The organism is Cellvibrio polysaccharolyticus (assembly GCF_015182315.1).
In the GTDB taxonomy this organism is placed as follows: Bacteria; Pseudomonadota; Gammaproteobacteria; order Pseudomonadales; family Cellvibrionaceae; genus Cellvibrio; species Cellvibrio polysaccharolyticus.
Map to the genome: position 1 here is coordinate 286,581 of NZ_PRDL01000001.1, position 230,686 is coordinate 517,266.

General features: G+C 50.2%; 220 protein-coding genes, 2 tRNA genes, 2 pseudogenes and 1 other annotated feature (2 of these 225 only partly in view). Of the genes and pseudogenes, 143 read left to right on the plus strand and 81 right to left on the minus strand.

Annotation, left to right across the window (positions count from 1 at the left end):
- Positions 1-861: the 3' portion of a flagellar biosynthesis protein FlhB gene (gene flhB, locus C4F51_RS01300; RefSeq protein ID WP_193906459.1), read on the plus strand. It extends 273 nt beyond the left edge of the window; the window shows 861 of its 1,134 coding nt (coding positions 274-1,134); the start codon falls outside the window, past its left edge; the stop codon is at positions 859-861.
- Positions 861-2,960 (plus strand): flagellar biosynthesis protein FlhA, encoded by a 2,100-nt coding sequence (locus tag C4F51_RS01305; protein ID WP_328701281.1) that lies wholly within the window; start codon positions 861-863, stop codon positions 2,958-2,960. Before flhB ends, C4F51_RS01305 begins: the two co-directional genes overlap by 1 nt.
- Before the next feature lie 45 nt (positions 2,961-3,005).
- On the opposite strand, the gene C4F51_RS01310 is transcribed toward C4F51_RS01305, so the two are convergent.
- Entirely contained in the window at positions 3,006-3,341 is a 336-nt protein-coding gene (locus C4F51_RS01310) for a PilZ domain-containing protein (protein ID WP_193906460.1), read from the minus strand.
- A gap of 181 nt (positions 3,342-3,522) precedes the next feature.
- Between C4F51_RS01310 and C4F51_RS01315 the strand changes: the two genes are divergently transcribed.
- From C4F51_RS01315 to C4F51_RS01365, 11 genes are all read left to right on the plus strand, one after another.
- The gene (locus C4F51_RS01315; RefSeq protein WP_193906461.1) at positions 3,523-4,668 is read left to right on the plus strand and encodes a TRAP transporter substrate-binding protein; all 1,146 of its coding nucleotides are present in this window, start codon (positions 3,523-3,525) and stop codon (positions 4,666-4,668) included.
- 99 nt (positions 4,669-4,767) lie between these two features.
- On the plus strand, positions 4,768-5,367 hold the full coding sequence (locus tag C4F51_RS01320; protein WP_193906462.1) for a hypothetical protein: 600 nt from the start codon (positions 4,768-4,770) through the stop codon (positions 5,365-5,367).
- A gap of 357 nt (positions 5,368-5,724) precedes the next feature.
- The gene (locus C4F51_RS01325) at positions 5,725-6,486 is read left to right on the plus strand and encodes a GIY-YIG nuclease family protein (protein WP_202987584.1); all 762 of its coding nucleotides are present in this window, start codon (positions 5,725-5,727) and stop codon (positions 6,484-6,486) included.
- 96 nt (positions 6,487-6,582) lie between these two features.
- Entirely contained in the window at positions 6,583-7,386 is an 804-nt protein-coding gene (locus C4F51_RS01330; protein ID WP_193906464.1) for an HNH endonuclease, read from the plus strand.
- A gap of 289 nt (positions 7,387-7,675) precedes the next feature.
- Entirely contained in the window at positions 7,676-8,137 is a 462-nt protein-coding gene (locus tag C4F51_RS01335) for an OsmC family protein (protein ID WP_193906466.1), read from the plus strand.
- A 90-nt stretch (positions 8,138-8,227) separates the two neighbouring features.
- Positions 8,228-8,617 carry a hypothetical protein gene (locus C4F51_RS01340; RefSeq protein ID WP_193906468.1) on the plus strand — a complete coding sequence of 130 codons (390 nt, stop codon included), beginning with the start codon at positions 8,228-8,230 and terminating at the stop codon, positions 8,615-8,617.
- A gap of 128 nt (positions 8,618-8,745) precedes the next feature.
- Positions 8,746-9,174: an SRPBCC family protein gene (locus C4F51_RS01345; protein WP_193906470.1), complete on the plus strand. Its 429-nt coding sequence runs from the start codon at positions 8,746-8,748 to the stop codon at positions 9,172-9,174.
- Between the two features lie 54 nt (positions 9,175-9,228).
- Positions 9,229-9,618, plus strand: a complete 390-nt coding sequence (locus tag C4F51_RS01350) for a DUF3224 domain-containing protein (protein ID WP_193906471.1) — start codon at positions 9,229-9,231, stop codon at positions 9,616-9,618.
- Between the two features lie 74 nt (positions 9,619-9,692).
- Positions 9,693-10,508: an alpha/beta fold hydrolase gene (locus C4F51_RS01355; protein WP_193906473.1), complete on the plus strand. Its 816-nt coding sequence runs from the start codon at positions 9,693-9,695 to the stop codon at positions 10,506-10,508.
- A 45-nt stretch (positions 10,509-10,553) separates the two neighbouring features.
- Positions 10,554-10,916, plus strand: coding sequence for a hypothetical protein (locus C4F51_RS01360; RefSeq protein WP_193906475.1), 363 nt, complete (start codon positions 10,554-10,556; stop codon positions 10,914-10,916).
- 266 nt (positions 10,917-11,182) lie between these two features.
- Positions 11,183-11,641: an SRPBCC family protein gene (locus C4F51_RS01365; protein ID WP_193906477.1), complete on the plus strand. Its 459-nt coding sequence runs from the start codon at positions 11,183-11,185 to the stop codon at positions 11,639-11,641.
- 57 nt (positions 11,642-11,698) lie between these two features.
- On the opposite strand, the gene C4F51_RS01370 is transcribed toward C4F51_RS01365, so the two are convergent.
- The 3 genes from C4F51_RS01370 to C4F51_RS01380 form a co-directional block, all read right to left on the minus strand.
- Positions 11,699-13,141: an FG-GAP repeat domain-containing protein gene (locus tag C4F51_RS01370; RefSeq protein ID WP_193906479.1), complete on the minus strand. Its 1,443-nt coding sequence runs from the start codon at positions 13,139-13,141 to the stop codon at positions 11,699-11,701.
- Positions 13,142-13,251: 110 nt separating this feature from the next.
- On the minus strand, positions 13,252-13,833 hold the full coding sequence (locus tag C4F51_RS01375; RefSeq protein ID WP_407926929.1) for a YceI family protein: 582 nt from the start codon (positions 13,831-13,833) through the stop codon (positions 13,252-13,254).
- A gap of 322 nt (positions 13,834-14,155) precedes the next feature.
- Positions 14,156-15,277 carry an MBL fold metallo-hydrolase gene (locus tag C4F51_RS01380; protein ID WP_328701283.1) on the minus strand — a complete coding sequence of 374 codons (1,122 nt, stop codon included), beginning with the start codon at positions 15,275-15,277 and terminating at the stop codon, positions 14,156-14,158.
- A 193-nt stretch (positions 15,278-15,470) separates the two neighbouring features.
- Here C4F51_RS01380 and C4F51_RS01385 point away from each other — a divergent pair, with 193 nt between their 5' ends.
- Positions 15,471-16,082: a TetR/AcrR family transcriptional regulator gene (locus tag C4F51_RS01385; RefSeq protein ID WP_193906483.1), complete on the plus strand. Its 612-nt coding sequence runs from the start codon at positions 15,471-15,473 to the stop codon at positions 16,080-16,082.
- Positions 16,083-16,090: 8 nt separating this feature from the next.
- On the opposite strand, the gene C4F51_RS01390 is transcribed toward C4F51_RS01385, so the two are convergent.
- From C4F51_RS01390 to C4F51_RS01410, 5 genes are all read right to left on the minus strand, one after another.
- Entirely contained in the window at positions 16,091-16,642 is a 552-nt protein-coding gene (locus tag C4F51_RS01390; RefSeq protein ID WP_193906485.1) for a cytochrome b, read from the minus strand.
- Positions 16,643-16,683: 41 nt separating this feature from the next.
- A complete protein-coding gene (locus C4F51_RS01395; protein WP_193906487.1) occupies positions 16,684-17,085 on the minus strand; it encodes an acyl-CoA thioesterase in 402 nt (133 codons plus the stop codon).
- Between the two features lie 339 nt (positions 17,086-17,424).
- Positions 17,425-18,783 (minus strand): TRAP transporter large permease, encoded by a 1,359-nt coding sequence (locus tag C4F51_RS01400; protein ID WP_193912257.1) that lies wholly within the window; start codon positions 18,781-18,783, stop codon positions 17,425-17,427.
- 5 nt (positions 18,784-18,788) lie between these two features.
- Positions 18,789-19,355 carry a TRAP transporter small permease subunit gene (locus C4F51_RS01405; RefSeq protein ID WP_193906489.1) on the minus strand — a complete coding sequence of 189 codons (567 nt, stop codon included), beginning with the start codon at positions 19,353-19,355 and terminating at the stop codon, positions 18,789-18,791.
- A gap of 142 nt (positions 19,356-19,497) precedes the next feature.
- The gene (locus C4F51_RS01410) at positions 19,498-20,769 is read right to left on the minus strand and encodes a M48 family metalloprotease (protein ID WP_193906491.1); all 1,272 of its coding nucleotides are present in this window, start codon (positions 20,767-20,769) and stop codon (positions 19,498-19,500) included.
- A gap of 69 nt (positions 20,770-20,838) precedes the next feature.
- Between C4F51_RS01410 and C4F51_RS01415 the strand changes: the two genes are divergently transcribed.
- The 4 genes from C4F51_RS01415 to C4F51_RS01430 all read left to right on the plus strand — a co-directional run bounded on the left by C4F51_RS01415 (position 20,839) and on the right by C4F51_RS01430 (position 23,615).
- Positions 20,839-21,318 (plus strand): DUF4265 domain-containing protein, encoded by a 480-nt coding sequence (locus tag C4F51_RS01415; protein WP_193906493.1) that lies wholly within the window; start codon positions 20,839-20,841, stop codon positions 21,316-21,318.
- Between the two features lie 19 nt (positions 21,319-21,337).
- On the plus strand, positions 21,338-22,117 hold the full coding sequence (gene yaaA / locus C4F51_RS01420) for a peroxide stress protein YaaA (RefSeq protein ID WP_193906495.1): 780 nt from the start codon (positions 21,338-21,340) through the stop codon (positions 22,115-22,117).
- A 137-nt stretch (positions 22,118-22,254) separates the two neighbouring features.
- Positions 22,255-22,620 carry a TfoX/Sxy family protein gene (locus tag C4F51_RS01425; protein ID WP_193906497.1) on the plus strand — a complete coding sequence of 122 codons (366 nt, stop codon included), beginning with the start codon at positions 22,255-22,257 and terminating at the stop codon, positions 22,618-22,620.
- A gap of 143 nt (positions 22,621-22,763) precedes the next feature.
- Entirely contained in the window at positions 22,764-23,615 is an 852-nt protein-coding gene (locus C4F51_RS01430) for a response regulator (protein WP_193906499.1), read from the plus strand.
- Between the two features lie 93 nt (positions 23,616-23,708).
- On the opposite strand, the gene C4F51_RS01435 is transcribed toward C4F51_RS01430, so the two are convergent.
- On the minus strand, positions 23,709-24,149 hold the full coding sequence (locus C4F51_RS01435) for an excinuclease ABC subunit A (protein ID WP_193906501.1): 441 nt from the start codon (positions 24,147-24,149) through the stop codon (positions 23,709-23,711).
- Between the two features lie 88 nt (positions 24,150-24,237).
- Entirely contained in the window at positions 24,238-24,717 is a 480-nt protein-coding gene (locus C4F51_RS01440) for a hydroxymyristoyl-ACP dehydratase (RefSeq protein ID WP_193906503.1), read from the minus strand.
- A 27-nt stretch (positions 24,718-24,744) separates the two neighbouring features.
- Here C4F51_RS01440 and C4F51_RS01445 point away from each other — a divergent pair, with 27 nt between their 5' ends.
- Positions 24,745-25,074 carry a hotdog family protein gene (locus C4F51_RS01445; RefSeq protein ID WP_193906505.1) on the plus strand — a complete coding sequence of 110 codons (330 nt, stop codon included), beginning with the start codon at positions 24,745-24,747 and terminating at the stop codon, positions 25,072-25,074.
- 48 nt (positions 25,075-25,122) lie between these two features.
- On the opposite strand, the gene C4F51_RS01450 is transcribed toward C4F51_RS01445, so the two are convergent.
- The gene (locus tag C4F51_RS01450) at positions 25,123-25,530 is read right to left on the minus strand and encodes a DUF2141 domain-containing protein (RefSeq protein ID WP_193906507.1); all 408 of its coding nucleotides are present in this window, start codon (positions 25,528-25,530) and stop codon (positions 25,123-25,125) included.
- A 142-nt stretch (positions 25,531-25,672) separates the two neighbouring features.
- Between C4F51_RS01450 and C4F51_RS01455 the strand changes: the two genes are divergently transcribed.
- The 4 genes from C4F51_RS01455 to C4F51_RS01470 are packed head-to-tail and all read left to right on the plus strand — an operon-like array spanning position 25,673 to position 29,203.
- A complete protein-coding gene (locus C4F51_RS01455; protein WP_328701284.1) occupies positions 25,673-26,635 on the plus strand; it encodes a dialkylrecorsinol condensing enzyme in 963 nt (320 codons plus the stop codon).
- A gap of 4 nt (positions 26,636-26,639) precedes the next feature.
- A complete protein-coding gene (locus C4F51_RS01460) occupies positions 26,640-27,791 on the plus strand; it encodes a beta-ketoacyl-ACP synthase III (RefSeq protein ID WP_193906509.1) in 1,152 nt (383 codons plus the stop codon).
- A gap of 13 nt (positions 27,792-27,804) precedes the next feature.
- On the plus strand, positions 27,805-28,203 hold the full coding sequence (locus C4F51_RS01465) for a hypothetical protein (RefSeq protein WP_193906511.1): 399 nt from the start codon (positions 27,805-27,807) through the stop codon (positions 28,201-28,203).
- A 4-nt stretch (positions 28,204-28,207) separates the two neighbouring features.
- The gene (locus C4F51_RS01470; RefSeq protein ID WP_193906513.1) at positions 28,208-29,203 is read left to right on the plus strand and encodes a BtrH N-terminal domain-containing protein; all 996 of its coding nucleotides are present in this window, start codon (positions 28,208-28,210) and stop codon (positions 29,201-29,203) included.
- A gap of 367 nt (positions 29,204-29,570) precedes the next feature.
- Here the strand turns inward: C4F51_RS01470 and C4F51_RS01475 are convergent, their stop codons facing one another.
- The 6 genes from C4F51_RS01475 to C4F51_RS01500 all read right to left on the minus strand — a co-directional run bounded on the left by C4F51_RS01475 (position 29,571) and on the right by C4F51_RS01500 (position 34,962).
- Positions 29,571-30,320, minus strand: a complete 750-nt coding sequence (locus tag C4F51_RS01475; RefSeq protein ID WP_193906515.1) for a hypothetical protein — start codon at positions 30,318-30,320, stop codon at positions 29,571-29,573.
- Between the two features lie 258 nt (positions 30,321-30,578).
- Complete coding sequence (locus C4F51_RS01480; RefSeq protein WP_193906517.1) at positions 30,579-31,484, minus strand: hypothetical protein; 906 nt, start codon at positions 31,482-31,484, stop codon at positions 30,579-30,581.
- On the minus strand, positions 31,481-32,641 hold the full coding sequence (locus C4F51_RS01485; protein WP_193906524.1) for a beta-ketoacyl synthase N-terminal-like domain-containing protein: 1,161 nt from the start codon (positions 32,639-32,641) through the stop codon (positions 31,481-31,483). The genes C4F51_RS01480 and C4F51_RS01485 overlap by 4 nt, the downstream gene beginning before the upstream one ends.
- A complete protein-coding gene (locus tag C4F51_RS01490; protein ID WP_193906526.1) occupies positions 32,638-32,904 on the minus strand; it encodes a phosphopantetheine-binding protein in 267 nt (88 codons plus the stop codon). The genes C4F51_RS01485 and C4F51_RS01490 overlap by 4 nt, the downstream gene beginning before the upstream one ends.
- A gap of 1 nt (position 32,905) precedes the next feature.
- Positions 32,906-34,060: an ABC transporter permease gene (locus C4F51_RS01495; protein ID WP_193906528.1), complete on the minus strand. Its 1,155-nt coding sequence runs from the start codon at positions 34,058-34,060 to the stop codon at positions 32,906-32,908.
- The gene (locus tag C4F51_RS01500; RefSeq protein WP_193906530.1) at positions 34,057-34,962 is read right to left on the minus strand and encodes an ABC transporter ATP-binding protein; all 906 of its coding nucleotides are present in this window, start codon (positions 34,960-34,962) and stop codon (positions 34,057-34,059) included. The genes C4F51_RS01495 and C4F51_RS01500 overlap by 4 nt, the downstream gene beginning before the upstream one ends.
- A gap of 202 nt (positions 34,963-35,164) precedes the next feature.
- On the opposite strand from C4F51_RS01500, the gene C4F51_RS01505 reads away from it, so the two are divergent.
- The 20 genes from C4F51_RS01505 to C4F51_RS01600 all read left to right on the plus strand — a co-directional run bounded on the left by C4F51_RS01505 (position 35,165) and on the right by C4F51_RS01600 (position 52,702).
- A complete protein-coding gene (locus tag C4F51_RS01505) occupies positions 35,165-35,890 on the plus strand; it encodes a beta-ketoacyl synthase chain length factor (protein WP_193906533.1) in 726 nt (241 codons plus the stop codon).
- Positions 35,890-36,717 (plus strand): lysophospholipid acyltransferase family protein, encoded by an 828-nt coding sequence (locus C4F51_RS01510; RefSeq protein WP_193906535.1) that lies wholly within the window; start codon positions 35,890-35,892, stop codon positions 36,715-36,717. The genes C4F51_RS01505 and C4F51_RS01510 overlap by 1 nt, the downstream gene beginning before the upstream one ends.
- Complete coding sequence (locus C4F51_RS01515) at positions 36,662-36,922, plus strand: phosphopantetheine-binding protein (RefSeq protein WP_193906537.1); 261 nt, start codon at positions 36,662-36,664, stop codon at positions 36,920-36,922. The genes C4F51_RS01510 and C4F51_RS01515 overlap by 56 nt, the downstream gene beginning before the upstream one ends.
- 7 nt (positions 36,923-36,929) lie before the next feature.
- The gene (locus C4F51_RS01520) at positions 36,930-37,175 is read left to right on the plus strand and encodes an acyl carrier protein (protein WP_193906540.1); all 246 of its coding nucleotides are present in this window, start codon (positions 36,930-36,932) and stop codon (positions 37,173-37,175) included.
- 1 nt (position 37,176) lies between these two features.
- Positions 37,177-37,731 carry a COG4648 family protein gene (locus tag C4F51_RS01525; protein WP_193906542.1) on the plus strand — a complete coding sequence of 185 codons (555 nt, stop codon included), beginning with the start codon at positions 37,177-37,179 and terminating at the stop codon, positions 37,729-37,731.
- Positions 37,728-39,113, plus strand: coding sequence for an AMP-binding protein (locus C4F51_RS01530; protein ID WP_193906544.1), 1,386 nt, complete (start codon positions 37,728-37,730; stop codon positions 39,111-39,113). Before C4F51_RS01525 ends, C4F51_RS01530 begins: the two co-directional genes overlap by 4 nt.
- Complete coding sequence (locus tag C4F51_RS01535; RefSeq protein WP_193906546.1) at positions 39,110-39,460, plus strand: ApeI family dehydratase; 351 nt, start codon at positions 39,110-39,112, stop codon at positions 39,458-39,460. Before C4F51_RS01530 ends, C4F51_RS01535 begins: the two co-directional genes overlap by 4 nt.
- Entirely contained in the window at positions 39,457-40,236 is a 780-nt protein-coding gene (locus C4F51_RS01540) for a glycosyltransferase family 2 protein (RefSeq protein ID WP_193906548.1), read from the plus strand. The genes C4F51_RS01535 and C4F51_RS01540 overlap by 4 nt, the downstream gene beginning before the upstream one ends.
- The gene (locus C4F51_RS01545; protein WP_193906550.1) at positions 40,233-41,213 is read left to right on the plus strand and encodes an LpxL/LpxP family acyltransferase; all 981 of its coding nucleotides are present in this window, start codon (positions 40,233-40,235) and stop codon (positions 41,211-41,213) included. Before C4F51_RS01540 ends, C4F51_RS01545 begins: the two co-directional genes overlap by 4 nt.
- 9 nt (positions 41,214-41,222) lie before the next feature.
- A complete protein-coding gene (locus C4F51_RS01550) occupies positions 41,223-42,782 on the plus strand; it encodes an HAL/PAL/TAL family ammonia-lyase (RefSeq protein ID WP_193906552.1) in 1,560 nt (519 codons plus the stop codon).
- Entirely contained in the window at positions 42,782-43,219 is a 438-nt protein-coding gene (locus tag C4F51_RS01555) for an acyl-CoA thioesterase (RefSeq protein WP_193906555.1), read from the plus strand. The genes C4F51_RS01550 and C4F51_RS01555 overlap by 1 nt, the downstream gene beginning before the upstream one ends.
- 78 nt (positions 43,220-43,297) lie before the next feature.
- Complete coding sequence (locus C4F51_RS01560) at positions 43,298-43,954, plus strand: LolA-related protein (RefSeq protein ID WP_193906557.1); 657 nt, start codon at positions 43,298-43,300, stop codon at positions 43,952-43,954.
- Positions 43,951-46,320, plus strand: coding sequence for an MMPL family transporter (locus C4F51_RS01565; RefSeq protein WP_193906559.1), 2,370 nt, complete (start codon positions 43,951-43,953; stop codon positions 46,318-46,320). Before C4F51_RS01560 ends, C4F51_RS01565 begins: the two co-directional genes overlap by 4 nt.
- A gap of 75 nt (positions 46,321-46,395) precedes the next feature.
- A complete protein-coding gene (locus C4F51_RS01570) occupies positions 46,396-47,649 on the plus strand; it encodes an NAD(P)/FAD-dependent oxidoreductase (RefSeq protein WP_193906561.1) in 1,254 nt (417 codons plus the stop codon).
- Positions 47,646-48,146 carry a hypothetical protein gene (locus tag C4F51_RS01575; RefSeq protein WP_193906563.1) on the plus strand — a complete coding sequence of 167 codons (501 nt, stop codon included), beginning with the start codon at positions 47,646-47,648 and terminating at the stop codon, positions 48,144-48,146. Before C4F51_RS01570 ends, C4F51_RS01575 begins: the two co-directional genes overlap by 4 nt.
- A 3-nt stretch (positions 48,147-48,149) precedes the next feature.
- Positions 48,150-49,358, plus strand: a complete 1,209-nt coding sequence (locus C4F51_RS01580; RefSeq protein WP_202987586.1) for a beta-ketoacyl-ACP synthase — start codon at positions 48,150-48,152, stop codon at positions 49,356-49,358.
- Complete coding sequence (locus tag C4F51_RS01585) at positions 49,351-49,800, plus strand: ApeP family dehydratase (protein ID WP_193906565.1); 450 nt, start codon at positions 49,351-49,353, stop codon at positions 49,798-49,800. The genes C4F51_RS01580 and C4F51_RS01585 overlap by 8 nt, the downstream gene beginning before the upstream one ends.
- Complete coding sequence (locus tag C4F51_RS01590; RefSeq protein ID WP_193906567.1) at positions 49,800-50,525, plus strand: 3-ketoacyl-ACP reductase FabG2; 726 nt, start codon at positions 49,800-49,802, stop codon at positions 50,523-50,525. The genes C4F51_RS01585 and C4F51_RS01590 overlap by 1 nt, the downstream gene beginning before the upstream one ends.
- Positions 50,526-50,547: 22 nt before the next feature.
- Positions 50,548-51,768, plus strand: coding sequence for a beta-ketoacyl-ACP synthase (locus C4F51_RS01595; protein ID WP_193906569.1), 1,221 nt, complete (start codon positions 50,548-50,550; stop codon positions 51,766-51,768).
- Positions 51,769-51,799: 31 nt separating this feature from the next.
- A complete protein-coding gene (locus tag C4F51_RS01600) occupies positions 51,800-52,702 on the plus strand; it encodes a class I SAM-dependent methyltransferase (RefSeq protein WP_193906571.1) in 903 nt (300 codons plus the stop codon).
- Between the two features lie 13 nt (positions 52,703-52,715).
- On the opposite strand, the gene C4F51_RS01605 is transcribed toward C4F51_RS01600, so the two are convergent.
- From C4F51_RS01605 to C4F51_RS01615, 3 genes are read right to left on the minus strand one after another with little or no spacing between them, the layout of a single operon-like run.
- Complete coding sequence (locus tag C4F51_RS01605; RefSeq protein ID WP_193906573.1) at positions 52,716-53,528, minus strand: CPBP family intramembrane glutamic endopeptidase; 813 nt, start codon at positions 53,526-53,528, stop codon at positions 52,716-52,718.
- 10 nt (positions 53,529-53,538) lie between these two features.
- On the minus strand, positions 53,539-54,690 hold the full coding sequence (locus C4F51_RS01610; protein WP_193906575.1) for a GNAT family N-acetyltransferase: 1,152 nt from the start codon (positions 54,688-54,690) through the stop codon (positions 53,539-53,541).
- A 45-nt stretch (positions 54,691-54,735) separates the two neighbouring features.
- Positions 54,736-55,179 (minus strand): YchJ family protein, encoded by a 444-nt coding sequence (locus tag C4F51_RS01615; protein WP_202987587.1) that lies wholly within the window; start codon positions 55,177-55,179, stop codon positions 54,736-54,738.
- Positions 55,180-55,563: 384 nt separating this feature from the next.
- On the opposite strand from C4F51_RS01615, the gene C4F51_RS01620 reads away from it, so the two are divergent.
- Together C4F51_RS01620 and C4F51_RS01625 are read left to right on the plus strand one after the other, a co-directional pair.
- Positions 55,564-56,547: a DUF1852 domain-containing protein gene (locus C4F51_RS01620; protein WP_193906577.1), complete on the plus strand. Its 984-nt coding sequence runs from the start codon at positions 55,564-55,566 to the stop codon at positions 56,545-56,547.
- A gap of 45 nt (positions 56,548-56,592) precedes the next feature.
- A complete protein-coding gene (locus C4F51_RS01625) occupies positions 56,593-57,624 on the plus strand; it encodes a methionine synthase (RefSeq protein WP_193906578.1) in 1,032 nt (343 codons plus the stop codon).
- A gap of 505 nt (positions 57,625-58,129) precedes the next feature.
- Here the strand turns inward: C4F51_RS01625 and C4F51_RS01630 are convergent.
- The 3 genes from C4F51_RS01630 to C4F51_RS01640 form a co-directional block, all read right to left on the minus strand.
- A complete protein-coding gene (locus tag C4F51_RS01630; protein ID WP_193906580.1) occupies positions 58,130-58,786 on the minus strand; it encodes a hypothetical protein in 657 nt (218 codons plus the stop codon).
- A 196-nt stretch (positions 58,787-58,982) separates the two neighbouring features.
- Positions 58,983-59,900 (minus strand): phospholipase D-like domain-containing protein, encoded by a 918-nt coding sequence (locus tag C4F51_RS01635; RefSeq protein ID WP_193906582.1) that lies wholly within the window; start codon positions 59,898-59,900, stop codon positions 58,983-58,985.
- A 307-nt stretch (positions 59,901-60,207) separates the two neighbouring features.
- Positions 60,208-61,524, minus strand: coding sequence for a hypothetical protein (locus tag C4F51_RS01640; RefSeq protein WP_193906583.1), 1,317 nt, complete (start codon positions 61,522-61,524; stop codon positions 60,208-60,210).
- 229 nt (positions 61,525-61,753) lie between these two features.
- On the opposite strand from C4F51_RS01640, the gene gcvH reads away from it, so the two are divergent.
- Entirely contained in the window at positions 61,754-62,146 is a 393-nt protein-coding gene (gene gcvH / locus C4F51_RS01645; protein WP_193906584.1) for a glycine cleavage system protein GcvH, read from the plus strand.
- A gap of 17 nt (positions 62,147-62,163) precedes the next feature.
- On the opposite strand, the gene C4F51_RS01650 is transcribed toward gcvH, so the two are convergent.
- From C4F51_RS01650 to C4F51_RS01665, 4 genes are all read right to left on the minus strand, one after another.
- Positions 62,164-62,853: a polysaccharide deacetylase family protein gene (locus C4F51_RS01650; RefSeq protein WP_193906585.1), complete on the minus strand. Its 690-nt coding sequence runs from the start codon at positions 62,851-62,853 to the stop codon at positions 62,164-62,166.
- Positions 62,762-63,403 (minus strand): YkoP family protein, encoded by a 642-nt coding sequence (locus C4F51_RS01655; protein WP_193906586.1) that lies wholly within the window; start codon positions 63,401-63,403, stop codon positions 62,762-62,764. The genes C4F51_RS01650 and C4F51_RS01655 overlap by 92 nt, the downstream gene beginning before the upstream one ends.
- A 2-nt stretch (positions 63,404-63,405) precedes the next feature.
- Positions 63,406-64,749: an MGDG synthase family glycosyltransferase gene (locus C4F51_RS01660; RefSeq protein WP_193906587.1), complete on the minus strand. Its 1,344-nt coding sequence runs from the start codon at positions 64,747-64,749 to the stop codon at positions 63,406-63,408.
- 473 nt (positions 64,750-65,222) lie between these two features.
- Entirely contained in the window at positions 65,223-67,115 is a 1,893-nt protein-coding gene (locus tag C4F51_RS01665) for an ATP-binding cassette domain-containing protein (RefSeq protein WP_193906588.1), read from the minus strand.
- Between the two features lie 310 nt (positions 67,116-67,425).
- On the opposite strand from C4F51_RS01665, the gene C4F51_RS01670 reads away from it, so the two are divergent.
- On the plus strand, positions 67,426-67,890 hold the full coding sequence (locus C4F51_RS01670) for a TIGR02444 family protein (protein ID WP_193906589.1): 465 nt from the start codon (positions 67,426-67,428) through the stop codon (positions 67,888-67,890).
- A 71-nt stretch (positions 67,891-67,961) separates the two neighbouring features.
- On the opposite strand, the gene ypfJ is transcribed toward C4F51_RS01670, so the two are convergent.
- Positions 67,962-68,840, minus strand: coding sequence for a KPN_02809 family neutral zinc metallopeptidase (gene ypfJ, locus C4F51_RS01675; protein ID WP_193906591.1), 879 nt, complete (start codon positions 68,838-68,840; stop codon positions 67,962-67,964).
- A 252-nt stretch (positions 68,841-69,092) separates the two neighbouring features.
- On the minus strand, positions 69,093-70,160 hold the full coding sequence (locus C4F51_RS18290) for a histidine kinase (RefSeq protein ID WP_193906593.1): 1,068 nt from the start codon (positions 70,158-70,160) through the stop codon (positions 69,093-69,095).
- A gap of 464 nt (positions 70,161-70,624) precedes the next feature.
- Between C4F51_RS18290 and C4F51_RS01685 the strand changes: the two genes are divergently transcribed.
- Positions 70,625-71,344, plus strand: a complete 720-nt coding sequence (locus tag C4F51_RS01685; RefSeq protein ID WP_193906595.1) for an FKBP-type peptidyl-prolyl cis-trans isomerase — start codon at positions 70,625-70,627, stop codon at positions 71,342-71,344.
- A gap of 315 nt (positions 71,345-71,659) precedes the next feature.
- Positions 71,660-72,607, plus strand: a complete 948-nt coding sequence (locus C4F51_RS01690) for a glutathione S-transferase family protein (protein WP_193906597.1) — start codon at positions 71,660-71,662, stop codon at positions 72,605-72,607.
- Between the two features lie 6 nt (positions 72,608-72,613).
- Here C4F51_RS01690 and C4F51_RS01695 read toward each other — a convergent pair whose 3' ends face one another.
- From C4F51_RS01695 to C4F51_RS01705, 3 genes are read right to left on the minus strand one after another with little or no spacing between them, the layout of a single operon-like run.
- Positions 72,614-73,366: an SDR family oxidoreductase gene (locus C4F51_RS01695; protein ID WP_193906599.1), complete on the minus strand. Its 753-nt coding sequence runs from the start codon at positions 73,364-73,366 to the stop codon at positions 72,614-72,616.
- Positions 73,363-74,019, minus strand: coding sequence for a DsbA family oxidoreductase (locus C4F51_RS01700; protein WP_193906600.1), 657 nt, complete (start codon positions 74,017-74,019; stop codon positions 73,363-73,365). The genes C4F51_RS01695 and C4F51_RS01700 overlap by 4 nt, the downstream gene beginning before the upstream one ends.
- A 30-nt stretch (positions 74,020-74,049) precedes the next feature.
- Entirely contained in the window at positions 74,050-74,925 is an 876-nt protein-coding gene (locus C4F51_RS01705) for a dienelactone hydrolase family protein (protein WP_193906602.1), read from the minus strand.
- A gap of 322 nt (positions 74,926-75,247) precedes the next feature.
- Here C4F51_RS01705 and C4F51_RS01710 point away from each other — a divergent pair, with 322 nt between their 5' ends.
- The 5 genes from C4F51_RS01710 to C4F51_RS01730 all read left to right on the plus strand — a co-directional run bounded on the left by C4F51_RS01710 (position 75,248) and on the right by C4F51_RS01730 (position 83,527).
- Entirely contained in the window at positions 75,248-77,467 is a 2,220-nt protein-coding gene (locus C4F51_RS01710; RefSeq protein WP_193906604.1) for a TonB-dependent receptor, read from the plus strand.
- Positions 77,468-77,880: 413 nt separating this feature from the next.
- Positions 77,881-78,939 carry a microcin C ABC transporter permease YejB gene (locus C4F51_RS01715; protein WP_193906606.1) on the plus strand — a complete coding sequence of 353 codons (1,059 nt, stop codon included), beginning with the start codon at positions 77,881-77,883 and terminating at the stop codon, positions 78,937-78,939.
- Position 78,940: 1 nt separating this feature from the next.
- Entirely contained in the window at positions 78,941-80,077 is a 1,137-nt protein-coding gene (locus C4F51_RS01720; RefSeq protein WP_193906607.1) for an ABC transporter permease, read from the plus strand.
- Entirely contained in the window at positions 80,034-81,656 is a 1,623-nt protein-coding gene (locus tag C4F51_RS01725; protein ID WP_235992252.1) for an ABC transporter ATP-binding protein, read from the plus strand. Before C4F51_RS01720 ends, C4F51_RS01725 begins: the two co-directional genes overlap by 44 nt.
- Positions 81,656-83,527 (plus strand): extracellular solute-binding protein, encoded by a 1,872-nt coding sequence (locus C4F51_RS01730; protein WP_193906609.1) that lies wholly within the window; start codon positions 81,656-81,658, stop codon positions 83,525-83,527. Before C4F51_RS01725 ends, C4F51_RS01730 begins: the two co-directional genes overlap by 1 nt.
- An 82-nt stretch (positions 83,528-83,609) precedes the next feature.
- Here C4F51_RS01730 and rsd read toward each other — a convergent pair whose 3' ends face one another.
- Entirely contained in the window at positions 83,610-84,089 is a 480-nt protein-coding gene (gene rsd, locus C4F51_RS01735) for a sigma D regulator (protein WP_193906611.1), read from the minus strand.
- Between the two features lie 191 nt (positions 84,090-84,280).
- Positions 84,281-84,775: a disulfide bond formation protein B gene (locus tag C4F51_RS01740; protein ID WP_193906612.1), complete on the minus strand. Its 495-nt coding sequence runs from the start codon at positions 84,773-84,775 to the stop codon at positions 84,281-84,283.
- Positions 84,776-85,054: 279 nt separating this feature from the next.
- Between C4F51_RS01740 and C4F51_RS01745 the strand changes: the two genes are divergently transcribed.
- Positions 85,055-85,480, plus strand: a complete 426-nt coding sequence (locus tag C4F51_RS01745) for a flagellar basal body-associated FliL family protein (protein WP_202987588.1) — start codon at positions 85,055-85,057, stop codon at positions 85,478-85,480.
- 417 nt (positions 85,481-85,897) lie between these two features.
- Here C4F51_RS01745 and gshA read toward each other — a convergent pair whose 3' ends face one another.
- From gshA to C4F51_RS01765, 4 genes are all read right to left on the minus strand, one after another.
- Positions 85,898-87,487 carry a glutamate--cysteine ligase gene (gshA, locus tag C4F51_RS01750; protein WP_193912267.1) on the minus strand — a complete coding sequence of 530 codons (1,590 nt, stop codon included), beginning with the start codon at positions 87,485-87,487 and terminating at the stop codon, positions 85,898-85,900.
- 151 nt (positions 87,488-87,638) lie between these two features.
- On the minus strand, positions 87,639-88,037 hold the full coding sequence (locus C4F51_RS01755) for a hypothetical protein (protein WP_193906615.1): 399 nt from the start codon (positions 88,035-88,037) through the stop codon (positions 87,639-87,641).
- Positions 88,038-88,173: 136 nt separating this feature from the next.
- Positions 88,174-89,379 carry a serine hydrolase domain-containing protein gene (locus C4F51_RS01760; RefSeq protein ID WP_193906616.1) on the minus strand — a complete coding sequence of 402 codons (1,206 nt, stop codon included), beginning with the start codon at positions 89,377-89,379 and terminating at the stop codon, positions 88,174-88,176.
- 140 nt (positions 89,380-89,519) lie between these two features.
- Complete coding sequence (locus C4F51_RS01765; protein WP_193906618.1) at positions 89,520-91,640, minus strand: c-type cytochrome; 2,121 nt, start codon at positions 91,638-91,640, stop codon at positions 89,520-89,522.
- Between the two features lie 274 nt (positions 91,641-91,914).
- On the opposite strand from C4F51_RS01765, the gene coaD reads away from it, so the two are divergent.
- From coaD to C4F51_RS01780, 3 genes are all read left to right on the plus strand, one after another.
- Positions 91,915-92,406, plus strand: a complete 492-nt coding sequence (gene coaD / locus C4F51_RS01770; RefSeq protein WP_193906620.1) for a pantetheine-phosphate adenylyltransferase — start codon at positions 91,915-91,917, stop codon at positions 92,404-92,406.
- A 110-nt stretch (positions 92,407-92,516) separates the two neighbouring features.
- A complete protein-coding gene (locus C4F51_RS01775) occupies positions 92,517-93,425 on the plus strand; it encodes a hypothetical protein (protein ID WP_193906622.1) in 909 nt (302 codons plus the stop codon).
- A 250-nt stretch (positions 93,426-93,675) separates the two neighbouring features.
- Positions 93,676-94,614, plus strand: coding sequence for a DMT family transporter (locus C4F51_RS01780; RefSeq protein WP_193906624.1), 939 nt, complete (start codon positions 93,676-93,678; stop codon positions 94,612-94,614).
- A gap of 22 nt (positions 94,615-94,636) precedes the next feature.
- Here the strand turns inward: C4F51_RS01780 and fabF are convergent, their stop codons facing one another.
- From fabF to C4F51_RS01835, 11 genes are all read right to left on the minus strand, one after another.
- On the minus strand, positions 94,637-95,911 hold the full coding sequence (gene fabF, locus C4F51_RS01785; protein WP_193906626.1) for a beta-ketoacyl-ACP synthase II: 1,275 nt from the start codon (positions 95,909-95,911) through the stop codon (positions 94,637-94,639).
- Between the two features lie 79 nt (positions 95,912-95,990).
- The gene (gene mutM / locus C4F51_RS01790; RefSeq protein ID WP_193906628.1) at positions 95,991-96,803 is read right to left on the minus strand and encodes a bifunctional DNA-formamidopyrimidine glycosylase/DNA-(apurinic or apyrimidinic site) lyase; all 813 of its coding nucleotides are present in this window, start codon (positions 96,801-96,803) and stop codon (positions 95,991-95,993) included.
- 498 nt (positions 96,804-97,301) lie between these two features.
- Positions 97,302-97,478: a hypothetical protein gene (locus C4F51_RS01795; protein WP_193906630.1), complete on the minus strand. Its 177-nt coding sequence runs from the start codon at positions 97,476-97,478 to the stop codon at positions 97,302-97,304.
- A 121-nt stretch (positions 97,479-97,599) separates the two neighbouring features.
- Positions 97,600-99,408: a DNA helicase RecQ gene (gene recQ / locus C4F51_RS01800; protein ID WP_193906632.1), complete on the minus strand. Its 1,809-nt coding sequence runs from the start codon at positions 99,406-99,408 to the stop codon at positions 97,600-97,602.
- A gap of 33 nt (positions 99,409-99,441) precedes the next feature.
- A complete protein-coding gene (locus C4F51_RS01805) occupies positions 99,442-100,728 on the minus strand; it encodes a glycosyltransferase (RefSeq protein WP_193906634.1) in 1,287 nt (428 codons plus the stop codon).
- Positions 100,729-100,746: 18 nt separating this feature from the next.
- A complete protein-coding gene (locus tag C4F51_RS01810; RefSeq protein WP_193906636.1) occupies positions 100,747-101,721 on the minus strand; it encodes a lipid A deacylase LpxR family protein in 975 nt (324 codons plus the stop codon).
- 117 nt (positions 101,722-101,838) lie between these two features.
- A complete protein-coding gene (gene rnk, locus C4F51_RS01815) occupies positions 101,839-102,246 on the minus strand; it encodes a nucleoside diphosphate kinase regulator (protein ID WP_193906638.1) in 408 nt (135 codons plus the stop codon).
- 325 nt (positions 102,247-102,571) lie between these two features.
- Positions 102,572-103,894, minus strand: a complete 1,323-nt coding sequence (locus tag C4F51_RS01820; RefSeq protein WP_235992253.1) for a TIGR03862 family flavoprotein — start codon at positions 103,892-103,894, stop codon at positions 102,572-102,574.
- Between the two features lie 48 nt (positions 103,895-103,942).
- Positions 103,943-105,985, minus strand: coding sequence for a sialate O-acetylesterase (locus C4F51_RS01825; protein WP_193906640.1), 2,043 nt, complete (start codon positions 105,983-105,985; stop codon positions 103,943-103,945).
- An 89-nt stretch (positions 105,986-106,074) separates the two neighbouring features.
- Entirely contained in the window at positions 106,075-106,377 is a 303-nt protein-coding gene (locus C4F51_RS01830; RefSeq protein WP_193906641.1) for a DUF3144 domain-containing protein, read from the minus strand.
- A gap of 276 nt (positions 106,378-106,653) precedes the next feature.
- Positions 106,654-109,494 (minus strand): insulinase family protein, encoded by a 2,841-nt coding sequence (locus C4F51_RS01835; protein ID WP_193906643.1) that lies wholly within the window; start codon positions 109,492-109,494, stop codon positions 106,654-106,656.
- Positions 109,495-109,803: 309 nt separating this feature from the next.
- Between C4F51_RS01835 and C4F51_RS01840 the strand changes: the two genes are divergently transcribed.
- From C4F51_RS01840 to C4F51_RS02085, 49 genes and pseudogenes are all read left to right on the plus strand, one after another.
- Complete coding sequence (locus C4F51_RS01840) at positions 109,804-112,125, plus strand: Tex family protein (protein WP_193906645.1); 2,322 nt, start codon at positions 109,804-109,806, stop codon at positions 112,123-112,125.
- Positions 112,126-112,616: 491 nt separating this feature from the next.
- The gene (locus C4F51_RS01845) at positions 112,617-113,642 is read left to right on the plus strand and encodes an IS110 family RNA-guided transposase (RefSeq protein WP_193906647.1); all 1,026 of its coding nucleotides are present in this window, start codon (positions 112,617-112,619) and stop codon (positions 113,640-113,642) included.
- 267 nt (positions 113,643-113,909) lie between these two features.
- Positions 113,910-114,356, plus strand: coding sequence for an SRPBCC family protein (locus tag C4F51_RS01850; RefSeq protein WP_193906649.1), 447 nt, complete (start codon positions 113,910-113,912; stop codon positions 114,354-114,356).
- 121 nt (positions 114,357-114,477) lie between these two features.
- Entirely contained in the window at positions 114,478-115,005 is a 528-nt protein-coding gene (locus C4F51_RS01855; RefSeq protein ID WP_193906651.1) for a hypothetical protein, read from the plus strand.
- Between the two features lie 112 nt (positions 115,006-115,117).
- Positions 115,118-115,477 carry a hypothetical protein gene (locus tag C4F51_RS01860; protein WP_193906653.1) on the plus strand — a complete coding sequence of 120 codons (360 nt, stop codon included), beginning with the start codon at positions 115,118-115,120 and terminating at the stop codon, positions 115,475-115,477.
- Between the two features lie 848 nt (positions 115,478-116,325).
- Entirely contained in the window at positions 116,326-116,742 is a 417-nt protein-coding gene (locus C4F51_RS01865) for a hypothetical protein (RefSeq protein ID WP_193906661.1), read from the plus strand.
- A 136-nt stretch (positions 116,743-116,878) separates the two neighbouring features.
- Positions 116,879-117,385: a hypothetical protein gene (locus C4F51_RS01870; protein WP_193906663.1), complete on the plus strand. Its 507-nt coding sequence runs from the start codon at positions 116,879-116,881 to the stop codon at positions 117,383-117,385.
- A 327-nt stretch (positions 117,386-117,712) separates the two neighbouring features.
- Positions 117,713-117,818, plus strand: a tRNA-OTHER gene (locus C4F51_RS01875).
- Between the two features lie 741 nt (positions 117,819-118,559).
- Complete coding sequence (locus C4F51_RS18380; protein ID WP_407926930.1) at positions 118,560-118,898, plus strand: DUF4180 domain-containing protein; 339 nt, start codon at positions 118,560-118,562, stop codon at positions 118,896-118,898.
- Positions 118,899-119,309: 411 nt separating this feature from the next.
- Positions 119,310-119,711: a DUF1493 family protein gene (locus C4F51_RS01885; protein ID WP_193906667.1), complete on the plus strand. Its 402-nt coding sequence runs from the start codon at positions 119,310-119,312 to the stop codon at positions 119,709-119,711.
- Between the two features lie 592 nt (positions 119,712-120,303).
- Positions 120,304-120,618 carry a DUF6404 family protein gene (locus tag C4F51_RS01890; protein WP_193906669.1) on the plus strand — a complete coding sequence of 105 codons (315 nt, stop codon included), beginning with the start codon at positions 120,304-120,306 and terminating at the stop codon, positions 120,616-120,618.
- A 116-nt stretch (positions 120,619-120,734) separates the two neighbouring features.
- Entirely contained in the window at positions 120,735-121,061 is a 327-nt protein-coding gene (locus tag C4F51_RS18065; RefSeq protein ID WP_235992254.1) for a transposase, read from the plus strand.
- Positions 121,062-121,103: 42 nt separating this feature from the next.
- Positions 121,104-122,239 (plus strand): IS3 family transposase gene (locus tag C4F51_RS01905; RefSeq protein ID WP_202987589.1). Its coding sequence is split into 2 segments (ribosomal slippage): positions 121,104-121,347 and positions 121,347-122,239, totalling 1,137 coding nucleotides; the frame shifts between segments, so codons are not numbered across the junction.
- A 70-nt stretch (positions 122,240-122,309) separates the two neighbouring features.
- Positions 122,310-123,161: pseudogene (locus C4F51_RS01910) on the plus strand (IS3 family transposase); the annotation flags it as partial.
- A 94-nt stretch (positions 123,162-123,255) separates the two neighbouring features.
- The gene (locus C4F51_RS01915; RefSeq protein WP_193906675.1) at positions 123,256-123,786 is read left to right on the plus strand and encodes a GNAT family N-acetyltransferase; all 531 of its coding nucleotides are present in this window, start codon (positions 123,256-123,258) and stop codon (positions 123,784-123,786) included.
- Positions 123,787-123,854: 68 nt separating this feature from the next.
- Complete coding sequence (locus C4F51_RS01920) at positions 123,855-124,406, plus strand: DUF998 domain-containing protein (protein WP_193906677.1); 552 nt, start codon at positions 123,855-123,857, stop codon at positions 124,404-124,406.
- An 856-nt stretch (positions 124,407-125,262) separates the two neighbouring features.
- Positions 125,263-126,540 (plus strand): efflux RND transporter periplasmic adaptor subunit, encoded by a 1,278-nt coding sequence (locus C4F51_RS01925; RefSeq protein ID WP_193906679.1) that lies wholly within the window; start codon positions 125,263-125,265, stop codon positions 126,538-126,540.
- A 17-nt stretch (positions 126,541-126,557) separates the two neighbouring features.
- Complete coding sequence (locus tag C4F51_RS01930) at positions 126,558-127,286, plus strand: ABC transporter ATP-binding protein (RefSeq protein WP_193906681.1); 729 nt, start codon at positions 126,558-126,560, stop codon at positions 127,284-127,286.
- Positions 127,287-127,301: 15 nt separating this feature from the next.
- Positions 127,302-128,615, plus strand: coding sequence for an ABC transporter permease (locus C4F51_RS01935; protein ID WP_193906683.1), 1,314 nt, complete (start codon positions 127,302-127,304; stop codon positions 128,613-128,615).
- 18 nt (positions 128,616-128,633) lie between these two features.
- Positions 128,634-129,839: an ABC transporter permease gene (locus tag C4F51_RS01940; RefSeq protein ID WP_193906685.1), complete on the plus strand. Its 1,206-nt coding sequence runs from the start codon at positions 128,634-128,636 to the stop codon at positions 129,837-129,839.
- A complete protein-coding gene (locus tag C4F51_RS01945; RefSeq protein ID WP_193906687.1) occupies positions 129,832-131,205 on the plus strand; it encodes a sigma-54-dependent transcriptional regulator in 1,374 nt (457 codons plus the stop codon). Before C4F51_RS01940 ends, C4F51_RS01945 begins: the two co-directional genes overlap by 8 nt.
- Positions 131,206-131,239: 34 nt before the next feature.
- Entirely contained in the window at positions 131,240-132,526 is a 1,287-nt protein-coding gene (locus C4F51_RS01950; RefSeq protein WP_193906689.1) for a sensor histidine kinase, read from the plus strand.
- Positions 132,527-132,973 (plus strand): GNAT family N-acetyltransferase, encoded by a 447-nt coding sequence (locus C4F51_RS01955; protein ID WP_193906691.1) that lies wholly within the window; start codon positions 132,527-132,529, stop codon positions 132,971-132,973. It abuts the gene before it with no gap.
- Positions 132,974-133,420: 447 nt separating this feature from the next.
- Positions 133,421-133,759, plus strand: a complete 339-nt coding sequence (locus C4F51_RS01960) for a thioredoxin family protein (protein WP_193906693.1) — start codon at positions 133,421-133,423, stop codon at positions 133,757-133,759.
- 91 nt (positions 133,760-133,850) lie between these two features.
- The gene (locus C4F51_RS01965) at positions 133,851-134,252 is read left to right on the plus strand and encodes a VOC family protein (RefSeq protein WP_193906695.1); all 402 of its coding nucleotides are present in this window, start codon (positions 133,851-133,853) and stop codon (positions 134,250-134,252) included.
- A gap of 43 nt (positions 134,253-134,295) precedes the next feature.
- A complete protein-coding gene (locus C4F51_RS01970) occupies positions 134,296-134,700 on the plus strand; it encodes a hypothetical protein (protein ID WP_193906697.1) in 405 nt (134 codons plus the stop codon).
- Between the two features lie 98 nt (positions 134,701-134,798).
- Complete coding sequence (locus C4F51_RS01975; RefSeq protein ID WP_193906698.1) at positions 134,799-135,122, plus strand: hypothetical protein; 324 nt, start codon at positions 134,799-134,801, stop codon at positions 135,120-135,122.
- A 471-nt stretch (positions 135,123-135,593) separates the two neighbouring features.
- Positions 135,594-135,832, plus strand: a pseudogene (locus tag C4F51_RS18420) (winged helix-turn-helix transcriptional regulator).
- A gap of 143 nt (positions 135,833-135,975) precedes the next feature.
- Complete coding sequence (locus C4F51_RS01985; RefSeq protein WP_193906699.1) at positions 135,976-136,527, plus strand: dihydrofolate reductase family protein; 552 nt, start codon at positions 135,976-135,978, stop codon at positions 136,525-136,527.
- A gap of 16 nt (positions 136,528-136,543) precedes the next feature.
- On the plus strand, positions 136,544-137,407 hold the full coding sequence (locus C4F51_RS01990; protein WP_193906700.1) for an alpha/beta hydrolase: 864 nt from the start codon (positions 136,544-136,546) through the stop codon (positions 137,405-137,407).
- A gap of 114 nt (positions 137,408-137,521) precedes the next feature.
- On the plus strand, positions 137,522-137,737 hold the full coding sequence (locus tag C4F51_RS01995) for a DUF4287 domain-containing protein (protein ID WP_193906701.1): 216 nt from the start codon (positions 137,522-137,524) through the stop codon (positions 137,735-137,737).
- Between the two features lie 88 nt (positions 137,738-137,825).
- Positions 137,826-138,185 (plus strand): DUF1304 domain-containing protein, encoded by a 360-nt coding sequence (locus tag C4F51_RS02000; RefSeq protein WP_193906702.1) that lies wholly within the window; start codon positions 137,826-137,828, stop codon positions 138,183-138,185.
- A gap of 96 nt (positions 138,186-138,281) precedes the next feature.
- Positions 138,282-138,962, plus strand: a complete 681-nt coding sequence (locus tag C4F51_RS02005; RefSeq protein WP_193906703.1) for a DNA-3-methyladenine glycosylase I — start codon at positions 138,282-138,284, stop codon at positions 138,960-138,962.
- A 110-nt stretch (positions 138,963-139,072) separates the two neighbouring features.
- Positions 139,073-139,288: a VOC family protein gene (locus tag C4F51_RS02010; protein WP_193906705.1), complete on the plus strand. Its 216-nt coding sequence runs from the start codon at positions 139,073-139,075 to the stop codon at positions 139,286-139,288.
- A gap of 159 nt (positions 139,289-139,447) precedes the next feature.
- Positions 139,448-140,664 (plus strand): IS3 family transposase gene (locus tag C4F51_RS02015; RefSeq protein ID WP_193906707.1). Its coding sequence is split into 2 segments (ribosomal slippage): positions 139,448-139,727 and positions 139,727-140,664, totalling 1,218 coding nucleotides; the frame shifts between segments, so codons are not numbered across the junction.
- Positions 139,726-139,842: a sequence feature (AL1L pseudoknot), on the plus strand. (Overlaps the previous gene by 117 nt.)
- Positions 140,665-140,757: 93 nt before the next feature.
- A complete protein-coding gene (locus C4F51_RS02020; RefSeq protein WP_268905012.1) occupies positions 140,758-141,186 on the plus strand; it encodes a histidine phosphatase family protein in 429 nt (142 codons plus the stop codon).
- A 245-nt stretch (positions 141,187-141,431) separates the two neighbouring features.
- Positions 141,432-141,893: a hypothetical protein gene (locus tag C4F51_RS02025; protein WP_193906711.1), complete on the plus strand. Its 462-nt coding sequence runs from the start codon at positions 141,432-141,434 to the stop codon at positions 141,891-141,893.
- A 48-nt stretch (positions 141,894-141,941) separates the two neighbouring features.
- The gene (locus C4F51_RS02030; protein WP_193906713.1) at positions 141,942-142,196 is read left to right on the plus strand and encodes a hypothetical protein; all 255 of its coding nucleotides are present in this window, start codon (positions 141,942-141,944) and stop codon (positions 142,194-142,196) included.
- Entirely contained in the window at positions 142,163-142,693 is a 531-nt protein-coding gene (locus C4F51_RS02035; protein WP_235992256.1) for a GNAT family N-acetyltransferase, read from the plus strand. The genes C4F51_RS02030 and C4F51_RS02035 overlap by 34 nt, the downstream gene beginning before the upstream one ends.
- Before the next feature lie 10 nt (positions 142,694-142,703).
- Entirely contained in the window at positions 142,704-143,141 is a 438-nt protein-coding gene (locus C4F51_RS02040; protein WP_193906715.1) for an SRPBCC family protein, read from the plus strand.
- A 191-nt stretch (positions 143,142-143,332) separates the two neighbouring features.
- Complete coding sequence (locus C4F51_RS02045; RefSeq protein ID WP_202987591.1) at positions 143,333-143,740, plus strand: GNAT family N-acetyltransferase; 408 nt, start codon at positions 143,333-143,335, stop codon at positions 143,738-143,740.
- 117 nt (positions 143,741-143,857) lie between these two features.
- A complete protein-coding gene (locus C4F51_RS02050; RefSeq protein ID WP_193906719.1) occupies positions 143,858-144,277 on the plus strand; it encodes a VOC family protein in 420 nt (139 codons plus the stop codon).
- Positions 144,278-144,488: 211 nt separating this feature from the next.
- Positions 144,489-146,192 (plus strand): methyl-accepting chemotaxis protein, encoded by a 1,704-nt coding sequence (locus tag C4F51_RS02055; protein WP_202987592.1) that lies wholly within the window; start codon positions 144,489-144,491, stop codon positions 146,190-146,192.
- 39 nt (positions 146,193-146,231) lie between these two features.
- Positions 146,232-146,693: a GNAT family N-acetyltransferase gene (locus C4F51_RS02060; RefSeq protein ID WP_193906721.1), complete on the plus strand. Its 462-nt coding sequence runs from the start codon at positions 146,232-146,234 to the stop codon at positions 146,691-146,693.
- A gap of 63 nt (positions 146,694-146,756) precedes the next feature.
- Positions 146,757-147,197 carry an RDD family protein gene (locus tag C4F51_RS02065; protein ID WP_193906723.1) on the plus strand — a complete coding sequence of 147 codons (441 nt, stop codon included), beginning with the start codon at positions 146,757-146,759 and terminating at the stop codon, positions 147,195-147,197.
- 158 nt (positions 147,198-147,355) lie between these two features.
- Positions 147,356-148,156 (plus strand): DUF1961 family protein, encoded by an 801-nt coding sequence (locus C4F51_RS02070; protein WP_193906725.1) that lies wholly within the window; start codon positions 147,356-147,358, stop codon positions 148,154-148,156.
- A gap of 167 nt (positions 148,157-148,323) precedes the next feature.
- Complete coding sequence (locus C4F51_RS02075) at positions 148,324-149,040, plus strand: SDR family NAD(P)-dependent oxidoreductase (RefSeq protein ID WP_193906728.1); 717 nt, start codon at positions 148,324-148,326, stop codon at positions 149,038-149,040.
- A gap of 189 nt (positions 149,041-149,229) precedes the next feature.
- Positions 149,230-150,192 (plus strand): hypothetical protein, encoded by a 963-nt coding sequence (locus tag C4F51_RS18070; RefSeq protein WP_235992257.1) that lies wholly within the window; start codon positions 149,230-149,232, stop codon positions 150,190-150,192.
- Between the two features lie 179 nt (positions 150,193-150,371).
- Entirely contained in the window at positions 150,372-150,746 is a 375-nt protein-coding gene (locus C4F51_RS02085; RefSeq protein ID WP_193906730.1) for a GFA family protein, read from the plus strand.
- Between the two features lie 300 nt (positions 150,747-151,046).
- Here C4F51_RS02085 and C4F51_RS02090 read toward each other — a convergent pair whose 3' ends face one another.
- Positions 151,047-151,229 carry a CsbD family protein gene (locus tag C4F51_RS02090; RefSeq protein WP_193906732.1) on the minus strand — a complete coding sequence of 61 codons (183 nt, stop codon included), beginning with the start codon at positions 151,227-151,229 and terminating at the stop codon, positions 151,047-151,049.
- A gap of 341 nt (positions 151,230-151,570) precedes the next feature.
- Positions 151,571-151,741: a hypothetical protein gene (locus tag C4F51_RS02095; RefSeq protein WP_193906734.1), complete on the minus strand. Its 171-nt coding sequence runs from the start codon at positions 151,739-151,741 to the stop codon at positions 151,571-151,573.
- Between the two features lie 92 nt (positions 151,742-151,833).
- Between C4F51_RS02095 and C4F51_RS02100 the strand changes: the two genes are divergently transcribed.
- From C4F51_RS02100 to sugE, 14 genes are all read left to right on the plus strand, one after another.
- Complete coding sequence (locus C4F51_RS02100) at positions 151,834-152,343, plus strand: hypothetical protein (RefSeq protein ID WP_193906736.1); 510 nt, start codon at positions 151,834-151,836, stop codon at positions 152,341-152,343.
- Positions 152,344-152,385: 42 nt separating this feature from the next.
- The gene (locus C4F51_RS02105) at positions 152,386-153,048 is read left to right on the plus strand and encodes an energy-coupling factor ABC transporter permease (RefSeq protein WP_193906739.1); all 663 of its coding nucleotides are present in this window, start codon (positions 152,386-152,388) and stop codon (positions 153,046-153,048) included.
- Positions 153,049-153,268: 220 nt separating this feature from the next.
- The gene (locus tag C4F51_RS02110) at positions 153,269-154,105 is read left to right on the plus strand and encodes an META and DUF4377 domain-containing protein (protein ID WP_193906741.1); all 837 of its coding nucleotides are present in this window, start codon (positions 153,269-153,271) and stop codon (positions 154,103-154,105) included.
- Between the two features lie 535 nt (positions 154,106-154,640).
- Entirely contained in the window at positions 154,641-155,798 is a 1,158-nt protein-coding gene (locus C4F51_RS02115; RefSeq protein WP_193906743.1) for a methyl-accepting chemotaxis protein, read from the plus strand.
- A gap of 24 nt (positions 155,799-155,822) precedes the next feature.
- The gene (locus tag C4F51_RS02120; protein ID WP_193906745.1) at positions 155,823-156,188 is read left to right on the plus strand and encodes a response regulator; all 366 of its coding nucleotides are present in this window, start codon (positions 155,823-155,825) and stop codon (positions 156,186-156,188) included.
- Between the two features lie 24 nt (positions 156,189-156,212).
- Entirely contained in the window at positions 156,213-156,536 is a 324-nt protein-coding gene (locus C4F51_RS02125) for an STAS domain-containing protein (protein ID WP_193906747.1), read from the plus strand.
- Positions 156,533-158,737: a chemotaxis protein CheA gene (locus C4F51_RS02130; protein ID WP_193906749.1), complete on the plus strand. Its 2,205-nt coding sequence runs from the start codon at positions 156,533-156,535 to the stop codon at positions 158,735-158,737. The genes C4F51_RS02125 and C4F51_RS02130 overlap by 4 nt, the downstream gene beginning before the upstream one ends.
- Positions 158,738-158,790: 53 nt before the next feature.
- Positions 158,791-160,398, plus strand: coding sequence for a methyl-accepting chemotaxis protein (locus C4F51_RS02135; protein WP_235992258.1), 1,608 nt, complete (start codon positions 158,791-158,793; stop codon positions 160,396-160,398).
- Positions 160,399-160,408: 10 nt separating this feature from the next.
- Positions 160,409-160,954, plus strand: coding sequence for a chemotaxis protein CheW (locus C4F51_RS02140; RefSeq protein ID WP_193906752.1), 546 nt, complete (start codon positions 160,409-160,411; stop codon positions 160,952-160,954).
- A gap of 4 nt (positions 160,955-160,958) precedes the next feature.
- Complete coding sequence (locus C4F51_RS02145; RefSeq protein WP_202987593.1) at positions 160,959-161,780, plus strand: CheR family methyltransferase; 822 nt, start codon at positions 160,959-160,961, stop codon at positions 161,778-161,780.
- Between the two features lie 7 nt (positions 161,781-161,787).
- Positions 161,788-162,288: a chemotaxis protein CheD gene (locus C4F51_RS02150; RefSeq protein WP_193906755.1), complete on the plus strand. Its 501-nt coding sequence runs from the start codon at positions 161,788-161,790 to the stop codon at positions 162,286-162,288.
- On the plus strand, positions 162,288-163,367 hold the full coding sequence (locus C4F51_RS02155; RefSeq protein ID WP_193906757.1) for a protein-glutamate methylesterase/protein-glutamine glutaminase: 1,080 nt from the start codon (positions 162,288-162,290) through the stop codon (positions 163,365-163,367). Before C4F51_RS02150 ends, C4F51_RS02155 begins: the two co-directional genes overlap by 1 nt.
- Before the next feature lie 323 nt (positions 163,368-163,690).
- Positions 163,691-164,329, plus strand: a complete 639-nt coding sequence (locus C4F51_RS02160) for a response regulator (RefSeq protein WP_193906759.1) — start codon at positions 163,691-163,693, stop codon at positions 164,327-164,329.
- A gap of 196 nt (positions 164,330-164,525) precedes the next feature.
- A complete protein-coding gene (gene sugE, locus C4F51_RS02165) occupies positions 164,526-164,846 on the plus strand; it encodes a quaternary ammonium compound efflux SMR transporter SugE (RefSeq protein WP_193906761.1) in 321 nt (106 codons plus the stop codon).
- A 96-nt stretch (positions 164,847-164,942) separates the two neighbouring features.
- Here sugE and mapR read toward each other — a convergent pair whose 3' ends face one another.
- From mapR to C4F51_RS02215, 10 genes are all read right to left on the minus strand, one after another.
- The gene (gene mapR / locus C4F51_RS02170) at positions 164,943-166,361 is read right to left on the minus strand and encodes a GntR family transcriptional regulator MpaR (RefSeq protein WP_193906763.1); all 1,419 of its coding nucleotides are present in this window, start codon (positions 166,359-166,361) and stop codon (positions 164,943-164,945) included.
- A gap of 31 nt (positions 166,362-166,392) precedes the next feature.
- Positions 166,393-167,811 (minus strand): cytochrome c oxidase accessory protein CcoG, encoded by a 1,419-nt coding sequence (gene ccoG / locus C4F51_RS02175; RefSeq protein WP_193906765.1) that lies wholly within the window; start codon positions 167,809-167,811, stop codon positions 166,393-166,395.
- A gap of 255 nt (positions 167,812-168,066) precedes the next feature.
- On the minus strand, positions 168,067-171,588 hold the full coding sequence (locus C4F51_RS02180; RefSeq protein ID WP_202987594.1) for a glycosyltransferase: 3,522 nt from the start codon (positions 171,586-171,588) through the stop codon (positions 168,067-168,069).
- A gap of 141 nt (positions 171,589-171,729) precedes the next feature.
- On the minus strand, positions 171,730-173,322 hold the full coding sequence (locus tag C4F51_RS02185) for a class I SAM-dependent methyltransferase (protein WP_193906766.1): 1,593 nt from the start codon (positions 173,320-173,322) through the stop codon (positions 171,730-171,732).
- A gap of 34 nt (positions 173,323-173,356) precedes the next feature.
- Entirely contained in the window at positions 173,357-175,096 is a 1,740-nt protein-coding gene (locus C4F51_RS02190) for a motility associated factor glycosyltransferase family protein (protein WP_193906767.1), read from the minus strand.
- Between the two features lie 190 nt (positions 175,097-175,286).
- Positions 175,287-175,919, minus strand: a complete 633-nt coding sequence (locus C4F51_RS02195) for an acetyltransferase (protein WP_193906768.1) — start codon at positions 175,917-175,919, stop codon at positions 175,287-175,289.
- Positions 175,920-175,932: 13 nt separating this feature from the next.
- The gene (locus C4F51_RS02200; RefSeq protein ID WP_193906769.1) at positions 175,933-176,697 is read right to left on the minus strand and encodes an SDR family NAD(P)-dependent oxidoreductase; all 765 of its coding nucleotides are present in this window, start codon (positions 176,695-176,697) and stop codon (positions 175,933-175,935) included.
- A 30-nt stretch (positions 176,698-176,727) separates the two neighbouring features.
- Positions 176,728-177,768: a ketoacyl-ACP synthase III gene (locus C4F51_RS02205; RefSeq protein ID WP_193906770.1), complete on the minus strand. Its 1,041-nt coding sequence runs from the start codon at positions 177,766-177,768 to the stop codon at positions 176,728-176,730.
- Positions 177,765-177,995 carry an acyl carrier protein gene (locus C4F51_RS02210; protein ID WP_193906771.1) on the minus strand — a complete coding sequence of 77 codons (231 nt, stop codon included), beginning with the start codon at positions 177,993-177,995 and terminating at the stop codon, positions 177,765-177,767. Before C4F51_RS02210 ends, C4F51_RS02205 begins: the two co-directional genes overlap by 4 nt.
- Positions 177,996-178,059: 64 nt before the next feature.
- On the minus strand, positions 178,060-179,271 hold the full coding sequence (locus C4F51_RS02215) for a DegT/DnrJ/EryC1/StrS family aminotransferase (RefSeq protein ID WP_328701288.1): 1,212 nt from the start codon (positions 179,269-179,271) through the stop codon (positions 178,060-178,062).
- Positions 179,272-179,570: 299 nt separating this feature from the next.
- Here C4F51_RS02215 and C4F51_RS02220 point away from each other — a divergent pair, with 299 nt between their 5' ends.
- A complete protein-coding gene (locus tag C4F51_RS02220) occupies positions 179,571-179,966 on the plus strand; it encodes a copper resistance protein NlpE (RefSeq protein ID WP_193906772.1) in 396 nt (131 codons plus the stop codon).
- Between the two features lie 50 nt (positions 179,967-180,016).
- On the opposite strand, the gene C4F51_RS02225 is transcribed toward C4F51_RS02220, so the two are convergent.
- Together C4F51_RS02225 and C4F51_RS02230 are read right to left on the minus strand one after the other, a co-directional pair.
- Positions 180,017-180,250, minus strand: a complete 234-nt coding sequence (locus C4F51_RS02225; RefSeq protein ID WP_193906774.1) for a hypothetical protein — start codon at positions 180,248-180,250, stop codon at positions 180,017-180,019.
- Between the two features lie 144 nt (positions 180,251-180,394).
- Positions 180,395-181,798 (minus strand): MATE family efflux transporter, encoded by a 1,404-nt coding sequence (locus C4F51_RS02230; RefSeq protein ID WP_328701289.1) that lies wholly within the window; start codon positions 181,796-181,798, stop codon positions 180,395-180,397.
- A gap of 312 nt (positions 181,799-182,110) precedes the next feature.
- Here C4F51_RS02230 and C4F51_RS02235 point away from each other — a divergent pair, with 312 nt between their 5' ends.
- The 8 genes from C4F51_RS02235 to C4F51_RS02270 all read left to right on the plus strand — a co-directional run bounded on the left by C4F51_RS02235 (position 182,111) and on the right by C4F51_RS02270 (position 191,642).
- A complete protein-coding gene (locus C4F51_RS02235) occupies positions 182,111-183,514 on the plus strand; it encodes a TolC family protein (RefSeq protein WP_193906776.1) in 1,404 nt (467 codons plus the stop codon).
- Entirely contained in the window at positions 183,511-184,530 is a 1,020-nt protein-coding gene (locus C4F51_RS02240; protein WP_193906778.1) for an HlyD family secretion protein, read from the plus strand. The genes C4F51_RS02235 and C4F51_RS02240 overlap by 4 nt, the downstream gene beginning before the upstream one ends.
- A complete protein-coding gene (locus C4F51_RS02245; RefSeq protein WP_193906780.1) occupies positions 184,515-185,711 on the plus strand; it encodes an ABC transporter permease in 1,197 nt (398 codons plus the stop codon). Before C4F51_RS02240 ends, C4F51_RS02245 begins: the two co-directional genes overlap by 16 nt.
- Positions 185,708-186,829, plus strand: a complete 1,122-nt coding sequence (locus C4F51_RS02250) for an ABC transporter permease (protein WP_202987595.1) — start codon at positions 185,708-185,710, stop codon at positions 186,827-186,829. The genes C4F51_RS02245 and C4F51_RS02250 overlap by 4 nt, the downstream gene beginning before the upstream one ends.
- Before the next feature lie 114 nt (positions 186,830-186,943).
- Positions 186,944-187,192: an exodeoxyribonuclease VII small subunit gene (locus tag C4F51_RS02255; RefSeq protein WP_193906782.1), complete on the plus strand. Its 249-nt coding sequence runs from the start codon at positions 186,944-186,946 to the stop codon at positions 187,190-187,192.
- The gene (locus C4F51_RS02260; RefSeq protein WP_193906784.1) at positions 187,189-188,091 is read left to right on the plus strand and encodes a farnesyl diphosphate synthase; all 903 of its coding nucleotides are present in this window, start codon (positions 187,189-187,191) and stop codon (positions 188,089-188,091) included. Before C4F51_RS02255 ends, C4F51_RS02260 begins: the two co-directional genes overlap by 4 nt.
- 119 nt (positions 188,092-188,210) lie before the next feature.
- Complete coding sequence (gene dxs, locus C4F51_RS02265) at positions 188,211-190,124, plus strand: 1-deoxy-D-xylulose-5-phosphate synthase (RefSeq protein WP_193906786.1); 1,914 nt, start codon at positions 188,211-188,213, stop codon at positions 190,122-190,124.
- 102 nt (positions 190,125-190,226) lie between these two features.
- Positions 190,227-191,642 (plus strand): hypothetical protein, encoded by a 1,416-nt coding sequence (locus tag C4F51_RS02270; protein ID WP_193906788.1) that lies wholly within the window; start codon positions 190,227-190,229, stop codon positions 191,640-191,642.
- Between the two features lie 162 nt (positions 191,643-191,804).
- On the opposite strand, the gene C4F51_RS02275 is transcribed toward C4F51_RS02270, so the two are convergent.
- Positions 191,805-193,034, minus strand: a complete 1,230-nt coding sequence (locus C4F51_RS02275; protein ID WP_193906790.1) for a glycoside hydrolase family 88/105 protein — start codon at positions 193,032-193,034, stop codon at positions 191,805-191,807.
- An 805-nt stretch (positions 193,035-193,839) separates the two neighbouring features.
- Here C4F51_RS02275 and C4F51_RS02280 point away from each other — a divergent pair.
- Positions 193,840-197,535 (plus strand): family 16 glycoside hydrolase, encoded by a 3,696-nt coding sequence (locus tag C4F51_RS02280; RefSeq protein ID WP_193906791.1) that lies wholly within the window; start codon positions 193,840-193,842, stop codon positions 197,533-197,535.
- Between the two features lie 129 nt (positions 197,536-197,664).
- On the opposite strand, the gene C4F51_RS02285 is transcribed toward C4F51_RS02280, so the two are convergent.
- The 4 genes from C4F51_RS02285 to tviB form a co-directional block, all read right to left on the minus strand.
- Positions 197,665-197,741: transfer RNA gene (locus C4F51_RS02285), tRNA-Arg, on the minus strand.
- An 82-nt stretch (positions 197,742-197,823) separates the two neighbouring features.
- The gene (locus C4F51_RS02290; RefSeq protein WP_193906793.1) at positions 197,824-198,726 is read right to left on the minus strand and encodes an XrtA system polysaccharide deacetylase; all 903 of its coding nucleotides are present in this window, start codon (positions 198,724-198,726) and stop codon (positions 197,824-197,826) included.
- 12 nt (positions 198,727-198,738) lie between these two features.
- Positions 198,739-199,746 carry an NAD-dependent epimerase gene (locus C4F51_RS02295; RefSeq protein ID WP_193906795.1) on the minus strand — a complete coding sequence of 336 codons (1,008 nt, stop codon included), beginning with the start codon at positions 199,744-199,746 and terminating at the stop codon, positions 198,739-198,741.
- Positions 199,747-199,776: 30 nt separating this feature from the next.
- Positions 199,777-201,051 (minus strand): Vi polysaccharide biosynthesis UDP-N-acetylglucosamine C-6 dehydrogenase TviB, encoded by a 1,275-nt coding sequence (gene tviB, locus C4F51_RS02300; protein WP_193906797.1) that lies wholly within the window; start codon positions 201,049-201,051, stop codon positions 199,777-199,779.
- A gap of 236 nt (positions 201,052-201,287) precedes the next feature.
- On the opposite strand from tviB, the gene C4F51_RS02305 reads away from it, so the two are divergent.
- From C4F51_RS02305 to C4F51_RS02340, 8 genes are all read left to right on the plus strand, one after another.
- Positions 201,288-202,706 (plus strand): TIGR03013 family XrtA/PEP-CTERM system glycosyltransferase, encoded by a 1,419-nt coding sequence (locus C4F51_RS02305; RefSeq protein WP_193906799.1) that lies wholly within the window; start codon positions 201,288-201,290, stop codon positions 202,704-202,706.
- Between the two features lie 138 nt (positions 202,707-202,844).
- Positions 202,845-203,378 (plus strand): XrtA/PEP-CTERM system exopolysaccharide export protein, encoded by a 534-nt coding sequence (locus tag C4F51_RS02310; protein ID WP_193912286.1) that lies wholly within the window; start codon positions 202,845-202,847, stop codon positions 203,376-203,378.
- Between the two features lie 18 nt (positions 203,379-203,396).
- A complete protein-coding gene (locus C4F51_RS02315; protein ID WP_193906801.1) occupies positions 203,397-204,911 on the plus strand; it encodes an XrtA system polysaccharide chain length determinant in 1,515 nt (504 codons plus the stop codon).
- A 1-nt stretch (position 204,912) separates the two neighbouring features.
- Positions 204,913-205,659, plus strand: coding sequence for a CpsD/CapB family tyrosine-protein kinase (locus tag C4F51_RS02320; protein ID WP_235992259.1), 747 nt, complete (start codon positions 204,913-204,915; stop codon positions 205,657-205,659).
- A gap of 32 nt (positions 205,660-205,691) precedes the next feature.
- Positions 205,692-206,972 (plus strand): porin family protein, encoded by a 1,281-nt coding sequence (locus C4F51_RS02325; RefSeq protein WP_193906803.1) that lies wholly within the window; start codon positions 205,692-205,694, stop codon positions 206,970-206,972.
- 26 nt (positions 206,973-206,998) lie between these two features.
- On the plus strand, positions 206,999-209,623 hold the full coding sequence (locus tag C4F51_RS02330) for a tetratricopeptide repeat protein (protein WP_193906805.1): 2,625 nt from the start codon (positions 206,999-207,001) through the stop codon (positions 209,621-209,623).
- Positions 209,624-209,696: 73 nt separating this feature from the next.
- Entirely contained in the window at positions 209,697-210,719 is a 1,023-nt protein-coding gene (locus C4F51_RS02335; RefSeq protein WP_193906807.1) for a GNAT family N-acetyltransferase, read from the plus strand.
- Positions 210,720-210,746: 27 nt separating this feature from the next.
- Complete coding sequence (locus tag C4F51_RS02340) at positions 210,747-212,279, plus strand: MATE family efflux transporter (RefSeq protein WP_193906809.1); 1,533 nt, start codon at positions 210,747-210,749, stop codon at positions 212,277-212,279.
- 4 nt (positions 212,280-212,283) lie between these two features.
- Here C4F51_RS02340 and C4F51_RS02345 read toward each other — a convergent pair whose 3' ends face one another.
- Complete coding sequence (locus C4F51_RS02345; RefSeq protein ID WP_193906811.1) at positions 212,284-213,210, minus strand: ParB N-terminal domain-containing protein; 927 nt, start codon at positions 213,208-213,210, stop codon at positions 212,284-212,286.
- 75 nt (positions 213,211-213,285) lie between these two features.
- Here C4F51_RS02345 and C4F51_RS02350 point away from each other — a divergent pair, with 75 nt between their 5' ends.
- Genes C4F51_RS02350 through C4F51_RS18295 form a run of 3 tightly spaced genes read left to right on the plus strand, consistent with a single transcriptional unit; the run spans position 213,286 to position 217,084 of the window.
- Positions 213,286-214,242 carry a glycosyltransferase family 2 protein gene (locus tag C4F51_RS02350; RefSeq protein ID WP_193906813.1) on the plus strand — a complete coding sequence of 319 codons (957 nt, stop codon included), beginning with the start codon at positions 213,286-213,288 and terminating at the stop codon, positions 214,240-214,242.
- A 1-nt stretch (position 214,243) separates the two neighbouring features.
- Entirely contained in the window at positions 214,244-215,803 is a 1,560-nt protein-coding gene (locus C4F51_RS02355; protein ID WP_235992388.1) for an asparagine synthase C-terminal domain-containing protein, read from the plus strand.
- 18 nt (positions 215,804-215,821) lie between these two features.
- A complete protein-coding gene (locus C4F51_RS18295; protein WP_193906817.1) occupies positions 215,822-217,084 on the plus strand; it encodes an O-antigen ligase family protein in 1,263 nt (420 codons plus the stop codon).
- A gap of 52 nt (positions 217,085-217,136) precedes the next feature.
- Here C4F51_RS18295 and C4F51_RS02365 read toward each other — a convergent pair whose 3' ends face one another.
- The gene (locus tag C4F51_RS02365; protein WP_193906819.1) at positions 217,137-218,129 is read right to left on the minus strand and encodes a hypothetical protein; all 993 of its coding nucleotides are present in this window, start codon (positions 218,127-218,129) and stop codon (positions 217,137-217,139) included.
- A 911-nt stretch (positions 218,130-219,040) separates the two neighbouring features.
- On the opposite strand from C4F51_RS02365, the gene C4F51_RS02370 reads away from it, so the two are divergent.
- On the plus strand, positions 219,041-220,081 hold the full coding sequence (locus C4F51_RS02370) for an acyltransferase family protein (RefSeq protein ID WP_193906821.1): 1,041 nt from the start codon (positions 219,041-219,043) through the stop codon (positions 220,079-220,081).
- A 92-nt stretch (positions 220,082-220,173) separates the two neighbouring features.
- On the opposite strand, the gene C4F51_RS02375 is transcribed toward C4F51_RS02370, so the two are convergent.
- The 10 genes from C4F51_RS02375 to C4F51_RS02420 all read right to left on the minus strand — a co-directional run.
- Entirely contained in the window at positions 220,174-221,163 is a 990-nt protein-coding gene (locus C4F51_RS02375) for a glycosyltransferase (protein ID WP_328701424.1), read from the minus strand.
- A gap of 5 nt (positions 221,164-221,168) precedes the next feature.
- On the minus strand, positions 221,169-222,506 hold the full coding sequence (locus C4F51_RS02380; protein ID WP_193906825.1) for a phenylacetate--CoA ligase family protein: 1,338 nt from the start codon (positions 222,504-222,506) through the stop codon (positions 221,169-221,171).
- Positions 222,493-223,617: a glycosyltransferase gene (locus tag C4F51_RS02385; protein ID WP_193906827.1), complete on the minus strand. Its 1,125-nt coding sequence runs from the start codon at positions 223,615-223,617 to the stop codon at positions 222,493-222,495. The genes C4F51_RS02380 and C4F51_RS02385 overlap by 14 nt, the downstream gene beginning before the upstream one ends.
- Positions 223,614-224,597, minus strand: coding sequence for a polysaccharide deacetylase family protein (locus tag C4F51_RS02390; protein WP_193906829.1), 984 nt, complete (start codon positions 224,595-224,597; stop codon positions 223,614-223,616). The genes C4F51_RS02385 and C4F51_RS02390 overlap by 4 nt, the downstream gene beginning before the upstream one ends.
- Positions 224,590-225,504, minus strand: coding sequence for a glycosyltransferase family 2 protein (locus C4F51_RS02395; RefSeq protein WP_193906831.1), 915 nt, complete (start codon positions 225,502-225,504; stop codon positions 224,590-224,592). Before C4F51_RS02395 ends, C4F51_RS02390 begins: the two co-directional genes overlap by 8 nt.
- Positions 225,492-226,841: a phenylacetate--CoA ligase family protein gene (locus C4F51_RS02400; RefSeq protein WP_193906833.1), complete on the minus strand. Its 1,350-nt coding sequence runs from the start codon at positions 226,839-226,841 to the stop codon at positions 225,492-225,494. The genes C4F51_RS02395 and C4F51_RS02400 overlap by 13 nt, the downstream gene beginning before the upstream one ends.
- 3 nt (positions 226,842-226,844) lie before the next feature.
- The gene (locus tag C4F51_RS02405) at positions 226,845-227,939 is read right to left on the minus strand and encodes a glycosyltransferase (RefSeq protein WP_193906835.1); all 1,095 of its coding nucleotides are present in this window, start codon (positions 227,937-227,939) and stop codon (positions 226,845-226,847) included.
- The gene (locus tag C4F51_RS02410; RefSeq protein ID WP_193906837.1) at positions 227,936-229,087 is read right to left on the minus strand and encodes a glycosyltransferase family 2 protein; all 1,152 of its coding nucleotides are present in this window, start codon (positions 229,085-229,087) and stop codon (positions 227,936-227,938) included. The genes C4F51_RS02405 and C4F51_RS02410 overlap by 4 nt, the downstream gene beginning before the upstream one ends.
- Entirely contained in the window at positions 229,088-230,545 is a 1,458-nt protein-coding gene (xrt, locus tag C4F51_RS02415) for an exosortase (protein ID WP_193906839.1), read from the minus strand.
- 130 nt (positions 230,546-230,675) lie between these two features.
- A protein-coding gene (locus tag C4F51_RS02420) for a PEP-CTERM sorting domain-containing protein (RefSeq protein ID WP_193906841.1) crosses the window boundary here: on the minus strand, positions 230,676-230,686 show its final stretch. It continues 739 nt past the right edge of the window; the window shows 11 of its 750 coding nt (coding positions 740-750); its start codon lies off the right edge, out of view — the gene reads right to left on this strand; it ends in the stop codon at positions 230,676-230,678.

Consider the following 230,686-nt stretch of genomic DNA (forward strand, 5'->3'; position numbering starts at 1 on the left):
CAATTGCTGGTACCGCTGTTGATTACCCCGCTATTGGTGGTAGCGCTATCGCTGGTGCCCGGCGGCTGGGTTTTTTCAGCCAAAAATTTCTACCCGAAATTCAGCAAACTCAACCCGATCACCGGCCTTGCCCGTATGGTCGGTGCGCAAAACTGGGCCGAGCTTGCCAAGTCCATCCTGAAAATTTTCGTATTGTTTGTTGTGGCCTGGTTTTTATTTCAGGACGCGGCACCCAAGCTGATCAACTTGCAGCGTACCGATTTGCTCAATGCTATTAGCGGCGCGCTGTCGATGATATTCAACGTCACTGTAACGCTGATGATTGTGTTCGTGCTCTTCTCCTTTATTGATATCCCCTTGCAGCGTTTTTTCTTTCTGAAAAAAATGCGTATGACCAAGCAGGAGCGTAAAGAAGAGGGCAAAAACCAGGAAGGCAAGCCGGAAGTTAAAGCGCGCATCCGACAATTACAGCGGCAAATGGCGCAACGCCAGATCAACCGGGTGATCAAGCAAGCTGATGTTGTCATCGTTAACCCGCAACATTATGCGGTAGCACTGAAATACGATATCAAAAAAGCCCAGGCACCTTATGTATTGGCCAAAGGCACTGACGACATTGCGCTTTACATTCGCAAGCTGGCCATCGCCAACAATCTGGAGATTGTAGAAATGCCGCCGCTGGCGCGTGCCATTTATTTCACCACTCAGGTGAACCAGCAAATTCCCGCACCGCTGTATACCGCGGTTGCCCATGTACTGACCTATGTATTGCAGCTGCGAGCCTACCGTCAGGGGCAGCGCAGCAAACCGCAACTTGCAACCAATTTTAATATTCCCGCCAGTATGGCGAACAGGGCTTGATGATGAACCTATTCCAGCAACTACTGCCAACGTTTCGCAGCGGAAGAATCGGTATCCCGATTCTGATTCTGTCCATTCTGGCGATGATCGTTTTACCTTTGCCGCCGCAAGTTCTGGATATCCTGTTTACCTTCAACATCGCCATGGCGGTGCTGGTACTGCTGGTCAGCGTATCGGCCAAACGGCCACTGGATTTTTCGCTATTTCCTACCGTTATTCTGGTAACCACGCTGCTACGTTTATGTTTGAACGTAGCCTCTACACGTATTGTTTTGCTCGAAGGTCACACAGGTACCGCCGCCGCAGGTAAAGTCATTCAGGCGTTCGGTGAAGTGGCCATTGGGGGCAATTTTATTGTCGGCCTTGTGGTGTTTATGATTTTGATGATCGTTAACTTCATCGTAATCACCAAAGGTGGCGAACGTATTTCCGAAGTAACCGCACGTTTTACTCTGGACGCCTTGCCCGGTAAACAAATGGCGATTGACGCCGACCTGAACGCCGGTGTTATCGGCCAGGAAGAAGCACGTCAGCGCCGTCAGGACGTGGCCAAAGAAGCAGACTTCTATGGTGCAATGGACGGGGCCTCCAAATTTGTTCGCGGCGATGCGATTGCCGGTATTCTGATTCTTATCATCACCCTGTTCGGTGGCTTTGCCATCGGTATGTTTGTGCACGACTTGCCGGCGGGTCTGGCATTCAAACAATACGCCCTGCTATGTATTGGTGACGGTCTGGTTGCACAAATTCCAGCGTTATTACTTTCTACGGCAGCTGCGATTATTGTTACCCGTATTAACGAGTCGTCAGACATTCCCGAGCAGGTGCAGCGCCAGCTGATGGCTTCGCCGCAAACGCTTTACATGGTTGCCGGTATTTTATTTGTGCTGGCGATTATTCCGGGCATGCCGCATTTGGCATTTCTCAGTTTTGCGGCGTTAATCGCTTTTATTGGCTGGTGTGTCGCAAGGTCGGCACCGCCCGCAGAAGCCGCCAGCCTGGACGAAGTGCAGGCTATTGGTAAAGTGATGGAGCAGGAACGCACCCAGCAACTGGGTTGGGAAGACATTCCGCTGGTTGAACGTTTATCCATTTCGCTTGGTTACAAACTGGTAAGCCTGGTTAACGATTCCGCCGGTGCGCCACTCGCGCAACGGGTGCGTGGTGTGCGGCAAACGCTGTCTGAAAATCTCGGCTTTTTATTACCGGAAGTACAAATCCGTGACAGCCTGCGGCTCAAAGCCTCGCAATACAATATCTATATTAATGGCGAGCGTATTGACGGTGCGGAATTACACGCAGACCGTTTAATGGCAATTCCATCTCCGGAACTCTACGGCGAAATTGACGGCATCCTCGGCATGGACCCGGCCTACAATATGCCGGTGGTATGGATTCAACCAGCCGACAAAACCCGTGCGCTCAATCTCGGTTATCAGGTTATTGATTGCGCCAGTGTGGTGGCTACGCACCTGAATAAAATTGTGCGCGCCCATCTGCCGGAAGTGTTCAAACACGATGACGTGGATTATTTAATGCAGCGTCTTACGTTGCAGGCGCCCAAGCTGGCCGAGGCCTTGAAAGCGCAACTGAGCTTTACCCAGCAGCATCGCGTTTACCGGCAGTTGTTACAGGAAGAAGTGTCGCTGCGGGATATCGTCGGCATCGCCACAGCGCTGGTAGAGGGTAGTGAATCCACTAAAGATCCGATTCTATTGGCATCCGATGTGCGCTACGCACTGCGCCGTAACATTGTTGCCAGCATTGCTGGCGATCGTAATGAAATTGCGGTGTTTGTATTGGAAAATGCGCTGGAAAATACCTTGCTCAGCGCCTTGAGCATCGCCCAGCAGGCGGGCCCGGTCAGTCTGGATAATATTCCGGTGGAGCCAAACTTGCTCAACCAGTTACAAAATTCCATGCCGGTCGTCAAAGAAAAACTGCGTAAGGAAGGTCACCCGCCGATTCTTACCGTAGTGCCGCAACTGCGTCCGTTGCTTGCCCGTTATGCCCGGGTATTCAGCCCCGGTTTGCACGTGCTGTCGCAAAACGAAATTCCCGATAAAGTCGGTGTAAATATTCTTGGCAGCCTGGGTTAATGACCCGGCTGCCACTTTGGTAATGGCCGCCTTCTGATCAAACCATCAGGTGATGCGGCCGTTGCGCAAACTGCTCACCCAGTTAACAAAATCCGGTGATGGTGCTGCCAGGGTAAAGCCGCTTTCTACATGGCCGGTTTTCTCGTTCTCCCGCGACCACAGGCACACCACATCAATATCAATCTTGCGCATATGGCCGTCTTTATCGCGGGTTTTCAGTTGCAACGCCGCTGTACTGTCCACTTCCAACAACACATCCCCCAATAATTTCAGGCCGGTTTCAGAGATGTCTCCCACATAACCGATCAGGCGTTTATTGGCGCGGTTGCTCACCTTGATGCGAAAAATCGAACGAAAGGTAATACGGCTATGCTGGCGCATGGATACAGACCTTCTTTCAAGCGTAATCGGGTTAACGTACTGGATGCTGGCGCGTAAGATAACTTATTTGAAGCGACCAACAAACCGTAAACATTAAATCAGGCGTAATTCCCACTCGCTGCTATCTGCTATTATCTGGCGCTTGCCAACCGGCTTTTTCAATTCTCCGGACTATAACAATATGCCTTCTCCTCGCCCCATTAACTGGTATCCGCCGGTTATTCTGCTGCTGGTCGCACTGCTGGTGCTGGTTTTCTCCCTGCTGGTGATAGAAAAAGCCGGAGAACGGGGCGGCCTGTCGGTATCCGGTGAAGAAACTTCTCAAACCCGCTACCGCTGGAGTCTGGTCACCACCTGGCCGAAAAATTTCCCGGTGCTCGGCACCAGCGTAGAAACCTTTGCCCGTCAGGTAGAAGTGATGAGCGCGGGCCGCCTGGTTATACATGTCTATGGCGCTAACGAAATTGTGCCAGCCAACGGCGTATTTGATGCGGTATCGGCGGGCAGCGTGGAAATGGGTCACGCCGCTTCCTACTATTGGCGAGGCAAGGTTCCCGCCGCGCAATTTTTTACCACCATTCCTTTCGGTATGAACGCACAGGAAAGTAACGGCTGGTTATTCCACGGTGGCGGTCTGGAATTATGGCGGGAAGTCTATGCGCCTTTTAACCTGGTACCTTATCCGGGCGGCAACACCGGCGTGCAAATGGCTGGCTGGTTCAACCGCGACATCAACAGCGTTAATGATTTGCGCGGTTTGAAAATGCGCATCCCCGGCATGGCTGGTGAAATTTTTAACCGCGCCGGTGGTAGTGCGGTGAATATCCCAGGTGGTGAGTTGTACACTGCGCTGCAAACCGGCGTGATAGACGCCGCCGAATGGGTTGGCCCTATTAACGACCTCACCTTCGGCTTCCCGCAAATTGCCCGCAACTATTATTACCCCGGCTGGCAGGAACCCGGTTCAACGCTGGAATTTTTAATTAACAAAACCGCCTGGGAATCCCTGCCGAAAGATTTGCAATCCATGGTAGAAGCCGCCATGCGCAGCATGAACCAGGACATGCTGGACCAATTCACCGCTGGCAATATGGTTGCCCTGCAACAAATCAAAGACCGCGGCGTCAACGTACGCCGCTTCCCGGACGACGTTATCCAACGCTTCTACGACATCAGCCAGCAAGTCTACGCCGAACAAGCCGCCGCCGACCCGCTATTCAAAAAAGTCTACGAATCCTACAGCGAATTTCAGGAACGCATCCGCGCTTATAACGACATTTCGGAGTTGGATTATTTTAAAGTCCGGGATGCTGTTGATCCACAGTAGGTGTCTTCAAAAAATTAACAGAACCGCGATTCAATGGCATTGCTCTCTCGTGCCAATATGGATTGTTTTATCAATTTTTTATGAAAGGAGTATTTGTTTTTGAAAAAGGAGTTAATTATCGTTTTGTTTGGTGCAGTATTAGGTGGGGCATCTACATTTGGATTTGATGTTCTTAAATCAAAGTATATGAAACTTGATGATCCGCTATCTGATGGAGTTAGGGAGTTAACAAGTATTAGTAAAGAATTAGTGCTAGAGCAAAGTGCCCTAAATGGATATTTGAATGATCTGGTTACTAACGTAAACGTTCCGCAAGAAATAAAAGTAGAAATCAATCAAATAGAAAATAGAGTAAACAATTTCCTTCAAGTGGCAGCTGCATTTGAAGAGAGATCTAGAACAGTAGTCGGTATCACGAAATCTTTTGAAGAAATAAATAAAAACAGAGTATATAACGCAGATGCCGATCTTGTTTTGGCAAATGGTCAAGCCGTAACGCTGTGTGGTAACGAAAATACTTTAGCTGTGGATGCTAGTGGCAAGTTTTCTATTCGCCTAAATGGGAGTGCACATTATCCATCGGTAGGATCAGAATTTCATTTTTCTTCCCCGTCAGGCAGAAGTATGATTAGCTATTTAGGAAAAACTTACGAGCGGTATAAATTTAGGGTTGTTTGTGTGGCAGAAATTAAGAAATAAAGGTTATTGGCAGTAATTTTATTTCTGCCGATTTTTATTGCCTGTCGCTGGCCTAAAGCTTTTCTTATTTAATGAGATGCCAGCCCCTTCACTCCAAAGGCTGCATGCAATATGCTCCGAAAGAAAGTCTCTTCTTACGAAGTATTAGCCAATACGCTAGCCAGATAGGACATATCCTTTACTAGCGTGTTGACGCCAAAGGCCGGGCCCCGTAATTTGACGGAAACTCTGAGTGAGATGTGTATCCGGAGGAACGGCCTTGGAGGCCACCATTAAAATTTTACGCATAAGGTCAGTATGGACATACATCTCAATGACATTCTCACGTTTGAGAATCCCAAGGATCATAAAATTCACTTGGCCAACTGGAATGGAGAGATGCATCCGCTTGACGTATTTGTGCGAGATAAAGAAGAGTGGAAGGGCTGGAATTCCTGGCGAAGTGAGAAGGATGATTTTAATCGACGATATATATTCAGCCTTATGGACTATTACCACGAACCAAATGAATGGCTATTCGGTGGAGTCTATGAGATTGTCGCCCGATTAGGAACCACTCGAAGCAAGGGTTACGAAGTGGCCCTTACTGATCAGTTTTCCCCATATATTGGCAGGCTTAAGCTGCATTGGAAAAGATCAGGACGAGCAAAGTCTCGGAAACTCGAAAATTATCTGGAAGAGTTCCGAGTTTCTGAAATCCTTCGTGAAGAATATACTGGAGCTCTATTCTGTGGTTATGAAAGGATCAATCATGATTTTCACGTCCTAGAGAATATCTTTCAAACGTCCAAGCCAGATTGGCGAGCGGCTTTGCTCAACGTGAAAGGGGTTTATCTCATCATGGATAAGAGTAATGGGAAGAAGTATGTAGGATCAGCCTACGGCACTACTGGAATTTGGTCTAGGTGGCATTGCTACATTTGTAATGGTCACGGACACAACGACGAACTCACCAAGTTAATAAAGGAAAAGGGTAAGGAGTACGCTCGCAAAAATTTCCGATTTTCCCTACTTGAATATAGACCTATGAAAACGGATGACGCTGAGATTTTTGCTCGGGAAAGTTATTGGAAAGAAGCTCTACTTAGTCGTGGTGAGTTTGGCTACAACAAAAACTAATGCGTAACAAAGCGCTGCTGTCGGACAACTTTTTCGCAGCGCTCCAAAATTGCCGTAGAGCGCGGCGTTAGCTCTTACAAGAATTAGAGTGCGAACATGGAATTGAGTAAACCACAGGATTTATTTTCTCTTGTATCTGGAGACACAGTTTCAAAGAGAAATCTATTTGACCTAATCCAGTACTCCAAGGTTGAGTCTTCACCATATTGGTCGAGTTCTGAGTTCGCAATTGGTAATACGCCTCAGCAAGGCATAAACTGGATTGGAGAGTTACCATTCGTAAAAGCCGTAATTATCAAAACCCGCCCGGGTTCATATGAAGAGGACGGCTGGTCTGATGATAATAAATTGGCATTTCATTACTCATTCAAAGCAAGGAATGGGAACGTAAATTTTAAAGAAAAAGCCAACAATGTTCTAATCAAACAACCACAGCATCTTTATCCTATTCTCCTGTTCACAGAGTCAAAGGCGGGATGGCACTATGAAGGTTCCTTTTCTGTTGCCGAAATTGAAGATAAATTTGTTGTCCTCGCTCGGAAAGGTTCATCAATTGAGGATGCGATTCATAATCAAGATGAGGCGGTATATCAAGAGGGTGAGCGGCGTTACGTAACCCATTTGATTGCAGAAAGAAGTAGTGCTGTTGTTTCTGCGGTAAAGAGCTCTAGCTCATGGGTTTGCGAAATATGTTCAATGGATTTTCATGATAAATATGGAGTTAAGTATATTGAGGCTCACCACAAAATGCCAATTTCTACTTATTCAGCAAAGTACACCATCAAGCCACACGATTTAGCGCTCCTTTGCCCTAACTGCCATAGAGCAGTCCATATACATATGAAGAATAGTGGTCTTGAATATGATGAAATCATCAAAATTTTGACTCCAACAAGCTAACAATCACATTTTGCTGGACTGGTGATCTTGTCCCGATAAAACAGGCACCCAAGTAAAACCGGCGAAGCGTTCAATGTCGAGATATACAAAGTGTAGAAAATAATAATAAATGGCGACTATTAAACTAAATAGTACGGCTGTGTTTGCTGGATTTTGTTCGAGTTAAAGCAGTTCCAATATGCTCTGTATACGTTTTATTCACGGGCTATCAGGATAGTGAAGCGGCGCTGGCCTCCAGCCGGCTCCTCGTCTTTGTGGCGGTTGTTAAGTGAATTAAGGAATGAATCATATGTATTCTGCAAAAATTGTTTGGAGCAGCGACGGCACAGATTTTAGATCGGGAAAATACAGTCGGGAACATTCGTGGAGTTTTGATGGCGGTGTTGAGGTAAAAGCTTCAAGTTCACCTCATGTTGTTCCGCTTCCATTCTCTGTTGAGCATGCCATTGACCCCGAAGAGGCGTTTGTTGCCTCTCTTTCAAGTTGCCACATGTTGTGGTTTTTATCTATTGCGGCAAAAAAAGGTTTTTCCGTTATGTCATATACAGATGAATCATCCGGCATCATGGGGAAAAATGGTGAAGGGAAAGTAGCAATGCTTTCAGTAACCTTAAGACCCGAAGTTAAATTTACAGGCGCAAATCAACCATCATTCGATGTTATCAAAAGTATGCATGAAGCTTCACACGCAGAATGCTTTATTGCGTCATCAGTAAAGACAAAAATTTTGTGCGAACCAGTATTCGCTTAAAAAAGCCAATAAACGGGTGGTTTTTAGGTATTATTCTTTCTCCCCCTTTTTAACACTTATCAAGTTATTGCTACTTTGAAAGGAAATTACATGAAATTAATGTCTGTTATTCCCATGGCTTTATTAGTTATGTTGCCTTTGGCGTCAAATGCGGCTGATAAAGCTTGCCTTATTGAGGGGAAATTTTCTTTCATGGGGCAAACCATACACTCCAAAGATTGCGTGCAATCTGACCCGAAGGAAAGTGAAGCCGCGTTCAAGGGCTCTTGCGAAGCCTTGGCGAATATGTCGGTTCAGATGGGTGGTGAAGCCGGAAAAATTGATTATATGGAGCAATGTCCTCTACCCGCACAGGGTGTTTGCAAGGGTATGATGGGAACCAAAAGAGATGCTTACTACTACGCCCGCTCAGAAAGCGACTTGAGCACCCTGCCCGCAAGTTGTGGCCAGTTGGGAGGAACCTGGAGCAGCGCTGACTAGCTAATGGTTATTCAGCCGCAAAGCGCACTAACCCTCAGCCTTTGCGGCCCTTCTCTAAATAGGCTTTACATCATGCTCTTCTGTTGGAATTGATAAAAATAATATAAAAAATAGGAGTAACAACGATCATGGCAAATATTGAACATATCCAGTATATAAAAGCACCTGTTGAAAAGGTCTACGAAATTCTTACCACTGAACGTGGATTAGCGGAAGTGTGGACCCGTGAGCTGGCCTTTGTTGCGCAGACAGGTGCTGTAAACGAATTCAGGTTTGGCGAGGAATCGCCAACAAAGATGGAAATTACAGCGTTGACGTCAAACAAAAGAATGGTTTGGCGCTGCGTCGATTCAGACCCGGAATGGATAGGAACCCATATCAGTTTTGATCTGAATGAAAAAGACGGAAAAACATCGGTTATTCTCCGGCATACAGACTGGCGCGAAGTCACGGAATTTTATCGTTTCTGTAACTACAATTGGGCGATCTTTCTATTGAGTTTGAAACAGTACTGCGAAGAAGGCACCGGAATTCCTTTTCATATTCGCAAGTTTTAGGCATGGCAGCGACCTGATCAGGTTTTAAATTACTCATCCAAACAAGGGATTAAAATGAAAGCTTCCGGAGAATTTCAAGTCAAACTGCAACCTATGGACTCCTATGCCAAAGGCACTGAAGGTATAAATATAGGGCGCATGTCTATTGATAAAACCTTTTCGGGTGATCTGGTAGCAACAAGCCAGGGTGAAATGCTTAGCGCTATGACAACCGTAAAAGGTTCAGCCGGTTACGTTGCCATCGAACAGGTCAGCGGCTCTTTGTCCGGCAAACAAGGCAGCTTCGTGCTGCAACACTTCGGCACCATGAACCAGGGTAAGGATCGTCTGGTACTGGAAGTGATTCCTGATTCAGGCTCTGGCGAACTAAAAGGTCTTTCGGGAAAAATGCTTATCAAAATAGAGAATGGAAAGCATTTCTATGAGTTCGATTACGAAATCTAAAAATGCTGAGTTTTTAACTTTCTGTTATGAGTCATCCATCGTCCAATTTGTAATGCCAGTGATACGGAGATCTTATGAAAATTGCAGTTCTACTGGTTACTTTGTTATTTTCCTTTACCGCTCAGTCAGCGATAAAAACCGCAAATATAGCCGGTTATTCGATTGAGTATGAAGTTATTGGTAATGGGAAAGAGGTCATTCTTCTTGAAGCCGGTGGTGGCGGTGGATTGGCAGACTGGGACGAAATCCCGGCATTGCTTTCAAAATCTGCCACTGTTATTCGTTATTCCAGAGTGGGTAATGGAAACTCCAGTAAGCCTGAAATTCTTTTTGTTGTGGAGGACTACGTAAAACACCTGAAGGCTTTGCTTGATCATATTGGTGTAGAGCGCATCATATATGTTGCGCATTCATACGGTGGTAGCGTTGCCAGAGTGTTTGCCGCTACCTATCCCGAGCGCGTGGAAGGATTGCTGTTGGTTGATGCCTCATCAGAACATGATGTGGATATTGTGCGAGCTATTGATCTTGAACAGGGAAACAAAGAGATTGAGGCGATCAAGTTGGCCGATATCAAGGGCGGCAAGAGTTACCATATCGTAGACTTCTGGGCAAAATTTCCATTGCCGGATTATCCCGAAATTAAAGATATCCCGGTTACAGCGATTGCCAGTGTAAAGCGTTACGAAGAGCCGGAACATCTTTTTCATTCCGATAAAGGTCGGGAGATGTGGGGAGAACTTTGGACGAAGTGGGCAGAAGCCTTTCCACAAGGAAAAGCCGTTCTTACCACCAAAAGCCATCATTTGATTCCTCAGGAAGAGCCCGATCTGGTTATCAAAGAAGCTAATGAGCTTATTGAAAGAGTTCGCGTCAACAAAGAAATATGATTGACGCCACTTTGCGAAACGGTCTAATTCAGGATCAGGTGAGCAATGAAACCCATACTTCCAAACTTTGAGCACCGGGATCAGCCCGTTTTACCTCAACAGCAGTTCCTGCTGCGGTTGGCAAACAGCGGGCTGATTGTCGTTGTAGTTATTTGCGTATCACTCTTCATCGGCATGCTGGGTTATCGTACGCTCGAAGGTCTAAGCTGGATTGACGCTTTTCTCAATGCGGCTATGTTGCTGGGAGGGATGGGGCCGGTGGATGCGCCAGTCAGCTTTGGTGGAAAAATTTTTGCCGGTCTTTATTCACTTTACTGTGGGCTGATTGTTATTTTTGTGGCAGGCATTATTCTCGCGCCAGTCGCACACCGATTTTTGCACAGGTTCCACATGGATGACCAACAGTAAAAAGGATGAATCCGCTCCTGCGTTGCGCTGAATGATTTTCTGAAGCATGGCCAATTTTTTAGAGAAGTTCATGGCATCGCTGCTGCACACGTCCGGAAACGGCCTTTAAAATTGCAGGCCAATCTCGGACTTGCGGCAAGCATTTAATATTTATCATTAGCGTGTCGATTTTGCGAGTTTCCGTTCGACTATCAGTAAGGAGCAACGTTATTTCCGGATAACTGACTCCGTTACACCAACCAACGGATGAATATGAGGAGACTGTTATGGCAAATGAACCAGGTACCGTGCGGTTACATCGTGTTTTGAGAGCACCAGCAGCGCGCATTTATAAAGCGTTTACCGATAAAAGCGCTCTGGAACGCTGGCTTCCGCCGTTCGGCTTTACCGGCACCGTTCACGAGATTGATGTGCGGGTGGGCGGTGGCTACCGGATGTCCTTTACCAACTTTGGCAGCGGCAGCAGTCATGCATTTACGGCTGAGTATACCGAGCTGGTGCAGGGCAAAAGCATTCGCCACATAGACCGCTTTGAAGACGTGAATCTGCCCGGTGAAATTCTGGTGTCGATTGATTTAAAACCGGTATCTTGCGGAACGGAAATTCATATTATTCAGGAAGGCATCCCGGCGGTAATTCCCGTCGAAATGTGTTACCTGGGTTGGCAAGAGTCGCTTGAGCAACTTGTCCGATTGGTTGAGCCGGATATTCCAGATAATGCGTGATGGAAGTTTCTTCCAGTCATTTCACGCGTGAATACCCGCTTCACTTAATAGCAATAACTACCTGGGTTGCATAATCAACAAGTGCACCCGATTACGCGTTTCTTCGGAATCGTGGTTATCAAACGGCAGAATAATATCGTCGAGGCCGTCGCCGTTGATGTCCATGATTTTTACGCGAGAGCCGTCGTTGGGTAGTGCGGTGGCGTAGCGGGTGCCCTGGGTTTCGAAGAGACGGCGTTTGCCGCTCGGAATAACGTGCAAGCGATCTTTGCCTTCGCCGATGATCAAATTTTTGTGCGGGTCGCCGTCCAGGCTGCCGGCGCCGAATAAGGGCATGTCGAGGCTGGCGCGGCTGATGCTGACTTGTGCGGTGGCTTTGTGGGTGTGGTCGGGCTTGCTGTTGAAGTTGCGATTTTCGTCCATTAGGTAAAATTGCATTTCAATGGTGGCGTTACCGCTGAGCAGGGCGCGGATTACCGAGCCAACGCCAAACTGCGCACCCGGTGTGTAAAAATCTTTGCGACCATCGCCATTGATATCGGCAAATACCGGTTCAAACTGCATGCCTTTGGTGCTGATGACAGCATCCGCATCGGCGTTGTATTGCAGGGTGGATTCGCCTTTTTTGCCGTAGTGAATGCGGTAGCTGGTATTCACTTCAATGGCATCGTGAAATTCTTCACGGCGAATAACGATATCCGGTATGCCATCGCCGTCCAGATCCATAATGTCGTGCAGGTGATTAATTTCCAGACCGGCAAAGTTGCGCCCTTCGCCGCCGCGAATGCGGCTTTCCTGATCCAGTGATAAATGCATGGCCGGTTTTATATTTTCCGGCGTTGTGGCAAATGCTCCCTCAGCTTGTTGCAAGAACACTTGCAAGCGGCCATCGCGCAGAAATACCAGATCGGTTTTACCATCCTGATTGAAATCTACCGGCCATACGCGGCGCGGGTGAAAACGCGGCGTCTCTTCAAAGGTTTGTACCTGCACCGGTAATTTCAGCTTGCTGTGTTTGAAGCCTTCGGCGGCGGGCGCATAAACATGCACATGGTGAAAATCCGGAACGACAAACACCGATTGTTGTTCATTCAGGTTAACCACAAAATTCAGCTGACGTATGCGGGTCTGGTCCGTCAGCGTGTACAGCGAAGGCGTTTCCAGCAGCGATACAAAACGGTTGTTAGCGCGATCGTAGCGGCGAATATCTTTGTCTGTCAGGATAACCAGCGCGTCCCCTTCGCTTGTTACCAGGCGGGAAAAAAATTGGGCATTATCCGGCAGTGTGATGGCGTTTGACGAGAAGTCGTGCAGGTCAATCAGGCTCAGCCAGCGCTCATTGGTGGCATGGCCGGAGACGGCGAGAAATTGATCAAACCGTTCAACGTCGCCATTGGCCGGGTGATTCAACGGAATATTTTTCAGAATAAAACTGGCGCTGGCCAGCTGGGGAATCAGGCTTGCAAGAACAAGTGCGGTGGTTGCGATGAATGCTTTCATACGGGATCATTTCCAACACAGAGAATATCCGAAGAACAACAATCACCTTTTAATAAAAAAGGAAGCTGCAAGAGCTTCCTTTTTTATACAGCAGAAAAGGTAATGACAGCTTATTGCTTGATACCTTCAACATGCAACTTCAATTTTACGCTTTGTGAAGCTGGGCCGAGATCCTGCTTGATATTGAAGTCTTTCAAACGGATTTCGGTTTCGCCTTCAAAACCTACGCGGTAACCGCCCCATGGGTCTTTACCTTCACCGATTTTGTCCACTTCAATAGTGACGCTTTTGGTTACGCCGTTCAGTGTCAGGTCGCCGATGATGTCAAACTCTTCGCCATCGTCCTGTACGATTTTGGTACTGACAAATGTTGCAGTGGGGAATTTGGCTACGTTGAGGAAATCATCACTGCGCAAATGCTTGTCACGCTCGGCGTGGTTGCTGTCTACGCTGTTGGTGTTGATGGTAACGTTGATTTTGCTTGCGGCTACATCTTTCGGGTCGTAATTGAATTCACCACTGAACTCATTAAAACGGCCGGTCAGCCAGCTGTAACCCAGATGCTGAATTTCAAAATTGATGGAAGCGTGTGCGCCTTTGGTATCAATGACGTACTTGTCAGCCATTGCAGGCAAACTGGCAAGGGCAACCGAACCAAGAACCAGACCCAGTAACGTTTTTTTCATGCTCATCTCCTGATGAATTATCGACATCAATGGACATTGTGTCCTGTTTGTAAACATTGCTGTTCATTTCCGAACAGGCTTTGGCATTCTCACCCGCTACGGTTATGGGCAGCGGGTAATGCAGAAATGCAATGATACCGTGCAGACCTGCGGATTTGACCGCCATCTGCGCCGGGAGTTCATGAATTGAACCTGCAAGATCAACGCCATTCAGTCGGGCAGCATACCACCGGAAAGATTATTGCTGGCGTTTTTGACAAGCCGTCTATCGCATTGAGATTAGCAGAGACTCAATGCGACATCCGGTTATATTTGGCGGAAATGACACTCAGGGCTGCGCGGTGGTTTGCGGTTCGGCGGTAGCGGCGAGGTTTTTCGCCAACACCGCTGCCGGCATCAATTCGCGCCACCAGCTGCTGTTATTAACCGGCATGGCGGCAACCTGTTCGGCCAACCCGCTTAACGACAAGGGCTGACCAAATTGAGGTGCTAATAAGGTCACATCGGATTGCAGCGCGGCGCTTGATACCCGCTCCAGCGGGTCGTACCAGGTGTGGAAGGCGAGAGAAAAGGTGCCGTTGTGAATCGGGATCATCATCTTGCCTTGCAGATCCTGATGCGCCGTTACGCTTTCTTCCGGCGTCATGTGTACGCTCGGCCAGTCGGCATCGTAGGCGCCGGTTTCAATAAAGGTAATATCAAACGGGCCGTATTTATTGCCGATGTCCTTGAAGCCGGTAAAGTATCCCGAGTCACCACTGAAATACACAGCGCCTGCCGGTGTTCTAACCACCCACGAACCCCACAGGGTATTGTTGCTATCGCCAAGGCCGCGCCCGGAAAAATGTTGCGTTGGCGTAAAGGCAACCAGCGTTTCTCCGGTTTGCCATTCCTGCCACCAGTCAAAAGTAGTCATTACCGCAGCGTCTATGCCCCAGCGCTGCAGGTCTTTATCGACGCCGAGCGGCACAAAAAACTCGCCGGTTTTGCTGGCGAGTTTCTGCACGCTGGTTTTGTCCAGATGGTCGTAATGGTTATGGGAAATCAGTACCCGGGCGATGGGCGGTAATTCATCAATGCTGATCGGCGTTTGGTGAAAACGTTTCGGGCCGAGAAAGGAAAAGGGCGAAGCGCGCTCGGAAAACACCGGATCAAACAACCAGTACTCCCCCAGCACTTTCATCAGCACCGAGGAATGGCCCAGCTTGATCAGATGGATGTCATCGTTGGTCAAAGCATCCAGTTGCGCGCGCGTAACGGCTTGTACGGGCAAGCTGTGTACGGGAAATTTGTCGGGCGCCGCTTCGGTAAAAAAGCGTTTGAAAATATGCAGCGTTTTAACAAAGCCGGGCTGCTCAAACTCATGCTCATTCAAAAACTTGCCTTCATGAAAGCGGCTGGATTGGCTGAGGCTTTCGGTATCGACACTGGCTTTAAGATCGCTGTTCACCACGCTTGCTCCTGCTATCAGTATTGCGAGGCCGGTTAGTGCCCACATTGAAATTTTGGTTATCCGTCGCATAGCTCTGTCCTGAATATAAACTACACCGTGCAGTTTACATATGCTTTGTGAAAAGTAAACTGTGCCGTGCAGTTTTTTCAAGTTAGGGCTAGAATACCCGTTCACATCGCAGGGTGATTCGATGAAACTCACAGATAAAAAACGCTTACAGATTCTCGATGCCGCTGAAACGCTGTTTTACAGCCAGGGCGTGGAGCAAACCAGCATGGACCAGCTGGCGTTGGAGGCGAAAGTATCCAAGCGCACCGTGTACAACCACTTCGCCACCAAGGAATTGTTGTTTCAGGCGATATTGGTGCGGATGTTCGAGCGCTTGTCGCAAAGCCAGATAATCACCTTCGACCCTGCCCGCTCGTTAGACGAACAATTGCAGAAGATCGCCGAAGATGAAGTGGCAATGCTGGGTTCAGAAGCGTTTTTGCGGATTGCCAAAGTAGCTATTTTGCAGGTGATGCAGCAACCGGAGCTGGCCAAAAATATCAGCGAATATGCGCCCGGTTGCCAGCGTTATCTGGAGCAGTTTCTACGCGATGCCTGCGCGGCAAAGGAACTGGATATCGCCGATATTACCTTCGCCACCAAACAATTTATCTATCAGTTCAAGGCGTTCGTATTTTATCCGGCGTTATTCGGCATGATCAGCACCACGGCTGAAGAACGGCAAAAGCTGGTAAAGGAAACGGTGGCGATGTTTATGGCCCGCTACCGCCACCCGGACAAAGCATCCCGTTAAAGCCGGTTTTACTTTTTAACCGGCTTCAGCATTCTTACCAGAGTGCGATCGCGCACCACAAAATGATGCACCAGCGCCGCCAGGCCATGCACGCCAGCCAGCAGCACCATCGCCCAGGCGGCGATTTCATGGATAGAACCCGCAAGATCAACACCATCTGCGCCCAGCTGCACCGTTACCGGAAAACTGATCAAACCAAACAGGCTGGCGGCTTTACCGTCGGCAGTAGTAATCAAATAACCGGTCGCCACCAGCACCGCAATCAAAATATAAAATACGTATTTGATCAATTGCGCACCCGCCACCGCGAGCGGCTTCTGGCCCGGTAAAACCTCCGGCTTGGGGTTAACGCCTCGCCACACCACGCGCAGCACCGTAAGCAAAAACAGGATCAGGCCGAGGCTGATATGTAACGACGGTGCCTTGTGGTACATATCGTCGTAATAACTGAGATCGACCATATAAATACCCAGCCCGAACAGGCCGACAATCAGCAGCGCGCTGACCCAATGCAAAATAATGGAAAGCAGGCCGTAACCGACGGCGGAATCCTTGAGCATGATGACACTCCGGTATTAATGACATTCACGGTACATTGTGGTTATCGGCCAGGCACCGGACGGGTGCGGCCGTTTTCATCAATCGCCACGTAGACGAATTCGCCTTCGGTGACTTTGGCGACATGAGAAGAATGCGGGATTCTGATCCAGACTTCAATCAGCAAACGGATGGAGGTGCGGCCGATATCCACCACCGATGCATAGCAACTGACGGTAGCGCCCACCGGCACAGGACGCAAAAAAGACATGCTGCCCGCCGCTACCGTTGTTACGCGCCCACAAGCAATATCCTGCGCATGAATGGCACCGGCGATATCCATCTGCGACATCAGCCAGCCGCCAAAAATATCGCCATAAGGATTGGTATCTGCCGGCATCGACAGGGTTTGTAGCGTCAGTTCACCGGTGGGGCGCGGGTCATCATCGGGATGTAAAAACGACATGGGCAAGACTCTCTATCGAGGTCGAGGAAAGGGGTTTTTAATCAGTATAGGTGCAGGTGACTGGATCCTCCGGATCAGCACAATATGAGTTTGTTATTAGACCCTGTATTCCAAAACCTGTGATGATTGGCCGGCTCCGCTTGCGGATGTTCATGCGTTTTTGGAACAAGTGTCCTAATGACAAACGGACAGAGAGGCACTGCTTGTAAAACCCAAACAAAAACCCCCATCCAAACTTTGCACTTTGCACTTTGCACTTTGCACTTTGCACTTTGCACTTTGCACTTTGCACTTTGCACTTTGCACTTTAACGACAGGGCCATGTGGAAAGCCTCAGCGCTATTGAAGGCTCAAACCCGTCACCAACTCCGGCCAGATCGCCAACACCACCAGCAGCAACAATTGCATCACGATAAACGGAAAAACACCGCGATAAATCGCACCGGTCGGCACACTCGCGGGCGCCACACCGCGCAGGTAAAACAGCGCAAAACCAAACGGCGGCGTCAGGAAAGACGTCTGCAAATTCACCGCGATCATAATACCCAGCCAGATAGGATCCACGCCCATCATCATCAACACCGGGGCAACAATCGGCACCACCACAAAGGTGATCTCGATAAAATCGAGGATAAAACCCAACACAAAAATCATCACCATCACCACCAGCATCGCGGTAAACACCCCGCCTGGCAGTTGCGAAAAGAAAGTATGCACCAGCTCCTCGCCGCCGAAACCGCGAAACACCAGTGAAAACAGCGAAGCACCGATCAGGATGGTGAAAATCATCGCGCTCACCCGGGTGGTACTGCGCATCACCTCCAGCAGCCGCGACATAGTCAATTGCCGTTTCCACAACGCCAGCAAGCTGGCACCCAGCGCACCGACACCGGCGGCCTCGGTGGGGGTGGCCGAACCGGTAAGAATGGAGCCCAGCACCAGCGCAATCAACAGCAACACCGGCAGCAAACTGGCCAGCAGGCGCAGCGGTGCCACCCGTTCTTCGGTAATGGCGGGTGGCACCAGCGAAGGGCGGAAGCGACCGCAAAAAATCACGTAGGCCAGATAAAAAACCACCAGCATCAAACCCGGGATAATCGCCGCGACGAACAAATCGCCCACGGAAATAGTGCGCGGGTTGTAAATATGTTGGCTGAGTTGCGCCTGTTGATAGGCGCTGGAAAGCACATCGCCCAGTAACACCAGCGCGATAGACGGCGGGATAATTTGCCCGAGCGTGCCGGTTGCACACAAAGTACCTGTGGCAAAGGCGGGCGAGTAGCCACGGCGCAGCATAGTCGGCAACGAGATGAGCCCCATGGTCACCACCGTTGCACCGACGATGCCGGTGCTTGCGGCCAGTAACGCGCCGACCAGCACCACGGAAATACCCAGCCCGCCGGGCATGCGACCACAGGCCTTGCTCATATTCTCCAACAGCTCTTCGGCCAGCCGCGATTTTTCGAGCATTACGCCCATAAAAACGAACAGCGGCACCGCTACCAGGGTGTAATTGTTAATGATGCCGTAGAGACGACTGGGGAAAGTTTTTAGCAAGTTTGCATCGAAAATGCCGGTAACTATACCGAAACCGGCAAAAATCAGCGCGACACCTGCCAGCGTAAAAGCCACCGGATAACCGATCATCAACGCCAGACAGATAACCGCAAACATCCACAGTGGCATCAGCTCAATCAATAAACTCATTGTGCTGCCTCACTGTCTGCGGCTTCGTTAGCGGCATCGGTCATGTTCATCAGGACCAGTGTGTTGCGCAAAATTTCTGCCACCGCTTGCAGGGACAGGTTAACTGCCATGAGGGGAATGAGCGTTTTCAGCCAGTAAACCATGCTCAGGCCGCCGGAGTCGGTGGAGCCTTCGCGAATGCGCCAGGCACTGCTGACGAATTCGATGCTGATAAAACCGATAAAAATGCTGACCGGCAGCAACAGCAACAACGCGCCGAGGCTGTTGATCCACGCCCGGGTGCGCGGTGTGAAACGGCGGTAGAGAATGTCTACCCGCACATGAGCGCCGTATTGCAAGGCGTAAGCGGTGCCGAGCAGAAAAACAGCGGCGTGCATGTAGGTAACGGATTCTTGCAGGGCGATGGAGCCGATATCAAAGCCGCGCCGCAGAATCACCACAATGCAGGTCGCCAGCACCATCAGTAGCGTCAGCCAGGCAACGGATTTGCCGAGGGTCGCGGTGAGGTTGTCGAGCTGGCGCAGGAGAAATAACAGTCGCGGCGCGCGCGGGTAATCGGCCATGGTGCCGGCAACTCCGTTATTGTGGTTATGTTGGGTGGCAATGATAGCGCAATTCCGACGGCCGTTTGTCGGGCGATCGGTGAAGGAAGCGACGAGCGGGAAAGAAAATGGCAACCACCGGAGGGTGGTTGCCAGAAAGGGATTATTGCAGTTTGGCCAATTGGCCTTTGGCTGCCTCACCAATTTCACCACCGCCCTGGGCGGCTTGCTGGAAATAGGTAACCGCCTGGTTGCGCTGGCCTTTGGCAAGGTTGATCTCACCCAGGTGATAGCTGGCCAATTGGGTTGGCAGCAAACGCTGGCTGGCAATCAAATCGCGCTCCGCCTGGTCGGTATTGCCCAGCTGGCGCTGCACCAGACCGCGATAAACATAAGGGCGGAAGAACTGCGGGTTGGCCTGTACGGCGCGGTCAAGCGCGGTCAGGGCTTCCTTGTTCTTCTTCTGGGTGCCGAGAATCTGGCCTTTCAGCTCCCAGAACAGGTTTTCTTTCGGCTGTTGTTTGGTGGCGTTGTCGAGCAGGCTCAGCGCATGGCTGTAGTTCTTCTCGCCAGCGGCTTTCTGGGCAGCTACGTAATCTTTATAGGCGGGCTGGTCTTTGCGAACCTGGGCCATGGCTTTGTCAAAAGCTGCCTTGTTCCGTGCGCCGCCGGGGTGTTGCTCGGCCATGCGGCGGTTGGCTGCTACCCGCTCGCGTGATGGCGGGTGACTGGCAAACAGGCCATCCAGCCAGCTGGTCTGGTTGCCCTCGGAGAGCTTCACAAAAGTTTCTTGCAGTTCAACCGCGCCCATCGGGTCGTAACCGGCTTTGATCATGTAGTCGACACCGTAACGGTCGGCTTCCAGTTCGTGGTCGCGGCTGTATTTGGACATCCAGGCATTGGCGCCTACGCCCATCGCACCCACCGCCAGAGCGCCGTATTGCGAGTCCTGGCTCATGGCAGCAACACCGGCCAGCATCACCCCGGCATTCACCAGCATGCCTTTGGATTGTTGCGAAGCACCGTGGCGGGCAGCGGCGTGGACAATTTCATGGCCGAGTACGGCCGCCAGTTGCGATTCATCTTTCAGTTCTACCAACAGGCCACGGTTAATGGCCATCTTGCCACCAGGCAGTGCCCAGGCGTTGGGAACATCGTTATTCAGTACCACGAATTCGTAAGGCAGATTGGGGTTATCACTCACCGCAGCCAGTTTTTTGCCGACCTGGTTAACGTAGCTGGTCAGTTGCGGGTCAACCACATACTGGCCACCCTGGGATTGCTGGCTGGGCTGGTAGTGCTGGGCACCGGTTGCGATATCCTGTTCCTGGCTGCTGAACATCAGCTGCTGTTTGCCGGTGACCGGATTCACCGCACAACCGCTGGCGCCTGTTACCACCAGTGCTGCAATAAGCAAATTGCGTAATAAAGTCATAATTATCCTCCTGAGACCCAAGGTCGATATAATGCCATACAATTTTTCGCGTTAATGAGACAAGTATTGATGAAATCGCTACAGGTGGTTGAATTATTTGCCGGTATGAATGCGGCTGGTGAACCTTTTGTGGAAAAGTTACCAGTGCGTGAGTTGGAGAGTGGTGAATTGCAGCTGGTTCGCTCGCCGGCCTTTGTCAAAGGCCTTGCCAGTGGCGACCTGATCCGGTTCACACCGGGTGCCGGTGAATTCGAGCTGGTTCAGCACAGTGGCAACCTGAGCATCCGGGTATTCAGTCGCGGCAACCTTGAAGGTTTTGCTGATCAATTGACCGCCGGTATCGAAAAGCTGGGCGGTGAGCTGGATCTCGAAACCCCGCGCATGCTGGTTTACTCGATTCACGTCAGCTGTGGTTTTGCAGCCATTGAGCAACTGCTGGATGATGCAGTCGGGCTGAGCGGCGAGCACGCCTGGATGTACGGCAATGTGTACCATCCCGAAGATGGAACGCCGTTAAACTGGTGGCAAAGTGTGTTGAAACCCGAATAATGCTGTTACAGGATTTTGCATGTTAATTGTTATCTCGCCGGCAAAAACGCTGGATTTCGAAAGCCCGCTGGCCACCGAAACCTTCACCCACCCGCAATTTCTTGAAGACTCGCAGCAGCTCATTGATGAGTTGCGCCATCTTACCGCGCCGCAGGTGTCATCGCTGATGAAGATCAGTGACAAGCTCGGCGAGTTGAACGTGCACCGCTTTCACAGTTGGCAGCGCCCGTTTAACCCGGATAATGCCCGGCAGGCGATTCTGGCTTTTAAAGGTGATGTGTATACCGGGATGGCGGCGGAGACGTTTTCCGAAGCTGACTTCACCTTTGCCCAGGTTCACCTGCGTATGCTGTCGGGTCTGTATGGCATTTTGCGGCCACTGGATTTGATGCAAGCTTACCGGCTGGAAATGGGTACCGGTTTTGCCAATCAGAGGGGCAAAAACCTCTATCAATTCTGGGGCGACAAGCTCACTGAACATTTAAACAGTGAGCCAGCGCTGTCCGACGGTGTATTGGTCAATCTCGCCTCCAACGAATACTTTGGTGCGGTGAATACCCGGCTGATTAACGCCGAGGTGTTTACGCCGGTATTCAAGGATGCCAAAAATGGCCAGTACAAAATCATCAGCTTCTTCGCCAAAAAAGCACGCGGCATGATGAGCGCCTGGATTATTCAAAACCGCATCACCCGTATTGAAGACCTCAAGCAGTTTACGGTGGCCGGTTATCGCTACGATGCCGCCTCTTCTTCCGCTCGTGATTGGGTGTTTCTTCGCGATGAAGCGGGCAATCACTAACTTTTTCTTGTGATCTCTTTAGCGTCAGACGTAAGGTTTACATAACCAAACGGTATTGCCGTTGCATTGCATTTGCCCGGGGGGCTGATTACAGTCAGCCTTTTCGATGGAACGATAATTTTCGGCAGCAGGGCACCATGGCGGTCAGTACTTTCTTTCTGGTTCATACCATTGAACGTTTCAGCAAACTACAGCCGGTCACCTATCGGCGTATTTTTAATGGCTATGGTGTTTATCACCAGGGAGCCCAGTTCGCTATTTTGCTGAATGACCAAATCTACTTTCGTGCCGACGAAGAATCCTGGTGCTTCTACGAAGAACACGCCTTCACCCCTTTCGCTTCTCACCTGATGGACGACCTGCCCTGTAATTTTTACCGGGTGCCGGCCGAGTCACTCAGCGACCTCGATTCCCTCGAATACTGGATGCTGATCGCTATCGAATCGACCCGGCGCAGCTGTGGGGGTGAAGTCACTGACGGGCGGCTGACGGCGGCCCGTTAAAGGTTAAAGCCAAAGCGGCTTTCCGCCGGAAATTCGACACTGTACAGACGGCTATCTGCTCTTCACAAAAATCCATTTAAAAAGCGTGGCTATAAAAAAAATTTCCGTTAGGCTATGCGCATTGTTTGCCTGGAAGCACTGCTATGCCCATTCGTATTCTCGTTGTTGATGACGCCAGCTTTATCCGTGACATGGTAAAAAAACATCTGCGTGATCGTATCGCCGATGTGGAAGTGATTGATGCGGTAGACGGCAATCGGGCGCTGGCGGCCATGAAACAACAGACCATGGATCTTATTCTGTCCGATTGGGAAATGCCCAACATGAGCGGTGAGGAATTGTTGCGCGTGGTCCGCTCCGATGAACGCACTGCAAAAACACCTTTCATTATGATCTCCAGCCGGGGCGATAGAGACCACGTTGTCAAAGCCATTCAATCCGGCGTGTCGGATTACCTCAGCAAACCTTTCACCCCTGACGAATTGCTGCGCAAGGTTTTCAAACAACTGAAACTGATTGGCAAATCCCCCACGGCCAGCGCGCCGCGCTCTGCAGGCACCCAGGGCATTGCCTTCGCCTCGGTGGATGTACTGACCGGCGGGCGTGAAGCGGTGGTTACCGCAACGCCGGCTTCGGCTGCCAGTGCACCACCGTCGGCAGAAAAACAAAATCCTGTCGCTCGCCAGGTTAAGGGTAAGGCACAGCTTCGCTTTGCCAATAATCTGACGTGCGCTTGTGTGGTCAGGGATATTTCCCTGCAATCTTTCAGCGGTTTGATTCAGCGCACTGACCGTTTGCCAGCGCTATTTGATCAGGCCGTAGTGGATATTGAACTGGGCGACCAAAAAGAACTCGCCCGTTTGAATGGCTACGTTCACACTTTGCAAGCCGGCGATAACCGGGTAGACACCCAGGTGATAAAAATTACCGTGCGGTTTGTGGATAACGACATGGACAAATTTGAAGTCCTCTCCAAATACATCGCCCAACGTTAAGCTTTTATAACGACAATGCCGATGGCCCGGAAGGAACCATCGGCATTGTTGGGTAACATTTTGCGGCAGGTTACTGGATAGTTAATTAAAGATTTACTTGATAGTGACTACATCACCAACCAATGCCACGCCCGACATCAACGCACCCGAACCACACTGGAAAGTTTCATTACTGCTGGTGAGGTTGTTGCGGTAGTTGGAGCGGATATTAACCACCGCATTACCGCCTTCTTTTTCAGCCCGCTCTTTCAAGGTTTTCAACGCCGAGAGAAAAACCCATTCACAGGCGCCTTTGTCGGTTTTGTTAAAACCGTTGGTTTTTTTGTTGGTGCTGAACTCACCAAAACGCTTGCTTACCGTACCGTGTTTTTGTGAACCAAAATAAAATTTGATATTGGTGCCCAGCGCTTCTTTGGCCTGCTCGCTGGACAGTGCTTCCACAAGGGAATAGTCCCGTACATCATCTCTTGCTTGCGCGGCCACGGCGCAACCGGCCAGTGCCACTACTGAAACCCATTTGAATGTTGCTTTCATTCCTGCTCTCCAAAAATATATCACTGACCTGACGGACAGGCGTTCATCGTATCCGGCGAACCCGCCCCTGGTGCCTGGCAGGTTGCCATTAAAAACCGGTGGTGTTTTCCGCTGCTTCAAGCACCGCCATCAACTGCCCTTCCAGCAACAACTGTTGTTCGGCGTGCAGGCTAAAGGTGTAGAGCGAAGAGTCATGATTGCTGGCTACCCGCTCGACGCGAATCTGCAATGGGCTGGCAATTGCGTCCAGTTGTTCGGCATGGGCTTCCAGCTTTGAGGCCACTGCCACGAAACCTCGCACCGGCGGTGATGCAGTGGCTTCGCGGCTGAGTCGGCCATGAACCGCCATCGCCTGAGCGGCATATTCAACGCCGGCAAAGACGCTCAGAACACCGTCAATGCGCAGCGGATTATCGGCTTTCAGATGAGAGTTTGCGCGGCACAGCAGCACATTTTCTGTCGATTCCAGCAGGCTATCGATTAGAATCATGGGCGCCGCGTGAGGCAAGAGGGCGGCAATGTCTTGCGTGATGGGCAAGGATTCGCAAAAAGGTTCGTAGTGAGTCACAACAGGCTTCATACAAAGAATGCGTAGATGAGTGAGAGGTGGTTTATGGTAGTGGATTTCCAACTGGGCGAACAGGACAGCTGCGTGCAGGGGCATTTTCCCGGCGCGCCGGTGGTGCCGGGCGCCTGGTTGCTGGCAAAAATGGATCTCTGCTTTCGCGCTGCCTTTCCCGAACATCGCATCCGCGCGTTCAGCAAAGTAAAATTTCCGTCCCCTTTGTTACCGGGTGAGCCGGCGCGGCTCAGCTGCGACTACGTCGGTGGTAGCAAGGCAAAACTGCAAATTCTGGTCGGCGAGCGCGTAGTGGTGCAAGCCAATGCCAGCGTTGCAGAACCCGGCGATGCCGCAGTGGAATAACCCCTCGGGTTACGGGTTTTATGCCGCCGGGTTTCGTCACTACCTTCCTTAATGATCAAGGCTGCCTTTCGGGTAAAGCAGCGGCATGGTAACGCTGGCCGCGCTATCCGATACTTCAAACACGGCTTGTTGAAAACGGATAGAGGCTTTTTTACGACCATCCCCCAGGCTGATGGCAAAGGGTTCTTGCGGGCGACCCGAGCGCGCCGTTTTCAGCTCGCCATTGCCATCCACATCAATAAACGCCCGTGCGGCATAGCGGCCAGGCGCCAGCTCCAGCGTCGTTTTCCAGTTCTCGCTGTCGCCCAGGGTCAGTTTTTCCTGGTGGGTGGGCGCATCATCCCAGCCTTTGGCTTGGTCGGCCTTGTAAATGGCCAGGTAAACCTGTCCGCCGGGCACCCGGTTATCTTCAAAGGTAAATTCAACCGGTGCCGCCAACGCTGTGCTACCGGCCAAACAAAGGCCTATGAATGTATAAAGCGTCACAAAGCGTCGACGGGGCAAGTACTTACACCCAAAAACGGCTGTGATAAACTGCGATGCTCTAAAAAATGCCATAACGATTCCCCTCGCCGGGTGTAAAAAAACAGGAGATCAGGTGGTGCCAGGAGTTAAACTGCCAAAGCGTATACTGGTGCTCCATTACTCGCAAACCGGCCAATTGGATAGTGTGGTTGATGCGATTCTGCAACCGCTGCGAGCCAATACCGATTTCAGTATAGTGGATCAACGCATCGAGCCCGAGACCGATTTTCCATTTCCCTGGCCGTTTATTCGTTTCATTAATACCTTTCCGGAAGCTGCTCACCAGCGTCCCTGTGCGCTCAAACCTTTTACGGTAGATACCACAGAAAAATTTGACCTGGTTATTCTCGCCTATCAGGTCTGGTTTCTGGCGCCGTCGATTCCGGTCAGCAGTTTTTTGCAAAGTGAACAGGCAGAAATATTGCGCGATACGCCCGTGGTCACGGTGATCGCCTGCCGCAATATGTGGTTGATGGCGCAGGAAAAAGTGAAAGCGCATTTGCAGCGACTGGGTGCGCGGCTGGTGGGCAATCTGGCGCTGGTTGATGAAGCCGGTACCGCTGCCAGTTTTATCTCCACGCCCTTGTGGGTGCTCACCGGTAAAAAAGGCCCCTTTCCATTGGGCATTCCCGCTGCCGGGGTTGCCCGTGCCGATATTGATGCCGCCAGCCGTTTTGGTGATGCCATTGTGCAGCATTGGCAAACTACCGATGTGCCACCCGATGAACGTTTGTGGCAAGGGTTGGGCGCGGTGCGCATCAACGCCAATTTGATTGCCAGCGAAAAAGTTGCCACGCGCAGTTTCTATTTGTGGGGAAAACTTTTTCTGGCGGCGGGCGGGCAAGATGCCTGGCTGCGCAAGCCATTGACGCTTCTCTACACGCTGTTTCTGTTAACACTGATTTTAACGGTTGTGCCGATTACGGCTATTCTCAAACGGCTATTTGCCCCCTTGATGAAAAAGCGTATCGAACAACAGAAAGCCTATTTCGCCCAACCTTCGGGCGAGTCTTTTCATGTTTTAAAAAAGCAATAATTTTATGCCAAACCCAGCAGTTTATATCACCGGAACCGCCAGCTTTTTACCCAACGAACCTGTCACCAATGACGACATGGAAACTGTGTTGGGCCAGGTGGGTGATCGTCCATCGCGCGCGCGCAAAATGATTTTGCGCAGTAACGGTATTCGTCAACGTTACTACGCCATTGACCGCGCAACCGGCAAACACAATTACACCAACGCTCAACTGGCCGCGTCTGCCGTCAAAAAATTATTTGACCAGCGCTTCACGCCGGAAAAATTATCCTGTCTTGCGGCGGCAACTACCATTGCCGACCAATTAATGCCTGGCCACGCTTCCATGGTGCATGGTGAACTGGGTTCACCGCCCTGTGAAATTGTCAGCACTGCCGGGGTGTGTGCCTGTGGTATGACTGCGTTTAAATACGCCTGGTTGAATGTGTTATCCGGCTTGCACCCTTCTGCGGTAGCCACCGCATCGGAAGCGGCGTCTTACACCATGCAGGCGGCCAATTTCCAGCCGGAGATGGAACACCAGATCAGTGCGCTGGAGCGCCAGCCGGAACTCGCTTTTGAAAAAGATTTTTTGCGCTGGATGTTATCGGACGGTGCCGGTGCGGTATTGCTGGAACCAACGGTGCCAGAAGGTCAGCGCGGTTTGAAAATTGAATGGCTGGATGTTTTTTCCTACGCCAATGAAATGAGCGCATGCATGTACGCCGGTGCGCGCAAAAATGACGACGGCAGCCTCACCGGTTGGCAACAGGTCAGCCGCGATGCCTGTGAGCAAGACAGCTTGTTAGCGGTAAAGCAGGATGTAAAACAACTCAACGAACACGTCATCACCTACACCGCTGAAAAACCTTTATTGGCCCTGCAGGATAAATACGGTGTGCGCGCAGGCGATATTGATCACTTTTTGCCGCACTACTCGTCTGCCTATTTTCGCGACCGTTTACACGAGGGGCTGTGCCGCGTCGGTTTTGATATCCCGCAAAATCGCTGGTTCACCAACCTGGCAGAAAAAGGCAATACCGGTTCGGCGTCCATGTACATCATGATTGATGAATTATTTTCTTCCGGGCAATTAAAACCCGGCGAAAAAATTCTCTGTTATATCCCGGAAAGCGGCCGCTTTTCGGTGGCCTGGTTGCTGTTAACTGTGGTGTAAGGAAGAACATAAATTGCTACGCGACGACGTTCCCCAGCATAAAAGCTCCACCTACGCCGGGCATAAAAAAGTGCTCTATGCAAAAAATGCCGAAGGCAGTTATGAAACGGTGCAATCCTCCGGTTGGGACGTTGAAGAAGCCGCAACCCTGGATGCGGTGGAGCAATACCGTTTGTGGGCCGATGAAGCTGCGGTTGCGGTGCGCCGGGGCGAAGCATCACCGCTGATGTATCACATGTATGCCTGCCGGATGGATTTGCCTTTGCTCAGCCAGGTCTCCGGAATCTGGCGCTGGCGAATTCGTCGCCATTTCAAGCCACCGGTTTTTGCCGGGCTTTCTGACACCTTGTTGCAGCGCTATGCCGATGTCTTCAATATTCCGCTCGCTGAATTAAAAAAACTGCCGGACTAACACCATGGATTTTCAACATCAACAAGCTGCTCACTGCGAGAGTGGTGTTATCTCTGCTCTGCTTACTCACAAAGGTTTGCCCTTGTCCGAGCCGATGGCGTTTGGTCTTGCCAGTGCGCTGGCGTTTGCTTACATCCCCATCGTAAAACTTGCCGGACAACCGCTAATCGCCTATCGCCTGCCACCCAAATACATCATCAAAGGGGTTTGCAAACGCCTTGGGGTCAATGTTCGCTTCCGCAAATTTTCCAATCCCATGCAAGGTGCTGAAGAGCTGGATAAAGCCGTAAGCGCTGGCCGTCTGGTAGGTTTGCAAACCTCCGTTTACTACCTGCCGTATTTTCCGGAAGAAATGCGTTTTCATTTCAATGCACACAACCTGATTGTGTACGGCAAGCAGGGCGACGACTACGCGATCAGCGATCCGGTTTTTGAAGAATCGGTCACCGTGGCTTCGCGGCATTTGAATAAAGCGCGCTTTGCCAAAGGTGCGTTGGCTCCCAAAGGGCTGATGTATGAAATTGATAACATTCCCGACACTATAAATTGGCAAAAAATTATCCCGGCTGCCATCGCCAAAAATTGCAAAATTATGCTGGGTGCGCCTTTGCCCATTATTGGTATTAAAGGCATTCGCTACCTCAGTAAAAAAATTGCCAACTATCGCGGCGATGCGCGTGAGCAACGCTTGTTTCTCGGGCACATTGTGCGCATGCAGGAAGAAATTGGCACCGGCGGTGCCGGCTTCCGTTTTATTTACGCATCCTTTCTCGAAGAAGCTGCGCAAAAACTGAATAACGATTTTTTAAAAACCATGTCTGACCGTATGACAGCGGTGGGTGATGAATGGCGGGCTTTTGCGCTGGCGGTCGTTCAGCAATGCAAAAAATCGGAAAATATTGATCGCGTATCGCTGGCGCAACATCTGCTGGTGTGCGCGGAAAAAGAAGCGGCGGTATGGCGGGAATTAAAAGTGTGGGCTGCTAAAGTTGGGAAGTAATTTTACGAGTTGGTTGTTTCAGTTTTACAAAGGAAGTCATTCCGTCCGTTTGACATCAGGATGTTTGTTCCAAAAATGCATAAACCACCGCAAGCGGAGCCGGCCAATCATCACAGATGATTGTCGTTCCGTGCGCGCAAAACATGTTTTGCTTATTGCGCACTCCACCCATACGGCTCCGACGAGTCAACGGCAACTGCTCCCTGCGTTGCTCTAACTTCCGCCATCCATGGCGGGCGTCCTTAACTCGAAGGTTTTGGAACAAACATCCTGACATCAAACTCGCATTGTGCTTGCATGAGGTTTATCAAAAGCTGGGAGATTTCCGCTCAGATTTAGACAAACTTTAATGATAGATAAAAATAAATCAGGGATAACCGGTTTCGCTTGGGTCAATAATCACTTCACGAACGCGCCAGGTACTGTTGTAAGCGGATTCATTGGAGAAAACGATTCTACCCTGCCCTTTATAGAGCGAGTAAGAACGCGCAGTATCCTTGCCTTTGAAGTTGAAGGGCTGGAAGGCTTTACCGGTAATGTGGCTGGTGGTAGCGGTTGGCGGGCCTGCCAGATCGTTCGCTTCGGCCTGGCTCATGCCTACCTGAATTTGTGAAATAGGAACGTAGTTGCGGCCTGATTGTGCAACCGGGGCAGCGGCTTGAGCCGGGTTTGCCGCCGCATTGGTATCGCGTAAGGCTTGCAAGGCAACACTGCCTGCAATGTATTGATCACCCTCGGCACTTTTCAGTTTTTTCAGCGCGCCTTTGGCATGTTTGGCGACTTTGGATTCAATAGCGGTGTTGGCAACTTCGCTCAATACCTGGTAATAACGTTTATTACCCGAATCACCGAGTGCGATAGCAACCCACGCTGAAGCATCGACCTGGGTTTTGCCGCTTTTTTGATAATCCTGCACCAGACGCTCAGCCAGAACATCCAACACTTCGGTTTCGGAAAATCCGCTTTTTTGAATGCTGCGTGCAGCATCACGAACGGTAGACGGGCCGCCATTGACGATGCGGTCAATGTAATGTTGGCCAACGGTAGATGCGGCACCCGCGAGGCTGCTGATCAGTAACAGTTGCGCTGCCAGCAGGCAGCTAAAAAAAGCTTTCATTGCTCTCTCCATGAAGTTATTAAAAGACATCGGCGGCGATTATAGAGAGATTTGCTGACGCCGAATAGCTCGTTGGCAGATAGAAATTCGGGAATCATGGAAGAACATTGGGGCGTGTCGTATTGATGACACTTTCAAAGCCGCACAAGGCGGGTGTGGCACAACTCGCCCAATGACAAACGGATGAAGTGGTGCTCGCTATATGCGTTGAAATAGGAAGCTGACAATTAACGGAGAAGTGATGCTTTTTTCAAAGCATCACGGCGTAACCTGTGCTTGCATATACGTGATGGGTTGCAGAAAAAAATGTCCTTCTGCGTTGCGCACCAGATGTAAGCCGTTTTGCTTTTCTGCCAGCAGTCGCTCACATAAATCAATCAGCGATGCGGCACTGTAAACGCCATGCCGGTGGACGTTGGTATCCGGAGTGGTCAGTTTTTCCTGGAAAAAATCCGGAAGCCTCGCTCGCTCTTGCTCTGAAAAATCTGCAACCAATGACAAACCGCTACTGGCATAACCTTGTACATGTGGCAGTAAGGTTTCAAGGTCATTGCAATAAATGGCAGGCAAAAATTGTAACCAGGCGTCGCTGTTACTGGCTGCGGTATTTTTTTCCAGCAATAACCAATGCGTACCTTCGGTAAAAATACCGCTGGCATTCACGCCCAGGCGTTCCGCCTGATGCACAATCGGCAGTGCCACTTCATCAATACCGCCTACCAGCGCAGCCTCTATGTTGCCCTGTTGTAAATCAATCAGCGCGTGAAACAGGGCGGCTTCAAAGGAAAATTGTTCCTGGGAAATAACCAGTGTATGACCGGTGGTTTTTAACAATCGGGTCAAATAGAAACAGGCGGTGTTGCCCAGTGTATTAACGAAGTGCAACGGCTTGGGCATGTCGCCTTCGGCAATGATGGTTTCCATCACTTTTGCCGAGGTGGTGATAGCGCCAAAGCGGGTGGCGAGATACACCCCGGTGTGAGCCGGTAATTTTTGCTGTGCGACACAATTCAAACCGCCAGCGACACAGAGTTCGATGTAGCGATCAATGCGGCGAATGCGTTCCTCCGTCCAGGGCGCGATCAGCGCTTTTAAATCGGGTAATACCGGTTCATCGCTGTCGATGTTGTGCAGGGAAGAAAAACGGGAGAGCAGTTTTATCATAGTGACCGGCGCTGCAAAATCAGCGCATTGTTGTTGCCACCAAAGGCAAAGCAATTGAAAAGATAGTGGCCATCCGGTGCGCTGCAGGATGCCGGTAATAATTGAACACCCAGTTGCGGGTCAGCAATTGCCTGCGGGTTGGCTGGTAAAACCCCGCGGGCAAGGCAGCCGAGGGTTAATGCCATTTCCAGCGCGCCGCTGGCGCCAAGGGTGTGGCCGCAAAAAGGTTTGAGTGCAAACACCGGTGGTAATTGTTGCGGGAAAATTCGGCCGAGGCCGGCTGCTTCGGCTTCGTCATTCATTAAAGACGCGGTGCCGTGCGCTTTGACGGCAACAATATCGGTTGCGCTAATGTGGCTGTCATCCAGCGCCTGGTTAATAACACTGGCAAGGCTTGAGCCATCGCTGTTGGCGGCGGTCAGGCTGTGGTTATCGGTGGCCACCGCACCGCCGCGTAATTGCAGGAGGGCATCCGGGTAATCGCGGCTTAATACAATAACGCCGCAACCTTCACCGAGAATAAGCCCGTCGCGACCGGCGGCAAAAGGTTGCATGGCGGCGCCCGGCGAGATAAGCCCCAGCCCGTGAAAACCCAGCAGTGTAGTTTCATTAAAAAATTCAAAACCCATCACCAGCGCGTGATCAATTACGCCGCTTTGCAGCATTCGATGCGCGTAGAGCAATGCATTGGCACTGGAAGTACAGGCGGTGCTGTAGGTAAAACGGTAAGGCGATAAGCCCAGTTTTTGCCCGGTGGATTGCGCCAGTTTGCCGTAGCCGACAATTGGCATGGGCACCGCATGTTGCGGTTGTTCGCCATCCAGTTGTTGCCGGTATTGTTGTTCCGATACGGCTACGTCAAATGATGATGAACCGAAAAACAAACCGGTGCGCTGCCGTTCGGCAGTACCCAACGCGCAGGCTTGCAGCGCCTGCTCGGCCAATTGCTGCAAACGGTTGTAAATAATATCGGTCGCGGATGGACGCTCGCCCTCATAAGGCAGCGCGAAGTACGGCATGGTGACCGGGTCGCGCTGACGGGGGAAGCTTTCCGTAACCGGTTGGTGGTTGGCATTCAGTAACCGGTCTACGCAACTATCAAGGTCGGTTCCCAGACTGCAACTGGCATTGAAAAAACGAATAGCGGATGACTTCAAACGGATTTACTCGCGATGGTTTCCGCCAGCGTATTGATGGACACCAGCGCCTTGCGTGCAGCCGATGAACCTTCAATGCGCACACCGTAGCGGCTTTTTACCGCCATACAAATTTGCAGTACGTCGAGTGAATCCAGATCCAGGTCGCCACGCAATAACGGCGCGTCATCGGCGATATCGTCGGGGCTGATGTCTTTGTCACATTCTTCAATCACCAGGCGTTTTAATTCCTGTTTAAAAGCGGCTGAGGAAAAGTCAGTCATGTCAGGTTCTCCGACGGTTAATCGTAATGGACAGGGTGCCTGTGAACAGACCGAGGCCGGTTAATACCAGGCAAGGCAACATAATGTCAGCGGGTTGGCCGGCATTGACCAGCACTTCCAGAAACCCGTCCAGCGCCCAGGACATGGGCGATATGGCAGCAAGGTCCTGCATGGTGGCGGGCATCACAAAGCGGGGAATCATAATACCGCCCAGCGCGGCAAACAAAATATTCATCGCACCGCTGATGACGGTGGCCTGCTCAATGCTGTGGGCAAGGGCGGCAATCAAACTGGCAAAACCCAGCGCGGCGATACTGGTGCTGCAACTGATCAGTAACAGCGCTGGCAACGACACATCCAATGACAAGGCAGTGCCGCCCAGTTGCGGCAGCAACCAGCGGCCAATCGCGAGCATCACCAGCAGTTGTATCTGGTTGATTAAAAAATACGGCAGCAAGCGCGACACCTGTACCAGGGTATTGGAAACGCCAAAGGTGTGCAGGCGCATAAAGGTGCCCTGCTGGCGCTCTTGCAAAATGGTGGTGGAGATAGGAATAGCGATAAAAAACATCGCGAAGATCAACCACGCCGGTACGCTTTGTTGTACCGAGGTCGGGCGCGGGCGGCCTTCGTCAGTCACCGCCACAATAAAATAATCTTTCATCCATTGTTCGCTGGAGCGATCCGGGTCCAGCCCCATATCCGCCGCAATAAGCCGGGTGTGATAGCGGGCGAACACCTGGCGGATAGCGGCCATAATCAGGCTTTGGTCGCGCAGTGGCAGGGTGGCGGCAAAGCGTATTTCCACGCCGGGTTGATCGCCGTTGTCGTCGTAGAGTTGCTGGTCAAAGTCTTCCAGCAGGGTGATATGAAACAGCGCATCGCCGTTGTTGATCGGGTCATCGCTGGCGGTGAGTGCCAGCAGCGCGCTGTCTTTCAGGGTTTGATAAAAGTCCTGCGCCTCCTGGGCTTCGCTGCGGATTTCAATCGTGCCTGGCAATACCGGCCCGGCGTTTTCCGCAAACTGGCCTTGCAAGGCCAACGACATAATCAGCACAAATAGCGACGGCATAACAAACAGCACCAGCAAGGCGTGCCAGTCGCGGCGTAACAAACGCCATTCTTTTTGCAGGGAAACCAGCAGTCGAAAGATCATTCGCGCAGCTCCCGCCGGGTCGCTTCAAAAAACACTTCTTCCAGACGCCCTTGCCCCAACTGCAAGCGCACCGGCTCTATGCCGTGACTTTGCAGCAGCGCCAGCGCCTTTACCGACGAGTGTTCAAAATAATCGAGATTCATTTCCCAGATCAGCGGGCTTTTAAGGCTGATGCCAGGCCATTGTCGAAGGGCATCGGGCAGCGCCCGATCGCTATGAACGACAAGGCGCTGCTGCTGGTTGCGCAGCAACTGATCCATGCTGCCCTGCAACACAATGCGCCCCTGATCCAGTACTGCCACCGTGTGGCAGAGTTCTTCCACTTCCTGCAGCAGGTGCGAGGTATAAACAATAGTGGTGCCTTGCTGGTTCAGGCGACGAATAATGTCCAGCAAAAACGCCCGGGATTGCGGGTCAACATTGGCAGTGGGCTCGTCGAGAATTAGCAATTGCGGGTGATGCAGCAGACCGATGGCGAAGTTCAAACGGCGTTTCACCCCGCCAGAACATTGCCCGGCCAACTGGTGTTGCCACTGTTCCAGACCGCAGTCGTCAATCAGTTCAGCGAGGCGCTGTGGCAACCGCTTGCCAGTAAGGCCGGAAACGCCGCCAAAATAATGCAGGTTTTCCCGCACCGTAAGGCGCTGGTAAAACGCATATTCCTGGGGCACCAGGGCCAGCTCGGCACGACCGGCACGGGTGGGTGTGCCGGCCAATAAAATTTGCCCTTGCTGCGCTGGCATCAGCCCGGCAATCAGCGATACCAGTGTGGTTTTGCCTGCCCCATTGGGGCCCAGCAAGCCGAGCATATCGCCACGGGACACCGACAGCTCCAGCAGGTGTAGCTGTTTTACTGCTTTGCGATAGCCGAAAGAAAGTCCGTGAATGTCCAGCAAGTGCATATCCCGTTCTTGAAGTGGCGGCACTATAGCGCCTTTGCCAAGGCTTGCCGAGCGCCTATTCCCGCGTTGGCACGATGCTGTTATTCTGCAACGTTCCCCCGCATTGTGCTTTTCTGCACGCACCTTTAACATGCGCGCTCTGTTTCAGCCGCAGTGAAGGCCGCAGTAAAAAATGGACGGCAATAATAATGGTAAGTCCATCATGATGAATGTGCGAATTTCCCGTTGTGTGGCCTGGGCCCCGAATTTATCGACAGACGCAGACTGGCAAGCCTGGAGCCGTGGTGAACGTGCGCTGCAAGGTGACGATACCCCGCGTGCGCAACGCGTACCGGCGATGTTGCGGCGGCGCCTTACCCGCTGGGGGCGGCTGGCACTGGAAGTGGCTGGCGAACTGACTGAATCGCTGGCGGCCGATACGCCGATTATTTTCAGCTCGCGCCACGGTGACACCCACCGCACTGAAACGCTGTTAACAGATCTCGCAAATTGTGAGCCTTTGTCACCGACAGCCTTCAGTTTGTCGGTGCATAATGCGCCACTGGGTCTGTACACCATTGTGGAAAAAATCACCTCGCCGTCACTGGCGGTTGCCGCAGGCCGCGAAACCTTTGCCCATGCCTGGCTGGAAGCTTACACCTGGTTGCAACAGGGAGCTTCGCAGGTATTGCTGGTACATGCCGACGAACTGCTGGCTGACTTTTTCCGCCCGGACACCGATGAACAGGATGCCCCTCTGGCGCTGGCGCTGTTATTAACCGCTGATGAGGGGAGCGCGGTGAGCTTGCGTTTCGATGCCCTTGATCAGCGCACCTTGTCTGATACTCAGGCGCAACCGCTGGCATTTCTGCAATGGTGGTACAGCGAGGCACCGGCTTTACGCTGGTGCGGTGATCGTTTGTGCTGGCAGTGGCAGCGGAGTCAGTAATGCGGGAAAGCCTTGATCGGAGCTGGCGCGTCGTGGCGACCGGTTTTTGTTTTGCCTTTTTTTTTATCGGCGCACTGATCATGTCGGTCAGTTGCTTGCCGGTTATTTACAGCCGACGTATTTCCCGGCTGGAAAAAACCCGCCAGACGCGCCGGATGGTGCGCCGCGTCTTCCGGCTTTTTGTGGCGATGATGGAAACGTTCGGCCTGATCCGGGTCAGCGTGGTAAACCGTCAGCGGCTTGAACAGGCGGGCGGCTGCCTGGTCATTGCCAACCACCCCACGTTAATTGATGTGGTGATTTTGTTTTCCATCATCCCGCAGGCCAACTGCGTGGTGAAAGATGATTTATGGCACAGCGCCTGTTTGCGCTGGGTGATGCGTGCCACCGGTTTTATCAGTAACGAAAACGGCAGCAATTTGCTGGAAGGTTGCCAGCAGGCATTGGCTAACGGCGATGCCATCGTGATTTTTCCGGAAGGCTCGCGCACCGTGCCGCACGCCGGGCTGCAATTCAAGCGGGGCGTCGCCAATATTGCGGTGCGTACCAACGCACCGATAGTGCCGGTACTGATCAGCTGTGAACCGCTGACTTTAATGAAGGGTGAACCCTGGTATCGAATTCCGCCGCGTCGTGCCGATATCACCCTGACCGTGGAAGATCGTCTGCAACCCTCGCAGGTGATTGACCGTTTTGATGACAAACCTGCAGCAGCAAGACTGCTGACGCGCTACTTGCAAGCGTATTTTGAAAAAGGCCTGGAGTCCTTCTATGAGCGATATTACCAACCAGATCAAGCAGATGATTATCGACGAGCTGGAGCTTGAAGATATGACTGTTGAGGATATTGAGACAGACGCGCCGCTGTTTGGCGAAGGCCTGGGCCTCGATTCCATTGACGCTCTGGAGCTGGGACTGGCGTTGCAAAAACGCTTTAATGTTAAAATAGATGCCAATTCCGAACACACCAAAGCACATTTTCGTTCGGTGGCATCCTTGCGTGATTTTGTAGAGGCAAACCGGGCGGTTTGAGATAGTTATGACAAACGAAGAAATTTACCTGCGGCTCAAGGAAGTACTGGTTGAGTCTTTCATGATTGAAGAGTCGGCGATCCGCCCGGAAGCCAATCTCTACACCGATCTGGATTTTGACAGTATTGATGCCATTGACCTGGCGGCGAAAATCCATCTGGTCACCGGCAAGCAACTCAAGCCGGAACAGTTTAAAAACGTGCGCACCGTGAACGATGCGGTGGAAGCGGTCGCCGAGTTGCTGCGGAGCTGATATGCGCTGGTGGGCGCCTGTTGTTGCTGTGCTACTGCTGGCTTACCCGCTGTTGGTGTACTGGGGCATGCAATGGCTTGAGCCCCGCTTTATCGGTCTGGCGCTGGTGCTGGTGTATGCGGTGCGCGGCCTGGCCATATCAACCACGGCGAGCCGACGCGCGCTGATACTCGGTGGCGTGTTGCTGGCCGCTGCTTTCTTCTGGTGGTCCAATAGCGAAACCGGCTTGAAGCTGGTGCCGGTGGTCATTAACCTGGCGCTGGCGCTCGGGTTTGGCTGGACGCTGTGGCATCCGCCTACCTTGCCGGCGCGTATGGCCGAATTGCAGCACGGCTTTATAACGCCCGCCATCAAAAGCTACACCGACCGTATCACCGTCCTCTGGGTCGGTTTTTTTTGTCTTAATGCCACCCTGGCGTTGGTCACCGCGCTGTGGATGAGTCGCGAAAGCTGGGCGCTCTATAACGGATTGATTGCCTACGGGCTGATTGGCCTGATGTTTCTCGGCGAATACAGTTACCGGCGGCTGGTTTTCTTCAAGCAACATAATTTATGACCACCATTCTACGATTGCGACCGCTATTTCTGGCTGGCGGAGCGCATACCCAACTTCTCTCTGCCAGAGGGCCGGTTACTGCCAATCAGCTGCGCGATCAGGCGTTAAGGCTGGCGGCTGCGCTACAGGCACGGCCGGAACAGCGCTGGGCGCTGTGGCTGGAAAACACCGGTGAATTTCTGGTCAGTTTTATGGCGCTGGTGCTGGCCGGGAAAACCCTGTGTTTGCCCGGCAATATGCAACCGGCTACCGCGTCGGCGCTGTCCCGCCATTTCGATGCACTGATTTCCCGCACTGACTTTCAGGATCTCGCTTGCCCGGCTGTAACCCCCGAGCAGTTACACGCAGCGGCGGCTGAGTTGCCGGCATCAGACGGGCAGAGCCAGGGCGATATCCAGCTGATGCTGTTTACCTCCGGCTCTACCGGTGAACCCAAAGCGATTGGCAAAACACTGGACTTGCTGGAGCGCGAGTTGCACGTTCTCCAGCAGTTTGCCGGGCAGCAGCTCGGCCAGCAGCCGGTGTTATCTACCGTCAGCCATCAACATATTTATGGCCTGTTGCATCTGGTGTTGTGGCCGCTATTGCGCCGCGCGCCGCTTGTCGATGGCGTATTCCAATACCCCGAAGAAATGCTCGCCAGCGCCATTCAATGGGCGCCGGTCACGCTGCTGTCCAGCCCGACCCATCTAAAACGGCTACCGGAAAATCCGCAGTTTTCGCAGCATCACGGCGCCATTACCCAGGTAATTTCCTCCGGCGGTCTGCTGGAGGCTGAAGCCGCCAGGGATTTTCAACAACTCACCGGCTACGCGCCGCTGGAAATTCTCGGCAGCACCGAAACCGGCGGCGTTGCCTGGCGGCGTCAGGATCAGTCGTTGCTGTGGCAGCCGCTGCCGTCGGTGGTCTGTTCGGTGGATGCCGAAAGCGGTTGTCTGGCAGTGCACTCGGCTCACCTCGGGCAATCGGAAGCCTTTGTGATGGGCGATCGCATCGCGTTGCAAGACGATGGCCGCTTTGAGCTGCTCGGGCGGGCGGATCGCCTGTTGAAAGTTGAAGGCAAGCGCGTGTCGGCAAGCGAGATGGAAAATCGGCTGGCGGCGCATGATTGGGTGGCTGCTGCCATAGTGATTTTGTTACAAGGCCGCCGCGAAGAAATCGCTGCGGCGGTAGTGCTCAACCAGGCCGGCCGCGATGCGTTGGCCAAGAGCGGCAAACTGGCGGTAAACCAGACGCTGCGCGATCATTTGTTACTGGCTTTCGAACGGCCGGTATTGCCGCGCCGCTGGCGCTACCCCGCTGCCTTGCCGGCCAATGCGCAAGGCAAGGTGGTGATGGCAGATATCCATTCACTCTTCGCGGCGGAGGATTCTGCACCATGATGCCTCCCGTTACACAACTGCAGCGCCTGAGTGATCACCAGCTCGAACTTGAGATTGCCATCGAAGCGGAGCAGCCCTGCTTTGCCGGTCATTTTGATGGCTGGCCGGTGCTCGCCGGTGTGGTGCAGGTTGACTGGGTAATGCAACTGGCGCGGCAGCATCTCGCTTGCCAACAGCGCTTTCTCGGTTTGCAATCGGTGAAATTCCAGCAGCTGGTGCGCCCGCCGCTGTTAATGGCGCTGTCGCTGGAGTATTTGCCGCAACGCGGTTTGATCCGTTTCAGTTACCGTCACGGTGAGCGCTTGCTCTCTACCGGCGCCATCAAAGTCGATGAGGCAACCCCATGAGTTCGCTGGCTGATTATCGCCCTTGCGTGGTGATTCCGGTTTATCAACACGCGCGTTTTCTGGCGCCGCTGCTGGATCGCATCGGCCAATTGGGGCTGCCCTGCGTGCTGGTGAATGACGGCGGCAATGCCGAAGAATCGGCGTTATTGCAGCAACTGGCGACCCGTCCGAACGTGTTTCTGCAAGAGCAATTTCCCAATCAGGGCAAAGGCGCGGCGGTGTTTGCCGGTTTTCGTTATGCCCGTGCTCAGGGGTTTAGTCATGCGGTGCAAATTGATGCCGACGGGCAACATCGGGTAGACGATATTCCCCGCTTGCTGGCGGCATCCTGCGCCGAGCCCGGTGCGCTGGTCACCGGCATTCCGCAATACGATCAATCGGTTCCGAAACATCGGCTATATGCGCGCTACATCACGCATTTCTGGGTTTGGGTAGAAACGCTTTCGTTTACTATTCGCGACTCCATGTGCGGTTTTCGGGTGTATCCGCTGGCAGACACCCTGGCCGTTGTTGAACACACCCGGATGGGTCGCCGTATGGATTTTGATACTGAAATTGTGGTGCGCTTGTACTGGCGCGGCCTGCCGGTGATTTCCATCCCGACGCCGGTTACCTACCCGGAAGATGGTATTTCCAACTTCCGGCCGCTGCACGACAACCTGTTGATCTGCTGGATGCACACCCGGCTGGTATTCGGCATGTTGCTGCGCTCGCCGGTATTGATCGGTAGAAAATTGTCGCGCAAACGAAAACCCGGCGTGAGCAAAGCGTCATGACCAAACCGGATGATGCAAGCCAGTGGTCGTCAATGCGCGAGGGTGGCAGTTACCTCGGCATGCGCCTGCTGGTGCTGTTGTACCGCTTTGGCGGGCGCTGGTTGTTGCGTCCGATAGTGGCGCTGGTGGTCAGCTGGTTTTTCATCACCCGCGCTCACACCCGCCGCCATTCCCGCTACTATTTGCAGCGCGCTTTGGCGAGGCCTGTCACCTGGCGGGATTTATGGCAGCATCAGATGGCCTTTGCCGATGCGCTGGTAGATCGTGTCGGCGCCTGGATGGGCAAAATTCGCCGGCAGAACGTCGCTTTTTCCGGCCACACCCTGCTGGCGCAACTGAAACAGCAAGGGCGCGGTGCGGTGATTCTCGGCGCCCACATGGGCAACCTTGAAATGTGCCGGGCGGTAGTAGAAAGTGACGGCTCGCTGGTGCTGAATGTTATTTTGCATAACCGCAACACCCGCAAATTCAATCGCATCATGGACGGCGTTAACAACAATAATCAGGTGCGGCTGATACAGGTAGAAGACATCTCCCCGGCTACGGCGATGCAATTGCAACAGATGCTGAACAACGGCGAATGCATTATTTTACTGGCCGACCGTTTGCCGCCGGGCAATCAGGAACGTTTTTTTGAAGCGCCGTTTATGGGTTCACCGGCGCGTTTTCCGGTGGGGCCTTTCTGGTTGGCGCTGTTGCTCGGCGCACCGGTGTTTTATATGACCGGGCTGCGCACCCCGGACGGCCATTACGCGCTGATGGAGCCGCTGGGCGATGGCCAGCGGGTGCCGCGTCAACAGCGCGAAGCGGCCTGTTTGCAACTGTTAAATAATTATCTCGGGGTGCTGGAAAAGCTCTGTTACCAGTACCCCTACCAATGGTTCAATTTTTACGATTTCTGGCAGGACGAAGCCCGCGGTGACTCTGCATCCGCGACGCCCGCAGGGAATCAGAAATCTGTCGATGCTCAGGAGTAAACACCCCGAATGACCCAGTTAGCCCAGCCTGTTGCCGATTTGCCGGTAGCCTTTGGACGCGATGCCGTCACCATTGAAGAAATTGTTGCCATCGCCGATGGCCGACAGGCCGCGCTGACCGGTGACGAGGCTACCCTTAAACGCATTGTTGCCAGTGCCCGTTTTCTCGATGACCTGTGGCGTGAAGAAGGGGTGATTTACGGCGTAACCACCGGTTACGGCGACTCCTGTACGGTCAGCATTCCACCGCACCTGGTAGAAGAATTGCCCACGCATTTGATGCGTTTTCACGGCTGTGGTCTGGGTGATGTGTTTGATCACCGCGCCGGGCGCGCCATTCTCGCCGCTCGTCTGGCATCGCTCAGCCAAGGCTACTCCGGCGTGCGCATGGATTTGCTGGAACAACTGATTGCCTTGATCAATCAGGATCTGGTGCCGGTAATTCCGCAAGAAGGCTCGGTCGGCGCCAGCGGCGACCTTACCCCGCTGTCATACGTGGCAGCGGTGCTGACCGGTGAACGCGAGGTCTATTTCCGTGGCCAGCGGCTGAGCGCTGCCGAAGCTTACCGTCTGGCCGGGCTGGCACCGCTGGACGCATTGCGCCCCAAAGAAGGCCTGGCGATTATGAACGGTACGGCGGTGATGACCGCCATCGCCTGCCTGGCGTTTGACCGTGCGCAATACCTTGCCCGGTTGACCACCCGCCTTACCGCCATGGTGAGCGTGGCGTTGAAAGGCAACGCCAACCACTTTGACGAAAAACTCTTCTCGGTAAAACCGCACCCCGGGCAAAATCAAATCGCTGCCTGGATTCGTTCCGACCTGAAAAACAATCAGGTAGCGCGCAACTCCGACCGCTTGCAGGACCGCTATTCGGTGCGCTGTGCGCCGCACATCATTGGTGTGTTACAGGATTCGCTCGGCTGGATGCGTAGCTTTATTGAAGTCGAACTCAACAGCGCCAACGACAACCCGATTATCGACGGCGAAGGCGAACACATTCTGCACGGCGGCCATTTCTACGGCGGGCATATCGCGTTTGCCATGGACGGTATGAAAACCGCCGTGGCCAATCTTGCCGATCTGGTAGATCGGCAAATGGCGCTGCTGATGGACACCCGCTTTAACAACGGCCTGCCCTCGAATTTGTCCGGTGCCAGCCCCGAGCGGGCGATGATCAACCACGGTTTCAAGGCGGTGCAAATTGGTGCCTCGGCCTGGACGGCCGAAGCGCTGAAAAACACCATGCCGGCCAGCGTTTTCTCGCGCTCTACCGAATGCCATAACCAGGACAAAGTCAGCATGGGCACCATCGCCGCGCGGGATTGTTTGCGCGTGCTGGAATTGACCGAACAAGTGGTGGTGGCCGGTTTGCTCAGTGCCGCCCAGGCGTTGGATCTGCGCGAAGCCGACAGCACCTTTGACCGCGCAGCGCTGACGCCGGTGCTGGCCGGTATGCGCGACAGCATTCGCGAGCAGGTTGCCAAAGTCGAAGAAGACCGCCCGTTGGAAGCCGACCTGCGCCACATGCTGGCGCTGGTGCGCAGCAAACATTGGGAGTTGTACTGATGGCAGAACCGTTGTTTGAAGTCAGTACCGATTTGCTGGTGCCCTTTTACGATGTCGACTCCATGGAGATCGTCTGGCACGGCCACTACGTCAAATATTTTGAAGATGCCCGCTGCCGCATGTTGCAGGAGCTGGACTACAACTACGCCACCATGCGCGACTCGGGTTACGGCTGGCCGGTGGTGGACATGCGCCTCAAGTACATCAAACCGGCGCTGTTCAATCACCGCATTCGCATTCATGCGCGGCTGGTGGAGTGGGAAATTCGCCTGAAAATCGACTATGAAATTGTCGATCTTGAAACCGGCGAAACCCTCACCAAAGGCTACACCGTGCAAGTGGCGGTCGACATGGCGGCGAAAGAAATGTGTTTTGTTACCCCGGCGCCGTTTCGCGAGCGTTTGGCAAAACGTCTCGGGCTTACCGACCTGGGCTGACACACTTGCCCGGTGGTTCGCCCGTTTGCCATTGCACGATTCGCTGTACGCATAACAAGGTCAGAAAGAGGTTCGCTTATGAAAGGTGTTGCGGTAAAAGCGCTGGCGGGTCTGATCGCAGGCCTGCTCTTCTCGCTACCGGCGCTGGCCGATGTATTTGATTACCCGGTAAAGGACAATGCGCAACGGCAACAGGCGTTGCAACAACTCACCGCGCAAGTACAGCAGCAAAGCCGGGTTGCCGGGCAGTTTGAGCAGCGCAAAAACCTCGCGATGCTGAAAAATCCGGTGATCAGCCGTGGCGAATTCTTACTGCAAACCACGCAGTTTGACTGGCATATCCAGCAGCCTTTCGATATCGCCTATCGCTTTGCCGACAACCGGCTGGAGCGCACCATGGATGGCGAAACCGAAGCGGTAGAAGCCTCCGCCGAACCGGCCCTCTACGGTTTTTTCAGTTTTTTCTTTTCGCTGTTCTCGCTCTCTGAAGCCTCGCTGGAAAAATATTTCATCGTCTATTACCAGCCGCTGGACGAGCAGCGCTGGGTAATGGGATTGAAGCCGCGGCAGTCGGCGATTGCTCGCAGTTTGCAAACCCTGACCATTAACGGCACGGGCACCGATATCGGCCAGGTCAGCCTGCTGGAAGCCAGCGGTGACACCACCGAACTGCTGTTCACTTACCCCGCCGGTGATGCGCCGGCTGCGTCGGAGTCGCCTGCGGCGCAACCATGAAAACCCTCGCACTGCTTCGCTGGCTGCGTTACAGCTTTGTTGCGTTTGCCCTGCTGGCGGTGCTGCTGTGCGCGACGCAATTGCCAAAATTATCTTTTGATAACAACATTCTTGCGCTGTTTCCCGATGGCGATAAAACCCCGGCGGTGGCCACCGCCGAAAAACTGATAGCGGCGCGCATCTCGCAAAAAGTATTTTTTCTGGTCAGCGCGGATTCCCTGCCGGATTTACACCAACGTTTGCCAAAGGTGGCGAACACGCTAAAACAATGCCGTTGTTTTGCCGAGGTTTCGCTGCATTTTGATGCCGAGCCCTGGTTGGCATTACAAGCGCATTACCAGCCTTATGCGCCGCAACTGTTAAACAGCGCGCAACATCAACAGTTACCTTCCATCGCAGTGGAAAAACAGGTTAACAACACGCTGCGTGATTTACTGACCACGCCGGGTGTTTCCATTACCGACCGTTTGCAGCAAGACCCTTTTGCCACTCTGGCGGATTATCTTGATGCCTTGCGCCCCGGCGTAAAAGGCGTGCAAATTGATGAGCAGGGTTATTTGAACTTGCTGGTGGATGGTAAGCGCTATGTATTTTTCCATGCAGAATTATCCGAATCACCTTATTCGGTATCACTGCAGGAAGCCGCGCAGCACGCATTAACCGAAGCCAAAGCGGTAGTGGCCGATGTGCCTGGTGTGGATTGGCTGGATGCCGGTGTGCTCTTTTACACCATGGCGGGCACCGAGCAGGCGCGCAGTGAAATTTCCACCGTTGGTCTGGGTTCGCTGCTGGGCATTCTGGTTATTTTCTGGTGGGTGTTTCGCTCGACGCAATTATTGCTGCTGGCGTTTTTACCCATCGCTGCCGGTATTGCGCTGGCGCTGGCGGTTTGCCAATGGTTGTTTGGCAGCGTGCATGTTATCTCGTTAATTTTTGGTGCCAGCCTGGTCGGCATCGCGATTGATTATGCGCTGCACTTTTTCACTCGCCGTCATGCCATGGGGCCGCAGTGGCAGCCCGAGGTATGCATGCAGCACCTGTTCCCGGCACTCACGCTGGGTTTGCTTTCCAGTGTGCTGGCCTATCTCGGTTTTACCCTGAGCGGTTTTCCCGGTTTTACCCAGGTGGCGATTTTTTCTGCCACCGGGTTGATCACCGCCTGGTGGATTGTGGTGGGGCTTTATCCCTGGTGGTTGCGGCAACCGCCGCGCCAGCAATTGCCCGCGTCGTTGGTGTCGGCGGTGAGCGCCTGGCGGTTGTTGTTAATCGCCCGTTTGCCGCAGCTGTTGCGTTGGCCCTGGCTGCTGGCGCTGGCGATTTTTCTCGCCCTCGGCCTGTGGCAAATCCGGCCGCTGGATGACGTGCGCGCCATGCAGATTCCCGACGCCGAATTGCGCGAGCGCGAGCAGCGTTTCCAGGCCGCGACCGGCCAGCAAATGGCACTGCAATATGTGCTGGTGAGCGGGCAACAACCCGAGCAGCTGTTGCAATCCCTTGAAGCCTTGCAAGCCGAGCTGGATGCGTTGAAGCAACAACAGGTGATCGGCGGTTACCGGCACCTGGCGCAGTGGCTGCCATCGCAACAGCAACAGGATCACAACCGGCAGTTGTGGCAGCAAACCTTTTTAAATTCCGGTGCGCTGGAACAATTGCTGGATCGTCTCGAGGTGGTTCCGCAAATGAAAACGCAATTACTGCAAGGCTACGCCGGGCAGCGCGCTTATTTGCCGGTGGAGCCTACTCTCGCGTTATTAAATGCCCTGCCGGATGCGCCGCTGGTTTTCCAGCAGGATGACCAATGGCACGCGGTGGTATTGCTGGAAAAACTCACCGACACCGCACCGCTGGCGGCGCTGGCAAGCACCCATCCGCAATGGGTGTGGGTGGATATTGTTGGCCAGACCAACCAACTATTGCAGCAATACCGCCAGGGCACGCTGACGCTATTGTTGTTGGCTTACGGGGTAATCGGGTTATTGTTCAGCTGGCGTTACGGCCTGCGCGGCTCGCTGGCGATTCTGTTGCCGCCGCTGCTGTCCAGCCTTATTACCCTGGCGCTGTCGGGTTGGTTCGGCTGGCCGGTGAGTGTGTTCAATATGATGGCGCTGCTACTGGTATTGGGTATTGGTATTGATGCCGCCCTGTTTATGCGCGAAAGCGGCGGGCGGCATTACTACACGCTGGTGGCGATTGGTATTTCTACCGTTACTACGCTGTTGTCGTTTGGCTTGCTTTCGCTCAGCGCCACGGCGGCAATTCACAGTTTCGGGGTCACCATACTGATTGGTATCAGCTTCTGTTTTATATTGGCGCCACTGGCCGCGCTGTCTTCCCGGCAGCACGACACTGAAGAACCAAAAGCCTGACCCGATTTTTTTGGCCGGACGCATGGGCAACGGCGTATCCGGGTGTTGTTTGATGGAAATGAACAGGATCACACAATGACAAACGCGCGTATTACCACGGATGTGCTGATTATCGGTGCCGGCCCGTCCGGCTCTATTGCAGCTGCCAATTTGCATCGGCTGGGGCATCAGGTGCTGGTGCTGGAGCGGGAAACCTTTCCGCGTTTTTCCATCGGCGAAAGTTTGCTGCCGCACTGCATGAGTTTTATTGAAGAAGCCGGTTTGCTGCCGGCGGTAAAAGCCTGCGATTTTCAATTCAAAAACGGCGCGGCTTTTCGACGCGAAGACGTTTACACCTGGTTTGATTTTGAAGATAAATTCTCACCCGGCCCCGGCACCACTTTTCAGGTAGAGCGCGCCACCTTTGACAAGGCGCTGGCCGATGGCGCTGCCGAACAGGGCGTGGAAATTCGCTACCGCCACACCATTACCGCGGTGGATACCAGCGGCGAGCTGGCATTGGTCAGCTACGTAGACGGTGATGGCAACAGCGGCGAAGTCGCCTGCAAATTCGTGCTGGATGCCAGCGGTTTCGGGCGGGTATTGCCGCGCTTGCTGGATCTGGAAGCGCCGTCCGATTTCCCGGTGCGCCAGGCGGTATTTACCCACATTCGCGATAACATTCTGCCCGCCGAGTTTGACCGCAACAAAATTCTGATTACCGTTCACCCGCAAGAAAAAGATATCTGGTTCTGGCTGATCCCCTTCAGCGATGGCCGCTGCTCCATGGGGGTGGTAGGCACGCAGGAAAAACTGGCCCGCCACAAATCCGATAACCTGATTGCCCAGCTGCAAGCCTTTGTGGCCGAAGCACCGGAGCTGGCGCATTTACTGCGCAACGCCGAATATTGTTTCCCGTCCCGCGAGATCGTCGGTTATGCCGCCAAAGTAAAACAGCTGGCCGGTGACAAATTTGCCCTGCTCGGCAATGCCGGAGAATTCCTCGATCCGGTGTTCTCTTCCGGTGTCACCATCGCCATGCGCTCTGCCAGCACCGCCAGCAAGGTGCTGGATCGCCAGCTGCGCGGCGAAACCGTGGACTGGCAAAGCGAATACGCCCAGCCGCTGCGCCGTGGCATCGACACTTTCCGGGTATTTGTAGAAGCCTGGTACGACGGTCGCTTTCAGGACATCATTTTTTACCCGGACCCGTCTGCCAATGTGCGCCGCATGATCAGCTCGATTCTCGCCGGTTACGCCTGGGACACCGACAACCCTTACGTGGCAGAGCCGGTGCGCCGTATGAACGCGCTGGCCGACTTCTGCCGTCAACCCGGAACGGTGGCGTGATTCGCGCTGCGTTCCTGGTCGCCCTGCTGGCGCTCGCCGGTTGCGCCGCGCCGGGCTTTCACACCGGGGGCAGTTGCAACCTCGCCGCTGCCGATGAATTGCAGGTGCAGTTAAGCGTGCGTGCCGACGATGGCAAGCGGCAGGTATTTTTGCTGAACAACCACTGGCAGGATGATCGCCTCGCGGTGGTGGCCATCAATCCGGTAGGCGCGCTGCTGTTTTCCGGTGAGCTGGGTAACACTTCAGTCAGCAGCAAGGCGTCGCCCTTGTATCGCGGCGCCGAGCCGGAATTATTACTGCGGGTTTACGGATGGTGGCTGCAACGGGATAATCGCGCCCCCTGTTGGGATGGCGAGGGCTTTTCTACCCGGCAACAAGCCGATGGCAGTTACCGGCTGAGCACCCACGCATTGGTGATGGACTGGCACCCGCAAACGCCGGAGCGCATTGCTTTGCCACGACAAGGGCTTCAACTGGTTTTCACGGCGGTACGCTGATTCATGGCCATCACTTGTTACTTACAAAATCTGGGCATCGTCAATGCGCTGGGCACCACCCGGCAAGCGGTGCTCGACGGCCTGCTGAATGCCCGACAGGCCTTTTCGCCTTATGATCAGGTGCCCGGAAAATCGACCTTTGTCGGGAGTGTGAGTGGTCACTTACAAGAAATCCCGGCAGCATTGTTGCCCTGGCGCAGCCGCAATTTGCAGCTGGCATTAACCGCGCTGGTGCAAATTGCCGATGATGTGAAAACGCTTCGCCAGCGCTACGGTGCGGCACGTATTGCGGTAGTCGCCGGTACCAGCACCTCGGGCATTGATGCCGGTGAGGCCGCCATTCAGAGCGCAGTGAGCAACGGCGAGCGCCCGGCAGATTATCGCTATCAGCAGCAGGAAATCGGCAATCTGGCCGGGCTGGTGGCGCGTTATTTTGAACTCGATGGCCCGGCGCTGACCTTATCGACCGCCTGTTCATCCAGTGCCCATGCGCTGGGCAGCGCCCGCCGCTTGTTGCTCAGTGGCCTCGCCGATGCAGTAGTGGTGGGCGGTTCCGACAGTTTATGTCGGCTCACGGTAAACGGTTTTTCGGCGTTGGATTCCATTTCGGCGCTGCCGGTACAGCCCTTCAGCCGCCATCGCGATGGCATTACCATCGGTGAAGGTGCGGCGTTCTTTTTGATGACCCGCGAGCAGTTGCCTGATCGGCCGGAACCGGTGCGCTTGCTGGCGGTTGGTGCCTCTTCCGACGCGCACCATATCTCCGCGCCGGACCCGCAAGGCGGCGGTGCCGAAGCGGCCATTCGTATGGCTTTGCAGCAGGCGAGCATCTCGCCGGAGCAAGTGGATTACGTGAATCTGCACGGCACCGGCACACCGCTTAACGATGCGATGGAAGCCGGCGTGGTTTCCCGCTTGTTCCCGCATCAGCCCTGGTGCAGCAGTAGCAAAGGGCAAATTGGCCATACGCTGGGTGCCGCCGGTGCCATGGAAGCGGGTATTTGCTGGTTGTTTTTAACCCTGGCCAACGATGGCCAATTGCCACCCCATGTTTTTGATGGTGAATACGATGACCGCCTGCCGCCTTTAAAACTGGCTGTGCCCGGCTCACGGCAGCAGTCTTCGTCGCCGCGCATTATGTTAAGCAGCTCATTTGCCTTTGGCGGCAACAATGCCGCCGTGCTGCTGGAAGGTAGTTTTTCAAATGATTGATATTCAGGATGTAATCCCGCATCGACCTCCGATGCGCCTGATTGACCGCTTGCACAGCCAGGCTGCCATGCAGGTCACTACTACCGCGCAGGTAAACCCGCAGTCAGGGTTTTATGATGCGGCAGCCGGTGGTGTGCCCGCTTGGGTGGGGTTGGAATACATGGCGCAAACTGCCGCGGTGTGGATTGGTCTGCGCGATCATCAGGCGGGTCGCACCCCGGAACCGGCCTTTTTGGTCAGCGCCCGGCAATACCAGGCCTATGAACCGGTGTTTCCCGCCGGTAGCCATTTTTTTATTGATGTCAGCGTCAAGTTGATGGATGCCAACATCGTGTCATTTGTTGGCAAAATTTATGATGATAGCGGCAAAGTCTGGGCAGATGCCCTCTTTACCGCATTCCGCCCGGACGATGTCCAGGCGTATTTACAAGGAGAATCCTGATGAGTCGTCGGGTACTGGTTACCGGCTCAAGCCGTGGCATTGGCCGCGCAATTGCCTTGCATCTCGCCCAACAGGGTTTTGATATCGCGGTGCACTACCGCAGCCGCGACGATGAAGCCGCGCAAGTAGTGGCAGACATTGAAGCGCTGGGTCGCAGCGCCAGCCTGTTGAAGTTCGATGTCGCCGACCGCCAGGCGGCGCGCACCGCGCTGGAAGCCGAGCTGGAACGCTTTGGCGCCTTTTATGGCGTGGTGTGCAATGCCGGCATCACCCGTGATAACGCCTTCCCGTCACTCACCGATGACGACTGGGACAGCGTGGTACACACCAATCTCGACGGTTTTTACAATATTCTCAAACCGCTGGTGATGCCGATGGTACAGGCGCGCAAGGGCGGTCGTATTGTCACCCTGTCATCCATTGCCGGTATTGCCGGCAATCGCGGTCAGGTTAACTACAGCGCCAGCAAAGCCGGTTTGATCGGCGCCACCAAATCCCTTGCGCTGGAGCTGGCCAAGCGCCGCATCACGGTAAATTGTGTGGCACCGGGTATTATCGAAACCGATATGACTGACGACGTTTTCGCCGAAGAAGCCATGAAAATGATCCCCATGCGCCGCTTTGGCACTGCCGACGAAGTGGCCACTCTGGTCGGCTTTTTGATGAGCGACCACAGCAGCTACATTACCCGCCAGGTCATCTCGGTTAACGGTGGCATGTTGTGATCGTAAATAGCAGGACATCCGCATGAGACGTGTCGTAATTACCGGTATCGGCGCTATTTCCGCGTTGGGCAATGACTGGGCGAGTGTCAGTGCTGCCCTCAAAGCAGGCCAAAACCGCATCAAGCGCATTGCTGAATTTGATCAGGTCGAAGGGCTGAACACCCGCTTGGGTGCGCCGGTGGAAGATTTCACCGTACCCGCGCACTACTCCCGCAAAGCCCTGCGCAGCATGGGGCGCGGTGCCGTGATGGCGGTTCGCGCTACCGAAAAGGCACTGGAGCAAGCGGGTCTGGCTGATGATCTTGCCTTGCGCAATGGTCGCGCCGGTGTCTCTTACGGTTCCTGTATCGGCGCACCGGGCGATGTTCCGGCGTTGGCACGGGTGCTGACTGACCGCACCACAGTAGATATCAACGCATCGACCTACGTGCGCACCATGACTCACACCTCGGCGGTCAATATCGGCCTGTTTTTCAATATGACCGGCCGCATTATTCCCACCGCATCCGCCTGCACTTCCGGCAGCCAGGGCATTGGCTACGCCTATGAAGCCATCAAATACGGGCTGCAGGACGTGATGGTAGCCGGTGGGTCGGAAGAATTTTCTGTCACTCAGGTAGCGGTATTCGACACTCTCTTTGCCACCAGTATGCGTAACGATGAGCCGCAACTGACGCCGCGCCCGTTTGACCGCGACCGCGACGGGCTGGTGATTGGCGAAGGCGCTTGCAGCCTGATTCTCGAATCCCGCGAACATGCCATTGCCCGGGGCGCGACCATTCTCGGCGAAATTGTCGGCTACGGTACCAACTCCGACGGCACACATATTACCGAGCCAAACGCTGCTACCATGGCCAGCGCCATGCAACTGGCATTGGCCGATGCCGGGCTGACGCCCGAGCAAATTGTTTATGTGAATGCGCACGGCACCGCCACCGCCAAAGGTGACATTGCTGAAAGCCAGGCAACCGCCAGTGTACTGGGCCGGGTTCCGATCAGTTCGCTGAAAAGTTACATCGGCCATACGCTCGGCGCCTGCGGTGCGCTCGAAGCCTGGATGAGTTTGGAAATGCTGCGCGAAGGCTGGTTTGCGCCAACGTTGAACCTCGACAATATCGACCCGGCCTGCGGTGATCTGGATTACATTACCGGCCAGGGCCGTCAATTGCAGGGCGACTATGTGATGAGCAATAATTTTGCCTTTGGCGGCATCAACACCTCGCTGATTATTAAATGCAATTAAATTTTGGAATGGTTATTCGGTAACGTGACGTATGGACGCCTTCGTTGTACAGAAAAATAAAGTACAGAAAAATAAAACCATAGCGCCACCGCCAGATATTCCGGAGCCACCAATTCCCGATTGGTCGGCCATGCAGCTGGCGGACACCTGGCCGGATGCGCTGGATCTGAAAAGTTTTCGCGGCTGGAAGGAACTGTTGCGCGCTCTGTTTGGCAAACGAAAAACAGTACAGCCGCCCATCAACTTGCCACTGCAACTGCCCAAATATATTTTTCAGGAATTTCACAACCTGCCCAACGGCAACTACTCGCGCCGTTTTTCCCGGGGTTACATCACCGGTTTTGATCTCTCCATGTTGGGGCACATGCAACGAGCCCGCGAAAATATCGCCCGTCACTTTAATGGTTGTCAGCGTGTACTGGATATTGGCACAGCGGGTGGCAGAACGGCAGCAGCCATTAAAGCGCGGGGCGTCGAACGCGTCTGGGGCATGGACCCCTCGCCCTATTTACTGGCGCACGCCGCCAGCGATTACCCGGAGATTGATTTCTTCCCTGGCATTGCTGAAAAAATTCCCTTCGCCGATGCACAGCTGGATGGAATTTCGATTTGTTTTGTCTTTCATGAAATGCCGCCGCGCTACATCCGCCGCGCCTTGCAGGAATGTCGTCGTGTCTTAAAACCGGGTGGCGTGCTGGTGGTTGCCGAACCTTCACCCCGGCAACTCGAACCTTTGCGATGGCGGGAATTATTACAGCGGGCGGGTTGGTCGCGGCTCTATTTCAAAGCCCTGGCGCATCATGTTTACGAGCCGTTTTTAAAATCCTGGCACCGCATTGATAAAGCAGATTTATTTGAAAAGGCCGGTTTTGAAAAAATGATCAGCCAACCGGGCATGCCGGTTAACACCTGGGCGCTGCAAGCTCCGCACTGACGGCATGTTCATATTATCCCGGCCACCAGCTAACCGGCCATTCCCCCTTGCGCAGCATGGCAGCAATGTCCATGGTCAGCGCAATACCTACATGCACCATCACGCCGCCCCAGATTGAGCGGGAGCGCAGTGCGAGAATGCCGAGAAAAAAGCCGAACAAAATGGCGCCGGTGGCTTCAAGCCATAGCTTCGGGAAGTGAATCATCAAATAGGGGACGCACATAATCCAGATGGCATTGGCGCCCAGCGCCGGGCGTAACGCCTGCAAAATGAAACCGCGAAAGAAAAATTCCAGAAAAATAAACTGGCTGATATAGAGCAGTTGCCATATCAGCAGATCAAAAAAACTGCGCCCGGCCAAACTGTAAAACGGATAGTGATTAACGAAGTCGTCGCCCTGGCTGACCAGAAAAATAAAAAATAATATAGGTGTAATAAGCAGCACATAACCCGGCCAGTGTTTTAGCGTATCGTTCATCCGCCAGCCGTAGTCGATAATTTTCTCGCGGAAAATAAAGCGGATGGTAAGAAAGGGTAAAACAATAAACGTCAGCAAATGCATGCTGGCCCACCAACCGTAAGCCGTCAGTTCGTACCAACCGCTATCAGCAAGGCGCTGCGCGTTTTCATCGCCCAGCAGTGCCTGAAAATTGCTGGAAAATTTGCCGTAATGGAGAGTTAACAGGCTCACACAAACACACAGCAAGGTGAACATCACCCGGCGCAATGCGGCAGCTTTATCCATCTGCCACGATGGCGGTTCCCGATCAATCTGATCGAGAATCTGTATAAAGCGCCGCGGATGGAGCTGCTGTAAAAAATTCATATAACGTCCGTTATTGTGCTGCGCGGTGATCCCGGTAGGGGGATGCGGCTTTTACGTCAGCGATGTATTGCTCAATGTGCAGCTTTTCTTCTTCCACAAAATTGTCCACCGCCTGGTGGAAGCGGTTGTCTTGTAATTGATGCAAGGAAAAGGTCTGGCAAGCTTCAAAACCACGCTGAATTTTATGCTCGCCCTGGGCGCCACCATCAAATCTTTGTAAACCCTGGCGAAGCAGGTAATCAATGCCCTGGTAGTAACAGGTTTCAAAATGCAGAAAATCATATTCGGCCAGGCAGCCCCAATAACGGCCATAAAGCGTGTTGCTGTCTTTAAAAAACCAGGCGGCAGCGATAACCCGGTTATCTTTATGAGCCTGAATCAATAAACACTGCCGGGGTAGCTCACGCGCAATGCGCACAAAAAAATCACCATGCAGATAACCGTGATGACCGCTGCGTTTCAGGTAGGTCATCTGGTAAAAATCATAAAAACGTGCGCAGTCGTCTTCGCTCAGGCTTTCCCCTTCATGGCAGCTAAAAGTGATGCCCTGTGCGGCAACTTTATTTCTTTCCTGAAGGATATTTTTGCGCTTGCGTGATAGCAGTGTTGCCAGAAACTCATCAAAATTCTTATAGCCGCGGTTATGCCAATGAAACTGACAACCCATGCGAAGGGCTGCTCCACGCTCCTGCCACAATACAGCGGATGGTTGCTCAACAAACAAACTGTGCCAGCCGGAAAAGCCCAGCCGTTGGCATTCTGCATCCAGCGCTTTGGTTAAGGCCGGTAAAAGCGATTTTAAATCCAGAGAGGCGTCCAGCAATAAACGCGGGCCGGTGCAGGGTGTAAAGGGAATGGCGTTTACCAGCTTCGGATAATAATCGTGCCCCAGTTGTTGCCAGGCATCGGCCCACGACCAATCAAAAACATATTCGCCATAGGAATGGCTTTTAATAAACCAGGGCTGCGCTATTACCAGTTGGCCGTCGCGATACGCCAGCAGGTGATGCGGCTGCCAACCGGAATTGGCGGTGGTCGCCCCGGTTATTTCCAGCGCCAGCAAAAATTCATAACGCATAAAAGGATAGTCAGTCGGGCACAAGGCATTCCATGCGGCGGGGTCAATACTCTGAAGGGAATCAACAAACGAAAACTGAAGCATGAAATTATCTGCCAGCCGAATTTTTCAGCAAAGGGTTGAATAGCATCACTGGCAGCACACCTTGGATTTTCGACCACTGCCGCACGGGCAAGGATCATTGCGGCCTGGCTTGAGCGAACCCTCGCGGGTTTTTCCGCTGCGGTAATACCAGTGTTGCTGCTCCCGCACAAAATTGGATTCTTCTTCCAGAAACCCCCAACCGTCAGCGGTTTTATAAACCGCTCGAAAATGCACAAACCCGGCATCGCTCTGCTCGCTTGCCTGCACAACCTGCAAGGATTTCCAATCCGGCGAATCATCCAGGTTCAGTTGCGCTGGCCGTGTGGAAGTGTGCCAGCTACGAAACAGGTAGTCGCTCAATTTCAATACAAACGCACTGTAACGCGACCGCATCAATCGCTCGGGTGACGGCGCTGGCGCTCCCTCATGAAGCGGCTGGCAACAGTTCTCATACAACAAACCGCTGCTACAGGGGCATTGTGGAGCCATGGGTAAATCCTGATTTCAAGGAAGGTCTTATGCCTGAAAGGTGGCAAAACATAACATTTTTTGCTGAAAAGAGGTGCGTAATAAGGGATAAACCGGCGTGGGAGAAGCGGGCTGAGGGCTGATAAATCAATGGCTGCCATCACCAGATAGCACTGTGAAACCCGCAGCAACACTGGCCTGCAGGTAACTATGAATAATATTCATGTTGTAGTGAAATTAAGTCGTTTTTATTCATGAAGCGATTCCGGTATAAAACCACCCTGCGCTTAACCCGTCCATCAGGGTGAGCTCCTGGCGGGTTCTCAGGTACAACCCTGAAAACGAAGCCCGGCAAGAGCAAGCAATCAATTCAGGTTTTATCAGAAATCAGGTTTCAAGATCACCATGACTAAAGACTTCAGCTTCACCATCAAAAGCATTCGTTTCGATGAAAATTATCGTCCCGCAGACAACACGCGCATTACCACCAACTTTGCCAATTTGGCCAGAGGTGAGCGTCGTCAACAGAACCTGCGCAACACCCTGATGATGATTGACAATCGTTTCAATGCGCTGGCGAGCTGGGATAACCCCCAGGGCGATCGTTACTCTGTCGAGCTTGAAATCATTTCCGTTGAAATGGCTATTGATGCTGAAGGCAAGGGTGATTCCTTCCCGGCGATTGAAATATTGAAAACCAACATTGTTGATAAAAAAACCAACAAGCGCATTGAAGGCATTGTCGGCAATAACTTCTCTTCTTATGTTCGCGATTATGATTTCAGCGTATTACTGCTGGAACATAACAAAGGCCAGGCCAAATTCAGCATCCCGGAGAATTACGGCGATCTGCATGGCAAACTCTTTCAGAGTTTTGTGAAGTCGAATACTTACAAAGAGCATTTCAATAAGCCGCCGGTTATTTGTTTGAGTGTTTCCGACAACAAAACCTATCACCAAACCGAAAACCAGCACCCGGTACTGGGTTTTGAATACCTGCCCAACGAATCCTCGTTGACGGAGCAGTACTTCAAAAAAATGGGTCTTGAGGTTCGCTACTTCATGCCGCCAAACAGTGTTGCGCCTTTGGCCTTCTATTTCTTTGGTGATTTACTGACTGACTACACCAATCTGGAACTGATCAGCACTATCAGCACCATGGAAGCCTTCCAGAAAATTTACCGTCCTGAAATTTACAATGCTAACGCCGTAGCAGGAAAATGCTACCAGCCCAGCTTGAAAAATCAGGATCATTCTTTAACTCGCATTGTTTATGATCGTGAAGAACGTAGCCGCCTGGCCATTGAACAAGGGAAATTTGCTGAAGAGCAATTTATCAAACCCTACCGCGCTGTTCTTGAGCAGTGGTCTGCCAATTACGCGGTTTAATGACTCAACTTCTTACGATTAATTGCAAAAAAAAGATTACTCACTATGAAAAAATTATTACCTACCTCAACCGCCGGCAGCTTACCGAAACCCTCCTGGATTGCAGAGCCTGAAAAATTGTGGTCACCCTGGAAGCTGGAAGGTGATGAATTGGTTGACGGCAAAAAAGATGCGTTATTTTTGTCGCTGCACGAACAGCAACACGCAGGCCTGGATATTGTTGGTGATGGCGAACAATCGCGCCAACACTTTGTTACTACCTTTATTGAGCACCTGGATGGCGTTGATTTTGAAAAGCGCGAAACCGTCAGAATCCGTGATCGCTACGATGCCAGCGTACCAACGGTGGTTGGCCCGGTGTCTCGCCAAAAGCCGGTGTTTGTTGAAGACGCCAAATTTTTACGCCAGCAAACCACGCAGCCGATCAAATGGGCCTTGCCTGGCCCGATGACCATGATTGATACGCTCTACGATGCGCATTACAAAAGCCGCGAAAAACTGGCTTGGGAATTTGCAAAAATCCTCAACCAGGAAGCCAAAGAGCTGGAAGCGGTTGGTGTGGATATTATTCAGTTTGACGAACCGGCATTTAACGTATTTTTTGACGAAGTCAATGACTGGGGCATCGCCACGCTAGAAAGAGCCATTGAAGGCCTGAAATGCGAAACAGCGGTACACATCTGCTACGGCTACGGCATTAAAGCCAATACCGATTGGAAAAAAACGCTGGGCACAGATTGGCGTCAATATGAAAAAATCTTCCCAAAGCTGCAAAAATCCAACATCGACATCATCTCGCTGGAATGCCACAACTCCCATGTTCCCATGGAGCTGCTGGAACTCATTCGCGGCAAAAAGGTAATGGTTGGTGCTATCGACGTAGCAAGCAACACCATTGAAACCCCGGAAGAAGTAGCCGACACCCTGCGCAAAGCGCTTCAATTCGTAGACGCCGACAAACTCTACCCCTGCACCAACTGCGGCATGACCCCTTTGTCCCGTGGAGTAGCAAGAGGCAAGTTGCAAGCGTTAAGTGCGGGTGCGGAGATTGTTAGAAGAGAGCTATCGGCCAAGTAATAGGTAGTGATGTATTAAGGGCTACCGGTTTGATTGGGCTCGAATCCCGTTATCAAATCAAACCGATAACCCCTCTGAACTAAAACTGCTCTGGTATATAAACGAACTAAAAATGTTCTGGTGCGCGGATGTCTGATGTTCGTTGGTTGCTGACGCTGTTTGAGGTCGGCTATCGGCCAGGAGCGGAAGTTCGATGCCTTAATTTTTCCCGCCTCAGAACTGACCTGAGTCAGTACAATTTCGCTGTAGTAGTTGATGCGCATACTACGATTTAATATCCTTATTCACGGCAGAGCAACGAGAAACGCACCAGCGGCTAATTTTTTAGCTATTCGCTGTGTAATTTTCTGGCAATGGGACGATTAATGATTATCAAAGCTTCTCAATAATCATTAATTTCTATTAATAATTGCTTTTCATATTTTCCATGTAGTCATTGTCTTGCTAAAGGGGATGCACAGCGTAGGTCGCGGAGAGCCGAAAGCCTTGATTAGGCTTGAGCCAGCTATTTTTCATTGGTTGCTGTAAGTATTGATTCAACTGTGGTCTCCCGCAGATATATTGGGAATTGTTCTTTACTTGCTGTAATCATGCTCTCTACCGATGAGCGAGATACTTGCTTTTGATCAAGGTAATACTCTGTAGTGCTTTCACCATTATTACCAGAATAAGTAATAGCGACCAATAACTTTAGCTTGAGCTCAAAATACTCATCACGACTCTTCGCGATATCTAGCGACCTGAAGTCTAAAGCAGCCATTACTCCATTATTACCCGGTCCCTTCAAGGTGCTAATAAGCCCATTCGGAGTATAATTATTGATCTGACCCAGGTAGTAGCCTGATACTAGCAAGAGCTTTGTCATTGGATCTTTTCCGTAATATTGAACCTCAATGAATTCATAATGAACAATATCGATATTATATGCTGGAGCTCCTGCATTATAGATGTTCATTTCTGAGTCGTTATACTCTTTAGTTTCAGGATTTTTATATAGTACTTTATCAATGTAAAAATGAGGTCTGGTTGATACTTTTGAGATTTCGAGTTGCTCTTTAGATAAATTGTATGATGCAAGTGATATAAATAATGCTGCCGCGCCAAACATTACAGAAGAGACAATATCAAAATAGATTTTGTTTTTTTCTAAAAATTTTTTCATTGTATGCGCTTCGGTGTATTAACAGTTTATTGCATTGTACTAACTATATATCGCAGAAATTTATTCCAACTAAATTGCTGTGCGACCATATAACTCTAAAATACTGGAGCATTTCTACTCTTGTAGTCAATGACAAATCAACCACAGCTGTGCCTTTCTGGTTGGATTGAAAATCTGGATCAAGTTATTATGTTTTTTAGGTATGATCTTTAATGATTTGATTTATGCTCCCATAGGCATCATCGTATAATGTACGAGGTATAATTTTTCTAAAAAGCATATCACACCAAAATATATTCACCGCGTATTCTGGATCTTCATTCCACTCCATGTGTTCATTCCAATTGATTATTTCTACTGTAGCGATTGCATCGATTTTTCGTCCGGCTCTTTGATTGAAGTACTGTTCCAGATTAATTAATCGCTGTCTCTCACTTTGAAACGCACTTATCATTACCTCTCTATCATAATGATCGGCATCCAGATCGGGCTCGTATTTGATCCCAAGATAAGTATGGAGATATTGTTCGTACTCCTCTCCCAAATGAATTGCATGATTGTTTCTTACGCAAACACTCCAGATATCAATTTTTGACTCATCATAGCTGCCCCATTCTTGGCCTAAAACACCCAAATTATAAATATAAGATCCACAATTACATTTTCGTAAACTGCTTACATTATTAAAAGAATAGAAATATCCAATTAGATCGTAGAACTCATGAAGAAACGCTTTTACAAGTTTGAAATCATCTTTTGTAACGACAATATTTTCAAAACTATTTTTTGCTTTACTTGACCAATTGTAGCTTCCATTTATAACAATACGATCATCAATGATGCAAAACTTATTATGCATTAGTGATGAAGAAATTCTTGTGTCAATCGCGTATACATTGAATAAACTAGATGAGGTTATTCCGTATTTTTTATTTGTTGAGTTATTATCATAAATCAAATCTATAAGTATACCTCTGTGTGCTAAATCATTGAGTATTGGCCTGTAAATTTCACCATTAATCCATGCCACGCAGATTTTTACTGACTCTTTAGCTGACCTAAGAAGTCTAATTATCTCATCTTCGATATTCTCAAAAAAAACACTGTTTTCCATGTGCCCTCTCAATAGACATAAAAATATTACTCTGCGCAACGTGCGCAGTCTTATATTGGAAGAAAAGCCGTTACATACATGTTGAGTTTAAATGTTTCATAACCAACATGAACAAATATTTTCTAATACCTATAAAAAATGATTTATCTTTTCACCCTGGTTCGTGACTGCAAAGTAAACTTCCGATTTGCCCACAGCGGAGTGATTTTTATAGTTAAATGTTAGCTCTTGATCGTTTCCGTTTGTTCGTCAGAAACGATCTGACTATCTATATGAAAACCTCAGACCAATTACAGCGTCATGATGATCAGACTTTGATTTTTCTAAGTTTTTTTAAATTCTCTTTTGCGTGCTTTCTGACTTTATCGCTGGTAGCTTCTTCCGACATTCTTTGCAGAAGATCCTGATGGGTTTTATTTTCTGCTGCGCCCAATACAATACACATCCATGCATGTACATCGTGGTTGACGCCGGAGCGGTAGGCGTTGGCGAAAGCGCTATTTTCCAATTCGTCGGCAATGGCTTGCAGTAGGTTATCGTCCCACTGTTTCTCCCGATATATTTGTTTAAGCAGGGCAACGCGTACTCCGGTTTCCGGGAGCTTTAAAATGTTGATGTTCTGGTTGGTTTTCCAATCGAAATCAGCGTGCATGGTTTTGGCATTATGAACAACAGCATTCTGTCGCGTGCGGCGTGTGAGAATTTTCAGGCTGTCATCTACCTGCTTCACGATGGCGGGGTCGGCGGTTGAAGTTTGAATTTCTTTAAAAAATGGCAAGTAAACATCCATGCCGGATGATGCCAGCGCATTCATGGCTTCGCGTATTTCCTTGATGTCATCTTTGGATGTGGCGGTGGCATAACTTTGCAGAAGTTGTTCGTGGATTTTGTTATAAACGCGTGGCTCGTTCATCCAGTCGCGGGTTAACTTGCCATAGGTCGTCAAGCGAACTTTTCTATCGCTGCTGGTAATGCTCGCCAGATATTGATCTGTAACCTCTTCCGGAATGTAACGTTGAAATTCGTAGTGTGGCACTTGTTGCTTTAGCGCCATGTAATGATCAACGATTGTTTTTACCTCTTCTTCCCCCGGTTCCGTGGCAATGTTGGCATCCGGAATCAGCTCGTTGAAGGTTTTTATAATGGTGTTGGATACCGCCAGTAAATGCCCTGCGTCGCGAGTGAGTGATTCGATACTGGCGCGTCCAAAAAAAGTCGCATCCTGCGCGACCATTTCTTTCGAGCGATAACTTTTCCAGACTTCATCATTACGCAATAGACGTATGCCAAAAAAGATATTGGGCGAGGTTACTGTGGATGACGGAAAGGGTGTTAAGTCACCGGGAAAGCGGCGGAGGTAATTGACACGAACTTCAATTTTCAGCGTATCGGCGGTTGGCATATCTACCAATCGGTTGCTGGTGGCCAAACGTCTTTGCAGGTTGCTTTGTAATACTTCCCTGAAACCGGCTTCGGGCAGGTAGTAGTCATTGGCAATGTTTTGATCCAATGTGAAAACCAGCGGTTCAAGCGTCCAGGTGGCAGGGCTTTCTTCAGCCTGGATTTGCAAGGAGCAGAGAGCAGAACAGAGCATTGAAACGATGATAAGCAGCTTTTTCAGCACGCCAAAATTCCTTCTTGGTGTCGGATGGGCAAATAGGAGCCGATAATCCGTTATGGGTAAATAGTGATCATAAACCGGGTTGTCGTATTTTTCATTATTTTTTAATCGGGATGTATTATTTGGTGTGAGAGGCGGGTTATGCGGGACTTTATTTATGGCCTTACGCTATCCTATACGTCTAATGAAATCCGGTTGATAAAGTCTATTTTTTGTACGGCAGGAAATTGAAATGAGTGAAATTCGTAAAGAACTGAAATACCTGAGCACCCACGAGTGGGCCAGAGTGGAAGAAGACGGTACCGTGACCGTGGGTATTACCGACCACGCTCAGGATGCGCTGGGTGATGTGGTTTTCGTAGAAACGCCGGAAGTGGGTTCTACCGTGACGGTGGGTGAAGAGACCGGTGTGGTTGAGTCGGTTAAAGCGGCGTCGGATATTTATTCGCCGGTGTCTGGCAAGGTGATTGCGGTTAACGAAGCACTGCAGGATTCCCCGGAAATCATCAACGAGTCACCTTACGATGAAGGCTGGTTTTTCCGCGTTCGCCCGGACGATCTGGCCGAGCTGGACGAAGCCCTGGACGATGATGGCTACCGTGAAGTGATTGAAAGCGAGGAATAATCCTCGCTTTTTCGCAGTTAACCGGCTGCTTCATCCAGGGTTAGCGTGTGAATACCCCGCCGCTGTAAACGCTCCAGCAAGGCAGGCAGCTGGCGGGCGGTGATGCCCGGTTTGTTGTGCTGCCGCTCGCCGTCGTGCATCAGAATTACCTCTCCTTGCCGAATCTCGGCCATCCGTTCCGCAATCCCTTCATCGGTGCCCAGTGGGCCCCAATCAATCATGCTGCGCGTCCAGAGTACGGTTTTCATGCCTTCGGCAGCGACCTGTTTGAGCATGGCGCGGCGTAGCCGACCGTGAGGCGGGCGAAACCAGCGCGGCGCAAAGCCGATAATCTGTTGCAAACTCCGGGAGGTGCGAGTGACTTCTTCGCGGGCGGTGCCCGGTAATACCGTCCAGGGATGGTAGTGGTGAAAGGTGTGATTGCCCACGGTGTGGCCTTCTTGCAGCATCCGCTCTACCAGTTGCGGGTGTTGCTCGGCAAATTCACCGACCACAAAAAAACTGGCGCGGGCTTTGTGCTCGGCCAGAATATCGAGAATGCGCGGGCTGAACGCCGGGTCGGGGCCGTCATCAAACGTCAGGCAAACGGACGCATGTTCGGCGCGTCCGTTAAGGTCAGCCAGCGATTTGAGAATAACCGGTGAGTTGCTCGGGTGGGATTGTTTCAACAGCCACTGGCCGGGATTCAGGTACAGTTCCGGTGTCATTGGTCGGGGCTTCCTGGGAAAAATGGGTAAACAATTGCTGACGGGTTAACCAGTAGGCGTGGGATTGCACTTTGCTTTGACGCGCGGCCAGTACCGGAAAGAAGGTTTTCAGCAGAATTTTAAAATAGAAATTGCGAAAGCGGTTGCCCCAGGAGTCGGGCACTTTTTCGATCATAAAACCGACTTTTTCACCGTGCGGTGGCAACCAGCTGACGCCATGAAAGGCTTTTACATCTTTAAAGCGCTCCTCAACGCGAAAGCGCTCGGCCAGCTCGCCAAACGAGGTGAGGATCAGTTTGCGAAAATGCAGCGCAGCGCGGATGTAATCTTTCGGGCTGGTGCCCGGATCCATAAAACATTCGCGGTTGAAATGCAAAATCGCCAGGCAATCGCCCGGCTCGATCCAGGTGCCGTCGTTCATGGCTTTGCGTTCGCCCTTCCAGGGTTCAAGCGATAAACTCACCAGATCATTGATGTGTTCCACCTTGTGGAATTTGCGCCATAAACGGTCGTAATGACACATAAAACGGTAAAACAAACCTCTCGACATACTTACTCCCTGACCAGTTGGCGCTGCCAGTCATCCATCGCGGATTCCTGCAACAAGGCTTCAACCTGACTTACCACATGGTGTGCGGCCTGGCGGCGGCCACAGGCTTCTGCGCGGGCTTTCATGGATGCCATTGCATCCGGATCGGAGAACCACTGGTTGAGCAGCACCGGTAGTTCGTCGGTTTCAATGCGAGCACCCACCTGATGGTTTTTCAGGAACTGCACATTGTGCCCTTCCTGGCCGCCCAGGCAGCAGGTGGCAATAAACGGACGACCACACGCCAGTGATTCACTGACGGTAAGGCCGCCAGGTTTGCCCACTACCACATCGGCGGCGCGCAGCAGGCTGACCATATCGTCACTCCACGGATATAACTTCAAACGCTCCGGGTAGCGGTTTGCCAGTTCGGTCAGTTCCGCATCGGCCGGGGCGCGGCCAGCAGTGACCAGCACGCGGTAATGGTGTTGATCGCTTTCTACCAGATTGCGCACCGCATCGTTAATGCCGATGCCGCATTGTCCGCCGGTGACCAGCACGGTTGGTGCATCGTCCAGCCCCAGCGCGGCACGGGCCGCTTCCTGCGAGGGCGGGTTTTCAAAGGCCGGCATCAACGGAATGCCGGTCACACTGGTGCGATCACCGCTGATGCCGCGCTGGTGCAAGGAAGCCGCAACGCTTTCGTGGCTAACGCAAAACAGGCGGGTGGAATCGCGCATCCACAAACCGTGGGCGCCGTAGTCGGTCAACACACCAATCACCGGTTGGGTGATTACGCCTTTGCTCACATAACGGGTCAGCAGCGCATTGGGGTACATTTGCGTGGCAACCAGCAAATCCGGGTTAAACGCAGTAACGTAATTTTTCAGGCGGTTGGCGAGGATATGGTAGAAAAGCCCCAGCAAGCCTTTCAGCAGTAATTTACTGCCGGGGATTTTTTCGCGGTGGCAAATACCACTGATCAACGAGTTGACCAGTGCGCTGTCCACGCTCTGGCAAGTGGTAGAAAAAGGAATGCGGGATTGATCGCCCTTGTCAGACTGCCAGCGTTTTTGTTGCGCGAGCAAAAAATCAATCAACTCCTGATCGGCTGGTACGGTACCGGCGAGTTGCTGGTACACGCCTTTATCGAGGTCGTAGAGTTTCTGGTACAGCTCCGGGTGATCGGCGGTCAGTTCCAGGTAAGCCTGTTGCAGCGCCGCGCTGACCTCTTTATCAAAAAGGTCGGTCACGTCCAGCCGGTCTGCTTGCAGATCCGGATAGCGCTGGCGAAATGCCAGCTCAAGCGCTTCCGCCGCACGCGTGTGCCCGTAACCCGGGCTTGAGGTTAAAAATAATATTTTCATGGCGCATGCTCCCTTGGATTCCCGGTCGCTGTGATCCGGGCATCGCCGAAATAATTATTTGAGGTCATGGTAAAAAGGTGGAACATCACCTTGTTTGAATAGGGCCGTGACAGCTCAGCGTTCAATGTCTGTTTTTCTTCTGTGACTGACATGACGCTTAAAACATTTTCCGTCATTAAATCCACAAAGATCAGTATAGACGCTTTCGCTATTCTGCGAGCCGTGAAGAAAGGTTGCAAGCTCAGGACTGAGACGTGCCTGGCAGCGCTATTTGGCGCCTGTTCTTTCTTTTTTGCCCGGTCAGGTTTTTGTGTGCAGTGATTGATCGATTTTGACAATAGCAAAGCGGATTTGACGAGAGTTTGTTTTCAATCAAACAAGTGGTTACCTCATAGAACATGGTAAGTGTATCTATCCGTTTGTCATCAGGAACCGGGTTCCAGATGACAAACTGCATCGTACTGATTGTGCCTTCAGGCGTTGGCCGCTTCAATGGCTTCGCTGACTTCCAGCCAGGCTTCTTCGCATTCTTCCAATTCCGGTTGCAGCTTGTTCTGTTCGTTTAACAGGCTTTGCAATTCGGCTTTGCGGCTGTCGTCGTACAGGCCGGTGTCGGAAAGTCCGGTTTCGATGTCGGCTAACCGCGCCTGCAATTTTTCCATTTTGCTTTCCAGCGATTTCAGTTTGTTGGTCAGCGGTTTTAATTGCGCACGCTGCGCTGCCGATTGCTGGCGCAGGTTCTTTTTATCCACCTTGGGCTCACCGCCGTTGACCGGCGCGGTGGTTTCGACGTTCTGCTGTTTTTGTTGCCCCAGCCAGCGGTAGTAATCGTCGAGGTCGCCATCAAATTCACTGACTTTGCCATCGGCGACCAGAATAAATTGGTCAACGGTGTTGCGCAGCAAATGACGGTCGTGCGATACCACGATAATCGCGCCTTCAAATTCCTGCAGCGCCATGGTCAGCGCCTGGCGCATTTCCAGATCCAGGTGGTTGGTCGGTTCGTCGAGCAGCAACACGTTGGGGCGTTGCCAGGCAATAATCGCCAGCGCCAGTCGCGCTTTTTCACCGCCGGAAAAATGGGTAATCGGTTCAAAGGCGCGCTCACCATGAAAATCAAAACTGCCGAGGAAGTTGCGCACTTCCTGCTCACGCGCTTCGGGTGACATGCGCTGAATATGCAGTGCCGCCGAGGCGTTGATGTCCAGCGCTTCCAATTGATGCTGGGCAAAATAACCCAGTTTGAAATGTTCGCCGTTAGTGCGCTCGCCACCTTGCAAAGCCAGGCTGCCAGCGAGGGTTTTGATCAGGCTGGATTTACCGGCGCCGTTGGGGCCGAGCAGGCCGATGCGGGTTTCCGGCACGATGCTCAATTCCACTTTATCAAGAATGGTTTTGTCGCCGTAACCGATGCTGGCGCGGGTGATGTGCACCAGCGGTGTGGACACTTTATCGGCGCAGGTAAAAGTAAAGCTGAACGGTGAGTCCACGTGAGCCGGGGCGATTTTTTCCATGCGCTCCAGTTCTTTAATCCGGCTTTGCGCCTGGCGGGCCTTGGAGGCTTTGGCGCGGAAGCGGCGGATAAAGTCTTCTACGTGGGCGATGCGTTCCTGTTGCTTGTCAAACGCCACTTGTTGCTGGGCGAGTTTTTCAGCGCGCTGGCGCTCGAAGGCCGAGTAGTTACCGGCGTAGTTATCCAGCTGGCGCTGCTCAATGGCGACAATGCGGTCAACAATGTTGTCGAGAAAATCCCGGTCGTGGGAGATGATCACCAGGGTGCCGGTATAACGCTGCAACCACTGTTCGAGCCACAGGGTGGCATCCAGATCCAGGTGGTTGGTGGGTTCGTCGAGCAGCAATAAATCCGACGGGCACATCAGCGCCTGAGCAAGGTTCAAACGAATGCGCCAGCCACCGGAGAAGTCGCTTACCGGCCGGATGGAGTCGCCGGGTGCAAAGCCCAGTCCGCTTAATAATTGTTGCGCGCGCGCCGGTGCCGAATAGGCGAGAATATGTTCCATTTCGCCATAGAGCCGGGCGAGTTGTTCGCCATCATCGCTGCCACAGTTGGCAATGGCCTGTTCCAGGCGGCGTAGTTCGGTGTCGCCATCCAGTACGTAATCCAGTGCCGAGCGGGTGGTGTGGCCTACTTCCTGCGCCATGTGCGCTACGCGCCATTGCCGCGGGATGTCGCAGCTGCCGGTATCGCTGGCGAGTTTGCCCATCAGCATTTGAAACAGCGTGGATTTGCCGCTGCCGTTGGCACCGATCAAACCGGCTTTTTGGCCCGGGAAAATGGTAAGGTCGGCGGCTTCGAGCAGGAATTTGCTACCGCGTTGCAGGCTGACATTTTGAAGCTGAATCATGGAAATCCGGTCTGATGACGACAAAGCCCGCTATTCTACCGGATCGTGTGAGAAAAGAGCGGTCGGGTGATTGAACACCGTTGTAACTGAGAGTTCCTCTGTCGGTTTGTCATTAGCCGGTTTGTTCCAAAAGCGCATGAACACATCCTTGTGGCTCCGACGGGTCAACGGCAACTGCTCCTGCGTTGCGCTAACTCCCGCCATCCATGGTGGTCGTCCATGACTCGACGGTTTTGGAACAAACCGGCTAACGCCAAACTGGCATTGTGCCTGGCTGGAGTTTACGAGCAGTAATGTTAAAGGGGAATTTATGACCGATCTTTGGTCGTTTGCGCTATCACTTTATGGTCGTCCGGCAGTCGCTGATCACTGTCTGCATTGGCAGGATCAGTATCAGGCTAAAGTGAATCTGCTGTTGTGGTTGATGTGGTTGGGGCATCGTCAGTTGGCGGTTGGCGAATCCGAACTACAACAAGCGGAAACCATAATCGAGAAATGGAACGAACAGGTCACCCAACCTTTGCGTGAGCTGCGTCGTCAGTTAAAGCAAGCTGCTGCGGATGACAGCGCGGTGGGTGTGGTTCGCGAGCAAATTAAAGCCGCGGAATTGGCAGCGGAACGCTATGAGTTGCAACAATTGGAATTGAATACAGCCAACCTGGTATTGCAGGAAAGCCCGACCGCGTTAAACCGTAATCTTGAGCTGTATGGCTTGCGTTGCGGTGCCAGCGAAACAGAGGTTTCTGCTTTGCTGGCAGCGGCTGCAGACGGTTGAGAGGTTAGCTACGGATTTATTGCTGCGCGAGTTGCGGAAATCCCGGGCAAGCAAAACCGGTATTGGCCTTATTAACGAAACGTATCGCACGCCGCCAGGGTGCCATGCTTTTTGCCGGTGGTGAACCAGTGCATGCGCTGTTCGGATGTGCCGTGGGTAAAGCTTTCCGGCGTGACGTAACCACGGCTTTGTTGTTGCAGCCGGTCATCGCCAATCGCGGCGGCGGCGCGCAGCGCTTCTTCAATATCGCCATCGTCCAGCAGCTGACGTGACCTGTCGGCATGGTGCGCCCATATACCCGCATAACAATCTGCTTGCAGTTCCAGCTTTACCGACAGCGCATTGGCCTGGCTTTTGTTGAGGCTGGTTTGTTGCCGATGCACTTTGTCCAGCGTACCCAGCAGATGTTGCACATGATGGCCTACTTCGTGCGCCAGTACATAAGCCTGGGCAAAATCGCCTGCCGCGTTGTAGCGGTCACGCAAGTCCTTGAAAAACGCCAGATCAATATAAACCCGCTTGTCGCCACTACAGTAGAAGGGCCCCATCGCTGCCTGGGCGTGGCCGCAGGTGGATTGCACCGCACCGGTGAATAACCGCAAGCGCGGCTCTTCATAGGCGAGATTTTGCTGTTGAAAGAGGTTGTGCCAGGTCTCTTCGGTATCGCCCAGCACCACGGCCATAAAATCGGCCAGTTGATCGTCTTCGGCGGAGGTGGTGTAGCTGCCGCCCTGTTGATCGGAAACACCGGAGCCGGTATTGCCGCCGCCAAAGTAACTGAACGCCAGAATCACAATCACCACAATAAAACCGGCTTTACCCAGTCGGCCGGAAAGCAGCAGGGGCAATAGTTGCAGCAGCGGCGAACCGCCTCCGCCACCAAATGACTGTGGCCCCTGGCCGCGATTGTCTTCAACGTTTTTACTGCGTCTGCCATCTTTCCAGCGCATGGGTTACCTCAACAATAAAAGAGAAAAGACGCAGAAGCGGTGCAACCACAGGTGACCGCTGAATGATGAACACCCGGTGGATTGAGAATAGTGAATCCGCCACCGCTTTGCCGCTACCCCGATAAAAAATAGCTGCCAGCTTTTTTCAACGTCGACTGGCGACGACTCAAAAGGTGGCCGCTTATAGATAGCGTGGCCATAAAAAAGCCGGCCTGCTCTAAACAGACCGGCTTTATAAAACCGAAGGTCGGATTATTCCTTGTCAGCGTCGGAATCGGCGACGACTGCCGGTGTGCCTACCGGTTTTGGTTTTGGCAGATTGTCTTCTGACGGTTCAATCAGCGAGGTGGTGCCATGGTTAGGCAGCACGCTGCTTTCCGGTGCGGCGGGTTCGGTTACTGCGGTACCGATTACGTCCGGTTCAACCGGGGTTGGCCTGGGCAGGTTTTCGCTGCTGGCGGCTTCCGGGAACATGGATTCCTGCACCGGTGCTTCTACCGGTTTGGCTTCTGCTTTTTTAGCCGGTGCCGTTTTAGCAAGTGCCTTTTTAGCCGGTGCCTTGCTGCTTGTTGCCTTGGCCGGTTTATCGGTAGCCGGTGCTTCTTTAGCCACTTTGGCAGGCGCTTTCTTGGCAGTGGGTTTGGCTGTTGGCTTGTCGGTGGCAGTTTTGCTTTCAGCGGCGTTTGCTTTTGCCGCATCAACCTTGGCCGCCGGTGCTTTTTTCGGTGCCGCTTTACGCGCGGGTTTCACGGGCGCTGCGGTGGTTTCAGTCGCGGCTGCTTTGGCGGCTCGCGCCGGCTTGGCAGCGGCGGTTGCCGGTGTTGCACTTTCAGCGGCGGGTTTTGCAGTCGCTGTTTTGGTTTTCGTTGCGGCGGCTTTGGGTTTTGCCGTTTTTGCTGCTGGAGCTGGTTTTGCAGTGGCTGCTTTGGCAACCGGTGCGGCTTTGCGCGGTGCGGTTACACCGGCTTTCGCTGCTGCCGGTTTTGCGCCAGCTTTGCTTTCGCCAGCGACAGCATTGGCGACTTCTACGGCAAAACGGCTGTTCGCGATTTCATCGTTAAGGCGTGCAGATTCTTTCTCCAGCGCTACCACTTCTGCATTGGCTTTTTTCAGGGCAGCACGGCCAGCGGCGTTGGTGGCCGCCGCTTCCGCTTTTTTGGCGCGACCCTGTGCAGCGGTCAGGGATTTCTGTGCAGCTGCCAGTGCTTTCTCGCTATCGGTCAGCTTTTTTGCACGCGCTTTGTCCAGATCTGCCGTCAGTTTGGCGATTTGTTGTTCAAGCTGGGCAACGCTCAGCGGTTTGGTAGATTTGGCAGCCATAACAGTATCCTGTGAATGAGTCGGAAAATTGAGCGAGTTAGCCCGTCGCCTGGCATCCGGGCGAGCTCAATGCTGTTATTAGCCGTGCTACGAAACCATAGCGGGCAATGCACTGTTGCCGGACGAAAAATTGATTGTAGTGTCGTGCAAGCAAAAAGTGTATCGCCTGAAGGGTGACAAAATCGTTTTTTTTGCAGGAATTAATAAGGTTTTAATAAGAGCGGGCTGATATCGGCAGTGAACCTGTGGCCATTCTCCGGGTCTTATTCGCCATCGGTTATCAAACCGGCAGCCCGCCAACCGGCGAATTTTGCTGAAAACCGGGCTAAATTGCAGCACAGTTGCCAAAAGTTGGTATACCATTGGCGCTTGCTTTACGCCGTATCAAGGCGCTGCAAAAAAATGACTTATGGACAGGCTGGCCACTCGAAAAGGCCGCTCATCGTTAAACACTAGGGTGCAATATGTTTAATAAAAAATTACTGGTTGTGGGTTTGGTTTCATCCGCCTTGTTGGTCGGCTGTAACAAAGACGAAGCGCCAAAGGCAGATGCGGTTGCCAAACTCGATACACTTGAGCAAAAAGTAAACTACGCCATTGCCCAGAATATGGCACAAAACTTCAAGCAAGGTGGTTTGACCATCGAGCCGGAAGCGTTCGCCCAGGCACTGAAAGATATCCGTGACGGCGTTGATTCACGCCTGAGCGAAGAAGAAATGCAAACTGCAATGCAAACCTTCCAGGAGCAGGCTCTGGCCCAGCGTGAAGAAGAGCAGAAAAAACTCAGTGAAGCCAATGCTACCGAAGGCGCTGCTTTCCTTGAAAGCAACAAAGCCAAAGAAGGCGTTATCGTTACTGAAAGCGGCCTGCAATACCGTGTTATTACCGAAGGCACCGGTGTTAAGCCAGGCGCTACTGACAGCGTAACCGTACACTACAGCGGCAAGCTGCTGGACGGTACCGAATTTGACAGCTCTTACGCCCGTCAGGAGCCGGTAAACTTCCCGGTTAACGGCGTAATCGCCGGTTGGACTGAAGCGCTGCAACTGATGCCACAAGGCTCCAAGTGGGAACTGTACATCCCGGCTGATCTGGCTTACGGCCCAGGCGGCAACGGCCCGATTCCACCAAACTCTGTACTGACTTTCGAAGTAGAGTTGCTGGAAGTTAAAGCGGCTGAGTAATTTGCAGCGATAACCCGGTTCATAAAAAAACCTCGCGAAAGCGGGGTTTTTTTATACCGGTCAAAACACGTAATGATGTTGGTTTCCCCGGGTGCAATTCCTGTGCGGGTATTTACTGCTTTTGCGATAGGCGTAGCAACTTTCCGGCTGTCTTTTGAACATCCCCTCTTTCTGACCAACACTGATAAAAGAACGTGGCCTTTCCAGAGCGATTTAACAGAAGATCGCAACAGTTGTGTTTGCTGGCCGGGTGAGATTCGGAGCGGGTTTATACGCGTCACAAACAATGTGCAGTGTTAACAAGAGGAGCAGCTGATGTTGGTCAATGGCAAGTGGAAAGACAACTGGCAACCGGTAGAGGATAAAGATGGTGGACGTTTCGTTCGCCAAACTTCATCTTTTCGCCATTGGATTACACCGGACGGATCGCCGGGCCCAACCGGGGATGGTGGCTTTAACGCAGAGAAAGATCGCTACCATTTGTATGTCGCACTGACCTGCCCCTGGGCGTGCCGCACCTTGATGGCTCGCCAATTAAAACAGTTAAATGATCTCATCAGTGTCACGGTGGTGAATCCACAAATGACAGATCAGGGCTGGCGTTTTGGTGGCTACCCCGGCGTTGGCGATGATGATCTGAACGGTGCATATTATCTCCACGAACTCTACACCCGCGCCGATGCAAAATTTACCGGGCGCGCCACGGTACCGATATTGTGGGATAAAAAAACCGGCACCATCGTCAACAACGAATCAGCGGATATTTTGCGAATGCTGAATACGGCATTCGCCGATGTAGCAGGCGCACGCGGCCCGGATCTTTACCCGGCAGATCTGGCAACCGATATTGATGCGTTAAATGAACGTATTTATACGCAATTAAATAATGGTGTTTATCAGGCAGGGTTCGCTACCGATCAATCGGCTTACGAAGAAGCCTGGCATCCGGTGTTCGCCATGCTGGATGAGCTTGAACAACGCTTGTCTGATGGGCGCACTTATCTTTTTGGTGACCGACTGACAGAAACTGACCTGCGCCTGTTTGTTACGCTAGTGCGTTTCGACGCTGCTTATCACGGTGCATTCAAATGTAATCGCAACACACTACGGGAAATGCCTGGGCTACATGGCTATTTGCAAAGAGTGTTGAAGCTGGATGGTGTGGCAAATACCGTAAACGTCGAACACATCAAAGCGGGCTATTACTCCATAAAAGCAATTAACCCGAATGGCATTGTGCCGCTTGGGCCTCAGGAAATTTAAAACGGATTAAAGCCCACCGTTTGTATCAATAAATGTACCGGTAACAAAAGAAGACTTTTCCGTAGCAAGCCAGAAAATAGCTTCGGCGACTTCTTCCGGGTGACCGCCGCGTTGCAGGGGGATTTTCGATTTCAAGCGATCAACCCGTCCGGGTTCACCGCCGGATGCATGCATATCGGTATAAATCAGCCCGGGCCTTACACAGTTAACCCGAATTCCTTCTCCAGCCACTTCCAGTGCAAGGCCTCGCGTCAAGGTATCCACCGCGCCTTTGGATGCAGCGTAGTCTGTGTATTCGTTGGGAGAGCCGGTTCTCGCTGCAACCGATGACACATTGACAATAGCACCGCCTGCGCCGCCATGTAACCTTGACATGCGCTTCACTGCTTGCTGGCTGCACAGAAAGCAGCTCATGACGTTGGTCAATAAAACTTCGCTGAAACGTTGTGCGGAGATATCTTCCATTCGGCATTGCTGTTGCAAAATCGCTGCATTATTTACCAGTACAGAAATTTTCCCCAGCTCCTTATCTACCGCTGCAAACAGCCGATGAACATCATCAGGTTGCGAAACATCGGCTTGAACGGTAATACATTTGCCACCCTGTTGCAGAATATCGCTCTGCACTTTTTCGGCTGCAACCTGATTGTTCAGGTAGTTAATGCAAACCGCATAACCCTGCGCAGCGAACAGCCGCGCGGTAGCGGCGCCGATGCCGCGGCTTGCGCCGGTAATGATGGCAACTTTGTTGTGGCTCATGATGCGCTTGCTGCTTCATTGGCAATGTTGCGTAAACCTTCTACCAGCGTTTCCGGTTCCTGTGCGCCTGAAATAAGGTACTGATTGTTGATAACAAATGCAGGAACCGAGTGAATGCCCGCTTGTTGCCAGCGGGCTTCGTCCTGCCGTACGTCAGTTGCGTATTGATCGGATAGCAATACCTTGCGAGCTTCTGCGCTATCCAACCCTGCACGGCCTGCGTAATCGGCTAATACATCGGGATCGGCAATTTGCGCATTGTGGCCAAAGTATGCTTCGAAGAGCGCTTTTTCCATTTCTGTCGCACGGCCTTGTTCCGCCGCCCATTTCACGAGGCGATGTGCATGAAAGGTGTGGCGAACATCGCGCTGATGCAGATTATCGAAATTCAAACCAAGATCGCGGGCGATGGTTTGAATATTATCCTGCATGGATTGTATTTCTTCCGGTGTGCGACCGTATTTGCGGCTCAGCATTTCTGCTACCGGCTCACCATCTGATGAACTGTCCGGATTTAATTCAAACGGATGCCATTCAACGTCAAAATTTATTTCGCCTTGCAGTTGCTGTATGGCTTTTTCCAGACGGGCAAAACCAATGGCGCACCAGGGGCAAGCAATGTCAGAAACGATATCAATTTTTACAGTGTTCATTGGTTAAACCTCCTGCCCGGTTTCAAATGACTAAAGCGATTTTTCAAACAACGCCAGCATCCGCTGCCAGGCTTTTTCTGCCTGGTCGTGATCATAAGCCGGTGAGTCGAGTACGCACCAGCCGTGCATGGCGCCTTCATACACTTCGACTTCGGCGGGCAGTTTTGCCTGTTTGAAACTGTCGATAAGAATATCTTTTACGTTGGTGTCTTTTTCGTGATCATTTTGGGCGATGGCGATTAAAAAGCCGGCTTTCATGGTTGGAATTAACAGGTGCGGGCTGTCTTCTTTATCGGTGGCAAGGCCGCCGCCATGGAAAGAACCCACAGCGCCGATGCGCTCGGGAATTGCAGCAGCGGTGCGCATCACTATCGGGCCACCCATGCAGTAACCGATGGTGCCGATTTTGCGTTGGGTCTCAACGGCTGGTTGTTGATCAATAAAGCTGACAAAGGCGCGGGCATCGGTAACGTGGGTTTGTGCATTGAGTTGGTCGGCCATGGGTCTTACCCGCGCGCGGATAGACTCATCACGAAAACTGGCGCCTTCCGGCACCACCGGCGCTTTGGCGGTTCGGTAATAGGGGTTGATCACCAGCACGGCGTAACCGGCTTCGGCAAGGCGTTTGCCCATCGCGCGAAATGCCGGACGCAAACCGAGGATATCCGGCCATACCAGAATCGCCGGGTGCTTGCCTTCTGTGGGGTGTACAAAATAGGCATCCGCTTCGCCGTCCGGTGTTTTGATAGTCACTTCGCTTTCGCTAAGGGTTTTGGCATTGGCGGTGGCCAGTGAGGGCATCATGGCGATAAAGGTTCCACTGGCGGCGAGCCTGGTGAATTGTCTGCGGTTAAAAGCGTTACCTTCTTCGCTGCCACTCTCTTTGAACGAATCTTCATCGCACATAATGGAAGTCTCCCTGTTGCACAGTTTTTATTCAGTGGGCGTCATCATAGAAGTAAAACGATAATCGTTACAAGCGTTTGCCCTTGCGCAGTTTTTGTTGGCGCGCTGGTGAAAAATCCACACAGCCTGCATGTCACGAAGCAATCTGGCGCGAATCAAACACGGCCAGCTGTTGCGATTGGGGCAATCATTTTTAATGAGGCATTAAAATTAACCTGTAAAAACAGGGGCTTTTTCACATTTTTTGCAAGAATTTGGCGCCTGGCACACTCATTGCCATAGCCCGGGAGACGTTATTCACATTTCCCGAGAGTTAATTGTTATGAAAACCAAGGCCTTATTGTTTAATTCCCTGTTGGTTACATCCCTGGGATTAAGCGCAGGTTCCGTGTTTGCCCAGAGCGGGCAGGCAGCAACTCAGGATGAGGCAAAAGCGAAAGGAAGGCAAAACCTCGTTGTTGAAGAGCTGCTGGTAACGGCCGAGCGCCGCGAGCAGAGCATTCAAAAAATTGCATCGGCCGTCAGCCTGATTGGCGGCGATACGATTCGCGATAGCGAAGTCAGAAATGCGGGAGATGTGATTCGTTTTGTGCCGAATATGTCGGCAGACACTACCGATGGCCACGGCCGTCCGAAATTTTATATTCGCGGTATCGGTTTGTCGGATGCGTCTATCTGGAACATCAACCCGATTGGTACCTACAACGACGATGTTTATATCTGGAACGCATCGACCGTTGGTTTCCCGACCTTTGACCTTGAGCGTGTGGAAGTATTGCGCGGCCCGCAAGGCACCTTGTGGGGCAAAAACACCACTGGTGGTGCCATCCATTTTATTTCCAAAAAGCCCACCTTTGACCCGGATGGTTACCTGAAAGCGTCCTACGGTAACTACAATGAAAGCTTGCTGGAAGGCGCGATTGGCGGTGCGTTGATCGAGGATAAACTCGCCGGGCGTTTGTCATTGTTTACCCAAAGCTCTGACCGCTATGTACAAAACCCGCTGAACCCGGGTACGGAAGACTGGCGTGATTCCGCTGGCCGTTTGCAATTGCTGTCAACCTTTAGCGATGACTTTAGCGCGAACCTGAATATTCACTTCCGCGATTTCAGTGGCCCGGTATTATCCAATGGCAACCGCAATAACCTGACGCAAACCCGTTTCAAAGTACCCTCAGCTGTTGATCGCGATGATCAACTGGATCAGTTGGGTGGTTCCCTTACGCTGAAAAAAGAATTTGCTTCAGGCATCAACCTGACCTCGGTTACGGCGGTGGAAGATTTTGAGCGTGAGCAATTCGGTGGTGATGCCGTACCTTACGAATCCACCCGCACCCACAGCCGTTTCACGGTAGATCAGTTCAGCCAGGAAGTGCGCTTAACCTCCAGTGATGACCAGCAACTCACCTGGATTCTCGGTGCTTACTTGTTTAACGGCACGCTGGAAAGCGAAGCGCAAACCGGCGTTATTCCTGGCTCGCTCAATGCCAGCGGTGCAACCAAGGCCATCAGCTACAAAACCAGCAATTACGAATCCGAAGCAGAAAGTTACGCCTTGTTCGGTAATGTCAGTTATCAATTCACTGAAAAATTCAAACTGGCGGTCGGCTTGCGTGGCACCAGCGATACCTCGAAAGTGGATTTGCGGGCACGTTCCGCCAATGCCGGTTTTACCTTTGGCAACGTTAACCAATGGTGGGTCGCTGACAATATTCAGGGCGCATTCAGAACAACGGCTGTTCAGGACGAGGAAAAAACCTGGGAAGCCTTCACCTATGATATTACACCGGGCTATGACGTAACGGACAACTTCCGCGTGTATTTCCGTCATGCCAAAGGTTACAACGGTGGCAACTTCAACGCGGCCGCAGAGCAGCAAAATCTGGTGCAGGTTATCGAGCCGGAATATTTGAAATCTTACGAAGCCGGTTTTAAAAGCGAATGGTTTGATAGTCAGGTTATTTTCAACCTCGCCACTTTCTATTATGACTACACCGATATTCAACAAAAGGCGACCACGCTGGATGATAACAACCAGCAAATTCTCACCTTTATTAATGCCGGTGGTGGTTATTCCCGTGGCCTTGAAGCCGAGCTGACCTGGCTGCCAATTGATAACCTGACGGTGCAATTTAACCTGGGCTACAACAATACCAAGTTTACCGACTTCCAGGAATCGCCCACCAACAACGTGCGTGGCAACTGGTTCAACCGGGTACCGCGTGTGATCAGTAACATTCAGTTGAGCTATCAAATTCCGTTGCGTAGTGGTGCATCCATTGTGCTGGATACTGACTGGGCTTATCGCAGCAAGTCCTATTTCAATGCGACCAACCAGATTGACCGCGCTTTGATTGAAGATCCTTACACCATTGGTAACGTTTCTGTCGGCTATAACTCACCGAGCGGCAAGTACACAGTAAGAGCTTATTCTGCCAACGTAACCGATGAGATTTATCGTAATACGTCATTGATTACCGGTATGTATTCGCACGGTTCACCGCGTACTTACGGTGTTTCTGCGAGTGTTAAGTTTTTCTGATTTGAAAACGGCTGACAAATTTTCTATAGGCCATTTCTTATTAAGGAAACCCTATATTTGTTCAAATTGTTAAGCGGTGCTTTTCTGTCCGTTTGTCATCAGGGTCTTTTTTCCAAAAGCGCATAAATATCCGCAAGCGGAACCGGCCAATCATCCTGAATGATTGTCGTTCCGTTCGCGCAAAACATGTTTTGCCGGGTGCTCACTCCACCCATATAGCTCCGACGAGTCAACGGCAACAACTCCTGTGTTGCTCTAACTTCCGCCATTCATGGCGGTCGTCCATGACTCGACGGTTTTGGAAAAAAGACCCTGACGCCAAACTCACATTGTGCCGGTTCCAATTGCTGTTATCTCTATAAATTTTCTGAATGTTTCGGTGCACGATATCGTCTTCGAAACCGGCCAAATTCATGCTGCATTATCTTGTTATTCGTTTATTGGTGATGCTACCGACCCTGTTCGGTGTTATCACACTCACCTTTATTGTCACCCAGTTTGTTCCCGGTGGTCCGGTAGAGCAAATTGTGATGCAACTGGAAGGCTCCAATGAACGAGCCGGTGCCGAAGCCAGTGGCGGTGGAGTCAGTACCTACAGCGCTGGCACGCGTGTTGATCCGCAGCAAATTGCGTTACTCACCGAACTCTATGGCTTTGACAAACCCGCCATTGAACGTTACTGGATGATGATCAAACAATTCCTGGTGTTTGATCTCGGTGAAAGTTACTACACCAATCAAAGCGTGTGGGAATTGGTGAAGTCCAAGTTGCCAGTCTCGCTGACACTGGGGCTGTGGACATTTTTGCTGACCTATCTGATTTCTGTACCCCTCGGCGTAGCCAAGGCGGTTCGTGCCGGTTCGCGTTTTGACATGGTCACCAGCGTGCTGGTGTTATTTGGTTACGCGATTCCCGGTTTTGTATTGGGTATTTTATTGCTGGTGTTATTTGGTGGTGGAACCTACTGGAGCATTTTTCCGTTGCGCGGTTTAACGTCCGATAACTTTGAACAGCTATCGGCAGTGGGCAAGGTGCTGGATTATCTCTGGCATATCACCTTGCCGGTAACTGCAGCCGTGGTCAGTCAGTTTGCGATTAAAACCATGCTGACCAAAAACGCCTTCCTGGAAGAAATCAGCAAACAATATGTATTGACTGCCCGTGCCAAAGGTTTAAGCGAGCGCAAGGTGTTGTGGAAGCATGTTTTTCGCAATGCACTCTTGCCATTGATTACCGGCTTTCCTGCGGCATTTATTGGTGCTTTCTTTACCGGCAGTTTGCTGATTGAAACGCTGTTCTCGCTGGACGGTTTGGGGCTGTTGTCTTTTGAATCGGTAAAGCGTCGTGATTACCCGGTTGTGCTGGGTACTTTGTATTTATTTACCATCGTCGGTTTGCTCACCAAATTGCTGGGCGATATTGCTTATGTGATGGTAGACCCGCGTATTAAATTCAGTTCGAACAGGTCGTGATATGAGCCTTACCTTTTCTCCACAACCTGAGCCCAAGCGCGGTTTTTTTGAAAAATTGCGGCAGCGTTATTTTCCTGCCCGGCAAGCCACATCGGCTGCGGTTGAAGCCTGGCGTGAGATCAGCCTGTGGCAAAAATTCAAACGCAACCGTTTGGGCTATTACAGCCTGATTATTTTCAGTGTGCTGTTTGTGGCCAGTCTGTTCGCCGAGTTTGTTTCCAATGACAAACCGCTGGTGGTGCGCTACCAGCAGGAGTGGCGCTTCCCGATATTTACCGAATATTCCGAAGTTAACTATGGTGGCGTGTTGCGTACGCCCGCTAACTACCACGATCCTTTTATTCAGCAGCAACTGGAACAGCCCGGCAACTTTGCGATTTTCCCGCTGAATCGCTGGGATTATAAAGCCATGAATTATCAGAATGCCGTACCGCACCCGGCGCCACCGTCGGCAGATAATTGGTTGGGTACCGATATTGTTGGTCGCGATGTAGTAGCGCGTTTGCTCTATGCCTTTCGTTTGTCGGTGGTGTTCGGTTTGCTGCTCACCGTGGTTGGTTGTGCCATTGGCATTGTGCTGGGTGCTATTCAGGGATATTTCGGCGGCAAGGTTGATCTGGTAACCCAGCGTCTGATCGAAGTGTGGGGCGCATTACCGGAGTTGTATTTGCTGATTATTTTTGCTTCTTTGTTTGAACCCGGTTTGTTATTGCTGTTTGTTTTGCTGTCGTTATTCGGTTGGATGGTACTGGCAGACTATGTGCGCGCTGAATTTTTGCGTAATCGGCAGCTGGAATATGTTACCGCTGCGCGTGCCATGGGCTTGTCCAATTGGCAAATTATCTGGCGGCATGTGTTACCCAATAGCCTGGTGCCGGTCATTACTTTTTTACCTTTCCGTGTCAGTGCCGCAATCATGGCGCTGACCAGCCTCGATTTTCTGGGGCTGGGTGTACCTGCGCCCACGCCGAGTTTGGGTGAATTGCTGGCGCAGGGGAAAACCTATCTTTATGCCTGGTGGATTTCTATACCCACGTTTTGTGCGCTGGTTTCAACCCTGTTGTTATTGACCTTTATTGGCGATGGTTTGCGTGATGCGCTGGACTCCCGCCGCCACCAGCAAAGTGAGCGTGCCTGATATGAGCGATACCATTCTGGCATTAAACAACCTGTCTATTTCGTTTGGAGAAAAGCGTGCGGTTGAGCAGTTGAATTTGTCCATGCAGCGCGGTGAACGGCTGGCACTGGTAGGCGAATCAGGCTCCGGAAAAACGGTCACTGCCTTGTCTATTTTGCGGTTGTTGCAACATGCAACGCTTGACGGCGAAATTCGTTTTAACAACGAAGACTTGCTGCAAAAAACCGAAGACCAGCTGCGCGATATTCGCGGCGCGGACATCGCTATGATTTTTCAGGAGCCAATGACCGCGTTAAACCCGCTGTTTACCATTGGCAATCAGATCATGGAATCCTTGCAGCTGCATGAACAATTGGATAAGGCGTCAGCCCGGCAACGAACCATTGAGCTGTTGGCATCTACCGGTGTGCGCGACGCAGAGCATCGTGTCGACAGTTATCCGCATCAGCTATCCGGTGGTCAGCGCCAGCGTGCCATGATTGCCATGGCGCTCGCCTGCCGCCCCAAATTGATCATTGCCGATGAACCAACCACGGCACTGGATGTAAGCATTCGTGCGCGTATTATTGATTTGTTACTGAGTATTCAGCAGCGCGAAAATTTGTCGGTCTTGTTGATTACTCACGACCTGTTACTGGTCAGAAAATTTGCCACCCGTGTGGCGGTGATGGAAAAAGGCAAACTGGTTGAAGTCGCCGATACGGAATCTTTGTTCAGTCGTCCGCAGCATCCTTATACACAGAAATTACTGAACAGCCATCCGGTACGCAGCATCGCTGCGGTTGACCCGGATTCGCCAACTCTGCTGTCGGCGCAAAATTTGCGCGTTGAATATAAAAAAATTCGCCCGGGTTTCCGGGCGCGTTTCCGCCCCGAAGCACTGGCAGCGGTAGATGATGCCAATGTGTTGTTACGCAAGGGTGAAACACTGGGCGTACTGGGTGAGTCCGGCTCCGGAAAGTCCACCCTGGCGATGGCGCTACTGGGGTTGATTCGCCCGGCAGCGGGGGAAATTTCCTACCGCGGTGAAAGGCTGCGTTATGCCAGCAAACAATGGCAACAGTTGCGCTCCCGCATTCAGGTGGTTTTTCAGGATCCCTTCGGTTCGTTATCGCCGCGCAAAACCATCCGGCAAATTGTTGAAGAAGGTTTATTGCTGCACCGCCCGTCATTGAATGCATCGCAGCGGTTACAGCGGGTGATTGATGTGCTGGCCGAAGTCGGCCTGCCGGATAATGTATTGAACCGTTACCCGCACCAGTTTTCCGGCGGCCAGCGCCAGCGCATTGCGATTGCCCGTGCGGTGGTGATTGAGCCGGAAATTATTATTCTCGATGAGCCGACCTCGGCACTGGATGTTTCCATTCAGTTTCAGGTGTTGGAATTACTCACCGGTTTGCAAAAAAAATACGGCCTCAGTTACGTGCTGATCAGTCACGATATTGCGGTGGTGCGGGCACTTTCCCATAGCGTCATGGTGATGAAGGACGGCAAAGTGGTTGAATTCGGTGAGACTTTATCACTACTGGCGGAACCGCAACATCCTTATACCCGCGCTTTGATTGAGGCGTCTTTGTAATGACTATTTTCTTTCGAACTTTTGCAAAGCGCCGTCTGACGGCGCTGCTGTGCAGTTTTCTGGTTGGCAGCCTGCTGTCGATAAATGCAACGGCTGACCATGCCGTTGCCATGTACGGTACGCCCAAATATGCAGCAGATTTTACCCATTTTGATTATGCCAACCCGGCTGCGCCGAAAGGCGGAACCCTTGCATTGGCAACTTCCTACGCGGCGACGGACTTCGACAAACTGAATCCGTTTACACTGCGCGGCAACCCTGCCCCCGGCTTGTTGGAACTGGTATTTGAAACTCTGGCGGTATACAGCCTGGATGAAACCATGACCCAGTATGGTGTGATCGCTGAAGATATTGCTATTGCAGATGATGCGCGTTCGGTGACCTTTACCTTAAACCCCAACGCGCGATTTTCCAACGGTGATGCTATTACCGCCGAAGACGTGCGCTATTCTTTTGAAACCCTGACCAGTGCCAAAGCCTCGCCACGTTTTCGTTTGTATTTTGCCGGTGTATCAGGCGTTGAGGTTTTATCCGCTCGGAAAATCCGTTTTAACTTTGAACGTGATAACCGCGAGCTGGCGTTTACCCTCGGTACGCTGCCGGTTTTTTCGCCAAAATGGGGGCAGGATGCCGATGGCGAACCGCGCTCCTTCGATGAAATTGTAAAACACAACCCGATTGCCAGTGGCCCCTATTCCGTGGAGTCTGCAGATTACGGTCGGGGCAACGTTACTTACAAACGCAACCCGAATTACTGGGCTGCCGATTTGCCGTCGCGTCGGGGTACTCACAATTTTGAGCGAGTTACCTACAAATTATTCCGCGATTATGATTTGCAGGTTGAGGCGTTCAAAGCCGGTGTGTTCGACATTATGGTAGAAGGCAAGGCGCGCAACTGGTGTTGTGTTTATAACGGTGTACGTTTTGATCGTGGCGAAGTGACCAAGCGTTTGTTTGAGCATAAAAACGTACCGGCCATGAACGGTTATGTTTTTAACTTGCGCCACAAACGCTTTCAGGATGTTCGCGTGCGCAAGGCACTCAGTCTGGCTTTTGATTTTTACTGGGTGAACAAGAATATTTTTTACGAAGAATACCGTCAGCCTTACAGTTATTTTTCTACCACCGATCTGGCCGCAACCGGTTTGCCGGGTGAAGATGAACTGGCATTGCTGGAGCCTTGGCGTGAACAATTGGACCCGGCGGTATTTGGCCCGATGGTAGAATTTCCCTCCACTGAAGCACCGCGTTCATTGCGCGACAATATTATTGAAGGGCAAAAACTGCTGGAAGAAGCCGGTTGGGTGTATCGCGATGGCGCGCTGCGCAATGCCGAGGGTGAACCTTTTATTCTTGAAGCCAGTTTGACGGAAGGTATTCCCCTGCCCCGCATTGAAACCTATTTGCGCAATGTGGCTTTGTACGGTATTGAAATTCGCCGCCGCCTCACTGACCAGGTAACATCCCGGCGGGATATGCAAAAATTTGATTTTGATCTATCCCATGTGGTGCTGCGCGAATCGCGGATGCCCGGTGGCGACATTGCGGCCAAATTCAATGGTGCTGATGCCGATGTGGAAGGTTCGGAAAATGTAATCGGTGTGAAATCGCCAGCTATCGATTTTCTTCTGAAAAAATTATCCACCGCTGCCGATGAAGCGTCACTGCGTGCCGCGGCGAGAGCGTTGGACAGGGTATTGATGCACGGTTATTACGTGGTGCCGGAACGTTATTCTTTTGAACATCGTGCGGCTTACGATACGCGCCTGGCCTGGCCTGAAACCTTGCCGGACTATTACGCGGTGTACGACTGGGCGTTGGCGTTCTGGTGGGAGCGGGAAAATGGCGAGCGGGGAAAAGTGAACCCCTGAGACAAAACAGATCAGCGGGAATACCGTTCATGCCAGGCGGTATTCCCGTTGCAGCTGGCCGTTTTCAGGCCGGTAAATTCAATCAGGCTTCCGGTGCATTAACCAGATCGCGGTGCGCGGTGTGCAGCACAGCAATCATGCGGTCTTCGGCGCGGAAGCGGGTTTCCAGCGTTTCCCCGAGAACGGAAAGATCGGCGCCCAGCGTTTCCAGGTCATCGGTTTCCAGATATTTGTCATTGAAGTCCAGCACCTGACCGGTGGTGTGATCAATCACTTCAAACAATTCGGCGGCTTGTTTCAGCGCTTCCTGATTTTCGAATTCCTGACCTTCGCGGATCAGTTTGTCATAAATTTCAAAGTGGCCTGCAGAAACATAATCGACCATTTGCTGACAGAGACGACGCAGGCGATCCTGGCGTTCCACCGATTCCGGCTCGGCCGCTTCAAGCGCTGCCAGTTCACAGTATTGCACCAGCATGGTCTGACGATCGTGCAGCCAGCGGTCAATAATTTCGCTTACACCGCCCCACAATTCCCGGGCATTTTTACAATTATCCAGCATGATTTGTTCCCTGTTAATGGAGGGTCGCGTTAACGCGACCGTTCAATGTTTGGTAGCTCCACCTTAGGCTATTCGTTGCGGCCGGACAAGTCGAACAGTTCGCTAAAGCGGAGGGAAATGGTGCGGTTTTGTGCGCCACCGCTGTTTTCGATGACGCGACGATGTAACCGCCGCGATCAACGCTGGCCAACTCAAGCCTGGCGGCTAACGCGAACAGCCTGAAACAGATTGACGGCAGCCATGCCGATAAAAGCAAGCAGCGTCCACAGCGCAAGGCTGACACCAAACAGGCGATCAACTTCTGCGCAATTGCCATCGCCATGCAACATGGCTTTCAACACATCCATAAACGGAAACACTTGCATCATATATTCGAGCGCCGGGCCACAAGCGGGCACCTGATCCGGCGGCAGGCTTTGCAGCCACAACTGGCGGCTGGAAAAATAGGCGCCACCCACTGCCAGCAGCAGGCCCAGCACGGCATAAACGCGCACGCCCCGTTTCGCCGGGTTATGCAAAAACGCCAGCAAGGCGACCACGCCCACGGCGATGACGGCAATGCGCTGGGTCATGCACAGCGGGCATGGTTCCATCCCCATAACATGTTCAAGGTACAGCGCGATCAGAATCAGTGCGGTACAGCCGAGAAAAACGATCAGATTAGTGACACGAACGGAAGGAAGCATGATGAATCTCTGTAAGGTAAGCAGGCCCTAATACTACGGAAAAGGTGCTCTGCTTGCCAGTTATCAAGGATGGGTAGCGCCTCGCGTGCTTTGGCGCCAGGGCGCAGTTATTGCAGGCTTTTTCTTGACCCTCGCGCCCTGCAAGGGTTCAATACCCGCTGGTCGATGCGTTAATAACCGGTGCTATCCGGTCGCCTCTCGACAGTGTTACGGGAATATGGAATGGAGGCAGGCAATCCGGTCTGCCAACCGCCATCTCGCCATCAGGAGTTATGCGAAGTGAGCATCAGGATAAAGTCGGTTAAAGGGTGGCTGTTGATAGCCATGGCGGGATGTATGGCCTTGATGGCCGGTTTTGCGCAGGCCAGTGCGCCAGCCGCTGCACCGGACGGCGTTTCCTATATCACCTTTTCGCCGCTGGTGGTGAATTACGGCAGCGGCCCGCGCATGAAATACCTCAAAGCCGAAATTTCAGTGCGCGTTGCAGATGGCGCGACTGCCACAGCAGTACAACACCATATGCCGTTGCTGCGTAACGGGTTGGTGATGTTGTTCAGTCAGCAGAGCGAAGAGGCGGTGGGTTCGCCCGAAGGCAAAGAGAGTTTGCGCCAGCAAGCGCTGACCGCAATCAATCAACTGATTCACGAAGAAACCGGCCAGGGCGGCGTGGTGGATTTGTTTTTCAACAATCTGATTCTGCAATAACCCAACGAACGCTACCTTCTCGCGGCGTCAATTCAGAGAAATGCCCATATTTGGGGCTGTTAACTGCCACTCTGTCGGATTTTCATCAGGTTGTTTGTTCCAAAAAATTTACCCCGATGAGGGATAAAAGCGCAAACTTCACTATGCCAAAGATCTGCACCATACGAGTTTGGTGTTAGCCCCCTTCTTCCAAAACCGTCGGGTCATGGACAACCGCCAGGGATGGCGGGAGTTAGAGTAACGCAGGAGCGGTTGCCGTTGACCCGTCGGAGCTACAAAAACGTATGCATTCGCCACATCCATGTGGCTCACCCTTCGGGCAGCTACGCTGTGCAAATTGCCTATCCTGCCAATTTGTCATGCGTTTTTGGAAGAAGGGGGCTAATGCCAAACGGCCAGAATGGCACCTTCCCGATTCTATCCCGCACTCGCTACAGCTTGCTGACACCCGCACTGATGATACTGTTGATAATAATCAGCAAGATACTCGTCAAACGGCAATTGCGGTTGTTGTTCCTGGGCGTGTTGTTCGTCCAGAGACTGTTGGCGCAACTGCTCGAAGTGGCTGGCAATCGTTGCATCCGGCTTGCGGCTGGCAAACCAGCGGCGGTGCTGTTCGGCGAGTTGCAGGCTGTGGGTAAAGAAACTGATATCTTCAGTTTGCATATCGGCCAACACGCGCGCCGACGGCGTCAGTGACGGATCTTCCAGCTTGGCAAATTGTTGCCTCACCGCCTCTTCGTACTGCGTTGAACCGTTAGCCTCGTCCAGCAAACGCGCACAAATCAGCGTTTGCTCAAGAATATCTTTAGCCCAGCTGCGCATCGGCACAGATTGCCCCTGGTTCAACAACTGCAATTGCGGATCGCGACCGGCATACACAATATCTTTCTGGTTCTGCTGTTCTTCCGCCCACACCGTGCAATTGGTTTCCGGGCTGTCCTGCAACAGACAGAACATCAGGAACGCATCCATCACCCGCAGCTGGTCGGCGTTGACGCCCAGAGGTTCGTAGGGGTTAAGGTCAAGGCAGCGCACTTCAATATATTCCACCCCGCCAAGACGCAGTGCCTGCAAGGCCGTTTCGCCAGAGCGCGCAGTGCGCTTGGGGCGAATGCTGCTGTAGAACTCGTTTTCAATTTGCAGCAAACCGGTATTCAGTTGCTGGTAGTTGCCTTGTGCATCGCGCAAACCGAGCGTTTCGTAAGCCGGATGAGTGCGGGTAATCGCTCCGCACAAGGTATTCAGGTAAGACGGCAGGTCGTTGTAATTGACCACCAGCGCTTGTTGCGCCGAGCTTTGGTAACCGAGATCGCCCATGCGCAAGGACGTGGCTTCGGGCAGATACATGGTGCCGTGGTTCGGGCTGAAAGGTTGCAGGCGGTGCTGGCGACCTTGCACAAAGCTGCCGCAAACGGCGGGTGCGGCACCGAACAGGTAAATCATCAACCAGAAATAGCGGCGGAAGTTACGAATCAGTGCGAAGTATTTGCGGGTTTTGAAATCGGTAAGGCTCTCGCTGCTGTTTTCATCGGTGTGCAGGGCTTGCCAGAAATCGTCCGGCAGCGAGAAGTTGTAGTGCACTCCGGCGATGGTTTGCATGGCGCGGCCGTAGCGATGGCCGAGGCCAACACGGTAGATGGTTTTCATCAAACCGGCATTGGAGCTACCGTAACGGGCTACCGGAATTTCTGCGTCGCTGCCGAGTTTGCAGGGCATGCTGCTTGGCCACAGGCGCTCGTTGCTGCGCTCCAGTTGGTCAAAGGTAAAGCGATGAATATCGTCGAGCTGTTGTAACAGGGCATCAATATTGGTGAAGGGCTCGGTGATAAATTCCACCAGCGCTTCACTGTAATCGGTGGTGATATGCGGGTGTTTCAGTGCCGACCCCAGCTCTGCCGGGTGGTCAGTTTGCGCCAGGGTGCCTTCGGGCGTGATGCGCAGGCTTTCCTTTTCAAGGCCGCGCAAAATGCCGGTGAGCGCGCGGTTTATTTCCGGGCGGGCCATCAACGCCAGGCGTGATGGAGGAATGGTAGTGGTGTGGTGAGCCAAGCGCTGCTCCTGAAAACTGTCCAGGCCATAGCGCTGGAACAAAAAATCGTAATGCACAGGTTAACGCATTGCCTGGGGTTATGCCTGTGCTTCCCGGTCTATCCGATTACAGCAGCGATCCCTGAGGATGATCATCGTCAGGGGTTTCAAGAGCAACCTCTGTCTCCGGCGTGTCTTCGCTGGAAGATGGGTCGTCAGGCAGCGGCGTGTCCGCATCAGCCTCTGGCGAGGCGGTGATCGGTGTGTCTTTCACCGCCGGGGCACCCGAGCCGGCTTCCGGCAGAATATCTTCCGGTATCACCGGCAGGCCTTTTTCGCTGACGCCGCAACTGACGGCGTGAATGCGCTGGGTGTAGTCTTTCGAACTCACCTCGAACATCAGGTTGATGGCTTCATCTTTATGAGGGGTTTTGTACAAACTGCCCGGATCTCTGCCATCCAGCCAATCTTTCTGCTTGCCCAGGAAAAGCCTGGCCTGGTTTTGCAAAATATATACTTCACTCATGAGCACCTGCCGAAACGCGGTTTTTTCAAACTTCTGCGGGTGGTTTGCCGCCCGCACTCTGCAAAAAGTGAAGCCCTTTATGAGGGCAAATCGGGCGGTAACAAGGGGGTATGCCGTAATTTTCTCTCGCCGGTGATTAACGGGCGCTCTGGGTGATCATTTGCTCGGGCAATTGCTGCTCTTGCTGACGATCCAGCGCATAGCTGTTAACGAACTGGAAAATCACGTCGCGTGCCAGACGGGTTTCAGCGTTGGTCAAAAAGACCATGCCGATATCCAGCTCGCGGTTGAAGACCATTTCAGCGCGAAAACCCTGTACCCAGCCGCCGTGGTGCACGAAGTTCTGGTAGGCGCCCACATCAAATACCCGCCAGCCAAGGCCGTACCAGGTTTTTACCGTGGCGGGCTGTTGGCCGTAATGGGAGCGGGCCACCGCGTTGCGAATAATTTTGCTGTGTAGCTGGTCCAGCGTGGTGGCGGCAAGTACGTCAGGGCGATAACCCATTTGCGCCATCAGCCATTTGGCCATGTCATTGATACTGGCGTTGGCACCGGCAGCCGGGGCGATATTGTAGTAGTTCTGGTTCACTTTCACGCTTTGCCATTTACCCTGGCGCAACACGTGAGGGGTGGTGTGGTTGGGGCTGGCTTGCAGCGCATCAATACCAAACGAGGCATTGGTCATGCCCAGCGGTGCGAACAGGTGTTTGCCCACAAAATCTTCGTAAGTTTCACCGCTGCGCGCCTGAATCATGTCGCCCGCCAGGCTGAATACCACATTCTGATAGCCGTAGCAGGCTTTGGGGGCGCAGGAAAAATCTACCGTTTTCAACCGTTGCACCACATCACTGTAGGGCACATTGTCTTCAATCAGGTTGGTGTAGGCATGGGGAATTAAACCGCTGGTGTGTGCCAGCACGTCCTGCAAGGTGACTTGTTTGCCGTAGGCGGCATTTTTGAAGCGCACATCTTTCAGGGTGTCATAAAGGGTTGCGTCCCAGCCGATTTGCTGTCCCTGAACCAGTACCGCGGCAGCGGTGGAGGCGATGGTTTTGGAGACTGATGCGAGGCGGAACACTGTGTCGGGTGTGACCAGGTCACTGCCGCCCACTTCGCGTACGCCGTAGCCTTTTAAAACCTGCACCTTGCCGTTGGCAATTACCACCAGCGCAGCACCCGGTACTTCAGGCGCTACGGTTTCAGCAATGTAGTTTTCAAAGTCCACCACAAACTGTGGCATGTCCTGGGGAATGGGGTTGGCAAATACCGCAGATGCCAGTGTGCTGCCACAAACCAGAGCGGGAATCATGGCCAGCCGGGAGAGAATTTTTTTCAGATACATAGGAAATGACCGATCGCTTCGATGAATACCAGACGAACCGCGTTGGGTTCGGGGTCCTTTTATTATCGGGTGCGGGTTGTTGGTGCCCTGCCCCTGTTTGGCGCCCGTTCCTGTCGGGCGCCCGGGCGCTGATGGTCTTTCTACAGAGTTTTTAAAAACTCCAGCAATTCGTCCCGTTGTGTCGGGTCCAGCGCAGGCAGGACTGTACCATCCGGTTGCGGGGTTCGGCCAGCGGCATATTCATGTCCGTTATTGAAATTGCCTTTCAAATCGGTGCGAAATACAAAACCTTCGTAGCCTTCGGTTTTGAAACCCACTTTTTGCGGATCGAATTCGCGGCTGCCCACCAGAAATTGCTGCGGCCGGTATTCGCCATTTTCCGGATCACCGGGGCGCTTTGCCGGTAGCAATAAATCGTACAGCGTGGGTACCGAACCATTGTGCAAATAAGGCGCGGTGGCCCAGATGCCATTTAACGAACGCGCTTTATAAGCCAGCAGCGAATCGTAAGGGCGCGTGGTGGTGTCGGGTCGGTACTGTCCGGCTTTCACACTGTATTTCACGTCGTTTTCAAAAAACGACAAGCCCAGTGTGTACAACCAATCCAGCCAGCGGCGAAACAAAAATTTATCCGGGTCTGCCGATGACACCACGCCGGTGGTGGCCGAAGTCAGAATCTGAATGACCGGTGCCGTGTCTTCCAGTACCAGCGGGCCAACGCCGGTATCCTGGTAGGTGTATTTGAAATTGCCGGAGCGTCCGGTGTAGTTCACGCTGTTTTCCGCCATGGTCGGGTCGGTGCCAACCAGGTTGATATCCGACATCTTGGCGATCACCATCCGGTCCCAGGCATCCCGCTCAATCAGCTCGTGGCAGGCCTGGCAATATTTGGCGTAAATGCGTTTGCCGCGGGCGGCTTTGGGGCGATCAATTTCGCCGAGCACAGCTTCCGGCCACACCGGCGATGTCAGACTTTTCAGTTGGGCTTCCAGCCGTTGCAGGTTGATCAAATCAATGGATGAGGTGAAGTCGATATGCTTGAGTTTTTTGCGCTGGCCAGTGAGAAAGGCCGACAGGCTGAAACCGGGCGGTTGGGCGCTCCAGTCGAGAATGCTGAACACGCCGATCACCTCACCGGCGTTGCGCCCCAACGGGCCAACCGCAGCATTGCCCGCCAGACCGTTCCATTGCACGTAGTCAGAATGGGTGATGTCCCATAAAAACGGATAGCTCACCGGCGCATTCGGTTCATTGAACAGTGCATCGCGAATCAAATACATGGATTGTTCATCCAGCGCCGGTGCACCGGGGGCTGACGACATCAGCCGCTCTACAATCAGCAGGAATTCGTCGTCGCCAATAATGGTGTCATTGATCGCGTCCAGCGCATGGTCAACTTGCGCTGCTGTCAGCAGCGGTTGGTCGTTATCGTTCAGCAACTCCAGCAAAATACCGCGCAACTGGCCTTTATCCAGCACGTATTGCAATACCCGGTTATAGATGCGACCAAAGGCATCCAGCCGCGCATAGGCGTATTCCAGCTCGCTGTGGTTGATGCGGTTGTAGAGTTCGATTTTGGTGGTCCAGTGGTGCAGTGCGTCTTGTACCTGGTCGGCATCCATAAAGTCGTGGCGCAGCGCCAGTACCCGCTCGTTAAAGCGATGGCGCTTGGCCTCGTCGGCGAGGGTTTGCACCAGCGCTTTTTCCAGAGCCAGTAAAAAGCTCACCATATCGGCTTTGGCCGGGGCGCCATCAATACGAATCGCCTGGCCCTGGTAGTTCACCTGGCCGGTATGGCAGGCGGCGCAGGTAAAACCCACGTAGTTCATCTGGCGGTAATATTCTTTGGTAAAGCCGACTGGCAGGCCATCGGGGTTAAAAAAGGTGGGCTTTTGCGGCAGGTAGCGGAACAGATCCATGTGCTGGTTATCGCGAAACAGGATTTCGCTATCCACCTGCTCCAGCGCGATAAAGAAATCGTAGGGAATCAGCGCCGAGCCCTGGGTAGTGTTGTAATACCAGAGCGTATCGGCGACGTTCCAGCCCTGATCCAGATAAATGGGGGTGGCAAAGCTTTCGCCCAGGGCGCCGTTCGGCATGGCAATGGCACCGCGATCCGGATCGCGATCCAGGTTCTGGTAAATCTTGCCAATCGCCAGGGTAACGCCCATCAAAACAATGACTGCGACCAGCACACCAAGCAGAAACTTCCAGCGGTGTTTAAAAAAAAGGTAAGCCGCCGCCAGTAAGTGGAATTGCATAATCCTTGTCGCTCCTTTCCATTTCTCCATTGATCAGCGCATCCCGCTGATACAGCGCTCTTGTAAAGAACGCGGTTCCGCACGCCGCACTGATAAGCGCTGGCGCGTAAATAGATAAAATAACCAGAGGGAGACTACGCTTTTTTTGGCTGCGGGAAAACCGCTTATTGCCATCTGCCGTTATGGCTTGCGGTGCAGTGTGCTGGCAGTTTTGCACCTTTTTTTGTACTATCTGCCTCCCGCTGCCTGGCAGCCCGAGTTTTGAGAGAATTCCATGCGGACAGTGGTTTATCCTGGCACTTTTGATCCTATTACCAACGGCCACATTGATCTGGTGGAACGCGCTTGTCGCCTGTTCGATAAGGTGGTGCTGGGCGTGGCAGCCAGCGAGCGTAAAAAACCGCTGTTTTCCCTCGAAGAGCGTGTGGGGCTGGCGAAGCAGAATCTTTCTCACCTCGCTAACGTTGAAGTGTGTGGTTTTAATATTCTGCTGGTAGATTTTGTTCGCGAAAAACAGGCCAGTGCGGTGTTGCGTGGTTTGCGTGCGGTGTCCGATTTTGAATATGAATTCCAGCTGGCCAATATGAACCGGGCGCTGGTGCCAGACACTGAAAGTCTGTTTCTCACCCCTGCTGAACACCTTTCTTACATTTCTTCCTCAATCGTGAAAGAAATCGCCATTTTCAACGGTGATGTCAGCAAGTTCGTCACCCCTTCAGTGTCGAAAGCACTGTCAGTAAAATACGGCTTCACCACTGCTACCTGATTTTTCCATCCCGACTGCGCTTTTTTCGGCGCCATTCCCTGAGCCGGTTAACAGTCTGGCATTTTCGCTTTTGTTAGCATGCTGACTCTTGAATCATTGATGGAGTCATTATGGAAATGCCACGGCGAGCAACCAAACCGCTACTGTTAACCTTGCTGGCTGCATTGTCATTTGCTGCCCAGGTTGAGGCGCAAAGCGATGATTGTCAGCTGGTCAGCACCGCCAGTGTTCAGCAAACCCTGGGGCTGGGCGCGCCGAAGCATAGTCAGGCGAACAGCTACGGCTCCTGTAACTGGTTGTTTCCGGAATCCGGCCTTTTCAAAACCCAGGTTTTCAAGTTGAGCAGCACCGCTGAAGCGGGCGAGTTGTATCAGGGTTATCTGCGCGAAACCCTGGCCGAGGCGGAAACCACGCCGCTGGGCGAACCGCTCGGGCAAAAAAGCATTCGCGGTGTTAAAGACCAGCACAGCCATCGCGTGGCATCGGTGGTGATTTTGCAGGACGATCAGGTGATCGTGAGCGATTATCACGATGATCCCGCCAAATTTGACGGGCAAACGCTCAACAAACTGGAATCTTTAGCTGCTCAGGTCTTCGCCAACCGCGGTGGTATTGACCAGGATTTTGGCGGTTGCGACTGGTTTCCTCCGGCACAAACGGAACTGCTGCTGGGCAAAAACGCCACCATACAGCGGCTGGCAGACCAGCATTGTCTGGCCTATACCAATGATGGTGGCTCGCTGACCTTGTCGACCACGCCGTCGATGAACGCTGATGCTTTCGCTGTGATGCAAACCTCCTACAACAGCAATTGCACCACCGCTGCTTTGCGGGAACTGGGCGATAACGCTTTTGCCTATTTCGATTGCAAATCAGCCAATCCGGTAGTGATTGTGGAGATGCTGAATAAAGCCACTCACGGCAACCTGGCCTACGCGCCACCCGGCGGCCGCGCGGCCAACAGCGGTGATGTGGAAGCCCTCAAGCCGTTGCTGCGTCATATCAGCAGCAAACTGTAATCGCTGGTTGCCTGCCAGGTTGTTGGTTTGTCATTAGGCTGTTTGACTCGCCGGTTTTGGAGCAAACAGCCTGACACCAAACTCGCATTGTGCCGGTCCGAGCATTCCTGTCCTGTTACCCGTAAAACGCCCTTTCGTGGTGCAAGGTTGATACAATAGCGCGGTTATACCCCGAAGCCTGTTATCAGGAACCTGGGTTTGGTGTTGCTTCCTCAGGAAGCGCGTCGTTCTTCTCTGCAGGTTCTCCCTTATGAATACCTCCTCCAGCGGTGAATTTTTCACCCGTCGTTCGGTTTTATTTCTTTGTGCCACCCTGTGTACTTTGCTGTGGGGCAGCTCTTATCCGGCCATTAAACGTGGTTACGCGATGCTGGATATCGCGCGCAATGATATTCCGGCGCAAATGCTGTTTGCCGGTTACCGGTTCTTTCTCGCGGGGCTGTTTTTATTGGTGCTGGCGAAGCTGATGAGCAAGTCCATCGCGATACCGCGCGGCGCTCAGCTGCGGCAGATCGCCATTCTCGGGCTGACCCAAACTACCATTCAGTACGTGTTTTTCTACGTGGGCCTGGCCTATGCCACCGGTGTTAAAGCCTCGATCATGAATGCCACCGGCACCTTTTTCAGTGTCTTGCTGGCGCACTTTATTTATCACAACGATCGTCTTACCCATCGCAAAGTGCTCGGTTGCGCGGTGGGTTTTTTCGGCGTGCTGGTGGTGAACTTCAACGGCAGTTTGCTGGATCTGGATTTTGCCCTTAACGGGGAAGGTTTTATTGTTATCGCCGCGTTTATCCTGGCGGCAGCGTCCATTTACGGCAAACGTATTTCGCAGCATATGGACGTGATGTTGATGACCGCCTGGCAGTTGTCGCTGGGTGGTTTGGCGCTGATGGTGCTGGGTTGGTCAACCGGCGGCGCGCTGGGCAGTTTTGACTGGCAGTCGGCGTTGCTGCTGATTTATCTGGCGCTGCTCTCTTCTGCCGCCTTTGCCTTGTGGGGCACGCTGCTGAAATACAACCCGGTGGGTATGGTGACCATTTTCAACTTTTTGGTGCCGGTGTTTGGCGTGTTGCTTTCTGCGCTGTTCCTCGGCGAAACCATGCTGGAATGGAAATACCTGATTGCGCTGGTGCTGGTGTGCACCGGTATTTTTCTGGTTACCCGCCTGCCGCGCGCGCTGCGCTAGCGCGAACAGCAGGCATTGGTTTTTACTCAGTCCAGCGTTTAAACAGCGCGCTGGCATTCACTCCGCCAAAGCCGAAACCGTTGGAGAGCGCATATTCCATCGCCAGCGGTTGCGGTTTTTTTGCCACCAGATGCAAACCCTTGGCCTGTTCATCCGGGTGCTCCAGATTAAGCGTGCCTGGCACGATTTGATCGCGCAGGGCCAGAATAGTGAAGATGGCTTCCAGCGCGCCAGCGGCACCCAGCAAATGGCCGGTGGCTGATTTGGTCGAGGTAATGGCCACCTGGCTGCCTTCACCAAACAGCGTGCGGATGGCGGCCAGTTCGGCGGCATCACCCACTTGCGTTGCAGTAGCGTGGGCGTTGATGTGTTGCACTTGTTGCGGGCCAATGCCGGCTTGTTGCAAGGCCAGCTCCATGGCCCGACGAGCGCCCTCGCCGTCTTCGGGGCCGGATGTCACATGCCAGGCATCGGCGGTGGTGCCGTAACCAACCAGTTCAGCCAGGGGCGTGGCGCCTCTTGCCTGAGCATGTTCCAGCGATTCCAGAATCAGCACACCAGCGCCCTCGCCCATTACAAAGCCATCGCGCTCACGATCAAACGGCCGTGAGGCGGCGGCCGGGTTTTCTTCATGGCCGGATGACAGTGCCCGCGCGGCGGCAAAGCCGCCCAGGCTGACGCGATCCAGGGTGGCTTCGGCCCCGCCACACACCACCACATCGGCTTCGCCGCTTTTAATCAGGCGCGCACCATCACCGATGGCTTGCACGCTGGCGGCGCAGGCGGTTACCGGTGCGCCCAGCGGGCCTTTAAAACCGTAATGAATGGAAATTTGCCCGGCGGCGAGGTTGACCAGAAAGGCTGGCACGGTAAAGGGCGACAGGCGTTTCGGGCCAAACTCATCGGTGGTGCGCACCGCATCGACAATCACCGGAAAACCGCCAACACCGGAGCCGATAATGGTCGCGGTGCGCAGTTTTTCCTGCTCGTTGGCCGGTTTCCAGCCCGCTTGCGCCAGCGCCTGATCTGCCGCGCTCAACGCATATTGAATAAAATTCGCCATGCGGCGTTGATTTTTCGGGGTGACCAGCCGGTCAGGATCAAACCCCCCTTGCGGATCTTCACTGATGCCCGGCACCAGCCCGCCCACGCGCACGGCGAGATCCTGCACCGTCGCTTCCGGTAATTTGCGAATACCCGACTGCCCGGCCAGCAGCCGCTGCCACACGGTTTCTGTGCCACACCCGAGCGGAGAAACCAGGCCCATGCCGGTAACGACAATACGTGTGTTATTCATAAAAAATTCCAGATCAAAAAATATCGTTACCCGTTCAGGGCGAGCATAGCGCTATAGAATATCAAATATTTTCAGTGGCTTAGCGTTGGCAGTCAGTACAGTAAACCGTAGAGCGCCCGCCCATGCGCACCTCTTTCAAGGGTTTGCTGCACTCCGGGCAAGGTTTTCCGGCGCGGCCATACACCAGTAATTGCTGTTGAAAGTAACCGGGTTTGCCATCGCCGCCGACAAAATCCCGCAAGGTAGTGCCGCCCTGGGTGATGGAACGTTCGAGGACGAATTTGATGTCGCGCACCAGGTCATCGCAGTTTTTGCGGGTCAGGGAACCGGCTTTGCGGATGGGTTTGATGCGCGCCATAAACAGCGATTCATTGGCATAAATATTCCCCACACCCACCACGATGTCATTGGTCATGATGAATTGTTTGACTGGCAGGTTGCGCTTGCGGCTGCGCTCGTACAAATACTCGCCGGAAAACGCCTCGGTTAACGGCTCCGGCCCGAGATGGCGGAGCAGGGCGTATTCCTGCGGATCGCCCTCTACCCAAAGCAGGCAGCCAAAGCGGCGCGGGTCGCAGTAACGCAGAATAACCTCGCCAAAGGCCAGATCCACATGGTCATGAAACAGTGCTGGCATCGCCTCGGTCACAATACGCAAGGAACCCGACATGCCGAGATGAATCAGCAAAATACCGCCCGGAAAATGCAACAACAGGTATTTGCCACGGCGGCTGATACCGCTAAGTGGCTGCTGGTGCAGCAATTCGGTGAGATTATCCGGAATGGGCCAGCGCAGTTTCGGTTGGCGCACCACGACACCGGTAACGGCACGGCCGGTAATGTGTGGCGCAATGCCGCGCAAGGTGGTTTCAACTTCGGGTAACTCGGGCATGACAGCTCCTGGATATGGCGGCACCTGAACTTTATGCAGGGCATTATACGGCTGAAAAAAATAGCCGGGGCAGCGCCGGCTTGATGCCGCTGCCCGGTTGCTTGCAAAACCGGCCAACGGGGCTTTTTAAGCGCCACACAAGGGCAGGGCAGTTCGGCGCAAAATGCATCTTTTTGGCATTTAATGAGTCAATTTTGCTGACGACAGGCTAGAATACAGCCCGGTTTCGTTTTTCAGGCATTCGGATATGAGCACTTTGCGAAAGTATCGGCGGCAACCGATAGCCGTAACAACAGGGCGTGTGGTTTCGCTTTGCCTGCTGCTGTTATCAACCGCTTTGCAGGCGCAGGAAAGCGGCCGAGGCTGCGATTTCCTGTTATGTGTGGATGCAAGCAGCCATCAATCGCCGGTTTTACCGCCTTCGGCGGCGTCGCTGCGTAGCGACTGGCGCGCCTTATCTTATTCGTTAATATCCGGATTTGCTGCGATTGAGCCGGGTTATGACGCGAATGGAATAAAAATGGAGCAAGTTTCGCCTTTAACGGCTTCGAATTCGCCATTTGGCGACAATTTTTCATTGCTGCGTGACAAGGCAGGGCGTTGGCTGATAAATTCTCTCAACCAGTTTGCACCGCTCTGGTTGATACTGACCGGATTATCCGGTTTATTCATCATGCGGCGCCGGCTCCATAGATAGTTTTTTCTTCACTCGCCCGGTGAACTCGCTGTTCAGGAGAACCATCGCCACTGCGCAGGGACGCTCTGGCGCAGCGACTTTTTTTCCCTCTTTGTTTTATCAATCCGCGTATTCGTAATTCCGTATCACTTCCAGAAACGCCTCACCAAACCGCTCCAGCTTGCTATCGCCCACACCCGTTAATGCCAGCAATTCCCGCTCGTTCAGCGGCCGGTGCTCCAGCATTTCCCGCAAGGTGGCATCGTGAAAAATCACGTAAGGGGGTACGCCCTGAGCCTCGGCCAGTGTTTTGCGGCAGGCGCGCAAGGCGTGCCATAAGCCCAGATCTTCCGGGGCAATATCCACCGCCGGGCGGCGGCTTTGTTGTTGGCCGGTAGTGCGCGATTCGCGGCGCATACGGATAGTTTCTTCGCCGCGCAGCATGGCGCGGCAGCCGTCGTTGAGCTGCAAACTGCCGTAACCGTCCGGGTCAACATCCAGATAACCCCGCGCCACCAGCTGGCGGAACACCGAGCGCCATTCATCGGCAGAAAGGTGTTTGCCAATGCCGTAGGTAGAAACGTGGTTGTGCCCCAGTGACATCAGGCGCTCGTTTTCGCTACCGCGCAGCACGTCAATCACATGGTTGGCACCAAAGCGCTGGTTGGTGCGATACACACAGGACAGCGCCATGCGCACCGCTTCGGTGGCATCCCAGGTTTCCGGGGGGGTGAGGCAGCAATCGCAATTGCCGCAGGGTTCGTCGAGGTTATCGCCAAAGTAGCGCAGCAGCGTCTGGCGGCGGCAGGTGGTGATTTCGCACAGCCCGAGCATAGCTTGCAGGCGCTGCTGCTCGTGGCGTTTGAATTGTTCGTTACCTTCCGAGTTGCCCATCATTTGCCGCAGCTTTACCACGTCTTCCAGACCGTACAGCAACAGCGCGGTAGCCGCCTGGCCATCGCGTCCGGCGCGCCCGGTTTCCTGGTAGTAGGCTTCAATGCTTTTGGGCAAATCCAGATGCGCGACAAAACGCACATCCGGTTTGTCGATGCCCATGCCGAAGGCGATGGTTGCCACCATCACCAGGCCTTCTTCGCGCAAAAAGCGGTGCTGGTTGGCGGCACGGGTTTCTGCGGGCAAACCGGCGTGGTAGGGCAGTGCTTCGATACCTTCGCCGCATAACCAGGCCGCCGTTTGCTCAACCTTGTTGCGCGACAGGCAGTAAACAATACCGGCGTTATCTTTTTGTTCTTCGCGCAAGAAGCGCAGCAATTGCTGGCGCGGGTTGTTTTTTTGCTGGATGCGGTACTGGATATTCGGGCGGTCAAAACCGCTGATAAATTGCCGCGCTTCGGCCAGCCCGAGGCGTTCGATAATCTCGGCGCGGGTGCGCACATCGGCGGTGGCGGTAAGGGCGATGCGCGGCACCTGCGGGAAAACGCGGTGAAGAATGTCCAGGCGTAAATAATCGGCCCGGAAATCGTGCCCCCATTGCGCTACGCAGTGGGCTTCGTCAATGGCAAACAGGGCAATGCGACTGTTGTGCAGCAGGTCGAGGGTGCGCTCCTGCAGCAGGCGCTCGGGTGCTACATAAAGCAAATCCAGCTCGCCCCGTTGCAACGCCAGTTCGGTTTGCCATACCTGTTGCGATGACAGGGTGGAGTTCAAATAACCGGCGCGTACGCCCAGCTCTTCCAGCGCGCTGACCTGATCCTGCATCAGTGCAATCAGCGGCGAGATAATCACCCCGGTGCCTTCGCGCACCAATGAGGGGATTTGATAACACAGGGATTTACCGCCGCCGGTGGGCATTAACACCAGCGCGTCGTCACCGGCGACCAGGGTATCAATCACGGCGGCCTGGTTACCGCGAAACTGGTGGTAACCAAAAACGTGTTCGAGAACGGCCAGGGGAGTGGAATTGGTCACAGGGGGCGCCGGGTTAGTGATTCAGATAGGGGATTATCCACGGTTTTTCGCAGCGATCCACTGTGACATGTATTGATGGCTCTTGTGCAGATGGTGCCGCAGCATGCTGCCAACGATATTACGCTGGCGCTGGCCGTTAATATCAGCGATCAAATCATCCAGCCGTTGTTGCAAAGCGGCGGTGAGAGCAGGGCGGGGAAACACCTCGCGCAGCAACACCGCGGCGCGATCGCGGGTTTGTTGCCATTGGCCGGGGTCGCTGTAAAGCGCCACCGCCTGGTTGACGAAATCGGCGTTGTTATCGGCAATGGCGCCCGGCCAGGGCAATTGCCCGTGCATGCCTTCGGCGCCGGTCGGCGTAGTGACCGATGGCGTACCGTTTTGCATGGCCTCTATCAATTTGCCTTTCAAACCGGCACCAAAGCGCAGCGGCGCCAGGCACACCCGAGCAGCGCGCATCGCGGCGGCAGCATCATCTACCCAGCCAGCCACAATAAAACCTTCGCGCGGGTTGTGCAGCGCGGTGGCTTTGGGCGGCGGGTAGGCGCCGTAAACCAGCAAGCGGGCTTTGGGTAATTGCGCCCGAATTGCGGGCCAGAGGGTGTTTTTCAGGCAGAGCACCGCGTCCCAGTTGGGCTGGTGGCGAAAGTTGCCGATGGATAAAAAATCCTGTCGCTGTGCAAAGTCGCTGCCCTCGGCAACCGGTGGTTCGTCGAGCAGAAACGGGCAGTAATGCAGCAGGCTGGCCGGTACACCGCAGCCCTGTTGTAGCAACTCCATCTCTACCGGCGAGATCATCAAGGTCAGGTCACAGCGGTAAATAGCCGCCAGCTCGCGCAAACCGGTGTCGGAATGGCTGATCCATTGCACCGCATCGGTGACGCTGGCGTTAGTGGCTGGCGGCAGGGCGTAGTAAGGCGAGCCTGCCGGGGCGGCAGCCAGTTGCTGTTTCAGTTGCAGTTCGCGGGCGTGGCGCAGGCTGTGCAGGTCTTCGGTGTCCAGCACGCGAATGGCGTTGGGGCACACCGCTTCTACCCGCCAGCCAAATTGTTCTTCGGTGAAGAAACGGTCAAACAGCACCAGATCCGGTTGCAGTTGGTGCACCTGATTATTAAAACTGTCGCAATTGAGGGCGACGGTCATTTCTGCAATGCCCAGCGCGGTTAAATCAGCGCGGTGCGGCGACAGCTGGGCCGCCGAGGCAAAGGTAATTTGCCAGTTTCTGGCCAGAAAAACCTCGATGAGTTGCATCATCCGGCTGCCAGCCGCCGACGAGCGGGGTTCCGGCCAGACGTAGCCGATAATCAGTACACGAAACATCAATTAACCTGTGAAAGTCTATAGTCGCCAGGCGAGGGTAACCGCACCGAACGTTTGCCGCGAAGTGGCCAGTTTATCCAGTGACGAGCCGTCGGCATAGGCAAGACTGACCATCAGGCTATCCCAGGAGAAAGCAAAACCGGCCAGCACGGTGTATTGGTCGTGGCGCAAACTGGCCGACGGGCTGGAGCGGAAGGTGTTGCCGTTAATAATAATGGCGTTGTGCACATACTCGGCGCTGGCGCCCAGGTAAAAGTACCAGCCGCCTTCAATGGCTATCGGGTTGGTGATGCGCCCGGTGAGCATGGCGGTAGACGGAAAGCTTTTTACCAGCCCGGAGCCGTAACGAACCAGCGCGCCGGTGCCGACCGAGGATTCGAGGTTGCCGACATCAATATTGGCCATGCCGACCACGTCAAAGCGGTCACTGTCGTCATGGGCAAAGCGCCATACCCGGCCACGCGCAACCTGCCCGAGAATCTCGTTTTTCAGCTGCGAATCCCAGCCTTTGGGTTCAGTAGAACCGGTAATGTTGTGGATCAGTTTTTGGGCTTTTTCTGCGCCCGAGGCTGGCCCCAGCACGCCCACTGTGAGGCTGACGTTATCGGCAACATCATCGTTCACCACAAACCACGACGAGCGCAAAAAGAGTATCCCCGCGTAGGGCGCATCGTTGGGGTCGGGTTCTACTTTGGAAATATCTCTGGGGGTGGACATCACCTGGCCAAAGGTGTGGGCAGAAAAAGCCGAGTCGTATTCATCGCCGACCAGCCAGCTCACCGGCCGGGTGAGCAGCGGCGGTTTGGCAGTGGCGAGGTTATCCTCGTGAAGGTCATACCAGGAAAAAAAGAGACCGTTGGTATAGCCGCCGCCATCTTTTCCGGCGAATAAATCGTTATGCCATACCACGGAAATGGCATCTACATCAGCATGAACAGGGGCGGCGATAAATGAAGACAAACCTAGCACACAGCACACGTGTTTCCATGACATAAGGGGAAGCCTTACCCAAACAGATCAAAGCACCTGCCTTGCGAAATCCATTCGATGCAGACCCTTAAGACAGGATGCTGTGTCTGTAACAGAACAACGACCCCTCGCAGGGGTCACTCAAAGGTGAAAATCACCCGCTTCTTCCGGTTGGTAATCCACCTTGTCAATACGAACGCGGGTGGATTTGTCGCCGCCCACAGACCAGTCAATTTCCTGGCCAACCGATAAACCGATCAGGGCGCTGCCTACCGGCGCGAGTATGGAGATTTTATCAGCAGAACCATCCATATCGGCGGGATAAACCAGAGTATAGGTCATGGTTTTACCTTCCGGTAATACCGTAAAGGTGACGCGCGAATTCATAGTTACCAGCGTTGCGGGTACTTCTTTTGGCGCAACCACATCGGCGCGCTCCAGCTCTTCAAACAGACGGTCGCGGGTAACAGCGCTGGATGCAGGCAGAGAATCGAGTAATTTTTCAATGCGTTCAAAATCACGCGATGACAAGGTAATAGCAGGTTTCATGAGCGGAGACTCCGGCGTAACAAACGCAAAATTTTATAAAAGCCCGGCTTCCGGAAGGTGTGAACGATCCGGATGCGAAGCACTGATTTAAGGGTTGGCTGGTCGGCGAGGTGACAACAACAGGCCACTCAAAATGCGACGAGCGTGATTTGTTCTGCGATGTTGAGTATCGCTTGCTGCCGGTGAATGTAGAAAAAGCGCCACAGGCGCTTTTATGGAAATTCGTCGGCAGTAGTGACTGGCAGTCAAATCATGGCCTGGGAAGAAAAAACCAGGTAGGAATCGGGTTGATGATAGGCCAGGGGTTTCAAAACAGCAAGAGGCACTATTGCGGTGCTTTTTTTAAATATTCCACCACGCCCTGGCCGGCGCGATAACCGGTGGCAAAACAGGCGGTGAGTAAGTAACCACCGGTCGGTGCTTCCCAATCCAGCATTTCACCCGCGCAAAACACGCCCGGTTGGGCGGTTAACATGCCGTGATCATCCAGCGCTGAGCGGCACACGCCACCGGCTGAACTGATGGCTTCATCCAGCGGGCGCACTGCGGTCAGGGTCAGCGGCAGCTGCTTGATGGCTTGCAGTAATTGCTCCGGCGAACGGCAGGCTTCTGCATCCAGGTGCTCACGAATCAGTGCGGTTTTTACCGCAGGAAAACGCAGCACTTTGCGCATAAAAGTACTGAACGACATACCATTGCGCGGCTTTTGCAGCGTTTTTAACAAAGCGACCGGCTCGCGATCCGGCGCCAGATCGACCCGCAAGGTGGCTGTACCCTGTTGCAGAATTTGCTCGCGCAAGGAGGCTGACAAGGCATAAATCGCGCTGCCTTCAATGCCGTATTCCGCCAGCGTTGCCTCACCGCGATAGCGGTGTTGCTGGCCGGTATGATCGCTACATTCCAGCGCGATGGTATTAAGCGGTTCACCGGCATATTGCTGGCGAAAATGCTCACTCCAGGTCACTTCAAAACCGCAGTTGGATGCCCGTAATGGCGCTACCGCAATGCCTTTTGCCTGTAATAACGGCAGCCATTGGCCATCCGAACCCAGCCGCGCCCAACTGCCGCCGCCCAAGGCCAGCAACGTTGCCGATGCGGGAATAGCACTGACCTGTTGCCCGGTTTCGGTGGGGTGCTCAAAGCGCAGTTGGCCATCGTCCTGCCAGCCCAGCCAGCGGTGACGCGGAAAAAACACCACACCTTGCTGGCGCAAACGGTGCAGCCAGGCGCGCAATAAAGGCGCGGCTTTCATGTCGGTGGGGAAAACCCGGCGCGAGCTGCCGGTAAAGGTTTCAATGCCCAGTGAATGCACCCAGGCGCGCAGCTGGTCAGCGCCAAAGTCTTGCAACATGGGCTCAAGCCAGGCTTGAGCCTCGCGGTAGCGGGTAACAAAACGCTCGAAAGGTTCGGCGTGGGTAATGTTCATGCCCCCCACACCGGCCAGCAAAAACTTGCGGCCGGGCGAGGGCATGGCATCGTATACGGCGACCGGGTAACCGGCAGCGCTGATCACCTCGGCCGCCATCAAACCGGCCGGGCCGGCACCAACAATAACTACCGGCGGTGAAGAGAAGGGGGCAGAAGCGCTCAGAAAAACCTCGGAGTTACCGTGGAAAAAGACGGGCGCTGTTTTGCAAAAGCACAGCAACTGGCGACCGGTTAATGCCCCGTCGCCCGTTTTCTGTTGGCCGTTAACTTACGGGTTAACAACGGCCTGGAAAGGTGACGCAGGAAGACCGGCGCTATTATACAGATTTGCCTTGTCCGGATTGTCCGCCCAGGCGTAGCGAACCTGCGACGGCTGCTTGAGGCCTTTGGCCGACAGGGTAATGCGGTTGCCTTTTACTTTCGCCTCGGCCCACACAAACTTGCCGTCTTCCCCGGCGATGGCAAATTCCTGCGCTTTTTTACCTTTTACTTTCAAGCCCTTGCCGGTGTTATCAAAGGTCAGCAGCAGCGAATCACCTTTGCGTTGCAATGACTTCAGGGTAGGGCCGGACGCCAGCAAACGGCTTTCACCGTAAGCCACCTTGCGTGCACCCAGCGCCAGACGCTCGCCGACACTTTGCTTGTCGAGCGGGTGAATATCGTTCCATTCGCCCACATCAATCGCCACCGTCATCGCGGTATGGGGCAGGCTCAACACCGCCCGCTGTGCTTCACGCAGCTCCGCCCATTTGCTCTCACCCGGTTCGGCTTTGGCAGGCAGGTAACTGGCCAGTTGCACATACAGGAAGGGCAAATCGGCCTGGTTAAACTGCTTGCGCCAGTCGCGAATCAAATCGGCAAACAAATAATGGTATTCAGAAGTGCTCACCACACAGTTTGGCTCGGTACATTGGCCATCCGGCTGGTGGTGCACGCCATCAGCATCGGCGCGATCAACATTGGACTCGCCCTGGTACCAGATCACCCCTTTAACCGCCATCGGCAGCAGCGGTGCTACCCGGGCGTTGTACAGGGAAGAGGGCAGGTAATGCAGCGTGGTGCTCGGCATCATCGGCTCGGCAGTAGTCGCCACGCGATAACGCCAGCTGCCATCCAGCGGCAGGGCTTCATCGCCCAGATCCAGCTCATAACGCTTGTCGGCCACAAAACCGGGGTTGGGCGCGTAACTGGTCAGGCGAATAGTGATGTTGTTGTCACCGGCTTTCAACAACCCGGCCGGCACCGCATAAATGCGCGGCGGGTATTGATAACCGGTTTGGCCAATCGACGTACCGTTTACATAAACTTCATCGCCATGAACAATCGAACCCAGCCAGGCAGTAGCCGGTTTGGCAGCTTGTGCCGCGGTGAGTTGAATGGTTTTGCGCAACCACATACTGCCGCGTTCAAAATCAATATTCTGTTCGTGAAACCGGCCGGGCACGCTCAGGGTTGACCAGTCCTTATCGTCCGTTTCCGGTTTGAACCATTGCTGCTTCAGGCCGATGTCGGCCGCATCGAGGGTGGCGTACCAGCGGTCGGAATTGGCTTTATCCTGCGTTCTTACCGACTCCAGATGTTGTTGATCGCGAAACGGTTTGAGTTGTTCTACATAATGCGGATAAGCCTGCAATACCGGTTCGCTCACCCAGGCCTCTGCCGGTGAACCGCCTACCGCAATCGTCACAATGCCAATCGGCACATCCAGTTGTTGTTGCAAGGCGCGGGCGAAAAAGAAACCGGTGGCAGAAAACTGCGGCAGGTTTTGCGGCACCGCGGTGGCCCAACTGCCTGCGCTGTAATCGGCTTGTGGTCCTTCGGTAGAAAAACTCAGCGGCAGCGAAAACTGGCGGATAGTCGGCAGGTTGGTGTTCTCAATCAATTCCGGATACTTCGGCGCGACACGCCGCAACGGCAACTCCATATTGGATTGCCCGGCCGCGATCCACACATCGCCGGTAAGAATATTCTCTCGCAGCTCGCGATTAACGCCGTTAACTTCCAGCGTAAAAGGCCCGCCCGCGGCTATCGGCTTTAATGTCACCTGCCAGCGGCCGTCTTTGGCAGTGGTGCTTGCTGTCTGGTCTGCAAAGCGTACAGACACGGCTTCGCCGTCATCGGCCCAGCCGTAAATAGTCAGCGGCTGGTCGCGTTGCAGCACCATGTTGTCGGCAAAAATTTGCGGCAAACGCACATCGGCCAGGGCAGCCTGGCTACAAGTTAACAGTGCGAGAGAAACACCCGGCACCAGGCGAAGTATCGGCCGCAGGCGGGCAGAAATAGCAGATAGGAAAACAGAAGGGGCAGGCATACAGAATACTCATTATTGATTTCTTGTATACAAGTACGCCGATGCCTGGGTGTTGTCAAGCCTCTGCCGTGATGCAGAGGCGACAGTTTTTACTCGGTTTCTTCGTCGGCGCGCACGTAAACCTTGTAGTTTTCGCGGTAGTCTTCGAGGTTTTCACCCACCAGTTCGCGGTAGCGACCGGTCAGGTAATTGCGCGCACTTTCGATTTCTTCAATATATTCCTTGCGGTCAATGGACGATGCCGCCACCACAAACGCATTAAAACGCGCCGCTGCATTCAGCAAAGCCGCACTCACCACACCGGGATCAACGTCTTCACAGGCATTGTTGGCTTGTTCAATAAAGCTGTCGACCAGATTCCAGAACAAGGTGTCTTCGTTGTTGTCGCTCATAAAATAAATGCCTGAAAAGTAAGTTGTAAAAAGAAACCAGGTTACCCTGGTTTCTCACATTTCTAAAAATTTTCCGATGGGCACAATGCAAGTTTGGCATTAGGGTACTTGTTCCAAAACCGTCGAGTCAGGGATGACTCGAGGGAGCTACATGGATGTATGCATGCGTTTTTGGAACAAGTACCCTAATGACAAACGAACAGAATGACACCCGCTCTAAATCTCTTAAAAGAGAAGAGTAAGGCACAGGCAAACCCCGTGCCTCTCAATTGCCGATCATTTTACCGTGGCAAACGGCTTTTCAGCAAAATGGCTGCCTTTGATTTGTACATCCAGACGCGCCGCGCCTTCACCCAATATCCACTCGCGATACACCGCCTGCAAATCCGCCATAGTGACTGACTCAAGAGCTGCTACAAAACGCTCTTTGCGATCAAAGGTAAAGCGAGCCAGTTGATAGTCGGCCATATGTTCCCGCGCCTCGCTGTAAAAATCGGTCGGCTTTTGCAGCAGCAGGCTGATTTCCGAACGGCGAATCTGCTCCAGTGACTCCGGGGTAATCGCATCAAGACGGGTTTTGAACTCCGTGCGGAATTGATTGATGCGCTCATTCACACCGGGCAGGTCAGTGTTGGTGCTCTGTACGTAAAACAAAAACACCGGGTAATCGCGGAAGCTTGACGCTGAACTGTTCACTACATAACCCAGTTGCTCGTTGGTACGCAGTTGGGTAAAGAACTCATTACTTAATACCGAATTCAGCAAGCGCAATGCCGCTTGTTGTTTCAAGGATGGCTGCGTACCAATAAAGCCGGTAAGAATGGCACTATCGGTTTGTTCGGTGGTTTCTTCAATGCTCAAGCGAGTAGTGCTGGTCGGCGTAATGTAGGGCAACAAATAACGCTGTTCCGGCTGGTTGCGGCTTTTGAATTTATCGGCGGCGTAGGTGGTAATTTCCTGCACCTGCGCGTCGGTAAAATTACCGAAGGCGTATACGCGAACCAGGTTATTTTCAAAATAACGCTGATGCCAATCCACCAGATCCTGATGTTTAACGTCTTTCAAGGCCGCTTCCAATTGATCCAGGCTAAAACCGTTTTCACGGATCAAACGCTCGTAGTGAGTAAACAGCTGCTGGTACGGCGGGGTCTTTTTAATGTTGATTAACGACTGGCGATAGCGCTCAACCACCTGGCCAAAATCGCGCTCGCTGATTTTCATATCCGCGAGGTGATCCACCAGTTCATTCATCAACTGCGGTTGTTTTTCTGCATACCCTTGCGTGCTGATTACCGGGCTGCCACTGGCTGCGAAAGACAAGCCAATGCTGATGCCAGCGCGCTCGGCGCGATCCGTCAGTGACAAATTCTGCAATTGATAAACCTGCCCCAGCAGCGAAGACAACACCGATGCCCGTGCATTTTCTGCGGCAAAGTTAACATTCAAAGACAGCTCGATAAGGCCTTTATCTTCTTTGTAATGTTGCGCATGGGTCAGCCAGGCTTCGGCGCCGGGTTGCGATACCACCTGGAAAGGTTTGATGTGTTTGCTATCGACAACCGGGTTGTGGCCACTGGAAAACAGCGGGTTTTCTGGCGGTAACTCAAACTGCATGGTGCTGCCCAACAACGCCCAGCGGTTCAGTTCAGCGGGGGTAATATCGCGAATGCTGTAAGCGCCTTTATGGAAGGGAATATCGGTGTCGGTTTCTTCGCCCTGGCTGATGTACCAAATACGCGCGCGTTCCGGTTCAATTTGGCGTAATACTTTTTCAATGGCGCGGCGATCAAATTTTTCGTAAATATAATCAGCATCCAGCAAATGCTTGACCGGCAATTCCAATTGCAAACCGCTCAAACCAACCGCTTGCGACATGGGGTCGGGTTTTGCCATGTTGGCAAAATCTTTTTCGAGAATGGCTTTGAATTCCTGGTAATAGCGCTCTTTAATCCCGTCTTCTTTAATCAATTCCAGGTAGCCCAGAATCGCGGCAATAATCTGGTCGCGGTTTTTCAAACCGTCATCAGTCAGGTCAGCAATAACGCGAATCATGCCGTCTGCACCGTAATAATCTTCGGCAACAAACCCGTATACGGTATTTACCAGACCGGCAAAACGCAATTGTTCACCGAGCGTGCCCGGTTCTTCCGAGGTAATCAGGTTATTAATATAGGTGTTTGGTTTAACGCGCCATTCGTGGCTGTTATCCGGAATAGGGAATTCCACCATCAAACGCTTGATATCCATTTGCGATTTGTAGTGAATGATTTTGCCTTCTTCGGCAGCCGTCAGTGCCGGAATTTTTACCTGCGGGCGTTTAACATTTTTATTGGGGATGGAAGAAAAATGGTTAACCGCCATCGCTTGCAATTCATCGAGTGACTGCTTGCCGACCATGGTCAGTTTCATAATATTGGCAGAATAGTAGCGGTCATAAAATGACAGCAGTTCGTCTTGCAATACCGAACCGGGTTTGTCCGAAAGCGTTTCCAGGTTGCCCACACTCAAACGGGACACCGGGTGTTGCGGGTTGGCGGTTTGGCCGCTCAGGAAATACAAAATGCGGTTATCTTGCGAACGCCCCATCGACCATTCGCTGTTAACCGCATTGCGCTCTTTATCGCTGTACTGCGGATCAAAAGTCGGGCTTTTAAAGTAATCACTGAAATAGTCCAATGACTCATCCAGTTTTTCGGCGTTCAAACGGAAAAAATAATTGGTGTGGTCTGACGCGGTGTAGGCATTCCAGACACCGGCATTTTCATCGACAAATTTTTGAAAGCTGTTTGGCTCCGGGTATTTTTCAGTACCCAAAAACAACATATGCTCCAGGTAATGCGCCAGCCCCAATTGCGAATCCGGGTCTTGAAAGGAACCTACGCCTACCGCCATGGACACGGCCGCCACTTCAATGGTCGGGTCGCTCACCAGCACCACTTGCAAGCGGTTGGGCAACTCGATTGCGCGGTACTCGCGATCATCGTTGGGGCTTTTTTGCAGGGCGGGCAGGGTGCGAACAGAGCCATTACTGGCATCCTTTTGCAGGGATTCACAACCAAACAGCAGGGTCAGGGTTAACAAGAGTGCAAATGCACGCTGAAACCGGAGGTTGAGCATGACAGCGTCCTTAATATAGAAAGAAAGGGTAATCGGCAAAGCTTAACAGACCCATGGCACTTTGGCAGGTTCCGGCGGCTGCGGTAGAAAAGGGCGGCGCAGCCGGTGAATGTGACCCTTGCAGCGTTGCACTGGCGCACAGCATGGGTAAATTGTCTGTTTTTTGTTCGTTTGCCCGGAGTCCGGCATAAAAAATGGCTAAAAACAAGTCTGGTGGCCTCGGTGAAATTGCGCATAATGCGGTTTTCCGCGGAGCCTCACGGCCTGTTTGTTTTGTGCTTTCAACCGATTTGACGAGTTATCCCGCCTATGAACAGTATCTCCCAACGCATTGCCGAAGAATTGAATGTCTTGCCGCAACAGGTAAACGCTGCTGTCGGCCTGCTCGACGAAGGGGCAACGGTTCCTTTTATCTCCCGTTACCGTAAAGAAGTCACCGGCGGGCTGGATGACTCGCAAATGCGTACCCTGGAAGAGCGCCTGCGCTACCTGCGCGAACTGGAAGACCGCCGCGCCGCCATTCTTAAAAGCATCACCGAGCAGGAAAAGCTCACCCCGGAACTGGAGCGCGACATTCTTGCCGCCGATACCAAAAACCGCCTTGAAGACCTTTACCTGCCCTACAAACCCAAGCGCCGCACCAAAGGCCAAATCGCCATCGAAGCCGGTTTGTTACCGCTCGCCGAAGCCCTGCTGGCTGACCCGACCCTGAACCCGGAAGCGGAAGCCGCTGCTTACCTGAATGCCGAGCACAAAATCGAAACCGCCAAAGACGCGCTCGACGGTGCCAAATACATCCTCATGGAAAAATTCAGTGAAGATGCCGAACTGCTGGGCAAGCTGCGTCACTTCCTGCAACAGGAAGCCACCCTCAGCGCCCGCGTTGCTACCGGTAAAGACACCGACACCTCGCAGGAAGTACAAAAATTCCGCGACTACTTTGAACACGACGAACCGCTGAAAAGCACGCCGTCGCACCGTGCGCTGGCGATGTTCCGTGGCCGTAACGAAGGTGTGTTGAGTATCGCCATCAAAGTCGGCGATGAAGAAAATCGTGTGGGGCATCCGTGTGAAAGCATGGTGGCCGAGCACTGGAGCATTCAGGACCAGGGCCGCGCCGCTGACACCTGGCTGGCCGAAGTGGTGCGCTGGACCTGGCGAGTAAAACTCTTAACGCATCTGGAAACCGATCTGCTGGGTGAACTGCGCGAAAAAGCCGAAGAAGACGCCATCAAAGTATTCGCCTCCAACCTGAAAGATTTGTTGCTGGCAGCACCGGCCGGGCAAAAAGCGACTATCGGCCTCGACCCGGGTATGCGCACCGGCGTAAAAGTCGCGGTGGTTGATGCCACCGGTAAAGTGCTGGATCACTGCGCGATTTTCCCCACGCCGCCGTTCAACAAAATTCGAGAATCCGAAGCGGTGCTGGTCAACCTGTGCAGAAAACACAATGTCGGTTTAATCGCCATTGGTAACGGTACCGCCTCGCGCGAAACCGAAAAATTTGTAAAAGACGTATTAAAGGCGCACATCGACATTACCGCCAGCAGCGTTATTGTTAACGAAGCCGGTGCCTCGGTGTACTCCGCATCGGAATTCGCCTCCAAAGAATTTCCGGACCTGGACGTAACCATTCGTGGTGCCATCTCCATTGCCCGCCGCCTGCAAGACCCGCTCGCCGAGCTGGTAAAAATTGACCCCAAATCTATCGGTGTCGGCCAATACCAGCACGACGTATCGCAATCACAACTCGCCCGTTCGCTGGATGCGGTGGTAGAAGACTGCGTAAACGCCGTGGGTGTAGAAGTAAATACCGCATCGGCAGCGCTGCTGGCTCGCGTATCCGGCTTGAACAGCACGCTGGCTAACAACATTGTGGAATTCCGCAACCAGAATGGTGCCTTCACCTCGCGCACTTCATTGAAAAAAGTACCGCGCCTGGGCGAAAAAACTTTTGAACAAGCCGCCGGCTTCTTGCGCGTGGCCAACGGAGAAAACCCGCTGGATGCTTCGGCGGTGCACCCGGAATCCTATTCGGTGGTAGAAAAAATTGCGCAAAAAAATGGCCGCGAATTAAAAGGCGTTATTGGCGATACCAACTTTTTGCGCGGCATTAAAGCAGCAGACTACACCGACGAAAAATTCGGTTTACCTACCGTAACTGACATCATCAAGGAATTGGACAAGCCAGGCCGCGACCCGCGCCCGGAATTCAAAACCGCACAATTCCAGGAAGGCGTAGAAGAAATCACCGACCTGATACCGGGCATGATTCTGGAAGGCACCGTCACCAACGTCACCAACTTCGGAGCGTTTATTGACATCGGCGTGCATCAGGACGGCCTGGTACACATCTCCGCCTTGTCCAACACCTTTGTAAAAGACCCGCGCGAAGTAGTCAAAGCCGGTGACATCGTAAAAGCCAAAGTGATGGAAGTAGACGTGCCGCGCAAGCGCATTGCTTTGTCTCTGCGCCTTGACGACACCCCCGGTGAAAAAGTCGAAGGGCCAAAAGGCGGCGCTCGCAACAACAGCCAAAACCAGAACCGCAACGCCCAACGCAACAACCCGGCACCCGCTGCCATGGGCAGCATGGGCGCACTGCTCCAACAGGCGCTGAAGAAAAAGTAAGAAATTTTAGCCGCTAAAAAATAAAAACCGCCCGAAGGAAACTTCGGGCGGTTTTTTTTATGGATGGTTATTGGGGCTATTATTTATAACAATTTTTGGTGAGAGATATTTAGGATTGCAGCCGTTAAAGTGAAAGTATGTTGGCGCTTACTAACCAGCAATGCATTTAATGTGCAAGTGAAACTCCAGCTGAATGATAAAAATAAGTTGCAATATCAGGCACCAGTATTATGATCGAGCAATTGCGCGGAAGGACAGAAAAGATAACAAGCCAAATGAAGGGAGATAACGAGCGCGCTCATTTTTTTCTTGTTCCTCGCTTTATATTTTCTTCTTCTGTCTAATTAAATCAACAGCTTGCCTATGACTTTGAAAGATATTTCTGGATTAGATAACAGGTGGGCGCGATATACAAATAATGGTATGGACGCCCCTCTCTCAAGTGCCAAATAATAAAGGTACTTGATTCTGACATCAGAGAGGGCAAGGCTATGAGCGAACATGTTGCTGTGATCGGGGTTGATCTTGCAAAGAATGTATTTCAGGTTTGTGCTGCCAGTGGTTCAGGTAAAAGGTTAATTAATAAAAAAATAACCCGAGCAAAATTATTAGATTTTTTTGTTAACCTGCCGCCCTGTCTGGTGGGCATGGAAGCGTGCAGCAGCGCCCATCATTGGGCAAGGCAAATACAAAAGCTGGGTCACCATGTGAAGTTAATACCACCTCAATTTGTAAAGCCTTACGTAAAAAGCAATAAAAATGACGCAGCAGATGCGGACGCAATTTGTGAGGCTGTGACCCGGCCTACCATGCGTTTTGTTGCCATAAAGTCCGAGGAACAGCAAGCACTGCTATTGCTCCATCGGGATAGAAAGGGGTTGGTGGGGGAGAGATCTGCAATAGCCAATCGACTCAGGGCGTCTTTGGCTGAGTTTGGCTTGATTGTTCCCGTTGGTATACACAAGTTGAGAGCCTGGTTGCAACAGGATTATGGTGCCTACGAAGAGACCCTTCCCGTGATGATGAGGCTCCATGCGCAACGATTGGCTGGCAGGCTAAGGCAAATTGATCAGCACATTGATGAAATCGAACACGAGATAAAGCGCTACAACCCGGATATAGAGCTTACGAAACGGTTACAAGAAGTTCCAGGTATAGGACCTTTAACTGCGTCGGCATTGGTGGCGACTATCAAAGACGGCAGCAGTTTCAAGAGTGGAAGGGAGTTTTCAGCGTGGCTTGGTCTTGTTCCCCGCCAGCATTCCAGTGGAGGAAAAGATCGCCTGCTGGGCATCAGTAAACGAGGCGATACCTATTTGAGAACGCTTTTTATTCATGGTGCAAGAGCAGTTATCAAACATATGAATCCCAGGCGATCTATGACTCCCTGGATCGCAGAGTTAATGAGGCGTCGTCACCGGAATGTAGTTATTGTTGCTTTGGCAAACAAGCTGGCTCGTATTGCCTGGGCACTGATGAGCAAAGGCAAAAGTTACGATGAAGCGTTTGGATTTTAATCGATAAATAAACTTACGCACAGTGTTGCGCAGGCAAGAAAACTGAAGGCAATGTAGATGACATCGTAATTGGGTAAGTCTGGTCCTAACATGGCTCATAACAAGAGCGAACAAATGATAAGACCCCGATTAGCGAATACCATCAGGGACCGTAGATAAATTCTACATCGGGAGTCCGGATAGATGGCTGCAACACACATTGACTACAAAAATTGCTTGCAAAACCCGGGGCGTCCATAGATGTTATATTTTCCGGAAATTGGTGCCATGAGCAGTTCTGATGTCAGAGTCGAAACAGAAATCGAGGCAAGTGCCGATACTGTATGGAATATTATTTCAAGTTTCTCAAAATGGAGTGACTGGCATAAAAGTGGTGTCGAAGTCCGCATGAAAAATGGGGTCCCAGTATTACTTAAAACCCAAATGTCTGGCCTGCCGTTAAGAATAAATCTAAACAAAGTAAAAATTGTAGAGCGTAGGCATCTAGAATGGACTGGGACACTTCCAATAATTGGAGGTTTGCTTCGCGGCATAAGAAAGTTTACGTTATCTGAAATATCCGAATCCCGCTGCAAATTAATACAAGAAGAAACATTTTGTGGTGCTTTTAGTGGTTTGGCAAAGCGTAAACTAATCACTTCTTACCAGCATAGGTATAGTCTTCACAATCAAAAAATTAAAGCTATAGCTGAGTCAAAATATAACAAAGCGTAGCAACCCGCGCACTGCGTGCGCTGGACAGTTTGTAAGTCGCAGTTTTGTGGTTTTGCTGCGCAAAAGTAACCCACAAAACTACAACTTACAAACTGCCGTTGTACGCGGCGTTAGGCAAAAAATGACTAAGTGCATCTATTGCGGAGAGATCGCGAATACCAAAGACCACGTTCCACCTAAAGGTCTAATTCGCCAAATCAATCGAGACAACCTGTGGAAAGTTGAGTCTTGTAGAAATTGTAATAATGGTGCTTCGCGTGACGAAGAATACTTTAGGTTAATGATTGTGGGCGCTTTGTGCCACACAGAAGAAGCGGATGAATTATTTGATGGTCCAATTAGTCGTTCTATGGAAAAAAGACCTGCGAAAGAAGACTGGCTTTTTAATTCTCTTGGGCAAACTGAAGGAAAGCCATACATTGAATGGGCTACGGAGACTTTGCAAAGGGTTGCATTGAAAATTGCTGCTGGGCTTGCTCATAAAATTTCAGTTGAACCACCACAGAGCAATAGTAGTTTTACACTTGAAGAATCGGAAGGCAGAGGAGAGTATGAGATGTGGGCGCCCGACTTTTCATTTTCTTATTTTCAAGGTCGTTGGGAGCTTTGGTTTTTTGATTCAGTGAAAATAGTTATCAAACCTGCCTAACAAAGCAATCAAACGGATGGTTTTTAAGTTGCATTTTTGCCATTCCGCTTCGCTCCATTTTATGGCAAAAGTGCAACTTAAAAACCACCGTTTATCGCAACGTTAGGCAATTATGTACCGCATCCCCAAAGACATAGATCTATCAGGAATCGTTGGTGAATTCACAACGCAAATATTGGTTGGTCAATCCGATATCCAATTCTGCTTTGGGAAATATCATTTTGCAATTCAGTCAGATATTCATCTCATTAAACACAGTGAGGTCATTGGAATTTGGCAAGCAGGGACTTGGCCGCCACAACAGTTTCTTGAAATATTGAATATCAACGTAGTCGCGTGCCAAACACCAGATAAAAGAAAAATAGTCATCCATCTAGAAAACAGCATTGAAATACATCTCAGCGATAACTCAGACCAATTCGAGTGCATGCAGATTTACGTCGATGGAGAGCAAGATCCATGGATAATTTAAAAGCCTAACAAATGGTTCAAATCGTTCGCTTCGCTCACTGGGACGGGCTAAAGTCCGCCCCTTAACCAAACGTTAGGCAATCAAGAAAGAATGACCAACCTTGAATTAGTGGCCGCACTCAAAGCACTTCCAGATGAAGATCTGGCGTTGGTACTCGGAATGGTGCTCCCAGAGCGTAATCCGTTCTCTAAAGAGCCAGAAGTGGTTAGATCCAGAATGTTTCTTGGCATATACACGGAGTACACGGATGAAAGCTCAATTAGCATCGTGGCCTACCCAAAGGATGGCGAGCGCGGGCCTTATTGGGGCTTTTGCCAATCTACTGAGTCACCAATTTCAGGCATAAACTTCGTTTCTCCCCAGAAGCAAGCTATATCGCCTCTAGACGAAACAAGAATAAATCTTACATAGCCTAACAACAGATTCAAATCGTTCGCTGCGCTCACTGGGACGGGCTAAAGCCCGCCCCTTAACCAAACGTTAAGTGGCCATGAAGCCAAATTAAGGAGATCGAATTGAAAATACTTCCAAGGGTTTTGCTCGCTGTATTCTTCCTGTTCGCCGCAATAGCTTGCTATGTCTTTGGCATTCCGGCTGGTGGGCTCGTATTCCTTCTCCTAGGGTTTATTCTTGAAGGTCTTTTCTGGTTCGGCATATTCGGCCGCAAGAAGGCTTCAGATTCAGTGAGCTAGGCTCAGGCCGAACTTCACACTTTTGTGAGCAGTAGCTTTGGGAAACATCTGGTGAGCGTGAAGGCACTTAACAAGCCGCAGCATTACGCCGGCGCATGCGTCGGCGGGACGCTCGTAAACTCGCGCCCATGTGCGGAACGTTATGCTTAAAATTAAATGAAAATTATCGTAATTTTGGGAGTCGCAATAATTTTATTTTCGGCTGTTTCCTTTTGGAATCATCGCCGCATGCGATCTACTGCTTTAAATCGCAAAAACTCAACCATTTGCGCCTATGCAAAGTCGTTTGATTATCGCAACGTAGATACCGCAATAATGAGAGAGGTTTACAGCCAAGTCCAAGCATGGGCAGGAAAATATGAAGGCGTAAACTTTCCTGTTGAGGCCAATGACTGCTTTAATGAAATATATAAAATGGACCCAGAAGATCTTGATGATATATATTTTGAAATTGCAGAAAAGCTTGGTATAAGTACTGAAAACCCTGAATCTAACCCGTATTGGAATCAGGTAACAACAGTAAAAAACTTGGTTCTATTTTTGCATAATCAACCGAAAGTAAAAGCGGCATAACAAGTCGTTGCATCGGACAGTTTTTAAATCGCGGTTTTATGGTTTTGCTGCGCAAAAATATTCCATAAAACCGTGACTTAAAAACTGCCGCTGAACTCGGCGTTAAGCAGAACCAAAAAATTAGAATGGAGTAATCATGGACATTGATGCAATGCATTATCAAGAAAAAGTTGTTATTTCAGGCTCAGAATATGAGGCTTCTCGTAACCGCTCAACGGGACAGGTAAACATTCCATACACAAATGCACCGGATGCTGACATTGGAGACATAATTACGCTTAAATCCGGTCCGCGTGAAATGAGTTTAAGAATTTTAGATCTTTCATTTATTCAAGGTGGAACGCTAAATATCGGTACAAATCATCCTAACTTGCTTCAGCTTACTGTAGAAAATCTTACATCTGCTGCGCATAAGCCAAGCACACAAAGCAGTACAATTAACATTGGCAGCATTGCAGGAGAACATGTACAGGTTGGCAATCAAAATAGTCAAACCTTCAATATAAGCATCCAACATTTAGCTGAAAAAATTGCTCAAAGCTCCGACCCAGAAGCTAAAAGTTTACTTAAAAAACTGCTGGAAAATAGTACCGTTGGCAGCTTAATTGGTGCAGGTGTTTCGGTTCTTCTTGGTAAGTTGTAAAGCTTAACAAAGCAATCAAACGGATGGTTTTTAAGTTGCATTTTTGCCATTCCGCTTCGCTGCATTTTATGGCAAAAGTGCAACTTAAAAACCACCGTTTATCGCAACGTTAATTGTCAGAACTAAATCGCGAGATCAGTTTATTATTCAGAAAATTTAAAAAGACTTAGGAGTATGGATTGCAGTAAGTGTTGATGTGAATGTGTCGCTCGGAGTAGACCTGTCGGCTGCCCCAATTGTAGTTGCGGAGCAAAAGGAGGATATGAAAATGAGCAATAGTAATAGCAATATTATGAAGAGCGTGAAAGGTGGGATCGTGGCGTTACTGGGACGGCTGGTTGCAGATTCTACTTCGAGCGAGTCACATGCTGAAAATGCCCTGCAATTCTTACCTAGGAGGCGCCTGGGGGTTCAATTCCCCCGCGTCCCACCACACTTAACAAGGCCAGGCACGGCGACGGTTTTTTCGTTGCGGCTCCGCCTTCACTACAAAACCGCGCGTGCTGGCGGCGTTATAGGGCTCGGCCTTTTGCTTTTAATTGAGTGTTGGTTTTATCGGCTGGATTTGTGCCAATATCGAGCTTAACAGTATTGAAGTTTGGCGCTTGGTTACAGGTTGGGTAGAGTCGTTTTTTGTGGCCGTAAGAAAGTTTAAGGTGACGGAAGGCTTATTCGCTTTTTCCGTTTTATCTGGGCAGTGGTTTCGCTGACGCTTCGCAGAGAGTGCGTAGCAGGTTAGGCGTGTCGCCCGCCATAACACGGCGCAGCAGCCCGCGCCTACGGCGCTGGACAACAGCTTCGCCGTTGCCGCTGTGCTTAGGCGTTATTTTCGCTTAGTTCGTATACGTTGCGCTCTGAAAATTTGTGCCACTTCCTGTCGCGGTCGGAAAGTTCATATCGTCGGGCTGGCCGCTGCTTTCGTTCGGTGCCGTTTTTGAGTTTTGTGTTTAACCTGTTTTTGTAGCAGTTTCGTTTTACTATCGCTCAGTTTTGGCAATGTGCCAAACTAAGCTTTTTTGGTGCCAAGGTAAGGTGCAGTTTCTCTTCAAACTTCATCACGGCCATGGCTGCAATAACAAGTCGCATCTGTGCGCGCACTTCGTGCGCCGGACGCGCTAAAGCGCGCCGCAGTGCTCGGCGTTAGGCACTGGAATCATTTCTTCGGGCACTCATGATGAACATCACAATCGCTTCAGAACACGGTTTGATCATCCACGACAGAACTCAGGTCGAAGATGCGATTAGCTTGTGCTGGGGAGCTGATGGACTGCTTCTTACCGAAAATGACGTTGGGCATGATTTTTTTCGTCTTGAAAGCGGAGTTGCTGGTGAGCTTCTACAGAAGCTCGTCAACTACGGAGTCAAGACCGCTTTTGTATGCCACAATCCAAGCGCATACGGGCAGCGATTCTCGGAGCTAGCCTCAGAGCTCTCTACTCACCCACAAGTGCGGTTCTTTCGCGCTGCGCATGATGCAACCGATTGGCTACATGCTGATGGAACCAGTGCCTAACAATTCATTCAAGCCGACGCCGCTTCGCGGCGCGGCTTAACTCAGGCGTTAAGTGGCCATAAAGCCAAACTAAGGAGATCGAATTGAAAATACTTCCAAGAGTTTTGCTCGCTGTATTTTTTCTGCTCGCCGCAATAGCTTGTTATGTCTTCGGCATTCCGGCTGGTGGGCTCGTATTCCTTCTTCTAGGGTTCATTCTTGAAGTTCTTTTCTGGTTCGGTATATTCGGTCGCAAGAAAGCTTCAAATCCAGTGCACTAGGCTCAGGCCGGACTTAACATTATTGTAAGCAGTAGCTTTGGGAAACATCTGGTGAGCGTGAAGGCACTTAACAAGCCGCAGCATTACGCCGGCGCAAGCGTCTGCGGGACGCTCGTAAACTCGCGCCCATGTGCGGAACGTTATAAAGAAAATGGAAATCACTAAAGAAGTTTACGAAGTCATATCTCATCACACCTTGGAAAAGCCTGAAGCTCTTTCGAATGAGCTATATATTGAGCAAAACCTAAAGTTATCTGGTGACGACGTTGCTGAGCTTCTTGAAGAAATGCAAAGTAAGTTTGAAATAGACTTTTCTACATTTAATTTTTCGCTACACTTTTCCCCTGAAGTTGGGTGGTCTGAAAATCCGGAATTTGGTTATTATCCTGTAACAATTAGCCATTTGGTTCAAGTTGCTACTTCGAAGGTTTGGTTTCTACCAGAAAAAAATGAAGCTAACTTCCAAAAAGAGAAAAAACACACACTCCTTTTAAAGGGTGCCATTGTGGCAATTATCGTAATTCTTGGTTTAGGTTTATTGCTAATTCAGTAATACTTTAAATGCAAATTTATAACAAATCGTTCCAGCACCGCGCACTTCGTGCGCTCGACAGTTTGTAAGCCGCTTTTTTGTGGTTTTGCTACGCAAAAATAATCCACAAAAAATCAACTTACAAACTGCGGCTGAACTCAGCGCAGAGGGCTTTTCAAAAATGTCGCGACTTGTTGTTCGCAGAACTAAAGCACTATGGCAAGACCGGGTGCGTGACTACACCATTTTTGTTGATGGAAACGAGGTTGGCCGGATTGGAAACGATACTAAAGCTATAATTCAGGTCGAGCCTGGAGCTCACACTGTGTGCCTGAAAATTGATTGGTGTCACTCCCCAGAAGTTAAAGTTTTGATTTCGCCTGGAGAAACTGTTCACTTGGAGTGCGGGCCCAATGCAAACCCATTCCTTGTACTCTTTTACATCGCATTCTGGAAAGACAAATATATCTGGTTGCGTCAAGCACATGGTTCTATCCTCTAACAAGGTACGTCACTACACCGCCTTTGGCGGTGGGACGCTCGTAAACTCGCGCCCGTGTGCGCATCGTTAGGAAAAATCCAATAAAAACCGTCATACATTAAGGAATAGATCATGACTTTCGAAGAAAAATTTAGCTTTGCAACTAAAGAACTTGAAATCGCTAAGATTTGGAAATCGAATTACAACCCACCGTTTGTAAAATTAATCCATAAGCTTGGTTTTAAGGTTCCGCCTCCCCATTACAATTCCTTTCTAACCAATGCGCTTTCAACTGGAATCTACTTTGGCTTGGTGTGGGGGCTATTGATGTATTTTTTGGTTTGGAAAGAGCAAGGTATGCCGATCGCATTAATTTCCTTAGCTACCCTCTTTGCTGGTACTTTTTTTGGCGTAGGTATGGCTTCATATTACAAATACAGTGTTTAAAAGCACAAATTAACTCCTTGGCGTGACATTAGAAATGCCTAACAATCCACACCATTACGCTGGGAACTTAACCCGCTTTTGCACACACCTTCACCTAATCAATGTGGAGGTTCCAGATGGCCAGAAGAAAACACTATAATTTTTATGATGACGACTTTAAAGCGACAGCCGTTGCACTAACGGAGATTTCGGGAGTGAAAGCAACCCACGTTGCCGAAGCGCTCGATATTCACGAAGTCATGCTATATCGTTGGCGAATGGAGATGCGACGAGGTCAGATCATGGCAAAGAAGAAAAACATTCAAATCGATCCGGAGATGAAGTCCGAGCTAAAGCGCTTGCGCCAGCTTGAACGAGATCACAACCTCCTTAAGGAGGAGCAATGGACTTCCCAGACTCTAGTGGACACGCCTAAGCTACACAATGGACTTCCCAGACTCTAGTGGACACGCCTAAGCTACACAACGAGCATAGGAGGAAGTCATATGAGTAATCAACGGTATACCCCGGAATTTAAAGACGAAGCAGTTAAGCAGGTCACCGAACGTGGATATTCCATTGCCGAGGTGGCCCAGCGCCTTGGCGTTTCTACACACAGCCTTTACAAATGGGTCAACGCGGCAGCACCCGATAAATCGGATGTTCAGGAGCGGGAGTTACTGGAGGCAAAACGTGAAATTCTTAAACTCAAATCACAATTGCAACGTACGGAAGAAGAGCGCGATATATTAAAAAAGGCCGCGCGGTACTTTGCCAGCCAGCCCGAGTGAAGTACCAATATATCAACGATCATCAGCACTGCTTTAGCATTCAACTGATGTGTCGGTTGTTTGGAGTAGCACGCAGTGGTTTTTATCAATGGCTCCATAAATCCTCATCCCATCGATCCCTGGAGGATGCTCGATTACTGGTGTTGATTCGTGACTCCTATAACGCAAGTCACGGTATTTATGGCTCACCACGCATTTGTCTCGATTTACGTGAAATCGGTGAGCGTTGTAGTAAGCACCGCGTGGCGAGAATCATGAAAACCCATCAAATCAAGGCTATTCGCGGCTATAAGGCTCCCGGGAAAATTGTTGGGCGTCCATCATTGGTCAGTTCAAATCAGCTCAACCGGGAATTTACAGTCGAACAGCCGGATCATTATTGGGTGACGGATATTACCTATATCAGAACCTGGCAAGGCTGGTTGTATTTGGCGGTTGTAGTGGATCTGTTTTCACGCAAGGTGGTGGGCTGGTCAATGAAGCCTTCGTTGGCCAAAGAGATTGTGCTGGATGCGTTGCTGATGGCTGTTTGGCGCCGCCGTCCTAAACAACGGGTGTTGATACACTCTGACCAAGGCTCACAGTATGGCAGTGATGAGTGGTTGCGCTTTTGCAAGCACCACAATCTTGAGCCCAGTATGAGTCGGCGTGGAAATTGTTGGGATAATGCCGTTGCCGAATCATTTTTTAGCAGCCTGAAAAAGGAACGCATCAAGAAAAGGATTTATAAAACCCGTGAAATGGCGCGGGCAGACGTGTTTGATTATATCGAGATGTTCTACAATCAAACGCGTCGCCATAGTCATCTCGGTGGCGTCAGTCCGGAGGCGTTTGAACGCGCCTCAAAATGAGCTTTGGATTTGTCTATGAAAGGCTGGGAAGTCCAGCCATCCAGTTCTCTTTGCAACAAAAGGGGAAGTCTTCGAGTTCATAGAACAAAACCGCGAGAAGCACTCGATCGCGCTGATGTGTCGAGTTTACAGCGTTACACGAGATGGATATAACTCCTGGCACCGGCGAGGTATTTCGGCAAGACGTACAGAAGATTCCGAGCTTTTTGAAATGATCAGCATGATTTTCAAGAGACATAATGGCTGCTACGGTAGCCCTAAAATAATGCAGGAATTGCGGAAGATCGGGATTGGGGTGGGCCAAAAACGTGTAGCGCGGATCATGCGTGAGCATGGATTAACGGCCACGAAAGCCAGGATCTACATCTCTCGACCAGGTTTGTATAAACACGTTAATCGAGTGCCGTGCAGAATTGCGGATATCGAATTAAGGGCGCCTAACCAGCTGTGGGTGGGAGATGTCACTTACTTAAAGATGCAGGATGGAAGCTGGCAATATCTGTCGGTGATTATGGATCGGTTCAGCCGCAGGATAATATCCTGGTCGTTGAGCGAAAGAAGAGATGCACAGTTGACTGTTTCCGCATTGCAGAGAGCAGTCAGGAATCGAGGTCATCATGAAGAATTAATATTTCATTCGGACAGAGGTGTGGAGTATATGGCGAATGACTACCGCAAGAAGCTTGGGCACTATGGTATCAGCCAGAGTATGAATCGGGCCAAGTCAATGAATGATAATGCATTTATGGAGTCATTCTTTCAGCAATTTAAAACGGAAAGAATCAAACGTGTCGTTTTGGAAAGTGTTGAACAGCTTCGGGGAATTATTACGGAATATATGCGCTACTATAATTATGAACGATCCCACTCTTCCATCGGATACTTATCGCCTCATGAATTTGAGAGTAGAATCAGTTGCTAACAACCCGGTGTGTGCAAAAGCGGGTTAGGTTCCCTGCCGCTAGCGTCGGCGGGACGCTCGTAAACTCGCACTCATGTGTACAACGTTAAAAATCATGAATATAGAAATCAGAAAATTTAAAAACTGTGATGTCGCATCATTTCATCAAGCAGTTTTAGAGGCTGCCAAGCACGCCTCTGGTTGGTTGCCTTGGTGCAATGAGCGTTATAGCCTTTCCGAAGCCGAACAGTGGGTTAGGAGCTCAATAGAGGAGTGGGAAGTCGGTAACGAATATCGTTTTGTTATTGTTGAATCGGATTCCCAGGAAGTTGTAGGTTCAATTGCGATAAATAATATTATCAAGGCTCATAAAATTGGTAATCTTGGTTACTGGGTCAGGGGAAGCTGCTTGAACAAAGGAGTATGTTCATCGGCAGCAAAATTAGTTATCGAATACGCATTTAAAAATTTGAATTTCAGTCGTATTGAAATTGTCGTGTTGGAGAGTAATGTTGCTAGCATTCGAGTTGCTGAAAAAATTGGTGCAACCTATGAGGGCACACTTAAAAACAAGATCAGTTTGAACGGAATTTCTTTGCCGGCCAGGTGTTATTCAGTAATTCCACAAGAGAAAAAAGCATTTTAACAAGCCAGTCAATTAGGGCGCTCGCAAGCTCGCACCTATTACGCGGGCGTTAAACCGTGGAGAAAGGAATGCTCACAACTGTAATAACAGTTGTCGCTGCCATGTACCTTTTGGCTAGCCTCATTGCACTCGCGCCACGCAAGCCTGGCTACAGTCACATCGCGCACTCCATTAGCGAGATCGGCGAAGTCGGAGCACCCAATAAGCACTTTGTTGCGTTTGGTCTCTTTCTGCCTATCGGCTTGGTCCTGCTGCTCGTTGCCTACTTGGTTCGCACTGACTCGCCTGCGGCAGCTGCTCTTGCGCTCTATATCGCTATTGGCTACATCGGTGCGGCCGCGTTTCCCTGCGACCCGGGCTCTCCTTTGTTCGGTACTGTTCGCCAGGTTCTCCATAATCTTGCCGGGGCTGTTGAGTACGTTGGCGGCGGATTCGCTCTAGTGAAGCTTGCTGAGAGTTTCGGCCAGCCCTTCAAGGCCGCCGGGTTCGTTGTGCTTGGCACCGCCATCGCACTATCCGTTCTTCCTTCAAATTCGATCGGTGGCCTCATTCAGCGCATTGCAGAGATCTGCCTATTCGGTGGCCTTGCATTGGCCGTTTGGTGGGGCAGTGCCGTCTAACAATTCATCAAGCCGACGCCGCTTCGCGACACGGCTTAATTCAGGCGTTATGCGTCTCAGAGAATTCTGCGAAATATTCGAAGGAGAAAATTTATGAACGCCGATGAAATAAGAAAGTTGGTAGAGGCTACCCTCTCAGGCTCGATGCCTTTTCCAGAAATAGTTGGTAACTTAATCAATCACGGTGTTGAGTACTACCATGTAGACTATGCATCTCTCTCGTTTTCCTTCTATAGCGCAGCGGTGGGGTTGTAGTCGCTCCGTTGGCGTTTGAAAACCTGCCCAAATCTGCAGCTGATTTTGATGTTATTGAGCTTCGCTCGGCCATTGCCGATAGCCAGCAAAAGGGCCAGAAGTTTCATCAATTCTGCGTAAGGGCTTTAAATGCTGGCGTGCAATCCTATTTCGCATTTCTCCGGGGGCAAAGAGTATTGTATCTCGGGCGACAAGGTGATCAGCACGTAGAGTGGTTTCCTGGTGTGCAGCGTGAAGACGCATAACCAGACGTTCAACGTGAATAATTTTCAGCCAGGCACTTGCTCCGCAAATTTTATGCCCCGTTGCAAACCACTCTACCAACAAGCTGGCTTGGTTTTGCCGGTTAATCGGGCGTTAATTTTGGGGGTTCCCCAGGAAAAGTAAAGACCTCACAGCAGTCCGATGGTAGTTATGACCAGTCATCTTGTACGGCATCGTCAAGCGAACATACCGGACACACGAAACGGACACTTTCTTCAATTGTAAATCCAATCAAAAATTTAAAAACCTCTTTATTTTCAAACAGTTGAAAAGGCACCAACACACCTGGTATGGCCTTTGTATTAGCTCGTAATGTAAATGCATTCGAGCGAATACCATGAATATGAAAATATCTGGCACTTCTGCCCAGGATTTGGTGATGGGCAGTTCAAGGGCTCGTAAAAAGGGCGTCACCCTCGTCGTTATTGCAATGGCATTGGCAGTTGCCGCTGTATTGGCTTTTATCTATATCGCACAGGTGTCTCAATCCGGGTTGGTGGTTAAACAGGAATCCATTCGGACCGCCACAGTAAAGCGCGATACTCTGGTGCGCGAAGTGGTTTCTCAGGGGCGCGTGGTGGCTGCAAATAGCCCTACGCTTTTCAGTCCTGAGCAGGGTTACATTGACATCGCCGTCAAAGCCGGAGATACCGTTGACAAAGGCCAACTGCTGGCGAATATTCATAGCCCCGACCTGAACGAATTACTGGCAAGGGAAACAGCCAACCTTACCAAACTACAAGCTGATCTGGGCCGCCAAATAATAGAATCCAAACGGCGCAAGTTGGAGCTTGAACAAGTTGTTGCCATTGCTCAAGTGAGCGAAAAAGCCATGGTGCGTGAACAAAAGCGCGCCGAGGAATCCATCAAACGCAATTTGATCAGCCGATTGGAATATGAAAAATCGCAGGATGATCTTGAGCGTGCGCAACTGGAATATGCGCAGGCGAAACAAAACGGCGAGCTGGCAAATGAATCCCTTTCGTTCGACATTGAATCCCTAACGCTGCAACTCAAAAGTCAGCAGCTTCTGGTCGATGCATTACAGCGGCGTGTCGGTGAGCTGAATATTCTCTCACCGGTTGCCGGTATGGTGGGGAATGTGCAGGTTCTGGATCGTCAAGCCGTCATTGCCAACCAGCCACTCATCACCATTGTTGACCTGACTGCTTTTGAAGTAGAAGCAATTGTGCCAGAGGGCTTCGCTGATGATATCGCCCCGTTAATGGAAGCAGAGATTACGCTGGGTGGAACCACCTATGCCGGGGTATTAACTGCAATTTCACCTGAAGTGGTCAGTGGCGGCGTGAATGTGCGTATAGGTTTTGCAAAAGATCTGCCTGCTAACTTGCGCCAAAGCCAACGCTTGACTGCACGGATTCTTTTGGAAAATAAACCCGATGCATTACTGGTGGACCGTGGATCATTTTTTGACAATTTTCGTGGTTATGCTTTTCGCGTGCGGGAAAATAAAGCTCTGCGTGTGCCGGTCGCTCTGGGCAGTTCCAGCCTCAGGCATATCGAGATTATGGACGGGCTGCAGGAGGGCGACACCATTATTATTTCTGCATTACCGGTGAAAAGCACGGATGAACAATTACTGATAACCAACTAGGGCCGGAGATCAATTCAATGCTCAAGATGCAATCCCTTAAAAAAATATATCGCACAGACATGATCGAAACCCATGCCCTGCGCAACTTTAATCTGGAAGTTCAGCAGGGCGAATTTGTTGCGGTAACCGGCCCTTCCGGTTCGGGCAAAACAACCTTTTTGAATATCGCAGGGTTGCTGGAAACTTTTGAAGAAGGGCAGTACTTTCTTGATGGGAGCGATGTGAGCCGGCTAAACGACAATGTTCGCTCCAGACTGCGCAATGAAAAAATCGGGTTTATTTTTCAGGGCTTTAATCTTATTGCCGACCTGAGTATTTTCGACAATGTCGATGTTCCGCTGCGCTATCGTGGTTTCTCCGGTGCCGAGCGCAAAAGGCGTATCAATGACGCATTGGAAATGGTTGGACTGGGTGCACGTTCGCGTCACCTTCCTGCACAGCTTTCCGGCGGGCAACAACAGCGTGTGGCGATTGCGCGGGCACTCGCTGGTGAGCCTAAATTTTTACTAGCGGATGAACCTACAGGAAACCTGGATTCGTTGATGGCAAAGCAGGTGATGAAGATGCTGGAAGATATTAATAAAAGTGGCATGACCATCGTTATGGTCACTCACGATCCGGATCTTGCCCGGCGCGCCAATCGCAATATTCAAATTGTAGACGGGCAAGTAACCGATTTTAAAATTTACGAATCTTCTGCCAATGTAGGCAAAGCTGAAGATCAGCTTGCCCAGCCGATTAGCTAGTGCCGGAGACTGACCATGTGGAAATATTATTTAAGACTTTCATGGCTAAGTCTGTGCAAAACACCGACATTATCATTATTAATGGTGCTCGCTATCGCCACAGGCATTGCCGCAAATTTGACCATTCTTACGATGTATACAGTGATATCCAGTAACCCGATGGCTCATAAAAATAATGAGATATTTGCGGTGCAGCTGGACTCCTGGGACCCGGACCGCGAATATTTTGCACTCAATGGCGTGCCGCCACAATTGACCTATCAGGATGCCAAGGCACTTTATGATGCGGAGATAGCAGACTCTGTAGTCATTATGCGCAAAGCCGGGGTGACTATTCAGCGCCCTGAATCAACGGAATTGCCGGCGGCCTATAGTTCACGCATGACAACACGTGACTTTTTTACCATGTTTGACGTGAAATTTGTTTATGGCGGTCCCTGGAGCAAAAATTCTGATAACGGCCCCGAACGGGTGGTAATTATCCGTGAGGGCTTGAGCAACAAGCTTTTTGGTAACGAAAACAGTTTGGGTAAAACGATTTTTCTGGATGGTGAAGTTTTTACCGTCGTCGGTGTCGTTAGTGAAAAATGGCAGTTGGTACCCAATGTCTATGACTTGAACAACAATCCCACAGAAGCCGCTGCGGATGTTTACTTTCCATTTTTCCTTGTCAATGAAAAGTCCTACCAGAATTGGGGGAATATGAATAACTGGACAAACTTCAGGACCAGTAATTACGCAGAATTTCTACAAAGTGAAGTTATCTGGATACAGGCATGGGTAAGTCTGGATTCGCCAGAGACACACCAGCAGTTTTCCCGGTTTCTGGAAAATTACATTTCCCAGCAAAAGCAGAATGGACGTTTTCAAAGGCCGGCAAAGTACCTGCTTAACACGCCTGAGCAGTGGTTGGATATTCATAAAGTCGTTTCGGATGATAACAAGGAGCTGCTAATTCTCTCTTTTGTGTTTCTTATCGTTTGTCTGGTCAATAGTACCGTATTGATGCTGGCAAAGTTTTTACGTAAAGCACCTGAAGCCGGTATCCGCCGTGCGCTTGGTGCCAGCCGAAATTCAATATTTTTCCAACACCTAACAGAAGCTTTTGTTGTTGGAACAGCCGGCGCGCTGTTGGGGCTGATTTTTTCATGGGGCGGTTTGGCTGGCATACGCAGCTTGTATGGTCATTATGAAAATGTAGCGACTATAAATAGTGTGACAGTGATGGGAGCCGTGCTTCTTGCATTAGCCGCTACCTTGCTCAGTGGCTTTTTACCCGCCTGGCGAATCAGTCACTCGGCACCTGCAAAATATTTGAAAACCCAATAGAAATATCAGGATGGATGTATGTTGGAATTATCGCCGATCATCAAAAGTCTGTGGCGCAATAAAACCGGGCCGTTGCTTATCATTATCCAGCTTGCGCTCACTATTGCGGCAATTAGTAACGCCATGTTTGTAGTCAGTGAGAGAATGGCAAAAATTGATAGGCCCAGCGGTATCGCTGAGCAGGAAATATTCACTTTATGGATGAGGCAAAGCTCTCCCGGTATTGACCTGCAGGCAGTCATTGAACGCGATATGACAATTATTCGCAGTACACCCGGCGTTATCGACGCTACACCCATATCCAGTCTTCCTTTCTCCGGTTCCGGGTCATCCGCCGGTATGCGTAAAGAACTTGCAGAGCGCGCCATTATTTATCAGGCGGCAAATTACGAAATAAGTAAACACGGGCTAAATAGTCTGGGATTGAATTTGATTGAAGGGCGAAATTTTTATGACGATGAAGTTATCTTTTTTGAGCGTGACAATGCACCGCAAAATAGCGTGGTTATCATAAGCCAGCATCTGGCACAGGAAATTTTTCCGGATGAATCTGCTGTGGGAAAAACCTTGTATAAGGGAGCCATGCCGTTGACTGTCGTGGGTATTGTTGAACAAATGGTAAGTCCATGGTCAGATTCTGACAGGTTTAATCATGCTATTTTTGTACCGACTATTGTCAAGGAAGGATCTATTAACTATCTGGTGCGAACCGGGAAAGATGATCGGTATTTCATTATGAATTCCCTGATCGAGAAATTGCGCGCACTTGATAATACCCGGCTGGTGGTTGATGAAAATACCATGGAAAAAATCAAAGGAAAATCCTACGCGGATGATTATGCGATGATAAAAATTCTCATGGTAGTGATAGCTATGTTAATTCTGGTTAATGCACTCGGCATTTTTGGACTCACTACTTTCTGGGTAAATCAACGCCGCAAACAAATCGGTATCCGTCGCGCATTGGGTTCTACAAAAGCCGGTATCATGCGCTATTTTATGCTGGAGAATCTGGTGCTTGTAATAGTGGCCGCGTTACTGGGCACGGTTCTCGTCTATCTCAATAGCAGCTATATGGTGCGCACCTACGGTGCCTCGTTGCTGCCGTGGTACTACATACCCGTGACAACACTCTTTATACTCATTGTTACTCTGGCGGCGGCATTTTCGCCGGTCAGAAGGGCGTCACTTATTTCTCCCGTGGAAGCGGTAGCCAATGTTTAATACACAAACCGGACTTACGCAAAAAGTCCTTATCATTGATGACAACCCCGCCGTCGCAAATGCCTTGCAATTGCTTCTGAGTGTGCACGATATTGATGCTGAAATCGCGTTGACACCACAGGCAGGCGTCAAGCGGCTTGAGAACGATGACCGCATTGCGCTGGTAATACAGGATATGAATTTTACCGAGGACACCACCTCCGGCCAGGAGGGGCAGGTACTGTTCTATCAAATCAGGCAGGTGCGTCCCGACATCCCGGTCATCCTGACTACGGCATGGACGCAACTGGAAACGGCGATAGCACTTGTTAAAAGCGGAGCCGCTGACTATCTCGCAAAACCCTGGGATGACGTTAAGCTGGTAACGACGATTAAAAACTTGCTGGAGCTTGAAGATTTGCAGCAACAGCAACGGAAACAGGCAATAGCACTTAACAACGAAAAACTACAGATCTCTGAAACGGCTGATTTATGTGGCCTGGTTTACCAAAGCACTGCCATGCATGCTTTGGTGAGTCTGGCTGTAAAAATAGCTCGCTCTGATGTGCCGGTATTAATTACTGGCCCCAACGGTGCGGGAAAAGAAAAAATTGCCAGGATATTGCAGGCAAACTCGCGTGTGAAAAGCGGTCCGTTTATTTGCGTTAATGTCGGTGCGCTACCTGGGGAATTAATTGAAGCGGAGCTATTCGGTGCGGAAGCGGGTGCCTATACCGGCATCTCAAAAATGCGAATAGGCCGTTTTGAAGCCGCCGATGGAGGTACGCTTTTTCTGGATGAACTTGGCAACCTCTCTGCCAGCGGACAGGCAAAACTGTTGCGTGTTTTACAGACCGGTGAATTTGAACGGCTTGGCTCCAGTCAAACACGTCGCTGCTATGTGCGGGTTATCAGCGCAACCAACGCCAATCTCCAGCACGCTATGGAGCGGGGAGAGTTTCGCGAGGATTTGTTCTACCGGCTCAATGTATTTGAACTCAAGGTTCCTGCCCTTGCAGAGCGCAAGGAGGATATTTTGCCACTGGCCCATCACTTTTTGGGCCAGCAGGTGTTATTGGATCATGCCGTGATACGCGCGCTGCGCAGTTATCATTGGCCGGGAAATATCAGGGAATTGGAGAATGCTTGTCAGCGTGCATTAATTCTGGGTGATGGACGGAAGCTGAATCTGGAAGACTTCGGCATACCTGTAAATGAAACTGCTGGTGAACATCGATCTGTTGTGATTTCTGAACCCAGTAAGGAAATGATAGAAAGCATCTTGCGACAAAATCACGGTGTGGTTGCCCAAGCCGCACGGCAGTTGGGGTTTTCGCGGCAAGCACTTTACCGACGTCTGGAAAAATACAATATTGAACTCAACTAAAAAACTACATACGAATTTCTCTCTGGAAGGACGGTTGGCGACTACCGTCCTGCTGTCAGTCTTGCTCGCTGTGTTGGTTATCTACGTGTCGCTGATACTATTTGAGGAAACTCTTGTAGCGATACTCATTGCCCTGCCTTGCGCTCTTGGCTTGAGTCTATTTTTTATGAGGCTGTTGACGAAAAATATGGGAGTTAAAATCGTCGCAATAAAAAATGGTATGCGAAACCTGATGGATAATGATTTCAGTGTGAGTATTACCAATGCCAGTAACGATGATTTTGACGAGATCATTGCTATTTACAATCAACTATCGGAAAAGCTGCGTGCAGAAAGGCAATACATTTATCAGCGAGAGTTACTTCTGGATACGGTTATCAATAACTCAGCCATGTGCGTTATTCTTACCGATGAAAGCCAGCGTATTATTTACTCAAATGATTACGCAAAAACCATCTTGAATCACAGACGGCCGATTAATGGACTGTTCTTTTCAGAAGCAATAAAAGACGCACCGGATGCACTGAAAGAAATTCTCAATCAGCGAAAGGACGGACTATTTCGCATCCAGGAAAAATCCGGAGAGGAACTGTATCACATATCGTCAGGCACCTTTACGCTTAACACCCAGCGGCATGACCTGATATTAATCAAGGATATGACGCTGGAGTTACATAAGCAGGAAGCCGCTATTTGGAAAAGGGTCATACGCACAATAACCCACGAATTAAATAACTCTCTCGCCCCCATCTCGTCAATGGCACATTCCGGGCAACTGTTAACTGAAAAGCAGAAGTATGAACAACTGCCGGTGGTATTTGAAACCATTGGTGAACGCGCCAACCATCTGAAAGCATTTATCGAAGGTTACGCCAGTATTGCCAAATTGCCCATGCCAATCAGACGGCCTATTGAATGGAGCAATTTCCTGAAAAAACTGGCGCTGAGTTACGAATTTGTCGTGGAGAGTGATTTACCGACAGAGCCCGGATATTTTGATCCGGTGCAAATACAACAGGTGTTGATGAACTTGCTGAAAAATGCCAGAGAATCCGGCTCGGAATCGGAGCAAATATCGCTTCGGGTTTATCAAAATAAAGTTAATAGTGTAATTGAGGTTGTCGATCGAGGCAGCGGCATGTCCCCTCGGGTTATGGAAAATGTTCTACTGCCCTTTTATACAACCAAACCATCAGGTAGCGGTATTGGTTTATCCCTTTGTCGGGAGATTATTGAAGCTCATCATGGAGAGATAGCCATTGCAAACCGCGAAGGTGGTGGGCTAAAAGTGCGATTGACACTTCCACATGAAGATAAATAAATGTTCAATTTTATAGATGCCGAAGCAAAACATACTGAGCTTCTTCGAGATACGTTAATCAAATCGAAGGGTTACTGGGGTTATTCTCAAAAGCAACTTGAGGAATGGAGATCCAATTTAAGGTTTGAAGAAGAGTATATTGCTCGCAATACAGTCAAATTAATTTTTAAAGACAATGAAGTGATTGGATTCTTCGCCATAGTTAAAGGCGATAGTGGCCAGCTTGATCATCTTTGGCTATTGCCAAATGCCATCGGTAAAGGTTATGGCAATCTGGTGTTTACGCAGATTCTTTCAGAATGCAATAAATTGGCGATACATAATCTCTACATCATATCTGACCCGGATGCTGAAGGTTTTTATTTAAAGAAAGGGGCTATTAAGGTTGGGGAAGTATATAGCGAAGCCCAGAAAAGAATGTTGCCAAAATTGAAATTTACTATGTGAAATTCAGTAGAGCATCGACTTAAAAAATATCATTGTTACCAATGTTATGAGTAGTAAATTAATATAAAAATTATTATTCTTTCAGCACTGCTTTTCATGGCAGTGTTTTGCATATTTTCCTTATTATTTTACTTTGGAGACTGGCAACGGCTTGCATTTTCTGCATTCTGTGGCCTGTTTGTCGGTGTAATGTTCGCTCCGGAATTTGAGCCAAAAAAGTTCAAGCGAGCTTGGTTGCTTCAAGCGAGTTCCGGTGCAATTGCGGGGCTTATAGTCGGTTTGGCAATGGGTTGTGGCTTTGGTTTAGTCGTTTGCTGTACAGCTATCGGCGCCTTTATTGGTTGGTTGGCGCCCAGTTGGCTTAAGCAGCTATCAGTACCATAAGCACCTGTTCGCAATGTTAGCTCTCATAGGAATTCTTTTGGCATTTGACGGGGAGTAAATAGGATGAAAGACAATGATATTGGTTTTAATGCTGATTACGCCGAAGAAACCTTTACATTTGAACAAGTTAGCGAGTTGGCCGGTGACGCTATACTTGAGTTTGGCGCGCCTTGGTGTGGGTACTGTCAGGCGGCAAGTTCTGCGATAAAAGAAGTAGTAGCTGAACATTCAGAACTCCGTCATATTAAGGTATATGACGGAAAGGGAAAACCTCTGGGGCGTGCATTCAAGGTAAAGCTTTGGCCGACATTGATACTCCTGCACGAGGGTAACGAAGTGGCTCGTTTGGTAAGGCCATTAAGTTCTGACGAGGTTCGTCAATTAATCTCGAAAATTCACTAAAGGTTGCTAACAACCTGGCGCATCGGAAGCAGTAAAAAACGCCGCTGCTTAAAGCGTTATTAGAGCCTATTCATCAAAGGAATAAAAATAAATGAGCCTGTCATTTCATATAGATTTTAATGGCCAATGCCAAGAAGCGTTTGAGTTCTATGCTGCGAGTTTGCAGGGCGCAATTGGTACAATGCTTCAAGTCAAAGACTCACCTTTATCACAAAGCTCTTCTGCCGATTGGCAGCATAAAATTGTTCATGCCAATATATCCATTCAAGGCGTTGAACTTGCTGGCGCTGACATAAAGCCTGAGCAATACCAAAAGCCAAAAGGGTTTTACTTGTTACTGGGGTTGGGCACAGAAGACGCTGTTCAATCCGCTTTCAGTCAGCTTTCTGCTGACGGTGAAATTCTCTTTCCCCCACAAAAAACATTCTGGTCTCCGTGCTACGCTATTGTCGTCGATCGTTTTGGTGTGCCCTGGAAAATAAATTGCAACTGAGCCAACGTTAGGGAATAAGAAAATTAGCCACGAGGTGAAACATATGGAAAATGTCGGGATAGTTCGATTGTATTTATTAAGAGCAATGTACCTTCTCATCGCATTTGGGCTGGGTACCTCAGTTATTCCTCACGTCATCACAACCTCTGGTGATCTCGTAGATCCTCACACGGTAATAAACTCAATACTCATAGGTTTTTTCTTCATGGCGTTATTGGGCATTAGATACCCGCTCAAAATGCTGCCAATCCTTCTGCTGGAGCTTGTCTGGAAGTCATTTTGGCTTCTGGTGTTTGCCCTGCCAATGTATTTAAACCATGAGCTTGACCAATACACGCGTGATGTGGCATTTGCGTGTGTTATGGGGGTTGTTCTCACACCTTTGGTTGTTCCGTGGGGCTATGTAATCAACCACTATGTTTTGGCAAAGGGCAGTGCGTGGCGATAAGTCAACTCTTATGGCTGCTCTGCCTAACCAGCACATGCATAGGAAAAATTTCCGCTTCGCCTGTGTTGCGGACGTTATAAATAGCGAGGAAGAATAAAATGGTCGTGTTAGTTTTAGGTTTTTTCGTCTTGATCTGTGGGTTATTGATGATGCGCAATCCTGAACTGGACCGCCTCCTGAAGAAGAACGACGAAGCTGAATGGGCAACGGTGATGCGTCCATCTCTATCAGGTTACGTCAACTCGTTTGGCATAATTCCCCTTTTTACCTGGGTTCTCGCCCATGGTTATGAAAAGTCGGCTAGCGAACAGGTAAGAACCGTCGGTAGCGCCTCACTTAAGCGAGCGATGCGGGCGAAATATTGCATGTTGGTTGGTGTGGTATTGATAGCAACAGGTTTTCTGCTGGCACTTTTTTTGTAAGGTGTGGTGAAAAATTTATAACAAGGTATTTATGTCCTGTCCTTCGTTGTTTGGTGCTTTATATAGCCATGCGCTTTTCGTTCTACTGACACTATCAGATGCATACGCGGGAAATCGGGCCAGAGCGCATGCAAAGTTATCTGAATCAGTTTGATTCCGGTAACGGAAGCTGACGCTGAATGGATGTTACATGAATAATGATGTCCACGCCGCTGAGGAGCCTCTACAGTGGCATTACATCCTTGGGGCGTGGTCAGATCGCGGCGAGGGCTCATATCAGGATTTCCCGTAAGAAAGTTGCTGTAGAGGAAGTTTCCTCTTAGACTTTCCAGCAATCAAGAACGCACAAAAAAGTAAGTAACCCACCTATGAGAAAGCTCTAGACGCCATCCACTGCGACGGCAGATATAACTGATGCAATTAAATTGCTGGACGGGCGCTGGAAGTTGCTTATCCTGTTCCATTTGTTCGATGGCAAAGTGCAACGCTATTCGGATTTTTGAAAAGCGCATCCCCGAAATTTCGCAAAAGATGCTGGCGCAGCAGTTACGACAACTGAGGCTGACGGTATTGTTACCCGCAAAGTCTATCCCGAAGTACCGCCTAAAGTGGAATACCGGCTGACGGCGTGGGGACAGGCACTTTGCCCGGCATTGGATATGCTTCTGAATTGGGCCGAGCAGAAAAGCAATTCTTATGATCAGGCTTAGAAATTTCATAAAAGCACTGTTTACGAGATTCGAGTAGAGAGTTTTTAGAACCTGCTGGTGAAAAATGTAATATATCCGGGCAAGTTGATTAATGAGCTCGTGACGAGGAATATACTGGAGAAAATTCTGCGGAATAAAACACTATGGCTCGAATTATTTACTCGCTTAACGCTACCCTTGGTGGAACCTGTTTTCATGAAGATGTTATTGCAGACGAAGAGCACCATCGTTATGCCATAGATCTTTTGCATTCAGCAGAGGCTTTGCTATTGGGCAGAAACACTTATGATTTGTTTGTCGAGTTCTGGCCATCAGCAGTGCATCGAAACGATCTACCTTGTTATATAGTTGAATTGGCAACCCTTCTTTCCGAGATACCGAAAATAGTTGTTTCAAATAGAGAGCTTGATCCTTCCTGGAAAAATACGAAAAGAATTCCCGGTATGGAGCTGACGGTTTTGCGTTCCGCACTGCGAGCGTTCTCTGGTAACGTGGTGTTGTTCGGTAGTCCGGGCTTGGCGAAGTCGCTGGCGGCAGAAAAATTGATCAATGAAGTACATATTTTATTGCAGCCACTATTTTCAGAACGTGGCCCGCAGACTCCCTTTCTTTGGCACGAATACCGGATGCGTAACCTATCTGCCAGTCGTTTTACATCAGGCGTCATATGTTTGTGCTACCAGTTAGCGCCCTGATTTTTTGGAGATTAATATGGGCAGCCATAATATTATTTTCTTTATAAAAACAGGACTCTTAATTTTTTTATTGACCTCCTGTCAGCAAATATCGCCTGTCGGTGAAGCCAGTGTTGGCGAGCATATTCCGCTGCACCACCTTCCAGCCTTAAATGGTGATTATTTCAAATTTGATTCCAGTGAAGTTGGTCGGCCTTTTCATATTTACATCCGGTTCCCCGTCGGATATTCCGAACAGAATAAGTCTTACCCGGTCGTTTACCTACTGGACGGTGACTCCCTCTTTCCCATTCTTGCGGCGAATCATCTATTTCTAACTTACGATGAGGGCTTGGCCGAAGCGATTGTGGTTGGCATTTCTTATGGTTCATTTGACGCTTCGATTAATAAACGCGGTTTCGACTTTACTGCGCCTGCGCCGGATGCCAAACCGGGGCAGGGTGGTGCTCCCGCTTTTCACAAATTTCTTGAGTTGGAATTGATCCCTGAAATTGAAACACGTTATCGGGCTGATCCAGCCAAACGAATTCTCTTTGGTCAGAGTCGGGGTGGTTTTATGGTGCTGTATTCGGCCTTTACGAATCCGGATTTTTTTTGGGGCAGAATAGCAAGTAACCCGACCTTTGACCCCGGACGCGATTTGCTCTTTTCATCAACACCGTCTGCTTCACGAAGCGATTTGGCGTTGGTTGTTACCAGTGGAACACGCGATTATCCGCCCCTCAGGGAGGCAGCGCTGGAGTGGTACGAGGCATGGGGTGAGGCTGATGAGATGCCGTGGGCACTCAATTTCGTTACTATTAATAACGGAACTCATGCGGCAAACAGTACTGACAGTTATCGGGCAGGCATGTTATGGCTTTTTTCTCGCGATAAATGAATAGCGACTCCGACCCATTTTTTGCATTTTCGGCACTCGGACTAAAAAATATTCTGATTATAGAGCGGCCGACTTTAAAATATTGAGTTCCCAACTTATTCCTCAGAGGTGTTTATGGCAGATAACGAAAAAATTAAAGGACCTGCATCCTATTTCCCGTCGATTGAGAAAACTTACGGCAAGCCTATTGCACACTGGCTTACTATTATTGATAAGTTGCACGATAAGAAACATATGGAACAGGTTGCCTATCTTAAAACTGAACATAAAGTCGGGCACGGCCATGCCAATGCTCTGGTTGCCTACCATCGCTCCCAGGCCGGCACCTGAATATCTGCCTTTGCCTTGTCAAGCCTCCCATCGTGCCAGTCCCTCCTGGTGGTATACATGGTGTCCTTTAATAGAAGAGTAAAAGCTCATGACAATTGTTGCTGACATCGTTGTGTTATTGGTCGCACTACTGCACGCCTGGATTCTGGTGCTGGAAATGTTTCTTTGGGATAAACCCGCCGGGTTGCGCGCTTTTGGTCAATCGCAGGAACAAGCTCGTGCCACCAAAGTGATGGCGGCCAATCAAGGCCTTTACAATGGATTTCTTTCGGCGGGGCTTTTCTGGGGATTACTTCAAGGTGCTGAAGGTTACGATTTCAAAGTTTTCTTCCTGCTTTGTGTGGTGGTTGCCGGGGTCTACGGAGCGATTACGGCGAATCGTAAAATTCTGTTTATTCAAGCACTGCCTGGCTTTGTCGGGTTGTTGCTGGTTCTCGCATTACAATAATTGGCCAACCGGTTCGGTTGTGACTTTCCAATTTACGCCGCAGCTATGGTTAAATTGTATAAGCCATCCACTATTCAAAAAAAGTGATACCAATCTATGTCCATTGATTACCACTGGCTTTATGACACAGTGCGCGAGCGCTTTGCCTCTGATGAGTCTATGGAAAATTTCCTGCCGAAAGCCCTTACTGCCAAAGAGTTAAAGCAAAAAGGCGATGATCGTTATCTCTCTGCCATGAGTCAGCGGGTTTTTCGGGCCGGCATGCAACATTCGGTAGTTGATGCCCGGTGGCCCGCTTTTGAGGAAGTCTTCTGGGGTTTTGTACCCGAAAAAATGATCTGGTTAACACCTGAACACATTGAAAACCATATGCGCAATGACCGCATTATTCGCCATCGCACCAAACTGTTGACTATTCCGCGCAATGCACAATTTATTCTGGATATCCGCCAGGAGTATGGTTGCAGTTTTGGTGAGTTTATCGCTAACTGGCCCGTCTCCGATATCGTCGGGTTGTGGCGCTTGCTGGCAAAGCGCGGCTCACGTCTGGGTGGTCGCTCGGCTCCCGGTTTTTTACGCCTGGTTGGCAAGGACACTTTCCTGTTAACCACGGATGTGGTGGCTCGCCTTATCGCAGCAAGTATTATCGATAACGCGCCTACCAGCCAGCGAGATATACAAACTGTGCAAAATACTTTCAATACTCTGCAACAGGCGTCTGGCCGCCCCCTCTGCCAACTCTCGGCAATGCTGTCTTTAAGTATTAATCCGCGATAAGGCAAAATTTAGGTGTTGTCAGAGATTGGCTTTGATGACAATCTCCATGGTATCCGCGTTTCAGGTTTCTATCTGGCGCCTCTGGAACTTAACAACAAAGGAAATGATATATGCTGGAAAATAAAGTAGGGACGGTTTTTGATTCTGTGGGCGTCGAGCTGGCATCTCCCAGACAACGTTTGCACCTGATATTGCTCGGTGTTCAGGATGTGCAAAAGTCAGCGAGCTTTTACGAGTCGCTTGGCTGGTCCCGCTCGCCTACTGGCCACCAGGGATTCGAGAAATTTGACCCGGATCACCGTTTGATCGTGGACGAAATGAATTAAAAATAACAATGGCATGTTGATGAGGTGCTGTATGCGAATAATTTTAATGAGACATGGAAAGCCTTCTCTACTGCCTCAAAAACCTATGTCATCATTAGATTTTAAAGGTTGAATCGCTCCGGGTTTGTCGGAGGCTAACTTTCTTGAGAGAATTAACCTATGAAAAAGAGACCCGGATATTCACCTGAAACGCGTGAACGAGCTGTAAGGCTTGTGCTCACCACCGAACAAGATCACAGCTCGCGCTGGGCGGCGATCACTTCTGTTGCCGGCAAGATTGGCTGTACACCTGAAACACTCCGTGCATGGATAAACCGAATCGAATCCAATAGCGCCGCTCCCGACACTGCAAACGTTACCGAATCCGAGCGAGTTAAAGCCTTGGAGCGCGAGAACCGTGAACTCAAACGTGCGAATGAAATCCTGCGTTTAGCCTCGGCTTTTTTTGCCCAGGCGGAGCTCGACCGCAAACCGAAACTCTAATCCACTTTGTTGATGCCCATAAAAGTGTTTTTGGTGTCGAGCCGATTTGTCAGCAGTTACAGATTGCACCATCAACGTATTATCGGCACAAGCAATTGGAGAAAACACCCGAGTTGCGGGCGCGGCGAATTCAGCAGGATGAGCGTTTAGTCGTTGAAATACAGCGTGTTTGGACTGAGAGTAATCGCAATTATGGTGCGCGAAAAATCTGGAAACAACTGCGTAGAGAGGGGTTTGATGTGGCTCGTTGTACCGTTGAGCGGCTCATGCGTCAATTGGGTATTGAAGGTGTGCGTCGTGGCAAAAAGTGTAAAACAACGATCCCCGATCACAAGGCACATTGCCCGCAAGATCTGGTTAACCGTCACTTTAAAGCGGACAAGCCAAATCAACTTTGGGTTGCCGACATTACTTACGTCGCCACCTGGTCAGGCTTTGTCTATGTCGCCTTTGTAATCGATGTATTTTCACGTCGCATTGTTGGTTGGCGAGCGATGACGACAATGCAGGCGGATTTAATTCTGGATGCATTGGAGCAGGCATTGTGGGCAAGAGGAAAACCGCGTGGCGTGATTCATCACAGTGACAGGGGCAGCCAATATTTATCCATCAGCTACACCGAACGCCTTGCTGAGGCAGGATTTAATGCGTCGGTTGGGAGCGTGGGCGATTCTTACGATAACGCCTTAGCTGAAACGATTAATGGACTCTACAAAACCGAGGTTATCCATAAGAGCGCACCGTGGAAAAATCTTGATGCTGTGGAGATGGCGACACTTGTATGGGTTGAATGGTTTAATAACCGTCGGCTTCACAGTGCGTTGGGTTATGTGCCGCCAAAGGAGTTCGAGGAATTTTTTTATCAACAAACCGAGTTGGCTCATGTAGCATGACTCAAATTAAACCGCCTCCGAAAAAGTCGGGGCGATTCAGGTTGGATAGATTCTTACAATGCTGCTGATCTTTGTCCAACCTCAGCGCCCACCATGCCGTCAGTTGACGTCGCCAGGGTTTGCAATTCTATAGTTTGCAGTGATTTGAAACGTTCCATAGATTCAGCGAGCTTGCTGGGTATTGATAAAATTTCCTTTATCGATCATAAACTCCGCGAGATGGAGATGCCGTGGGGAAGCATTGTTGGTCTTAAAATGCTCCCCGAGTGGTGGTCTGTAGTATTTCGTATACTTTGGTTTTCAGGCTATTCGAAAAATAGTGAATCGTTTAAAGAGGCAAAGTCAAGAGCAGAGCGAGCTGCCTTATTACTGGAATCCATTGCAGAAGAAAAAGGGAGTGTTTTGTTCATCGGTCATGGCATGTTAAACCGTTATATTGCCAAGTCATTGATCCGGAATGGATGGAAGGTTGTGAGGAAGGGCGGCCCGAATTACTGGGAATTTGGTATTTTTGAGCGGTAATAAATCAGAGATAGTGCCGGATAATCAGTGAATATATTTATAATTTTCAACTGTCATGAGAAAAATTTCAAATAGTGGCGGTGAGGTTTGTACCCAAGGGCCGATGTTTGTGCGACATGGCCAGACGAGAAGCCATAGTTAATGTGTGTAGAACGGAAGGAACAAGTTTGGATTTGTACCAATAGCTCGGTATAAATTTTATCCGTGCGTCACAAGATGCCAATAATTGCAGAGTTGCCAATGTTATGAAATTAAAAATTATATTTTACATCTGCCTGATATTTTCGATTTTTCCTACGTATGCAGAAACTCCCTCCCTTTGTGAGAATAATGAAACCACGGTTTGGTCATGCCATGCCGATGATAAAACCTATTCGGTTTGTGCATCTTCAGTTCTTACAGAGACCAAAGGTTATTTACAGTATCGGTCAGATTTTTATTCTGCCGACGCTGTATTTACTTATCCTTCGCAATTACTTCATCCCAAAGGCTATTTTGCATTCAATCTCATGTCGAAAGAGGCTTCTTTATCATTTAAATCCGAGAGCGATGCTTATCTTATTACTGAGGACATCAATGGTGCAGCTACCCTTCGCGTCACTCAACAGGGGCAGGATGCGCTTACTATTTTCTGCGATGAGTCAACGGATACATTGACGCTCACCAGCACCATTGAATTGCTTAAGACCGCGGGTCTCCTGCAGTGAAATAGGCTGTGGTATGTTTAAATCAAGGGGCTTTTGAGGGGAATTGTTGTGAAAGCTATTGCTTTGCTGGTTGTTGTGGGGGCCTGGCTGGTGCTTTTTTATGCACCCCCGGGCTGGTTTGCCAGTCTTCTGCATCGAATTTTTGCAAGCCTTGGTATCGCTATGATTCTGCTGGGCGCTTTTTCCTATTGGTGGGATGGCAATATACGGCCGGAACAACAGAACGCCTCACTGCTTATTTGCGGTATTTTAACACTGGGTGCCTGGGTATGTTCACGGTTTCGCTCTCCTTCAGGAAAGTAGCAGCGAAGCATAAATTAATTGGGTTAACGAAGGCAGGCGATAGTATGGATCTGCAATTCAAGTGGGCCCGCTTTGAATCTCTCACGGCTTTGGAACTCTATGAAATTATTCGGTTGCGGGAGTCGGTATTCGTGGTGGAGCAGGCATGTCCTTATCAGGAGGTTGATGGTATGGATATTTCTTCATGGCATCTTTCGGTTTTTATGGATGGCGAGTTGGCAGCCTATGCGAGAGTGGTTGAACCGGGTGTCAAATATCAGCAACCATCAATCGGCCGGGTAATGACGGTTAAACAATTCAGAAGTCTGAAAATTGGCCGCGCTCTGATGGCGGAGGCAGTCAGATTTACCGAGGCGCAGTTTCCGAGGGATAGCATCAAAATTGGCGCTCAGGTTTATTTGAAGGAGTTCTATGGCTCTTTCGGCTTCGAAGCGGTCAGCGATCCTTATGATGAAGATGGCATACTCCATATTGATATGATCAGATCGTCACTGTGAAGGAGTGTTTATGAGTAACCCCGGTAGTCACTATGATATCGCGGTGGAGCATACTTTTACTGCTTCACCTGATAAGGTTTTTGACGCGTGGTTGAACCCGCAACGGGTAGAAAAGTGGTTTGGCCCCGGTCTGGGAGAGATGCAGCCGGTTAGTATTGATGCCAACGTTGGCGGGTCATTCCGTATTGTACAAATCCGGAATGGACACGCTATCGGGCATTCGGGAAAGTATCTTGTGATAGATCGTCCTGAACATCTTGCCTTTACATGGGGCACGGATGACGATGAAGGAGATGACGAAGTTCATATCCATCTTGTTCCGGTGGGGCGTGGATCATTGTTGCGACTTGTGCATACCATTGACTCGCAGTGGAAAGATTATGCAGATAAGATCCACCAGTCGTGGTTGGCAATGATGAAGAAAATGGACTCGCTTCTTGCTTCATAATGAAAGAGTGAATTGTCAGCGCTGATATCCATCAGGGGTGTCGAACGAATTGGCAAATTGAAAAACCGTGCCGTTTCTGTGCCCGGCTGACATCACCGCCTTGCACGGTTATTGGAGAACCGAAACCTCCTCATAAACACTGGCAGAGAACAGCAGGTTACTTTGTGATTAGAAAATTCAAGTTGGACGATATGGACGCGGTGCTGGAAATCTGGCTATCGGCATCCATCAAAGCGCATGATTTTGTAAACCCTTCATTTTGGGAGTCGCAATTGGATGATATGCGGACTATCTATCTGCCATCATCTATCGTTTATGTGCATGAAAGTAATGCCCGTGTAGCGGGTTTTTATGCGTTGGCCGGTGAACATTTGGCGGCGATTTTTGTAAGGCCTGAACAACAAGGGCAGGGCTTTGGAAAGGCCATGATGGCTCATGCCAAAACTTTGAGCAAAAATCTCACCTTATCGGTTTATAAAGATAACCAACCGAGTGTTAATTTTTATCTTTTGCAAGGGTTTACTATTGCTAGTGAGCAGCTGTGTGAGCATACCGGGCAGGTGGAATATACTATGCATCGGGTAGCCGATAAGTTCTGACACGGCAAACGGATAATAAATTTTTCGTGTCTGTCGAAACTCTGTATCTGGCATCGACTATATAGTAGAGAGCACTGTGTGTTGTCTTTTTCAGTCATTTACAGAGAGATTATTGCCATGTCCAAAATGATTTTTATCAACCTGCCGGTGGTTAATCTGAACACCGCTATTGCCTTCTACACCGCGCTGGGTTTTGAAAACAATCCGCAATTTACTGACGAAACCGCCGCCTGTATGGTGTGGAGCGAAGCTATCCACGTCATGTTGTTAACCCACGACAAATGGCACACCTTTACTGCGCGCCCCGTTCCACCGGTAACGTCGAGCGAAGTTATGCTGGCGTTGGCACTCGACAGCCGTGAAGCGGTAGATGCCTTGATCAGAGCGGCATCTGAAAATGGTGGCACAGCTGATATCAACCCGGTTCAGGATCATGGCTTCATGTATGGTCGCAGCCTGCTTGATCCTGACGGGCATATTTGGGAAGCTTTCTGGATGGATATGGCCGCAGCGTCGGGCGTCGAAGCTGGTGCCTGATCGCCGGGCCTTCCTCCACAATGCTATAGCAAATCCTTTTTCATTTGTTGGATACAAGCGGTGGCGTGACGCGCCGCTTTCCAGTATCCGTGTTGCTGTTTTGTTGTTGCTGATGCGATACCCAAAAAATTTCATTGAAACCGAATGGCACTTGTTGCATCCTGCTTTTGCCGAATACCCCAATTGACATAATTACTATAAGAGGTGAGTTGTGACCAAGCTGAATTCTGTCGGCGGGCGTTTGTTGGTGATACCGGCAATCGCACTGGTCGGATTTCTGATTTTGGGCGTTGTCATGCTGAACTCCCTTGGTGATCGCCTTATGGAAGGACGTGAAGCAAGGGTTGAGGCCATTGTTGATGCCGGTTTGAGTATCATCCGATATTACCAGCAACAGGAAGAGGCCGGCGTGATGAGCCGGGCTGATGCTCAGGCGCTGGCCATTACCGCGATTCGGGCAATCCGTTATGACGGCACCGAATATCTCTGGATCAACGACACGGTACAACCGCTGCCGAATATGATCATGCACGCAACCGTTCCGGCACTGGACGGAACGCGCCTCGACAAACCTTCATTCAACTATGCGACTTTGCTGCGCAACCGCGATGGCAGTGTGCGGCAAGCCCTGCAAAACGAAAATCTCTTCGCCAGCTTCGTAACAGCGGCCACGCGCTTTGGTGACGGCTTTGTCGAGTACCAATGGCCACGCCCGCTGGCGGGCGGAGGCGTTACCGAAGAACGTTACCCGAAGTTGTCTTTTGTCAGCCTTGATCGCCAATGGGGTTGGGTGGTGGGTTCCGGTATTTATATCGACGATGTAAACACCTTGTTCCGTGCGCTTGCCTTGCGTATCGGTTTGATTATCGGCGTGATTACCTTGTTGACGGTTGCGGCTTCATTGCTGATTCGGCGCTGGTTGTTACAATCGCTGGGTGGTGAGGTGGACTACGCCAAGCAGCTGGTTAATCAGGTGGCCGCCGGTGACTTTACAGTCAACTTTGACCTCTCCTCCAGCCGCCCGGACAGTTTGCTGGCAGCGCTGGGCACGCTGGTGCAACGCATGCGAAATATCATGCAACAACAGGATGCTCTGGCAACCCGCTTGCTGGCCCAGTCGGAAAGTGTGGATACCAGTAATCAGCATAGTCAGCATTTGCTGCAACAAATGTTAAGCCAGACCATGCAAGTTGCCACAGCCGTCAGCCAGATGTCTTCCACCTGCGATGCGATGGCGCGCAACGCCAGCAATGCGGCCAAAGCAACCCGTGACGCTGGCGATGAGGCCAATGCCGGTGTGAATGCCGTTGCCCAAACCATTGAGGCGATTGAGCAGTTGCGCAACAGTTTGCAGCACGTAGAACAGGTGATCAAACAACTCTCCGCTCGCGGCGAAGAAGTGGGTTCGGTAACCGATGTAATTGGCAGTATTGCGGAACAGACCAATTTACTCGCACTCAATGCCGCGATTGAAGCAGCCAGAGCCGGTGAGATGGGGCGAGGCTTTGCGGTGGTTGCCGACGAAGTGCGTACGCTGGCAAGCCGCTCGCAATTATCGACGCAAGACATTACTCAAAAAGTGCAAAGTATTCAGCAGGACTCTGCTTCCGCCGTACAATCCATGGCCAGCAGTCGCGCTGAAACCGAGCGGACGATTCAATGTTCCGAACAGGCTAACGCGGCTTTGTCGCGTATTAGTCACGCGGTGGGCAGCATGGCGGATATTAATGATCAACTCGCCAGTGCCACCGAAGAAATGGCCAGCGTTTCAGCCACCATTAATCAGAACATGGAAAATATTGCCGCTGCGGTAGATACCACGCATTTGCGCTCCGATGAACTGGTGATCGCCAGTCAGCAACTGCGAAAAATGGCTGCCGAAATGAAAGCGATATTGGCCGGTTTCAGAATGTAACCCATATTGTTTTACTCACCCATAAAGGACGCGTGTGTTATGCAAATAAGGATTGATGATCTGGAAGGCGGCGATGTTCTTCTGTTGTTGGAAGAACACCTTGCAGATATGTATGCGGTGTCGCCGCCAGAAAGTGTTCATGCCCTGGATGTAGTTGCATTGAAAGACCCGGCGATTACTTTTTTCAGTGCCTGGCAAGGTGAGCAATTGCAAGGTTGCGTTGCAATCAAAGAGTTGGACAATAAGCACGCTGAAATAAAATCCATGCGCACCACCGCCAGTGCTCGCAATAAGGGCGTTGCCTCAGGGTTATTGCAACACACGCTCGACATTTGCAATCAACGTGGTTATGAGAAGGTTAGCCTTGAAACCGGCTCAATGGATTATTTTCTACCGGCGCGCCGGCTTTATGAAAAATTCGGCTTCAGTTATTGCGATCCTTTCGCCAGCTATCAACCGGACCCGCTCAGCGCATTTATGACGCTTGAACTTTCCCGTTGATTAACTGACTCACTTCGGTGATTCAACAATTTTATTAAAACCATTTCATGTGAGGAATGGAATATGCAGGAACAGGAATTTCAATACGTAGGTTTTTGGGCAAGAACGCTGGCAGCCATCATAGATACGATTTTAATAGTGCTGGTGACCTTTCCCTTGCTTATTACGGTTTATGGCTGGGCTTACTTTGACGCAACACAAACAGGTCTTTTTGCTGGCGCTGCGGATATTGTGATTACCTGGGTGTTGCCGCCGCTGGCAATTATCACCTTCTGGATAATCAAACAGGCTACGCCCGGCAAAATGATGCTATCGGCAAAAATTGTTGATGCCAAAACCGGTGAGCCGGCTTCAACGGGACAACTTATCGGGCGGTATTTTGCTTATTATCTGTCGATGTTGCCGCTTTTTCTCGGGATCATCTGGGTAGGTATTGATAAGCGTAAACAGGGCTGGCACGACAAACTGGCCGGTACGCTGGTGATCAAAGTGGTTAAAAAATAACAGCAAACCAATCATGATTCGGCTTTCATGATTGGTTGCGGCGGGGCTGGTCAATCAGCCCCGATTTTTGTCACCCTATGTCGCCTCAGAGCGGTGAAGCCGCGAAAATATATTGTTACTATCCTGTCATCTTTATTAATTGACGTGAGGGTAGGTGAGTGAGTTTTCGATTTCTGCGTGTATTTTTTGCTTCTGCTATTTGTTGTAGTGCCCTGGTGGCATGCAGCCCCGATACTGAATCCCCACCAAAAACTGCTTTGGAAAATACCGTTCAGGCTCAGGAGCAAATTCCTGCCGCTGGTGATGTGCTCTATGCGGCAACTTTTGCCGACCAGCAAAGTGCCACCGGCTGGCGTATGGAAGGCAATGCGGTGGTGGAATTTCGCGATGGCTGGATGGAAATGTATTCTCCGGATAAATCCACTCACCATGTTTTCTGGGGCCCGAAAGATTTTCCAGACAACTTTGTCGCTACCTGGCAAGTGCAGAACCTGGCCATTGAATCCGGTTTGTTAATCGTTTTTTTTGCGGCACAGGGCGAGAATGGCGAAGATATTTTTGACCCGGCTTTACCGGTTCGGGACGGTACGTTTGATCAATACACCGAAGGAAAAATTAAAAGTTATCACCTTTCCTATTATGCCAATGTGGCGCACGAACCCGGGCGCAGCCATGTCAACCTGCGTAAAAATAATACCTTTTCCTTATTGCAATCCGGTGGTGAAGGTATTCCCACCGAATCTGTTGATATTCATAATATTCGGTTGATTAAACAGGGCGCTCATATTCGTTTGTGGGTCGATGATCGCAAGGCGATTGACTATGTGGACAACCAGCCCATCGTTGACGGTGTCGATACCGGTGCGGCTTTCGGCAGTGGAAAAATCGGCCTGCGGCAAATGCAGTGGAGTCACTTCCGTTATCGCAACTTTGAAGTCCGTGCGCTGGCCAATGAATAATTCATTGGCTGTTATTTTTTCCGCAATAAAGCCACTGCAGATTTCCGCAGTGGCAACCCATCCCTCGCTTTCTGATTGATTCCTATTGCTCTTGACCTCAACTAATATTGAGGTTTTATGCTGCGCCCTTGCTGCTATTCAGTATCTATTATTGTCGTGAGGGGTCTATGAACATTCTGGTTGTTGGCGCAAGCAAAGGGTTGGGCAGAGCTTTTATAGAAGGTCTGGCAAATGCCGGAGATACGCTGATCGGGGTTTCCCGCAGCAAACCGCATGATGTGCAAGTCGCTCAGACTATTGACCTGCACTGGATTGAGGCTGATATGAGCAGCCCAAAACACGCGGTGGCGAAAATTCTTGAAGAGCTTCCGGTGTGTCCGGATGTGGTTATTTATAATCTGGGGATTTGGGAGCAGGCCGCTTTTTCCAGTCGTTATGATTTTTTGAATGACCAGGATGACGATATTATTGACCTGATCAACACCAATATCACTGGCGCGATTCTGTTGTTAAAACATGTGCTCACCCGTATGCGAGGTTTGGAAAAACCCCATATTATTCTCACCGGTTCCACCTCCGGCCTGTTACATAGCGGTCGCCCGGAAGTGACCTTTACCGCATCAAAATTTGCCCTGAATGGTATTGCTGACGCTTTGCGTGAAGGTTTTCGTCAGGACCGGCTGGCAGTAACCTGTTTGCAATTGGGTTATCTCAATACCGAAGATGACCTGTCGGTAGCGGGGGCCACTGCGGCGCTGCGCGGCGAAGGTACGCTCATCCCGGTGCATGACGTGGTAGCGATGGTAAAGGCCATATTGTCATTATCCAGTGCGTCTTTTGTGCGTGAGCTTGTCTTGCCGGCATTGCTCGATGACCGCTTTTAGCGTACCTGGTATTACTGCTTCAGCCTGCTCTGGTGATAACTCCATGCTGAAAGTGTGTTCGCTTTTCGTATAAAATCCGCGTTTGTGCTGTGCCGCTGCTTTATTTTGCTGCCGTTATTTTCCCGTATTGGCAAATGTTCCGGTATTTTTCAGCACCCTGCCGACTTTAATGCATAGTGGAGTTTCCGGATGCCGACACCCCGACAGACAGACGTTTTACGCTTGAAAACCCGTTCCGGATCATTGCTGGCTCTATTTTTTGTGTGCGCCAGCTTTGTTGCCATGGGGGGCTTCGCGGTAAGCCAGGGCAAGGATTTAGGGTGGCTTGCGGTGGCTTTTTTCGGTTTCGGGTGTTTTATTGCGGCGGTCAGTCTGTTACCCGGCAGTAGCTATCTTGAATTGCGCCCTGACGGCATGCAGATGAGCACCTTATACCGCAAGTGGCTGGTGCGCTGGCGTGACGTGGATAGTTTTTTTCCGGTAATGACCAACGGCCAGAAAACCGTGGGCTGGCTCTATAACGATCAATACCGTGTTCAGGCAATTATCAATAAAGTCAGCATGCGACTCACCGGTGCCGACGCCGGTTTGCCCGACACTTACGGGTTAACTGCCGAAGCCCTGTCTGATTTACTCAATGAATGGCGTTTGCGTTACGGCGTAAGCGAATCAGAAAGCGCCGCCGAAGACGGTGCTGAAACTTCCCTTAAGGATGACGACTACCAGACATTACCTATACCGGCCGATGGCAGTACAGTATGGGCCGGCATGGGCAACTACATTTTGCTAACGCCGGATGGCCAGCATCAACTCAAATTGACTTACATCGCTGAACCTCCTCATGGAGATTCCTATGGCAGCCTGGTTATTGATGGTGTGAAATTACCCGGTTTTGCCTGGGGCGCGTTGTTTGCATCCTCCACCGATTCCCGCTACGTCGTATTCGACTGGATGGAAAAACGCTTTGTACGACAAACTCTTGTTGTGGATATCACACAACGCTGTTATTTCGTGTTACCTGAGCCAATGCATAATTTTGTCGTAGCCTGGCCGGTTATCGAAGGGCGTGGCAACCAGGAAGGTTTTTCCTATTTGTTTAACGGTGAGGAAAACTGGACAAGTTATGACCCTGCAGAAAGCAGCGAGTCCTGAACAAGCGATGCACGAGAATGCTGCCTCGAAGGTGAAACGGGTTTAAAGCAACTTGCGCTACTCGATTTACCGAATAGGATTAAGTAATGCCGGTGAGCATACCGATAAAATTATTCATCATTTAACGCCGGAAAAATTGAAGAATACAGATTGATGTCTGTTGCTCAGGAGTATTTGCAATGTTTTATCACGGTGGTTGTTTGTGCGGCCATATTCGCTACCAGATTGCCGGGCAAGCGCGTGACCCGCATACCTGTTCCTGCCGGTTTTGTCAGCGCCACTCGGGGTCGCTCACCCAAATGTGGATCGAGTTTGACGAAGAGCAGGTAGTCTGGAATGGCGAGGGCGGCATGCCAACCCTGTGGCGCTCCTCAGAAACGTCCTGTCGGGCATTTTGTCGTATTTGCGGCAGCACCCTTGGTGCCATTGATGACACGCCGACGCTTGCGATTGCGGTAGGAACGTTGGATAACCCCGACCAGCCGGAATTAAGCCCGCATTATCACACCTTCAAAGATTGTCGCCCGGCGTGGTGGTCTTTGAATGACGAATAAACATAACAATGCCTGATGCCCTTCTTGCAATAAAGAAGCACAGTCAAGGCATATAAAAAATTTGAATCGTAAAGAAAAAGAATTTAAATAGCAGAGAATCAACCAATACGAGCTAAACAATCGCCATCCGGCTAATAACAGCGAGTATTAATAAGATCGGCGGATATATAGAAAGCGCGAACAAGGAAACACGCATAAGGAAAGAGGGGGAGGTGTTAATGACGCAGTCCCTTGCGCCGGTTTCATTCCTTGAGTAATTACGAACTGTTTGTTATTGCCAGAAATCAATACCAAAGGTCATTAGTGGCGAGTAGCATCTTTGGCACGTTCTTTGGCATCACCGAAGGCTTTTTGCGCTTTACCTTCAGCTTGCTTTTCAATACCTTTGGCTTGCTGGGTTTTGCTGCCTACCAGCTCACCAGTCTTACGTTGAATTTTACCTGCGGTATCTTTTACTGAGCCTTTAACCTGGTCTTTGTTCATGACATGTTTCCTTCTTTTTTCAGGAATGAATTTGTTAAGTGGCCAATCCGGTGGTTCGTTAAGCTTCGAGAGAGATTAATTGGCCTTACGTACTTAACAATAGGAGACCCCCAAAAGACTGTCAAAGCGACATGAAAAATTTATGGGCGCAGTGTTCAATAATGTTATCCAGTTATAATTTTTGTCGTCAAATTCGGTTTTTAAGCCGGCTTTAATAATAATTAACGGCTTTAAAATATTTTTAAGAAGAATTTTTTATTGAATAAATGCCATAAAAAAATGTTTTTAAATACTCTCTTTTGCAAGCGTTATAAGCGATGTGAAAAGTACTGTGACGAGGTTTACACATTCGCTGATAAGCCTGCAGTTAAATAGTGTTTAATGCAGTGAAGATATTTTTTTATTCCTTTTGGATAAGCGATTTTCAGATTTTCGTGTGTAGATTTTTTTAAAACTCCCTTCATTTTTTTAGCGCGCCTTACGGTGGGCTTGCCGTTATTGATGCTATCCATTTTTTCTTATCCCCCGGCCTGACAGACCTCGAGTGCGAAGTCAGCTGCCTGTGGTAAGGTAGCGCTTTCCTCTCCGCTAAAGGACTCAAGTGATGAAAGTTGTGGAAATGCTGGCGGTCGGCTTGCGACTGATGGGCGTCTATCTTGTTTACTCGGTTTTTCACACGCTGTTAACCCGTTTCAGTTACTGGTCGGCAATGCAGGCGCAGTTTGAGGGGCAGAGCTACTGGATGATCAGCCTGATTATTGTTGAAGCGCTTATTTTTGCCGCTATCGCTTTTCTGTTACTTCGTTTCCCGGTAACCGTAGCTCGCTGGCTCCTGGGGCGGCAGGCCGGTGCCGAAGCGGTGTTGCAAGGCAAACTGAATGATCTGCAAACCGTGCTCTTCTGTGTGGTGGGCGTTTATGTGCTCTCCCAATCACTTCCCTACCTTGCAGAGAGCCTCTTGTGGTTGCCGGGCGATGCCGGTGATTCCCGGGAAGGCTTATGGTTTCCGCGGGTCATTCCGGTGCTTGTCGGGCTTTTGCAAACGGCACTGGGCTTGTATTTGACCTTGCAAGCGAAAGGTTTAAGCCGGTTGTTGTCGCGCTTGCGGGGCTAAGGCTTCTCTCTTCTTTATTAGTCATCTTCAGGAACCCCGGTCATGAATCTGGTCGCACCGCTTAGTGGTTACTTTCTCTGGTTCACGCTGGCGGTGAGTATTTTCTCTTTCGGCTGGATACTGCGGGTTGCCCCCTGGCGATCCCTGGCAGCCATTCCGGTGCGACAGCACATGTGGTTTGGGGTAATTATCGGGCTGGGTATTTACGGCGCTCTGGTGCAGTTGCAGTTATTTAATCTATTTCGTCTCCATCCTTTACTCATGGCGGCTTGCACAGCCATTTTCGGAGCCAGGTTGACCATCGTCGCCGGCTTTTTTGCGCTGTTAATCAGCCATGCTTTCACGGTTCTTCCCTGGCAAAATATCGGCTTTAATTTTCTGGTCAGCGTATTGGTACCGGTACTGATTGCGCGCGGCATTTTTATGCTGATTGCTCGCTCGCGTATTCAAAACCTCTTTCTTTATACTCTGGGCGGCGGATTTTTCGGCGGCATGTTGTCGTGGGTGGGTTCGGCCATTTTTGCAGTGCTGCTGTTGTGGGTCAGTCAGGTGGCTTTTATGCCGGACGTTTGGGAAAACGCCTGGATGTTTTTCCTACTGACTTTTCCAGAAGGTTTTTGTAATGGCGCTATTGTTTCCTGTATGGCGGTGCTGGCGCCGCATCTGGTCAAGACCTACGACGACGATTTTTATTTACAAAAATAATAAGCGCGGTCTGTTTAACCGCAATATCACCGGTGGATAAACCGATTTCGCTCGGGAAAATTAATCGTGCCGGTAATTTTTATTCAATAGTGTGATGATTTGTACGCTTTCATCGTTCGATGTGCAGGAAGTGTGTGCCCTGAGACCTGGCAAAGCCGGCTAAAGCCAGCCAGCTGCTATAATTTTTGCACCCATGGAATCTGGAATTTCGGAGAACGCTATGAAGCTGCTTCATTATGCTTTTTTACCAGGAGTCATACTCCTTTCTGCTTGCGAGCGCGATAACGCCGTGCCACCACCCCAGACCGGTGTGGTGGCCAGCGTGGCTGCCGTCTCGGAACCCTCGCTGGATCGATCCCGACTGTCGCACTTTCACTGGCGCTTGCACGACGCATCCGACCCGGAAGGTGATCGTATTGATGCCCTGTTTGGCGATATCAGTAACCGGGTACAAATCGACTTTGACGAAGACCGTCTGGCCATTATTGGTGGCTGTAACCAGCTTGGTGGCAGCTACAGCATCGACAGAACTACCCTGAAGCCCGGCCAGTTGGTGCAAACCATGAAAGCCTGTGACGACAGTTTGATGCGACGGGAGGCGGCGCTCAAAAGCCATTTTGAAGGCGAGCTGCAAATTCAGTTAAGTGACAGCGAGACGCCACTGCTGACGCTGACCAAAAACGATGGTAGCGCCCTGATTTTTGAAGGCATAAATACCGCCGAGAGTCGTTACGGAACCGACAGCGAGCTGGTTTTCCTCGAAGTGCAGCCTTTACGGGTCAGTTGTCATCATCCCCTGATGCCGGAGCATGAATGTTTGCAGGTAAGGGATGTGGAATATGATGAAGATGGCGCCAAGGTTGCGGTGGGCGAATGGCAATTTCTCTATCAGGAAATTGAAGGCTACAGTCATGAGCGAGGCGTGCGCACCATTTTACGTTTGAAACGTTTCCCGCTGATCAACCCGCCAGCCGATGGACCGGGTGTCGCCTATGTTCTCGACATGGCCGTGGAGTCGGAAATAAGGGAAGACAACATTCCGGCAACAGCGCCTTAAGGGTGAAAACAGATCACGCCCTGCTCCGTCATGGCGCAGGGCGTGGTGAGCACATTTTTCCCCTTTATTGTGATGTTTTCGCTGCCAGAATTTTTTGTAAAGAAATTTTATATTTAAGCGACAGAAATGAATAAGACATTGTTAATCAGCATTTGGAATTACCAATCGATTTCTACCACCTGACAAAAAATTTTTTAGTTGAATTCGGCGTCATTTCGGCGTAAAAACAGGCAATAGGAGAGACTTCTTCTGTCGCCTTTCCGTAAAGCTGTCGAAAATACACAAAAATTCTCTCCTGCCTCCATACCTACTTTTCAGTTAATAACTCATTTTTTTCTAGGAAAAATCTTATTTTTAATAAGATCGTTTCCTAGTTTTATTAGGCGTTTTCCGATTGTGGCTAGCGATCCTTGTCATCTAGGATGATTCTGATGACATCATTCTGCAAAGATGTGATGGCTTATGCAAAATTGTGGTGAATTACGGGGGTGCACTCCTCTCATTAACCAGATAGGCATTTCCGGGATTGATTGCTATGAGCGTTACAGATATTTCCAGACTCCCTTCCCGTTTCGGTATCGGAGCATTCCTGCTGCTTCCTTTTTTATTCTCTGCGGGAGCTTTTTTTTACCTCGGTGCTTCTTCCTGGTACTTGCTTCCTTTAATCATCTTGTCTGCGCTCTCTTTTTACGGCGTGCAGTGGCAAATTCAATCGGCTGCCGAAACCCGACTGGATAAAGACATCGATATTTCTGTAGAGAAGGAACCCTCACAAACCGATGTGGCGGTTGACGAGCTGGCGCGGGTGATGATGCCCATCTGGGCAACCCAGGTAGAAAGCGCCCGCAGTCAGTCAGAAACCGCAGTCAACGAATTGGTGGCCCGATTTGGTGGGCTCGCTTATGAAGTGGGGCAATCCAGCGATGTCGCCCATAGAGTCGTTTCTTCGCTGGAAGATGGTATTGATTCGGTTTTTGGCCGCGCCGATACCGGTTTGCAAACCGTCGTAGAAACGCTTGAAGCGGTATTAAAGGAGCGCGATGGTTTGCTGCGGCAAATCAATGGCCTTGCAGAATTTGTGGCCGAGCTGAATCGCATGTCGCGCGATGTAGCGACTATCGCCGGGCAAACCAATTTGTTGGCATTGAATGCGGCCATTGAAGCCGCGCGAGCCGGTGATCAGGGACGCGGTTTTGCGGTGGTAGCAGGCGAGGTTCGCAAGTTATCGCAAATGTCGGCGGAAACCGGCCAGGACATGGGCAAAAAAGTCAGCCACATCAGCAGTGCCATCGAAAACGCTGTTGAAGCGGCGCATCAATCTCGCGGTCGCGATAATTCCATGATTGATGCCTCCCGCACCACCATCCGCCAGATTCTCGATCAGTTCCGCCAGCACTCCGATAATCTCATCGACTCTGCCCGCACCCTGCGTACTTCCAATAGCAGTATTCAGTACGAAGTTTCTGACGCAATTGTGCAGTTGCAATTTCAGGATCGCGTCAGCCAGATGCTTTGTCACGTGCGCGACAACCTTCACGAAGTCAGCGCTGCGGTGCAACAGGGCGACCACAATATTTCCCAACACCTTGAAGCGCTTGAAGCTTCATATGCCATGGCTGAAGAGCGGCAGGCTCACAGCTCCGGCAATAGCAAGGCGGTGAATGAGCAAGCCGGAGAAATCACCTTTTTTTGACGCCACGATACCAGAGAGAAATGTATGGCCAAGACAGTATTAATCGTCGATGACTCTGCGTCTATTCGACAAGTTGTTGCAATTACCCTGAAAAGTGCAGGCTTTGATGTTATCGAAGCTTGCGATGGCCGTGACGCGCTGGCCAAGCTGAATGGTCAAAGAGTCCATTTGATAATTTCTGACGTGAATATGCCCAATATGGATGGTATTACTTTACTGAAAGAGCTCAAGGCCAAAGCAGAATACAAATTCACCCCGATTATTATGCTCACCACCGAGTCGGCCGAAGACAAAAAGTCTCAGGGCCAGGCGGCGGGTGCAAAGGCGTGGATGGTAAAACCATTTCAACCGGCACAAATGCTGGCTGCGGTGAATAAGCTGGTGCCATAAACCGAATCGCCAGGAGTCAGGGTGATGGATGAAACATGTAAGTTTGACGAAGAGAAAGGATTGCTGAGCGTAACCGGTGAACTCACCATTTACCAGGTTGCCAGCGTGTTTGAAGCATTGCGTGATGCCGCTGCCAGTGGCGCGCTGTGTGAGATTGATTTAACAGGAGTGACAGAAATGGATGGTGCCGGATTGCAGTTGTTGATACAGGCCGAACGCCTGGCCGGCACACAGGAAAATCCATCTCTGGTATTGCAGAAAAATACCCTGATTGATGAACTGCAACAACTTACCGGAACCGCTCCGGTAGTTGACACACCAGCGCAAAGTGCGGAGGTGTTGCAATGAATCTCGACCAGGTATTACAGACATTTTACGACGAAAGTCGCGAACTGCTGGTCGATATGGAAATCATCCTGCTTGATCTGGAGTTTCACCCCGAAGACCGCGAACTGAAAAATGCGCTCTTCCGCTGCGTTCATACCATCAAAGGTTCTTCCGGCATGTTTGGCTTCGACCACGTGGTTGGCTTCACGCATGTGGTAGAAAATATTCTCGACCGATTGCGCGCTGATGACCTTGAGTACAGCCGCGATCTGGCGCAACTGCTGCTGCAAAGCCGTGACCATATCAAGAATCTGGTTGACGCGGATCAGAATGCTATTTCCATGGAAATGAAAACGCACGAAGCGCAATTGCTGGGCGGATTGGAAGCTTATCATCAGGTATCCACTGACACGCAATCCGGGCCTGCTGAGGTAGCACCGGCAGCCGTCAACAGTGAACCGGCTGTAGACGGTAGCAAGCTGTGGCATATATCGCTGCGTTTTGATGGCGATGTTTTCCGGCATGGCATGGACCCGTTGGGTTTTATCCGCTTTTTGCAAACCGCCGGCGAGATTGTGTCTTTGCACACGCTGACCCGAAGCTTGCCCGACCTGGCAGACATGGACCCGGAAAGCTGTTACCTGGGGTTCGAGATTACGCTGGATTCTTCGGCATCCCTTGACGACATTCGGGCCATTTTTGAATTTGTCGAAACCCTGTGTGAAATTACCATTATCGCTCCTGGCGCTGCCCTCGGCGTTTATAACCAGTGGCTGGAAAAATTTGCCGACGACGAACGCGAAGAATTAATTGATTGGTTGCTGCAAGACGGCGAAATATCCGGCCAGCAACACAGTGCATTAAAGAGCGGCGATATCGAGCTATGGGTTAATGACCCGGTGGCTAATGAACAGGGCGCCAATGACAGCATCGCAAGTACCGCTGAAGATGTATTGGTGAATTTATCCGAACTGCGATCCGACGCTTCCGCCGATAAAGCCTCGGCACCCCGCGATGCTTCTGCATCCCGCACGCAATACATTCGTGTGCCTGCCGACAAACTCGACCAGTTGATCAGCCTGGTGGGTGAGCTGGTTATTTCATCCTCCTCGGTGGTGGTTAACGCGGTTAAAGGTGGCGACAAGGATACCCGCGAAGCGGCAGCGAATATGTCCTTGCTGGTAGATGACATTCGCGATGCCGCGCTGGATTTACGCATGGTGCCTATTGGCGAATGCTTCCAACGTTTTCAGCGCATTGTTCGCGACGTGTCGGATGAACTGGGCAAAGATATTTACCTGTCTATTCACGGCGCCGACACCGAGCTGGATAAAAGCCTGGTAGAAAAAATCACTGACCCCTTAACGCATCTGGTACGCAACGCTTGCGATCATGGCCTTGAGAATGCTGAAAAGCGTCTTTCTCGCGGAAAAATTGCACAAGGCACATTACGGCTCAATGCCTACCACCAGGCAAGCCATGTGGTAATTGAGATCAGCGATGATGGTAACGGGCTCGACCGTGAGCGTATTCGTAGCAAAGCGCTGGAGAAAGGATTGATTCATGCGGATCAAGTACTTTCTGATCAGGAAATTTTCAATCTGATTTTTGAGCCGGGGTTTTCTACCGCTGAAAAGGTAACCAACCTGTCGGGTCGCGGTGTGGGCATGGATGTGGTGAAAAAATCCATTCAGGCACTGCGGGGCAGCATAGAAGTGTTATCAGAGCCAGGTGAAGGTAGCACCTTTAGGCTGCGCCTGCCCTTAACCCTGGCGATTATCGACGGGTTTGTGGCTTCGGTAGGAAAAGCGGTTTACGTCATTCCGTTGGAAGCGGTGGTTGAGTGTATTGAGTTTCCCCTCGAAGAGCAGTTGGAAGCCTCAAAGCATCAGTTCATTAATTTACGGGGCGAGGTGCTGCCTTTTATACCGCTGCACGAATACTTCCAGGTGCCGGGCTATGCCCAGGGCCGTCGCCAAAATATTGTTGTAGTAAACCATAGCGGTAAAAAAGTCGGTCTGGTGGTAGACGAGCTTCATGGCGAACACCAAACCGTTATCAAGCCGCTGGGAAAATTGTTCGCACACCTGCAGGGTTTGGCAGGATCAACCATTATGGGCAATGGCCAGGTTGCACTGGTATTGGACGTGGCTGCGTTGATCCAGCAGGTTTCCATTGTGGAAGAAGATAAGTTTTCCAGTAAGCGTAAGCAGTTCCATTAAGTTTTCTAATTTTTGTAACCACATTTTTTGAGTAAACGGATATGTTAAAAAATATGAAGATCGGTATGCGACTGGGCATTGCCTTCGCCGCTGTGCTGGTAATTTTTATGATTGTGGGAACGATTGCCGTCAATCGTTTTCAGGCTGTTGATGATGTGGTGGAAGACCTCACTGGAAAATTTAGTGAGCGCCTGTCGTTAGCTAACGATTGGACAGATATAAATAACATCAATACTGCATCAACATTGTCACTGTTTATTTCCGATGCGCAACAGCAGCAATTATTGCGTTCGAATATGGCAAAACAAAGCGAAATACTTAACAAGCATATACAACGACTTGATGAGTTAATTGAACTGCCGGAAGCTCGTCAACTGTTTGACCAAATTCTTGCGGCGCGTGTTGCCTATAGTGCTGACCGTAGAATAATGATGGAGATGTTGGAATCGGGAGACCAATTGGGCGGGGTAGAACATTGGTTGGGAAGTACACAACCTCTGCTTGATACCTATCAATTATCCATTCGTAACCTTACCGAATATTTTGAGGCACGCACTAAATATTGGGGTGAGTATACAGAAGAGCTTATCAAATCAGCGATCAACCAAATTATTGTTCTGCTAATTGTTGCGCTGTTGGTGGGTGTCGCTTTCGCCTGGTTTATCACCATCAGCATTGTACGCCCATTGAACATTGCATTGACCACTGCAGAATCCATTGCCGATGGCGACCTGAGTGTAAAAATTGAAAATAACGCCACCGACGAAACCGGTAAATTGCTTGATGCCATGCGTAATATGACCAGCAAATTGGCTCAGGTTATTGCTGAAGTGCGCGGTGGCGCCGACAACCTGGCCTCGGCATCCGAGCAGGTAAGTTCTACCAGCCAATCATTGTCGCAAGCTGCCAGTGAGCAAGCTGCCAGTGTGGAAGAAACGTCTGCCTCCATGGAGCAGATGACCGCCTCTATTGAACAGAACACCGGCAATGCGCGCATTACCGACGGCATGGCAACCAAAGCAGCGCGTGAAGCGGGTGAAGGTGGTGAAGCGGTTGCGCAAACCGTGCAAGCCATGAAAAGCATTGCCCAGAAAATCAGCATTATTGATGACATCGCTTACCAGACCAACCTGCTGGCCCTGAACGCGGCAATTGAAGCAGCACGTGCCGGTGAACACGGTAAAGGTTTTGCGGTAGTGGCGGCGGAAGTTCGCAAGCTGGCAGAACGCAGCCAGGTTGCCGCCCAGGAAATCAGCGAAGTTGCCGACTCTTCCGTAGCCCTGGCAGAACGCGCTGGCAAGCTGTTGGGAGAAATCGTCCCGTCTATTCAAAAAACCTCTGATCTGGTGCAGGAAATTGCCGCAGCGTCTACCGAGCAGTCTGCCGGTGTGGGGCAAATTAACAGCGCTATGGAACAGTTGAACCAGCTTACCCAACAGAATGCCTCTGCCTCGGAAGAACTGGCGGCAACCTCGGAAGAGATGTCTTCACAAGCTGAGCAGTTACAACAGTCTATCGCCTTCTTCAATATTGGTGACCAGCAATTGGCCAGTGCCGTATCGCACAAAGGCAACTCGCCGAGAACGCCGGTAAGCGCTCGTAAATCCGCATCACTGGCCGGCTCCAAGGGTCTGGATGAAAATGCGTTTGTGAAATTCTAGAGGCGCGGGTATGAACCATTCTGTAAAAAAATCTGCAGAAAAAACGGGAGAACCCTCGCAGGGTTCTCACCATGAACAATACCTGACCTTTCGTTTGTCCAAGGAAATGTTTGCTATCGGCATTCTGGGCATTCGGGAAATTATGGAATATGGCGAATTGACCAGCGTGCCGATGATGCCGACCTTCGTGCGCGGCGTCATCAATCTGCGCGGCAGCGTAGTGCCGGTGATTGACCTTGCTGCCCGTTTCGGGCGTGAGCAAAGTGAAATTAACCGCCGTAGCTGTATTGTTATTTTCGAGATCGAAGGTGCGGAAGGCCGCCAGGAAATCGGGGTTATCGTTGACGAAGTTTCCGAAGTGCTGGAAATTGCCAATGCCGATATCGAACCGCCACCGGGTTTCGGTGCGCGTATTCGTCCGGACTTTATTGCCGGCATGGGCAAGGTTGGGCAGCGCTTTGTCATTATTCTCGATATGCAACAGGTCGTCGACGTAGAAGAGATGGCAGAACTTGCCCAGTTGCAGGATGACTCTGCCGACCTGCTGGAAGAATAGTATCGTGATTCAGGCTGCCTTGACTCAACCGGTGCTCGACGATAAATCCTTTCAGGGTTTTCAATCACTGATCTTTGCTGCGGCGGGTATCCATTTATCGGATGCCAAACGCAGCATGGTAGCGGGCCGTTTGGCCAAGCGTTTGAAAATTCTCGGGCAGTCGGATTACCGCACTTATCTGGAGCGCATCAAGCGCGATCCGGTCGAGCACCAGCTCGCGGTTAATTTACTGACCACTAACGAAACCTGGTTCTTTCGCGAATCAAAGCATTTTGATTTTTTGCGCAACCATATTTTGCCGAACCTTTCCAGCAGTGCGCCCTGTCGTATCTGGAGTGCTGCCTGTTCAAGCGGTGAAGAACCCTATAGCATTGCCATGCTGCTGGACGACTATTTTGGTAGCAGCAGTGATTGGCAGATCAGCGCGTCGGATATCAGTACCCGCGTGCTCGAAGCGGCAAGCCAGGGGCATTACCCGCTGGCGCGTGCCGAGCATATTCCCGAGGCCTGGCTCAAGCGTTACTGCTTGCGAGGCACCGGCGAATACGATGGCTCCTTTTTAATGAACAGAAGTTTGCGTTCACGTATTCATTTCTGTCAGAAAAATCTGGATAATCTCGAAACGTTCTCCAAGCCTTTCGATGTTGTTTTTTTGCGCAATGTGCTGATTTACTTCAGTCCTGAAACCAAACGCAAAGTGGTTGCGGCAGTGCTGTCCCAATTAAAACCCGGTGGGATTTTGATGGTGGGGCACTCGGAAACTCTCAATGGACTAAGTACCAGTGTGCAAACGCTGGCCCCCTCAATTTATAGAAAAACCGGTTAACTCCATCTTGACCCTGAATGATATCTATTTGAAACCTGGCGAATGGTTCTTTGGTGGTGCCAACACCAAAGTGCGCACCACGCTGGGTTCCTGTATTGCTTTTACTTTCTGGCACCGCGAGCGCCAGGCGGGTGGTATGTGTCACTACATGCTGCCGGATCGCGCGCGCCTGACGGCTAATGGACAATCGTTGGATGGGCGTTATGCCAACGAGGCACTTACGCTGATTGACAGTGCGATTACCAAACAGGGCGGTCGCATACGCGATTACCAAATTAAAATTTTTGGTGGTGCCAGTATGTTCGTGGTGCGCAATGACCGCGATCAGGTGTCTACTCGCAATATCGCCACCGCGTGGCAATTGGCCGAGCATTACCGGTTGAGCGTGTCCGCACACGATCTCGGTGGTTCGGTGTACCGCCAGTTGATTTTTGATATCAACAGCGGCGATGTATTTATGAAAAAAGGCGTTGCAGCGCCCACTTTCCAATATCCGGAGATAGGTTGATGCCAACCGATATTAACGTGCTGATCGTTGACGATTCGGCCGTAGTGCGTCAGGTATTTGGGGAAATTATCAATCAGGCCAGCGGCTTGCATTTGATGGCGGTTGCGTCCGATCCGGTATTTGCGTTACAAAAAATGGCTGTGTCCTGGCCGGACGTGATTATTCTGGATGTGGAAATGCCGCGCATGGACGGTATTACCTTCCTTAAAAAAATTATGGCAGAGCGCCCGACGCCGGTCATTATCTGCTCCACCTTGACTACCCGCGGTGCCGAAACCTCTTTACAGGCACTGGCGGCCGGCGCGGTAGAAGTGTTGGCCAAACCGACCATCGGTTTGAAAGATTTTCTCACCGAAAGTGCTGCGCATCTGGTGCGCGTGATCAAGACGGCGGCTCAGGCGAACATGCAGTTGCTGGCCAAAACGCAACGCGCGCCGGTAACACCGTCAACGGCAAAAGTTGCTCCGTCGGCAACCTCTGCGGCGCTTGCCAGCCGCAAAGCGGTGGCGCCATTAGGAAAAATTATCGCTTGTGGCACCTCCACCGGTGGTACGCGCGCGTTGGAAGTTATTCTCACCGGTTTGCCTGAAAACTGTCCGGGCATGGTGGTGGTGCAGCATATGCCGGAGAAATTTACAGCCGCGTTTGCCGCGCGGCTGGATCGTATGTGTCATTGTGAAGTGCGTGAAGCGTGCGATGGCGATGCGGTGTTGCCCGGGCGTGTATTGATTGCACCCGGTGGCAAACACATGCAATTGAAGCGGCAGGGCACGCAATACTGTGTGCGAATTTTTGATGGCCCCCCGGTCAATCGCCATCGCCCCTCGGTGGATGTATTGTTTCGTTCGGTGGCCCAGGTGGCCGGTAGCATCGCAACCGGCATCATCATGACCGGCATGGGTGATGACGGTGCAGCAGGTTTGTTAACCATGCGTGAAGCGGGCAGCTATACCATTGCTCAGGATCAGCAAAGTTCTGTGGTATTTGGTATGCCAAAAATGGCCATTGAACGCGGCGCTGCGTGTGAGGTGATGTCGCTGTCTGCCATTGCTACCTGGTTGGCTGGTGAAACCGTCTGATTCTTCCAGGATTCAAACGCACATCACACGGATTTTTTTAAAGCATGGTATTTTTTATGCCGAAAAATTTCTAATAAAAAGTCAGTCGTATTCGTAAGATCAGGTAAGTCATTCATCGCTATCAACTTGCCATTATTTTTCTTCGGAGCAACGCTTTTTAACAATCAGGTGGCCTGGCGATAACTATAGTTATTGCATCAGGCCTTTCTGTTAATAAAAACTTCAGGGTGAGAGAGTCCGTATTCCGGAGAGAGTAACGGGGTGAACTGTCGTTCTGACGGCGTACCGGTTGTGTGCACGCGGACAAAAGGATAGTAAATTCATTGAAAAAGATTCGTCTTGTAATTGCTGACGATCATCCCGTAGTCATCGAAGGGTTACGGGCCATTTTGTTTCAGCAGAAAGACATGGAAATCATGGCCGAGGCGGACTCCGGAGAAAAGACCCTGGCACTCGCCAGTCAATGGCGTCCTGATGTGGTACTGATGGATATGTCGATGCCAGGTATTTCCGGGATACGATTAATTCAGCAGTTGCGCCGACAGGTGCCACAAAGTGCTGTTCTGGCCATTAGTATCAATCGTGAAGAGCAATACACCGCGCCTGCCATTCGCGCCGGTGCGCAGGGTTTTATCGCCAAATCCCGACAGCCACAGGATTTTATCGATGCCATTCGTCAGGTGGCGCGGGGTCAGGTTTTTATCAGTGCCGAGCTGGCCCAACGTATTGCGGTAGACAGTTTGCAAGGGCGCACCAGCGGTTTGCCGCACGAATCCCTTACGGTTCGCGAGCGGCAGATTATGATCAAGCTGGCGCAAGGCAGGGGTGTGAGTGATATCGCCAAGCTGTTGCACCTGAGCCCGAAAACCGTCAGTACCCATAAAACCCACATTCTCGACAAGATGGGTTTGAACAGTATTGCTGACCTGGTGCGCTACGCGATTACCTACGATCTCCAGTAACGTCTATGTCGCCGATTTCTTCGGTGGTATCCCTGTGTTGTGCAAGATCCCGGTGCTAATTACCCTTCATTTTTCCGATGCACTATAATGGTGCTTGCTAACTGTTGCTTCATAGCACAGGCAGCAAGCAGATTCAGGACGACCTCAATCTGTTTCCTGTCAACGGGGACGACCCCTTCGGCGACGGACTTACAGTATGTCGTGGTTTATTCTTGTGATTGCGGGGTTGTTGGAGACCGGTTGGGCGATTGGCCTGAAATACACCGAGGGTTTTACCCGCTTGTGGCCCAGTGTATGGACAATAGCGGCAATGATTGTCAGCTTCTGGTTATTGGCATTTGCCATGAAGACCCTGCCGGTGGGCACTGCGTACGGTGTCTGGGTGGGCATTGGGGCGGTAGGTACGGTGATTCTCGGCATTGCGTTGTTTCATGAGCCGGTAAACCCGGCGCGGCTGATCAGCGTGGGGCTTATTATTCTGGGTATTATCGGTTTAAAGCTCTCGTCGGCTCACTGACAAACGGACAGAATGGCACCTGCCGTATAGCGTTGAAAAACTAAAAATCTGTCAACAATCCAGGGGTCGGCTTTGCCGGCCCTTTTTATTATTCGGTCAGCTTTCCGGAAAAGAAGCCACCATTTTGCCCAGTAACGCCAGCGCCTGTTCGGTTTGTGGTGTGTGCGCATGCCCGTAGTTAAGTCGGATGCAATTTTCAAAACGCCGCGTCGCAGAAAATATCGGCCCCGGTGCAATGCTGATGCCTTGCGACAGCGCCATCGAAAACAACTTCAAACTATCCACCTGTTCCGGTAACTCCAGCCATAAAAAATAACCGCCCTCCGGGCGCGACACTTTGGTGGTGGGCGGAAAATGGCGGGCAATCGCCGCTTGCATCGCCTGCTGGCGGGTTTCCAGGGTGTAGCGCAATTTACGTAAATGACGATCGTAACCGCCGTGTTGCAGATAATCGGCAATCGCGCTTTGCGCGGGCACCGAAGGCGATAAGGTGGTCATGAGTTTCAAGCGGCTGACGGTTTCGGCGTAACGCCCGGCGGATACCCAACCAATGCGATAACCCGGGGCGAGGTTTTTTGAAAATGAACCGCAGTGCATAACCAGCCCCTTGCGATCAAAACTTTTTACCGGTTTGGGTGGCTCGCTACCAAAATACAACTCCCCGTAAACGTCGTCTTCAATCATGGGTACGTCGTGTTTTTCCAGCAGCTGATACAGCGTTTGCTTTTTTTCCTGGCTCAGGCTGGCGCCCAGCGGATTGTGCAAATGGCTCATAAACCAGCAGGCTTTGATCGGTAAACGTTGCAGGCTGTCTTCGAGCGTTTCCAGATGGATTCCATCGCGCGGGTGCACCGGTATTTCTACCGCTTTTAATTTAAGACGTTCCAGAATTTGTAGCGCGGCGTAGAAGGTGGGGGATTCAATCGCTACCAGATCACCGGGTTTGGTAACCGCTTGTAAACAGAGGTTAAGCGCTTCGAGCGCACCGTTGGTAATGATCAATTCATCCGACGATAGCATCACGCCGTGCATCATATAGCGCAGAGCAATTTGCCGGCGCAGCGCGGCGTTGCCGCTGGTCATGTCAGCAATAATTTGTGATGCCGGTAAATGGCGGATGGATTTATTCATAGAGCGCGCCAGACGCGCCAGTGGAAATAATTGCGGGCAGGGAAACGCTGAACCGAAAGGTACGGTATCCGGATCGCGCACCGAGCCAAGAATGGAAAAAATCAGCTCGCTGACATCCACGTCGGTAGTGTCGGTGATCCGGGCGCTGATGTCCGGTTCTGCCAGCGTGCCTTTGGCATGTGCGCGCACATAATACCCGGAGCGTGCCCGCGCCTGAATCAGCCCGCGCCGCTCCAGCAAATAATACGCCTGGAAAACAGTAGACGGGCTGACCTTCCAGGTGCGGCTGGCGTTGCGTACCGAAGGCACTTTTTCATCGGCTGCCAATACCCCGCTATGAATCATTTCGGCAATTTCGTCGGCGAATTTTTCATAAAGTTTCATGGCGGATCCTGTTGTGCACTATGCGTCTGTTTTAACGCGTGGGAAAAACAAACGTCGAGCTGCCTTCTGCCAGTGCTTTACCATCGGCATTATTTTGCACCACGAAGGTGAAAGGGATTGCGCCCTGGTAAAGGCTGCCATTCTGTTGCACTACCGATACCGGCAGGTCAACAATTTCACCGGATGCCAGCGTAATACGGTACTGCCGCTGTAATTGCAGCCCGCCATCGTCGGGTTGGCGCAAGGCAATGTGGTAATGCGCTGCTTCATGGGTTTTGTTCATCAGCTTGAGGCGATACACATTCACAATATGGCCTTCGCTGTTTTTGCGATACAAGGTGCGGTCTTTAATGACATTCACCGCTGTCAATTCGCGATCATACACAGTAAACGCCAGCGCGCCGCACATCAGTATCACTGCCGTGACATAGCCGAGCAGACGGGGGCGAAAACGCGGTGCCGCTTCGCCTGCCAGCGTGCGTTCAGAGGCGTAGCTGATCAGGCCGCGCGGGTAGTCCATTTTGTCCATCACCGAGTCGCAAGCATCAATACACGCAGCACAGCCGATGCAGTCAATTTGCAAACCATCGCGGATATCAATGCCGGTTGGGCAAACCTGTACGCACAGGTAACAGTCCACACAGTCGCCCAGCCCTTTCGCCTGGTAGTCCTCTTCTTTTTTGCGCGAGCCGCGATTTTCGCCCCGTGTCGGGTTGTAAGAAACCGCCAGGGTGTCTTTGTCGTACATCACCGCCTGGAAGCGCGCATAGGGGCACATGTGCACGCACACTTTTTCTCGCAACCAGCCGGCGTTGCCGTAGGTAAACAAGCCGATAAAAAATACCCAGAAGGCACTGGCGGTAAACCATTGCCCGGTAAGTATGTCGGCGGTGAGTTCCCGCACCGGTACGAAGTAGCCGATAAAAGCGATGCCGGTGGCCAGGCTCATCGCCAGCCATAAGCCGTGTTTGGCGGTGCGCTTGGCCAGTTTGTTAAACGACCAGGGCGCTTTGTCCAATTTGATACGCTGCAGGCGATCACCCTCGGTGACTTTTTCTGCCCACATAAAGGCCCAGGTCCAGGTGCTTTGCGGGCAGGCATAACCGCACCAGATGCGACCGGCATACACCGTGACCGCGAAGAGCGCGAAAGCGCTGATAATCAGCAGGGCAGATAGCAGGGTGAGATCTTGCGGCCAGAAAGTCGCGTTAAACACATGGAATTTGCGCTCGCCCAAATCCCACAGCACCGCCTGCCGCCCCTCCATATTCAGCCAGGAGGTACCAAAAAATAATACCGCCAGACTGCCTGCTACCGCGAGGCGCCAGTTGCGGAAGCGGCCGGTAAAGCTGCGGGTGTGAATGGGCTCGCCGGTCTGTGCCGGTGTTTTACGAGCTTTGCCAGCGGTCGGTGTGGCTGGCAGTAGGTGTACAGGAATCGTTTCACTCATGGGGTTGCTCCCGGTGATGTTGCAAGGCTAACCGGGGCGAACTATGCGCTTGCATCTGTACCAATAACAGATTCAGCTATTGGAGAAAACACCGTATCAGATGGAGGGAAGCTGCTGTTAAAACGGGGTTTTCGAGGTGTTTCAGACCGCTTCGCGGAGCGGGTTGCGCAGGGCAGGGGCGTTGTGGGGCGGTTGTTCAGAAGGGAAAAATCACCGGCATTGCTTGTAATGCCGGTGATTGCGGCGCTTGAAGGATCAGTCGGGCAGCCAGATTTTGCGCCAGTTTTGCTGGATGTTGTCGCTTTCCAGCATCCAGTGTTTATAAACCAGCGCTTGCAGGTCATCACCCATTTTTGCCGTAGCATCCATATCAGCCAGGTGCATACGAATGGCGTCTACCCAATCACGGAAACGGTTTTTAACCCGTGTTACCGGGAATGACGGGTCCTGGTAACAGCGGATATCACTGCAAATTACCGGGAAGCCGCAAGCGCCGTATTCCAGCAAGCGCAAATTACTTTTGCACTCGTTGAACACGTTGACCTCGACCGGAGCCAGTGCCAGGTCCAGATTCAAACTGGCCAATTTCGCCGGGTATTGGCTGATCGGAATACCGGTATGGTATTCATGCACGTAAGGGCGGATTTTTTCCGGGCACATGCCGAAGAATACCCACTCCACTTCGTCGGCCAGCTCTTTCACCACATCAATAATCAAATCGAGGTCGCCGGTGTGGCTGATACCGCCCGCCCAACCCACACGCGGTTTGGCTGAGGTGCGGCGCTGGCTGCCGAGGTCTTTCCACCAGGAGGATGGCAAGCGGTTTTCCATGACCCGGATGTCGCTGTGGAAACCGGCAAAGGCTTCTGCCAGTGCCTCTGTAGAAACGACAAAGCGGTCAACGAACCCCATGGCTTTGCGCAGGCTTTTAACAATGTCTTTCGGCAAATGTTTGCGGTGGATACTTTTCAGCGGCAGGTTGGGCAGGTAGTCGTCCAGTTCGTAAATTTTAAACGCACGGGAAAACGCCTGGCTGCGGCGCATGGCGTCCAGGCGCTCCGGGCGGGTTTGTCGCTGGAAAATAATGGTGTCTGGCGAGAAGCGCTCCAGTAGCGTTGGCTGCAGCAGTTGCTGTGACATGGCGCCCTGAATCAGCCCGGCCGCATGCATGGCATGGAACGGTTGGATAACCCGGTAGTTTCCGCAACCATCGCTGTCTGCCGGGTGAGCCAATACAACCGGCAGCGGGCGCCAGCTTTGCAAGGGTTGCCAGGAAAGTTGCGGTTCGGCCAGTTCGAAACCGGGTTCAGCGCGTAAGGTAAAGCCGGGGTTGTAGGCCTGGTCTCTGGCCAGCACCGGCAGCCAGCGTTGATACATGGCGTCTTCTTCTTCCAGCGACGGGTTGCTGGTGGCAGTTTCGTCCATCAACAGCTGTACGCGGGGCGTCCAGACATTCAGATATCCCGCCTGCTGTAACCTGAGGCACAAATCGACATCGACCCAGCGGGATATCAGCGGGTCCTGATCAAACCCGTCAGCCTGGAGAAATAACTCCTTGCGCAGCAGCAGACATTCGCGGCTGACCGCCGAATAGTTCTGCTCGACTTGCAAACGCTGCATGTAGCCCGGGTCTTTGTGATCGCGACCGGCAAAGGCGCGTCCCGCCGGGCCGCCCAAACCGGTCAGCAAACCTGCATGGCGTATTTTGCCGTCGGCAGATAACAGCTTGGCGCCAACCGCGCCAACTTCCGGCCGCAGGCCATGGTTGAGTAATTGTTGCAGCCAATCCTTGCCGATGATGCCGGCACCGGCGCCCAACCACAGCAGAAAATCGCCACGGGCTTGTTGCGCTGCGGCGTTACAAATTTCCACTTCCGGCGTGCTGGCATCAAAGCGCAGCACGCGCAGTTGCGGAATGTTCATGGCCTCAATGCCGGCCAGCCACTGACAGACGTTGTCTTGTTGGTTGCCATGATCCAGCAATAACACTTCGTAATTACTGTAACTGGTGTTCTCCAGCAGGGTTTCAATACAGCGTTGCGTTTGTACCAACTGCTCTTTAACCACCACCAGAATACTGACCGACGCTTGCAAAGTGTGGTGGTAATCCAGCTGATAGCGACCGGGCAAATGGCTGTTAATAACAGCGTCCGGATAACCGCGCACCTGTAAATGCTGCTGGATGACTTGCTGCTCGTCGGGGTTGTCTTGCAGGGCAAACACGGCACTGCTCAGCAAGGGTTCGCTGATGTGTCCGATGGAGGCCAGGCCGTATTGTTCGACCAGCCGTAATTGATACTCCAGTTCAAAAGCCGTACCGGCAGCTTCGTTGAAGCCGCCCTGATCCAGCAATATATTCCGGCGCAGCAGCCAGTGGCGTGACTGCGCGGCGGGAAAGCTGAGCAGCAAGTCCAGATTGATATCCGGGCGCAACAGCAAGCCCGGCTCACCATCGGCGAGCGTCAGGATCTCATCGGCGTAAACGGCGAGGCACGTCTCGGGGGCATCCAGTAAATCCAGCGCCGCAATCATTAAGCCGCTCGCGGTAAATTCGACACCAGCTTTAGCCACCATCACCCAGGCCGCATCGGTTAATTGCAGAGCCTGATTAATACTGGCTACCGGATTAGCGGTATTCAGTGGCAGGGTGCGATGAGTCTCGGCAACTGTCGCACTTGCTGACAAGACAACCGCATTCGCTTTGCGATACAAACTGATGTCATCAAGGCTGTTCAGTGTTTTATCTACTGCCGCCTGGTCGCCATCGCTGTCCAGCAGCAGCACAGTAAAGTCGGGTTGATGAGTCGTTTCAGACAACCGCTGTTCCATCAACGATTTTTGCACCGGGTCAGGCTTGCGCACGCCCAGCCAGTCGGACAGGGAAACGCTGCCAAAACCGGCTGCACGGTGAATAGCTTGCAGCACATCCACCGGTTTGAAAACGCGTGCCTTGAGCTGGGTAATCGGCGCAACCTGCACCATGCGATTATTGCCGGTGGTGCGATACCAGCCGAGGTCGCGAATCGCCTTGCGGAAATTGGCGTGGCCTTGCTCACCAATACCGGCCTGATCTCTACCTTGTTGGCTGAATTGAAGTTTGGATACCCGGAATTTGGTCAGTGGCTTCGCCAGAAAAGCCAGATTGCCGCGCTGTAACAATTTCACATAAAGCGCCAGATCCCCGACCCACTCAATGGCCTTGCCGTTGAGTGACATCAACTCACTGATCATTTCCATAAGATCATCGCGTCTGGCCAGCACACAGCTGGGCTCACCGATAAAGTTAATGGTGTGATCACCGAGAAAAGAAACCAGCTCGGGGCCATTTATAATGACATCCGAGGCGAATGGAAAGCGGGTCGCCAGAATGTCCGGTAATGGTTCACCGTCTTCATCAATACGCTGACGCCGGGAAGAAACCAAAGCGATGTCCGGCTCGCTTTCGATCGCGGCTACCAGAGAGGCAATAGCATCCGGCTCCAGTACATCATCGTCGTGCAGGAGTTTGATATATTTACCCTTGGCCTTTTTTATACCTTTCGCTGTGCTAACGGTTTCGCCCAGGCGGAGCCCATTTTTAAAATAATGAATAGGAAAATCGGCTTGCTCCTGCTTTTGTTGGAGCAATGTGGCGATATCGCCATCTGTACTATCATCACAAACAATAAGTTCAAGTTCGGAATAACTCTGACTGAGCAAACTGTCCAGTACTTGCTCCATATATTGAAGCTTATAAGCTGGCATGATAACGCTGACCAGAGAGGGTTTACTTGTCATTCCGTATTACCTTGTATTGTGAATGTTGAACAGTTTCATCACTGCGTAGAACAGTTATTCTGTTTGGCCGGTCAGTTATGCTGAGTCTGTATGTTACACAATGGCGCTCAGCAAGATCGTCTGACGCCAGATGATCTCCGTTTACTTCAAGGACTGAAATACGCAGAATGCCCTTCTGATGACACCGTCATCTGTAATTTCTCCCTGATGTAATAATAGGAAATCAGCAGTAAGAAATAGCCTCATATTCTGCATGAACTCCATGTCATTTTTATCAAGGTTGTTGCTTTCTATAATGATTACTCCCTGCGGAGCTAGCATACCCTTCAGCTTTTCAATGTAATCCTGCATAGGAATTCCAATCCAAACGTGAACGGCAAAAGAAAATATTACATCGTATTGCTGCTTATTATTTGATTGGAATTCGTCGAAGGTTGACGTCAAAAAAGTACAATTTTCTGCAGCATTGTGCCGGGCTAAATAATTGGCAATTTTGATTACATCGGCATTGTTATCGAAACCGGTATAACTTGCTCCCAGTTTTGACGTTTCAATTCCAAAACAACCAATATTACAACCAATATCAAGAATGTGATGGTGAGGCTCTATCCACTTGTTCAATGCATAAGTATTTGCACGCAACATCGTAGGACGTTGGCCGGGAAGGCGCCAGTCCTCGTGGCCTTGATAAAGCTCGCCGTGACGACCAAATACTTGTTGGTTGCTACTGAAAACTGAGTAAATATTCAGTTTGCATTCCAGCCAGGCATCGCCATCTTCTGCTGTTGATGCGAAATAACACAGGATGGGGTCGTTGTCAGAAAGCTCAAGATCTGCTCTGAGATTAAAGGGCGAAAAAATTTCGAGTGTGAACTCGCTGTAAGGCGTATCCGGGTATTTAAATAGCACTGGCTTGAAACGGCCTTTTGCGAATACGAATCCCGGATAGTACCAATATCCAACCCTGCTTTTAGGTACATTGCTGTAGTTTGCAGTGTAGGTGACTGTGCAGCCAGCTTCATAAGCAATAGGAGGGATATTATGGAATATTTCCGTTGGACTAAAAGCAGTACGCACGTTCAATGTGCCGGGGTAGAGCTCGTCCCAGCTGGCAAGTTGTTTGAGATTTTCCTCCCGCTGAGGATTGAGTGCCAGTATCTCTTTTTCTCCCGGAGGATCTTCAGCTTTGAAATGGGCGCCGGTTGAACGAAGAAAAATTTTACCTGTAATGATCTGAAAGTCACGAGCTACTTGTTTCTTGCCCATAAGCAGCTCAAGCCGACTTTTTCGGATGGCTTTTTTCGCCACAGGTGTATAAAAATCCAGACTGGCTATCCAATGATAAGCCTCATCCATATAACCTAAATAAAGGGAAAGCTCAGCAGCTTTTTCGATCAGTTTTACATCGGTTGGATATGCTTTAATCGCACTTAAAACGTAAGAATATGCTTTATCTTCGAGATTAAGACTTGCGAGCCTGGCGATAAGCTCATCAAATTTCAATAAACCTTCTGACGAAGATTCAAGAAATTTATAAATACAGAATTTTGCACTTTCTACGGCCTCTGCTTGGCTGAGTTGAAGAATAATGTCATGAACCGCAACGTGGTCATTAATATAGTTTTCGACGAGCAGAAAGCATTCTTTCTCCAGATCAATCCATGCACTCTGGTCTTCAAGTCTTTTGAGAGCATGCACATGCTCCGGGAGATTATCGAATTCAATTGTATTCATAGTAAGGGCACGCTTTCTGATCAGAGATTATGAGCTATGATAATGAAGATTTTTCATTCTGAAATTGCGAAGCTACGTATTCCAGAGGCAACTGCGGCGAATGGGTAATTTTCTTTAACTCAATGCCATTTTTTTCGAGGGTCTGATGAGCAAATCTGAAAGCTTCAATAGCCTCGTTTTCCGGCATCCTGCCGTTAATAGATGTGCCAAAGAAATAGGGCTGGGAATAATCAAGATCTACACCGCCCACCAGAATTTTTGAATAACCCATGTAAGCAGCAATCTGTATTGCATCCAATACCACCGTTCGGCCACAGTAAGTTCTATAAGCTGCATCCATAGAAAAGAACCCTTCATGCATGCCAGGATCATCTACCGATGTAAACTGTATCACCTGCTGTTCTTTTAATTCTGCTAACCAATCCTGTTCGGCATGGGCATAGACATCATTGCGAAAAAATTTGGTACCGGCTTTTACTCCCATAATTTTTTCGCTGAAATTTTTAAAACCCAATAGATCAGCAAACATGTAGTACTTCGGTGAGAATGTAATTCCCCTTTTTTCCATTTCAAATGCACGATTACACCAGAAAGCATCTTCACTCATTAACCTTGAGAGATTCAGCTCATTAAGTGAGGCTGCATTGCCTAGTACATACGCTGTCTTGCCCGCGCAGCTGTCTTTCAATGAGAGCATTGCCGTTGTATGAGAAACAGTAGGCTCTGTGCTGTCAAGGCGGGATTTTCTATCCAAAGCATTCAGGCGCGTTATAAGTGTTCCTCCACCTGACCTCAGGAACGAGAAATAGGGTATGGTACGGCCCCAGTTCATGACCTTTTCATAGTCGCCCCAGCTATCAAAAATCTCGCGTGCGCACAAATGATCCGGCAGGTTGGTCGGAGGAGGTATTGGTTGAAACCTATTTTCCGCAATGGCGTGCCAAAATTCAGGTAAAAGAACGGTATTGAAAGGAATTTGTTTGAATTCGGAGGTTACAGCGGTTAAAGGTGCGTGTAATTGGACAGCCTCTTTGGCAAACCACTTTGCTTCCTGAAGTATATTGGCGCTTATGCCGACCAATTGGATATCGTCATTAAAGCAAAGCAGTTGATAAGCGTTGTTATGACAAACCTTGACAGAAACGTTTAGCAAATCACTTAGCCACGTCAACATAGCCGACGGATCTTCATCTCCGATCGGTTTGTACAAAATCCTTCGACCTCTATCCAGCGATGTTAACTCTTCTGAAAATGCAGTTAGAGACGGCAAACCCGTAAGGTCACTATCAGGTGCAGGGTAGTCCTCATCAGAACCTATAATGATGGTTGTTTTTTCAAGGTTAATAAAATGAGTGTTTGAATTTTCCTGCTTGCGCCTTTGGGCTCGAACACTGGATGTCAGATGTGCTGCTTCCAGGTTGAGCGTTCTATCAGATACAGCATAACCTTCCAGAGCCTTTTCAATGTCCTTACAGTTGGTGCGCCAGGCCAGGTAAAGGTCTTTCCCAAATTGTACTGGTGAAACCCGGAACTCAATATAAAAGATTCCTTTTGTTTCAAGTTCGATACGTGTTGCGTTCGGAAGGTTAAAGCAGATCAATAAAGATTTGCTGGTGTCATCTGAAGATATTGCATCCAGTGCTGACGCCAAAGAGACGTATTTCGTTAAAGCAGTTGTGATACCTTGCTGCACAGCTTCAGCAATAAACTCGAAGAATGTTTCTCCCCGATATTGATCTGTCATCAGGTAGTGCAGGTGTTGCCACTGTATCATTGCGATTTCTCGTCGTTGACTACTGAAGGTAAAGATCGATTTTTTTCGTAGCCAATCAATACCCGTCGGTTTAAGAGCCCATTTTAATTCATAATATCCCGGTGTGTTTGGGGGATATTTTTATGCGGACACTCATTGGTAAAAATCCGGAGTGTGGCGCGTCATCGACTCGATCTTTTAAATTGAAGTATTACTTATTAAAAATAACTTTGGCCGGATTGCCAACGACGGTTGCGCCAGCGCTTACGTCTTTGAACACGACGGCACCCATACCCACAACTGCACCTTCACCAATACTGACCCCGCGGGCAATCATGGCGCCGGAGTGAATCACAGCGTGATTACCGACTTTGACATACCCGGCCAACAGGCAGCGGGGGCCTATATGGACGTAATCGCCTATCACCACATCGTGCCCGATCAAGGTGTCCTGGTCGATAAAACAGTAAGAACCTATTTGGCTGTCGACACCACTGCTAACGTCATAACCAAAAAAGGTGGCACCATAGCGAGTGCGAGTGCCTAAATTGGTACGAGTGCGAACTGAAATAAATTCAGCGCCTTTGGCCAGTAATGGCGTTACTTGTTGTTCTCGACTGAAAGGGTCACCAATGGCAGCAACAAAGACATGTTGTGGTTGAGGCGTAAAACTCTCCGGATAACCAAGCCACGGATAATAAAGTTCGGCTGGCACTACCTCCGGGCCTCGCTCGTCGAGAAACCCTGCGATAATCCAATCAATACCGTGGGCGTAATCTATTTGCAGTTGGGCGAGCGCCTGTTTGCCCAGCCCGCCAGCACCTACAATAATCAATTCTTTCATCGTATTGTTTTACCTAGCTGATCGTCAGGCCGCCATCCATAACCAGCGTGGTTCCGGTGATCCAGCGGCTGGCTCCTGAAAGCATAAAAATAGTGGCGTTGGCGATATCTTCAGGTTTGCCAAAACCCAGAGGGTAATTGTTTTTTTCGGTTTCCAGCGAACCTACCATCTTTGCTGTGGCTTCGAGCAACGGCGTTTCGACCAGGGCGGGTGAAAGGCAATTGACGCGGATTTTTCGCTTTACGACTTCCATGGCGAGGCAGCGGCTCATGGCAATCAGTGCCGCTTTGCTACCTGAATAGGCACCTACACCGGCAACGCCAATATGAGCAGCAATGGATGCAATGAAAACAATGGCACCTTCCGGACTGACACGATTCCGTTTTAACAAAGACTGGGTAAGTAATACGGGTGCATCAACATTTATGGACTGTACTTCGCGCAGGTGCGCTTCATTCATCATCCTGACCGGACACAAGCGTGAGATACCGGCGCTGTGTACCAGCCCCTGAATTTCCTGATCAAGCGATGCAACCAGCGCATCTCGCTCGGTAGTAACGGTCAGATCGGCTACTACTGCTCTGTGGGGCAAATCGGATATGGATTGGAGTTCTGCCAATACTTTTTCCAGCCGTTCGTTGTTTCGTCCGGTAATAATCAACTCGGCTCCCATACTCGCGCAGCTCAGTGCGATGCGTTCGCCGAGTCCGGAGCTGGCTCCGGTAACAAGAATGCGTTTACCGGCAAGACTGAATGGATTGAATGCAGCGCTATCCACGTGCTGTTACTCCGTAGTAATTGGCGGTGATCATGATTCTATGAGATCAGGGAAGATGGCACCGTCGATATCAACGAGTGCAGTTCCCCAGGAAAGACCAATTCCGAACCCGGAAAGTAATAAACGTTTAGGGGCAGCTTCCAGTGCTTTATTGATTCGCACGGTCATGGTTACGGGCAAGGAGGCGCCACTGGTATTACCAAATTCCTGCAATGTTGAAGGAACTTTTTCTACTGGCAGGCCAAGCTTTTTACGAATGGTTTCATTAATCATTCGATTAGCCTGATGAAAAATAAAGTAATCAATGTCTTCTTTGCTGGCACAGGCGTAGGTCAGCAACTTTTCAACCGCCGGGGGGACACGCTGGGTTGAAAAACTCAGTACGGCCGGGCCGTCGAGTTGTAAATCGATACCTGTTCGCCAGTGATCGTTTTCATCTTTACGGAAGGGAATCAAATGCTGGATATCAACCGGCTCACGATGACCGCCAACCGGCAGGATGATGGCTTTGTGGCCACTGCCATCGCTGTTCAGGTCAAAGTACATGGGCGCAGCATTTTCGCTGAACTCCAATGCGGTGGCTGTACCGGCATCAGAAAAAATCGGGTCATCCAGTGTTGCGCTGCGATCGCCTACCAGCAGCAAACCTTTTTTCACGCCGCCAGCGGCAATCATGCAGCCTAGAAGATGCAAGCCAAAAGGATAGGCCGAGCAGCCGAGGTTTACGTCAAACGCGATAGTGGCATTGGACAGACCCAGACGATCCTGCAAAATGATGGCGGTTGCGGGAATCAGGTAGTCGGGTGACTGGGTCATTACGATAATCGCATCGACCTCTTCACGTTTCCAATCCAGACTTTCCAGCAATTTTTCCGTTGCTTCAAACGCAAGATCGGAAAAACATTGCCATTTGGGAGCCATACGCCGGGTTTCAATACCGATATTGCGCACAAGCCGCTGCCGTTCAGAGCGAATTTGCGGGCGGCAATCGGTCAGGTTTGAAACGATACGTTTCGGCACACAGCTGGTCATGCCGGCAAAGCGCACATGTTGCAGGGTAGAGGTGGTCATGCCGGTGAACCTGCCAGCTCGTAGAGTTCATTCAGGGTGCGGATTTTGTGCAAATCTTCACCGGTGATGGTTTTGCTGTATTCCATGTCGAACATCACAATGGTCGCCAGCGCAGCCAGCGAATCCCACTCGGGAAGGTCGGCGAGGACAGTGTCCATAGTCACTTCAACCGGTTCCTGAAAATCGGTAGCAGATAGAAAATTGTCAATAAATTGTTGGTGGCTCATAAAAAAATCTCTGATGATTTACTGGTCTTATCGGCTCAAAAAAAGAAAATTAAAGCGCGGCGCATTATGTTTTTCCTGCCTGGAATAGTAAATCCGCAATATGGGCCAGATCTTTATATTCCAGCGTTGGATAAATCGGCAGGCAAAGTACTTTACTGGCGATAGATTGAGCGACCGGCAGGTTAGTCGGCGCCGATGATGGCAGATGGGCATACATCGGGAAGTCGCTGATTAACGGGTAAAAATAGCGCCTGACCAAAATGCCGTGCTGACGTAAATAGTGATACAGCTCGTCGCGGCTCAGCGGGAAGTTGCTCTCTACCATCACCGGGAAGTAGGAATGGTTGGAAGTGATCGCAGGGTTGGGTTCCATGCAGCGAATGCCGGGCAGCTCTGCAAGCAGGGTGCGATAGCGGGTATCAACCGCTTTGCGTTGTTCCAGTGCCTGATCAATATGCTTGAGTTGCAGCAGGCCAAATGCCGCGCTGATTTCATTCATTTTGCCGTTGATGCCAGGCATCAGCACGGTAGTTTCGTCCTGGAACCCGAAATTTTTCAAATGATCGATATGTTTTTTGGTGGCGGCATCCGGGCTGACGATGGCGCCGCCTTCAAAGGTGTTGAATACCTTGGTGGCATGAAAGCTGAGGGCGCTGAGATTCCCGTGTCGCAAAATGCTGCCGCCTTCATCACGCACCGCAAAGGCGTGAGCCGCATCATAAATAACTTTCAGGTTGTGTTTGTCGGCAAGTGTTTTGATGGCGGTGGTATCGCATGGCCTGCCGTAACAGTGCACCGGCATGATTGCCGTCGTCAGCGGGGTGATCGCGGCTTCAATGTTGGCCGGGTCCAGGTTGAGCGTGACCGGGTCAATGTCCACAAATACCGGCTTGATGCCGTTCCACAGCAGAGAGTGCGCCGTCGCCACAAAGGAATAAGGCGTGGTGATCACTTCGCCGGTAACGCCCAGGGCTTGCAGGGCGGTGAGTAACGCCAGAGTGCCATTGGCAAATAAAGAAATATGTTGAACACCCAGATAGTCGCAAAGCGCCTGTTCCAGCGCCTGATGCATATTGCCGCCGTTGGTGAGGAAACGGCTTTTCCATATTTCCTCCAGATAGGGAAGAAACTCTTCCAGGGGCGGAAGCAATGGGCTGGTAACGGGGATGGTGTCGGTCATGGATGAGCGTCTGACATAGTGATATTGCGTTCGGGCCAAAGTTACCGGGAATTTGCCGGATTTACGTCGGGTTACTGCGACTCTCGTGGATAGCATGGTGACGGTAAATCCATCCTTTTCAAACGCGGCCGACTCTATTCTTATGGTTATACAGCAAGGTGTGTGCCTTTCTTATGGCCCGGTGTTACTTATCGCTTTTGGTGGCTACGCAGAAAGATTGCAAACACTACCGCTTTCGCCGCCTGATCGCGAAAGTTGCCGCTATCTTCGTCGAATTTTTAAAGAATTTCCACCCCGCTGTCGTTTTATGACGGGATATCGGAAAGCCCGCCTGGCAGACTATCGATATCTCGACAATACTCGAAGCGTCTATTTGACTGATGAGGTACCAAGCTATGAACGTATTGATAAAACTGATAGGTGCCGTTCTGGTGACGTTGATCATTGCCGGCTGTTCCGACAAAGCGGCAAACACCGCGAAGGAGGCTGCTGGTGGGGGTGATCTGGTGTATGAAGGCGTATTGCCGTGCGCAGACTGCGAAGGTATTGAAACCCGTATTACCTTGCACGAAGGGGACCGCTATACCTTGAGCAGCCTGTATTTGGGGACGGATCAGGCGGCGGTGGTTGAGCGCGGTACGTTTACTCGCCATCCCCAGGAAAGCCGTATCGTGCTGGATGATGGTCGGCAGTTCAAACAGGGTGAGAGCAGTTTGTTACATCTCTCCATGGACGGGCATATTATTACCAGTGCACTGTCGGAGCACTATGTACTGAAGCAGGTTCAGTAGTTATCGGTTCGTAAATCGGTAACTGATCAGGCACTTCTGGCAGCACGCAGTTAATGTTTTGCGTTGCTGTCAGGGGGAGTCAGGTCGCGCCGTGTCTCTTCTGCAGGAACCTCTTCACGCGTCACCAGCGATTCCAGAGCAGCGCCAGGATCTTCCTCGCCGCAGGCGGCTACATCCATCGGGCCGCCAGCTTCTGCTTCGTGATGGGTGAGTATCAGGTCGCGCTCGTTGCGACGGGTGGGTTGGGGTTGGCCGGTTGCGGTTGGTTGCTTGGGGGTGGTCATGGGCTGATCCTCGTAAAGTTCACCTGTTAACAGGGTTGCCCCGCTTCAACAGAATGATTCTGAAAGTATCAGTATGGCCGCAAAATTAACCCCCGGCCGGATTAAACCCCCGTTTCGTGCCCGCGTTCACGGCCAACAGCACAACTAAACTTGCCCGGTGGCTGCATGGCTGTGTACCGGCAGGCGAAAGCGGAACAGCCGGTAAGTCAACAAAATGCTGGCGCAGGTCAGCCCTACGATCAAGGCAATCCAGAAGCCGGCTGCGCCTGCTTTGTAGCCGAGCAAATCGGTAAAGGTGAGCACATAACCCAGCGGCAAACAAATGCCCCAGAAAGACACCAGCATAATCAACATGGGGATGCGGGTATCGCGATAACCACGCAGCGCGTTAATAGCACTTACCTGAATCACATCGGCCACTTGAAAGATGGCGGCAAACATCAGCAGATGGATGGCAATACCCTGCACGGTGGCATCGCTGGTATAGAGTGCGGCAATCATATCCCGTCCGAAATACAGCATAGGCGCAGAAATACAGGACAAACCAAAAGCCAGCAACAGCGAGCTGCGTGCCACCAGGCGCGCCTTGGCCATGGCATCGGCCCCGACCAGATAACTGACCCGCAGCGTCAGCGCCATGCCCAGGCTCAGCGGGATCATAAAGGTCAGCGAGGTGATGTTAAGTACAATCTGGTGCCCGGCGACCACTTCCGGGCCGAGCGGCGCCAGAAACAGCGCGATGATGGAAAACATACTGACTTCAATAAACATGGTGAAGCCGATCGGAATACCCAGTTGCAGGATGTAGCGAATATCCTGCCAGCGCGGTTTTACCCACTCGCTTAATAAATGGAAGCGGCTGTAGGTTTTGCTGCGGTTCAGGTAAATCATCAGCGCAATGGCCGCGCCCCAGTTGGCAATCGCAGTAGCCCAGCCGCAACCTACACCGCCCAGCTCCGGCAGGCCGAATTTGCCGTAAATCAGAATGTAATTCAGCGGCAGGTTAATCAGGGTGTTCAATACCGAAAACACCATGATGACCCGCGTGTGGCCAAGGCCATCGGTCAGGCCGCGCATCGTCAGGGTAAACAGAATCGGTGGCACGCCCCAGGCAAAAGCGCTGAGATAGCCCTGGGCAATACGGGCGGTTTCGGCATCCAGTTTGAGCAGTTCCAGCACCGGGTGCACGTTGGTCAGCAGCAGAATCATAATCGCCGACGCAGCCATGGCGATGTAGATGCCCTGCCAGATGGACGGCATAATTTTCGGGTATTCCGCCGCGCCGCGATAACCGGACACAATCGGCTGCAATGCTGCGAGGGTGCCCGAAAACAGTAAAAATAATGGCACCCACAAGCTGTTGCCAATGCCCACACCGGCCAGATCGCGGGCACTGTAATGGCCCGACATAATGGTGTCGATGACGCCGTTGGCCATCTGCGCCAATTGCGCCACCGCAATCGGCCCGCCAAGGATGAACAGGGTTTTCCACTCGCTGAACAGGCGGGCGATGAGAGAACGGTTGGCAGTGGAATCGACGTGGGTCACAACAACATCCTGAATACAGCGAAGGGAAGAACACAAGCACCGCCCAACCGGTTTCAAACCGGTATGGCACAAGGCCGGCTACTATACCCGTTTGGTCGGGGTTCGTCCTGACCCGACGGCGTTGGAAGCGAGAGCCTGACGCCAAAATCGCCTTGTGCCGGTATCAGCGTCGCCATGGACCCGAGTGATATTTTGTGGCAGATCAATATCTCTTCGAGTACTGCCCGCCAACCAATCGCTGCCGCTATACTTGATGGCAAATTTCCCTGAAGCGATTCAGGGCATTGGACTACAGGCATTTCAGGAGGCACGATGCCGATATCCCCTGGTCGCCGGTTTTATGCGCGCTTGGTGCAAAGTGTGCTCCTGGCGGCAGCTACATCCTTTATTTTCCCCGTCGTGGCAGATGCGACCACCGGTGCGCTGGCGCTGGATTATGCAGCGGCACAGCAGCGGTTGCTGAGTGTGTCCGATGCGCTGGCGGGTTCGCGCAGCCAGGTTGAGAGCCGCCGCCAGTTGGCCGAAGCCAGCCGCAGTTTGTCCTATCCCGATGTTTCCATTGACGTTCGTCAAATGCGTTTCCAAAAAAGTATCGAATTGCCACTGGGCTCATTAGCGCCGGTGGCCGAGGCTTATGGTATTCCCAGCCCGCTGGAGTTCGAGCTGAATGACTGGCGTACCCGTCCGATTGTCACCGCCACCATGCCGGTATGGACCGGCGGTCAAATCAGCGCTGCCAAAGCCGCCGCCGATGCGGCCGTCGATGAAGCAGACGCGCTGTTATCCCGCGCCCTGCAAAGCGAAACGGTGCAACTGGTAGAGGCTTATTTCGGTCAACAACTGGCGCAACAGGTTGTGTCGGTGCGCCGGGAAGTGCGGGACGGCCTGCTGCAACACTACCGGCATGCGCAAAAGCTGGAAGGTGAAGGCTTCGCCACCCGTGCGCAGTTATTGCAAGCCCAGGTAGCGGTGGATGCGGCCGAGCGGGAATTGCTTAAAGCCGAAAATGATGTCGCCGGTGCCCGGGCGGCGCTGGCCGGTTTGTTGCGCAGTGAGCAGCCAGTGACCACGCTATCGCCACTCTTTGTGGGCTCGCAAATGCTCGAGCCGGTGGAGCATTTTGTAGCTGCGGCCATGAGTCAGCACCCGGGGCTGGCGCAATTGCGGGCGGTGGGTGAGCAGGCACGGCAAAAAGTGCGCGCCGAGCAAGCCAACTGGAAACCGAAAGTCTATGTATTTGGCCAATACGACTTGAAGCGTGAAGACGCGCTGCTGACCGACTCGGATTGGGCTTTCGGGGTTGGCGTCAGCTACACGCTGTTTTCCAACAAAGATCGCAACCGGCAAGTCGGTGCGGCGCGCAGTCAACAACTGCAGGCCGAATATGGCTTGCGTGACACCGCGGTAAAGCTGGAGATTGGCGTCGCCCGCGCCTGGCTGGCGGTAGACAGTGCCCGCCAGCAATTTGCCCTGCTGCAAAGTTCGCTGGCCAGTGCAGAAGAAAACTTGCGTCTGCAAGGTCTGTCTTTTCAGGAAGGCCAGGCAACCTCGCTGGATGTGATTGACGCGCGTTTGGCGCTGGGCAAAACCCGCATTGAACGAGCCCTGGCGGCCTGGCAATTTGATCTGGCATTAATCCAATTGCTCGACGTTAGTGGCCAAACCGACCGATTTACCGATTATCTTCGCCAGGCAGACCAGGTGCTGACCCCATGACTCGAACCCTTTTGACCCCTTCTTCACGTACGGCGGCCTCCGGTCGTCTGATCCTGCTGGTTGTGGTGTTGCTGGCGCTGGGCATTGTGGCAGCCGGTTTGTGGCTGGCGTTTCGGCCGGTGGCCGGGCTGGTGCAGGGCATGGCGGACGCCGACAGCATTAAAGTGTCGGCAAAAATCCCGGCGCGCATTGCGCAGCTGCATGTGCGTGAAGGTGAGCGGGTCAGCGCCGGTCAGCGGTTATTTACGCTGGACAGCCCCGAAGTAGAAGCCAAATACCGCCAGGCCAATGCGTTGCTGGATGCCGCCCGTGCCCAGGCGGCCAAAGCGACGGAAGGTGCGCGGGATGAACAGATTCGTGCCGCAGAAGCCAATTGGCAGCGGGCCAAAACCGGCTCTGATCTTGCCCGCAGCACGGCGACGCGCTTGCAGCGGTTGCACAACGAAGGCGTGATTTCCCGGCAACAGCGTGATGAAGCCAACGCCCAGGCTGCCGCCGCAGAAGCCCTGACTCAGGCGGCGCGGGCGCAATACGACGAAGCTCTGGCCGGTGCGCGCAGTGAAGACCGCGAAGCTGCCAATGCCCAGGTGCGCCAGGCAGAGGCGGCCGTTGCTGAAGTGGAAGCCGCGCGCCAGGAAACCCTCGGTGTTGCACCCGCCGCTGGCGAAGTGAGTAAACGCCTTGCGGATATCGGTGAGCTGGTTCCGGCGGGCTATCCGGTATTTACGCTGGTGGATATCGACAACCTTTGGGTGTCTTTCAGTCTGCGTGAAGACCAGTTTGGCGGGGTGGCGGCCAACCAGATTCTGCAGGGCGATATTCCGGCGCTGGGGCTCGCTGCTGTGCCTTTCCAGGTGTACTTCATCAGTCCGGCCGGTGAGTTCGCCACCTGGCGAGCCACCCGTCAATCGGCGGGGTACGATGTGAAAAGTTTCGAGGTTCGCTTGCGACCCCAACAGGCCATTGAAGGCTTTCGTCCCGGCATGAGTGTGCTTTTTTCATGGCCGCAGAAGTAAATCAGCCCGCCAGCGGTTTTTGGTGGGCGCTGCGCGGATCGGCGCGGCGGGAGTGGCAGTTCCTTTGCCATTCCAGCTGGGACATGGCGCTGATCAGCTGGATCCCCTGGCTGACCATGGCGTTGCTGGCGGCGATGTTTTTCAGTGCGGTGCCGCGCAGCTTGCCGGTTGCCATTGTGGATGACAGCCGGGGGCCGGTTAGCCGCGAACTGATTCGGGCGCTGGAGGCCGCACCGGCGTTGGATATTCGTGCCCACCCGCTGCAATTAACAGAAGCCTGGTCGCTGGTGCGGGCGATGCAGGTAGACGCGGTGATTCATATTCCGGCGGGGGCGGATGATCTTGTTCAGCGCGGCCAGCCCGCCACTGTGTTCGCCTTTTATAACGCCGCCTTTACTACTGCGGGCGCCGCCGCCTTTCGCGATATTGATGCCGCCTTGAAACAGGTTGCCGGCCAGGTTGCGCTGCAACATGCAGCATTACAGCAGGGGCCTGCGGTGCTGCGAGCCGCGCCGGTCAGCGCTCAAATAACCGTTTTATTTAACCCGGCGCGCAGCTTCGAGCAGTTTTTGCTGGGGCTGGTATTGCCCGCTGTGCTGCATCTGATGTTGTGCGTTGCCGTTACCGGTGCCTGCTGCCGTGAATTGCGGGATGGTACTGCCGGGCGCTGGCTGGAAGAAAACGGTGGCCATCTGGCCGCAGCGATTATCGGCAAATTACTGCTCTATGTTCCGTTGTTCTCGCTCTACGGCTTTGCCGCCTTGTTGTGGGTGGGGGTGATTCGTGGCGATGGCATCGCCGGTTCGCTGTGGGTATTGCTAGTGGGGCAATTGCTGATGTACAGCGCTTATGCAGCAATAGGGTTAATGCTTTCGGGCCTGGTGCGCAACATGGGTACTGCGCTATCCGGTGTTGGCTTGTATGCGGGTACGTCGCTGGCCTTTTGCGGCGCCACCTTTCCCATTGATGGCGCCTCCTGGTTTGCCCGCCTGTGGCATTACCTGCTGCCCTTCACCAGCTACGTAAAACTGGATGCCGCCGAGCGCTATCTGGCCGCACCACTGGCGGTTAGTGCCACGCATCTGGGCGCTTTGCTGCTGTTTATTCTCATTCCTGGTGTTATCGGCTATTACCGTTATCGCCAGGCGGTGCTGGACCCTGCCAGTTGGGGCAAACGATGATCGCCACGATTCAGCAGGCATTCCGGCAAACCTTACGCGCTATCTTCTCTGACCGGGCGGTCGTTACGGTGATGGTCGGTGCGGTAATTCTCTATTCCTTCTTTTACCCCATGGGTTATCGCCAGCAGGTCGCCAGTGATCAACCGATCATGGTGGTAGATGAAGATCGTAGCAGCGCCAGTCGCTCGCTGGTTCGCCATATCGACAGTGTGCAGGCGCTGCACGTCCTCGCGGTGACTGGCAGCCGCCAGGATGCGATGGCTGAAGTGGTTGCCATGCGCGCTGAAGGTTTTATCGTGATAGGTCGCGGTTTTGAACGCGACCTGTTGCGCGGCGATCAGGGGCAGGTGGCCATTTATGGCAATGGTGCCTGGCTGGGCCGCGCCAATACCGTGCTCACCGGGTTGGGGGATGCCATTACTGCCTTTGCCCGAACCGCGGCGGTGCAGCAGGCCGCGTTCGCCGGTGCCGGATTACAGCCACCACTGCAACTGGTGCAGCGCCCTTTATTCAATACCCGCGAAGGTTACGGCAGTGCGGTGGTGACCGGGGTGGCGGAATTGATCATCCAGCAAACCTTGCTCATTGGCATTGCGGTTATGGCCGGCACACGCCGGGAGCGGGAAGGGCGGCTGTTTTTCTCCGGCCGCCAGTTAATCGGCATCGCTGGCGCCTGCTTACTGATCGGCTTTATCAACATGATGTATTACGCCGGGTTTATGTTCTGGTATCAGGATTATCCACTGGCCGGCAATCTCGCCGGATTGTTGTTTGGCGGATTATTGTTTATTGGTGCGGTGGTGGCTTTCGGCTTGTTTATTGCCAGTTTTTTCCGCACCCGCGAGCGGGCCTATCAACTGATTCTGGTCACCTCGCTGCCGTTGTTTTTTCTCTCCAACCTCTCCTGGCCAGCTACCGCAACGCCCGAGTGGCTGCTCTGGCTGGCCAAAACCCTGCCGTCTACGGCGGGCATTAACCTGATGGTGAAGTTCAACCAATTGGGTGCCACCTTTTCCGAAGCCGGTCGTGAACTGCTGAATCTGGCCCTGCTGGTTGTGGTGTATGGCGGCCTGGCGATCTGGCGTTACCGGCGCCCGCTGGCTACTGCTGTGCATTAAAAGGGCGAAAATGCCTGCATGTTATCGCCAGGCTGTTTATAATCCGGCAATTTTGTTGAGGGGCCGCGCCGCAGGGCAGGTTCCGAATCGGATAAAAATGCTGGAGCCGACGCTATGGCAACAAAGAAAAAAGCCGTGGACTTTGAACAGTCGCTGGCTGCACTGGAAGCACTGGTTATCCGCATGGAAAAAGGCGATCTCAGTCTTGAAGAATCGCTCAAGGCATTTGAAGATGGTATTCGCCTGACCCGCGAGTGTCAGTCCCGTCTCGCTGCGGCCGAACAGCAGGTACACGTGCTGATGGAAGAACAGGGCGAATTGCGCCTGGAGTCGTTCGACACGCCTGAGAGTGACGATGAATGAGCGAATCCCTGACGGCATTGATGGCCGCCTGCCAGCAGCGTATTGATCACACTCTGGATCAGCAGTTACCCCTGGTCAACGATTCCACCCGCTTGCGCGAAGCCATGCGCTACGGTCTGTTCAGCGGCGGTAAACGGGTGCGCCCGGTACTGGTGCGCGCCGCCGGTTTGGCTATTACCGGCGGTACTCTGAACGCGCAGCAGGACATTATTCTCGACCGCATCGGCGCCGCTATGGAGGCTATTCACGCCTACAGCCTGGTGCACGATGATCTGCCCGCGATGGACGATGACGATCTGCGCCGTGGCAAACCCACCTGCCATATCGCTTTTGATGAAGCACTGGCGATTCTCGCGGGCGATGCGTTGCAAACCTTTGCCTTCGAACTGATCAGTAACCTGCCGGAGTTGCCGCCTGCTGTGGTGGTAACGCTGATTCAGCAACTGGCCAGGGCGTCCGGCATGTCCGGTATGGTGCTCGGCCAGGCCATTGATCTGGCGGCGGTTAATCACCGCATTGACCTTGCGCAACTGGAGAACATGCACCGGCACAAAACCGGCGCACTGATTCGCGCCAGCGTATTAATGGGCGCTATCGCGATGGGCGCCGATGCAAAACAGCTAACGGCATTGGAACAATATGCGGCGGCCATTGGTCTGTCGTTCCAGGTTCACGACGATATTCTCGATGTGATTGCCGATACCGCCACGCTGGGCAAACAGCAGGGTGCTGATGCCGCGCTCAACAAACCGACGTATGTTTCCCTGCTGGGGTTAACCGCCGCCCAGGCAAAAGCCAAAGCACTGCACGAAGAAGCACTCGCGGCGCTGTCGGAATTTGCTACCAGTGCTGATTATTTACGGCAGATTTCTGCTTATATAATCGAGCGCGGTCACTAGCCGCGTTTGGTAGTGCCTGAGGTGCTGCGCCAGGCGCAGTGCACCAGCAGACAAACCCATGGCGCAAGCCTACAATAAACACTTCCGCTCCGGAATTTGTACACAACCGATGGTCGTCAATGTTTAACGAAATACCTGTCAGCCGCCCCGACACGCCCCTGCTGGATAGCATTGATTCTCCAGCCGATTTACGCGCGCTTGATGAAAAGCAATTGCCGGAACTGGCGCAGCAACTGCGTGCGTTTCTGTTATACACCGTTGGCCAGACGGGCGGCCACTTCGGTGCCGGCCTCGGTGTGGTCGAGCTGACTATCGCGCTGCACTATGTGTACGAAACGCCCGATGACCGTCTGGTATGGGACGTTGGTCATCAAACCTATCCGCACAAAATTCTTACCAGCCGCCGCGAGCGCATGAACAGCATGCGTAAGGGATTGGGGCTGTCCGGTTTCCCCAAGCGTGACGAGAGCGAATACGACACCTTCGGTGTTGGCCATTCCAGTACCTCGCTAAGTGCCGGTCTGGGTATGACCATTGGTAGCCGTATGGCGGGCAGCGAACGCAAATCGGTTGCGGTTATTGGTGATGGCGCCATGACTGCCGGTATGGCCTTTGAAGCGCTTAACCACGCGGCACATATCGACAACGACATGCTGGTTATCCTCAACGATAACAACATGTCCATCTCGCCCAATGTTGGCGGCCTGGCGACTTATCTGTCGCGCATTTGGGGCAGCCGTTTTTACAACGCCTTGCGCGAAGGCAGCAAACAGGTTCTGACCAAAATCCCCCAGGCCTGGGAATTTGCCCGCAAAACCGAAGAGCATTTCAAAGGGTTCGTATCTCCCGGTACGCTCTTTGAAGAAATGGGTTTCAATTACATTGGCCCTATTGACGGACATGATCTGCCGCGCCTGGTGCGTTACTTGCGCAATCTGCGCGAGATCAAAGGCCCGAAACTGCTGCACATCATTACCCGCAAGGGCAAAGGTTTTACCCCCGCCGAAGAAGATCCGGTGGGCTACCACGCGCTCAACAAAATTGAGCCGAAAAAGAAAAGTATTAAAAGTACCGATGCACCGGTCAAACCCAAATATCAGGATGTATTTGGCCAATGGCTGTGCGACACCGCTGCGCAGGATGAACGCCTGGTCGGCATTACCCCGGCAATGTGTGAAGGCTCTGGCATGGTCAGCTTTGCGCAGCAATATCCCGAGCGTTTTTACGATGTTGCCATTGCCGAACAACATGCGGTAACGCTCGCCGCCGGTATTGCCTGTGAAGGGCAAAAGCCGGTGGTCGCTATTTATTCCACCTTTTTGCAGCGCGCTTACGACCAACTGGTGCACGACGTTGCCTTGCAACACCTCGATGTAACCTTCGCCATTGACCGCGCCGGTCTGGTCGGTGAAGACGGCCCGACGCACGCAGGCAGTTTTGATATCAGTTTTCTGCGTTGCATTCCCGACATGGTGCTGGCAACCCCCAGCGATGAAAACGAATGTCGGCAACTGCTCTACACCGCCTACCAACATAATGGCCCGGCAGCCGTGCGTTACCCGCGCGGCACCGGCACTGGCGCTGTGATTGAAAAATCTCTGCAGGAACTGCCAATCGGCAAAGGTGTGGTGCGCCGCGAAGGCAAACAGGTTGCGATTCTGAACTTTGGTACGTCGTTACCCGCTGCCTTGCAGGTTGCAGAAAAATTGAACGCCACGGTATGCGATATGCGCTTCGCCAAACCGCTGGACACCGAACTGATTGAACGCATGGCCGCCAGCCACGGTTTACTGGTAACGCTGGAAGAAAACGCCATCGCCGGCGGCGCTGGCAGCGGTGTAGGCGAACACCTCGCCAACACCGGCATCGTCATGCCCATCATGCACCTCGGCTTCGAAGACCGCTTTATCGAACACAACAGCCAGTCGGTACAACTTGCCGGGCAAGGGTTGGATGCAGCCGGGATTGAAAGCGCCATTCAGGCGCGATTGTCATTGCTTGCCAGCGGTAAAGCGACCCTGAACGTATCCTGATATAAATTTTATAAAACGGCGTGTTTATTCCGGGAGGAATACACGCTGTTTTTTTATGCCTTGAAAAATATTTGAACTCATGGAGCTAAAAGCAGAATTAATATGACCTCTTTTTTTATGGAATATAAGCCAGGCAAACATAATGCTATGGAATGGATTATTGTTGGCATGATTGCCGTTTTGTTGTTTAACATTTTGCAGAGTTATCTCGGGGTCAGTGTATGGCGTCAGGACTCCATGTACTATGTGTCCAGTTATGATGACAAGTTGGCCACAGAAGGCCGGTGGATAAATCATCTTTTTTTTCGTTACCTGCAGCAAATTCCTGCCGGTCTGGCTATTCTTCTCAGCTATTTTTCCGTTATTTATTTTTCTTTTCAGATCGCTTTCAGAATCTCATCCAATGCCTATCTGGCATTGGCTTTCGGAATGCTTTGTGCGCTGACACCTGTTTTGCCTGTGCAGTTGGAATGGCCTGAAACACTGCTTATCGGGTTTTTAATGTTACTGGCCGCGCCTTTCCTTTCTACCATAATGCCGCATTTTGTATTTTTTCCCGTTATGGCAGTGCTTTTTTTTGGAACATTCAGTGCGTTCTTTTTTCTGATGCCGTTATTGTTCCTTAAAAATCTTACCTTCCGCAAAGGGTGCGAGATTATCGCTATATGGATCGCGTCTTTTGTCTTCGCTTATCTGTTTACCAATTTTATTGTTTGGTTGATGACGGGGCATGGTGTCCAGATCGCGGAGTGGAGGAATCCTTCTCCGGTGAATAGTATTGATTCTCTCTTGGGGAATATTGATCGTGTTAGTGCTTCTGCGGCTGGAAATTTCAGAGAGGCTACCAGCTTTTTGAGAGAAGAGATCCTTATCGCGCTAGCAGTTTTAGGTGTGACAACGGCGATTTTTAAAAAGCAATCTGTAGTTTTTCTGGTCGGATTGATTTGTGGTCTGGCTGTTTACGTTACAGTAATTCCAGTCGGGATTTATGTGCAAAGCAGAACGCTACTCGCTTTGTATATTGCTTTTCTCGCTGCCCTTTTGCTGAGAGATTATCAAAAAAGGCGTTCTGTTCTGATAGTCATGGTTGTTGTTTTCGTGCTTTCTGTTCGTATGGCGACAGCCAGCTATGAAACGGTTTCCTGGTATAAAACGATGACTAATATTCTGGTTAGTCATTTATCCTCTTCCATTGATTATGCGCCAGAAGAGGTGGACAGGGTGTTTATTATGGTGGAAGCATCGGAATCGGCCCATGTGTTTCATCGTATTGAAAAGAATATTGCCTTGAAGAATCGCTTTTCAGAAGGTTTCTCTCATCCTCAATATTGGGTCCCTGCATTAAAAAATATGGGATATAAACACTTTCGGGTGTGCGCAGATTTAACCGGATGGGACTGTGAGCAGGCGATGGAGGTATACGAGCAACGCAGGAGCCTCCAAAGGGACGCAGGAATTTTTATATCTGCAAGGCTGAATAGTCAGGATTTGGTGATCATGCTTAATCCTCAGGATTGATGCCTTTGCTGTGAGAGCTATTGAAGATTATAGGCCGGTTATAGCTATTGCTTTGTAGTAATCGTTAAATTCGATACTGGCAGCGTTGCTGATTTCAATACAGGTTGGAGTAATTAATGCTGCTGTCAGCGCACCTGACGTAGTCAGGTGCGCTTAACGGATTTATCTATCCAGTTCTATGCTTGCCAGAATAAACGGGCCGACGCCATGAGGGTCGTTGGTGCGGATGGCTTCTTCCACATAATATTGAAATGTTCCCGGGCGATAAGGTTTGTTGCCCAGCCCTGTGCCACCTACGGTGTGGGTAAGGTAAATTTCATTGTTTGCCGGATCAATCTCGATATAACCCTTGATGATGCCGTCATAGGCTTTGTTGGCTACATTCAGGTATTGCCCGGGCAAATAACCAAGGCGAACGCCTTTAGCCATTGCATAAGCAAACATGGCTGTGCCTGAAGACTCCAGATAATTTCCATAGCGATCTCCTTTGTCGGTGACTTGATACCAAAGGCCACTTTCATGCTGAGTGCGCTGCAAGGCATCAGACAAACGGTTCAGAATTTTAACCAGATCGTCATGGTTTTTATGATCCTTCGGGAAAACTTCCAGCGTGTCAACCAATGCCATGGCATACCAGCCCAGCGCTCGCGACCATACATAAGGAGACAATCCGGTTTCCTTGTTTGCCCATTGTTGTAAGCGGCTCTCATCCCATGCATGCAACAATAATCCCGTTTCCGGAACACGGGTTTTTTGCTCAATCAAAATAAATTGATGGGCTATATCAGAAAATACCGCATCCGGTTCATTAAAATGCGCAGCGTGCATAGCCCAGTAAGTGGTTCCCATATAGAGGCCGTCCAGCCACATTTGATAAGGGTAGATGCGCTTATGCCAAAGACCATTGCTACGTGTGCGAGGTTGCCATTCGAGGTGATTACGTAAAGTTTTCATCGCTTTTAAATAGCGGTCGTCCTGATATTTTTCGTGTAGCAGAAATAGCAGTTTTCCGTTGTTGATATGATCAAGGCTGAAATTTTCGGTTTCATAATTTTTTATATTGCCCTCTTTGTCCACCATTTGATCAACATACTGTTTGCCATAGGCAAGGTAACGATCATCTCCGGTTTTTAAATATAGTTTTTGAAAGGAATATAAAACCAAACCGTAGGTGTAATCCCACTTGGGGGATGCTAATAACTTGTAGTGCATCATTTGCCAGGCTTGGGGACTCTGTTGCATTACCGTTAAAGCCATGCGCTCTGACCACTTTTTGTCAGTGGGTATTTTTTGAGTGCGAACCTCATCTGCAGCCAATAAGCTACTGCTTAGGGTTATTCCGACAAGTAAAGCCAGCCATCTTGTTCCCTTTGAAATATTTTTTATGGTCATAAATTTTCCTTTAATGGATTTTTCCATTTTTATCGACAGTAAATAGAGTCGTTATTGTTATAAAACCAGATTGTTCAGTGTCTCCTGCGGGAGCAAAATCATAGATTGTAGATGTCGGGAAAGGAGCGTGTTTTGACTAAACTGAAAAAACTACAGGTTGTCAGGTACTTTTCAACGAAATAGCAGAGGAGAAAAATTAATAAAAAAAATAGAAAGATCAGCATATTCAATTTCCTTTTATGACTGTTGTGTGCTGACCGAATGTGCCGAATTGATCTTTTATAAAATTTATGGCGAGCATTATTGTATCAGGCAGTTTTTATTGTCAATGTCGGTTCACTGCATCAGTGGGGGCGTCAATAAAAGCCGGCAGTAAGGGAAGTTCACCGATGGTAATGAGGCCGGTACCGCTGAAAATTTGCTAAACTTTTGGCTAAACACGCCTATCCATTACGCAGTGTGAAATCATGAAAAATCGTTACATTCATATCAAAAATTCACTTACCTGCTGCGCGGTTCCCGTTGTCCCGATACCGTGCAATGCAGGCATGTACTTCATCCATCGGGCTTCTGTTATTGCTCGTATGGAGGCAGGCAAGAGCCGCGTCAATCCGATTAAATCGCTTTCAACGGCAAGAGCGGGTGTAGTGGCTTTTCCGTGTACTGTGTAAGTAATCGTTAAACCCGCCTGATTTATCAACAAAAGTATTATGAATACGATTGCAATGGGCGTTTCAGGCATTGCACATGCTATGGCATTGCTCTTAAATCAACTCCCAACTAACTAATAAAAACCGGGGTATGTATGAAGTTTTGGATGGGGTTGGGGTTTTGTGCGGGTGGCATGCTGGCAATGGCGGTAAGTGCCACCGCGGCACCGCCTCTCGCTGATTTGTCATTGGCCAGCGCCGAGGCACGGCCATTGAGTCCGTGGGTGTTCCGGTCGGTGCTGGATGGGCAGCCGCGTATTGTTACGGTGGCGCTGCACCCGGATTTGTATATTGCCTACAACGCTGCCGAAGCGACTTTATTCAAAGCCTGGAAAGGCAGTGTGGAGTTCGATGGGGCGGTGTATACCACGCGTCATGGCCCGCAACCCGCATCAACCGGTTATGCCTTTTATCAGCAGGCAAATCACAACCCGGTCTGGTTAATCCGGCAGGGTAATACAACCCAGGCCGCGCAGGTTAAGTTCGGCGGCTACCGTTTTGTTGATGAACAGGTTATTTTTCAATACACGCTGACAACGGCAGACGGTAAATCCATCAACGTGGAAGAAACGCCGGAATACACGGCACGCAACGGCCAGACCGGCTTGCAACGACGTTTCACCCTTATTGATGTGCCCGACAATATTGAAGTCGGATTAAACACCCGTCTGAGCTCTCTAAACAATGCCAGTGACTTTGCGACCACCGGACAATTTACCGAAACTGCCCGCCATAACGTTGATCACGAAGCGGGTAAAACCTTGGCCATTGACGGTCAGCTATGGCTTAACCGCGATCAAACCACCGAACTGACGGTGTTTTTTCATCCCGGCTTTACTGAACTTGCTCCAACAAAAACGGAGAACAACGCCGGGCCTAAAGACGATATTACTCGCGGCAAACAATTGATCGCCGGTAGCGACTGCCAGGCTTGCCATAACGAAGAGCGGAAAACCGTGGGCCCGGCTTATCAGGAAATTGCCGAACGTTACGATACCGGTGCCGTCACCCGAGCCAACCTGATTCAAAAAATTATCGAGGGTGGCAGCGGTGCCTGGGGAGATATTCCCATGTCGCCACATCCGGATTTAATGCCGGACGATGCCAGCTTGATGGTGAGTTACATATTCTCATTGAAAGCACCCGGTGAAGTTGCCCCGGCAGATCCGTTATTTTTGGGCGTTCCCAGCCGGGCGCTGGATATTAACGACCAGGCAAAAAATCCTGCGGTTAAAGATCAACTTAAACCCGGTTTGGCGGTATCAGCGTTTCACATTGAAGACTTTGTTACGCAAACCTTTTCTCAAATCGCACTTTCCGGTGTTGCTCCCTCATTGCATGTTCATGAGCTGGAAGATCTCGGCGCTATCTCCACCAATGTACGCATGTTGTTCAAAGGTTTTATTGAGGTAGAAAAGGCCGGTAACTATACCCTGCGTTTGATTACCGATGACGGTGGTCGCATGCGCATCAATGATGAGCAGTTAGTTGATCGTTGGCAGCATCAGGGGCCAACACCCACCGATGTGAATGTCGCGCTTAAAGAAGGGTTGAATTCCATTGAAATTGATTACTTTCAGGCCCTCGCCGGAGGCTCCATTTCCTTGCAATGGATAGAGCCGGGTGCCAATCAATTCAGTGTGATATCAGAAAAAAATTTACGGCACCATGCCGGGCAGGTTGCTGACCCCATTCCTTACATCCCACGCCGCGAACTGGTGAAAAGTATTCCCGGTGATAAAAACAAACTAACGTCGGTGCATCCCGCCTTTACGCTGGCATCGGCGCGGCCCTCCTGGTTTGAGCCTATGGTGGGTGGCATGGACTTTTTGCGCGATGGCCGCCTGGCAGTGTGTACGTGGGATAAAGACGGTTCGGTATATATTCTTGACGGCGTACAGGATCGCGCACCCGACGACATTGCCGTTAAACGCATCGCTACGGGTTTAGGTGAATGCCTTGGCTTAAAAGTTGTTGATGGTGAAATTTATGTGATGCAAAAACATGAATTAACCCACCTGGTAGATCACAATGGTGATGACGTTATTGATGAATACCGGACTGTGTCTGACCAGTGGCGGGTATCTTCCAATTTCCATGAATTTGCTTTTGGCCTGGAATATCAGGACGGCTATTTTTACGGTGCTCTGGCAACTGCGATTGAACCCGGCGGTGCCAGCACCAATCCGCAAATTCCTGATCGTGGCAAAGTGGTAAAAATTTCCCGCAAAGATGGCCGTGTGGAATTTATTGCCCATGGCTTGCGCACACCTAACGGCATCGGCAAAGGCGTTAATAAAGAATTGTTTATTGCCGACAACCAGGGAGACTGGTTACCTGCCAGTAAAATTGTTCATGTGCAGCAGGGAGCATTCTATGGTTCGCGCTCGGTGGATTTTGCCGGTACTGAAAATCTGAAAGAAACCTTGCCGGTGGTGTGGTTGCCGCAGGACGAAATCGGTAACTCGCCAAGCCAACCTATTTATATTGACCGTGGTGATTACAAAGGCCAGATGTTACACGGTGAAGTTACACACGGTGGTTTAAAACGGGTCTTTGCTGAAAAAGTGAATGGTAAATATCAGGGTGCGGTATTCCGTTTTACCCAGGGTTTGGAGGCCGGCGTTAATCGTGTGGTCTGGTCGCCGGATGGTAAGAGTTTGTTCATTGGCGGTGTGGGCAACCCCGGTAACTGGGCCGACCAGGGCAAAAACTGGTTTGGTCTGGAAAAGCTGAGTTTTAACAACCAGCAGGCATTTGAAATGTTGCAGGTAAGTGCACGTTCAAATGGTATGGAAATAACCTTCACGCAACCCCTTGAAGAAGGGCGTGGTATTACCGCAGGCGAATATGAAGTACAACAATGGTATTACCAACCCACGGCGGATTACGGCGGAGAAAAGCTGGATTTACGTGCGCTAACTATTTTGTCGGTAAATGTATCCCGCGATCGCAAAAAAGTATTTCTCGAAATGGATGGTATGAAACCTGGCCACCTGGTGTATGTGCGTATCGCAGAACCTTTTGTCAGTGCCAAAGGACAATCCCTGTGGAGCACCGAAGCCTGGTACACGCTGAACGAAATTCCAGCCAACAAACCGGGTTTTAAACGTGTTGTGCAACCTCAACCGGATAACACATTATCTGCTGCCGAGCGTAAAGCCGGCTGGAAATTATTATTCGATGGCAAAACCCTGGACGGCTGGCGCAACTACGGTGCCGAAACCATTGGCAGTGCCTGGAAAATTGTCGATGGCCAAATACATCTCGACCCGTCAGAAATCGACGGTTGGCAAACCGTTGGCGGTGGCGACATCATCACCACAGCGCAATATGAAAATTATGAGCTGGCGCTGGATTGGAAAGTTGCACCCGGTGGCAACAGCGGTTTGATTTACGGCGTCATAGAAGGGGCAGATTATCCTTACACCTGGCATACCGGTACGGAGTATCAACTGCTGGATAATCCGGCGCATCCCGACGGCGTTATTAAAACGCACCGCGCCGGTGACCTGTACGATTTCATTGCCAGCGAGTTTGTGGCGGTCAACGCCGGTGGCGAATGGAACCGCACACGACTGGTAGTTAACCAGGGCAAAGTGCAGCACTGGTTAAACGGCTACCAAGTGGTGGAATACGACCGCAACTCGCCACAATGGCAGGAGATGATCGCCAACAGTAAATTCAAGGATATGCCCGGTTTTGCAAAATCCGCTCGTGGCCACATCGCCTTGCAGGATCACAGTGACCGGGTGTGGTTTAAAAATATCCGCATTCGTGAATTGAAATAACGGCAAGGAGCTTTGCATGCATCGTCAGCGGCTCGACATTTTGTCGGGCCGTTTTTTTGCTGGTCGCATTTGAAGGCGATAGCGTTAATGCCTGGAAGATAACAACCGGAAGGAGATTAAAAAGGAAATTGGCGCACCCGACAGGATTCGAACCTGTGACCAACGGCTTCGGAAGCCGCTACTCTATCCAGCTGAGCTACGGATGCGTGAGAAGGGTAATGCAAGAGGGCGGGATTTTACTTGTCCTGGTTGCCCCCGTCCATGGTCAATTGTGTCTGAAAGCACTTTTCAGTCACTTTTTTTGCCAAGTTCCTGAATATGCAGCTCTTTTTGGATGTTTACCGAACCCAGACTCTGGCTGATAGTGCCGAATTTGAAGTCTTGCAGCATGCGCTCCAGGCGCGGCAGGCATTTGTCGAGGTTGGTGTAGTGTCGGAAGTTACTGAACCAGCTGGCATTGGGTACGCGCGGTTGTTCCGGGTCGATCTCCCAGGGATGCAGGTAAAAAATGCGTGGCATGGTCTGGTTAAGGCTGGCGCGGTCAAATAACCAGCGTGACAGCGCATAAGGGTATTGGCGGAAATAACCGCCACCGGCAGCCGGTATGGCCTGGCCAAATACTTTGGCGGTAGTCAGCGGGAATTCGGTGAGCACTTTGCCGCTGTCGGTAATCAGTCGGTAGGGTTCTTCCGGGCTGCCGGGAATACCGTAGTTGTCGTGGCGGGTAGGGAAGATGCTGGAATCCCACTGAAAGCCCAATTCCGCGAGAATCTCCAGCGCCCACAGAGATTTGCGGGTGATCGAGTAACTGGCAGCGCGGTAACCGAGAATGGCTTCGCCGGTCAGCGCCTCCAGAATATCTTTGGAGCGGGCGGTTTCTTCGCGAAACACTTCCGGCGTCTGGCGGTAGATCAACTGGTGGCTGAAGCCGTGGGAGGCAATTTCATGCCCTTGCTGGTGAATACGTTTCACCAGCGCCGGGTAGCGATCGGCGACCCAGCCGAGAATAAAGAAGGTGATGTGGATGCCGGCATCGTCGAACAGTTGCAGTAACCGGTCGGTGTTGGCTTCAACCCGGGATGGCCATTGATCCCACTCATCCGGTCGGATCACCTGACCAAAAGCGGCTACGTGATAATAGTCTTCCACATCCACCGTCATGGCGTGGGTAATTGCGCTGTCCCGGGTCATGCTATTGCCTCATTAAACCTTGTAGTAGTCGCGATACCATTGCACGAAGTTGGCGATACCGGTTTCTACCGGTGTGGAGGGTTTGTAATCCACGTCTTCGATTAATGCGTCCACATCGGCATAGGTATCGGGCACATCGCCCGGTTGCAACGGCAGCAGATTTTTAACGGCTTTTTTGCCGAGACATTCTTCCAGCACTTCAATGTAGCGCAACAATTCCACCGGGCTGTTACTGCCGATGTTGTAGATGCGATACGGCGATTTTGAAGTGGCCGGGTCCGGCTGGCCGCCATCCCACTGCGGGTTGCCAGGGGCTACGCGATCCAGGGTGCGAATGACGCCTTCAACGATATCGTCGATGTAGGTAAAGTCGCGGCGGTGATGGCCGTAGTTGAAAACATCAATCGGTTCACCGGCGAGAATTTTACGAGTAAAAATAAACAGCGCCATATCCGGGCGGCCCCAGGGGCCATAAACGGTGAAGAAGCGCAAACCGGTGGTAGGAATGTTAAAAAGATGGCTGTAAGTGTGCGCCATCAGTTCGTTGGTTTTTTTACTGGTAGCGTAGAGGCTGACCGGATGGTCTACGTTGTTGTGCACCGAAAAAGGCATGTTGGTGGTTGCGCCGTACACAGAGCTGCTGGAGGCATACACCAGGTGCTCGGTACCAAAGTGGCGGCAGCCTTCCAGAATATTCAGAAAGCCGGTGATGTTGGCATCAATATAAGCTTGAGGGTTGATCAGTGAGTAACGCACGCCGGCCTGGGCAGCGAGGTTGACCACGCGATCCGGGCGGTGATCTTTGAAGACCTGATCAATGGCCGCTTTATCTTCCAGGTTGGCGCGCACGTCGGTGAAGCCTGCCTGGGGCAACAAATGTGCAAGGCGGTCTTTTTTAATTTGCACATCATAGTAGTCGTTAAGATTATCAACACCGATAACTTCGTCGCCACGGGCAAGCAGGCGTTTGGCAAGGGTCGATCCGATAAAGCCGGCGGTGCCGGTGACAAGAACTTTCATAGCGTTTCCCTGATCATTAAGTCGGTTATTTTAAAGACGCGCATCGACGGTGTCTTTCGGCAAAATGTGTTTTACATCATAAAGCACATGTCCCGGTTTGCCGTAGGCGCGAATCTGGTCGGCGCCCAACAGACGAAATTGCTGATGGCCCACACAAATAATGATGGCATCGTAAAAGCCGGCTTGTGGGGCGTCGATCAGCGGCAACTGATATTCTGCTTCTGCTTCTGCTTTGTCAGCCCATGGATCAAACACATGCACGTTGGCGTGGTAGTTTTGCAATTCGCAGATGATGTCGATGACGCGGGTGTTGCGCAAATCCGGACAGTTTTCCTTAAAGGTCAAACCCATAATCAGGATGTTGGAATCTACTACATGGGTTTTGCGTTGCGTCATCATTTTGACTACCGAGTCAGCGACAAAATTACCCATGTTGTCGTTGATGCGGCGTCCGGCCAGAATCACTTCCGGGTTATAGCCAACCTGCTGCGCTTTGTGGGTGAGGTAGTAAGGGTCAACGCTGATGCAGTGACCGCCCACCAGACCCGGACGGAAAGGAAGAAAGTTCCACTTGGTGCCGGCTGCCTCAAGTACTTCGAGTGTGTCGATATCGAGACGTTTGAATATCAAGGCAAGTTCGTTGATCAGGGCGATGTTGATATCGCGCTGGGTGTTTTCGATCACCTTGGCGGCTTCCGCCACTTTGATGCTGCTCGCTTTGTGCGTGCCCACCACGACGATACGGCGATAAAGTTCGTCTACGTAATCAGCCACTTGCGGTGTGGAGCCTGAGGTAATTTTTGTAATGTTGTGGACCCGATGCTCTTTGTCGCCCGGGTTAATTCGTTCCGGGCTGTAACCGGCAAAAAAGTCGACGTTAAATTTCAGGCCGGATACCGATTCGATAATCGGTACGCAAATTTCTTCGGTGCAGCCTGGGTAAACCGTTGACTCAAACACGACGATGCTGTTTTTACCGATCACTTTACCCAGCATGGCGGATGCTTTTTCCAGCGGTGTCAGGTCGGGTTGGCGGCTGCTATTAATAGGTGTCGGAACGGTAACGATATATACGTCACAGTTTTTCAGGTCATCGGGGTTTGCGCTGAACTGCAAGTGTGTAGCTTGCTGTAATTCCTCGGCGTTCAGTTCGAGTGTATGGTCGACATGATTGTGCAGTTCCTGGATGCGCTGCGGGTTGATATCAAAACCGATAGTGTCGATTTTTTTTCCAAATTCGACAGCAAGTGGTAAACCGACATAACCAAGACCAATGATGCTGATGCGGGGATTACTGGCGAACATAATGCATTAATTCCTTTCATGAGCCTGACAGGGTGGGCGCTAAATTAACACATTCTTTGCTGAATTTTTAATACAGTTATATAACTCCTGTCATTATTCCGTTTAATTCGGAATGTTATTCTCTATTCGTCAAAATAACGGCTGCTTTTATCGAAACGGATAAAATAAAACCGCTATAATGCGACCTCATTGTTATTAACATCGTGCTCGATGCAGGCCACAGTAAGGATTTGGGTTTGTCGTATATCCGTATTAATAAACACTTTATACACCTCCCTTATTTATTCCTGGGGATTGTTGAAGCAATACTGTTGATGCTGGCAGCCTGGATTGCCTTGCAGATCAACACATTCATCAACACCGGCGCACTGAGCTGGCACATTGCCACCGAGTATCCCGCCTCGGTTCTGGTGTTCTCGCTGGTGCTGAGTTGTTGCACTTTGTCCATGGGTGTTTACACGTCGATGGTGCAGGAAGGTTTTGCCAGTATGGTGTTGCGCACCCTGGTGAGTTTTTTCCTGTTGGGCAGCTTGTCGCTGTTCATCCTTAACCTGGTTTGGCCGGGCGGTCTTTTTCAGCAGAGCCAGGTTTTCTGGGGCGTTGTTATATCAACACTGATGGTGCTGGTTGCCCGTTGGATTTTCATCAAAGCGGTCGACTTGCGTAACCTCAAGCGCCGGGTAGTCATCTATGGTGCCGGCAGCAAGGCGAAAAATCTGCTGGACGATCTCAAGCCCGAGATGGCGTTGCTGGGTGTCACCATCGTTGGTTGTATTCGCAGCACCAATGAAACCGTGGAAGTTGATCCGGCGCTGGTCGTGGAAGAGCCGACCGACTGGCTCACTTTCGTGCGCGAACGCCAAATTTCCGAAATCGTTATCTCACCCGATGAGCGTCGTCGCGGCAGCGGTGAAGCGTTTCCTTTGCAGCAGTTGCTGGATTGCAAGCTGGCGGGTGTTCCTTCCAGTGAGGCCATCAGTTTTTACGAGCGCGAATTGGGCAAGATCGACATTCAGCTGTTGCGTCCCAGCTGGATGTTGTTTTCCGATGGTTTCCGCTACCCCAAATCCCAGCAGCTGGCCAAGCGATTGTTTGATATCGTATTGGCATCTGCCTTCTTTGCGGTGCTCTGGCCATTTATGCTGTTAACCGCGATTGCGGTGCGTCTCGAAAGCCCCGGTTCGGTGCTTTATCACCAGCAGCGGGTAGGTTTGAATGGCAAGCTGTTCCGTATTTATAAATTTCGCAGCATGCGTCAGGATGCTGAAGTGGGTGGCAAGGCTATCTGGGCTCAGAAAAACGATGCACGGGTTACCCGCGTAGGCGCCTTTATTCGTAACACCCGGCTGGACGAACTTCCCCAGCTTTACAACGTGTTGTCCGGTTCCATGAGCTTTGTGGGGCCGCGTCCCGAGCGTCCGGAGTTTGTCAGTGACCTGTCGGAGCAGATTCCTTTTTATAACATCCGTCACAAGGTCAAGCCCGGTCTGATGGGGTGGGCGCAATTAAAGTACCCTTACGGTGCTTCAGTAGAAGACGCCAAAAACAAACTGCAGTACGATCTGTATTACACCAAAAACCACAGCTTTTTGATGGATATGCTCATCATGATTCAAACCGTGGAAATTATTCTGCTTGGCAAAGGTGTGCACTGATGCGGGCAGGTATTAATAGCGCTGGATTATTGCAAAAGACACTAAAGGAGCTATGACATGAAAATGTCTCCCAACATGCTGGTTATTGGTTTTCTGACGGTTTTCCTGACAGCGTGCGGCAGCACCCGGTCAATTGAAATGCCGACTGTTTCGGACGCACCGGTGGAAGATTACCTGATCGGTGTTGGCGACTCCTTGCACGTTAACGTCTGGCGTAACCCCGAGTTGTCTCTTTCGGTACCGGTAAGGCCGGATGGCAAAATCTCCATGCCATTGGTGGGGGATATCCAGGCCGCTGACCGAACGGCGACGGCGCTGTCGCGTTACATTGAAACCCGCCTGAATGATTACGTGCGTAGCCCGCAGGTAACGGTCATTATCAGCAATCCGGACAGCGTTGACTTTCAGCGTCGTGTGCGGATTACCGGTGCCGTCTCCACGCCCCAATCGTTGCCCTATCGCAGTGGTATGACGGTATTGGATCTGGTATTGCTGGCGGGCGGCACCACCGACTTCGCCTCACTTAACAACGCCAGGCTTTACCGCAAAATAGGCAATGAAATAAAAGTGTATCCCATTCATCTGAATGACCTGATCAACAAAGGCCGTCTGGATACCAACTACAGCTTGCAGCCCTCTGACATCATTACTGTACCAGAGCGAAACTTCTGACCCGACCCGGATTGACTCATGGATAAATCGACCATTAGAGACCTTTTGCTGGCATTTAAAACGGAACTGGTTCGGTTCCGTTTTCCTGTGGTGCTGTTTTTTATATTGATCAGCTTCGCGGTGCTTGCCGTAGGGGTTTTTTGGCCAAAGCATTACACCAGTGGTGCCTTGTTGGTAGCGGATTCCAGCACTATCTATGAACCGCTGTTCAAGGGCCGTGCGCCAGTCACCTCCATTGATCGATCGGAGCAGGCCAGAGAAATTATTTATACCCGTAGCATTCTTGAGTCTGCTGCGCGGCAAGCCGGCTTGCTAAAAGACAGTGCAACCGCTAAAGAGGTCGATCAGGTCGTACGTGACATTCGCTCCGGATTAAGCACCCGTGCTGAAAAAAATAATTATTTTCGTATTACCTATTCCTCCATTCATCCCGACGCTACCTTTGAAACACTGAATGCTGTCGTCAATGTATTTATTGAAGATATCGCCAGAAAAAAGCGTGATGAAAGTCTGGGTGCCTTTAACTTTATTGATGCTCAGGTACAAAGTTATAAAAGGCAGCTTGAACAAGCTGAAGAAAAGTTGAAAATTTTTACCGGGCAGAATACCGATGGTACAGAAGCCAGTGTGACCAATAGAATTGCATCTCTGCGCAATGAAATTGAATCTTTGAAAATTTCAATTGAAGAAAGTAAAACCCGAATTGCTACCGTCCAAACGCAATTGAGTCAGGAAGGGCAGTATCAGCAAGCCAAAGGTCAGATCGATGAGTTACGCCAGCGCCGCCAGGGGCTTGTAACTCAACTGGAAAATCTCCTGTTGCTCTATCAGGAAAACTACCCTGATGTGATTTCCCTGCGTGCGCAGATTTCCGAGTTGGATAATTCCATTGCAACCTTGCAGGCCAGCGGCGAAGTGTTTGGCAATAATGATCGCGTAGAAAATCCTCTCTATGAAGAATTGCGTAAGCAACAGCAAGCAGCCGATCTGGATTTACGGTCGCAACAGCGTCGTATGGAATCGCTGAGTAATTTACTGGAGCAGGAATACGAGCGCGCGCGTCGCGTCGCGGCCAATCGCGCAGAATTGTCCGATCTGACCCGCGATATGAAAGTTATTCAGGATGTTTACGAAGAGATGTTGCAGCGTAAAGAATCGGCGCGTGTCTCCATGACCCTGGATATTGAAGGGCAGGGCACCAGCTACCGCATTCAGGAACCGGCTGCATTTCCTTTGAAACCCTCAGGTTTGTATTTTCTTCACTTCGCTATATTGGGGCCTATCCTTGGGTTGCTGGCTTCTTTAGGGCTTTTGATTGTTTACGTGTTGCTTGATCCGCATATTCGTTCGGCCCGAGCCTTGCAACAATCCTTACCCGAAGGCATGGATGTGATTGGTTCCATACCGCATTACAACACTCCGTTGGGTGAGCGCTTGTTACGTAAAGATATTATTGGGTTGCTGCTGTTAAGCATAATCGCTATTGCGGCCTATGCAGGTTTTGCTGTGTATTGGCAGTTTCTAAGAGGCTAGGATGATGACAGATCAAGACAACGATATTCTGCCGGAATCACAAGCGTCTGAAGACGTTCGCCTGCCGGCACAGAATCAAATCAGAAAAATGCGTAATACCGCCTTTTGGACGCACGAAGAACTTTACGAGCGCAAAGTAGTATTTGCCGGTATGCGCCAGCGTGATGTGCTGAATGCTTTCCGTGAAGTGCGCATTCGTCTGTTGCAAAAAAGCCAATCCGACAATATTGTGGTGCTGGTGTCTTCAGTTGCAGATTCAGGCGGTTCCAGTTTTTTTGCGTTCAATCTTGCAGCAACCTTTGCGCTTGATCAGCACAAAACGGCGTTATACGTGGACTGTAATCCCTATGATTCAGCAGCAGAACGCTACAGCGTTATGCCGATTGACAAGGGTTTAACGCAATACCTCACCGATTACACGGTACCGCTGCAAAAAATTATCTATCCCAGTGGTGTAGAGCGCTTGCGTATTATTCCATCGGGTGGGTCCAGTGAATCTGCCGCCGAATTTTTTAACTCCAATAGAATGGCGACGCTGGTGTCGGAAATCAAGTCTCGGTATCCGGATCGTTTCATCGTTCTCGACGCGCCTTCCGTTCAGCATTCAACCGAGGCGCGGATTCTCGCTCGCTATTGTGATCACGCATTGATCGTGGTGCCCTTTGGTAAAAATGTAACAGACGACGTGCTGGCAGCCGTGGATGCGGTAGGTAGAGATCGCTTCTCCGGCTTTGTGTTTAATCATTAATAACTATTTCAAGCAAGAAAGGGAGGTGCGCATTGAAGAAGACTATGCTGGCAGCATACTGCGGATCTTTGTTGATTGCTCTTCCGGCTCAGGCGTTGACCCGTCACGTTGATGCTTTTGTCGATCTTTCTACCGAATATACCGATAACGCCAATAAAACCGATCTCGACCCTGTCAGTGAACGACAGGATCGAATTTCATTAGGCGGGAAAGGCGTTTATCAAAATCCGCTGCTGGATTTTACTGCTGACTATATATTGTCAGAATACCGCTACAGTGAAGACTCCCAGCCTGATCGCAATATGCTCGAAGGGCAGTCAACGCTGTATCTCGGCAAAAACAGCAAGCTGCTCAATCTTACCGTCATGCACACTCGTAAAGGTGTATTAGGCGCACCTGAACAGCTGGATTTGGTGCGCAATTACGATGAACGTGAAATAGTTTCTATCTATCCGGGTGTGCAATATCTGTTAACGCCGGTAGATATGATTTTTGGTTACGGCATTTATACGGATACCAATTATCGTCGCAACAATGCGCGTGACTCCCGTCAGGAAGGCGCGGCCCTTGGCTGGATGCACAAGTTTTCTGACATAGATTCCTTCTCTGTCAATGTATCCAGCGCAGAGATCACTTTTCCTGCTGCAAAAGATCGAAGTTATCGGCAGGATAACGCCATGCTCAGTTATACCTCGGCATTGCGCAATCTCAGTTATACCGTCGGTGTCGGCTACAACTGGAGTGAGATAGATTCCACCCGGGATTACTCCAGCCCTTCCTATCAAGCTGACATTACCTATAAAAATGATACGTCCGGTATTCGGTTGTATGCAGACCGGATGATCACCAACACCTCCATGGGGGATGGGCACCGGTTTGACCCGGGTAATATTGATCGTGGTGATGTTGGCTCATCTGAAATCGACCAAATGGATAGAAAAAATATCGACCTGCAGCTTTATTCCAATTTATTTTGCAATGTTTGTACGGTCAACCTCGGCTTTCGTTGGCGGAACGATGATTACCTGGATTTATCAGAAGATAATACTGAGACAGGTGTCTCTCTGGGATTCTCTTACGCAATTTCACCGAGAACCAAAGCTACGCTGCAATTTAGCAAACGTAAGCAGGATTTTTCAGGTGGATCGCGGTTACCTTTTGATTCGGATAGGCAGGCATTTATTATCTCGCGTGATTTTCATAGAGATATCAGCGTACGTTTATATGTGGAACAGGAAAAACGCGTTTCAGACGATAGCTTCAACAATTACGATGAGTTGGCTTCCGGTATTGGTGTCCGGTTCAATTTTTAAAAATTCTCACATGGCTCATGGGGTCTATGATGCGTAAATCGGCATTTTTACTATCTTTGGTAATTGCTCTTACTGCTTGCGATAATAATGGCCAGGATGTACAGGCCGAAGTGAATCGTTACGAGCGATCGGCCACCGCTTACCAGCAGCAGGGGCAGTACCGTGCTGCTATTCTCGAAGCCCGAAATGCCATTCAACTGCAGCCAGGCAATTCGGCTGGTTATATTTTACTAGCCAATATTTACAACAAAATTGGCGTATACGCATCCACTCGAAATTTACTGGAACCTCTGCTGGAAAAACACCCCGAGGTTTTTGTAGAGTTGGCCGAAGCCTACGTTGAAGGAAGAAAATTCCGCTCTGCTATCAATCTTTTAAATTCAGGAAACATTCGAAATCTGAATGAAAACGAACAACGCCGTGCCTACGGTATACAGGCACGGGCTTATATTGCGCTGGGTGATGTCGAAGGTTTTCAAAAAACACTCGAAAAGGTTAAGGCAATTCCCGGCAGCGAAGGACAATCTGCCTATTTGAGTGCAGAGTTCTTTATGGCTCAAGGCAATCGGGAAAAAGCTGCAGAGACCTTGAAGGCTGCATTACAAACCGGGCCTGATCATTTACGCAGTCTGATTCTGGCTGGTCAGATTGAATTTATGGAAAACCATCTGGATGCTGCCGAGGCGCATTTAACGCGCGCACTTACGCTCACTGCTAATGGGGATGTGTTAACCGCCGAGCGAGCCACGATTCTTGATTATTTAACTCAGGTATTGATCCAGCAGGGCAGAACCAGTGAGGCCTATGCTTATCAACGATTATTGGCTGACTCCAATAACGAAGGTGAGTTGTTAAGAAAGAAATATGCGGATGCCCTGGAGTTGTATCAACAAGGAAAACTGGAAGAATCTGCCAAATTATTACAGGAAATTCGCTCGTTAAGCCCTACGCATACCAGTGCCGGAACCTTGTTAGGGCTCATCCAATATCAGCAAGGCGACAATGAAGAAGCTGTGGAGCTCTTCAATCAGTACCTTGACACAGAAACCGCCAGCTCTTCATTGATTCAAGCGGCGGCTATGGCAAAGTACCAAAGCAACAACAATATTCAGGATGCTATTGGTTTGCTGCGTGATGCCGCCAATCGCCAGCCCGAAGACGCCAATATCCAGGCCAGTTTGGGATTAGCTTTATTGGAAGCTGATCCGGTCAGCCAGCAAGGTGCTGATGCTATTGAAAAAAGCCTCTCTTTGAATCCGGCGCAACAACGCTTGCGACTGGCTTTGGCTAAACGTCAAATGACACTGGGCGATAAAGAGGGAGCTATAGGCCAGTTGGAAACGGCCTATAAAACCCAGCCTGAAGATCTCGCTGTGCAACAAACCTATTTGAGCACACTGCTGGCAGAAGGCAGAGAGAATCGGGTTGATCAGGAAATTCAGGCATTCAAAAAGCAGTACCCTGACAATGTGCGGGGCGCCTTCCTTGAAGGCTGGTTCCGGCTTCACCAAAAAAAATATGCCGAAGCTCGATCGTTATTCGGTAAAACGCTGAAAAATCCGGACAGCCCGGATCGTGCAATTGCTTATATGGGGTTGGCGCAAACCTGGGAGCGTGAAAACCAATGGGCAAAAGCTGCTGAGGTCTGGTCGGAAGCGTTGACTGATATGCCTGGTCAGATTGAGGGCTATTCACAATGGATGAATGCGCTGGAAAAGTCCGGCAACTCGCAACAAGCGATTCCTTTTCTAACCAAGCTTGAAGAAAAAGGCGCGTGGCAAACTTCGGTTATGCTTTCCCAGCTCACCTTTAACGACGGTAATATTGAAAAAGCCATTGAGCATATCCAGTTAGCATTGGAGAAAAGTGAGCATGCCGGTTTTGTCAGAAATATCGCTGCTGATCTTTATAATCGTTTAGCGATCCGTGACCGCTCCCAAGGGAAAATCCCCGAAGCCAAGATCAGCTTTTTGAAAGCGTTGGAATATAATCCATCCAATATTAATTATTTGGCTAACCTCGTAGACACAGAGCTGTTTACCAACAACGCTCAGGAAGCAAATCGCCTGCTTGATGCCTTTAAACCACAGGAAGAAGATAAAGCGGCCTGGCACTATTTAAAGGGGCTTATTCATCGTGCAGCAGAAGAAACCGGTCCATCGTTAGAAGCGTTTCAGACTTCATGGGCAGTAAAGCCGACTGAAAGTGCCGCAGAAGCTATCTTCTCTGCCCATCAGGCAGCAGGCAATACAGCTGGCAGAGACGAATGGCTGAATGAATGGCTGAATAAACTGCCGAATAGTGCCAAGGCTACTCTGGTTAAAGCCATGCAATATCAACAGGCCGGTAATCTGAAAGAGGCGGAAGTCTGGTATCAGCGCAGTATAGAAATTTCGGCAGATTCGGTCATTGCATTTAATAATCTTGCCTGGATCTACCATGAGCAAAAGGACAAGCGGGCACTTGAGTATGCCAAACGTGCATACGATCTTGCTCCGCAAAGTCCCGTGATTCTTGATACCTACGGTTGGATGTTGGTGAATGCAGGTAGTGTCAAGGAGGGGGTGGCGTATCTTGAGCAAGCCGAAAAAATTGCTCCCGATAATGCTGATGTTAAAGAACATCTTCAGAAAGCCCGGCAACAGTTGTAATTGTGAACAGAGGAAAAAGAAAAAGACGAATAAATAACTCGGGCATGGCTTTTGTGGGTAACGCATAGTGTCGATGCCTGATTCTTCTGCCCGTGTGGATGAAATAAAATCCTCTCCGAAAATAGACAGTTTTTTTCGAAGTGAAGCCTGGTTGGAAGCCTGGATTGACACCTATGGGAAAGATCCTCGTATTACCTTGATCGACCCCTTTGGTCGTAACAACCCACGGGAAATTTTTTACCGTATTAAATCTCCCGTGCGCAAGTGGTTATCCTTTCAAGCGATTGCTTTGGCCGGTACTGCCATTCACCCACTCTCCGCTCCACGCTCTGAATACAATTATGTGGGTGATTTTTTATGTGATGAAGAGCTATTTTCGGCGTTGGGTAATTCATCCTGGTCACAAATTGTTTTTAAAGATATGGCAAAGTGGGCTGCTGAGAATATAGAGTTACTGGCTGCTAAAACTGGTTGGTCCTTGCATTCCAATCCGCAGGAGGTGACCTATTACGTCAGTGCTGCTGATGTCAGTGTCTACAAGGCGTCCTTAGCTGCGTCGACACGGGCCCGGTATTTTAACCGCCGTGAGCGTCTGAAAAATTCAGGAGAACTTGAATTCAGGGAGTACGATATTAGGGATGCCGATGCATTTTTTGATGTGTTGGACAGTTTTCACTGTATACGATGGGGGCAACCCTGTTATACCTCGGTCAGTAGAAGTTTTCTGAAAAATTTCATGCAGCGATTTGTCTCAACAGGGGCGATCTTGATGCAAGCCATGTTGTTGAATGGGAAGCCAATTTCCGTGCTTTATGATGTCCTCTACAAAGGTCGTCGTTATAACCTCCAATCCGGCTTTTCCGAACATGCGTTAAAAGGTATTTCACCGGGTGCTTTACATATGGGTTACGCCATCGAGACGGCTATAGAGTCCGGACAAGAATATGATTTTTTAGCCGGGAGTGGAAAAAATCAAAACTACAAAGCGGGCATAGCCAATCGGCAGGAAATTATACAGACAGTAACGGTAGAAAAATCAAACGTTAAAATCATGCGAGGCCTAAAGCAATTCGTATCGGCTTTGAATAAAGGCTGATCGTAGCAACTCATTTGGATCCACATTGTGTCATCAAAAACCTTATTGATTTTTAAAAGTTCAGGATTTCGCGTATTAAATACGCTAGTAGGCGTGGCGATAGGCATTCTGATGATGCCATTTTTGATTAATACATTAGGCCAGGAGTTGTACGGCCTATGGATTGTCATCGGCAGTATTGTAGGCACTTATTACTTGCTGGATCTTGGGTTTAATCAAGCAGTAACCCGTTATGTATCCAAATATATTCATCAAAACAATCCGGAGGCTGCCAACCGGATTATTAATACTGCATTAATAATTTATAGTGTGCTGGGCATCGTTGTGTTGGTTATTTCCATTGTTGCTGCGCAATATGGCGCAGAAAAACTAATGGATAATACTGACAATCTTGATGTCGTTAAAATGATACTGATTGTTACCGGTTTATCTCTGGCCATAGAGTTTCCAGCCAAAGCGTTTCCAGGAATCCTTAGTGCATATATGCGATATGACTTTATCGCTTTGGTGAAACTTGGGAAAAGCGTCCTTGACGCTGTTTTGATTTATCTGTTTTTATCAAATGGATATGGGCTGGTTGCGATGGCTCTAATCATGATGATAACGGGATTGGTAAGTACAGCAATATATGTAAGATTTACAACCAGCCTATTTAAAGAGCTTGAATTCAGAAAATCTTCTATAGATGCGGCTACTTTGAAAGATGTATTTCACTTTAGCAAGTGGGTGTTTCTATTAGATATAAACACCATGCTCAGAAATAAAATGGACATCTGGTTTATTGCCTTCTATCAGTTTAGTGGGATTCTGACAGCCTATTATGTGGCAGTAAGATTAGTCGAATATGCAATAACATTTCTGACTCAGGCGACCGGGTTTAGTGGCCCAATTTTCACCGAATATTATGCCAAAGGTGCGCATCAGGAATTGAAGTCCAGTATTTCTTTTTTTATTAAAGTAAACCTTCTCCTGGCGGTAACATTTTATGTTGGGTTTCTTCTATTAGGCTATAGCTTTATCAAATTGTGGATGGGGGCAAGTTTTCAGGTTGAAGATACTTTTATTTGCCTTCTTATTCTTGCAGTAGGACGTTTTTCAGTTTATTGCGCTGCTCCTTTTCAAAGCTTATTGCTGACGCTGAATAAACACAATGTAGGATCTGTTATTTCTTTAATGGAGACCGCTATCATTGGAGTTTTACTGACTGTCCTTGTTCCAAAATTTGGAATCATTGGTGCATCAATAAGTATATCGGCTCCTCTTGTTGTGGGTCGTCTATTAATTACTCCTTTGTACATACAAAGCCTTATTAATATCGACTTACAGCACTTAATTTGTCGCATTACCATATTTCTTGCGGTAGCAGCTTTATTTGCATTTTCATTGCATTGGGTAATGCCAGATTGGCGCTCACTGTCAATATGGCAGTTAGTAATGAGCGCAAGTATTTTGTCGGTAGGTCAACTTATCATTGGTTTTCTGCTGTTTAATTCATCAGAGCGCCTTGTTATTAAAGATAAAATCATAGATCGCGTTTTTAAAAAATTACTAAGAAATTGATTTTCTAGCAATCTGATGTATTCCACCTTTGAGAAACCTGGGGAAGTTCACCATGAAATATTATGTCAAACGTTCTTAGTGCTTCATCGCGTGTGAATGACCCGTTACAAACACCGGGCCAAAAATCTACGTCATCACGATTGATGACTTGTAGTACTCGTACGGGGGCTGTTTTATATCCGAATGCGCAAATTGCTGCAGCTCGGTGTTCTCCTCCAACAACTTGCCAGCGCCAGTCATCTTTTTTTTGCAATATTACAGCTCTGATATCGCCATCGTGTCCATTATGCCGACGGAAACCATTGGCTTGCATAGAATTTAAGAGTTTTGTAAACCGTTGTATTTCGATGTCAAGCTTAGTAGCTGATATGGGGCCCCAAAAATGCCAACCATCTTCTATAGATAGCCGATGCCCCAATGCTTTATTTTCTTCGAGTGCTGTGCTTTCACGAATCGTTTTTAATTGATCGGGAGTTCTTGAAGACCAAGGCATCGTTAATGCCCATGGAGAAAATTTCTGCAAAGGAGAGTTGCTAGTAGAAGGAAGTCCTATCCAATCTGCCGCCGATGATGGTTGGACGCAAGAGTAATAATGACTGAGCGTTTCTCTTAAGGAACTGGATTGGTCTGACGAATTAATAGCTTCGTAAATGGAATATACAAAAGGGTGGGTCGTCTTTTGAAGAGGGTAGATCAGAAGCCCCCTACCTTTAGCTATATCAACATCTATTAAAGAAGGTACAGCTGTCCCATGATAGAGAATGGAAATAGGATGAGAAAATTGTCCTCTCATGTCATGAATTTTTTCATGGTGAATCTTTTCTATGGAATAACCAATTTTTTTTAAAAATCGGTTACAAATGGAGTGTAAAGATGTTCCGGATTTAAGCACTGTATTATCGTCTCCATCGAATAAATTTATCAATTTCATTGTATGTATTCTACAGGATGGACTTATTTCTGTGAAACATAATTGTAATATTAGTGAATTTTATAGAGGAAGAGTATGCCTAAAGCAACTATTATCATTCCTGCCTACAATGCAGAAAAATATATAGCCAGTACTCTTGAATCGATTTTGAATCAGACATTTTCAAATTTCGAGTGCATCATTATTGATGATGGTTCGACGGATAATACGGTATCGTATGCAAAAAAAATAAACGATCCGCGATTTCAGATTATATCTATAGAAAACTCAGGCGGCCCGTCTGTTCCTAGAAACATTGGGTTGGATTGTGCCAAGGGTGAGTATATATTTATATTCGATTCGGATGACCTGATGCACCCACAAAAAATAGAGCTGTCTGTTGCGGCACTTGATAAATATAACGGTGCTAATTTTTTATTTACAAATTTTTCATCTATAAATGAAAATGATAGGGTGCTAAAAGAAAGCTTCCTTGATGAATACGATACTCTATGGAACATTTTTCCGGATGGGGATAGAGTTCAAGTTGAGCAGATTAACTCCGGCGTATTATATAGTACAATTCTTTCTGCCAATTATATTGGTACTTCAAGTGTTGTCATCAGGCGATCATCGCTTACTGAATCAGATAGATTCAGTGAAGATTTAAAGAATGGAGATGACTACTTATTTTGGGTTCGTTTTTCAAAAAAAAATAACGCTGTTTTTATAAATAGAAAACTTCATAAATATCGTATTGTAAAAAGCGGAATAAGTGGTCGTGGCTTTCTCAAAAGAGCTCCATCTATGATTTTAGGGCTTTCCAGAATACTTAATGATTGTGAAGATTACAGACTAAGAAAAATAGTTAAAAATAAAATGTCTATCGTTTACGCGGGGATGGCCTATTCCCATTATAAACAAGGTAACTATGCTCTTCAGATAGATAGCGCTAGGGAAAGTTTAAAACTAAAGTTCAGTTTTAAATCGATTAAGTACTATTTGGCTGGATCATTATTATTGATTTTCAGAAAAATTAAGAGTATTGGATGAAATGATTTATTATGAATTTGAAAAAAATAAGCTCGATCCTCAAGCCAGTATTCCGGATAATTATTTGAACGTATTGTATTTTTCCACGAATGCTCAACAAAGCCATAATGGTGAAAAAGTCGGAATCTTTGTCAACGAATACCTTAATGAAATAACCATCATGTCTACAATAGCTGGTGTTCTGCCTATTTTTTGGGCGTGGCATGAAAAAAAGCTGTTAGTGTCTGATAGCGTTGAGTATTTGCGAGCTAAAATCTATGGGAGAGAGAGGGCATCACCTGAAGATATAGACAAGATTGCTTTGCTTGAGTCAATTCTTTTTGATGGTCCTTTGGCGAAAAGAACTTTATTTAATAATATTCAAAAATTGCAGATAGGGCAAAAGATAAATTTCTTTCTTGACCGTGGAGAGCAGCAGTGTGACTGGTTTTGGTTGCCTAAAATACAGACATCGGCGGCAGCGAATATCAATGATGACGACACCATAGCATTGATCGACGAGCTAATGAGCGATGTAGAGCTTTCTAATAAGGAAGTGCTGCTTCCTTTGACTGGTGGCCTTGATTCAAGATTGCTTGCAGGCCTTATTAGTAAAAAGAGTCCGTCTAAAGTGCATTCTTACACATTCCAGCGTGGAGCTTCTTATGAAAGCTACTGTGCAAAAAAAGTTGCAAGAGAACTGAGCTTTAACCATTCTATCTTTAATCTTGGTGCCGACTGTTATAGAAATTTCTCAATGTCCTCGTCACAGGTATCAGGAGGAATGATAACTGGCATGCATACTCACGGTATATACTGCTGTGAACGACTGCTATCACCTGAATTAAGCGCGTTAGATAGGGTTTTTGGATATTTTGGCGATCCTTTAACTGGCGCAATGACAGAGAGTTATGCTGAAGCTGATCTCTCCAATAGCCCTGAAAAAATATTTGATAAATATAAAAAGACTATTTTTTCTGATTTGGTAGATAGATACAAGGACGAAATTATTGCTGATCTGAAAGAATCATATTTTGCATTTTTAACTACGGATTCTCCAAAAAATACATATCATGAGTTTTGGAAAATACATCAGAGACAAAACAATCTGATTACGCATCTTTTTAGCTATCATAGAGCCCAGCATTCGGTAAAAGTGCATACTCCTTTTGTTAATAGGAAATTTGCCGACTATTTTCTGTCTTTGCCGTACGAATTAAGATCGAATCGATGCTATTTTAAAAAAATAGCTCTGAATATTTTTCCTGATTTGTTTTATATTCCGTCTATACATTTCCCTAAAAAATCAAGCATGGCGAGGGTGGAGAGTACTTTTAAGTTTGCAGAGGATTTTTTTAATAAGCTGAATCCTCGTCAGGAGTTTTTCATGAGCCCATTTGTTTATGAGCATCACGAAAAGAACCTGGTCAATTATATGCAGGGTTCCATCATGGATGGAGCTTTTGTTTTTTCGGAAATATTTGAATCTAATACAGCTAGTATCGAATTTCCCGTTTGGAAAAAGTCAACTCCAAAAGAATATTATCGACTTTCTGCGCTCGGATCAGTTGTAAAAATTTAAAAATAGGCGGAAGTTTTTGTGACTCATCATGATCTACAAAAAAAATCAGTTGGTTCTGAAAAATTATTTGTAATACTTTTCTGTATTTATATTGTTACCTGGTATCTACAGCTTGGATCTAGAGTTGGAGTGCTTGGTGCAATAAGATTTGAATTTTTGCTGGGCACTTTTCTTTTACTGGTTGGTTTTTTCAAAGTCTTCACTGTTGATAAGCCAAGCCCCCTGCGTCCAATCATCGTTTTCTATATATCGGTGCTAGCTTTCTATTCTGTGTTTTCCTACGATAGAAGCAATTCCATCGATATTTTTTACAATAGAGTCGTAAAATTCTCAATGATGGCTCTCTTTTTCGCTGCATTTGTGCGAACTGAGTGGGCATTAAGGATGGCTGTCACTGCTTTCTTGATTGCTATGGCAAAACTTGGTCAGGAAGGACTATTTGGGTGGATAAGCGGAGGGCTTGTTTGGGAAAATCAAGGAGTGATGCGTTTACATGGATCTACTATGCTGTATCGACACCCAAATTCATTAAGTGGTATGGGCGTTGGATGTCTTCCTTTTATTTATTATCTTTACCCACTTGTTAATAAGTGGCAAAAACTCTTCCTTTTGTTTTTACTTGCTTGCTGTACGGTCATTATAATATTTACTGCATCAAGAACAGGCTACGTTGCAACTTTACTTTTGGGTATGTACTTATCTTGGGATCTAATTAAAAAAAATAAGATGAAGTTCTTTATATTCATAGCTATGGTGATACCCGCATTGGTTGGATTCACTCCTGATCAATACAAAGAACGATTTATCTCTATTTTCACCTTGGAAGAGGCGGAAGGAAATTCATCTGGAACCAGATTGGAAATTATTGAAGATGCTTTTGAAATTTTTCTGAAAAAACCTTGGGGGGTTGGTGTAGCGGCGTTTCCTAAAGTTAGGGAGGATACCTTTGGGCGGGCGCAGGATACTCACAATTTGTACCTTGAGCTCTTGACTAATTTAGGCGTTTGGGGACTTTTAATATTTTTATACTTTATATACAAAATGATGAGGCTTAACAAGCAAGTCATTAAAGGTTTGGAGTGTGATGAGAATATGCGTTTTGTTGTGGCGATATCTAAAGCTGTAGTAGCTTTTTTGCTTTCAAGGCTTTTTCTCGGTATGTTTGGTATGGATACATATGAAATATACTGGTGGTTTGCGCTCGGCTTGACGTTGTCATCTTTTTCAATTTATAGAAATTATATAAAGAGTAATAATAGAAAGTTTTTAACGGCCCATTAAAAATAGCTGGGGCCTATCGGTGCTAAATCGATAAGCTCCAACTATTTCGCTATTAAGGCGTGAGTGGACTTTTTGGGCAAGAAGGACAGCTCAATAAGACACCTTGAGCGTTAACCTTTTCATCGTGATTAATAACATAGAGATAAGTTTTACCCGAGGTCTTTACTAATCCATCATGAAAGCCAACTACGATCTTGTTATCTGTCCAGCTTTTAATGGGCAATATTTCCTTTTTCATAGCTGGTGTCCAGCGTGAATCTTCAGAAATTTCTACTCGAGCAGGACTTGAAGCAATGTATATGTCTGTTAACGCCGTTGTCATATTTTGAAAAAGATTTAGATTGTGTTCAAAGCCAAGAAGTCGAACATGTAATGGCAGATTGGGATAACCTGGGTCTTTTTCACACGCAAGATCATGTATTAACTGCCCATTAATCCATGTTCGAGTGGATTTTTTCTCCAGGTCCACATCTATCATATGATGGTTCCATTCATTTACTTGCCCGTTCCATCTTCCCCAATGAACTTTTTCGCCACATGTCAAGTGCATTTGAGTCCATGATATTCTTGTTCCATAACCACTGGAGTTGTCCCAAATTCGAATAAATTTATTGGAGCCGCCATCAGTACTTGGGTCCATACTGGGCTTGTACCACCATGACACAAAAAGTCTCTTCCGTTGAGAATCTTGAGGTTGGTAATTTGGCTCCATTAAAAATGTTGACTTAGCGGTTGCTTCATAAAAAACTGACTTGCGATGACTCTTGGTATCTTCAGACTCGGTAAAGTGAAATGGTTTTCCGTAGCTATTAGTATTATTTTTCCATTTGTGATTCGCTGAAGTAGGAACTACAGCTTCATTTTGTTGTTGTGGATCAAATGAGGATTTTACATCATCCCAAAATAGCATGGGGTTTCCGTTCCCGAAGTTCGTTCCCAATATTTCAATATCATCACCTACAAGGACAGCCTCCTTGGTATTCGGAGTCGATGCGCCAGCATGAAATGCAAATGTTAAGATGCCAACTAGAGCTATGTGTTTCAATTTCTAATACCCACTTTAAATTGACTTGATCTGTGTTTGAAAGCATTAACTCTCGGTGTTTGGTAAGCCCATGAATTGAAAAATTTTTAAGTCCATTATTCCAATAACTTTAGTAATGATAAAAATTTAAAGAAAACATGTATAACAGCTTCATGTGATGTTGTAGATCAGAACGACCAACGTATCGTAGAGCAGATCCATCTTTTAAATATTATTGCTTAAAAAATAATCATTGCCAAGATCCTCTTTATAATATCTTCTTCTTCTTTATTGGATCGACAACAAAGATGGACTTAAAGAGTCTTCAGATTAAAAGGTAGAAGAACATTATCACGAGAAACTCTCGAAAAGAAATGTTGGATTAGGTGCCAGCTTCGGAGGTGTGAAATTGACGAGATAATGGAATTTCCCCCAGATAGAGTCGTTTTTTTAAAGTTTCGAGTGAAAGGTTTTAGGGAAACAGAGTGGGTCGCTGACCCCTCGAAGTCCAAGATGCGTCACAGGAGGGCTGAAAAGGAGCACCAACAAAAATTTATGGGCAATATCTATGATCAATTTAAATTATATTATGCTTTTTTGGGGGGCATACAAAAGATAGCTGCACTTAAAACAAAAATAAGCATGTCAATTTAACTATTCTTTATGAAACCGGCCTCATTAAAAATAAATCATCCTAATAAAATCGAACTATTTTCGTGCTCAATGAGCAGCGTAGTAAAGGAAATTAAATATCGAAGTCATCAATGAAGAGATAATAAGTATTAATCTTCTAGGAGTAATTAATATGAAGAATTAATTACGATGTGGTCTGCACTGAAATTTTACGGAATAATTAGCCCTCCCGGCAACAATAAAATGCTGACAAATTAAATGCCAAGTTTGTCGAAATATTTTACAGGAATAAAAGTGCTATGCGTAAAAGTGAGATAGGAAAAAATCGGTTCAACATTCTGGATCCCTTAAGGTTTTTCGCTGCAATGAGTGTTCTCGTTTATCACTATTCCATTTTTCTTAAACACAGTGGGGCAGAATGGTTACTTCACACATTATCTTTTGGATATCTCGGTGTAAATTTCTTCTTTCTGCTAAGCGGATTTGTAATCATTGCATCTGCACAAAATAGAAATGCAATTGACTTTGCTGTGTCCAGAGTCATACGGCTTTACCCCGCATTTTGGATTTGCCTATTAATTACAGTAGCGGCTATATATTTTATTGAAGAAAAAAAAATATCAATTTTTGATGTTTTAGCCAATGCCTCTATATTGAACGATTACCTTGGGGTAAAAAACATTGATGGAGTTTTTTGGACGCTACAAGCTGAAATTAAATTTTATGGCTGCATATTTTTATTAATTCTTACTGGGCTAATACGATTTATAAGAACTTGGCTTTTAGTTTGGCTCCTACTCTCGATTTTATATCACTTTTATGAGCAACCATTTTTTCTAAGCTGGTTTATTAGTCCCGGATATTCCTTCTATTTCATTGGTGGTGTGTGTTGTTACCAGCTTTATAAAAGAAGAGATCCCCTCATACTTTCCATTCTTGTCATTTCTATGATTTTTTCTATCATAAAGTCTTCAAGTCAGATATATGATTTCTTTCCCGGTGCTGGTGGTCTTGATGAAATGATTGCAGCAGCAATTATCAGTATTTTCTTTTTAACGTTTTACCTGCTTTCCATGGGACTACTCAATTTTCAGCCCCGTCGATATTTTTTATTGCTTGGCGCCATCAGTTATCCACTCTATCTAATACATAATCGCGCCGGAAAAATTGTTATTGAAGAGTTTCTCCAGATTATGAGCCCAGTTTGTAGCGTCTTGTTGGTTTCTGTAATTGTGATTGCTGCATCTTTTTTGGTGCATATAATTTTCGAAAAACCCATGTCAGCTACAATGAAAAAATTCTGCTTCTCACTAATCAAAAAATTTCGCCTTACTAGCTAAACTTGGATATTTCTAATAAATATCAGTTTTTATGCGCCCAGCTATTGGGTGCAATTTTTATGTCTATGCGTCAATTGGTAGGTTCAATTTATTTATAGAGATTTTATAGCTTTTTCAAGTTCATTAAAATTTACGAACCAATTTTTATTCAAAATTAATTTCAAAGATTTAACTTGGTTCTCTAGAAATAGATAATTATTGCCTATGCTATTAATTTTTTCTGCCAGATCACTGGCTGAGCTATCGGTGTACAATGCACCTTGGGAAAAATAGTTTTTTATTGTTGTTGTTTTTCCAAGAATCATCGGTTTTTCCAGAGATACAGCCTCATAAGCACCACACGTCAATGTATACTCTTGATCAGTAATAACTATCAAAACATCTGCAGAGTTGATCAGTTTTTGATAATCATCTTCAGCTAAAAATCCAGTAAGAGTTACGTTGTCAGGTTTTTTTCTTTCTAGCTCCAAGCGATTGCTATATTTTTTATAATTTCCAGTTATGTATATATGTTTATGTGAATCTACTTTTCGAGCTGCATCCAGAATGTCCATGACAGGTTCATCTTCGCTATAGGTACATACAAACACGTAGTTTAAATTGCCCTGCAATTTTATTTTTTGTCCGCGTTCAAAGCTGGGAAGTTTGTCAGGTAATATGTAGGCATTTCCCCCCTGAGTATTAACATAGTTTTTTAAATATTCATTTGTAATTATAGTAATTTCTGATTTTCTCAGGGTGTACTCGCTAAGTAAATGGAATATCTTCCATACACTGTTCTTTGAGTTTAAGGTGTGGAATTTAAAGTTTGAGTGTCGATCAGATATGATTTTATATTTGAAAAATGGCTTTAGAAAACATAATAGCGAATTTAGAATGATAGAGGGATTCTGACAGAATACGATTTCAGGTTTTCTCTTTAATAAGGTAAAAATAGTTTTGAAGGTTAAGATGGTATAACGCACGGGTCTCCTTCCCGGGTGCGTAAGACAAACATAATCGGCCGAAAAAGCTTTTGCCAGCTCTCTCGACCTGCGGTGATCTTCCCATGTTACCCATATTTTATCTTTCATAATTACCACTAATTTCAAAGTTGGTCTTCTGATTTGATTACACGTATTTTTCCGGAAGCTTCCCGAGGTATATTCTCTACTTTGGAAAAATAAAATTCTATTTTTTTTGAAAATCCATGACGAAGCTTGTCTCTTATATAGGTTGTCGATTTATCATAAGCAGATTGCTCGGATGCAATTAGAATATTAATTTTTCCCTTGGATTTTATAAATTGTATCCCTTCAATAATTACACCTTTGGATTTCAGCTCTTCAACTATATACAGGAAGTATTCACCATGAAATTTTTCATGGTTTTCATTTTCAATAAAATCATAAGCTCTGCCCTTAATATCTTTCAAAATGGGAAGTTTGACGCCACAATTGCATGGTTCGTAAGAGATTGACCCAAAGTCTTTTATCTGATATCTGATTAACGGCATAAAATCGTTATTCAAGTCTGTTACCACTATTTCTCCGATGCTGTTCTCGGGTAGAGGAATTCCCTCTTCATCGATTATTTCTATCAGCACATTCTCTGCATTGATGTGAAGTTTCCCGTGGCTGCATTCGTGAGCTATGGTGCCAACCTCACCACATCCGTATTCATTAAAAACTTTGCAGTTAAATGCTTTTTCAATATTGTCTCGCATTGACTCTGTTAAAACTTCTGACGTGGATATTATCGCTTTAGGTCTAATATCGAATTTTCTTTCACTCTGAAGGTAGTTAATAGAAATTTCGTTTAGCATGGAGGTGTAACCGTAGAAATAATCAGGTTGTACCGAGTTGAGTTTTTCAAGATATAAGTCAAGTTCGGGTTTTGAGAATTTGAACGCAGAAAATCTGATTCGGCGTGTAACCAAGTCTATAAGTTTTGCCTTTTTCGCCATTGATGGATTTAAAGGAACTCCCCAGAATCGAGCCTGTAGATCACCTATATCAATTCCAGCCCACGAATATCCTCTCCATGCGGCAGCGAGTTCATAGCCCATGGCCGTTGCAGATTTTTTTACTGTAACAGGTGCGCCTGTTGATCCCCCTGAGGTCTTGGTGGTATGACGTCCACTTTTTCCTGTCTCAAGCATCTGAGATTTATTCCTAAGTGTTTCTTTACTTAAGAATGGAAATTTCTTTATCTCGTCAAGGCTTTCAACTTTTTTCGGAAGATTGAGTTGTGCATAATATATGCTGTTTTGGCTTTTTTTAAGAATATGATTCAATTTTGATATTTGAATATTTGAAATTTCTTCTCTATTAAAATTCTGCGACTTTTCAAAGAGTCTCAAAGGACTCCATATCCACTCTCCCCGAAGTAAAACTATCGGGTAATATACAAAGTATTTGAAAAATATTTTTTTAAGCAACTTCATTTTTATCTCTCTCTAGAGATAACATTTCCTCTGTATAAAGAGAAATGTACCTCTCTGCACAAGTTTTTGATGTGTAGTGATCTTTGAAGAACAATTTCAAAGTTTGACTTTTTTCTCTTGGCAACTCTTTTAGTTTAATGAGTGCGGTTACAAACTGATCTTCAATGAGCTCGCTGATAACAGCGTATTGAGTATTCTTTGGTAGAACCTCGCGGTTGGCTGGGATGCTGCTTGCCACGATTGCGCAACCTTCGCGCAATGCCTCTAAAATAGTTATTGGCATTCCCTCCGTCAGGGAACAGTTTACAAAAACATCCGTATTGCGGTATGCCTGTGTAGTGTTGTTGGTATATCCGGGAAGGAATACATGATCTTTCAGGTTCAGTTGGTTAATCAGATTTTGCAAATTATCTCGCTCACTGCCATCTCCATATATCACCAATTTCGATTGGGGCAGGTGGACAAGTAATTTTTTAAGTACTGAAATTAAAAATTGGAAATTCTTTTCTAAAGAAAGGCGCCCTATGGCTGTTATTTTATAGTCGCCCCTTTTGAAAAAGGAGATGGGTTCGTAAGCCTCACCGTTACTGGCGTCAGGAATTCCATTGGGAATAACATGCAGTTTTTTTCCAATCTTTCCATGAGGCACTTGATGCCTCATGCCTTCGCTGACGAGAACTACTGCATCCAGTTTGGGTAAGTAAAAGCGATCCAGCCATTGATTAATGAACATCTTGTTAAACTGCTTCTGATGAATGTAACCATGCACGGTAGTTATTACCGGTATTTTTCTCCAGCGCTTTGGAATCAGTCCCAGCAAGATGTTACCTTTGTAGCCATGGGAATGAATAACATCGGTTCCGCCATTTCTACAGTACTTGAGTATTTTAAAAGACTCCCGTATATCGGGAAGGGCAAGCATTCGCCATGGCAGATAGGGAATCCCGTATGCTTCCAGTTTCTCTTCCAGCGGCTTTTTGTAGTTTCCTCGCGTACCTATGCTGATTACTTCAACTTGAAGGCCGGCTTTTTGCTGAGCCTGGCACAGGTGAACGAGCATAACTTCAGCACCGTAGTAGCCACCGCTGTCAATGATATGGGTAACTTTCATTGGTAACCCCCCGAAGTATTTTCGTGAAAATTCATGCCATTGATAACTTGCTTGAATTTCCACAAGGTTTTCGGAGCAGCCTTGCGTCCCAATTGCATCATATTATTTTTTGATATGCTGCCAGGAAAAGCAACGAGGCCGTATTGATAAATGGAAGATGCCTGTCGGATAACAACCTGTGATATGTCCGTTGCCATGCCGTTGGGGTAACAAATCCCCAAGGGGTATTCACCGGTGTGTTGGGTAATAAGTTGATACGAGGTATCCAGCTCTTCCCGCAATTCCGACAGAGTAATTTTGCTCAATATAGGATGGCTAACCGTATGGCTACCAATAATTAAACCTTCGCTTTGCATCTCTTTAATTTCCTCCCAGCTTACCGGAAGAAATGGCTTTTTCGCTTCATTGATCCATTCAGTGTTGAGCCGCTGCGCTAAATTTTCAAAAAACACGTGTCGTTGAAGGCTGCTTAGCGTCAGGCAGTAATTTCCCAGGATATTCCAGGTCAGCAATTTATCCTTGTCAGATGCCAGCGGAAACTTCCCCAGGTCGTCCAGTAGTAACTCAGTGTGCTGGCTGTTGATCAGCAGGTAGCGCAGTACATCTGGCCATAGCATGCTTTTCTTATCAATAAAGTCAGTTGTGATATATAAAGAGGCGGGGATTTTTTCTGCGCGAAGAACCGGCCAGGCGTTGGTGTAGAAGTCCTGATGTCCATCATCAAAGGTAATAACAGCCGTATTGGGTTTAACTGTATTACTGGCAATTTCATTAATAAGTTGATTGATGCTCACAATTCTGAATTTTTTTTTCAGATAATGCATTTGTTCCTGAAATACCTGTGGAGATACTCCGGGCAAGAGGGGATGATCGATAATCCGATGGTACATCAAAATAACAGGCGTGTTGCGATGCAGGTATCGGCTGATACCCAGCAAGCCCAGTGTGTCGAACATATTTATAAGAATACGCTTAAGCATACTGCTTCTTGTGTCTTCCTAAAAATAACTTGGCGAGTGATTTCCATCCATAAATATAGGAAGGACAAATAAGTACGCCGTTAAGGTAATTCTTCAATGGCTCAAAAAAAGTGGATTCATTGACTGCGATAGCATTGCCTTGGCCAATATACATATCGGCTTTGGCCTTCCTGACCAATGCCTGATCGAAGTGCTGGCTATGCTGTTGCAGAAAGTTGTTCAGGATACGAAATGCATGGTCGTAGCGACCGCGGTAGTTGGTAGACATTTGTCCTGACCATTCGCGGTAGATGTAAGTGCGCTGGGGTATATAAGCAAAGTGCCAGTCAAGCGAGTAGCGAAGCCATAAATCCCAGTCGATTCCCATCCTGAATTGTTCATCGAAACCACCATTTTTATCAAGACAGGCGCGACGGATGACCGCTGTACCAAAAGGTACGAAGTTCCTAAGGAGCATCTGATTTTTTACATCGCCAGAGTGACGTTTGTATACAGCCGGTTTTTCGTAACGATGGCCATTTTCGTCAATATTACTGATTTCACTGTAAACAACACCGACTTTAGGGTCATTAAATAGTGGCATTTGTAAGGAAAGCTTATTGGCTTCCCATAAATCGTCGGCATCGCAAAAGGCAATGAAATCGCCGGTGGTATTCCGCAGGCCGATATTTTTGGCTTTCGGTTGTCCCTGATTCACCGTAGGAATATATTTTACTTCCGGCCGGTGCTCATATTTTTTCATCAGTTCATCGGTGTTGTCTGTGGAGCCATCATTAACAACGATGATTTCCAGCGGTCGCCAATCCTGAGCCAACAATGAATCAATGGCCTGGCCGAGGTACTGAACCATGTTATAGGTCGCTATAACAATGCTGACAAGTGGTTTGGTTGACGTTATATCTTGCATATGGAGAACCTGTACTTGCCGGATTTTTCCTGCGGAATTTTTTCAACATCACGTATGTCGATAAATACATCGTTGCCAAACACGCTCTGCAATTCGTCTTTCAAGGCCGCATCCGTGTTTTCATTGTATTCTGCGCCACGTACACGGTTGACGATGAGCGTATCAAGAGATTCCTGAACCAGTTGCATTTGTTGCAACCCGGGAATATCGGTAAGCGTTCGCTCCACCAGGGATACGCCGGCAACCTGACCGCCATTTTTCTTTTTAAGAAAGTCCGCCACTCGCCCTTCGAGTCTTTCGAGTATCGGCAATTGTCGACCACATGAACACGGTCGGCTGCTGAGCACGCCTACATCTTCAATGCGATAGCGTATTAATGGCATACCGTAATTGTTCAGATCGGTAACTACCAGTTTTCCGGGCGTGCCATCGGTAACGGGCAGGCCATTATCATCAACAGATTCCAAAATAATGTGGGAGCTATTGATGTGCATGCCCTGATGCTGTTCACACTCGACGGCAATAAGACCGGTTTCTTCACAGCCATAGCGGTTTGTTACAGCCGTGTTGAAGGCTTCTTCAATGACCTGACGTTCGTGATCCAGCAACATCATTGAAGTGGCAACAATACCTTTAGGGCGAAGATCAGTGATCTTTTCTGCAAGCAAAAAACTGGCAAAAATATAAATGGAATGGGCATGTCCAAAGATAACGTCGGGTTGAAATTCTCGCCACCGCTCAACGAAAGTGGTCATACTTTCTTTATCAAGGTGCATGGTGTCGAGATAAATAGTTTTTTCCAATAATCCGGAGCGAATTTTTTGCTGGAGCGTTCTGGCAACCGGGGGGTTACCCCAAACGGCGGCAACCCGACTACCTACCTGCCAGCCAGCTAAACTATCAGCATACATTTGCGCTGCGTTGCGCTTTTGTTGGCAGAGTTGGTCAAAGTAAAGGTCCAGCGAAACGCCGGTAGAACCGCCGGTTTTGGCTTTTTTCAGAGCACTCTTTTGATAAGCGCTGCTGATAAACTGTTCGGTATTTTCGCGGATATCACTTTTGGTGGTGATGGGGAATTTGCGCAGATCCGCGAGCGTGACCAGACTTCCTGGCAAAATTCCGTTTTTCTCCATGATGTTGCGATACCAGCTGCTGCTCTGCCAGGCATGGCTGAGAAGTTGCGTCAGCTTTTCCGTTTGCAGGTTTTCAATTTCAGCCGGTGAATAATATTGTTGTTTTTGCAGGCGTTGATATTCCCGGGTCCGGTGCCCACCCTGTTTTTTGTCCCAGAGACTGAAAGCCAGTTTGCCCAGGAATCTGTCCGTGTCATTGCTCATTGGTTAACTGCCGTACAGGTTTTCGTGTTGGATTACCATGGCTTTGAGAGAGAACTCCTGCTCAATGCGCGCCTTGGCACACTCACCATAATAAGTTTTTGTTGCTGGCTCATTGGCAAGTGACGCTATGGCATCTGCCAGGCCGGTGATATCACCTTTTTCAATTAAAATGCCGTTCAGGCCGTCGATAATCAATTCCGGGTTGCCACCAACATTGGTTGCTACCACGGGCAAGCCGGCTTGCATATATTCCATTAGCGTATTGGACAACCCTTCCGAGTCTGATACCAGCAGGCCGATATCGGCTTGCGATAATAGGCGGCGTGGCTCATTGACTTGCCCCAGCCAATGGATGGCATCGGCAATACCTTTTTCGGCGATAAAGGCTTCTATTTCCTGAACATAGGTGGCGTCCTGTTTTTCGCCTGCCAGTGCCAGTTCCACCACATGTCCGGTAACCAGTAGAGCATGTACCGCTTTGATGGCGTCCAGAGTTCGTTTGACCGGTTTGACGTTGGCGACCAGAATCAGCTTGATGCTTTCAGTGGCCGAAAAAATTGCTTCATGCGCATTGCTATCGGTATCAAAGGCGTCGATGCCATTGTAGATAATGTGTTTTTTATGGTCCGGTAATTGTTCCTGTTGGCTAATCAACTCAGCGACCGCTGCTGAGTTGGAAACCACAGCGTCCGTTCGGAAGGCGAGCCTGCGAAAAATCCACGAGGGTTTGCCGTGGTAAATTAATCCCATGTCTCTGCGTGACGTGATGATGCGGAGCCTTGAGGATTTCAGCAACGCAGGAGCCAGAATACAGGCATCCGGGAACCAGGCATGAACTACCTGCACACCTTGCTGGATCAACTGTTGGCGGAAAGCCATCAGGGTTTTGATCGCATTCCAGCTAAAAATTCGGCTGATGCCAAGCGTTCGTACCGCGCAGGGGAAATCAAAGCCATCGCGGGTGAAGGCGGTATCTCTTAAAAGCACCAGCTCAACATCGTGTTTGTGTGCGGTTAAACCTTCTGCCAGCTTGAAAATTTGTCGTTCGCTACCGGCGGCAATACTGTGCAACGCATCGACGAGGATGGTAATTTTCATCGGGTTTCCTGTCCGCCGCGAGGTTTCCACATCACAATTTTTTCGCCTCTCGAATAGCGGATAAACGCAATCAGCGAAGCAATATTAATCAGGCAGAAGTAATGGGGTAGCTTTAACAGTTTATGGTGGGAGCTACCGCTCAATGCCGCCCATGCGGCCGCGCCGTAAAATAGAATTTGTACGGCATAAGTAAACGCATAGAAGGGATCGTTGCCAGTGATAAAGCCGTTGCTGATAAAAGCAATAATTAGCGGTATAAACGCCAGGTAGCGCAGGAATTTATGGGAGATCAGTTGCAGTGAAAAAACGCCATAATGTTTCGGGTTGAAGAGGTGGCGCATGTCGGCCATTGCCCAATACGCCCGTAACGAAACCCGAACACGCATATTAAATTCTTTCTGATCGTCTTCAAGAATTTCTTCATTGAGCAAAGCTTTTTCACAATAGACCACGCGCTTGCCCTGAGTGACCACCTTTAACGGCTGTACAAAATCGGGTAATTGGTCTGCTTGCATGTTCTGGTAAAGGTCGCGACGAATGGCATCAATACCGCCATCCACTCCAACGACGGATGAAACGCGGGTTTCCAGTCGGCGCAGCAAGTTTTCGTATTTCATGTAAGCGCTACAGCCATCACCGGCCACTTTGCCTTCAGTGGTGACGTAGATCATTTTACCGGTAACATAACCCACGGATTGATCCTGAAAGCATTCCACCAGGTTGTGGACTGCATCCGGGTGATAAATGCTATTGGCATCCGAAAAGATAACAATATCACTGTGTACCGAGGCCATTGCCAGATTGAGCGCGCTGGTTTTACCTTGTCGTGGTGACTGTCTTATCAGACTCACCCGTTTATCTTCTGCGGCAATAGTTTGCACAATGTCATCAGTGCCATCCGTAGACTCATCCGAGATGACAATAATATTCAGATGGTCTGCCGGATACTGCTGGTCAAGTTTGTTGCGAATGGTCGCCTCTATATGGGCTGCTTCATTATAAGCCGCGATCAATACCGTTACTTTGGGCGGTTCGCTGGGGGCAATTTGTATACCCGGTTTATGAGCCGGTAAAACCTTTAACAAGAGCGGGTAGCCTGCGTAGATATAAATAACCAGCAAGGCGCTAATCCAGAAGATAATTTCCACTTAGTTGTCCTTCAACAGCATGAAATCAGAAATGACGTCGTTAAATACCGGGACGACATTGTCACAGGCTTGGGCATCACAAGGTGTTTGCAATGTCACAATAGTAAAAAAAGGTGACTGCGTTATTGCTGCCGGTATCTGCAGTAATTTTGCCTGGCTCATTGAGCCCGTCCGGTATGGGCCCACTTCCAGCCATTGCAGTTGCACCACTTCCCGGATTCCGGCTTTTTGTCGAAAGCGCGTTAACACACCGGGGAGGATTTCGGAGCCGGTTTGCTCCTGTATTGCCCAGCTTTCGTTGTTAAACAAGCGGGGCAGATAAGGAACAAGCTTGTCTGTTTTATCGACACGTTGGTAATGGTCGATGTTGATATAAACCGCTACACCATCGCGCTCAACGCGGCGGGTTTCATGAAACCCGCCAGCGGCGAGTGTAACCGGGATGGGCAAAGTCACATTGGCCGGGTTACTGGTAATCTCCAGCCGGGTTTGCCAGTCGGTAAATGCTGGTTTGTTCGTCAGTAACCATACCGCCAGAGGGCCGGATGCCAGCAGGATGATGCCTGCAATAATGGAGAGCAACGAGGGTAATTGCAGGCTGATGGGTGATCTTTGCGGTTGGCGCACAACCGGGGCAAAGTAGATGGCAGGTAAACACAGGCAGCCGAATAATATCCAGCCAAAATATTCATGGTCTGCCATCAGCGGGCTTTGCATTTTTGTTTCGTGACCTACCAGAATCAAAATAAATATTCGAATCCAGTTGGCGAATAAACCGATTGATGCTGCAACCAGCAGTGTCATCAGCATGCGCTTGATGTTGTAGTGATTTAACAGGCTGATGATGTAACCCAGGGCGAGGGCGATAACGAAATAACGAATGCCTGAGCAGCCATCGGCAATAAGAATATGCCCGTAGGGAATAAAAATACTATTGCCTTCAATAAGTGCAGGCATGCCGATCGCCTTGACCATCCAGCCCACCACGTTACTGCTCATCGACAGTAGCAAATCATTGAGTTGATCCCAAACCGGGATGGCAAAAATGAGCAGAGCAAATACCAGTCGTTGCTGCCAGGCAGTTTTCAGACCGTAGATCGAGGCATAAAAAAGAAATAGCAGCGGCAGGATGGCAAGTTGTTCAATAATGAAGATATTCAGATGCCAGGCAAGCGCTTGAGTGACAGAAAAAATCACGAGAAGGATCAAGAGGCTCAGCCGAAGAGCGATGGGGTCTTTGTACGTTTGCCAGGGCAGGCTGTTATAAAAGAAATAAAAGAATGCGGCGATAATCAACAGGCCATGGGAAAGCCCTTCGTCCCAGCGAGTCCAGCGTTCAAAAAGACTTGTCCAGGTAGTGAAAAAAAGAATAACAAAGGCTGTGACCAGCAATAAAGGCAGCCATCGGGAAAGACCGGAAAATTTCCGGGGAATGTGGGGTGGGGTGCGAACTTCCATGCGTCAAACCGGAGCTGTTACCGATCCTGGATAGTAGCTGATGGACAGTCGCTTTAACAGCGGAGCCATTACAGTCAATATAAAAAAGGCCAGCTTGCGCCGGCCTTTTCGTGTCTTGCCTGGTCAGTAATCAGGAGCGCA

What these genes read in the sequence shown, in the direction of transcription:
- C4F51_RS01305 (WP_328701281.1), top strand. Translation starts at nt 861, where the DNA reads ATGATGAACCTATTCCAGCAACTACTGCCAACGTTTCGCAGCGGAAGA.
- C4F51_RS01310 (WP_193906460.1), bottom strand. Translation starts at nt 3,341, where the DNA reads ATGCGCCAGCATAGCCGTATTACCTTTCGTTCGATTTTTCGCATCAAG.
- C4F51_RS01315 (WP_193906461.1), top strand. Translation starts at nt 3,523, where the DNA reads ATGCCTTCTCCTCGCCCCATTAACTGGTATCCGCCGGTTATTCTGCTG.
- C4F51_RS01330 (WP_193906464.1), top strand. Translation starts at nt 6,583, where the DNA reads ATGGAATTGAGTAAACCACAGGATTTATTTTCTCTTGTATCTGGAGAC.
- C4F51_RS01335 (WP_193906466.1), top strand. Translation starts at nt 7,676, where the DNA reads ATGTATTCTGCAAAAATTGTTTGGAGCAGCGACGGCACAGATTTTAGA.
- C4F51_RS01340 (WP_193906468.1), top strand. Translation starts at nt 8,228, where the DNA reads ATGAAATTAATGTCTGTTATTCCCATGGCTTTATTAGTTATGTTGCCT.
- C4F51_RS01345 (WP_193906470.1), top strand. Translation starts at nt 8,746, where the DNA reads ATGGCAAATATTGAACATATCCAGTATATAAAAGCACCTGTTGAAAAG.
- C4F51_RS01350 (WP_193906471.1), top strand. Translation starts at nt 9,229, where the DNA reads ATGAAAGCTTCCGGAGAATTTCAAGTCAAACTGCAACCTATGGACTCC.
- C4F51_RS01355 (WP_193906473.1), top strand. Translation starts at nt 9,693, where the DNA reads ATGAAAATTGCAGTTCTACTGGTTACTTTGTTATTTTCCTTTACCGCT.
- C4F51_RS01360 (WP_193906475.1), top strand. Translation starts at nt 10,554, where the DNA reads ATGAAACCCATACTTCCAAACTTTGAGCACCGGGATCAGCCCGTTTTA.
- C4F51_RS01365 (WP_193906477.1), top strand. Translation starts at nt 11,183, where the DNA reads ATGGCAAATGAACCAGGTACCGTGCGGTTACATCGTGTTTTGAGAGCA.
- C4F51_RS01370 (WP_193906479.1), bottom strand. Translation starts at nt 13,141, where the DNA reads ATGAAAGCATTCATCGCAACCACCGCACTTGTTCTTGCAAGCCTGATT.
- C4F51_RS01375 (WP_407926929.1), bottom strand. Translation starts at nt 13,833, where the DNA reads ATGAGCATGAAAAAAACGTTACTGGGTCTGGTTCTTGGTTCGGTTGCC.
- C4F51_RS01385 (WP_193906483.1), top strand. Translation starts at nt 15,471, where the DNA reads ATGAAACTCACAGATAAAAAACGCTTACAGATTCTCGATGCCGCTGAA.
- C4F51_RS01390 (WP_193906485.1), bottom strand. Translation starts at nt 16,642, where the DNA reads ATGCTCAAGGATTCCGCCGTCGGTTACGGCCTGCTTTCCATTATTTTG.
- C4F51_RS01395 (WP_193906487.1), bottom strand. Translation starts at nt 17,085, where the DNA reads ATGTCGTTTTTACATCCCGATGATGACCCGCGCCCCACCGGTGAACTG.
- C4F51_RS01405 (WP_193906489.1), bottom strand. Translation starts at nt 19,355, where the DNA reads ATGGCCGATTACCCGCGCGCGCCGCGACTGTTATTTCTCCTGCGCCAG.
- C4F51_RS01410 (WP_193906491.1), bottom strand. Translation starts at nt 20,769, where the DNA reads ATGACTTTATTACGCAATTTGCTTATTGCAGCACTGGTGGTAACAGGC.
- C4F51_RS01415 (WP_193906493.1), top strand. Translation starts at nt 20,839, where the DNA reads ATGAAATCGCTACAGGTGGTTGAATTATTTGCCGGTATGAATGCGGCT.
- yaaA (WP_193906495.1), top strand. Translation starts at nt 21,338, where the DNA reads ATGTTAATTGTTATCTCGCCGGCAAAAACGCTGGATTTCGAAAGCCCG.
- C4F51_RS01425 (WP_193906497.1), top strand. Translation starts at nt 22,255, where the DNA reads ATGGCGGTCAGTACTTTCTTTCTGGTTCATACCATTGAACGTTTCAGC.
- C4F51_RS01430 (WP_193906499.1), top strand. Translation starts at nt 22,764, where the DNA reads ATGCCCATTCGTATTCTCGTTGTTGATGACGCCAGCTTTATCCGTGAC.
- C4F51_RS01435 (WP_193906501.1), bottom strand. Translation starts at nt 24,149, where the DNA reads ATGAAAGCAACATTCAAATGGGTTTCAGTAGTGGCACTGGCCGGTTGC.
- C4F51_RS01445 (WP_193906505.1), top strand. Translation starts at nt 24,745, where the DNA reads ATGAGTGAGAGGTGGTTTATGGTAGTGGATTTCCAACTGGGCGAACAG.
- C4F51_RS01460 (WP_193906509.1), top strand. Translation starts at nt 26,640, where the DNA reads ATGCCAAACCCAGCAGTTTATATCACCGGAACCGCCAGCTTTTTACCC.
- C4F51_RS01470 (WP_193906513.1), top strand. Translation starts at nt 28,208, where the DNA reads ATGGATTTTCAACATCAACAAGCTGCTCACTGCGAGAGTGGTGTTATC.
- C4F51_RS01475 (WP_193906515.1), bottom strand. Translation starts at nt 30,320, where the DNA reads ATGAAAGCTTTTTTTAGCTGCCTGCTGGCAGCGCAACTGTTACTGATC.
- C4F51_RS01480 (WP_193906517.1), bottom strand. Translation starts at nt 31,484, where the DNA reads ATGATAAAACTGCTCTCCCGTTTTTCTTCCCTGCACAACATCGACAGC.
- C4F51_RS01490 (WP_193906526.1), bottom strand. Translation starts at nt 32,904, where the DNA reads ATGACTGACTTTTCCTCAGCCGCTTTTAAACAGGAATTAAAACGCCTG.
- C4F51_RS01495 (WP_193906528.1), bottom strand. Translation starts at nt 34,060, where the DNA reads ATGATCTTTCGACTGCTGGTTTCCCTGCAAAAAGAATGGCGTTTGTTA.
- C4F51_RS01500 (WP_193906530.1), bottom strand. Translation starts at nt 34,962, where the DNA reads ATGCACTTGCTGGACATTCACGGACTTTCTTTCGGCTATCGCAAAGCA.
- C4F51_RS01505 (WP_193906533.1), top strand. Translation starts at nt 35,165, where the DNA reads ATGATGAATGTGCGAATTTCCCGTTGTGTGGCCTGGGCCCCGAATTTA.
- C4F51_RS01510 (WP_193906535.1), top strand. Translation starts at nt 35,890, where the DNA reads ATGCGGGAAAGCCTTGATCGGAGCTGGCGCGTCGTGGCGACCGGTTTT.
- C4F51_RS01515 (WP_193906537.1), top strand. Translation starts at nt 36,662, where the DNA reads ATGAGCGATATTACCAACCAGATCAAGCAGATGATTATCGACGAGCTG.
- C4F51_RS01520 (WP_193906540.1), top strand. Translation starts at nt 36,930, where the DNA reads ATGACAAACGAAGAAATTTACCTGCGGCTCAAGGAAGTACTGGTTGAG.
- C4F51_RS01525 (WP_193906542.1), top strand. Translation starts at nt 37,177, where the DNA reads ATGCGCTGGTGGGCGCCTGTTGTTGCTGTGCTACTGCTGGCTTACCCG.
- C4F51_RS01530 (WP_193906544.1), top strand. Translation starts at nt 37,728, where the DNA reads ATGACCACCATTCTACGATTGCGACCGCTATTTCTGGCTGGCGGAGCG.
- C4F51_RS01535 (WP_193906546.1), top strand. Translation starts at nt 39,110, where the DNA reads ATGATGCCTCCCGTTACACAACTGCAGCGCCTGAGTGATCACCAGCTC.
- C4F51_RS01540 (WP_193906548.1), top strand. Translation starts at nt 39,457, where the DNA reads ATGAGTTCGCTGGCTGATTATCGCCCTTGCGTGGTGATTCCGGTTTAT.
- C4F51_RS01545 (WP_193906550.1), top strand. Translation starts at nt 40,233, where the DNA reads ATGACCAAACCGGATGATGCAAGCCAGTGGTCGTCAATGCGCGAGGGT.
- C4F51_RS01550 (WP_193906552.1), top strand. Translation starts at nt 41,223, where the DNA reads ATGACCCAGTTAGCCCAGCCTGTTGCCGATTTGCCGGTAGCCTTTGGA.
- C4F51_RS01555 (WP_193906555.1), top strand. Translation starts at nt 42,782, where the DNA reads ATGGCAGAACCGTTGTTTGAAGTCAGTACCGATTTGCTGGTGCCCTTT.
- C4F51_RS01560 (WP_193906557.1), top strand. Translation starts at nt 43,298, where the DNA reads ATGAAAGGTGTTGCGGTAAAAGCGCTGGCGGGTCTGATCGCAGGCCTG.
- C4F51_RS01565 (WP_193906559.1), top strand. Translation starts at nt 43,951, where the DNA reads ATGAAAACCCTCGCACTGCTTCGCTGGCTGCGTTACAGCTTTGTTGCG.
- C4F51_RS01570 (WP_193906561.1), top strand. Translation starts at nt 46,396, where the DNA reads ATGACAAACGCGCGTATTACCACGGATGTGCTGATTATCGGTGCCGGC.
- C4F51_RS01580 (WP_202987586.1), top strand. Translation starts at nt 48,150, where the DNA reads ATGGCCATCACTTGTTACTTACAAAATCTGGGCATCGTCAATGCGCTG.
- C4F51_RS01585 (WP_193906565.1), top strand. Translation starts at nt 49,351, where the DNA reads ATGATTGATATTCAGGATGTAATCCCGCATCGACCTCCGATGCGCCTG.
- C4F51_RS01590 (WP_193906567.1), top strand. Translation starts at nt 49,800, where the DNA reads ATGAGTCGTCGGGTACTGGTTACCGGCTCAAGCCGTGGCATTGGCCGC.
- C4F51_RS01595 (WP_193906569.1), top strand. Translation starts at nt 50,548, where the DNA reads ATGAGACGTGTCGTAATTACCGGTATCGGCGCTATTTCCGCGTTGGGC.
- C4F51_RS01600 (WP_193906571.1), top strand. Translation starts at nt 51,800, where the DNA reads ATGGACGCCTTCGTTGTACAGAAAAATAAAGTACAGAAAAATAAAACC.
- C4F51_RS01605 (WP_193906573.1), bottom strand. Translation starts at nt 53,528, where the DNA reads ATGAATTTTTTACAGCAGCTCCATCCGCGGCGCTTTATACAGATTCTC.
- C4F51_RS01610 (WP_193906575.1), bottom strand. Translation starts at nt 54,690, where the DNA reads ATGCTTCAGTTTTCGTTTGTTGATTCCCTTCAGAGTATTGACCCCGCC.
- C4F51_RS01615 (WP_202987587.1), bottom strand. Translation starts at nt 55,179, where the DNA reads ATGGCTCCACAATGCCCCTGTAGCAGCGGTTTGTTGTATGAGAACTGT.
- C4F51_RS01620 (WP_193906577.1), top strand. Translation starts at nt 55,564, where the DNA reads ATGACTAAAGACTTCAGCTTCACCATCAAAAGCATTCGTTTCGATGAA.
- C4F51_RS01625 (WP_193906578.1), top strand. Translation starts at nt 56,593, where the DNA reads ATGAAAAAATTATTACCTACCTCAACCGCCGGCAGCTTACCGAAACCC.
- C4F51_RS01630 (WP_193906580.1), bottom strand. Translation starts at nt 58,786, where the DNA reads ATGAAAAAATTTTTAGAAAAAAACAAAATCTATTTTGATATTGTCTCT.
- C4F51_RS01635 (WP_193906582.1), bottom strand. Translation starts at nt 59,900, where the DNA reads ATGGAAAACAGTGTTTTTTTTGAGAATATCGAAGATGAGATAATTAGA.
- gcvH (WP_193906584.1), top strand. Translation starts at nt 61,754, where the DNA reads ATGAGTGAAATTCGTAAAGAACTGAAATACCTGAGCACCCACGAGTGG.
- C4F51_RS01650 (WP_193906585.1), bottom strand. Translation starts at nt 62,853, where the DNA reads ATGACACCGGAACTGTACCTGAATCCCGGCCAGTGGCTGTTGAAACAA.
- C4F51_RS01655 (WP_193906586.1), bottom strand. Translation starts at nt 63,403, where the DNA reads ATGTCGAGAGGTTTGTTTTACCGTTTTATGTGTCATTACGACCGTTTA.
- C4F51_RS01660 (WP_193906587.1), bottom strand. Translation starts at nt 64,749, where the DNA reads ATGAAAATATTATTTTTAACCTCAAGCCCGGGTTACGGGCACACGCGT.
- C4F51_RS01665 (WP_193906588.1), bottom strand. Translation starts at nt 67,115, where the DNA reads ATGATTCAGCTTCAAAATGTCAGCCTGCAACGCGGTAGCAAATTCCTG.
- C4F51_RS01670 (WP_193906589.1), top strand. Translation starts at nt 67,426, where the DNA reads ATGACCGATCTTTGGTCGTTTGCGCTATCACTTTATGGTCGTCCGGCA.
- ypfJ (WP_193906591.1), bottom strand. Translation starts at nt 68,840, where the DNA reads ATGCGCTGGAAAGATGGCAGACGCAGTAAAAACGTTGAAGACAATCGC.
- C4F51_RS18290 (WP_193906593.1), bottom strand. Translation starts at nt 70,160, where the DNA reads ATGGCTGCCAAATCTACCAAACCGCTGAGCGTTGCCCAGCTTGAACAA.
- C4F51_RS01685 (WP_193906595.1), top strand. Translation starts at nt 70,625, where the DNA reads ATGTTTAATAAAAAATTACTGGTTGTGGGTTTGGTTTCATCCGCCTTG.
- C4F51_RS01690 (WP_193906597.1), top strand. Translation starts at nt 71,660, where the DNA reads ATGTTGGTCAATGGCAAGTGGAAAGACAACTGGCAACCGGTAGAGGAT.
- C4F51_RS01695 (WP_193906599.1), bottom strand. Translation starts at nt 73,366, where the DNA reads ATGAGCCACAACAAAGTTGCCATCATTACCGGCGCAAGCCGCGGCATC.
- C4F51_RS01700 (WP_193906600.1), bottom strand. Translation starts at nt 74,019, where the DNA reads ATGAACACTGTAAAAATTGATATCGTTTCTGACATTGCTTGCCCCTGG.
- C4F51_RS01705 (WP_193906602.1), bottom strand. Translation starts at nt 74,925, where the DNA reads ATGTGCGATGAAGATTCGTTCAAAGAGAGTGGCAGCGAAGAAGGTAAC.
- C4F51_RS01710 (WP_193906604.1), top strand. Translation starts at nt 75,248, where the DNA reads ATGAAAACCAAGGCCTTATTGTTTAATTCCCTGTTGGTTACATCCCTG.
- C4F51_RS01715 (WP_193906606.1), top strand. Translation starts at nt 77,881, where the DNA reads ATGCTGCATTATCTTGTTATTCGTTTATTGGTGATGCTACCGACCCTG.
- C4F51_RS01720 (WP_193906607.1), top strand. Translation starts at nt 78,941, where the DNA reads ATGAGCCTTACCTTTTCTCCACAACCTGAGCCCAAGCGCGGTTTTTTT.
- C4F51_RS01725 (WP_235992252.1), top strand. Translation starts at nt 80,034, where the DNA reads ATGCGCTGGACTCCCGCCGCCACCAGCAAAGTGAGCGTGCCTGATATG.
- C4F51_RS01730 (WP_193906609.1), top strand. Translation starts at nt 81,656, where the DNA reads ATGACTATTTTCTTTCGAACTTTTGCAAAGCGCCGTCTGACGGCGCTG.
- rsd (WP_193906611.1), bottom strand. Translation starts at nt 84,089, where the DNA reads ATGCTGGATAATTGTAAAAATGCCCGGGAATTGTGGGGCGGTGTAAGC.
- C4F51_RS01740 (WP_193906612.1), bottom strand. Translation starts at nt 84,775, where the DNA reads ATGCTTCCTTCCGTTCGTGTCACTAATCTGATCGTTTTTCTCGGCTGT.
- gshA (WP_193912267.1), bottom strand. Translation starts at nt 87,487, where the DNA reads ATGGCCCGCCCGGAAATAAACCGCGCGCTCACCGGCATTTTGCGCGGC.
- C4F51_RS01755 (WP_193906615.1), bottom strand. Translation starts at nt 88,037, where the DNA reads ATGAGTGAAGTATATATTTTGCAAAACCAGGCCAGGCTTTTCCTGGGC.
- C4F51_RS01760 (WP_193906616.1), bottom strand. Translation starts at nt 89,379, where the DNA reads ATGTATCTGAAAAAAATTCTCTCCCGGCTGGCCATGATTCCCGCTCTG.
- C4F51_RS01765 (WP_193906618.1), bottom strand. Translation starts at nt 91,640, where the DNA reads ATGCAATTCCACTTACTGGCGGCGGCTTACCTTTTTTTTAAACACCGC.
- coaD (WP_193906620.1), top strand. Translation starts at nt 91,915, where the DNA reads ATGCGGACAGTGGTTTATCCTGGCACTTTTGATCCTATTACCAACGGC.
- C4F51_RS01775 (WP_193906622.1), top strand. Translation starts at nt 92,517, where the DNA reads ATGGAAATGCCACGGCGAGCAACCAAACCGCTACTGTTAACCTTGCTG.
- C4F51_RS01780 (WP_193906624.1), top strand. Translation starts at nt 93,676, where the DNA reads ATGAATACCTCCTCCAGCGGTGAATTTTTCACCCGTCGTTCGGTTTTA.
- fabF (WP_193906626.1), bottom strand. Translation starts at nt 95,911, where the DNA reads ATGAATAACACACGTATTGTCGTTACCGGCATGGGCCTGGTTTCTCCG.
- mutM (WP_193906628.1), bottom strand. Translation starts at nt 96,803, where the DNA reads ATGCCCGAGTTACCCGAAGTTGAAACCACCTTGCGCGGCATTGCGCCA.
- C4F51_RS01795 (WP_193906630.1), bottom strand. Translation starts at nt 97,478, where the DNA reads ATGATGAATAAACCGGATAATCCGGTCAGTATCAACCAGAGCGGTGCA.
- C4F51_RS01805 (WP_193906634.1), bottom strand. Translation starts at nt 100,728, where the DNA reads ATGTTTCGTGTACTGATTATCGGCTACGTCTGGCCGGAACCCCGCTCG.
- C4F51_RS01810 (WP_193906636.1), bottom strand. Translation starts at nt 101,721, where the DNA reads ATGTCATGGAAACACGTGTGCTGTGTGCTAGGTTTGTCTTCATTTATC.
- rnk (WP_193906638.1), bottom strand. Translation starts at nt 102,246, where the DNA reads ATGAAACCTGCTATTACCTTGTCATCGCGTGATTTTGAACGCATTGAA.
- C4F51_RS01825 (WP_193906640.1), bottom strand. Translation starts at nt 105,985, where the DNA reads ATGCCTGCCCCTTCTGTTTTCCTATCTGCTATTTCTGCCCGCCTGCGG.
- C4F51_RS01830 (WP_193906641.1), bottom strand. Translation starts at nt 106,377, where the DNA reads ATGAGCGACAACAACGAAGACACCTTGTTCTGGAATCTGGTCGACAGC.
- C4F51_RS01835 (WP_193906643.1), bottom strand. Translation starts at nt 109,494, where the DNA reads ATGCTCAACCTCCGGTTTCAGCGTGCATTTGCACTCTTGTTAACCCTG.
- C4F51_RS01840 (WP_193906645.1), top strand. Translation starts at nt 109,804, where the DNA reads ATGAACAGTATCTCCCAACGCATTGCCGAAGAATTGAATGTCTTGCCG.
- C4F51_RS01845 (WP_193906647.1), top strand. Translation starts at nt 112,617, where the DNA reads ATGAGCGAACATGTTGCTGTGATCGGGGTTGATCTTGCAAAGAATGTA.
- C4F51_RS01850 (WP_193906649.1), top strand. Translation starts at nt 113,910, where the DNA reads ATGAGCAGTTCTGATGTCAGAGTCGAAACAGAAATCGAGGCAAGTGCC.
- C4F51_RS01855 (WP_193906651.1), top strand. Translation starts at nt 114,478, where the DNA reads ATGACTAAGTGCATCTATTGCGGAGAGATCGCGAATACCAAAGACCAC.
- C4F51_RS01860 (WP_193906653.1), top strand. Translation starts at nt 115,118, where the DNA reads ATGTACCGCATCCCCAAAGACATAGATCTATCAGGAATCGTTGGTGAA.
- C4F51_RS01865 (WP_193906661.1), top strand. Translation starts at nt 116,326, where the DNA reads ATGAAAATTATCGTAATTTTGGGAGTCGCAATAATTTTATTTTCGGCT.
- C4F51_RS01870 (WP_193906663.1), top strand. Translation starts at nt 116,879, where the DNA reads ATGGACATTGATGCAATGCATTATCAAGAAAAAGTTGTTATTTCAGGC.
- C4F51_RS18380 (WP_407926930.1), top strand. Translation starts at nt 118,560, where the DNA reads ATGAACATCACAATCGCTTCAGAACACGGTTTGATCATCCACGACAGA.
- C4F51_RS01885 (WP_193906667.1), top strand. Translation starts at nt 119,310, where the DNA reads ATGGAAATCACTAAAGAAGTTTACGAAGTCATATCTCATCACACCTTG.
- C4F51_RS01890 (WP_193906669.1), top strand. Translation starts at nt 120,304, where the DNA reads ATGACTTTCGAAGAAAAATTTAGCTTTGCAACTAAAGAACTTGAAATC.
- C4F51_RS18065 (WP_235992254.1), top strand. Translation starts at nt 120,735, where the DNA reads ATGGCCAGAAGAAAACACTATAATTTTTATGATGACGACTTTAAAGCG.
- C4F51_RS01915 (WP_193906675.1), top strand. Translation starts at nt 123,256, where the DNA reads ATGAATATAGAAATCAGAAAATTTAAAAACTGTGATGTCGCATCATTT.
- C4F51_RS01920 (WP_193906677.1), top strand. Translation starts at nt 123,855, where the DNA reads ATGCTCACAACTGTAATAACAGTTGTCGCTGCCATGTACCTTTTGGCT.
- C4F51_RS01925 (WP_193906679.1), top strand. Translation starts at nt 125,263, where the DNA reads ATGAATATGAAAATATCTGGCACTTCTGCCCAGGATTTGGTGATGGGC.
- C4F51_RS01930 (WP_193906681.1), top strand. Translation starts at nt 126,558, where the DNA reads ATGCTCAAGATGCAATCCCTTAAAAAAATATATCGCACAGACATGATC.
- C4F51_RS01935 (WP_193906683.1), top strand. Translation starts at nt 127,302, where the DNA reads ATGTGGAAATATTATTTAAGACTTTCATGGCTAAGTCTGTGCAAAACA.
- C4F51_RS01940 (WP_193906685.1), top strand. Translation starts at nt 128,634, where the DNA reads ATGTTGGAATTATCGCCGATCATCAAAAGTCTGTGGCGCAATAAAACC.
- C4F51_RS01945 (WP_193906687.1), top strand. Translation starts at nt 129,832, where the DNA reads ATGTTTAATACACAAACCGGACTTACGCAAAAAGTCCTTATCATTGAT.
- C4F51_RS01955 (WP_193906691.1), top strand. Translation starts at nt 132,527, where the DNA reads ATGTTCAATTTTATAGATGCCGAAGCAAAACATACTGAGCTTCTTCGA.
- C4F51_RS01960 (WP_193906693.1), top strand. Translation starts at nt 133,421, where the DNA reads ATGAAAGACAATGATATTGGTTTTAATGCTGATTACGCCGAAGAAACC.
- C4F51_RS01965 (WP_193906695.1), top strand. Translation starts at nt 133,851, where the DNA reads ATGAGCCTGTCATTTCATATAGATTTTAATGGCCAATGCCAAGAAGCG.
- C4F51_RS01970 (WP_193906697.1), top strand. Translation starts at nt 134,296, where the DNA reads ATGGAAAATGTCGGGATAGTTCGATTGTATTTATTAAGAGCAATGTAC.
- C4F51_RS01975 (WP_193906698.1), top strand. Translation starts at nt 134,799, where the DNA reads ATGGTCGTGTTAGTTTTAGGTTTTTTCGTCTTGATCTGTGGGTTATTG.
- C4F51_RS01985 (WP_193906699.1), top strand. Translation starts at nt 135,976, where the DNA reads ATGGCTCGAATTATTTACTCGCTTAACGCTACCCTTGGTGGAACCTGT.
- C4F51_RS01990 (WP_193906700.1), top strand. Translation starts at nt 136,544, where the DNA reads ATGGGCAGCCATAATATTATTTTCTTTATAAAAACAGGACTCTTAATT.
- C4F51_RS01995 (WP_193906701.1), top strand. Translation starts at nt 137,522, where the DNA reads ATGGCAGATAACGAAAAAATTAAAGGACCTGCATCCTATTTCCCGTCG.
- C4F51_RS02000 (WP_193906702.1), top strand. Translation starts at nt 137,826, where the DNA reads ATGACAATTGTTGCTGACATCGTTGTGTTATTGGTCGCACTACTGCAC.
- C4F51_RS02005 (WP_193906703.1), top strand. Translation starts at nt 138,282, where the DNA reads ATGTCCATTGATTACCACTGGCTTTATGACACAGTGCGCGAGCGCTTT.
- C4F51_RS02010 (WP_193906705.1), top strand. Translation starts at nt 139,073, where the DNA reads ATGCTGGAAAATAAAGTAGGGACGGTTTTTGATTCTGTGGGCGTCGAG.
- C4F51_RS02020 (WP_268905012.1), top strand. Translation starts at nt 140,758, where the DNA reads ATGCCGTCAGTTGACGTCGCCAGGGTTTGCAATTCTATAGTTTGCAGT.
- C4F51_RS02025 (WP_193906711.1), top strand. Translation starts at nt 141,432, where the DNA reads ATGAAATTAAAAATTATATTTTACATCTGCCTGATATTTTCGATTTTT.
- C4F51_RS02035 (WP_235992256.1), top strand. Translation starts at nt 142,163, where the DNA reads ATGTTCACGGTTTCGCTCTCCTTCAGGAAAGTAGCAGCGAAGCATAAA.
- C4F51_RS02040 (WP_193906715.1), top strand. Translation starts at nt 142,704, where the DNA reads ATGAGTAACCCCGGTAGTCACTATGATATCGCGGTGGAGCATACTTTT.
- C4F51_RS02045 (WP_202987591.1), top strand. Translation starts at nt 143,333, where the DNA reads ATGGACGCGGTGCTGGAAATCTGGCTATCGGCATCCATCAAAGCGCAT.
- C4F51_RS02050 (WP_193906719.1), top strand. Translation starts at nt 143,858, where the DNA reads ATGTCCAAAATGATTTTTATCAACCTGCCGGTGGTTAATCTGAACACC.
- C4F51_RS02060 (WP_193906721.1), top strand. Translation starts at nt 146,232, where the DNA reads ATGCAAATAAGGATTGATGATCTGGAAGGCGGCGATGTTCTTCTGTTG.
- C4F51_RS02065 (WP_193906723.1), top strand. Translation starts at nt 146,757, where the DNA reads ATGCAGGAACAGGAATTTCAATACGTAGGTTTTTGGGCAAGAACGCTG.
- C4F51_RS02075 (WP_193906728.1), top strand. Translation starts at nt 148,324, where the DNA reads ATGAACATTCTGGTTGTTGGCGCAAGCAAAGGGTTGGGCAGAGCTTTT.
- C4F51_RS18070 (WP_235992257.1), top strand. Translation starts at nt 149,230, where the DNA reads ATGCCGACACCCCGACAGACAGACGTTTTACGCTTGAAAACCCGTTCC.
- C4F51_RS02085 (WP_193906730.1), top strand. Translation starts at nt 150,372, where the DNA reads ATGTTTTATCACGGTGGTTGTTTGTGCGGCCATATTCGCTACCAGATT.
- C4F51_RS02090 (WP_193906732.1), bottom strand. Translation starts at nt 151,229, where the DNA reads ATGAACAAAGACCAGGTTAAAGGCTCAGTAAAAGATACCGCAGGTAAA.
- C4F51_RS02095 (WP_193906734.1), bottom strand. Translation starts at nt 151,741, where the DNA reads ATGGATAGCATCAATAACGGCAAGCCCACCGTAAGGCGCGCTAAAAAA.
- C4F51_RS02100 (WP_193906736.1), top strand. Translation starts at nt 151,834, where the DNA reads ATGAAAGTTGTGGAAATGCTGGCGGTCGGCTTGCGACTGATGGGCGTC.
- C4F51_RS02105 (WP_193906739.1), top strand. Translation starts at nt 152,386, where the DNA reads ATGAATCTGGTCGCACCGCTTAGTGGTTACTTTCTCTGGTTCACGCTG.
- C4F51_RS02110 (WP_193906741.1), top strand. Translation starts at nt 153,269, where the DNA reads ATGAAGCTGCTTCATTATGCTTTTTTACCAGGAGTCATACTCCTTTCT.
- C4F51_RS02115 (WP_193906743.1), top strand. Translation starts at nt 154,641, where the DNA reads ATGAGCGTTACAGATATTTCCAGACTCCCTTCCCGTTTCGGTATCGGA.
- C4F51_RS02120 (WP_193906745.1), top strand. Translation starts at nt 155,823, where the DNA reads ATGGCCAAGACAGTATTAATCGTCGATGACTCTGCGTCTATTCGACAA.
- C4F51_RS02125 (WP_193906747.1), top strand. Translation starts at nt 156,213, where the DNA reads ATGGATGAAACATGTAAGTTTGACGAAGAGAAAGGATTGCTGAGCGTA.
- C4F51_RS02130 (WP_193906749.1), top strand. Translation starts at nt 156,533, where the DNA reads ATGAATCTCGACCAGGTATTACAGACATTTTACGACGAAAGTCGCGAA.
- C4F51_RS02135 (WP_235992258.1), top strand. Translation starts at nt 158,791, where the DNA reads ATGAAGATCGGTATGCGACTGGGCATTGCCTTCGCCGCTGTGCTGGTA.
- C4F51_RS02140 (WP_193906752.1), top strand. Translation starts at nt 160,409, where the DNA reads ATGAACCATTCTGTAAAAAAATCTGCAGAAAAAACGGGAGAACCCTCG.
- C4F51_RS02155 (WP_193906757.1), top strand. Translation starts at nt 162,288, where the DNA reads ATGCCAACCGATATTAACGTGCTGATCGTTGACGATTCGGCCGTAGTG.
- sugE (WP_193906761.1), top strand. Translation starts at nt 164,526, where the DNA reads ATGTCGTGGTTTATTCTTGTGATTGCGGGGTTGTTGGAGACCGGTTGG.
- mapR (WP_193906763.1), bottom strand. Translation starts at nt 166,361, where the DNA reads ATGAAACTTTATGAAAAATTCGCCGACGAAATTGCCGAAATGATTCAT.
- ccoG (WP_193906765.1), bottom strand. Translation starts at nt 167,811, where the DNA reads ATGAGTGAAACGATTCCTGTACACCTACTGCCAGCCACACCGACCGCT.
- C4F51_RS02180 (WP_202987594.1), bottom strand. Translation starts at nt 171,588, where the DNA reads ATGACAAGTAAACCCTCTCTGGTCAGCGTTATCATGCCAGCTTATAAG.
- C4F51_RS02185 (WP_193906766.1), bottom strand. Translation starts at nt 173,322, where the DNA reads ATGAATACAATTGAATTCGATAATCTCCCGGAGCATGTGCATGCTCTC.
- C4F51_RS02190 (WP_193906767.1), bottom strand. Translation starts at nt 175,096, where the DNA reads ATGATACAGTGGCAACACCTGCACTACCTGATGACAGATCAATATCGG.
- C4F51_RS02195 (WP_193906768.1), bottom strand. Translation starts at nt 175,919, where the DNA reads ATGAAAGAATTGATTATTGTAGGTGCTGGCGGGCTGGGCAAACAGGCG.
- C4F51_RS02205 (WP_193906770.1), bottom strand. Translation starts at nt 177,768, where the DNA reads ATGACCACCTCTACCCTGCAACATGTGCGCTTTGCCGGCATGACCAGC.
- C4F51_RS02210 (WP_193906771.1), bottom strand. Translation starts at nt 177,995, where the DNA reads ATGAGCCACCAACAATTTATTGACAATTTTCTATCTGCTACCGATTTT.
- C4F51_RS02215 (WP_328701288.1), bottom strand. Translation starts at nt 179,271, where the DNA reads ATGCTATCCACGAGAGTCGCAGTAACCCGACGTAAATCCGGCAAATTC.
- C4F51_RS02220 (WP_193906772.1), top strand. Translation starts at nt 179,571, where the DNA reads ATGAACGTATTGATAAAACTGATAGGTGCCGTTCTGGTGACGTTGATC.
- C4F51_RS02225 (WP_193906774.1), bottom strand. Translation starts at nt 180,250, where the DNA reads ATGACCACCCCCAAGCAACCAACCGCAACCGGCCAACCCCAACCCACC.
- C4F51_RS02235 (WP_193906776.1), top strand. Translation starts at nt 182,111, where the DNA reads ATGCCGATATCCCCTGGTCGCCGGTTTTATGCGCGCTTGGTGCAAAGT.
- C4F51_RS02240 (WP_193906778.1), top strand. Translation starts at nt 183,511, where the DNA reads ATGACTCGAACCCTTTTGACCCCTTCTTCACGTACGGCGGCCTCCGGT.
- C4F51_RS02245 (WP_193906780.1), top strand. Translation starts at nt 184,515, where the DNA reads ATGGCCGCAGAAGTAAATCAGCCCGCCAGCGGTTTTTGGTGGGCGCTG.
- C4F51_RS02250 (WP_202987595.1), top strand. Translation starts at nt 185,708, where the DNA reads ATGATCGCCACGATTCAGCAGGCATTCCGGCAAACCTTACGCGCTATC.
- C4F51_RS02255 (WP_193906782.1), top strand. Translation starts at nt 186,944, where the DNA reads ATGGCAACAAAGAAAAAAGCCGTGGACTTTGAACAGTCGCTGGCTGCA.
- C4F51_RS02260 (WP_193906784.1), top strand. Translation starts at nt 187,189, where the DNA reads ATGAGCGAATCCCTGACGGCATTGATGGCCGCCTGCCAGCAGCGTATT.
- dxs (WP_193906786.1), top strand. Translation starts at nt 188,211, where the DNA reads ATGTTTAACGAAATACCTGTCAGCCGCCCCGACACGCCCCTGCTGGAT.
- C4F51_RS02270 (WP_193906788.1), top strand. Translation starts at nt 190,227, where the DNA reads ATGACCTCTTTTTTTATGGAATATAAGCCAGGCAAACATAATGCTATG.
- C4F51_RS02275 (WP_193906790.1), bottom strand. Translation starts at nt 193,034, where the DNA reads ATGACCATAAAAAATATTTCAAAGGGAACAAGATGGCTGGCTTTACTT.
- C4F51_RS02280 (WP_193906791.1), top strand. Translation starts at nt 193,840, where the DNA reads ATGAAGTTTTGGATGGGGTTGGGGTTTTGTGCGGGTGGCATGCTGGCA.
- C4F51_RS02290 (WP_193906793.1), bottom strand. Translation starts at nt 198,726, where the DNA reads ATGACCCGGGACAGCGCAATTACCCACGCCATGACGGTGGATGTGGAA.
- C4F51_RS02295 (WP_193906795.1), bottom strand. Translation starts at nt 199,746, where the DNA reads ATGAAAGTTCTTGTCACCGGCACCGCCGGCTTTATCGGATCGACCCTT.
- tviB (WP_193906797.1), bottom strand. Translation starts at nt 201,051, where the DNA reads ATGTTCGCCAGTAATCCCCGCATCAGCATCATTGGTCTTGGTTATGTC.
- C4F51_RS02310 (WP_193912286.1), top strand. Translation starts at nt 202,845, where the DNA reads ATGCCGACTGTTTCGGACGCACCGGTGGAAGATTACCTGATCGGTGTT.
- C4F51_RS02315 (WP_193906801.1), top strand. Translation starts at nt 203,397, where the DNA reads ATGGATAAATCGACCATTAGAGACCTTTTGCTGGCATTTAAAACGGAA.
- C4F51_RS02320 (WP_235992259.1), top strand. Translation starts at nt 204,913, where the DNA reads ATGATGACAGATCAAGACAACGATATTCTGCCGGAATCACAAGCGTCT.
- C4F51_RS02330 (WP_193906805.1), top strand. Translation starts at nt 206,999, where the DNA reads ATGATGCGTAAATCGGCATTTTTACTATCTTTGGTAATTGCTCTTACT.
- C4F51_RS02335 (WP_193906807.1), top strand. Translation starts at nt 209,697, where the DNA reads ATGCCTGATTCTTCTGCCCGTGTGGATGAAATAAAATCCTCTCCGAAA.
- C4F51_RS02345 (WP_193906811.1), bottom strand. Translation starts at nt 213,210, where the DNA reads ATGAAATTGATAAATTTATTCGATGGAGACGATAATACAGTGCTTAAA.
- C4F51_RS02350 (WP_193906813.1), top strand. Translation starts at nt 213,286, where the DNA reads ATGCCTAAAGCAACTATTATCATTCCTGCCTACAATGCAGAAAAATAT.
- C4F51_RS02355 (WP_235992388.1), top strand. Translation starts at nt 214,244, where the DNA reads ATGATTTATTATGAATTTGAAAAAAATAAGCTCGATCCTCAAGCCAGT.
- C4F51_RS02370 (WP_193906821.1), top strand. Translation starts at nt 219,041, where the DNA reads ATGCGTAAAAGTGAGATAGGAAAAAATCGGTTCAACATTCTGGATCCC.
- C4F51_RS02380 (WP_193906825.1), bottom strand. Translation starts at nt 222,506, where the DNA reads ATGAAGTTGCTTAAAAAAATATTTTTCAAATACTTTGTATATTACCCG.
- C4F51_RS02385 (WP_193906827.1), bottom strand. Translation starts at nt 223,617, where the DNA reads ATGAAAGTTACCCATATCATTGACAGCGGTGGCTACTACGGTGCTGAA.
- C4F51_RS02390 (WP_193906829.1), bottom strand. Translation starts at nt 224,597, where the DNA reads ATGCTTAAGCGTATTCTTATAAATATGTTCGACACACTGGGCTTGCTG.
- C4F51_RS02395 (WP_193906831.1), bottom strand. Translation starts at nt 225,504, where the DNA reads ATGCAAGATATAACGTCAACCAAACCACTTGTCAGCATTGTTATAGCG.
- C4F51_RS02400 (WP_193906833.1), bottom strand. Translation starts at nt 226,841, where the DNA reads ATGAGCAATGACACGGACAGATTCCTGGGCAAACTGGCTTTCAGTCTC.
- C4F51_RS02405 (WP_193906835.1), bottom strand. Translation starts at nt 227,939, where the DNA reads ATGAAAATTACCATCCTCGTCGATGCGTTGCACAGTATTGCCGCCGGT.
- xrt (WP_193906839.1), bottom strand. Translation starts at nt 230,545, where the DNA reads ATGGAAGTTCGCACCCCACCCCACATTCCCCGGAAATTTTCCGGTCTT.